The following is a 163415-nucleotide window of genomic DNA, read 5'->3' on the forward strand; positions in this document are numbered from 1 at the left end:
TACGTCCAACGATGTCTTGCTCGAGGCAAGACCCGACGCGACGCCCTCCGCCTCCTCAAACGAGCCATCATCCGCGAGCTCTACCCCGCCTTGACTCAATAGGAGCTTCGAAACCAACTTCGTGGCTGGTCGCTCCTGGCGGATGTTCTGAGTCGTCGACTGGCGGCCGCGCGGTAGCACGCCGCTCCCCGCCGTCAAGGATCCTCGCTTCGCTCGGCCCGCTCCGCGGCGCCTTCGGCGTCCTTGACCCCGGGTCCCTAGCGGCGTGCTTTCGGCGCGGATGGGCGGCGGCTCGCTTCGCTCGCGCCGCCGCTGACGCGGCCGCCCCGGGGTGATCGCTGTTGCGTTCGAAAAACGTCGAAATAAACCGAAAAACATCGTTCGAAAATGTTTAAAGCCTCGGGGATCGGGGGAGGACTCTGGTATGTCGGCCTCACCCACTCGCGACCACTCGCTCCTGGCGGCCGTGGAGGCCGCGCGCCGGTCGATCAGCGGGGTGGATGAGGTTCTGCCGGTGTACATGAAGCCGGACGACAAGGCCGCCGCGCTGGTCGAGATCGCGGCGTTGAAGGCCCAGGTCGACGAGTTGGAGCTGCGGGTCCTGGCCGGCTCGGGCGACCTGGCCCAGCACAACGGTGCGAAGGATGTTGGTCAGTGGCTGGCCCATGAGGCGCACCTCGACCCGCGCACCTGCCACGGCGAGCTCAAGCTGGCCGAGGCCCTCGACGAGAAGTGGCGCGTCGTGGGTGCCGGCATGCGAGCCGGGGCGGTCAACCGTGCCCAGGCCCAGGTGATCGTCTCCGCACTGGAGAAGCTCCCGCCCGAGATCGACCAGGTGACGACGCGTCGGGCCGAGAAGCACCTCGTCGAGCTGGCCGGCCAGTTCGGACCCCGCGAGCTGCGGACCCTGGGCGACCGGATCCTCGCCGTCGTCGCACCCGAGATCGCTGACGACGCCGACGCGAAAGCGCTCGAACGCGAGGAACGGTCAGCGCGGGTCAACACCTCGGTGCGGTTCAAGCGCCTCGGCAACGGGATCACCCGCATCATCGGTCAAGTCCCCGACGCCATCGCCGCACGGCTGGAGACCTACCTCGACGCCTACACGTCGCCTCGGCAGGACAACAAGGTCATTCCGCGCCACCGCAAGCTGGGCCAAGCGTTCTGCTCCCTGCTCGAGCACCTCGACCCCAACAAGCTCCCCGACCACGGCGGTGACGCCGCCACAGTGATGGTCACCGTGACGCTCGACGACCTGCGTCGCGACCTTGCGACCGCCGGCGTCATCGGCTCCCTCGACGGCGATCTCCGCATCACCGCCGACGAAGCCAGGCGGCTCGCCTGCACCGCCAAGATCATCCCCGTTGTCCTCGGCGGGAAGGGCGAGATCCTCGATCTCGGCCGCACGCAACGGCTCTTCAACTCGGCCCAGCGCAAGGCCCTCCGTCTCCGCGACAAGCAATGCCGCGCCGAGGGCTGCACGATCCCGGCCACCTGGTGCGAGGCACATCATTCACATCCGTGGTCACGCGGCGGGAAGACCGACCTCAACGACGGCGTGCTCCTGTGCAGCCACCATCACCACGTCGCCCACGACCCCCGCATGGTTCGTGAGGTCACCTCGACCGGAGCCTGGCGGTTCCACCGACGTCTCTAGACATCGTGTGGATCTGGAGCCACCACGTGGCCACGAATCCACACGATGGGGCCGCCGAAGGCGGCCGCATCGCGTCGGCGCGAGCGAAGCGAGCCGCCGACACCCGCGCCACCAGCCGTCCGGCCGGGTCCCGCGGTCAAGGACGGCCGAAGGCCGCCGCGCAGCGGGCCGAGCGAAGCGAGGATCCTTGACGGCGGGAGACGGACGGCTACGCGCGGCCGCTCAGTCGTCCAGACGAACGAGCCGCCGGAGCGACGAAGCTCAGCAGGCCCCCGGCCCGGCAGGGACGTTCCCGTAGTCGCGGCTGTCGTACCGCGCGCTGACAGGGCGACCCGCGACAGAGGTCTGGACGCACAGGGCGAACCACTCGTGCCGCACGATCGGGTGGACGGACCAGCCGCGTACCTGGGTGCCCGGAGCCAGCAGGTGCCGGGAGCGGGCGAGGCTCCGGACCGCGCGCAGCGTGCTCGGGTAGACCACGGTGGCGGCGTACTGGTCCTCGAGGGCCGTCGACAGTCGCTCGACGCTGTGCGTCGCGCGGTGCTCGGCAGCGCGGACCTGGGCCGGCGAGGGCATCGACCGCGGTGAGGGGCCGGGAGCGGGCGACGCACCCGGCACCGAGCAGCCGCTGAGGAGCCCGGCGAGGAGCACCGCACCGATGCGGCAGCGGGCAGGACCGAGCATCACGCCGGCAAGTCTGACGGCTCGGTCATCGCCTGGAGGTAGCGGGCCGTCATCAGGTCCTGCGCCCGTCTGCCGGCCGGGCCGGCGAGCCGGGCCAGGGGAGTGGCGGGACGCGAGAACGCCCGCACGGTCGCGCGTACGCCGGACCCGGCCGACTCGAGCAGGAACAGCTCCTCGCCGCGCTCGGGATGCCCGTCCAGCGTGCCGTAGGCGAAGCCGGCGCGGCCCACCTCGTCCACGACGGCGACGACGCGGCACGGCACCGGCAACGAGACGCGGGCCCGGGCGAGGCCGACGCTGAGCCGCATCACCACGTCCGCGCCGAGCGTGGCCGCGGGCTGGTCGTCCGGCACCTCGAGTCCGGCGGCGCGGTGCACGTCCCAGCTGAACAGCCGCAACGCGGCGGCTTCGAACGACACGCCCTCCACGACGCGCGACGAGGAGAGGTGCCGGTAGCGCGGCGGCAGCGCGGGGGCGAGGGTGGCGCCGACCTCGGCGTACGTGAGCGAGGACAAGGATCAGTCGCGCCGACGCATGCCGTAGACGTCGTACTCGTCGACGGGGTGGGCCGAGGCCAGCAGCTCGGAGGAGAGCCCGCCATCCACCTCGTCGAGCGTCGCGTCGACGAGCAGCTGCAGCTCGGGGGAGGGGTTGGTGACCCGCTCGGCGACCGGCGAGATCTTCCAGCCGGCATGACCGAGCTCGTTGAACAGCCCGACGAGCGTCACGTTCTTCTCGGCGACGAAGCCCTCGAACCCGTCAGCGGCCTCGATCAGGTAGACGGGCTGCGAGACGGCCAGCGCGGCGGCGTCGTACAACGGCACCCACAGGCGCGCGTAGGAGTACGACCGATCGTTCACACCGTCGAGTCTATGACCGGAAGCCGACCTGGCCCACGGTCGAACGGCCGATCTCGACGTACGCCAGCTTGGCGGTGGGGACCAGGGTGACCTTGCCCTTGGTGTCGGTCAGGGAGAAGACGCCGTCAGCGTCGAGCGCGGCCTTGAGCGCGCTGGCGACGCCCTCGTTGGTCTCGTCGGTCTCGATGACAAGCTCGCGGCCGACGTTCTGTACGCCGATCTTGACCTCGATGGTCATGGTGTCTCCTCAGGTTCGAACCGGTGGGAAGGAAAGTTCAGGAAGTGTGGTCCATCGGGTAGCCACCGATGCCGCGCCACAGCAGGCCACTGACCAGGGTGACGGCGTCGTCCCGGCTGATGCCGGCGCCGTCGGAGAGCCAGAACCGCGCGCTGACCTGGGCCATTCCCACGAGCGAGACCGCCAGCAGGCGGGAGGCTGCGGCCGGGAGACCGGTGTCCTCCTCGATCACCAGCGCGATCGCATCCGCGCACTCGACGGTGACCCGCTCGAGCTGGCGGCGTACGGCGTCGTCGTTGGTGAGGTCGGACTCGAAGACGAGCCGGAACGCACCGGTGTCGTGCGCGACGTAGGCGTAGAACGCCTCGACGGTCGCGTGCACGCGCTGCTTGTTGTCATGGGTCGAGGCCAGCGCGGCCCGGCAGTTCTCGATGATCGCGGTGCAGGACGCGTCGAGCAGCGCGAGGTAGAGCTCGTACTTGCCGGGGAAGTGCTGGTAGAGCACCGGCTTGGAGACGCCCGCCCGGTCGGCGATCTCATCCATCGCCGCGGCGTGGTAGCCGTTGGCGACGAACACCTCGAGCGCGGCGGACATCAGCTGCTGGCGGCGTTCACGGCGAGGCAGACGTACGGCGCGACTCCGGCCGGCCTCGACGTCGTACGACTCGCTCACCACGGGGCCGACCCTACTCGGCCTGCCCCCGCCTGAGACGATGGGCGTGCCGGGAACACCCCGTCGCCGGTCGACGTTGAGCCCGAGACAACCGAGAACGCAGGAGTACGCCGTGAGTTTCCCCCCGCTGGTCGAGCCGGCCGCCGAGCTGACCATCGACGAGGTACGTCGCTACAGCCGCCACCTGATCATCCCCGACGTGGGCATGGCCGGGCAGAAGCGGCTCAAGAACGCCAAGGTGCTGGTCATCGGTGCCGGCGGTCTCGGCAGCCCCGCGCTGCTGTACCTGGCCGCCGCCGGTGTCGGCACCCTCGGCATCGTCGAGTTCGACGAGGTCGACGAGTCCAACCTGCAGCGCCAGATCATCCACGGCCAGTCCGACGTCGGCCGCCCGAAGGCGATCTCCGCCAAGGAGTCCGTCGCCGAGGTCAACCCGCTGGTCAACGTGATCGTGCACGGCGAGCGCCTCGACAACGACAACGTCAAGGAGATCTTCGCCGGCTACGACCTCATCGTCGACGGCACCGACAACTTCGCGACGCGCTACATGGTCAACGACGCGGCGTACTTCCTCGGCATCCCCTACGTCTGGGGCTCCATCTACCGCTTCGACGGCCAGGCCTCGGTCTTCGCGCCCAAGCAGGTCGAGAACGCCCCCTGCTACCGCTGCCTCTACCCCGAGCCGCCGCCGCCGGGCATGGTCCCGTCCTGCGCCGAGGGTGGCGTGCTCGGTGTCCTGTGCGCCTCCATCGGCGCGATCCAGGTCAACGAGGCGATCAAGGTCCTCACCGGCATCGGCGACCCGATCGTCGGCAAGCTGATGATCTACGACGCCCTGGAGATGGAGTACACCAAGCTGCGGATCCGCAAGGACCCGAACTGCGCGCTGTGCGGTGAGAACGCGACGGTCACCGACCTGATCGACTACGAGTTCTTCTGCGGTGCCGTCTCCGAGGAGGCCGCCGACGCCGCGGCCGACGCGACCATCTCCGTCAAGCAGCTCGACGCGATGCTCAAGGAGCGCGAGGCCGGCAGCCGTGACTTCGTGCTGGTCGACGTCCGCGAGCCGGGCGAGTACGAGATCAACAAGATCCCGGGCTCGGTGCTGATCCCGAAGGGCGAGTTCCTCAACGGCAACGCCCTCGAGCAGCTCCCCTCCGACAAGCAGATCGTGCTGCACTGCAAGTCCGGTGTCCGTTCGGCCGAGTGCCTGGCGATCGTCAAGGGCGCCGGGTACGACGACGCCGTCCACGTCGGTGGCGGCGTGGTGGCCTGGGTCAACCAGATCGACCCGAGCCAGCCGGCGTACTGATGCCGTAACCCGGCGAGGGCGACCTCGTTGGGAAGACATACGCAGCCGAGATCCTGGTGTCCCCGGGGGCTGCACCAGAGAGGCCCCGTCCCACCGGCGGGGCCTTTCCGGTCCCTGACACACCATTGCCGGGCGTTCGTCGAGGTCGTAGCCTTCCGCCTGACCATCGGGGGTTGAGATGCAGGACTTCGTCGGGGGCTGGTTCCCCGATCCGACCGGGCGCTACGCGCGCCGTTGGTACGACGGCTATCGCTGGACCGAGGAGGTCGCGGTGGACGGGAACATCGCCCTCGACGCGCTCCCGCAGCACGGCGCGCCCTACCCTCCGCCCGCGCGCCGCGTGGCCGAGAGCCCGCGGCTCTCGTCGACGGCGGCGCGCGTCCGCCTTCCGGACGTCGTGGCGCAACCGCTGCTGCAGCAGATGGAAGGTGCCAAGCGGATGCGCTCCCGCAGCGCCGAGCGGCGGCGTGCGCGCCTGTTCGCGCTGCTGGTCGTCCTCGTGGTCGCCGCCGCCATCGCCTCGGTGCTCTGGTTGAAGTCGGCTTGAACGGCTCCGTGCACGAGGCGTACGTCGAGCGGGTGCTCGAGCTGGTCGAGCGGATCCCGCCCGGCCGGGTCACGACGTACGGCGCCCTCGCCGACGTCGCCGGAGGAGGACCCCGCCAGGTCGGCTCGGTGATGGCCCGGCACGGAGGTCCGGTGCCGTGGTGGCGGGTGATCCGTGCCGACGGCACGCCGCCGCTGTGCCACGACGGTCGCGCGGTGGCCCACTACGAGGACGAACGCACGCCGACCCTCCCCTCCGGGAAGGTCGACGTGCGTGCGGCGTTCTGGAGTCCTCGAGAGGACTGATCAGAGGATCAGGCGAGCGACGCGACGGCCGCGTCGTAGTCCGGCTCCTGGGCGATCTCGGGGACCAGCTGGGAGTGGACGACGTTGCCGGACTCGTCGACGACGACGATCGAGCGGGCCAGCAGGCCGTCGAACTTGCCGTCGACCAGGGCGACGCCGTAGTCCTCGCCGAAGGACGAGCGGAAGCCCGACGCGACGGTGACGTTCTCGATGCCCTCGGCACCGCAGAAGCGGGCCTGGGCGAACGGCAGGTCGTTGGAGACGCAGATGACCTGGGTGTTCTCCAGGCCCGAGGCGAGCTCGTTGAACTTGCGCACAGACGCGGCGCAGACGCCCGTGTCGACGCTCGGGAAGATGTTCAGGACGGCGCGCTTGCCGGCGGGCAGCGTGACCGCGGCGAAGTCGGAGCCGACCAGCTCGAAGGCCGGAGCGGCTGAGCCGACGGCGGGCAGGTCGGCGTTGGTGTTGACGGGGTTGCCGCCGAGTGCAGTGGTAGCCATGGGTCCTTTCCTAGCAGGTCGCGACGAAGCGTCGGAGGTGGGTGGTTGGCTAGCGCCCGTGAGCTACCGGATCGCGCCTCCCGCCGCAGCGCCCGACGTACCGCGGCTGGACGAGTTCCAGCAGCGGGTCGTCGACCACGGCAACGGGCCGCTGCTGGTGCTCGCCGGACCCGGCACGGGCAAGACCACGACCCTGGTCGAGGCGATCGTCGACCGGGTCGAGAACCGTGGCGCCCGCCCCGACCAGGTCCTCGCGCTGACCTTCTCGCGCAAGGCGGCCGAGCAGCTGCGCGACCGCGTGACCGTCCGGCTCGGGCGGACCATGGCGACCCAGCTCAGCTCGACCTTCCACTCCTTCGCGTACTCCCTGGTCAGGGAGTACGCCGCCGACGGGCTGTTCCCCGACCCGAGGCGACCACCGCTCCGACTGTTGTCGGCTCCCGAGCAGGAGGTCGTGCTGACCGAGCTGCTGCGGGAGCGCTCGCACTCGGTCGCGTGGCCGGACGGCCTGGCCGCGGCCCGGCGTACGCGTGGCTTCGCGCGCGAGCTCTCCTCGCTGCTCGGGCGCGCGACCGAGCGGGGCCTGGGATCACGGCGGCTGCGGGAGCTGGGCCGTGAGCACGGTCGGCCCGAGTGGGTGGCCGGCGCCGACTTCCTCGAGCAGTACGACGACGTCCTCGGCGACCAGAACGCGCTCGACTACTCCGCCCTCATCGCTACCGCCGTGGCGATGCTGCAGGACCCAAGCTCGGGTGTGCGCGACGACCTGCGGCGGCGGTTCAAGCACGTCTTCGTCGACGAGTACCAGGACACCGACCCGAGCCAGGTCGCGCTGCTGCGCGAGATCGTCTCGCCGTCGGCCGAGCTCGTCGTCGTGGGTGACCCGCACCAGTCGATCTACGGCTTCCGGGGGGCCGACGTGCGCGGGATCCTCGAGTTCCCCCAGCGGTTCGAGGGCGCCGACGTCGTGGTGCTGCGGACGACCCGCCGCTTCGGCCCGGAGCTGCTCGACGCGGCCCGCTCGGTCGCCGCCCGCCTCCCCGTCCCCGCCGGCCTGTCCGCCGACGACTCCGCGGCCTTCCGGTCGCCGCTCACCTCGCTGCCGGAGGGGTCGGGCGAGGTCGTCGTCCGCACCTTCGACACCGAGAGGGCCGAGGCCGAGCACATCGCCGACCACCTGCGCCGCGCCCACCTTGGCGACGGCCTGCCGTGGTCGGAGATGGCGGTCCTGGTGCGGTCGGGCGCTGCGATCCCGGGCCTGCGTCGTGCACTGGTCGCGGCCGGCGTACCCATCGAGGTGTCGGCCGACGAGGTGCCGCTGCAGCGCGAGCCGGCCATCGCGCCACTGCTCGACGCGCTGAACCTGATCGGCGACCCCGACTGGCTCGACCCCGACCGCGCCCACGGCCTGCTGCTCTCGCCGCTGGCGGGCCTGGACCCGACGGATCTTCGCGTCGTGGCGCGGGCCCTCCGGCAGCGCGCGCGTGCGGCCGGCGAGGCACCGGTCGGGTCGGCGGAGGCCATCGCCGCCGTGCTGCGGGACGTCGCGCTGCTCGAGGGCGTCGAGGGCGTGGGCGCCGACCGGATCCGCGGGTTCGCCGCGCTGATCGACGCCGGACGCGCCGCGCTCGACGGCGGCGGGACCGTCGAGGAGGTGCTCTGGGAGCTGTGGGACGGGACGTCCTGGCCGCGCCGGCTGCGCGCCGCCGCCGAGGCCGGCAACCGTCACGCCCACCGCGACCTCGACGCGATCTGCGCGCTCTTCGACTATGCGGCGCGGGTCGAGGAGCGGGTCGGTCGCACCGGCATCGTCGGGTTCCTCGAGACCCTGCGCGCGCAGGAGATCCCCGGCGACTCGCTCTCGCAGCGTGGCGCGGTGGGCGACGCGGTGCGGTTGATGACCGCCCACCGCTCCAAGGGTCTGGAGTGGCGACTCGTCGTGGTGGCCCACGCCCAGGAGGGCGCCTGGCCCGACCTGCGGCTGCGCTCGGGACTGCTCGGGGTGGACCAGATCGGCCACGGCGGGCTCGTCCCGCGGGCTTCGGTCCGCGAGCTGCTGGCCGAGGAGCGCCGCCTCTTCTACGTCGCCTGCACCCGCTCGCGCGAGCGGCTGATGGTCACCGCCGTCGCCAGCGCCGAGGACGACGGCGAGTCGGCCTCCCGGTTCCTGGCCGAGCTCGGTCTCGACATCGCACCCGAGAAGGTGCACCGCGTCGGACGGCCGCAGCGACCGATGTCCTTGGCCGGACTCGTCGCCGAGCTGCGCCGTACGCTCGCCGACGAGTCGCAGCCGCTCCCGCTCCGCGAGGCCGCCGCCCGCCGACTGGCGCGGCTGCCGGTCGCCGCCGCCGATCCCGCCAACTGGTGGGGGACCCGTGGCGCGTCCCGGTCCGAGCGGGCACTGCGGGATCCCGCCGACCCGCTGCGCGTGAGCGCGAGCATGCTCACGGCCATCGAGGCGTGCCCGACGCGGTGGTTCCTCGAGCGCGAGGCCGGGGGAGGTCAGCCCAGCAACCAGGCCCAGGGCTTCGGCAACGTGCTGCACGCGCTGGCCGAGCGTGTGGGCCGTGGCGAGATCGTGGCCGACAGCCACGACGAGCTGATCGACCTGCTGATGACCAAGGTCGACGAGGTGTGGGGCCAGATCCCGTTCCGCACACCGTGGTCGGCGGCCAAGGAGCGCGAGGAGGCGCGCGCGGCGTTGGAGCGGTTCGTCGCCTGGCACGAGTCCTCGAGTCGTACGCCGATCGCCTTCGAGCAGGGCTTCACGGCGCCGGTGACGTTGGCCGACGGCACCCGCGTGGTGCTCAACGGCTTCGCCGACCGGCTCGAGATCGACGCCGACGGGCGGATCGTCGTCGTCGACCTGAAGACCAGCAAGAACCCGCCGTACGACAAGGACCTGCCGCAGGACCCGCAGCTCGGCCTCTACCAGCTGGCCGCCGAGCAGGGCGCCTTCGCCGACCTCCTGCCGGAGGGCGCGGTCGGCGGAGCCGGCGGTGCCGAGCTGTGGCAGCTGCGCAAGTCGGCGTACGGCCGGCTCAAGGTGCAGCGGCAGGACCCGCTCGCCCCTGCTGAGGACGGCGAGGAGAGGCCGATCGAGGCACGGATGCGCCAGGCGGCCGAGCTGCTGCGCGCCGAGGTGTTCCCGACCAAGTACGACCCCAGCGGCTGCAAGTTCTGCGCCTTCCGCGTGCAGTGCCCGGCCTGGAACTCCGACGGAGTCATCTCATGAGGATCACCAGCCCGGCCGACCTCGCCGAGGTGATGGGCACCCCCTACCAGGTCAGCGAGGCGCAGTGGGCCGCGATCTCCGCGCCGCTGGATCCGGCCGTCGTCATCGCCGGCGCCGGCTCGGGCAAGACCGAGCTGATGGCCGCCCGTGTCGTCTACTGCGTGCACAACGAGCTGGTCACGCCCGACCAGGTCCTCGGCCTGACCTTCACCACCAAGGCCACCTCGGAGCTGCGCGAGCGCATCCGCCGTTACCTCCCGCCCGAGCAGGACGTCCCAGAGCCGACCATCTCGACCTACAACGCCTATGCCGCCAACCTGCTCAGCGAGCAGGGGCTGCGGATCGGTCACGAGCCCGACGTACGCGTCATGGCCGATGCCTCCCGCTACCAGCTCGCCGCCCGGGCGGTGGCCCGCCACCGCGGGACGATCGAGGCGCTCAGCGACCACCCGCCGACCGTCGTGGAGAACCTGCTGGCGCTCGAGTCGGCGATCAGCGAGCACCTGCAGACCACCGACGCCGTGCGCGAGCACGACGCGAAGGTGCGGCCCCAGGTCGAGGCGGCCCTCGAGACCGGCCCCAAGCTCGACCTGCCGCGGGTCCTCGCCGCGCTCGACAAGCGCGGCGAGCTGCTCGGCCTGGTCGACGACTACCGCCGGCTCAAGGACGAGCTCGGCCTGATGGACTTCTCCGACCAGGTCGCGCTCACCGCACGGCTGGTCGCCGAGCACCCCGACGTCGGCCGGGGCGAGCGCGAGCGGTTCAAGCTGGTCCTGCTCGACGAGTACCAGGACACCTCCGTCGCCCAGGCGCAGCTGCTCGCCGGCCTGTTCGGCGGCACCGCCGTCACCGCCGTGGGTGACCCCAACCAGGCGATCTACGGCTGGCGCGGGGCGTCGGTCTCGAACATCCTCAGCTTCCCCCAGCAGTTCGCGCGGACGCCGGACGCGCCGGCCACCGTCTTCCCGCTCGTCGTCAACCGCCGCTCCGACCGGCGCATCCTCGAGGTCGCCAACCAGATCGCCCAGCCCCTCTACCGCGCCTACCCGATGGTCGCGCCGCTCGAGCCCAAGCCCGACGCCGACGACGGCGAGGTGCGCACCCTCGTCCACGAGACGTACGCCGAGGAGCTCGACTGGCTCGCCTCCGAGATCCAGGCCGCCCACGACCGGGGCACGGCCTGGGGCGAGATCGGCGTGCTGACCCGCGACAACGCCAACGCCGCGGACGTCTTCGACACCCTGTCGCGCGCCGAGATCCCGGTCGAGATCGTCGGTCTCGGCGGGCTGCTGCGCCTGCCGGAGGTCGCCGAGGTCGTCGCGACGCTCACGGTGCTCGGCGACCCGACCGCCAACCCTGACCTGCTGCAACTGCTGAGTGGTCCACGATGGGTGATCGGTCCGCGTGACCTCGCGCTGCTCGGTCGGCGCGCGCGGACGCTGGTCGGCCGGCCCGACGGCGGTCGCGCCCAGGGCGAGCGGTCCGTCGAGGAGGCGCTCGCCGACGCCGTCGAGGGGTCCGACCCCGTCGACCTGCCGGCACTGGCCGACGCGTTGACCGACCCCGGCGAGCCCGAGGACTTCCCCTACTCCGCGCAGGCCCGCGAGCGGTTCGCGCTCCTCGACGAGGAGCTGCGGCGGCTTCGGCAGCACGTGGGGGAGCCGCTGCTCGACCTGGTCCGCCGCATCATCGACGCGACCGGCATCGACATCGAGCTCGCGGCGTCGGTGTCGCCCGCGGCCGCGGCCCGCCGCGACAACCTCGACCACTTCGTCCGCGCGGTCGCCGACTTCACCTCGATCGACGGCGCCCAGAGCCTGCCCGCGCTGCTGGCGTGGCTGGAGGCCGAGGACGAGCTCGGCGAGGGTCTCGACGTCGCCACCCCATCAGCCTCCGACTCGGTGAAGCTGCTGACCGTCCACCGTGCCAAGGGTCTCGAGTACGACGTCGTGTTCCTGCCCGGCTGGTGCGTGGAGAAGTTCCCGCACAAGACCCTGCGCACCCAGTGGCCGACCGGCCAGGCGGTCCTCCCGATCCCGCTCCGCGGCGACTGGGCGGATCTGCCCGCCTGGCGTGACGTGAGCGGCAAGGGGCTCAAGGAGTTCACCGAGGAGGCGCGTGCCCACCAGCTCCAGGAGGAGCTCCGCCTGGCGTACGTCGCCCTCACCCGCGCCCGGCACACGCTGTGGGTGTCGTCGTACCTCTGGCACGAGACCCGCAAGACACCCGTCGGGCCTTCGCCGTTCCAGGTGCAGGTGCGCGACGCCATCGCCCGCTGGGGCGCCGAGCCCGAGCGGTGGCTCGACCAGCCGGCCAAGGACACCGTCAGCCCGGTGTTCGGCCAGCGCGAGCCGGTGATCTGGCCGGTGACCGAGCGGTCGGCCGAGGCGTTGCGCCGCATCGCCGCCGCCGAGCTCCTCGCCGGCGTCGACCCGGAGGCGCCCGACGGCGACCTCGGCCCTGATGCCGAGCTGGTGGCGACCTGGGACACCGAGATCGAGCGGCTGCTCGCCGAGGCGGAGGCACGCGGTGCCGGAGCGGGCGAGGTCGCCCTGCCGACCGCGTTGTCGGCCACCTCGCTCGGTCGCCTGCGCGACGACGTGGACGGGTTCGGTCGTGACCTGGCCCGACCGATGCCGCGCCGGCCCTCACCCGCCGCCCGCTTCGGGTCGCGCTTCCACGCCTGGGTCGAGGCACGCTTCGGGCAGCAGGCGCTGCTCGACGTCGACCGGCTCAGCGACCGCGCCGACTCCGACGTGACGCGCGCCGACGAGGTCGAGCTCGACGAGCTGATCGCCCGGTTCGACGCGGGCGAGTTCGGCGACCGGGTGCCGGTCGCGGTCGAGGCGCCGTTCGCGCTCGTCCTGCGCGGCCAGGTCGTGCGTGGCCGCATCGATGCGGTGTACGCCGACCCCGAGGACCCGTCCGGCTACCTCCTCGTCGACTGGAAGACCAACGCGCGGGCCAATGCCGACCCTCTCCAGCTCGCCGTCTACCGCCTCGCCTGGGCCGAGCTGCACGGCATCCCGGTCGAGAAGGTGCGGGCGGGGTTCTACTACGTCCGCACCGGCCGGCTCGTCGTGCCCGACGGCCTCGCCGAGCGCGACGAGCTCGAGGCGATCCTCACGCCCTAGGCTCGGTGTGTGACCCCGGTGCACCAGTCGCTCAGCCAGAACCCGCACGACCGGCTCGGTCTGCGGCGTACCGACGAGGAGTGGCTCGCGTCGTCGTGGGCCGCGCCCTCCAGCCGCGTGCTGGTGATCGCCGGGACGCGGGTGCGTCCGGTCGACAACAAGCTCGTGTGGCTGCCGACCGCCGAGGCGCCGGCGGGCACGCGCCTGCTGCTCGGCGAGCGCGACGGCGTCACGTCCTGGGCGGTCGTCATCGACGCGGCTCTCGCCAAGGGCGAGGAGGGATGGCTGCCGCTGCGCGGCCTGCTGCCGGTGCTCACGACCGACCCTGTCGACGCGCCCCTGGTCTTCCACGCGATGGGCCTGGCCGAGTGGCACTGGGCCACCCGGCACTGCGTGGCCTGTGGCGCGAGGCTCGAACCACGGGCGGCGGGCCACGAGCTCGCCTGCACCGGTTGCGCCAAGCTGCAGTTCCCGCGCACCGACCCGGCCGTGATCATGCTGGTCACCCACGGTGAGCCCGGTTCGCCCGGCGAGCGCGCCCTGCTGGGCCGCAACAAGGTCTGGCCGCCGCGCTTCTTCTCCACCCTCGCGGGCTTCTGCGAGCCGGGGGAGACGTTGGAGGACGCCGTACGCCGCGAGGTGCTCGAGGAGACCGGCGTCCGGGTCGGCGAGGTCACCTACTTCGGCAACCAGCCCTGGCCGCTGCCTGCGAGCCTGATGATCGGCTTCCACGGCCGCGCGACCGGCGACGCGATCAGCCTCGAGGACGCCGACGTGGAGGAGGCGGTGTGGGTGACGCGCGCGGAGATGCGCGCCGGTGCCGAGGACGGCAGCCTCAAGCTCCCCGGCGGCGTCTCGATCAGCCGGTCGCTGATCGAGCACTGGTACGGCGGTCCGCTGCCCGGCGCCTGGTGACCCTCAGGGCTGCTCGGGCGCGGTGAAGCGAGCGAGCACCAGGCATCCGGCCAGCGTCAGCAGGAGGCCGGCGAGCGCCACCGGCGCCATCCCGTGGCGCACGCGATCGCCCAGCCAGGCCACGCCCACGGCGGTGGGCACGAGCGTCTCGACGACGAACGTGATGGCGGCGACCGCGGTCACCGCGGCCCGTGTGAGCGCGACACCGAAGGCGACCAGCGCGACCACCCCGTAGGCCGCGAGCGCCCAGACCGCGGGCTCGCGCCACGTCTGCCACCAAGGGGAGTGGACGTCGAGGACCCGGGCCGCGATGGCGGTGCCGCCGAAGCCGAGGCCGGCGACGGCGGCGAGGGTGGGACCACTCCAGCGGGCGCGTGAGGTGTACGCCGCCGCGCCGGCGACCACCACGGGTACGGCGATCGCGCACAGCCACAGCTCGCCGTGGGCTCCGATCGGAACGGCCGCACCCTCCCTGGCGGTCGCGGCGAGCGCGACCAGGCCGAGGCCGACCGCCCCGAGCGCGGCGATCTCGCGGCGACTCAGGCGTGCGCCGAGCCACCACACGGCGAGCAGCGCCGTCACCGCCACGCTGGAGGCGACGGCGGACTGGACCACGAACAGCGGCAGCCGGCGTACGGCCAGGAGCGAGGCGAGGAAGCCGAGGCCGTCGGCGACCAGGCCGCCGACGTAGATCGCCGGGCGCCCGGCGACGCCACGGGCCTGCATCACCGTGCCGACGCCGTACAGGACGGCGGCAGCGAGTGCACCGCAGAGCGCCAGAGCCATCACAGCGCCGAGTATGTCGCTGGATCGGGCGCGTCAGTCAGCGCCGGTCCACCCACGGTGCTTGAACCATGCCCACCTGCGTCGAGGTCGAGTCTCCCGCCACGGCGGCCGTCGTCAGCCGAGCGAGGCGAGCTTGGCCTTGACCTGGGCGAGGCTCGGGTTCGTCTGGGCTGCGCCGTCGGAGTACACCAGCGTCGGCACCGTCTGGTTGCCGTTGTTGACGGCCTCGACGATCTTCGCCGCGTCGGGCACCTGCTCGATGTCGACGACCTCGTAGGCGATGCCCTCGCGGTCGAGCTGCGACTTCAGGCGGTGGCAGTAGCCGCACCAAGGGGTGGAGTACATCGTGACAGCGGGCGTCGACATGCCTCCAGCGTACGGCGGCCCGCCCAGCTTCCCTGCCTCGCCCGCATCCCTGTCGGCAGCTCCCTCTAACCTCGTCCGAGTGAGCCGCCCCGACCTTCTCGACGGACTGGATCCCGAGCAGCGCGCCGTTGCCGAGGCGCTGCGCGGGCCGGTCCGCGTGCTCGCGGGTGCCGGCACCGGAAAGACCCGGGCGATCACGCACCGCATCGCCCACGGCGTGACCAGCGGTGTCTACGCCTCCAGCGAGGTCCTGGCGCTCACGTTCACCACGCGTGCTGCGGGAGAGATGCGCCAGCGCCTGCGCCAGCTCGATACGCCGGGCGTCCAGGCGCGCACCTTCCACAGCGCCGCGCTGCGCCAGCTGCGCTACTTCTGGCCGCACGTCACCGGCCATCAGGAGCTGCCCGCGCTCACCGACTCCAAGCTCGGCATGGTCGCGGGCGCGTGCCGCAACCTGCGGATCGCCGCCGACCAGGCGCTGCTGCGCGACCTCGCCTCCGAGATCGAGTGGGCCAAGGTCAGCAACATCCACGCCGACCAGTACGTCGAGATCGCGCCGACCCGCGGTCGTGAGGTCAGCGGTCAGCCCGCCGAGGTGGTCGCCCGCGTGATGACGGCGTACGAGGAGGTCAAGCGCGACCAGGGCCGGATGGACATGGAGGACGTGCTGCTCTACACGCTGGCGATGCTCGACTCCGACGAACGTGTCGGCGCGCAGGTCCGCCGGCAGTACAAGTGGTTCGTCGTCGACGAGTTCCAGGACGTCTCGCCGGTGCAGTGGGCGCTGCTCAAGCAGTGGCTCGGCGGCCGCGACGAGCTCTGCGTGGTCGGCGACCCGGCCCAGACCATCTACTCCTTCGCGGGCGCCGATGCGGCGTACCTCCGCGACTTCAAGCAGCACTACCCGAACGCCACCTCGGTCGAGCTGGTCCGCAACTACCGCTCGACCCCGCAGATCGTGACCGCCGCCAACGGCCTGCTCGCCGGCACCCCCAGCGCGAGCGTCGAGCTGCGCTCGCAGCAGGACGCCGGCTCCAAGGTGCAGTACGCCGGTCACCCCGACGAGGTCGCCGAGGCCAGCGCCGCCGCCGACCGCATCGTCCGGCTCAACCGCGCCGGCGTGCCCTACGGCGAGATGGCGGTGCTGTTCCGCATCAACGCCCAGTCCGAGACGTTCGAGGACGCTCTGGTCGACAGGGGAGTGCCCTACCTCGTACGTGGCGCGGCCCGCTTCTTCGACCGCGCCGAGGTGCGCGAGGCCGTCACCCGGCTGCGCGGCGCCGCCCGCTCCGAGGCGGCCGACGGGCACTGGACCGACGCCGTCAAGGCGGTGCTCGGCGGCATGGGCTGGGCGGCCGAGCCGCCGGCCACCCGGGGTCAGGTCCGTGACCGGTGGGAGTCGCTCCAGGCGCTCGTCGATCAGGCCGAGGAGCACGCGACCGAGGAGGGGCTGACCTCCAGCCTCGCGGGCTTCGTCGCCGAGCTCGAGCGCCGCGCCACCGAGCAGCATGCTCCCTCGGCCGACGGCGTCACGCTGGCGACCTTCCACGCCGCCAAGGGCCTGGAGTGGGACGCCGTCTTCTGCTGCGGGGTCCAGGACGGCACCGTCCCGATCACCTACGCGCAGCAGGCCTCCGACGCCGGCCGCCGCGACGCGGTCGAGGAGGAGCGTCGCCTGCTGTACGTCGGCATGACGCGTGCCCGCAAGGAGCTGTCGGTCTCCTGGGCCGCGGCCCGCAACCCGGGTCAGGCGCCACGCCGCAAGCCCTCACCGTTCCTGCTGCCGCTCCTGCCGGCCTCCGAGCAACCCCAGGCGACCCGCAGCCGCAGCAAGGTCGCCCGCTGCCGGGAGTGCAGCCAGCCCCTCGGCACGGCCGTGGAGAAGAAGCGCGGGCGCTGCGCCCACCACCCCGTCCGGTTCGACGAGGGCCTGCTCGAGCAGCTCAAGGTGTGGCGACGCGAGGCGGCCGACGGCAAGCCGGCGTACGTCGTCTTCACCGACGCCACGCTGGAGCTGATCGCCGAGGTCAAGCCCACCGACATCGGGGCCCTGGGACGCATCAGCGGCGTCGGTCCGGCCAAGCTCGAGAGCTATGGCGAGAGCGTCCTGGCATGTGTGGCAGAAAATAGTTGAGAAATAGGCAATAAATGATTTGCACGGCTCGTGAGGCCCTCACTACCGTGTTCGTCACACCCGCACCCGAGCACCCGAAGGAGGTGGCACCCATGGAGAACACGTTCGATAGCTACGTGAACGGCGGCATCGCCGTCCTCCCGTGCGCCGCTTCCGCCGCCGCGACCCTCGAGGTCCGCGTCGGTGCCGTGCGTGAGGTCCCGGCCGCTGCCGTCGCCGCCCGTCCGTGGGCCGTCGCGTTCACCGGCATGAAGCGCGCTGCCATCGCTACGGCCCACACCCAGGGTTCTCTCGCCTGGAGCCCGCCTCTCTGACACACCGACAGAGGCAGCCTCCAGGCCGCGGAACCCGACACGGGTTCCGCGGCCTTTTCGTTTCCCGCCCATCGCAACCGGTCCTTCGAAGGAGGTGACACAACATGACCATCGACTCTTCCGAGCTCCTGCTCGGTGAGCTGCGCCTGCCGTGCCGCCTGAACGACGGAGAACTCTGGTTCGCCGACGCGCCCTCCGACCTGGAGTTCGCGAAGGAGCTGTGCGGCGACTGCCCGGTGCGCTACGACTGCCTGGCCTCCGCCCTCGAGCGGGGCGAGCCGTGGGGCGTCTGGGGCGGCGAGATCTTCCTGGCCGGCGCGGTGATCCCGCGCAAGCGGCCCCGGGGCCGGCCCCGGAAGGACGCCGCGGCGGCCTGACCACTCCACCATCCGATCCGATCCTCAGGAGAACCACCATGACCCTCATCAGTGAGGAGCTGGTCCGTGCCGAACAAGCCGCACGGATCGCCACTGCCGACCGCCACCGACAGGTGCGACTGGCACGCGAGTACCGGTTGAGCCAGCGCGCGCAGCGTGCAGCGGCTCAAGCCCGACTCGCACTGGCACGCAGCCTGTGACCGGCTGCCACGAGACCCGCCCGGGACCGGGCGGGTCTCGTTCGCTTTTGACGGATCCGGCGTAGGTTCGAGCCGTGGTCCACTGCGACTTCTGTGGGAAGTCGGCGCCGGGCGAGCAGCCCCCGCTGACCTGGACGACCGCGGTCGAGCGCGGCCGTCGCCAGGTGTTCTGCGACGAGTGCTCGCGCGCGCACCTGCGCTCGATGGAGGCCAAGCTCGACAGCGAGTGGTGGTAGCCCCGCCTGCACCACTCAGGGCAGGTCGAAGAACGTGTCCCACGCGCAACCGCAGTCGGGGTGGCGCAGCCAGCGGGTGGTGAGCGGAGCCGCGGCGGCCGCCTCGGGGGCCGGGAGGTCGAGCGTCGCCGACCACGTGCTGGGCTCTCCGCCGGCGAGGTAGGCCCGCACGTCGTGGACGGCGCGGGCGAGCGCCTGCGTCGTGAGGAGGGCATCGAGGGGCTCCGGCGCCAGGCGTGCGGCGCGTGCGGCCTGCTCGACGAGCAGCCCGTGGCGCGGGTCGCGGTCGCTCTCGTGGGCGTCGAGGCAGCGCAGGCAGGCCGTCGCGCCCGGTACGACGAACGGTCCCACCCGCCACGAGCCCTCGACGAGCGCGACGACGAGGTGGGGGCGGCCGCGCTGGACGAGGTCGTCGGTGACCGCACGGCTGATCGGCCCGATCGAGAGCGCCAACGTGACGGCGCCGGCTGCGTCGTCGACCCGCAGCCCTGCGAGGTCGACGAGGGACTGCGCGCGTCGCACCAGCTCGGCACTCTCGGCCGTGATCGTGATCGTGTCGCTGCGGTCGGATGTCGATGGCTCGCTCGGTGCCGGTGCCGGTGCCAGGTGGCCGGCCTCCTCGAGATCGCCGAGGGCACGGCGGACCTCGAAGTCGTCGGCCGCCACCTCGGCCGGGTCGACCGCCAGCGGGTCGAGCGAGCGCAGCAGGTCGCGGATGGCCTCCGTGTCCGGCAGTCGTACGCCGCGGGGCCCCAGACCCACCTGCAGCGTCCGGTCGTCGCGGCGCAGCACCGGTCGTCCCGGCCTCAGCGACTGGTGGTTCCCGAGGATCAGTGCCATGTCAGCAGGGTCGCACCGTTGCGGCGTACGTGCGGGGCCTCTCCACAGGCCCGTGGCGGGTGGTGGAAAAACGTGAGCGGGCGGCCCCACCCGTAGGTGGTGCCGCCCGCTCGCGACGCAGTTTCGGGGCGCTCAGGCCTTGCCGAGGATGCGGTTGAGGTTGGTGCCGCACTCGGGGCACACGGCCTTGGCCATGCGGGTGCCCTTGTCGTTCACCTTGACCTCGCCGGTCGCCTCGCGCTTCGCCTTGCACTTCACGCAGTAGAACTCGCCGCTCCAGGTCTCCGCCATGACGGCCTCCTTGCTCAGATTTCTTATTGGTCGTCGCGACGGGGCGCAGATTGAACTGCTGGGGAAGCCCGCCGGGGCCACGAGCGTCGCTCAGGCCTTGGTCGACCCTACGGCACGCTCCTCCCCGGGCGCAGTAGCCTCCCCCGCATGTCTGAAGTGTCGCTTCCGGCCCTGACCCACCTCCGCCTCGAGCGTCCGAGTCCAGGAGTAGCCCTCCTCGTGCTCGACCAGCCCGATCGGCGCAACGCGATGAGCGACGAGATGACCGCCTCGTGGGTCGCTGCGATCGACCACCTGGCGGCGGATCCGACCGTGCGCGCGGTGGTGGTGACCGGGGAGGGCAAGGGCTTCTGCTCCGGCGGCGACCTGTCCTGGCTGGCCGCCGAGCCCGACGCCAGCGTCGACGAGCTGCGTTCGAAGATGCTGCCATTCTACCGGGCCTGGCTCTCGATCCGCCGCCTCGAGGTGCCCACGATCGCCGCCATCAACGGCGCTGCCATCGGCGCCGGCCTGTGCATGGCGCTCGCCTGCGACATCCGGTACGCCGCCGCCGGCGCCAAGATGGGCCTGCCGTTCACCCGGCTCGGCATCCACCCCGGGATGGCCGGGACCTATCTCCTGCCCGACGTCGTCGGGCCGGCTGCCGCCCGCGACCTGTTCCTGACCGGCCGGATCGTCGAGGCGCAGGAGGCGCTGGGTCTCGGCCTGGTCTCGCGGGTGATCGAGCCGGCGTCGTTCCTGGAGGAGGTCCTCGCGGCCGCGGCCGGGATCGCCGGTGCCGCGCCGATCGCGACGCGGCTGACCAAGACGGCCCTCCAGCGAGGGCACGCGAGCGTCGAGTCCTGCCTGGACTGGGAGGCGCTGGCCCAGCCGGTCACCCTCGCGACCCACGACCTCCAGGAGGGGATCCGCGCCGCGCAGGAGAGGCGTGACCCCGTGTTCCGGGGCCGCTGAGGGCGACCATGAGAGAGGCCCCCGACCCGCCTTCCGCGAGATTCGCCTTCCCCTTGCGAACCTTGCCGGCGACCCGGGGGCCTCATCTGGGGACGACGCTAGGAGCCTGTTCGGCGATGGTCAATGGCACGGGCGTGTCGCCTGTGGACAAGGTTGTGGACAGGCCTGTGGAACGCTGGGGAAAGCTGGGGGCGAGCCTGGGGAGGAAGCGGTGGAGAATGTGGATCAGCGTGTCGCGGGTATCGCCCGAGGCTGCGGAGAAACGGCGCTGACCTGCGCGAATGCGCAAACGACCGACCTGGGGAGAACTCCACCGGCTGTGGAGAAAAGATTGTGAGGCACGACATGCCCGAGAGCACGACGTACGACGGAACGCCGGTGGCTGCGCTGCGCCGGATCGCCTTCCTGCTCGAGCGCGGCCGTGCCGACAGCTACAAGGTCAAGGCGTTCCGGGGAGCCGCCGCGGCGATCTTGCCGATGGCCCCCGACGAGCTCGCCGCCGCGGCCGCGAGCGGGAGCCTGACCAAGATCGCCGGCGTCGGTGCGAGCACCGCCCAGGTGATCACGGAGGCGATCGAGGGACGCGTCCCGGAGCGGCTCGCCGCCGCGGAGGCGGAGTACGGCGCACCGCTGAACGCCGGCGGCGTCGGCGACACGCTGCGCCAGCGGCTGCGCGGCGACCTCCACTCCCACTCGGACTGGTCCGACGGCGGCTCGCCGATCGAGGAGATGGCCATGACGGCGATCGAGATCGGTCACGAGTACCTGGTGCTCACCGACCACTCGCCCCGCCTGCGCGTCGCCAACGGTCTCAGCGCGGAGCGGCTGGCCAAGCAGCTCGGCGTGGTCGACGCCGTCAACGAGCACCTCGGGGGAGGGTTCACGCTGCTCAAGGGGATCGAGGTGGACATCCTCGACGACGGCGCCCTGGACCAGACCGAGGAGATGCTGGCCCGCCTCGACGTACGCGTCGCGAGCGTGCACTCCAAGCTGGCGATGGACAAGGACGCGATGACCCGTCGCATGGCCAACGCGGTCCGCAACCCGTTCACCAACGTCCTCGGGCACTGCACGGGACGCCTGGTGACCGGCGCCCGGGGGACCCGGGCCCAGTCCGCGTTCGACGCGCGCAAGGTCTTCGAGACCTGCGCGGAGGAGGGGGTGGCGGTCGAGATCAACGCACGGCCCGAGCGACGCGACCCGCCGACCCAGCTGCTCGAGCTTGCCCGCGACATCGGCTGTGTGTTCTCCATCGACTCCGACGCCCACGCGCCCGGACAGCTCGACTTCCCGGTCCTGGGCTGCGAGCGGGCCGAGACGGCCGGCATCGAGGCCGACCGGATCGTCAACACCTGGCCCCGTGAGCGTCTCCTGCAGTGGGCTGCATCACGTCTGTCATAGGGTCGGGCGCATGGTGGAGCCGAGCTCGGTGACGGGGCAGGTCAAGCGACTGGCCCGGTTGCGCCGTACGCCGGACGCCGACCTCATGCGCCGCGCCGAGCGACTCAGCGACACCTACCTCGGCGGGCTCGCCGTGCCGACCTCGGTCTCCTGGGTCTCCAACCAGAAGTCCCGCTGGGGCTCCTGCACCCCGGGCGACCGGACGATCCGGCTCTCCGAGCGGCTCCGGAAGATGCCCGACTGGGTCATCGACTACGTGCTCGTGCACGAGCTCGCGCACTTCCTCGAGCCGCAGCACGACGACAAGTTCTGGGCGTGGGTCCGCCACTACCCGAAGGCCGACAAGGCGCGCGGCTACCTGCTGGGCTGGTCCGACGCCTCACGCGTCGTCCCGCCCCACGGCTAGAGGCCCAGGCCACCCTCGGCGAGCGCGGCCACCACGGCGTCGTACGTCGCCTCGTCGGGCGCGGCCACGATGCCTCCGGCCATGCCCTGCGGGTCGAGCGCGCCGCCGTCGTGGCGCCCGATCGTGCCGCCCGCCTCGGTGAGGATCAGGGCGCCGGGCACGTGGTCCCAGGGCATGGTGCGGGTGTAGACGATGGTCCGGGCGTCGCCGGCGATCAGGTGGGGGTAGTCGACGCCGCAGCAGGCCCAGGTGAGCTCGAGGGCGCCGAGGCCGGGGAGGTCCTTGCCGACCCAGGCCCGGCGGGCGGTCCGGTACGGCGCCGCCGCGTCGCTCGCGACCGTGAGGCGCTCGCCGTTCAGGTAGGCGCCCGCACCGCGCTCGGCGACGTAGGACCGCTCGTGCTGGGGCTGCCAGATCCAGCCCCGGGTGATCTCGCCCCGCACGACCTCGCCGACCATGACGGCGTGGTCGGGGGAGCCGTTGACGAAGTTCTTGGTGCCGTCGACCGGATCGACGGTGAACGCGTGGTCGGCCTCGGCGTAGGCCTCGATCAGCGACGGGTCGGCCGCCATCGCCTCCTCGCCCAGGACGAGCGCGGAGGGGTACGCCGCCCGCAGCGCGTCGGTGATCAGCTCCTCCGACTCGTGGTCGGCGATCGTGACCAGGTCGCCCGGGTTCTTCTCGGAGACCTCGGCATCGGCCAGCGCCCGGAAGCGTGGGTTGATGACCTCGGCGGCGACGTCCTGGAGCAGGGCGAGAACCTCAGCGGTGTCCACGGACACCACGCTAGTCGGAGCGTCCGCGCGACGCCGTAGGGTGTCCGCCGTGGGCGAAGATCGGGCCGTCGTGGCGGTGGTGGTGACCTTCAACCGGCTTCCCCTCCTGCAGCGCCTGGTGCCTCGGCTCCGGGAGATCGCGGCGGTCGAGCGGATCGTCGTCGTCGACAACGCCTCGACCGACGGGACCGTCGAGTGGCTGGGTGGTTTCGATACGTCCTCGCCCAGCGGCTCGGGCTACTCGACCCACGACGTGCCGGTCGACGTGCGAGCGCTGACGACGAACACCGGGGGAGCGGGCGGCTTCCACGAGGGCCTGCGGGTGGCGATCGAGGAGACCGACGCCGACCTGGTCTGGCTGATGGACGACGACGGACTGCCCGACGCCGACTGCCTCGACCTGCTCCTGCAGCAGGACGACCTCGACTTCTGGGGGCCGCTCGTCGTCGACGAGGAGCGGCCCGACCGGCTGGTGTTCCCGATCCGGCTGCCCGGCGGGACCAGGGTCGTGCACGCGCTCGACGACGTCCGCGCGGCAGCACGCGACGGACGCCTCGACGACATCGTCATCCCGTTCAACGGCGTCCTGGTGACGCGCGAGCTGGTCGAGATGATCGGCTACCCGCGCGCCGAGTTCTTCATCTGGGGCGACGACCACGAGTACCGTCTCCGCGCCGAGGCGGCCGGTGCCCGGATCGCCACCGTCGTCGACGCGACCGTGCGCCATCCGTCGGTCGGGAACCTCGGGACGCCGATGATGTTCGGGCGGACGACGTACAACCACAGCCCGAGCGAGCTCAAGCACTACTGCATGGCGCGCAACAACACCCTCAACCTGCGGACCTACCGCGGCTGGGTCCACGTGCTGCTGTTCTGGGTCAAGACCGTCTGGTTCTACCTGTTCACCATGCCGCAGCCCGGACGGATCGCGACCAGCGCGAGAGCGGCGTACGCCGGGCTGCGCGGCGACTTCACCGGCCACGAGAGGTACCTGCGATGAGGGTGGCCGTGGTCGTGGTGACCTACAACCGCGCCGACCTGCTGGCGGAGATGCTCGACGGGCTCGCGAAGCTCGACCGTGCGCCCGACGGCGTGATCGTCATCGACAACCACAGCACCGACCACACGCCCGACGTGCTCGCCGCCAGCACGCTCGTGGGGCTGCAGACGATCCGGACGACCGACAACCTCGGCGGGGCGGGCGGCTTCCACGCCGGGCTCAAGGCGGCGTACGACCAGGGGTTCGACGCGATGTGGCTGATGGACGACGACGTCGTCCCGGCACCCGACTGCCTGACCCGGCTGCTCGAGGTCGACGCCAGCTGCCTGATCTCGGTCCGTGAGGACAAAGCGGGCACCCTCATCGAGAAGGCCGCGATCCGCTTCGACCTGCGCAACCCGCTGGCGATCCGGCCCAAGACGGCCAGCATCGACTCGGCGTACCGGACCCGCAGCGCGATGCCGGCGACCGTCGAGGTGCAGAACGTCGCCTTCGAGGGCTTCCTGGTACGCCGTGAGGTGGTGGACCGGATCGGCTTCCCCGACCCGGGCTTCTTCATCTTCTACGACGACGTCGACTACGCCATCCGCGCCCGCCGGGCGGGTTTCGCGATCCTCGCGGTGCGCGATGCGGTGCTGGTGCGCCAGCTGGGCTTCGACCAGCAGCACGACCTTTCCGGGTGGAAGGGCTACTACATGTACCGCAACCTGTTCGTCGTGCACTTCCGCTACGGCGAGAACCCGCTGGTGCGGCTCAAGCCGTGGCTGATCGCGGTCGCGGTGGTCGTGCTGAGCCCCCTGCGGGGCGGCCGGGCCGAGGCCCGCAACGTCATCCGAGCGGTGCGGGACGCGCGTCGGATGCGCCGACCAGATCCGTCGGCTCTGTCGGCCCGCTGAAGCCTTCGCTGCGGCGCAGCCGTGGACGCAGCCCGACGTGGTTGCCGGTCGCCATCGCGGAGATCCACACCGCGAACGAGCCGACGGCGAAGCCGCCGAGGATGTCGGTGAAGAAGTGCCAGCCGAGGTACATCGTGCACAGGATCGTGATCACCAGGAACACCCAGGCGGTCACCTTGATCCAGCGCTTGAGGCCGAACAGCGTCACGGACAGGCAGATGGTGGTCATGATGCCGACGTGCAGCGACGGGAACGCCGCGATCGTCTGGAGCGTGCCGGAGGCCCACGGGTGCGCGAGCACCGCCTGGTGGTCGGTCAGCAGCGTGCTCTCGAGATCGGTGACGTAGGTGTGCGGCAGCGTGGCGAACATCTGCGGCGAGGAGTAGATCGGGCCCAGCGTCGGCACGGCGACGTACAGCAGCGCACCGAGCACCCAGTCGACGGCGACGGCCGTGACGTACCAGGAGCCGGCGCTGGTGTGGCGGGTCCAGACGAGCGCGACCGCGATCGAGACCGGGACCAGGGCGATCCAGAGGATGTACGCCGTGGAGAAGAGATGTGCCGCGAGGTGGGTGCCCAGCACGTGGTGCAGGACCTCGGCCGGGTTGTGACCGCCCCAGATCGCGCGGTCGATGGCGGCCAGCTTCGTGTCGTACAGGTGGTGGTTGACGAACGGCGCCATGTTCTTGACGTTGCGGAACGTGGCGTAGCAGAGGTACCAGGCGAGCAGGCCGCTGAGCGCGAATGCCCACTGCTTGGCCGGCCAGCGCTCGCGCATCACCGAGCCCACCTCGCGGCGCTTGATCATCCGCGGGACCACGTCGAGCGCGATCGCGGCGAGCAGGATGAGCGGGAACCGCAGCATCGTGTCATCGGGGTCGCGCACCGGGAGGTGCTCGCCGATCGCCATCACGATCATCACAGCGGTCAGCAGAAGGCCGCAGACCCACGCCAGCCCGAAGAGCCGTGCGGAGCGCAGCACGGTACCGACGTTCATCACGCCGCTGAGGATAGTTGACGCAGAACACGGTGTGGCGCGGCTCTCCGAGTCCCGGTTCCCGCAGAGGTGGCCGTTAGACTCACGCTCCGTGTCGACCCCTGACCCTCTCCCCGACCTTCTCATCGTCGGCGCCGGCTTCTTCGGCCTCACGATCGCAGAGCGATGCGCCACCGAGCTGGACCTGAAGGTGCTGGTGATCGACCGGCGTGACCACCTCGGTGGCAACGCCTACAGCGAGTTCGACCCCGAGACGGGGATCGAGGTGCACAAGTACGGCACGCACCTGTTCCACACCTCCAACGAGCGCGTGTGGGAGTACGTCAACCGGTTCACGACCTTCACCGACTACAAGCACCGTGTCTTCGGCAAGTTCAAGGGGCAGGTCTACTCCCTGCCGATGAACCTGGGCCTGATCAACCAGTTCTTCGGCAAGTCCCACACGCCCGACGAGGCGCGTGCGCTGATCGCCGAGCAGTCCAGCGAGATCGCCACCGAGGACGCCACGAACCTCGAGGAGAAGGCGATCTCCCTGATCGGGCGCCCGCTCTACGAGGCGTTCATCAAGGGCTACACCGCCAAGCAGTGGCAGACCGACCCGACCGAGCTGAGCGCGGACATCATCACGCGCCTCCCGGTCCGCTACACCTTCGACAACCGGTACTTCAACGACAAGTACGAGGGTCTGCCGACCGACGGCTACACCGCGTGGCTGACCCGGATGGCCGACCACCCGAACATCACGGTGCAGGTCTCCACCGACTTCTTCGACGTCAAGGACGAGTACAAGGGCAAGGTCCCGATCGTCTACACCGGCCCGGTCGACGAGTACTTCGACAACTGCGAGGGCCGCCTGTCCTGGCGCACGGTGGACCTCCAGGAGGAGATCCTCGACGTCGACGACTACCAGGGCACCGGCGTGGTCAACGCCAACGACGCCGACGTCCCCTTCACCCGCGAGCTGGAGTTCAAGCACCTCCACCCCGAGCGCGCCGACTCCTACACCAAGGGCAAGACGCTGGTGGTGCGTGAGTACAGCCGCTTCGCCGAGGAGGGCGACGAGCCCTACTACCCGATCAACACCGCCGAGGACCGCGAGAAGCTGCTGAAGTACCGCGACCTGGCGAACAAGGAGCCGATGGTGCTCTTCGGTGGCCGCCTCGGCACCTACAAGTACCTCGACATGCACATGGCCATCGCGGCCGCGCTGTCGATGTTCGACAACAAGCTCAAGCCGCACTTCGCTGACGGCGCCGAGCTCAAGTCCGGAGGAGTGGACGCATGAGCGGCTCGACGACCACCCGCGTGCTGATGCGGCAGATCCTGCCGCTGGACCGTGACCTCGAGGTCATGGCGCTGTACGTCGACACGGCGCCCTCACGTCTCGACGAGGACAAGTACGTCGTCGGTGGCAACGGCCACGCCAAGGCGATCCACGCGACGCAGATCCGGCAGGCCACCGGCGGCGGCGACCGCGTCGCCGTCGAGCAGCTGCTGGACCGGACCCGGTTCAAGGTGCTCGCCGGCCAGACCGTCTCGTTCGGCTCGCTGTTCAACGCCTTCCCGGCGTCGTACTGGCGTCGCTACACGATCGTCGAGAAGGTCCGCCTCGAGGTGAGCGTCGAGGGCGTCGACGCCCAGGTCGTGGTCAACAAGTCGCTCGCCAACGGCAACAGCCAGCGCGTGGAGAGCGCCGTGGTCACCGCCGAGGGCTCGCACACGTTCAGCTTCGACCTGCCGCTGAACTCGTTCGTGGACGGCGGTTGGTACTGGTACGACGTCGTCGCCGGCGAGGCGCCCGCGGTCGTGTCGGCGCGATGGACCGCCGAGGTCCCCGAGGACCGTGCCGAGCACGGCACCGTCGACATGGCGATCACCACCATGAACCGGCCCGACTGGTGCTCCAAGCTGCTCCAGCAGCTCGGCGACAGCGAGCTGCTGCCCTACCTCGACACCGTCTTCGTGATGGAGCAGGGCACCAAGCTGGTCGTCGACGACGAGGAGTTCCCGGCCGCGCAGAAGGTCCTGGGCGACAAGCTCCGGATCCTCGAGCAGGGCAACCTCGGTGGGTCCGGCGGCTACGCCCGTGGCCAGCTCGAGTGCGTGCGGAAGGGCACCGCGACGTACGCCCTGATGATGGACGACGACGTGATCTGCGAGCCCGAGGGCATCATCCGCCAGGTCACCTTCGGCGATCTCGCCCGGCGTCCCACGATCGTCGGCGGGATGATGTTCAACATCTACGCCCGCACGCGCCTGCACAGCTTCGGCGAGATCGTCCAGCCGTGGCGCTTCCTGTGGATGACGCCCGGTGACGCGCACGGCCAGTGGGACTTCTCCGCCCGCAACATCCGCTCCGCGCGGTGGTTGCACAAGCGCTGGGACGTCGACTTCAACGGCTGGTTCTCCTGCCTGATCCCGCGGGTGGTCCTGGAGGAGATCGGCCTGTCGCTGCCGGTCTTCATCAAGTGGGACGACTCCGAGTACGGCCTGCGCGCCAAGGAGGCCGGCTACCCGACGGTCACCCTGCCGGGTGCCGCGGTCTGGCACATCCCGTGGAGCGACAAGAACGACGCTCTCGACTGGCAGGCCTACTTCCACCACCGCAACCGCTTCATCGCGGCGCTGCTGCACTCGACCTACCCGCGCGGCGGGCGGCTGATCCGCGAGAGCCTGAACAACCAGATCGCGCACCTGGTCGCGATGCAGTACTCCACCGCCGAGCTCCGGCTCCAGGCGATGGAGGACGTGCTCAAGGGTCCCCAGCACCTGCACGAGATGCTGCCGACGCGGCTGGCCGAGGTCAACGCCGTACGCAAGCAGTTCTCCGACGCCCAGCTGGTCGCCGACCGCGACGACCTTCCCCCGGTACGCCGGGAGAAGGAGTCCGGCAAGGGACGCACGATCTCCGATGTGCCGAACCGGCGCTCGCAGCTGATCTCGGCGGCCACCGCGCCGCTGCGCCAGCTCAAGTCGCCGCGTGACCTGTCGCGCTCCTACCCCGAGGTCGAGGTCCCGGCGCTGGACGCGAAGTGGTACCAGCTGGCCAGGTTCGACTCGGCCGTCGTCTCGATGAACGACGGCACCGCGGCCGCGCTCTACCGCCGCGACCCCGAGCAGTTCCGCGCGCTGCTCAAGCGCACCATCGCGCTGCACGACCGGTTCCGCCGTGAGTGGCCGACGCTGGCACGCACCTACCGGTCCCAGCTCCGCGACATCACCTCGCCGGAGGCGTGGGAGCGGACCTTCGCGCCGTGGCTCGAGGACCAGGAAGGCGGGTCGGCCGATGACTGAGACGACCGTCCCCGTGGTGGAGGACGAGCAGGCTCTGCCGTACGGCGTCGGTGCCGAGCTCGCGCCGCCCACCGCCGACAACGGCCTGATCGGTGTCTTCCACCGCCGCTACCTCCTGCGCCTGCTGGTGGGCCGCGAGATCAACGCCCGCTACCAGGGCTCGTTCCTGGGCCTGCTGTGGTCCTACATCAACCCGCTGTCGCACTTCTTCGTGTACCTCGTGGTGATGGGCACGATCTTCAACCTGCACAAGGACCTGCAGAACTTCGCGATCCACCTGTTCTCGGGCCTGATCATCGTGCACTTCTTCACCGAGACCTTCGGTGCGGGCACCCGCTCGATCGTGCGCAACCGCCAGATCGTGCAGAAGATGGCCATCCCGCGCGAGATGTTCCCGGTCGCGACGATGCTGACCTCGCTCTACCACGTGCTGCCGCAGGTCGTGATCTGCGTGATCGCCGGTGTCATCGCCGGCTGGACGCCCGACCCGGGCGGCATGCTGGCGATGGTCCTCGCGCTGGTGATGATCATGCTGCTCGGCCTGGCCGTGGCGCTGGTCTTCAGCGTGGCGAACGTCTTCTTCCGCGACTTCGGCAACATCGTCAACGTGCTGCTGCTGTTCGTGCGGTTCGGCGTACCGATGATGTACCCGTACACGATGGTCCACGAGCGCTTCGGCAGCTTCTCCCAGATCTACCTGATGGATCCGCTGGCCGAGGCCGTGCTGCTCTTCCAGCGCGCGTTCTGGGTGGGCAGCACCGACGACCGGGCGTACACCATCGCCACCCAGCTGCCCGACCACCTGATGGTGCGCGGCGTGATCATGGTCGGCGTCAGCATCGTGCTGCTGATCCTGGCCCAGCTGATCTTCAGCAAGCTGGAGAACAAGATCCCCGAGAGGCTCTGAGATGACGACTTCGATCGTGTGCGAGAACGTCACGAAGAACTTCACGCTCCAGTACCACCGGACCTTCAAGGAGGTCACGGTCGCGATGGCGCGTCGCCAGCAGCTGACCCACACCTTCAACGCCGTGGACGACGTCTCGTTCACGGTCGAGCAGGGCGAGGCGATCGGCCTGATGGGCCTGAACGGCTCGGGCAAGAGCACGCTGCTGAAGATGATCAACGGTGTGATGCGTCCCGACAGCGGGACGGTGCTGACGCGGGGCCGGATCGCCGGCCTGATCGCGACCGGTGCGGGCTTCCACCCGCAGATGACCGGTCGCGACAACCTGATCCTCAACGCCGCGATCCTCGGCATGCGGCCCAAGGAGATCCAGCGCAAGTTCGACGAGATCGTGGAGTTCTCCGGCCTGGAGAAGAAGCTCGACACCCAGGTCGGGCACTACTCCTCGGGCCAGTCGGCCCGTCTCGGCTTCTCCATCGCCATCCACGTCGACTCCGACATCTTCCTCGCCGATGAGGCACTCGCGGTCGGTGACCGGCCGTTCCGGCGCAAGTGCATGAAGAAGATGGACGAGGTCCGCAGCAGCGGGCGCACCCTCTTCTACGTCAGCCACGCCGCCGGCTCGGTGCGCCAGATGTGCACCCGCGTGCTGGTCCTGGACGAGGGCCGTCTGACGTTCGACGGTCCCGTCGACGAGGGCATCCGGTTCCTCGGCTACGACGACGAGGTCGACGAAGAGCTGAACGAGTACGGCGACGAGGACGACAGCATCGACAGCGTCGACTTCTGAGCCGCCCGGAGGGCGCGACGGAGTCGCGACCTCCGGATCAGCGGCCAGGTCGAGCAGCCGCGCGAGCGAGGAACGAGCTCGCGACCGGCGTATCGAGACCCAGCCGCCCGGGCGGCCTCAGCGGTTGCGGAGGTGGCGGTAGCCGCTGAGCGCCTTGCGTCCGGCACTGCTGTCGCCGAGCCGGCCGACGACCTTCTCACGAAGGCGGTACGTCGGGCGGAGGTAGGCGCGCTCGAGGGCGCGGTCGCGCTCGGTGATCTCGCCGTGCAGCCGCTCGATCTCGTGACGGCTGGCAGCGGCCTCGGTGAGCAGCGCCTTGATCGCGACGAGCGCGGCCTCGGCCACCTGGTCCTCGGACGGGTGGTCCGGGTCGGTCCAGGGGCGGTCGGCGTCCTCGGTCGTGCAGGCACCGCGGAGGTCCTCGATGTCGCCGACGACGTGGTAGCCGCGCGCCGTCAGCTCGGCCACCCAGGACGCCTCGAGCTCGGTGACCCAGGGCAGCATCCGCGGCGGCAGGGACAGCCGCGGCGACGACGTACGCCGGGACAGGGTCTGGTGTGCCAGCAGCTCGCGGACGAGCGGGCGGTAGTCGGCCGGCGGGAGGTCGGCGTTGACGGCCTGGTTGATGCGGCGCACGAGTGTCGTCTCGGGCGCACCGAGGGACGGGTTCGAGCGGTCGCCGGCCAGCTCGAGCTCGACACCGGCGAGGCCGAAGGCCTCGACGAAGCGCTCCCAGAGCAGGTTCGAGGGGGAGCCCGGTCGCGGGACGGTGACCAGGTGGATGCGCTCGGGCGGGATGCCGGCACCCCACCGGGCGAGGATGTCCGGGATCTCCTGGACGCCCCAGAACCAGGAGCCGACGCGCCCGTTGCGCTCGGGGTCGACGATCTGGCCGAGGAACTTCTCGTAGTCGAGCGTCGCGCGGTGCTTGACGTTCTCCTGCCACTCGGCGGGGATCTGGCGCTGGAGGTCGCGCACGGACAGCACGATGTGGATCTCGGCGCCGTCGTCGCGACCGAGCGAGGTCATCGCCCGCTCGATCTGAGCGCGGCCGGCGCGAGCGAGGATCTCGTGGCTGATGATCACCGTGTGCGCGGCGCGGCCGGCGGGGGAGTCGATCTGCTCGACGAGGCGGTCCCAGGCGCCGATGGCCTGCTCCTCGAGCCCGCCCCAGGGCAGCTGCATCAGGTCGAGGGCCGCCAGGAAGTGGGCGTCGAAGCGATCGGCCGGGTAGAGGATCCCGGCCTCCTTGAGCAGCGTGCGCCGGTTGCGCAGCAGCACGTCCTGGACGTAGGAGGTGCCGGTCTTGGGGGTTCCGACGTGGATCAGGATGCGACGACTCACCGGGCCGTTCCTTCCAGCGAGAAGAGCTTCGGGTCCAGCAGCAGGTCGAACGCCCGGTCGAGCACTGCGCTGTCCGCGGGGAACGCGGAAGGCTCGACGGAGGGCGGGATCAGGTCCTCCAGCGAGCCGGTCACAGGGTAGCGCCTCGACTCCAGCGCGGACCCCTGTCGCCGGGCGTGCTCGGTCAGCACGCCGGCCCACGGGGCGGTGAGGCCGGGGGAGGCGGCGTCGCGTGTGGTGCGGGGGAGCAGCTCGCGCAGCAGCAGCTGACGACGCTGCCGCTGAGGGACGTGTACGCCGAGGGGGCGGCCCACCCAACGCGCCAGGTCGACCGCGACGGGGTCGAGCGTGGGCAGGGCCGCGAGCAGGGGGACGAGCGAGGCGTCGGTCACGACCTGGATGTTCGGCCGGCCGACCGCTTCGGCCGCGGTGCGGGCCTGGGCGGCGACGTCGAGCACCGCCGGCATCCGGCCGTGCTCCACCCGTGAGCGCATCCACGCGCGGAAGCCGAGGGTGCCACCGGTGACGGCGTGCTCGGCCCAGGCATGCAGCGCGAGGGTGCCGAGGTCGCCGGCCAGCACCATCACCCGGTGGCCCGGCCGCCGTCGGGCGTGGTTCTGGGCCTCGCGGGCGTAGAAGGTCGCCCAGGGGTCGCCGGCGAGCTGCCACCCGCGCGTCAACGGCAGGGTGCGGCGGGGCCGGCGCGGCGGTGTCTCGGCCAGCCGTCGAGCGATCGGACCGACGACGACCGGGAGGAGGTCGCGGGCGCGCAGCTCGCTCGGGTCGACGCTGGGGGGACCGAACCGCGATCCCGACTCGCCGACCAGCACCAGGTCTCCACGGTTGCGGTCGGTGATGCCTGCGCGGATCAGCTGCTCGGCCGCGTCGGCGTCCGGGCGGTGACCGAGCTCGTGCGCGGCCAGGTTGAGCCGGCGCAGCGCCTCGAGCTGCTGGGCTGCCGGGAAGAACGGCAGCCGCGGCTCGGCCTCCGCCACCCAGTGCGACCACGGCGTGGTCTCGCCGTCGAGCAGCGCCGCCAACCATCCCCAGGCGCGACGGGAGGCCTGGGGTGGGGGTTCGAGCACGGGGCCAAGGGTATTCTGTCGCTCGGCCCGTTCGACGTCAGGAAGGCCTGAAACGCACCGTGGGGACCAACGACCGCCCTCGTGCGGTGCTCCACATCGGAGCCATGAAGACCGGAACGACGTACCTCCAGGGAAGGGCCTACGCCAACCGCGACGCCCTCGCCGAGTGCGGCGTGACGCTGCCGGGCGCCAAGTGGAACCACCAGGTGTGGGCCACCCAGGAGCTGCTCGGCATGAACACCCACGACCCCGAGCTCGTACGCCGCAACGCCGGCTGGTGGCAGCGCATCGCCGACCAGATGCGGACGACCCCAGGTACCTCGCTGCTGACGATGGAGTTCCTGGCCTTCGCGAACCGGAGCGTCGCGCGCCGGGCGATCGAGTCGCTCGAGGGTGCCGAGGTCCACGTGGTGCTGACCGTGCGCGACGCGGCCGCGGTGGTGCCGGCGCTGTGGCAGACGACGGTGACCAGCGGCGGCACGATGACCTGGGCCCGCTTCCGCGCGGCCTTCCGCGCGTCGGCGCGCGGTCGCGGAGCCGGCGCGGCGACGTTGAGCCGGGTACGGCTGCCCTCCGCGGTCCGCTTCCAGGAGGCCCTCAACATCGCGCGCATGCTGCGGGTGTGGACCTCGGTGCTGCCGGCGGAGCAGGTCCACGTGGTCGTCGTACCGGGTCCGGATGCTCCGCGGGACCGTCTCTGGGAGATGTTCTGCGGCGTGCTGGGCGTGGAGGCGTCGCGCGTGCCGCTCGAGGCCGACAACCCGAACGAGTCGTTGGGCTACCCGTCCGCCGAGCTGGTGCGCCGCGTCAACAAGGCGATCGACATCGAGCACCCACGCCTGCAGAGCATCGTCAAGGACGACCTCGGCCACCACACCCTCGGCCTGCGCCGCGACGTCGAGCGGCGTGCGCGGCTCGACGAGCGGACGCTGCGCTCCGCTCTCGACTGGAACGGCGTGACCCGCTCCGCCGTCGAGGAGACCGGCACCGTGGTGCACGGCGACCTGGCCGACCTGCCGGTCGAGCCGCTGCCCCGCCACGGGGTCGAGGACGACCAGCGTCCGCCGTCCGACGCCGAGCTGCTCGACGCGGCCCGGATGGCGATCCGCGCGCTGCGCAAGCTGGTGCGCCGCCGCGCCAAGCGGCGCCTCGGCGAGGCGGCCGGTCGCGACTTCCGGCGTGCGCTGGCGCAGCGTGCCACCGGGCCCAAGGCGTGGAGGAGCTCCTCGGACCCCGTGGCGGCCGCCGTCGCGGACCTCGTCCTCTACTGCGAGGCCCTGATCGAGCTGCGTCTGGTGCGAGAGGCGAAGCGCCGGGCGCGGGAGCGCCGCCGATAAATCTCTGATTTCTCGCCTTTGTCGGCGTGTCGACTGGAAATTACAGCGTTGTAGTTACTCACGATCCCTTCACAAACGCATGTGACTGGTGTGAAAGTTGCGACTCGTGCGGTCCTTCCCCCCGCGCGATGGAGCAGAGCCACCATGTCCGAGAAGTCTTCGACGCGGGTCAATCGCACCCGGTTCGTCACCTTGTGCCAGCAGCTGCTGGCGCTCGCTGTCGTCGTCGCGGTCCTCACGCCCGCGGCTCGTACGATCTCCATGGACGTGCGCCCGATGCCGTTGGGCGGCGACGTCCGCGCGGACGGTCCGAGCTCGGTCGCGCTGGCGGCGTACACGCGGGCCGCGCTGACCCCCTCGGTGGTCCCGGCCGCGCCGGTCGACCCCATCATCAAGAACTACGCGCTGACCGCGCCGCGCGGCGCCCGTCTCGCGCTCGGAGCATTCCGAGCCGTGGCCCGGCGTACGACCGGCGGCGGCGGTAGCCGCGTGACCACCCAGGCCGTGCCCGTGACGGGGTACGGCGCCGTCGGTGTCACCTGGGCGCACGGCACCTCGCTGGCCGAGGGCGCCATCTCCGTCCAGGCACGCACCGAGACCGGCGGGGTCTGGTCGGGCTGGACGGCTGTCGAGTACCACGACGACCACGGCCCCGACGCGGGCACCGCGGAGGCCCGTGACGACCGTCCCGGGACCGAGCCGCTCTTCGTCGGGCACGTCGACCGGGTCCAGGTCCGCGTGACCAGCAAGGGTGCGGCGCCGGCCGACCTGCGGCTCTCCGTGATCGACCCCGGCACCGCCGCCAAGGCCCGCCTGGAGCGGCCGGCGTACGACGCCGGTGGCGTGAGCCGTACGACGAACCCGACCACCGATGCCGCCTCCACGACCGGCAGCAGCGACGCCCTCGGCCTGAGTGCCGCGACGGTGACGCCCAAGCCGCAGATCTACACCCGCGCGCAGTGGGGTGCCGACGAGAGCTGGCGCGACAAGTCATCGCTGCACTACGGCGACGTGCACGCCGGCTTCATCCACCACACGGTGCAGGCCAACGACTACACGCGCTCAGAGGTGCCGGGACTGATCCGGGCCGACTACGCGTACCACACGCAGAGCCGCGGCTGGAGCGACATCGGCTACAACTACCTGGTCGACCGGTTCGGCCGGATCTGGGAGGGCCGCTACGGCGGCATCGACCGCGACCCCGTCGGCGCCCACACCCTCGGCTACAACGACGACTCGTTCGCGGCCTCGGCGATCGGCAACTACGACATCCACCAGCCGTCCGCGGCCATGGTGCAGGCGTACGCCGCGCTGTTCGCCTGGAAGCTGGCGCTGGCGGGCGTGAAGGCGACCGCGACCCACCAGTGGGTGACCAAGCGCTACTTCAACGCGATCAACGGCCACCGCGACGCCGGCCAGACCGCGTGCCCGGGCAAGTACCTCTACGCCCAGATCCCCAACATCCGCACGATGGCGGCCAACCTCCAGGCGCGCTGGTACCCCCGCAACCTGCCGGGCAACCTGGCCGGCAGCGCCGGGGGCGACCTCGTCGTACGCCGGGCCGGCGACGGCGCGGGCTTCGTCGTACCGATCAACACCAGCTCGACGGGCGCGGCCAGCCTCGGCCGGCCGATCGCCACCGGCATCAACCTGGCCGGGACCACGGCCGTGCTGAAGGCCGGCGACTGGGACGGCGACGGGTACGGCGACCTCGTCGTACGCCGCAAGGCCGACCCGCAGGACCTGTGGCTCTACCGCGGTCGCGGCAACGGGACGTTCGCCGCCGCGACGCTGCTGTCCGGCGCGTTCCAGGGCGTGCAGATGCCCGCCGCGGTCGGAGACTGGAACGGCGACGGCACCCCCGACCTCCTCGGCCAGCCGAAGGGCGGCCAGCTCTCGCTCTACCCCGGTCACGGCGTGGCGCCGCTCGGCGTGCCCTACCCGGTCGCGGGCGCCCTGACGGTGCGCAAGGCGCTCGGCGGGGGCCTGTGGACCCGCGACGGTGCGCCCGACCTGCTGGTCCGTACGTCGAGCTCGCGGATCACCGTCTACCGAGGCGACGGGCCGGGCCTGGTCAACGGCGCCTACACCCTCACCAACGACATCAGCGCCTACGGCCAGGTCGCCACCGTGCCGTCGGTCAACGGCGACGGGCACCCCGACCTGGTGGGCCGTGACGCCGCCGGACAGCTCTGGCTGCTCGGCGGGACCACGGGGACCGCGATGAAGGCGCGCGTCCCGCTCGGACAGCTGAAGGGCTACGACCTGGTCGGCTGACAGACCTGATCAGCACACGCTGGTCGACACACCGGTCCTGGTCACTCAGGCAGGGAAGCGAGCGGTCGCACGCTCGGCGACATCGATCGCCTCGAGACGCGGCTGGTCGGCCCGGGTGACCAGGACCAGGGAACCGCCCTTCACGAGCGGTTCGATGAAGATCGCGATCTCCGGTGGGGAAGCCGGGTTCGCGGTCGCCAGGAGGCGGCCGCCGTCGGTGAGGAGACTCCCGGCGGCGGCCGCCCTCATCACCTCGGCCTGGGTGCGGCTCGGCTCGTCGACCGCGAGGTCGTCGCCGCTCGGCGGGTCGTACGCCGCGAACGCGTCCGGCTGGCTCCAGATCTCCACCCCGACGTCGAGGACGCCGGCCGGCAGCGGCTCCTGGAAGCGCACGCCCATCGGCAGCAGCGAGCAGGCGAGGACCTGGGTCTGTGCGGTCCGCCCGGCCCACGCGCCCACCGTGTCGGGTCCGCAGACGGCGACGTGCGGCGCGGGGTCGGTGGTCAGCGTCAACCCGGTGCCGAGCGCGGCGCCCACGAAGACGGTGCCGAGCCAGTGCGTGGGCAGGTCGATGGCGATGGTGTCGCCGCGCTCCAGGCCGAGCTCGTCGACGAGCAGCGAGCTCGCCTTGGCCACCCAGTTGGCGTACGTCGTCACCGACAGCTCCACGCGCTCGCCGGTGCTCTCGTCGTAGAAGGTGACCAGCGGCTGGCCGGGGTCGCGGCGCAGGCGGTCGGCGAGGACGGCGGCGAAGGTGTCGTGAGCAGGCACGGCGTCGAGCGTACGGCGGCCCCGACTAGTGTTCGCGCCATGTCCGCGAGCACCGAGGGATCCACCATCGAGGGCTTCTGGGCCGTCATCCCGTGCGGCGGGGCCGGTACCCGGCTCTGGCCGCTGTCGCGGCAGGGATCGCCCAAGTTCCTGCACGACCTGACCGGCAGCGGGCGCACGCTGCTGGAGCAGACCCACGACCGGCTGGCGCCGCTGGCCGAGGACCGCTTCCTGGTGGTCACCGGCGAGGCGCACCGGCCGGCGGTCCTCTCCCAGCTCACCGCGCTGTCCGGCTCCGGCGTCTGGGCCGAGCCCTCGGCGCGCGACTCGATGGCCGCGATCGGCCTGGCCGCCGCCGTCCTCGAGGCGCAGGGAGCCGAGGTCATGGGCTCCTTCGCCGCCGACCACGTGATCGACCAGCCCGAGGTCTTCGCCGCGACCGTGCGCCGTGCCGCGGCCGCCGCTCGGGAGGGCTGGCTGGTCACCATCGGCATCGACCCGACGTTCCCGTCCTCCGCCTTCGGCTACATCCGCCAGGGCGATGCGCTGCCGGGGCTCGACGGCGCGTTCCGGGTCGAGGAGTTCGTCGAGAAGCCGTCGGTCCCCGTCGCCGAGGAGTACGTCGCGAGCGGCCGCTTCCGCTGGAACGCCGGCATGTTCGTCGTACGACCGAGCGTGCTGCTGGACCTGCTCGCCGAGCGCGACGCGGAGTTCGCCGTGAACCTGCGTGCGATCGCGGCCGAGCCCCACCGCCTCGGCGAGATCTGGCCGCAGCTGCCCAAGATCGCCATCGACCACGCCGTCGCCGAGCCCGCTGCCGCGGCCGGCCGCGTGGCCGTCGTACCCGGTGGCTTCGGCTGGGACGACGTCGGCGACTTCGACTCCCTGGCGGGCCTGCTCGGCGAGCGCGACGAGCTCACCGTCCTCGGCGACGGGGCGCTGGTCCAGGCTGAAGGGGCCACGGGCGTCGTCGTCCCCGGCTCCGGCCGGCTCGTCGCCGTCGTCGGCCTCGACGACATCGTCGTCGTGGACACCCCCGACGCCCTCCTGGTCACCACGCGCGACCGCGCGCAGGACGTGAAGGCGATCGTCGCGGCGCTCAAGGAGAACGGTCGCGCCGACCTGACGTGAGGGCTCCGCCGTCGCGGGTCCCATGTTGGCGTGGCGTGTGTCCGTCAGGTCCTCAAAATCGGGACCCAAATCGAAAACTCACTCACATGTGAGTGAGCGGCGCGAAGCGCCGCAACCGCGGCGCGCCAGCTCACTCACATGTGAGTGAGTTTTCGATTTGGGTCCCGATTTTGAGGACCTGACGGACACACGCCCAGAACATCTGGAACCAGAACATCTGGCACGAGCGTCAGTGAAGCCGCGAGCTACTGCTGCATGACCACGCCGCCGATGGGCTCGGGGGCGTCGGTGTAGGGGTAGTCGGCCATGAACTTCTTCAGGGCCGCGCCGCTGGGGGCGGAGCAGTACTGCCACACGCCGAGGGCCTTGTTGTTCTTGCCGGCGGTCCAGTGGGTGAAGGCGATGTGCTCACCGGCGGGGAAGCCGGCGTGGCCCTTGATCTGCTTCTCGTACTTCGAGAGCCACGGGGTGGCCTTGAAGGAGAGGCGGTTGTTGGTGTCGTTGGCGTCGAGGATGCTGGCGATGCCCTTGACCTCGTCGAGGGCCTTGGGGTCCTTGGCGATGGTGTCGTCGTACCAGAGGATCGTGTAGCCGTGCTCGAGGTTGTGCACGAGCACCTCGAGCGGCAGCGCCTCGGAGGTGCTGTAGAAGCGCTGGTCGATCGGCGCGGGCGCGAGGCCGGCGACGTTCCAGTGCTTGCCGTACGCCGGCGGCGCGGTGTCATAGGTGACCGTCACGCCCTGGTCGACGTGCTGCTGCACACCGTTGGCGGGGTGGGTCTTGACCGGCTGGCAGACCGAGGCGGCCGAGCCGACCGACGCGAGGTCCTTGCCCTTCCACTTGTTGGCCTCGATCTTGTTCTTCACGATCGGGATCGTGACGACCGCGATCACGCCCAGGGCGATCGCGATGCAGACCGCGAGGATCAGCGTCCCCTGCATGTTGGCGGAGCGCTTCTGCTTGCGTCGAAGGTCGTTGATGACCTTCTGGCGGTCCGACGATGCGGAGTTGGGCTTGGCCACGGGGGAGTACCTCGGGTCTGAGTTGAGCGGACGGTCGCGGTGAGTCTACGGAGTGAGGGGTCGCAGCCGCAGGAGGGCGCCGATCTGCGGCTCGTCGATGCTCCAGCCGTGCGCGAAGGCGACCGCGCGCACCGCATCGGGGCGTACGGCGACGCAGCCCAGCGCGTCGCCGTCGACCTCGATGCCCGTCGCTCCGACCCGGGTCAGCGCGGCGGAGAGCTCCTCGGCCGGGACGGGGCTGCCGAAGGGACGCGCGTCGTCGGGGTTGCCGGTGAGCGCGCGCACGACGGCCTCGCGGGCGCCGTACCCGAACAGGTCGCCGCCCTCGGGGCGGATCAGCGCGGCGGCGCCGGGACCGTCCTCGCCGGGCGCGAGCACCAGGTCGGCACGCCCGCGGACGACCGCGAACGGGCGCCCGCCGAGCTTGCCCTGGGCGAGCTCGGCAGCCGACGCGATCTCGTCGGCGACCGCGGGGGCGGTGACCGCGAGCTCGTTGCCGTGGGCGTCGAGCCAGCCGGCGAAGTCCTCGGCGACGACCAGGCCGGCCGCGCCGACCGCGATGTCGGTCTGTCCCTCGCGCCAGGCGCGGCCGGCGGTGTCGGTGACGACGACGCCGACGTTCACGCCGGCCCGCTCCGCGACGGCCGCGCGCAGCACCCGCGCGGACGCGTCCGGGTCGAGGGGGAGCAGGACGGCGTACCCCTGGGCGACGTTGCTGTTGTCGATGCCGGCCGCGGCCATCGTCAGGCCGAGCCGGTTGCGCACGATGCGGGTGGCGCCGCGGACGGCCACCACCCGATCGGTCTCGGCCGAGATCCACTCCTCACGGTCACCGGTGACGACGCGACCCTCGGCCTTGCTGACCACCTTGCTGGTGACCACCACGACGTCGCCGTCCTCGAGGTCGACCAGCGGCAGCAGGACCGCCGCGAGGTCGTCGCCCTCGCTGATCTCCGGCACGCCCTCGGGCGCCCAGACCTGCAGCATCAGGCCGGCTCGACGAGGGCGATCGCGGCCGCGGCCATCGCCGCGGTGGCGTCGTGGTCGGTCATCATGAGGGGTACGCCGGCACACGCGATGCCTGCGGAGGTGAGCCGGTCGACCTGCGCGGCGTCGCGCTCGTCGATCAGCCAGCCGTCGAGGATGCCGCCGGCGGAGCGGGCGCCGTAGTTGAGCCCGACATCGGCGGCGCTGACCTCGACGCCGATGGAGGTCAGCATCTGCTCGGCCATGCCGCGCACGTGCGAGTCACCGACGATGGGGGAGAGGCCGACGACCTTCGCGGAGGTCTCGCGGACCGCGGCCCGGATGCCCGGGACACCGAGGATGGTGCCGACGGAGACGACCGGGTTGGACGGCGGCAGGATCACCAGGTCGGCCTCGCCGATCGCCTCGAGCACGCCCGGTGCCGGCGTCGCGCTCTCCAGGCCGACCGCGATGACGGTCTCGGCCGGGACCTCGGCGTGGAGGCGCACCCAGTACTCCTGGAAGTGCATGACCCGCTTGCCGCTGGGCTGCTCGGGATCCGCCACGGCGACGTGGGTCTCCACGCGGTCGTCGGTCATCGGCAGCAGGCGCAGCGCGTCGGCGTACGTCGGCGCCAGCCAGCGCTTGCACAGCGCCTCGGTGACCTTCGAGAGCGGGTAGCCCGCCTCCATCAGCTGGGTGCGGACCAGGTGGGTGGCGATGTCGCGGTCGCCGAGCCCGAACCAGGTGGGCTCGACGCCGTACGCCGCCAGCTCCTCCTTGGCGCTCCAGGTCTCCTCACGCCGGCCCCAGCCGCGCTCCAGGTCGATGCCGTCGCCGAGGGTGTACATGACCGTGTCGAGGTCCGGGCAGACCTTGAGACCGTGGATGTACCAGTCATCGGCGGTGTTGGCGATGACGCTGACCACGGCGTCGGCCCCGACGCCGGGCAGGGTGCCGGAACGGATACCGTGGAGCAGTCCCTGGAGGAACTTGGCTCCACCCATTCCTCCGGACAGGACGGTCAGGCGACGGATGGGCTCAGCGCGCATGGGACCACTCTGCCGGACACGCGGGAGCACACTCCCCACCGGGCCGGACAGGCGCCCCGTTGCCTTGACGTATAGCAGGTTCGGGGTTGACTTCCCGCGTATGACATGCGTGTAATTTCACCAGTGGCGTTCACCGGCGTGGCCCGTTGACAGGGGAAAATCAACGGACTGCGACCGGCCGGTAACACCAAACAGCCGTTGGGGTCGAAAGGGGCGGAACCGTGAGGGAACTCTTCCTGGTCGAGGCAGAGTCCGAGGAGCTCGGATGGCAGGAGCGTGCGCTCTGCGCACAGACTGATCCGGAGGCCTTCTTCCCGGAGAAGGGCGGGTCGACGCGCGAGGCCAAGAAGGTCTGCCAGACCTGCGAGGTCCGGGGCGAGTGCCTGGAGGCCGCGCTCGGCAACGACGAGCGCTTCGGCATCTGGGGCGGCCTGTCCGAGCGCGAGCGACGCAAGCTGAAGAAGCGGGCGGTTTGAGACGGACCGGGTCCTGCGCCGTAGGCTGACCGATCGTGTCAGCCCCGCAGGTCTCGGTCCTTCTCGTCAGCCACGACGGCTCGTCCTGGCTGGTCCCCGTTCTCGCCGGCATCGCCGCGCAGACCGCGCCGATCGCCTCGATCGTGGCGGTCGACACCGGTAGCGAGGACGGCAGCGCGGACCTCATCGAGTCCACGCTCAACGACGGCGGCGTGCCTGCCGCGGTCCTCCGGGCCGATGCCCGTACGACGTTCCCGCAGGCGATCAAGCACGCTGCGGACGCCCTCGCCGAGCACGGCCACCAGCCCGAGTGGCTCTGGATCCTGCACGACGACTCCAACCCCGACCCGGGCGCCCTCGAGGCCCTGCTGGCGGCCGCCGCCGCGCGGCCCGACGTCGACATCCTCGGTCCCAAGCTGCGCGAGTGGCCCTCGCTCAAGCGCCTGCTCGAGGTCGGCGTCACGATCAGCGGCACCGGCCGGCGCGAGACCGGCCTGGAGCGCGGCGAGTACGACCAGGGCCAGCACGACGACGTCCACGAGGTCCTGGCGGTCAACTCCGCCGGCATGCTGATCCGGCGTGATGCCTTCGACGCCCTCGGTGGCTTCGACGAGCGGCTCCCGATGTTCGGCAACGACGTCGACCTCGGCTGGCGCGCCGCCGCGTCCGGCCGCACCACGCTGATCGTCCCGCAGGCCGTCGTCTTCCACGCCGAGGCCGCGCACCGCGGCGTACGCACGACGCCGCTCACGGGCAAGCACACGCACTTCCAGGAGCGCCGCGCGGCGCTCTACACGCTGATGGTCAACGGTCGCGGGGCCTGGCTGCCGCTGCAGGCGATCCGGCTCGTGCTCGGCTCGATGATCCGCGCGCTCGGCTACCTCCTGGTCCGCAGCGTCGGTGAGGCCCTCGACGAGGTCGCCGCGATCACGTCGGTGATCGCCCACCCGCGCGAGATCCTCGCCGGGCGTGCCAGCCGTCGCGCCGAGTTCGCCGACGGCACCTACGACCACGAGAACGTACGCCGGCACCTCGCGCCCTGGTGGCTGCCCTACCGCCACGGCCTCGACTTCGTGATCGACCTGTTCACCGCGGCCAGCAACCAGGCCGCCGACGTCGCCGAGCGCCGTCGCATCGCCGCGGCCGAGAACGAGCCCACCAAGGTGCAGGCCCGCCACAGCACGACCGAGGACGACCTCGAGGACAACGGCTGGATCGTCCGCTTCTTCACCAGCCCGCTGGCGATCGCGATCGCGCTCGTCGCGCTCGCTCTCCTGATCGGTGCCCGCAGCGCGTTCGGCGACATCGCCGGCGGGTCGCTCTCGCCCGCGCCCACCGGTCGCGGCGCCTGGTGGACCCTGCACCTCGCCGGCTGGCACCCGATCGGCTTCGGCTCGGGGGTCCCCGCTCCGGCGTACGTCGGACCGCTGGCCGTCCTGGGCACGATCTTCGGTCCCGGCCTGACCATGTCCCTGCTGCTCGTCGGCGCTCCGCTCGCGGCCCTGTGGGGTGCCTGGCGCTTCCTGCGCGTGGTGGGTCGCCTCCAGTCCCCGCACGGCATGAACAAGTGGCTGCTGCTGTGGGCCGCCACGACGTACGCCCTGGTCCCCCTGGTCGCGGGTGCCTGGGGGAGCGGCCGTTGGGGTGTCGTCGTCGCGGCCGCCCTGCTGCCCTGGATGGGTCATGCGGCCCTCGGCTTCGCCGACCCCGACCCTGAGCGACGCTGGCGCGCCGCCTGGCGGGCCGGCCTCCTGCTCACCCTGCTGACCGCGTTCACCCCGGTGATGTGGTGGCTGTGCGCCGTCCTGGTGGCCGTCGTCCTGGGTGTGGCGGCGAAGGTCGTGCGTGCCGCGCTCGCCGACCGCTCCGTGTGGGGACCGCCGGTCGCGGCGCTCGGCGTACCTCTCCTCCTGCTCGCTCCCTGGTGGCTGCCCTCGCTGTGGGAGCACGCCGGCGACGGGCTCTTCCTCGACATCGGCCGGTGGCCGACGGCGTCGACCGGTGGCCTCGACCTGCTCGCGGGCCGGTTCGGCGACGTCGGTGCCCCGTGGTGGCTCGGCCTCCTGCTGCCGGTGCTGGCCGCGCTGGCCCTGGTCCCGCGATCGACGCGGGTCGGCGTCGTCGTGTGCTGGCTGGTCGCGGCCGTGGCTGCCGTCGTGGCCGTCCCGCTCGCGCGCCTCTCCATCCAGCTGCCCGGCCTGACCCACCAGCAACCCGGCCTCGGCGCGGTGCTGCTGCTCCTGGGCGCCGCCTGGCTGACGGCGATCGCGCTCGGCACGGTTGCCCTGCGCGACGTCGTCGTACCGCGGCTGGTCCAGCTCGGTCTCGGCATCGTCGGCCTGGCCGCGATCGCCGTCTCGGCGACGGGGCTCGGCTGGTTCGCGGTGGGCGGTGGCAACGAGATCCAGGCGGCCGCCGACAGCGGCGTGCCGGTGTTCATGGCCCAGCAGGCCGAGCGGGGCGACCAGTACGGCGTCCTCGTCCTGCGTGGTGGTGTCGCGGGTGGGTTGAGCTACCAGGTCGTCCGTGGTGACGGCCTCACCGTCGGCGAGGACGAGATCGAGGCGCTCACCCCCGGCGACCGCACGGTCGAGGCCCTGGTCCAGGACCTGGCCACCTCGCCCAGCCCGGCCGCGGTCGTCAGCCTGCGTGACCGTGGCATCCGCTACATCGTCCAGCCCGCCCCCGGTGACGGGTCCGTCGCGCAGCGTCTCGACGCGACCAGCGGCCTGACCCGCGCCAGCACCGCCGACCGCGAGACCCGCGCCTGGCAGGTCGCCGGCGAGCCGCCGGCCGACGCCGTCGCCGGACCGCGCGACTGGCCGCGCGACCTCCTGCTGCTGATCCAGCTGGCGGGCGTGCTGGTGGTCGTCGTGCTCGCGCTGCCCTCGATGCGAAGGAGCCGCAATGACTGAGCCCACCGAGCCCACCGAGCCGATTGAGCCGACTGAGCCCAAGCGCCCGCGGTTCAGCCGTCGCGCGAGCCACAACGCGGCCGCGCCGGGTCGTCGCGCCGAGGACGGCGGTCGCCGGGTCGACCTCCTGGTCGCGCTCGCGGTCGGGCTCCCGGCAGTCGTCGCGCTCGGCGTCGCGGCGGTCGGCGACCGGCACACCGAGCCCGGTGGCTCGCTGCCGCCGGTCTCCAGCAACCTCACCTCGGCGACCATGGCCTGCCCGCCGCCGGCCGCGCACCACGCCGGGCCGATCCTCGTCGCGCGGGCGCCGAAGGTCGCCGGTGGCACCGTCCAGATCCAGGCGGACGGTCGCCACGGCAAGCTCGGCAGGAACGTCCCGGCCCAGGTCGACGCCGGCTCGTCGCGTCCCCGCTCGTTCCCCGCCGGCACGGCCACGATCCTCACCGCCTCGGGCGACGCGGCCCCGGGCCTGGTCGCCGGCCGGCGCGACGCCAGCGCCGCCCCGGCGTGCACCCCTCCGTCGTACGACGAGTGGTACGTCGGTCTCGGCGCCTCCGCCTCCAACGACTCGGTCATCACGCTGAGCAACCCCGACGGCGGCCAGGCTGTCGTCGACATCGAGCTGATCGGCATGCAGGGACCCATCGAGGCCGAGAGCCTGCGCGGCATGGTCGTGCCCGGTCACACCGTGCTCACCGTCGACCTCGCCCACCAGTCGCCGACCCGGGCGACGTTCGCGGCCCACGTCGTGGTGTCGCGCGGTCGGGCCGGCATCAGCGTGCAGCACCGCTACGACCGTCTCGGCGGCGCCCCGGTCCTCACCGACGTCGTCCCGCCTCAGCTGACCGCCAGCACCTCCAACCTGCTGCTCGGCGCCTCGGTCGGCGACCGGGCGCTCTACCTGGCCAACCCCGGCGACAGCCAGGCCGAGGCGACCGTGCGCGTGCTCAACAACGACTCCGTGTTCACCCCGACCGGCAGCCAGCCGGTCGACGTACCTCCCCAGACCGTGGTGCGGGTCCCGCTCGACAAGGCCGTGCCCAAGTCGGCCGTCAAGGGGATGCTCGGCCTGGTCGTCGAGTCCGACCTGCCGCTGCTGGGCACGACCCGTGGTGTCGCCGGTGACCTGAGCGTCGTCGGTGCCTCGCCGACCATCACCGCGCCGACGGCCGCGATCGTCCCGGACGCGCCGACCCGGCTGCTGCTCGGTGGCGCGCTGCGCGCCGGCACGATCCACGTCAGCGTCCTCGACGCCCGCGGCAAGGTGCTGCTCGCCGACAAGGCGATCAGCATCAGCGCGGGCCGCGGCGCGGCCCTCACGCTGCCCAAGAAGGCCGCCGTGGTCACCATCGACCCGCGCAACACCTCCATCGCCGCCTCGCTGGCGGTGGCCGAGGCCAAGGCGCGGACCGTCGTCCCGGTCCGTGACACCACCGTGCACGCGGAGGTGCCCGCGGTCCACCCGCGTTGACGGGGCGGCGACGGCTCAGTCGTCGTCGGGGTAGCGCGCGTCGACGTCCTTGGCGGGGATCCCGAGGATCTCGGCGACCTGCTCGACCACGACCGTGAGGACGAGTGCCTCGAGGTCGGCGCGGTCGCGGCAGCGGTGCTCGACCGGCCGGCGGAAGACGACCAGTCGGATGGGCCCGTCCTTGGGGCGCACCACCGACGAGAGCGGAACCTGGCCGCTGCTCCAGTCGGCAGGCAGCACGGGGATGTCCTCGACGGCGTACTCGATCGGCCCGAGGTGCTCGGCCCAGCGGTCGTCGATCTCGGTGACGACGTCGAGGACCGTCCGGTCGAAGAGCTGGCGGCGCTGACGGATCAGCGGCGGGGCGGGGGAGAGGGTGCTCGGCAGCACCGCGGGCCCACGCTGGCCGCGGCCACGGCGGTCGCGCCGGCGTACGCCCTGAGAGACCCCCTGATCCATGTCAGCGAGCCTATCCGGCGCGCCTGGCCCGGGGCGGTAGCGTTCGGCGCGTGAGTCTGGCCCGGCGTTGTTCCCGCACCGCGTGCGCGCGGCCCGCGGTCGCGACGCTGACCTACGTGTACGCCGACCAGACCGCCGTCCTGGGACCGCTGGCCACCTTCGCCGAGCCGCACGCCTACGACCTGTGCGACGCCCACAGCGAGCGCCTCTCCGCGCCCCGGGGCTGGGAGGTCGTCCGGCTCAAGCTCGGCACGGCCGAGCCGCAGCACAACGAGGACGACCTGCTCGCCCTCGCCGACGCCGTCCGCGAGGCCGGCAAGCCGCTCCTGTCGCGCCCGATGCGGCCCGAGCCGATCGAGACGGGCCGCGAGACCGGGCGCGAGACCGGTCGCGAGACCGCGCGTCGTGGTCACCTGCGAGTGCTCACCAGCGACTGACCCACTAGGGTCGGCCTCATGCCCAGTGGCACGACTTCCACGGACAACCTTTCCCAGGTCTTCAAGGCCTACGACGTACGCGGGACCTATCCCGAACAGCTCGACGAGGACCTCGCCCGCGCAGCGGGTTCGGCGTACGTCGAGGTGCTCGGTGTGGATGCCGTCGTGATCGGCTACGACATGCGTCCGAGCTCGCCCGGCCTGGCCGGCGCGTTCGCCGACGGTGCGACGGCCGCCGGCGCCGACGTGACGATGATCGGCCTGGCCTCGACCGACCAGCTCTACTTCGCGAGCGGTCACCTGAACCTGCCCGGCGCGATGTTCACCGCGAGCCACAACCCGGCGCAGTACAACGGCATCAAGATGTGCCGCGCGCTCGCGCAGCCGGTCGGTGTCGAGAGCGGCCTGGCCGACATCCGCGACAAGGTCGCGACCGGCGAGCTGCACACGGCCGCGCAGCCGGGCAGCATCTCCAAGACCGACGTCCTGCAGGCGTACGCCGCGCACGTCCTCTCGCTCGCACCGATCACGGGCCGCCGGCTCAAGGTGGTCGTCGACGCGGGCAACGGCATGGCCGGCCACACGGCTCCGGCCGTCTTCGAGCGGCTCGGTGACCAGGTCGAGCTCGTGCCGATGTACTTCGAGCTCGACGGCACCTTCCCCAACCACGAGGCCAACCCGATCGACGAGTCGACCCTGGTCGACCTCAAGGCCCGCGTCCTCGCGGAGAAGGCCGACATCGGCCTGGCCTTCGACGGCGACGCCGACCGCTGCTTCCTGGTCGACGAGCAGGGCCGCGCGGTCTCGCCCTCGACGCTGACCGCGCTGATCGCCGACCGCGAGCTCACGCGGGTGCCGGGATCGACGATCATCCACAACCTGATCACCTCGCGCTCGGTCCCCGAGATCGTGACCGAGAAGGGCGGCACCCCGGTCCGCACCCGCGTCGGTCACTCCTACATCAAGGCCACGATGGCCGAGACCGACGCCGTCTTCGGCGGCGAGCACTCGGGCCACTTCTACTTCCGCGACTTCTGGAAGGCCGACTCCGGCATGCTGGCCGCGCTGCACGCGCTGTCCGCCCTCGCCGAGACCGACCAGCCGCTCAGCGGGCTGCTGCAGCAGTACGCCCGCTACCCGATGTCGGGCGAGATCAACTCGACCGTCTCCGACCAGGGTGCGGTGCTCGCCCGGCTCAAGGAGCAGTACGCCGGCGCCGACGGCGTCACGCTCGACGAGCTCGACGGGCTCACCGTCGCGCACGCCGACTGGTGGTTCAACGTCCGCGCCTCGAACACCGAGCCGCTGCTCCGGCTCAATGCCGAGGGCAAGGACGAGGCGACGATGGTGCAGGTCCGCGACGCGGTCCTCGCCGTGATCCGAGGAGAGAGCTGATGGCCGTCGACGGAGTGATTGATGCGGGGCTGCTGGAGATCATCGTCTGCCCCGACTGCCGCGGATCGCTGACGCTGACCGAGGTGCCCGAGCTGGTCTGCGGTTCCTGCGGCCTGGCCTACCCCGTGACCGACGGCATCCCGGTGCTGCTGGTCGACGAGGCCCGTCGGCCCCAGTAGGGCCCGAGCAGAGAGCGAGCGTGCGGTGAGCTGGTTCGACGAGTCCCGACTCGACGACGAGATCGCGCTCGGGGCGGCCGACGTACGGCTGCGCACGCTCGCCGAGTCCGGCGCGCGCGTACGCCGGGAGTTCGGTGCCGCGGCCGAGGCGATCGCCGAGGCGGTGGCCCGCGCCTCCGAGGCCCGGCCGCGTGCGGTGATCGCGGCCGGTCCCGACTCGCGGCTGCTGCGTGCGGTGCTGGAGCCGGTCTGCCCCGTTCCCTTCGTCGCGTGGCCGAACCCGTCCCTGCCCGGCTGGGCCGGCAGCCTCGACCTCGTCGTGGTGCTCGCACCCGACGGCAGCGATGTCGGCGCGGCCTCGGCCGTGGCCGAGGCGGCCCGTCGTGGCTGCCAGCTGGTGGTGGCCTGCCCGCCCGGGTCGATGGTCGCCGAGCACGCCGGCTCGCGCTGGACCACGATCATGCCGACCAGCACCGACGACCAGCTCGCCATCGCGGTCGCGATGCTCTCCTTCCTGCACCAGGTCGCGCTCGGCCCGGTCGCGACCCCCGACGCCGTCGCGGAGGCGCTGGATGCGGTCGCCATCGACTGCTCGCCCCACCGCGACATCTCGATCAACCCCGCCAAGATGCTGGCGATCGCGCTCGCCGACGCCAACCCGCTGGTGTGGGGCGGCTCGGTGCTGGCCGCGCGCGCCGCCCGGCGGGTGGCCGAGTCGATCCGGCGTACGTCCGGGCGCACCGCGCTCGCCGGAGACGCCGAGCACCTGCTCCCCGTCATCGAGGCGGCGCGTCCCCGGACCGTGTTCGACGACCCGTTCGCCGACCCCGATCCCGACCTGCGGCCGGTCCTCGTGGTGCTCGACGACGGCGCCGACGACCCGATCCTGGCCGAGCAGCGCAGCCGCCTCGAGGACGCCTGCGGGGCGCACGGCGTACGCGTCGAGACGGTGCGTGCGGAGGCCGACGGGGACGTCGCGCGCTACGCCTCGCTGCTGCTCAGCGGCACCTACGCGGCCGAGTTCCTCAGGTTGGGACTCGTCGCCGACTGAGGTAGACATGAAGGATGCCCATCCACTCTCGGGGTCGGGCAGACGCCCCCCGCAGCTCTCGTGACCCCTGGCTCGACAACGCCAAATTGATCCTGGTGACCCTCGTGGTCATCGGTCACTCGTGGACGATGCTGCCCTCGAGCACGCTCGGCGACCACGTGTACTCCTTCCTCTACGCCTGGCACATGCCGGCGTTCGTGATGATCAGCGGCTACCTGTCGCGCTCGATGACCTGGACCCGGGCCAAGGTGCTCTCGGCGGTCCGCACCCTGCTCGTGCCGTACGCCGTCCTCGAGTGCCTGCTCGGCCTGTTCCGTACCTACGTCGGCCACGAGAGCCTCGACATCGAGCTGCTGCACCCGAGCTGGCCGATGTGGTTCCTGGTCGCCCTGTTCCTGTGGCGGATGGCCGCCCCGGCGCTGCTGAGGATGCCGCGTCCCGCCGCGATCGGGCTGGCCGTCGCGGCGAGCGTGCTGATCGGCTGGTCGACCTGGGAGATCGTCGACGTGGCCCGGGTGTGCGGCTTCGCGCCGTTCTTCGTCGTCGGCCTGGTCGCCCGCCCGGCGCACCTCGAGCTGCTGCGCAGCCGGTTCGCGCCGGCCATCGGCCTGATCGGCATGGTCGGGGTCTGGTGGGCGACGGGTCCGATCGACCAGTGGGCCCGCTCCGACTGGCTGTTCTACAACCTGACCTATGCCGACTTCGGCACCCAGGGCTGGGAAGCCGTGCCGACCCGGCTCGCGGTGATCGCCCTCGGTCTGGGTGGAGCGCTGGCGTTCCTGACCCTCGTGCCGCGACGCCGCGGTGTGATCACCGCGATGGGCGCTCAGAGCATGGTCGTCTACCTCTTCCACGGCTTCTTCGTGAAGGAGGCCCGCTACCTCGGGCTGCCGGACTGGCTCGGCGGCCACCCGGTGCTGGGCTGGTTCGCGCTGACGGTCGGCTTCGGTGCGGTCGGTCTGCTGCTGGCGAGCGCCCCGGTCGCCCGCGTCCTGGGTTGGTTCGCCGACCCGTTCGGCAGGGCCAAGCGGGAGCTCGACCGGAGCGTCGACCTGGCGGTCGCGGCGGCCCAGCCTGTGACCTACCTCGCCGGTACGCCGGACGAGGTCCGGATCGGTGCGGGGGAGATGGCGACATCTCGCTAGGTTGACGCCCATGACCGTAGGGCTGTCGCGAGAGGCCGTCGCCTCCTCGAAGCCGGACGGGCGGGACCCCTGGCTCGACAACGCCAAGATGGTCCTGGTGACGCTCGTGGTCGTCGGTCACTCGTGGACGATGCTGCCCACGACCACGCTCAACCACCACCTCTACGCGTTCCTCTACGCGTGGCACATGCCGGCGTTCGTGCTGCTCAGCGGCTACCTGTCGCGGTCGATGCGCTGGACGCGCGCGCGGATCACCAACGCCGTGACCACGCTGCTCGTCCCGTACGTCATCTTCGAGCTCGCCCTCGGGACCTACCGCAACGAGGTCGGCCACGACCACCTCCAGCGGCTGGTCCTCAACCCGCACTGGCCGATGTGGTTCCTCGTGGCGCTGTTCTGCTGGCGGATGATGACGCCGGCGCTGCTCGCGGTGCCGCCGTACGTCGCGATCGCCGTCGCCGTCGCCGCGAGCCTGCTCATCGGACACGCCTCGACCGAGATCTTCGACGTCGAGCGCGTCCTGGGGATGCTGCCGTTCTTCGTCGTGGGTCTGGTGCTGACCCCCGCACGCCTCTACCTGCTGCGCACGCGTGCGGTCCAGATCGGTGCCGCGGTCGCCGTGGTGGCGGTGGGCGTCGCCACCTGGAACCTGGACAGCTGGGCCGGCACCCAGTGGCTGTACTTCGACGTCCCGTACGCCGACCTCGGTGCCCACCCGTGGCCGATCGTGGTCACCAGGATCGCGACGATCGTGCTCGGCGTGGTGGGTGCCCTGGCGTTCTTGTCGCTGGTCCCGCGTCGGCGCAGCATGCTGACCGCGATGGGAGCCCAGAGCCTGGTCGTCTACCTGTTCCACGGGTTCGTGATCAAGAGCGTCTACTACCTCGGCTACCCCGACTGGCTCGACGCCCACCGGCCCGCGTGGGCATGGCTCGCCACCACTTCCGCCGCGGTGCTGCTGGCGCTGTTCCTGGCCTGTGCCCCGGTGTCCCGGGTGCTGGGCTGGGGCGCTGATCCGGTCGGCAAGGTGCGAGCGGCCCGTGCCGCACGGTCCGAGGTCGCCCGGATAGGTTGACGCCCATGAGCGCCGGTCTGTTCGCCCTTCTCGACGACGTCGCGACCTTGGCCAAGCTGGCCGCCGCCTCGTTGGACGACCTCGGTGCCGCAGCGGGCAAGGCCACCGCCAAGGCCGCGGGCGTGGTCATCGACGACACAGCGGTGACGCCGCAGTACGTCCACGGCATCGCCGCCCACCGCGAGCTGCCGATCATCAAGAAGATCGCCATCGGCTCGCTGCGCAACAAGCTGTTGATCATCCTCCCGGTGGCGCTGCTGCTCAGCGAGTTCCTGCCCGGCCTGCTCCCGCCGATCCTGATGCTGGGCGGCACCTACCTCGCGTTCGAGGGCGCCGAGAAGATCTGGGAGCGGCTCCACCACCGCGACGACCACGTCGGCGACCTGCACACGCCCGACCCGGCGAGCAGCGCCCCCGACGAGAGGTCGGTGATCCGCGAGGCGGTCCGCACCGACCTGATCCTGTCCTCGGAGATCATGGTGATCGCGCTCGACTCCGTCGCCGACGAGAGCTTCCTGACGCGGCTGGCGATCCTGGTCCTGGTCGCGTTCGTCATCACCATCGGTGTGTACGGCGTGGTCGGGGTGCTCGTGAAGATGGACGACATGGGTCTCGCGCTGGCCGAGCGGCGCAACGGTCTGGTCGCACGGTTCGGCGTGGGCCTGGTCAACGCGATGCCCAAGGTCCTCGGCGCGATCGCGGTCGTCGGCACGGCGGCCATGCTGTGGGTCGGCGGCCACATCCTGATCTCCCAGGCGAGCGAGCTCGGCTGGCACCCGCCGTACGACGCCCTGCACCACCTCGAGCACTCCGTGCGCCACGCGATCCACGTCCCGGGCCTCGACGCGGCGCTCGGCTGGCTCGCCAACACGGCCGTCTCGGCGGTCGTGGGGCTGCTCATCGGCGCGGTCGTCGTCCTGGTCGTGCACGTGCTGCCGATCGACCGCCACGAGTCGGCTGCGCCCGCCCACTAGGCTCTGCGGAATGCGCACCGTCCTGTCCTACGGCACCTTCGACCTGTTCCACGTCGGCCACCTGCGGCTGATCGAGCGACTGGCCGCGCTGGGTGACCGACTGATCATCGGCGTCTCGACCGATGAGTTCAACGCCGGCAAGGGCAAGCGCTCGGTCGTGTCCTACCAGGACCGCGCCGACATCGTGTCCTCGATCAAGGGCGTCGACCTCGTCATCCCGGAGAACTCCTGGGACCAGAAGGTGCGCGACATCAAGGAGCACGGCGTCGACGTGTTCGTGATGGGCGACGACTGGGCCGGCAAGTTCGACGAGCTCAAGGAGCACTGCGAGGTCGTCTACCTGCCCCGCACCAAGGGCATCTCCAGCACCGAGATCAAGCAGATGCTGGGCGGGCTCGACGCGGGCCACCTCGACGAGCTGGCGCGGGCCGTGTCGACGCTGACCGCCCTGCTGGACCACTACCGAGAGCTCAGCTGAGCCGACCGCTGCTCGGTCCCGGGTGCAGGGCGGTCCGGATCGTGTCAGCCGCGCGTGCACCCTTTAGGGTGGGGAAGGTCATGCGCGGGAGATCCCGGAGAAGCGCAGATGCGCCGTACTGACACCGCTTACGACCACGAAGGAACCTCACGTGGACTACAAGGTTGCTGACCTTTCCCTGGCCGCTTACGGCCGCAAGGAGCTCGAGCTCGCCGAGCACGAGATGCCCGGCCTGATGGAGATGCGGCGTCGCTACGCCGACTCGCAGCCGCTCAAGGGCGCGCGCATCGCCGGCTCGCTGCACATGACGATCCAGACCGGTGTCCTCATCGAGACGCTGACCGCGCTCGGTGCCGACGTCCGCTGGGCCACCTGCAACATCTTCTCGACGCAGGACCACGCCGCTGCCGCGGTCGTCGTCGGCGTCGACGGCACGCCGGAGGAGCCCAAGGGCACCCCGGTCTTCGCCTGGAAGGGCGAGACCCTGGCGGAGTACTGGGACGAGGCCGAGAAGGTCTTCCAGTTCAAGGACGCCGAGGGCGCCCCGATCGGCCCGAACATGATCCTCGACGACGGTGGCGACATCACGATGCTCGTGCACCTGGGCACCGAGTACGAGAAGGCCGGTGCCGTCCCGTCGCAGGACTCCACCGACAACGAGGAGTTCAAGGAGGTCCTCCGGGTCCTCGCGCGCTCCCTCGACAACGACCCGACGTACTGGACCAACGTCGGCGCCGGCATCAAGGGCGTCACCGAGGAGACCACCACCGGCGTCCTGCGCCTGTACGACCGGTTCAAGGAGGGCACGCTCCTCTGGCCCGCCATCAACGTCAACGACTCGGTCACCAAGTCGAAGTTCGACAACAAGTACGGCTGCCGTCACTCGCTGATCGACGGCATCAACCGTGGCACCGACGTGATGATCGCCGGCAAGACCGCGGTCGTCTGCGGCTACGGCGACGTCGGCAAGGGCTCGGCCGAGTCCCTCCGCGGCCAGGGTGCGCGCGTCATCATCACCGAGATCGACCCGATCTGCGCGCTGCAGGCCGCGATGGACGGCTACGAGGTCAAGCGCCTCGAGTCGGTCGTCGACTTCGCCGACATCTTCATCACCACGACCGGCAACTTCGACATCATCCGGGTCGAGCACTTCGAGCGGATGAAGCACCAGGCGATCGTCGGCAACATCGGTCACTTCGACAACGAGATCGACATGGCCGGCCTGGCCAAGATCCCGGGCATCGTCAAGGACGAGATCAAGCCGCAGGTCCACCAGTGGATCTTCCCCGACGGCAAGAAGGTCATCGTGCTGTCCGAGGGCCGCCTGCTGAACCTCGGCAACGCGACCGGCCACCCGTCGTTCGTCATGTCGAACTCGTTCACCAACCAGGTCCTCGCCCAGATCGAGATCTTCACCAAGACCGACGAGTACCCGGTCGGCGTCTACGTGCTCCCCAAGCACCTCGACGAGGAGGTCGCCCGCCTGCACCTGGACGCCATCGGCGTGGAGCTCACCGAGCTCAACCAGGCCCAGGCCGACTACCTCGGCGTCCCGGTCGAGGGCCCGTACAAGTCGGACCACTACCGGTACTGATCGAACTGGCGCGAGCGGGTCGCCGCTGATCGGCGCCTCGCCTCACTTGCCCCGTCCGTTCGCTCCGGTCGCTGGCGCTCCCTGCGCTCGCGGCCGGAGCGCGCTCGGCAACCGGCGCCGGCGGCGCCGCGCTGCCGCGCGCGGTGGAGGTCAGCTCGGTGCCAGCACCGCTGGCGGCCAGACCTTGGAGCCCCGCACCACCTTGGTGGTGCGGGGCTTCGGCGTCTCAGGGGGCGAGGAGGTCGGTGAGCGGGGCGTCCGGGTCCAGGGTGACGCCGTACGCCGCGAGGCGGGTCGTGGTCATGGCGACGACCATCTCGACCGTGACCGCGACCAGGTTCTTCGCCGAGGGGACCCTGGCGCCCTGCTGGACCCACTTGCCCACCATCGCGAAGACGCCACTCACCAGGCCGAAGGCCAGGTGAGCGCTGGTCAGCCGGTCGGCCTCGCTGACGTGGGCGCCGGCGGCGGTGAAGGCGGCGACGTACAGGTCGGCGACCTGGCCGGCCAGGCCGTCGAGCGCGCTGCGCACCAGGCCGGTGGCGGCGGCGTCCTCGCTCATCGCGTGCAGCGCCGGGTGCTCGACCGCCCAGGCGACGTACACGACGAACGCGTCGCGGATGGTGTCGCGCAGCGACCCGTGCAGCTGCAGCCCGGCCGACAGCCTCTCGCGCAGCTCACTCACGATGCGGCCGGCCACGGCCTCGTCCAGCGCGGCCTTGTCGGTGAAGTGGCGGTAGACGACGGACCGCGCCAGCCCGGCCTCACGGCCGACGTCGATCAGGCTGGGGGACGGGTCGCCGCGCTCGATCAGGGCGACCGCGGCGTCGACGATGCGCCGCCGCTGGTCCTCACGATGGCGCTCCCAGCGCGCCGTACGCCCGTCCGCCATGGCACGGGAGCGTACGCCGAGCGGTCAGTGCGACGCGGCAGCGGGCTCCGCGCGGTAGCGGGACGGGCGGCCGTCGGTGCCGGCGAGCCGCCACACCCAGCGGTTGGAGCGGGTCAGCATCCCGTTGCGCTCGAAGCACGCGCGGACGTCGGCGAAGAGGTCGCGGCGCATCTTGGCGGCCTCCGGACCGCGCTCGAACGCCTCGCGGACGACCTTGCGCGGCATGCCCATCATCCGCTGGTCGCGGATCGACGGCTTGAGGATCGCGTCGGCGCCGATCCGCATGAAGATGCCGGTGATCGCGCCGATCACCCACTTCTGGAAGCGGTTGAGCTTCGGCGAGTGGTGGTCGAGCCAGGCGTGGGCGAAGCCGATGTGCCGGGCCTCCTCGGCGATGTGGATCGACATGATCCGGTCGAGCAGCGGGTGCACCCCGCCGCCGCGCAGCTGGTTCTTCTGCGCGTGGTCGATCGGCTCCTCGCCGGCCAGGATGATGGCGAAGAACAGTGCCGGCGTCAGGCCGCCGAGGTGGCCGACCAGCGGGAAGATCCTCAGCAGCCAGCGCGGCACGCCGCTCACCTCCGGGCAGGCCCGGTTGGTGAACTCCTGGAACATCTGGATGTGGTGGCACTCCTCGGTGAGCTCGTGCATGAAGTAGCGGAACTCGGGGTTGTCGTTCTTCAGCCCCATCAGGAACTGGGTGCCGCCCAGGAGCAGCAGCTGCTCGAACTGGGAGCCGGTCTTGGTCATCGCCACGAGGCGGTGCCGCGCGACCTCGACGCGGCGCTCCCGGGGGAGCGAGGTGTACCAGGGGTGACGCGCGATCGGGTCGCTGAGAGGAAGCTCCCAACGGTCGTCGCCGGGCGGGAACTGCATCTCCGGGGCATCCCAGTCGATGTCGACGAACGCCTGGAAGTGTCGGCGTACCGACGCCTCCGAGAAGGCCTGCAGCGTCTGCTCGTACGTCGCAGTGGTGGTCGCGCGCTCAGGAAGGACGGCGGTCATGTCTGGCTCCCATGTCCGGTGGACCCAACAGTCGGGACAGGTTGTCCCTCATAAAGCCACGGTACCGCTACACCGTGTAGCGGAAAAGTGTTTCGGCCCCGCGGGAGTGCGATGCAGGTCACACCCGGGTGCGGTCCTACCATGGGCGCGTGAACCAGCCGGGCTACTCCACGAAGGGCCGCGTCCTCGTCGTCGACGACGACGCACCGCTGGCCGAGATGCTCGGCATCGTGCTGCGCCAGGAGGGCTTCGAGTCCCGCGCGGTCGAGCGCGGTGACGAGGCGCTGGCCGCGTTCCGCGACTACCGGCCCGACGTCGTGCTGCTCGACGTGATGCTGCCCGGCAAGGACGGCATCGACGTCTGCAAGGAGATCCGCGCGGAGTCCGGCGTACCCATCGTCATGCTCACCGCGCGCGGTGACACCGTCGATGTCGTCGTGGGCCTGGAGTCCGGCGCGGACGACTACGTCGTCAAGCCATTCAAGCCCAAGGAGCTGGTCGCGCGCATCCGCGCCCGCGTACGCCGTACGGATGGTGTCGCCGGCGAGACGCTGACCATCCGCGACGTCGTCATCGACGTCGCCGGCCACCAGGTGACCCGCGGCGGAGCGCCGCTCGCGCTCACCCCGCTCGAGTTCGACCTCCTCGTCTGCCTGGCGCGCAAGCCGTGGCAGGTCTTCACCCGGCAGGTGCTGCTCGAGGAGGTCTGGGGCTACCACCACGCCGCCGACACCCGGCTGGTCAACGTCCACGTGCAGCGTCTGCGGGCCAAGGTCGAGCACGACCCCGAGCACCCCGAGATCGTGCTGACCGTGCGCGGGGTGGGCTACAAGGCGGGCACCGGTACGTGAGCAGTGCGCTGACCAGGGCTGTCGGTAGGCCGCTGACGTTCTGGCGGCGCTCGATCCAGGCGCGGGTCGTCATCTCGACCGTGCTGCTCTCGGCGGTGGTCGTCGCAGCGGTCGGCTGGATGCTGCTGACCCACACCCGCGACGGCCTGCTGCGCCACCGCGTGGACGTCGCCGTGGCCGAGGTCAACGGGGAGATCGCCGAGGCCAGCGCGCGGCTCGAGGCGGCCTCCGGCACCGAGGTCAACGTCGGTCGCCAGCAGCGCGACCTGCTCGACCCGATCATCGAGCGTGGGACCAGCCGCGGCTACCTCGTCGTGCTCGGGCCGCCGGTCGGCACCGGGCTCTCGGTCCGTGACGGCGGCGGTCAGTACACCGCCGGGCTGGACCTCAGCAGCGTGCCGCCACGCCTCGAGAAGCACTTCAACGCCACCACGACCGGCACGGCCTGGACCTACACCCGGATCAGGCGGGAGGCGTCCGACGGCACCCGGTCCTCCGAGCCCGGCGTGATCGTCGGCGCCGAGGTCCAGCTGCCCTCCGACGGCAAGACCTATCCGTTGTACTTCCTCTTCCCGCTGACCGAGGAGGGCGACACCCTCGGGCTGGTCACGCGCGGCATGCTGGCCGCCGCCGCCCTGCTGCTGGTGCTGATCGCCGGCATCTCCTTCCTGGTCATCCACCAGGTCGTCACCCCGATCCGGGAGGCCCGTCGGGTCGCCGAGCGCCTGGCCGCGGGCCGGCTGCAGGAGCGGCTGCGGGTCTCCGGCGAGGACGACCTGGCCCGGCTGGCGCTGTCCTTCAACCAGATGGCCACCAACCTCCAGCGCCAGATCCGCCAGCTCGAGGAGCTGAGCTGGGTCCAGCGCCGCTTCGTCTCCGACGTCTCCCACGAGCTGCGCACGCCGCTCACCACGGTCCGGATGGCCAGCGACCACCTCCATGACGCGCGCACGGAGTTCGACCCGGTGACCGCTCGCGCCGCCGAGCTGCTGCAGGCCCAGCTCGACCGGTTCGAGGACCTGCTCATCGACCTGCTCGAGATCAGCCGGTTCGACGCCGGTGCCGCAGTGCTCGACCCCGACACCGCCGACCTCGTCGCCCTCGCCGGCCGGGTGGTCGAGGGCTGCGCCCCGCTCGCCGAGCGGCAGGGGGTGCGCGTCGAGGTCGAGGCGCCGGCGGGAGGCGTCCATGCCCAGGTCGACGTACGCCGCGTCGAGCGGATCCTGCGCAACCTGGTGAACAACGCCATCGACCACGCCGAGCCGACCCGGGTCGACCGACCCGTGGTCGTGCGGCTGGCGAGCGACGAGTCCGCCGTGGCGATCACCGTCCGCGACCACGGCGTCGGCCTGGGCGCCGGCGAGGCCGCGATGGTCTTCAACCGGTTCTGGCGCTCGGACCCCGCGCGCGCCCGGACCACCGGCGGCACCGGACTCGGGCTCGCGATCGCGCTCGAGGACGCCAACCTCCACGGCGGATGGCTGCAGGCGTGGGGCCGCCGCGGTGGCGGCGCGCAGTTCCGGCTGACCCTCCCGATCCGGCCGGGCCTCGCGCTGAACGGCAGCCCGCTGCCGTTGGCGCCCGACGACGACGTGCTCAGCGTCGCTGCCGACGTCGGTCACGCCCTGGACCACGCCGAGCACCATGACGACACCGGCCCGGAGGAGGACCGATGACCCGGACCCTGCGCGTCCGCGCTCGCGGCGTGCTCGCCCTGGTGTGCCTGCTCGCGTGTGCCTCCTGTGTGCAGCTGCCCGAGTCGGGCCCCGTCTCGCGGGGCGACTCCGACGTCGCCTCCGACACCCGGCTGCCCTCGGACATCGACCCGCAGCACCCACAGCCCGGGGCCTCTCGCCTCGACGTGGTCAGCGGGTTCCTCGACGCGATGACGGCCTGGCCGATCAGCACGACCGTCGCCAAGGAGTACCTCACCGACGACGCGTCGCGCGCGTGGAACCCCGAGGCGTCGACGGTGATGTACGCCAGCTTCGCGCCGCCGACCGACGGCCCGCACGGCGTCACCGTCCGGCTCAGCGGCGCCTCGCGGCTCGACTCCTCCGGCGCGTGGCGCGGGGCCGTGCGTGCTCCGCAGCAGACGCTGGAGTTCCACGTCGTGCGTCAGCACGGCGACTTCCGCATCGCCAACCCGCCGGACGCGCTGGTCGTGCCGACCACCTGGTTCCAACAGCGGTTCGGGCAGGTCGCCCTCTACTACTTCGAGCCGCAGGCACATCACCTCGTCCCCGAGCCGGTGTTCGTCCCGCTCGGCGACCAGCTGCCGTCGGCGTTGATGACCGCGCTGCTGACCGGCCCCCCGCAGGGTCTGGACGGCGTCGTGCGCACGTTCCTGCCGGCCGGCCTGAGCGTCGGCCTGTCCGTGCCCGTGACCGACGGCGTCGCCGACATCGGGCTGGTCGGCGAGCAGGCCCAGCCATCGGGCCAGGAGGTGCGGCTGCTGCTCGCCCAGGTCGCCGCGACGCTCCACCAGGACCCCGAGGTCACCGGCTTCCGGATCACCCTCAACGGTCGCCCGGTCCGGCCGGGCGCCGACCGCACCTACCCGGTCGACCTGGGTGACCGCTTCACGCCGACGGCGGCGGGTCCCAACCAGCTGTACGCCGTCGAGGGCACCCGGATGGTGGGGGGAGACGCCAGCGGGATGCTCGCGGCTCCCGGTCCGTTCGGGACCGGCGAGTACGGCCTCGGCGAGGTCGCCGTCGCGCCCGACGGGGCCAGCGCGGTCGCCATCACCGGGCACGGGACCGCTGCGACCCAGGCACCGCTCTCGTCCGCGCCCGACCCCGTCGTCCGCACGCTGGTCGGCGGGACCGACCTGGCCCGCCCCACGATCGACAGCTCCGGTCGCGTCTGGCTGGTCGACCGGCGGCGGCACGGGGCGGTCGTCTGGTGCGCCGACCGAGGCCGCACGACCTCGGTCCGGGTGCCGGGGGTCACCGGCAACGACGTACGCCGCCTGCTCGTCTCACGCGACGGCACCCGGCTCCTCGCCGTCGTCCGCCACCGGACGCGTGACGCCGTGGTCGGCGTACGCGTCAACACGTGGCCCGACGGCAGGGTCCGGCGTACGTCGCACCCGTTCGTCATCCCGACCGGTCGCGGCCGCGTCGACGACGTCGCGTGGGCCTCGCCCACGCGGGTCGCCATCCTGACCCCGACCCGTCCCGGCAGCCTCTACCAGGTGGACATCGTGCCGGCGGACGGCTCGACGGTGGGTGCCGTGACGCTCTCGACCGTGCTCGGCGGGCACGTGCTCGGGCTCGCCGGGACGCCCGACCCCGGGCAGCCGACGTACGCCGTCCTGCGCGGCTCGCTCGTCGACGTACGCACACGGTTGAGCGTCCCGCTGGCCGACCGGCCGCTCTCGCTCGGCTACGCCGGCTGACCGAGGCTCCTCCACAGGGGGCCGGCGCGTGGTTGCCCCGGCGCGCGGTCGCTGGTGACATGGCGGCGTGCCGCCCGGGCTGTACGACGCCTTCGCCGACCTCGTCCTCGGGTCGGCGTGCGTGGCGTGCGGTCGCCCGGGACGACCGCTGTGCCACGGCTGCGAGGCGGTGCTGCCGCGCTCGGCGTCGATGCGCTGGCCCTCGCCGACACCGGTCGCGCTCGCGCCGCCGTGGGCCGTCGGTGAGTACGCCGACGCGCTCCGTGCCCTGGTCGTCCAGCACAAGGAGCGGCGGCTGATGTCCTTGGCGCGGCCGTTGGGTGGGTTGTTGGCCGTGGCGGTCGAGGCGGCCGTGCCGTCCGGCGACCTGCTGCTGGTGCCTGTGCCGTCGCGGGCCTCGGCGCTGCGCCAGCGTGGCTACGACCCGACCGGGGCGCTGGTCCGTCGGTGTGCGGTGCAGCTGCGGCGTTCGGGCCGGTCGGTCCGCGTGGCGTCGTTGCTCCGTCTGCGACCGGGCGTGGCCGACCAGGCGGGCCTCGGGGCAGGGGAGCGGGCCCGCAACCTGGCCGGGTCGATGTGGTGCCCGAGCCGCGCGATCGCGTCCCTGGCCGGGGTCAGCGCGCGGGTCGTCGTCTGCGACGACGTGCTCACCACGGGCGCCACCGCGAGGGAGGCGCAGCGCGCGCTAGAGGCCGTCGGCCTGCGGGTCGAGGCGGTCGCGACGGTGGCGGCGACGCGTCGGCGTACCCCTGTCGCGCCGGGGCGTGCGGATCGCGAGATTGGGTAGACGAATCCCTTTCATGCTGGCCGCCCGCGCACTAACGTCGTTGCATGGAGTCCACCCGGATGCCTTTAACTCGTCACCTCCTTCTCGAGGTGGGCGAGGGGCGATCCGAGCGCGGGACTCCGTCCCATCAACCCAACCTTGGAGGTTCACGATGGACGTTGTGGTCACTGGTCGGCACCTGGAGATCTCGGAGCGGTTCCGGGCTCATGCTGCCGAGAAGCTGAGCAAGCTCGAGAAGCATGATCACCGGATCATGCGGGTCCAGGTCGAAGTCGAGTCCGAACCCAATCCGCGTCAGCACGACCACGCCGTCCACGTAGAGCTCACCGCATATTCCAAGGGTCCGGTGATCCGCGCCGAGGCCGCTGCCGAGGACAAGATGGCCGCCCTCGACATGGCCCTGGACAAGATGGCCTCGCAGATGCGGCGCGCAGCCGACCGTCGCCGGGTCCACCGCGGCCGTCGTACGCCGGTCTCCGTCGGTCAGGCGCTCTCCGACGCCCAGGCCAACGCGCTCGCCACCGAGCTGCACGACGTGACCCCGTCGGTCGAGGAGCGGCAGGTCGGACCGATCACCGTTACGGGCGACGGGCCGCTCGTCGTACGCGAGAAGACCCACCCGGCCTCGGCGATGACGCTCGACCAGGCGCTCTACGAGATGGAGCTCGTCGGGCACGACTTCTACCTGTTCGTCGACAAGGAGAGCGAGCGGCCGTCGGTGGTCTACCGCCGCAAGGGCTACGACTACGGCGTGATCTCGCTGGACCTCGGGGGCGAATGAGTCCTTGGTACGTCGGTCCGACGGGAGTGTCTAGACCGGACTTTCGTCGGGCCGTCGTGCCATGATGCCAAGTGTGAACAGTGTCGAACCCGTGCGGGTCCTGGTCGTCGACGACCAGGAGCTCTTCCGCCGCGGTCTGACGATGCTGCTCGGCGTCGAGCCCGGCATCGAGGTCGTGGGCGAGGCCGGTGACGGCGTCCGCGGCGCCGCGCTGGCGATCAGCACCGTGCCTGACGTCGTGCTGCTGGACGTGCGCATGCCGAAGGAGTCGGGCATCGAGGCCTGCGTGAAGATCAAGGAGGCGCTGCCCTCCACCAAGATCATCATGCTGACGATGTCGGACGAGGAGGCCGACCTCTACGAGGCGGTCAAGTCCGGTGCGTCGGGCTACCTGCTCAAGGACTCCTCGATCGAGGAGGTCGCGCAGGGCATCCGCGTCGTCGCCGACGGTCAGTCGCTGATCTCGCCCTCGATGGCCGCCAAGCTGATCGACGAGTTCAAGACCATGTCCAAGCCCGCTCGCAACGGCCCGGCCATCAAGCTCACCGAGCGCGAGCTCGAGGTCCTCCGGCTCGTCGCCAAGGGCCTGTCCAACCGTGACGTGGCCGGCCACCTCAAGATCTCCGAGAACACGGTCAAGAACCACGTCCGGAACATGCTCGAGAAGCTCCAGCTCCACTCCCGCATGGAGGCCGTCATGTTCGCGGTCCGCGAGAAGATCGTCGAGCTGGAGTAGGCGTCTGCCTGCTTGATCGTCAGGAGCCAGGCGTCTGCTTCTTTGTGGCTCGTGAGCCGGACGATGGACAGCTCGGGCCTGCTCGCGGTGAGGTGGGTGATCCGCTCGGCCGTCAGGTGGTGGGTGTTCCATGCCCAACGGACGATGTGCTCCGGGTCGGTCAGGATCGTGGCCAGCGCCGGCTCGACGTTGCCGTTCCAGAGCACCTCGCGGTGCCGTCGCCGGCGGATCGTGCGCCTGATGACCTGCCGCATCACCCTCGCTCGCGGAAGGTCGAGCCAGACGACGAGGTCGGCTCGCTCCGCCAGGAGCGGCCGTACGTCGGAGTACTGCCACTCGGTCACCCAGGTCGGACGTGCCGCGAAGGCCTCGACGTCCTGTGCGAACGTCGGTCGCGGCGTCCAGCCCGGCCCATGGAAGAGCGCGTCGATCTCGATGTGCTCGATGCCGAGGCTTTCCCCGATCCGCGCCGCCAGCGTCGTCTTCCCCGATCCCGACGTGCCCGCGACCAGGACGCGCTGCGGACGCTCCGGCAGGAGGTCGGTCGCGGTCAGGATCGGCATGGCGTCAGTCTCACAGTGGGCCGCCGTCTCGTGGGCATGGGCGGCCGCGCGTAGCGCGCCGCTCCCCGCTGTCAAGGATCCTCGCTGCGCTCGGCCCGCTTCGCGGCGCCTTCGGCGTCCTTGACTGCGGGTCCCTGGCGGCGCGCTGGTGGCGCGGTTGTCGGCGGCTCGCTTCGCTCGCGCCGACGCGATGCGGCCGCCTTCGGCGGCCACATCGTGTGGATCCGTGGCCACCTAGTGACCCCAGATCCACACGGTCTTGCGGGACAGCGCGGCGCATCGGCACCGCGGTCGGGCGCCGAGGGTGTCGTGGCCAATGGGCCTCTATCCGGATGGTGGCTGGCACGGGGTGCCGGTGGGTTTCCGGCTTAGGGACGTCGGTGGAACCGCCAGGCACCTGTCGACGTGAGGTCGTGGGTCATGCGGGCGTCGTGGGCGACGTGGTGGTGATGGCTGCAGAGCAGGACGCCATCAGCGAGGTCGGTCTTCCCGCCCTGACTCCACGGATGCGAATGATGTGCTTCGCACCAGGTGGCGGGGATCGAGCAGCCCTCGGCGCGGCACTGCTTGTCCCTCAGGCGGAGGGCCTTGTGCTGGGCCGGTGAGTAGAGCCGTCGTGCTCGGCCGAGGTTGAGGATCTCGCCCTTGCCGCCGAGGACGACGGGAATGATCTTCGCGGTGCACGCAAGCCGCCTGGCCTCGTCGGCGGTGATGCGGAGGTCGCCGTCGAGGGAGCCGATGACGCCGGCGGTGGCGAGGTCGCGCCGCAGGTCGTCGAGCGTCACGGTGACCATGACGGTGGTGGTGTCGCCGCCGTGGGCGGAGAGCTTGGTGGGGTCGAGGTGCTCGAGCAGCGCGCAGAACGCCTGGCCGAGTCGGTTGCTCCGTGGGAGGCGCTCGCCGGTCGAGATCCTGGGCGAGGAGAACGCGTCGAGGTAGGTCTCGAGGCGTGCGGCGACCGCATCGGGAACTTGGCCGATGATCCGGGTGATGCCGTCGCCGAGGCGCTTGAAGCGGAGGGAGGTCTTGACCCGCGCGGAGCGTTCTTCGCGTTCGAGTGCCTTCGCGTCTGCTTCATCGGCGATCTCGGGTGCGACGACGGCGAGGATCCGGTCGCCCAGGGTCCGCAGCTCGCGGGGTCCGAACTGGCCGGCGAGCTCTACGAGGTGCTTCTCCGCGCGGCGGCGGGTGACCTGGTCGATCTCGGGCGGGAGCTTCTCCAACGCCGAGACGATCACCTGCGCCTGGGCGCGGTTGACCGTGCCGGCTCGCATGCCGACGCCGACCTGGCGCCACCGTTCGTCGATCGCTTCGGCGAGCTTGAGCTCGCCGTGGCAGGTGCGCGGGTCGAGGTGCGTCTGGTGGGCCAGCCACTGGCCTGCGTCGCGGGCGCCGGTGTCTTGAGCAAGGTCGCCCGAGGCGGCAAGGACCCGCATCTCGGCCTCTTCGACTTGGGTCTTCAACGCTGCCAGCCCTCGCAACGCCGTGGCCTTGTCGGCGGCCGTCATGTAGATCGGCTCGACTGACACGACACCCGCGAAGGCGAGGCGGGAGGTGTTCACGGCACGCAGCATCGGGTGCTCCGACACCGATGCTGCGGTCATGGTGACTCCCGAGAGATGAGGCTTGATTCGTACCTTCATCATACATGTGTTCGAACGTTTTCTCAATGCAAGATTCGACCGAACGTGCAGGTCAGAGCCACTTTTCGCGGTCAGCGGAATCCGCCGGAGGCGGCCGCTTGGCGGCGGCGCGAGCGAAGCGAGCCGTCGCCCATCCGCGCCGTAATCCGACCGTCCGGGTCCCGCGGTCAAGGACGGCCGGAGGCCGCCGCGAAGCGGGCCGAGCGAAGCGAGGATCCTTGACGGCGGGGGACGGTCGGCTAAGCGCGGCCGCCAGTCGATGACCCAGAACGGCAGCCAGGAGGGACCGGCCACGTAACACACGGCGATCTCGGCGGCGCTCCACGGCGATCTCGGCGGCGCTCCACGGCGATCTCGGCGGCGCTCCACGGCGATCTCGGCGGCGACCCACGGCGATCTCAGCGATTCGGCTGCCGGCCGCGCTAGACCGGTTTACCGTCGTACACATGGGGGACCCGCTTCACTGCGTGTCGACCGGCGCGGCCGAGGAGCTGCAGCCGGGGCGATGGACTGTCACGGAGTCGTGCTCGTGCGGATGGTCGATGACCTCCGAGGGCAACTGCGAGGAGGTGGCGCGTCGCAACGCGCGCGGGTACGCCGCCCATCACTGCCGTTCGGGGACCCGTCATCCCTGGGTCGGCCGCAGGTGGTCGCGACGGATGCCGGTCTGATCGCAACCGAACGCGTGATCCCAGCGTCGGACCAGGCATGAGCCCACGCCTCGTCGTCCTCGCCGTTGCCCTGCTCGCGCTCGCCGCCTGCGGCGCGGCGCCGTCGCAGCAGCACCCGACCACGCAGCAGTCGACGCCCACGCGCGTCGAGGCCACGCCGACGACGGGCCCGATGAAGGGGCTGATGGCGATGGCGGTCCCGTCGCTCGACCCCGACGTACGCATCTTCATCGGTGGGGGAGACGGGGCGACCCTGCTGCCGTTCCACACCGTCGCGGTGTCGGTGAAGGGCAAGGACTGGCAGACGTTCGTGATGCCCAAGATCCACGGCGCGCGGGGCTACACCGAGGGCAGCGCCGTCCTCCCCGACGGCCGGCTACTGGTGCTGCTCAACTCGTGGAGCTCCGACCGTGGCTGGCGCCACCTCGGCCCGCAGCACCACGGGCTGTGGATCAGCCAGGACGGCAGCTGGGCGCGCTATGCGCCGTACGCCGCCACTTTCCAGCCCGCCCTCGTGGCGCCCGATCGGATCGACGGCCTCGTCGTGCGCGGCCGGACGCTGGTCGCGCTGGCGAGCAGCGGGCGCTACGTGTCGACCGACGACGGACGGACCTTCCGCCGGCGGTGAGGGAGGTACGTCGGCGCCGGCGGCTAGGTTGCCGCCATGGAGTCGCTGTCGCTGAGCCAGGCCCGGCGGATCGCGCTGGCCGCGCAGGGGTTCGCCGACAAGCCGCACAGCACGCCGACGATGCGCACGCTCGACCGCACGATCCAACGGACCGGCGTGCTCCAGGTGGACAGCGTCAACGTGCTGCAGCGGGCGCACTTCATGCCGCTCTACTCCCGGATGGGCCCGTACGACGTCGACCTCCTGCGACGAGCCTCCAGCGGACGCAAGGACAGGCGGCTGGTGGAGTACTGGGCCCACGTGCAGGCCTACATGCCGGTCGAGCTCTGGCCGCACATGCAGCACCGGATGGAGCACTACCGCCACCGCCAGGGCAAGTGGTCGATCGTCGAGGCCGAGCCGGGGCTGGCCGAGAGCCTGATCGCGGAGATCCGCGAACGAGGAGCATCGACGGCGCGCGAGCTCGACGCCGGCCTGCCGCGCAGCAAGAACCACTGGGGCTGGAACTGGTCCAACGCACGCCGTGTCCTCGACTGGCTCTTCACGACCGGTGACCTTGCGATCGCGGGCCGCAACAGCCAGTTCGAGATCCGCTACGATGTGCCCGAGCGGGTGCTGCCGCAGCGGGTCCTCGACGCACCCACTCCGACGCCCGCCGAGGCCCACACCGAGCTCGTCCGACGAGCCGCGCGCAGCCACGGGGTGGCCACGATCCAGGACCTCCGCGACTACTACCGCATGTCCGTCGCCGACACGGCGCGAGCTGTCGCCACCCTCGAGGAGGCCGGCGAGGTCACCCAGGTGCAGGTCGAGGGCTGGCGCAGGCCGGCGTACCTCCACCGCGAGGCGCGGCTGCCGCGCCGGATCACCGCGGCGGCGCTGCTCAGCCCCTTCGACCCGGTGGTGTGGGAGCGAGCGCGGGCCGAGGCGCTCTTCGACTTCCACTACCGGATCGAGATCTACACACCGGCCCACAAGCGGGTGCATGGCTACTACGTGCTGCCGTTCCTGCTCGACGACCGGGTCGTCGCACGCGTCGACCTCAAGGCCGATCGCGCGACGGGCCGGCTCCTGGTCCAGGGTGCGTACGCCGAGCCGCACGCACCGGCCGACACCGCCGACCGTCTGCACGCCGAGCTGGGCCGGCTCGCCGGCTGGCTCGGGCTGGAGCAGCTCGTCGTCAACGGCAACGGCGACCTGGCGCCGGCGCTGGCGGCGGTCGCCGCTCAGGGATAGCGGACGGCCTCGGGCTGGGTGTCCCCGGCCCGGCGGGTCCGCCAGGCACCGGCGGTGGCCATCGGGACCAGCCGCACGGGTGACGGCAGCCGGTTGCCCAGTCGCGAGACGCGACGGAGGCGCTCCACCCGCCGCAACGACGCCGCGGTCGGCGCGGGCAGGCCGATCCGCTCCCGGAACGACGGGTCGATGGTCGCGGCGATCACGTCGCGCTGCAACCGCAGCAACGGGTCCGCGACGCGCTGCATCGCACGGTCGGCCCGCTCCGGCGAGCCCGGCAGCCAGCGGGGCGCGCGCGGGCCGTTGAACATGATGTCCTGCACGACCGGGTTGTCCTCGAGCCTGGGCAGCTGCTCGGCCCAGCCGGCCCAGAACTCCGAGCGGGTCGCCGGCAGCTGGTCGGGCCGGACCCCGATGAGCAGACCCAGCCGCCGCCACTCCTCGAACAGCTGCTGGTCCTGGGCGTCGGTCAGGCCGGGCCCGAAGTCGCGCAGGAACACCCGCGTCCCCTCGTACGCCGTCCAGTGCACCCAGGCATACGCCTGCGGGTCGAGCGCGTGGTAGCTGCGCCCGGCCCGGTCGACGCCGCGGATCCCGGCGTGCATGCGCAGGAGCCGCTGTCCCTCGAGCGCCGACCCGCGGCCGCCGTACACGCTGCGCACGACCGACTGCGAGGTCCGCCAGAGACGCCCGTAGGGATCGGTCTTGTAGACCGACTGCTGCTCGACGGCCGCGCCGACCATCGGGTGCGCGACCTGGTGCAGCAGCAGCCGGACCGCGAGCACCAGCGCGCGCTGGTCGCCGGCGGCGTACCAGATCACCCCGCCGGGGCCGAGCGGCTCGGCGGGGAGGCTCACGAGTAGAGCCGATCGAGCACGTCGGCGTACTTGGTGTGTACGACCCGGCGCTTGAGCTTCAGCGTCGGCGTCAGCTCCTCGGACTCGGCCGTCCACTCGACCGGCAGCAGTTCCCACGCCTTGACCTGCTCCGGCCGGGACAGCTTGGCGTTGGCGGCGTCCACGGCGCCCGAGGCCATCGCGCGGATCACGGGGTGCTGGGCGAGCGCGGGGAGGTCGCCACACACCTCAGGAGGTACGCCGGCCTGCGCGCCCACGAGCGGCGCGATCTCGGCGTCGAGGGTGAGCATCGCGACGACGTACGGCCTCGCCTCGCCGAAGACCAGCGCGTGACCGACGATCGGGCTCTCCTTGAGGTGGTTCTCGATGTTGGAGGGGGCGATGTTCTTGCCCGAGGAGGTGATGATCAGCTCCTTCTTGCGGTCGACGACCCGCAGGAAGCCGTCCTCGTCGAGCGTGCCGATGTCGCCGGTGTGCACCCAGCCGTCGGCGTCGATCAGCTCGGCCGTGGCCTCGGGCTGGCGGTAGTAGCCGCGCGACGCGACCGGGCCACGGGCGAGGATCTCGCCGTCGTCGGCGAGCTCGATCTCGATGCCGGGGAGCGCCCGCCCGACCGTCCCGAGCCGGAACTGCGACGGACCGCAGGCGGTCACCGCCGCACACGTCTCGGTCATGCCGTAGACGTCGTAGATCCGCATGCCGAGCCCGGCGAAGAAGCGCGCCACCTCGAGCGGCATCGGCGCGGCCGCGGAGGCGGCCCACTCGCAGCGGTCCAGGCCGAGCAGCGCGCGCAGGAAGCCGAGCAGCGCAGCGTCGACCGCCTCGTAGCGGGCGGTCAGCTCGGCCGACGGCGTGGAGCCGAGCTGGAGCGCCTCGACGTACTCCAGGCCGACGGCGAGCGCGGCCTCGACCTGCGCGCGCTTGGCCGCATCGGGCTCGGCCGCGAGCTTGGCCGAGACGCCGGTCTTGATCTTCTCCCAGACCCGCGGGACGCCGAAGAAGCGCGTCGGGCGCACCTCGCCGAGGGCGCCGAGCAGCAGCGAGGGGTCGGCGATGAGATGGATCGAGCCACCCTGGATCTGCGGGATGTAGATGCCCAGCGTGCGCTCGGCGATGTGCGCGAACGGCAGGTAGGAGATGAAGACGTTGTCCTGCGACGGGCTGCTGACCTCGAGCGAGCACGTGCACTCGTAGAGCACCGCGTGGTGGGTGAGCACGACGCCCTTCGGGTCGCCGGTGGTGCCCGAGGTGTAGAGGATCGTCACGGGGTCGTCCGATCGCACCGCGGCCGCGCGGGACGACACCAGGGTCGGCGATTCGGCGTACGTCGATGCGCCGGAGGCCAGGAAGTCGGCCCACGAGACGAACCTGGGGTCTCCGTCCGGCACGGGCGCGTCGATCAGCACGACCTTCTTGACCGAGGAGGACGAGGCGATCGCGCGCGACCAGCGCTCGAGGTGGTCGGCGGTCTCCAGGATGACCACGGTCGGCTCGCTGTGCCCGGCGACGTACGCCACCTGGTCGGCGGACAGCGTGTTGTAGACCGACATGGTGATCGCGCCCGCGTGCATGGCGCCGGTGTCGGCCACGACGTGCTCGATCCGGTTCGAGCACATGAACGCGACCCGGTCCCCGGCCTCGACCCCGGCAGCGATGAGCGCAGCAGCGAGGGAGAACGCCTGCGACGCCAGCTCTCCCCACGTCACCGACCGCCAGCCGGGGGCATAGCCGCCGGAGACGTCGATGCCGACCTTGTCGGAGTACGCCGTCTCGTCGGCCCGCGCGGCGAGGGTGCGGCCGAACGCTGCCGTCAGGGTGTCGCCGGCGATCGCGGCCTCGATGCGGGCTCGGGTCTCCAGGGTCGTCTCGGGCATGGGGATCTGCTCCTCGGTGCTGCGGGTCGGGGTGATGGGCGGGGTGGTCATTGCTGCGGGACGTTGGCGGAGCCGCGCGCCTGGGTCTGCGGCGGCGGGTTGGTGCACCGCTCGTCGAGGTACGCCCGACGGCGGCTGGTGTCGAAGATGTCGCGTCGGCGGTCGGGGGAGTAGACGCAGAACTTGAGCACGCGCGGCACCAGCACGACGCGGCCGCTGCCGCCGCGCGTCATGCCGGTCATCGCGTCCATCTGCAGGGGACCCCAGTCGAGCCAGGTGTTGAGGCCGCGCAGGTGGGTGGCCGCGAGCACCGAGAGGGGCAGGCCGTGTCCCAGCAACGAGGCCAGGGTGGGGCGTGCCCCCCGCCACCACCGATCGAGCCGCGGCAGCAGGTCGGTGCCGTCGACGACGAGCCGGCGGATGCTGGGGGAGGCCTCGCGCAGGGCGCTGGTGACGAGGGCGAGGTTGTGCGAGATCCGCCGGATCTCCGGGCTCATCTCCATCGCGGTCGTGAGCGGCACCTGGGCGTGCTGGACCAGCTCGGTCAGCGTCGGCTCGAGCTGGCGCAGCATGGCGAACGCCGACTCGAGGTCGACCGCGAGGGCGCGCAGGTCGACGTCGCCGGGGCCGCCGAAGATCTTGGCCGTCTCGTCGGAGATCGTGCGGATGTCCTTGACGTCGAGGTGCCGCATGAGGCCCTGGGCGTCGGCCAGCACCTGCGGCACGCTGATCGGCGTCGTGGTCCGCGTCAACGGCACGGTGTCGCCGTCGGCGTACATCGCGCCGGTGTCGGTGGTGGGGCGGATGTCGAGGTACTGCTCGCCGACCGCGGACAGGTCGAGCACCGACATCGTGCTCGCCCGTGGCACGCGGACGCCGTGGTTGATCGCGACCTCGGCCTCGACGACGTCGCCGCGCGCGTCGCCCGTGAGGCGTACGTCGGTCACCTCGCCGATCGTCTGCCCGCGGTAGGTCACCACCGAGCCCTTGTGCAACCCGGCGGCCTGGGGGAGCTGGACGGTCAGGTGGTACGGGTGGTGGAAGAGGGACCCGCCGACCACGGTGTCGGCGACGTAGACGACACCCATGATCAGCACCGCCAGGATCAGCGCCTGCGCGAGGTGGGCGCGCCGCTTCCACCGGCGCGCGCCGGCGCTGGCGAGCTCGGCCGGGCTGGGCAGCTTCGACAGCTGGGGCGCGGTCATCGGGCGCTCCTCGGACTGGGCGGTGGCACGTTGCCGGGCTCGACGTTGAGGAACGACTTCAGGTCTCCGAGGATGGTCAGGTCGAAGTTGACGTAGTCGCCGGGCGCGGCCTTGTCGGCCTTGGTGGCGAACGCGACCAGCCCCTTGAGGGTGCCGTCGATGTCGCCGCGCACGCCGAGCAGCGTCCGGAGCACGGTGCGCATCGAGCCGAGGTTGGTGAGCAGGTCGGCGCGCGTCGCCTGGGTGAAGGGCGTGGCCTGCAGCTCGAAGCGGCGCAGGCTGGCCAGGGCCGTCATCATCTTCGTGCGCTGGCTCTCGAGGGAGGTGACGAGCGCGGAGAGGTCGGACATCGAGGCCGTGATGCCGGGCAGGTCGGCCTTGAGCCGGGTGGTCAACCGATCGAGCGAGGAGGTGAGTCGGTCCAGCGTGGGCAGCTCGCGGTCGAGCGAGGTGACGGAGGTGTCGAGCCGGGTCAGCAGCGAGTGGACGGTGCTCCCGTTGCCGGTCAGCGCGGCGTTGAGCTCGCGGATGATCGTCGAGATGTCGCCGAAGCTGCCGCCGCTCACCACGGTGGACAAGGCGCTCATCAGGTCGGTCACGTCGGGTGCCTCGCTGGTGCTGTCGGTGCCGATGTCGTCGCCCTCGCCCAGCAGCGGACCGGTGCCGCCGGGGGTGAGCTCGACGAACGACGTGCCCATCGGCGATGTCAGCCGGATCTCGGCCCGGCTCGATGCGTGCAGGCGTACGTCGTCGGCGATCTCGACCTGCACGTCGGCGGTGTAGTCCTGCACGTCGACGCGCGACACCTGCCCGATGGTCGCCCCGGACAGCTTGACCGGGGCTCCGGTCGGGAGGTTCAGCGCGTCGTCGAACCTCAGGTCGAGGTGGTACGTCGGACCGCCGACCAGCTTGGGCATGGGCACGTCCTCGAGCTGGAGCCCGCAGCCGCTGGCGAGGGTCGCGGTGACGGCCAGCGTCACGACCAGCCGCCTCACGGGACCGCTCCGGGCAGGGCGCCGAACAAGAGGCTGTCGAGCAGCGGGTCGAGGGAGCCGCCGCCGTTCGGCTGGACCAGGCTGTCGCACGTCCCGGTGGCGATGGCGAGCGCGTCGGTCAGGACCTGGCAGGCGTGGCTCCGGACGATCCCGGAGAACGGGCCGGCGTTGAAGCTCAACGCGACCCGCATGCGCTGGAGCTTCCAGTCGTAGGCGCGGACCATGTTCTGCGCGCCCGCCGGCATCACGTCCCACGCCTCGCCGAGTGACGCCTGGTTGGCGTGGACCAGGCTGACGAGCTGGTCGATCCCCTTGAGGTCGGCGCCGAGCACGTCGCCGTTGCGCCGCAGGAACCCGCCCGCGAGCCGGGTCAGCTGCGACAGGGCCCTGATCGTCGAGACGATCTCGCCGCGCTGCGCGGAGAGCACGCCGAGGGTCGCGTCGCTCTGGCGGGTGAAGGTGCGGATGCGCGCGTCTCGGCGGTCCAGCACGTTGACGAGGGCGAGAAGGTCGTGGGAGACCCGGTTGAGGGCGTCGCGCTTGCTGGTCAGCACCTCGAGGGCACCCTGGCCGCCGCTGAGCGCGTCGCGCAGGGCACCGCCGTTGCCGCGCAGCGTGCGCGCCGTCGCCGCCAGCATCCGGGCGACGCCCGAACCGCCCGGACCTCCGCCCAAGGAGCCGTCGACCGCCTTGACGAGCCGGTCGATGGACGACGCGATCTCGTCGACACCCGCCGGTGACCGGGTGTGGGAGGCGGCGATGTGTGCGCCGTCGGCCAGGGTGGGGCCGCCGGTGTAGGCCGGCCCGATCTCGACGTACCGGTCGGTGACCAGGGACGACTGCAGGATCTCGGCGCCGGCATCGCGGGGCAGCTGGGTGCCGGGGTCGAGGTGCATCACCACGGTCATCGATGCGCCGTGCGGCTCGACCTCGACCACGCGGCCGATGTGGACGCCCAGGTAGGTGACCTCGTTGCCGACGTACAGGCCGGTGGTGTCGATGAAGTCCGCGCGAACGACGAGCGCGCTCGGGTCGTCGCCGCGCAGCCAGCCGGCCACGTGGGCGCCCTGCACGGCGAGCGCGGCGACCAGGGCGACCACCACGGCGACCAGGATCCGGCGCCTCACTTGCAGCTCCCGGGAAGCAGGTCGCAGACCATGGTGTCGGGGAAGATCGCGTACGGCGCGTTGACGCCCACCCACGGTCCGTCGGCACCCCAGTTGGTGAACTCGCGCATCGTCGGGCCGGCCATCCGCAAGGTGGCGTCGATGTCGCGGCGGTGCTGGTCGAGCACCTTGACCAGCGAGTGCAGGTCGGCCAGCGCGGGCGTGAGCTGGGGCGCGCTGGCGCGCACGACGGTGGTCAACCCGGCCACGAAGCGGTGCGCCTCGCGCAACAGCTCGGAGAGCAGCGCTCGGCGTTGGTAGACCGTGGCGAGGACCTGGCCTCCCTTGGTCAGGATGGTGTCGAGGTGCCGCGTCTGGCCGAGCACCAGGGCGGTGACCTGGTGGGTCGCGCCGAGCAGCGCGTCGATGTCGGCGCTGTGGGTGCTGACCAGCCGGCTGACCCGGGTGATGCCCTGCAGGGAGCTGTGTAGCTGTTGCGGGTCGACGGCGAGGGCGTTGGTCATCGTCTTGATCGAGCGCTCGATGACAGGCAGGTCGAGCTTCTCCACCTGCGGCACGGCCTCGAGCCAGAACCGCTCGATGGGATAGGTGTCCAGCGCGCGGCTGATCGGGATCGTGCCGTCCGCCGCCAGCGCCGGCCCGGTCGCGGGCGTCAGGGCGAGGTAGCGCTGGCCGAGCAGCGAGAGCAGCTTGACCTCGGCGGTGCTCTGGCTGGTGATGCCGTCCGCCGACGGCACGTCGTCGAGGGTGAAGGTGACGTCGACCTGGTCCCGCACCGCGGCGACGGCGCTCACCTTCCCGACCTTGATCCCCGAGACGCGGACGTCGGCGCCGGGCTTGAGCCCGCTCGCGGTGTGCAGCCGCACGTGGTACTCGGTCGGACCGCTGATGAGGTGCACCGCGAGGAGGACCAGCCCGACGACGATCACGGCCGCGACGACGCGCAGCGGCCAGCCGAGGGTGCGCAGGTTCATGGCGTGCACCTCTCCGAGTGGTGGTGACCGGGCCACAGCGCGGCCTGCTGGCCCTGGTAGCGGAGCATCAGGTTGCAGACGTAGGTGTTGAGGTAGCTGCCGTAGCCGAGGGTGCGCAGGTAGGTGCGCAGCTGCACGGGCAGCGACGCGCCGGCCGCGACGATGCCGCTCTCGTGGGCCCGCAGCCAGGCCAGCCACTGGGCGCTGAGGCGCGCGTCGTCGATGACCGACGGACCGGCCTGGGCGACGACGTCGGCGGTGATCCGGCTCAGCCGGGCGAGCGAGGTGAGGCCGGCGGCGATCTGTCGCCGGTCGCCCGCCAGGCCGGTGCTGAGCTTCGCGAGCCCGTCGAGCAGGCGGGTGAACGAGCGACGGTGGGCGTACGTCGCGTCGAGCACGGCGGTCACGTTGGTCGTCACCCGGCTGAGCACGGCGTCGCGGTCGGCCAGGCCGTTGGTGAGGTGCCCGGTCTGCTCGAGCAGGTGGCGCAGGGTGGGCCCCTCGCCCTGCAGCGCCCCGATGAGGTTCTGGGCGAGCAGGTTGATGTCGGCCGGCTGCAGCAGGTCGAAGATCGGCTTGAACGCGTTGAACAGCGCGGTGAGGTCGAGCGCCGGCTTCGTGTGCGCCAGCGGGATCGTGGCGCCGTCGGCGAGGCGCCCGGTCGCGGTCCCGGTCGGGCGCTCGAGGGCGACGTACCGCTGTCCCATCAGGTTGAGGTAGTCGATCGCCGCGCCGCTGTTGGCCGCGAGTCGCTGGTCGGACTGCACCGCGAGCGTGACGACCGCGAGGCCGGCCTGGTCGCCGTGGCCGAGGCGGGAGTCCTCGACGCGGCCGACCCGGACGCCCGCGACACGGACGTCGTCACCCTTGCGCAGCCCGGTGGCGTCGCTGAAGAGCGCGGTCACGATGATGTGGTCGCCGCTGGAGGCGCGCGACAGGGTGCCGGCGACGGTCAGCGTCATCGTCAGGGCGACGACCGCGAAGACGGCGACCGCGATGACGGGCCCCTTCTGCCTCCGCAGCTCGCTCAGCTGGCGCCCCATCAGTGCCCCCCGCAGTTGGGTCCGGCCAGGTTGCCGTAGTGGATGCAGTCGCGGGAGGTGTAGGGATCCGGGTGGATCTGGGACATCACGCCCTCCATCCGCACCGAGCTGCCGTCGACGCCGGCGGCGCCGTTGCGCAGCAGCTGCGGGACCTTGCCGATCAGCGTCGCGAACGCCGGGTGGCGCTCGGCGAACACCTGCAGCGTCGCCGCGGCCGCGTTGAGCAGCCGCGCGGTCTCGGGGCCGTGCTCGGCCAGGAACGCAGTCACGCCGGTGCGGCCGTCGAGCATCGAGACGACGCCGGACAGCAGCGTGTCGACGCCCGCGCGGTGCTCGACGAGGGTGCGGGCGAGCGGACGGGAGTCGCGCAGCGCCGAGACCAGCTCGGGCTCGACGTCGGCCATCGTGCCGGCATCGGCGGTCAGCAGGCGCAGGTCGCGCAGCACCTGCGGCTGGAGCCGGCCCCACCGTCCGAGCATGCTGTCGGCGTCCCTCATGAAGGACGCGATCCGGTGCCCACGCCCGTCGAGCGCGGCCGAGAGCTGGGAGAGCGCCGCGTCCCACTGCGACGGATCCATCGCCGCCAGGAGACGCTGCGTGGCGTCGAAGGTGGCCATCAACCGCACCGTGCGCACCGAGCGGTCGGCGGGGACGACGTCCCCGCTCTCCAGGTGGCTCGCGACCGCCGTGGTCGCGGTGGCCGCGACGAGGTCGACGTACTCGTTGCCGAAGAGGGTGCCCGGCAGCACCCGGGCGCGTACGCCGGCCGGGATCTGCGCCGCCTCGCGCGGTGCGACGAGCACGACCGCGGTCGGGTCGCCGCTGGTCGCCCCGGGATCGACCGACACGACCCGTCCGACCCGCAGGCCGGCGTACTTGACGTCGGAGTTGATGCCGAGGGTGTCGCCGGTCGTGGGCAGGTGGACCGTGAGCCGCACGTCGCTGGAGACGAGGCCGAGGGTCTGCAGGCCCAGGCTCGCGGTCAGGGCACCGAGGGCGAGCGCACCGGCCGCACCGGCGACGGCCAGCCGACGGCGCAGCGCGCGCGGCGACAGGCGGGTGTGGGGGAAGAGGATCTGCGACATCGATCAGCCCGAGATCTGGACCTGCTGGTCCGCGCCCCAGAGGATCAGCGTGAGCAGGATGTCGACGACGGTCAGGGAGATGATGCTCGCGCGGATCGCGCGGCCGGTGGCGCGGCCGACCCCCTCGGGACCGCCGGTCGCGGTGAAGCCGTGGTAGCAGTGGATCAGCGTGACGACGGTGGTCAGGACGACCACCTTGATGCCGGAGTAGATGACGTCGATCGGCGCCACGAAGGTCCGGAAGTAGTGGTCGTAGGTGCCGTGCGACTGCCCGTAGAAGGTGGTGACCATGAAGTCGGTGGCGACGTACGTGCCGACCAGGCCGACCAGGAACAGCGGCAGCACGACGATCCAGGCGGCCACCAGCCGGGTGCTGATCAGGTAGGGGATCGGCCGGATCGCCATCGCCTCGAGGGCGTCGATCTCCTCGCTGATCCGCATCGCGCCGAGCCGCGAGGTGAAGCCGCAGCCGATCCGCGCCGCGAAGCCGAGCGAGGCGACCATCGGCGCCAGCTCGCGGGTGTTGGCGAAGCCGGAGATGAAGCCGGTCAGCGGCGCGAGGCCGATCACGTCGAGGCCCTGGTAGCCCTCGAGGCCGACCTCGGTGCCGGTCAAGGTGGAGAGCAGCAGCACCACGCCGACCACGCCGCCACCGACCAGGAAGATGCCGGAACCGAGCGCCACGTCGGAGAGGACGCGCCAGATCTCCGCGCGGTAGCGGGTCAGCGCGACCGGAAGGGCGAGCACCGCCCGCCAGGCGAGCACGACCTGCGCGCCGGCGCTCGCCAGGGGAGTGAGCAGCAGCTCCTCGATCTCGGCCCCCGTGCCGGCCATCCTGTTGCTCATCCGAGCGGCCCCCCGACCAGGCTGGACTGGACCTGCGAGATCACGAAGTTGGCCGCGAAGAGCATCACGAAGTTGGTGACGACCGCGCTCGTGACCGCCTCGCCGACACCGGTCGGGCCGCGCTTGGCGCCCAGGCCCTTGTACGACGCGACGATCGCGCAGATCACGGCGAAGACCGCGGCCTTGACCAGCGAGAGGATGAGGTCGGACGTCTGCGCCAGCGTCGTGACCGAGGCGAGGTAGCTGCCCGGCGGCAGGTTCTGCACGGTCACCGAGACCAGCAGGGTGGTCATGATCGTGAAGAACATGACGACGCCGTTGAGCAGCACGGCGACGGTGACGATCGCGAACATCCGCGGCACCACGAGGCGCTCCATCACCGAGAGGCCCATCACCTCGAGGGCGTCGATCTCCTCGCGGATGGTGCGTGAGCCGAGGTCGGCGCAGATCGCCGACCCGGCGACCCCGGAGAGCATGAGCGCGGTGATGAGGGGCGACGCCTGCCGGACGACCGCCAGGGTGTTGCCGGCTCCGGTGAAGGCGACCGCGCCGACCTCCTGGGCCAGTACGCCGACCTGCAGCGCCAGGATGATGCCGAACGGCACGGAGACCGCCAGCGCGGGCAGCGTGCAGACCTTGATCGCGTACCAGGTCTGGACCACGGCCTCGGCGAGCGGGAAGCGCCCCTGGGCGATCGACCGGCCGGTCGCGACGAACGTGCGCTGCGCGAAGCGGAGCAGCCCTGCGGCCTCGCCGACGGGGCGGCGTACGGCGGCGGCGAAGCCGGTGCTGCCTGCCGACATCCGGCCCCCTCGATCGTTGGTGACGCTGACAGTAGATACGTCCGGTCGCAGTGTGACATACGTCATCGCGGTGTCGTCAAGAGCGAGTGTCAAGCGTAAATCTGGCAGTTGCGGCGACCGGATAACAGTCCTACTGTGACAGTCATGAGTGCGATTCGGGCCGACGAGGCCGCCGGTGGCGCCGACGGGATGACCGTCGACGAGCTGGCCGCCGCGGCGGGCCTCTCGGTCAGGACGACCCGCTACTACGCCAGCCTCGGCCTGCTCCCGCCGGCCGGCCGGCGCGGCCGGATGGCCTGGTACGACGACGTCCACCTGGCCCGCCTGGAGATGATCCGCGCGCTGCAGGAGCACGGGTTCACCCTCCTGGCGATCGAGCGCTACCTCAGCTCCCTGCCCGAGGACGCGACCCTCGAGGACCTCGCCGTGCAGCGCGCGATGCTGACGTCCTGGACCCTGCCCGGCCCCCAGGACCTGTCCCGCCGACAGCTCGAGCTGCACGCCAAGCGGCGCCTCGACGACGACGAGCTCGAGATGGTCGTCGAGTGGGGCATCGTCCGCGCCGAGGAGACCGACCGCGGCACCCGCTACACGCCGATCCACGGGTTCGAGGCCGGCGTACGGGTGCTCGACCTCGACATCCCGGTCGACGGCATGCGCCAGGCCGGTCGCGCCATCGTGCGCAACATGGAGACCCTCGCCCTGGAGCTGGGCGACATCATGCGCGAGCAGGTCATCGAGCCCTACCGATCGACCTCGCACTCGCGTGGCGATGTGGAGAAGTTCGAGCACACCCTCGCCGTGCTCCGCCAGCTCACCCTCGACGCCATCGTCGGCGCCTTCCAGCGCTCCACCAACGATCTCGTCGCCCGATCCATCACGCGCCGCTGAGCGGCGTACCTCCCGAGGAGAACCGTGGACTTCACCCTTCCCGACACCGCGCTCGCCGTCCGTGACGGCGTGGCCGCCGTCGCCGCCAAGTACGACCACGCCTACTGGTCGCGCTGCGAGGAGGAGCACCGGTTCCCGCAGGAGGTCTGGGACGACCTCGCGAGCGGCGGATGGTTCGGGCTCTGCGTGCCCGAGGCGTACGGCGGAGGCGGCCAGGGCCTGCTCGAGCTCGCGGTCGCCAACATGACGCTGTGCGCGTCCGGGGGAGTGGCGGGCAGCTTCTTCTACGTGACCACGCCCGGCTTCGGCGCGATGACCCTGACCCGGCACGGCACCGACGAGCAGAAGCAGCGCATCCTGCCGGGGCTGGCGACCGGTGACCTGCAGTTCTGCCTGGCGCTGACCGAGCCCGACGCCGGCTCCAACGCCATCGAGATCAAGACCGCTGCCCGGCTCGACGGCGACGACTACCTGATCAAGGGCCAGAAGATCTGGATCTCCAACGTCGAGAACGCCGACTGGATGGTCGCGGTCACCCGAACGATCCCCGCCGCTGAGACCAAGGCCCACGGCCTGTCCCGCACCGCCGGCTTCACGCTGCTCCTGGTCGACGTCAAGGAGGCGCTGGCCGCCGGGACGCTGTCCTTCAACCCGATCCCCAAGATGGGGAGCAACGTCCTGTGCTCCAGCCAGGTCTTCTTCGACGACGTGCGCGTGCCCGCTGAGAACGTGATCGGCCGCGTCGACGAGGGCTTCGGCGTCCTGTGGGACGTCCTGAACCCCGAGCGCATCCTGGCCGCCGCCGGCGGTGTGGGCACCGCCGATGCCGCCCTCAAGATCGCGGCCGACTACGCCTGCCAGCGGGAGGTGTTCGGTCGTCCGATCGGCGCCAACCAGGGGATCCAGTTCCCGCTCGCGCAGATCAAGGCCAAGGCCGAGCTCGGCCGGCTGATGACCTACAACGCGGCCTGGCTCTTCGACCAGGGCCTCCCGTGCGGCAACGAGGCCAACATCGCCAAGCTGACCGGCGCCCAGGTTGGCTGGGAGGCCGCCAACCAGGCGTTCCAGACGCTCGGCGGCATGGCCTACTCCAAGGAGTACCCGGTCGAGCGGATCTTCCGTGACGCCCGGATCGCCAAGAACATCCCCGTCGCCGAGGAGCTCGTGCTCGCGCACATCGGCACCTCGATGCTCGGCCTGCCGAAGTCCTACTGATGGAGAGCCGGATGGACACCCAGACCACCAAGACCCAGCCGCCCGTCGACATGCGCGACTACTGGGACGGCATCACCGCCCTGTACGCCGGCAGCGCCAACGTCGCGCTGCAGATGCTCGGTGCGCCGGGTGTCGCCTACGGCGTGATGGAGTCGAAGGTCGAGAGCGGCCGCATCGACAAGCACCCCTTCAAGCGCGGCCGTACGACGCTCACCTACCTCGCTGTCGCGGTCCTCGGGTCCGACACCGAGCGGGCGGCGTACAAGGAGGCCGTCAACGGCTCGCACCGCCACGTCCGCTCCGACGCCGACAGCCCGGTGAAGTACAACGCGTTCGACCCCGAGCTGCAGCTCTGGGTCGCCGGCTGTCTCTACTTCGGCCTGGTCGACACCTGGGAGGCGTTGCACGGCCCGGTCGAGGACGACCTCGCCGAGCGGATCTACCAGCAGATGGCGATCCTCGGCACCACGCTGCAGATGCGGCGCGAGCAGTGGCCCGCGACCCGTGCGGACTTCTACGCCTGGTTCAACGACCGGATCGAGCACGCCGACATCGACGCCGCCACCCGCGACTACATCCGGATGCTCTACAAGTTCCAGATGTTCCCGTTCTGGATGCGGCCGCTCACCCTCGTGCTGACGTTCATGAACATCGGCTTCACCCCTGCGCCTCTGCGCGCCAAGCTCGGCTTCCGCTGGACGCCGCGCCACCAGCGCCTCTTCCACCTGGTCACGCGTACGACGGGCCGGGTCAACGACCACCTGCCGCGGTTCGTGCGCAACCTGCCGTTCAACCTCTACCTGCGCGACGTACGCCGGCGCATCCGTGCCGGGCGTCCGCTGGTCTGAGCGCGTCGGTAGAGTCGCGCCGTGACCCAGCGCACCCTCGTCCTGCTCAAGCCCGACACCGTCCGCCGCGGCCTGGTCGGGCAGGTCCTGTCCCGCTTCGAGGCCAAGGGCCTCACCATCGTCGCGATGGAGCACCGTCACATCGACGCCGCCCAGGCCGACGCGCACTACGCCGAGCACGTCGAGCGCGACTTCTACCCGCCGCTGCGCGCCTTCGTCACCAGCGGACCGCTCGTCGCGCTGGTCCTCGAGGGCGACGAGGCGATCGACGTCGTGCGTGCGATCAACGGCGCCACCGACGGTCGCAAGGCCGCCCCCGGCACCATCCGCGGCGACCTCTCCCTCTCCAACCGCGAGAACCTGGTCCACGGGTCCGACTCCGCGGAGTCCGCCGCGCGCGAGATCGCGCTCTGGTTCCCCCATCTCTGACCTCCCCGTAGGTCGGGCCGAGTCGCACGTGGCGTCCTGTCCAGGCGACGACCGACCCGGCTACTGTCGATCCTGGTGAGGTTCTCGGCAGCGTCTCGATGCGCCTGGCCCGCCAGAACGGAGGAGATCGTGACCCAGCTCGACGTGGATCCAGGCGACCACCTGGTCGCGGCCGCACCCAGGAAGTGGGTGGCCGGCGTGTCCGCCGCGCACCCGAGGGGCGTCGTCGTACGACTCGAGCGCGCCGCGGCGGTGTCCTGATGGGCCGCGTGACCGTGCGCCGGCGGGTGCTGCGCCTGCGCAACGGCGTGGCCCGCCAAGAGCCCGACGTGCTCGCGGCCGAGGAGCCGATGGAGATCCGGCTCGACGGCCGGCCCCTGACCGTCACGATGCGTACGCCGGGGGCCGACTTCGAGCTCGCCGTCGGCTTCCTGGTCGGGGAGGGCATCGTGCGCAGCGCCGCCGACGTCGTGACCGTGCGCTACTGCGCCGGCGCGACCGCCGACGGTGCCAACACCTTCAACGTCGTCGACGTACGACTCGCCCCCGGCGTACCTCTGCCGGAGCGGACGCTCGAGCGCAGCTTCTACACGACGTCGTCCTGCGGGGTGTGTGGCAAGGCGTCGCTCGACGCGGTCGAGATGCAGTCGTGCTGGTCGGTCGCCCAGGACCCGCTGCGCGTCGACGCCGACCTGCTCACCGATCTCCCGGACCGGTTGCGGCAGACCCAACGGGTCTTCGACCGCACCGGCGGGCTGCACGCGGCCGCCCTCTTCACACCGGACGGCGAGCTGATCGTCGCCCGGGAGGACATCGGTCGCCACAACGCCGTCGACAAGGTCGTCGGTCGGCTCGCGTTGGACGATCGCCTGCCCGCCCGCAGCAGCGTGCTGGTCGTCAGTGGACGGGCGTCTTTCGAGCTGGTCCAGAAGGCGATCATGGCCGGCATCCCGATGCTCGCCGCGGTCTCCGCCCCCTCCTCGCTCGCCGTCGACCTCGCCGAGGCCAACGGCCTCACCCTCGTCGGCTTCCTGCGCGGCGACTCGATGAACGTGTACGCCGGGTCCCACCGCATCACCGACGTCGCTCCCGCTTCCGTGCGCAGATAGCCGGTGCCCTGAGCCGGCAACTGTTCACGAACGACGAGAGACCCGCCCGCGACTCGTCGTTCGCGCACAGTTTCCTCGCAATCGTGGTCGGCACCGCGAGGCCGACGCATCCCGGACCTCCTTCGACCTCATGAGCATGACGCAAGGCGACCCCAGGACGGTTCCGCGACCGACTTCCGCCTCACACGCGGCGAGTCTCACCAATCCCACTGGTTAACTTTCCTACCCTCAGCATGTGAGGGCGAACTCGATCATCGGCCGCGACATGGCGGTCGATCTCGGCACCGCGAACACGCTCGTCTACGTGCGTGGTCGGGGAGTGCTGCTCGACGAGCCGAGCGTCGTCGCGATGAACGACGTGACCGGCGAGGTGATCGCGGTCGGGCACGACGCCAAGGCGATGCTCGGCCGTACCCCGGACAACATCACCGCCCTGCGTCCGCTCAAGGACGGCGTGATCGCCGACTTCGAGGCGACCGAGCAGATGCTGCGCCACTTCATCGCCCGCGTGCACAAGCGCCGCTACTTCGCCAAGCCCCGCATGGTCATCTGCGTGCCCAGCTCGATCACCCCGGTCGAGCAGCGCGCGGTCAAGGAGGCCGGCTACCAGGCCGGCGCCCGACGCGTGTACGTCGTCGAGGAGCCCATGGCCGCGGCGATCGGCGCCGGCCTGCCGGTCCACGAGGCGACCGGCAACATGATCGTCGACGTCGGTGGCGGCACCACCGAGATCGCGGTGATCAGCCTCGGCGGCATCGTCACCTCGCTCTCCATCCGCACCGCCGGCGACGACCTCGACCAGGCGATCATCGGCTGGATGAAGAAGGAGCACGGCCTGATGCTCGGCGAGCGCACGGCCGAGCAGGTCAAGATCAGCCTGGGCTCGGCCTTCCCCCGCGAGCAGGAGCCGCAGGGCGAGGTCCGCGGTCGCGACATGGTCACCGGCCTGCCCCGCACGGTCACGGTCACCAGCGCCGACGTACGCCATGCCCTCGAGGAGCCGCTCAACGCGATGGTCGACGCGGTCCGGGTGACGCTCGACCAGACCCCGCCCGAGCTGGCCGGCGACATCATGGACCGCGGCATCGTGCTGACCGGGGGCGGTGCGCTGCTCAAGGGTCTCGACGAGCTGCTGCGCCACGAGACCGGCATGCCGATCCACGTCGCGCAGGACCCCCTCATCTCGGTCGCGATGGGCGCGGGCCGTTGTGTGGAGCAGTTCGAGGCGCTCCAGCAGGTGCTGGTCACCAACCCCCGACGGTTCTGAGAGCACCGATGACCTTGGACACCCTCCCGCCGCGTCGCCCGGATCGCACCGGGGACGGCACCGATGCGCCGATCCGCCCCAGCAGCGGCTCGATCCGCCGTGTCGGCCTGGCCCGCGAGCGTCGCGAGGACCGTGGCCTGCCCAGCCGCAGCCTGGTCGTCGCGCTCGTCCTGGCCGTCACCACCCTGATGGTCATCGACAAGGCCAGCGGCGATGCCTCACCGGTCGATCCCGTACGCCGGGTCGCCGGCGAGGTCGTCGGCCCGATCGAGGACCTCACGGGCACCGTCCTGCACCCGATCGTCAGCGTCCCCGGCGCGCTGCGCACCAACGGCCACCTGCGCGGCGAGGTCGCCGACCTCCAGGCCCAGAACGACGCGCTCAAGGCCCAGCTCGCCAAGTCCGGCTACGACGCCAACCGGATCAAGGAGCTCGACGGGCTGCGCGCGATCGCCGGCGACATGGGCTACGCCCTCAAGCCCGCGCACGTCCGCGGCTTCGGCTCGGCCCAGTCCTTCAGCGACACCGTCACCATCGACGCCGGCAGCAGCGACGGTCTCCACCCCGACATGACGGTCGTCAACGGCAACGGCCTGGTCGGCCGGATCGTCTCCACCAGCTCGCACAGCTCGACCGTCCTGCTCCTCACCGACGCGCACTCCGCCGTCGGCGGCCGGGTCGGCGACACCATGAAGCTCGGCCTGGTCCGCGGTCAGGGCAGCTTCGCCGGCGGCGGACGCCTCGACCTCGACCTGGTCGACCAGACCCTGATGCCGCGCGTCGGACAGGCCGTCGTGAGCTGGGCGAGCGGCGACGGCTCGCCGTACGTCTCCGGCGTTCCGATCGGCGCGGTCGAGAAGGTCTACCAGTCGCTGCGCGAGACCAGCTACCGCGCCGTCCTCAAGCCGTACGTCGACTTCTCGGCCCTCGACCTGGTCGGCGTGGTGGTGCCCTCGGGCACCGGCGGCCGGGTCATCGAGGCCGACGGATCCTTGCGGGGCCTCCGATGAGGGACACCGGACGAGTCGTCGTGACCGCGGTCCTCGTGGTCGTCGCGCTGCTGCTGCAGGTCACCGTCCTGCCCGAGCTCGGGTGGCCGCGCGCCGGCTACGGCGCCGTGCCGGGTGCCGTGCTGCTCGTCGTGGTCGGCACCGCGCTGGCCACCGACACCCGCTTCGCCACCCTGACCGGGTTCTTCGCCGGCCTGCTCCTCGACGTCGCCCCGCCGGCCGACCACGTCGCCGGCCGCTGGGCGCTCGCGCTCACGGCCGTGGGGTACGTCGTGGGCCGGGTCAGCCATGACAACCAGGCCGACCTGGGCCGCCCGCGCAGCGGCCTCGGCGTGGTCGTCGTCTCCGTCCTCGGCGGCTCCTTCCTCGGCAACTCCGTCTTCGCGCTCACCGGCCTGGTGCTGCACGACCTCGGCCTGAGCGTCCACGAGGTGCTCCAGGTCATCGGCGTCGGACTGGTCTGGGACCTGGTCGGAGCCGCGCTCGTCGTACCCGTCGTCCTCCGTGCCCACCGCGGGTCCGGCCGGTCGCCCCTGCGCCCCCGTGCGCGCCTCGGCCTGCGATGAGCGCGCAGGACACCGAGGGCAACGCGCGCACCAGCTGCCTGCGCCTCATCGTCATCCAGGTCCTGGCGGTGTCGCTGCTCGGCACGCTCGGCGCGCGGCTGTTCTACCTCCAGGTGATGACCGGTGACACCTACCGCGGACAGGCCACCGCGCAGTCGATGCGCGACATCGTGGTCCAGCCCCAGCGTGGCCTGATCGTCGACGACCAGGGCCGCCCGCTGGTCGCCAACCGCCTGGTCTGGGTGGTCTCGCTCGACAACGGCGTGCTCGAGCGGATGGAGCCCGGCGAGCGCAAGCGGCTCGTGCGCCGGGTGGCCGACGTGGTCGGCAAGCGCCCGCTGGCCATCGAGCGCAAGCTCGTCCTCTGCGGCACGACCGGCTCGGTCAACGGCCAGTGCTGGAACGGCTCGCCGTTCCAGCCGGTACCGATCGCCGAGGACGTCGCCCAGGACGTCGCGCTGCGGATCGAGGAGCAGCCCGAGGACTTCCCGGGCGTCGTGGTCGACCAGCAGAGCGTGCGGGCCTACCCCTCGCCGTACGGCATCAATGCCGCGCAGGTCCTGGGCTACCTCAGCCCGATCACCTCCGACGAGCTCAAGCGGGCCACCGGCAACGACGACACCTCCGTCAACGGCGCGAGCGTGATCGGCCGATCGGGGCTCGAGCGTGAGTACGACGACTGGCTGCGGGGCCAGCCCGGCTACCAGCAGGTCGCGGTCAGCTCCGCGGGCCAGGTGCTCGGCGATGTCGGCAACCTGCGGGCCCAGCCCGGCGACACCCTCGTCACCTCCATCGACGCCCGGGTCCAGGGCGTGGTGGAGAAGCAGCTCCACGAGGCGATCATGACCGCGCGAGCGACCGTCGACCCCGTGACCGGGCGCCGCTTCGCGGCCGACTCCGGCGCGGCCGTGGTGATGGACGCCCGGACGGGCCGCATCGTCGCGATGGCCAGCCAGCCGACGTACGACCCCGAGGTCTGGACCGGCGGCATCACCCAGAAGCAGCTGGACCGGCTCTACTCCAAGAAGGCCGGTACGCCGCTCCTGAGTCGCGCCTACCAGGGCGAGTTCGCGCCGGGCTCGACGTGGAAGCCGATCATGACGACCGGCGCGCTGACCCACGGCTACTCCACCAAGACCGTCCTCCCGTGCTCGAGCGCGGTCCGGATCGGCAACCGGCTGTTCCACAACCACGAGTCGGCGGCGTACGGCTCGATCACCTTCGCCAAGGCGATCGAGGTCTCCTGCAACACCTTCTTCTTCCAGGTCGGCATGCACTACTGGGAGAAGTACGGCTCCGACGCCTTCGACGTCAACGCCAAGGACCCGCTGGTCGAGGAGGCCGAGAAGTTCGGCTTCGGCAAGCCGACCGGCGTGGACCTGCCCGGCGAGTCGTCCGGGCGCATCGCCGACCGCAAGTGGCGCCTGGCCTACTGGAAGCAGATGAAGCCCTACTACTGCGGCATCGCGCACAAGCCGCAGGACGCCAAGACCTCGAACTTCCTCTACACCTTCGCGAAGGAGTTCTGCATCGAGGGCGAGGCCTACCGCGAGTACGACGCGGCCAACTTCGCGATCGGCCAGGGCGACACGGTCGTCACCCCGCTCCAGCTGGCGAGGGCGTACGCCGCGCTGTCCAACGGCGGCACGCTCTTCGAGCCGACCATCGGGCGCGCGATCGTGTCGCCGAGCGGCCGGGTGCTGCGGCGGATCACCCCGCGGATCCAGGCGAAGGTGCCCATGCCGGGCTACGTCCACCGCTACCTCGGTGAGGCGACCGCCGGCGTGATGAGCGAGGGCACGATGGCCTGGAAGATGGGCGGCTTCCCGCTCGACAAGGTCCCGCTGCACGGCAAGACCGGCTCGGCCGAGGTCCTCGGCAAGCAGTCGACCGGCTGGGTGGCGTCGTACGACAAGAACTACGTCGTGGTCATGATGATGACCCAGGGCGGCACCGGCTCGGGCTCGGTCGGTCCTGCCGTCCGCAAGGTCTGGGAGACGCTCTACGGCATCGAGGCCGAGAACGTCGATCCCAAGAAGGACGCCATCCCCGGAGGTACGCCGCCCGACGCGTTGCCGGTGTTCGGGCAGGACGGCTCGATCCTTCCGCCGGCCCGCAAGGAGGGCTCGTGAGCAGCATCCGCCAGGCACCCGCGTCCCGACGCAACCGTTGGTCGAGCCTGCCGAGACCCGCCGACCTCGACCTGCTGCTGCTCGGCGCCGTGCTGGTGCTCAGCGTGCTCGGCTGCCTGCTGGTGTGGTCGGCGACCAGCCATCGCGACACCCTGACCGGGGGCCACCCCAAGGCGTTCCTGGACAAGCAGGTCGTCAACGTCTTCATCGGCGTGATCCTGCTGGGCCTGGTGACGCTCACCGACCACCGCTGGGTCCGGATCCTGGCCCCGATCGCCTACCTCGCCGGCATCGTCGGCCTGCTGCTCGTGCTGGTGATGGGCTCGACCGTCAACGGCTCCAAGTCGTGGCTGATGCTCGGCGGCATGTCCTTGCAGCCCTCGGAGCTGGCCAAGCTCGCGGTCGTCGTCGGCATGGCGCTCGTCGTGGCCGAGCGCAGCGAGGGCCGGTGGGGCAAGGGCGTCGGCACCTCCGACGTGCTGCTCATGCTCGCCGTCGCCGGCCTGCCCGCCGCACTGATCCTGCTCCAGCCCGACCTCGGCACCATGCTCGTCCTGACCGCCACCGTCTTCGGCGTCATCGCCGCCTCCGGTGCGGACAAGCGCTGGCTCGGGGGCCTGGCCGTGGCCGGTGTCGTGGTGGCCACGCTCGCCGTGGTCAGCGGTGCGCTCAAGCAGTACCAGGTCGACCGGTTCATGGCGTTCACCAATCCCGACCTCGACCCGAAGGGCGCCGGCTACAACGTCGAGCAGGCGCGCATCGCGGTCGGCAACGGCGGCTGGTTCGGCCAGGGGCTGTTCCACGGCTCGCAGACCCGGGCCGGCTTCGTGCCCGAGCAGCACACCGACTTCGTCTTCACCGTCGCGGGGGAGGAGCTCGGCCTGGTCGGTGCCCTGGTGATCGTGGCGCTGCTCGGCATCGTCCTGTGGCGCGCGCTGCACATCGCCGCCCGCACCGACGACATGTTCGGCCGGATGGCCGCGGCCGGCATCGCCTGCTGGTTCGGCTTCCAGGCCTTCCAGAACATCGGCATGTGCCTGGGGATCATGCCCGTCACCGGCGTACCCCTGCCGTTCGTGTCGTACGGCGGCAGCTCGATGTTCGCGGGCATGCTCGCGGTGGGCCTGCTGCAGAACATCCACCTGCGCAGCCAGGCTTCTCCCGGGGCCCGTCTGCAACCGGCCCAGCGGGTGCTGGTCCGCGGCTGACGAGAGTAAGGTTGTTTGCTGATGTCAACCGAATCGGGTGAGTACACCCACCGCCAGGTCCTCACGATCCTCTCCGGCCTGATGCTCGGCATGTTCCTCGCCGCGCTCGACCAGACCATCGTCAGCACCGCCATCCGCACGATCGCCGACGACCTCAAGGGTCTCGACCTGCAGGCATGGGCCACGACGGCGTACCTCGTCACCTCGACGATCACCACGCCGATCTACGGCAAGCTCGGCGACCTGTGGGGTCGCAAGAAGCTGTTCATGTTCGCGATCACGCTGTTCACGATCGGCTCGGTGCTGTGCACGTTCAGCCAGTCGATGTACGAGCTCGCCGCGTTCCGCGCGGTCCAGGGGCTCGGTGCCGGTGGCCTGATGACGCTGGTGCTGGCGATCATCGGCGACATCGTCTCCCCGCGCGAGCGCGCCAAGTACACCGGCTACTTCATGGCCACGTTCGGTACGTCGAGCGTGCTCGGCCCCGTCATCGGCGGCTTCCTCGCGGGCACGACCTCGATCTTCGGCATCGCGGGCTGGCGCTGGGTCTTCCTGGTCAACGTCCCGATCGGCATCTTCGCGCTGCTCGTCGTGTGGCGCACGCTCCACGTCCACCACGTACGCCGCGAGGCCAGGATCGACTGGATGGGCGCGCTGGCCCTCGTGGTCTGCCTGGTGCCGCTGCTGACCGTCCTCGAGCAGGGCCAGGGCTGGGGCTGGGGCTCGAGTCGCTCGATCGTCTTCTTCGCGATCTCCGTGCTCGGACTGGTCCTCTTCATCGCGGCCGAGGCGCACATGAAGCTCAACGCGCTGATCCCGCTCAAGCTCTTCACGATCCGCCCCGCGGCGGTGACCATCGTCGCCAGCGTCATCGTCGGCGCGGGCCTGTTCGGCGGCATGATGCTGCTGCCGCTGTACATGCAGATCGTGCACGGCGCCTCGCCCACCAAGGCCGGCTTCATGATGCTGCCGATGGTCGCCGGCATGATGACTGCCTCGATCGCCTCCGGAAAGATCATCTCCCGGACCGGCAAGACCCGGCTGTTCCCGATCTTCGGCACGGTCGTGATGGCGATCGGCATGTTCCTGCTGGCCCACATCACCGCCGACACGCACCTGTGGCTGGTCATGATCTTCATGGCGATCGTCGGCTTCGGCGTCGGCAACTCGATGCAGCCGCTGATCCTCACCGTGCAGTCCGCCGTCCCGCCGACCGCCATCGGCGTGGCGACCTCCTCGGCCACGTTCTTCCGCCAGATCGGCGGCACCATCGCGGTCGCCGTCTTCTTGACGATGCTGTTCAACGGCGTCGGTCCCCACATCAAGGACGAGTTCGTCAAGGGCCACATCGACCCTCGCCCGTACGCCGCGGAGCTGGCCACCGTCAAGGAGGACTCCTCGGTCATCGCGCGGTTGCCCGCCGCGCCGGCGCACGCCGTCAAGGCGGGTTTCGCCGAGTCGATGCAGCCGGTGTTCTGGTGCGCGTCGGGTCTCGGCGTGCTCGCGTTCCTGGTGCTGCTGCTGATGCCCGAGGTCGAGCTGCGCCAGACCTCGGCCTCGGCCGAGCGCGCGGCCGCCGCTGCTGAATCGGTCGGCTGACCTTCCGCGACTAAACTCGGGTCATGCCCGGTGAGTCCCTCTTCCCCGTCATCGAGCCGCACCTGCTGACGGTCTCCAAGCCGATCCAGTACGTCGGCGGCGAGCTCAACTCGGTGCACAAGGAGTGGGGGGACGACGTCGCTGGAGACGTCATGGTGCGCTGGGTGCTGATGTACCCCGACGCCTACGAGGTCGGCCTGCCCAACCAGGGCGTCCAGATCCTCTACGAGGTGCTCAACGAGCGCCCGTGGATCCTCGCCGAGCGCACCTACGCCGTGTGGCCGGACATGGAGAAGATCCTGCGCGAGAAGGGCATCTCGCAGTTCACCGTCGACGGCCACCGCGCCGTGGGGGAGTTCGACCTGTTCGGCCTCTCCTTCTCCACCGAGCTGGGCTACACCAACATGCTCAACGCGCTCGACCTGGCGGGCATCCCCCTGCACGCCGTCGACCGGGACACCCACCCGCTCGTCATCGCCGGTGGCCATGCCGCGTTCAACCCCGAGCCGATCGCCGACTTCATCGACGCGGCCGTGCTGGGTGACGGCGAGGAGGTCGTCCTCAAGATCTCCGAGGTCGTCCGGGAGTGGAAGGGCGAGGGGAGCCCCGGCGGACGCGTCGAGATCCTGCGCCGGCTGGCCGTCTCCGGCTCGGTCTACGTCCCGCGCTTCTACGACGTCTCGTACGACGACACCGGCGCGATCGTGTCCGTCGTACCCAACATCCCGGACGCCCCTGAGCGCGTCCGCAAGCACACCCTGATGGACCTCGACCAGTGGCCCTACCCGCGCAACCCGCTGGTGCCGCTCGCCGAGACGGTCCACGAGCGCTTCTCGGTCGAGATCTTCCGCGGCTGCACCCGCGGCTGCCGGTTCTGCCAGGCCGGCATGATCACCCGCCCGGTGCGCGAGCGCTCGATCACCACCATCGGCGACATGGTCGAGAACGGCATCAAGAAGACCGGCTTCGAGGAGGTCGGCCTGCTCTCGCTGTCCTCCGCCGACCACACCGAGATCGCCGACGTCGCGACCGGCCTGGCCGATCGCTACGAGGGCACCAACGTCTCGCTCTCGCTGCCGTCCACCCGGGTCGACGCCTTCAACATCACGCTGGCCAACGAGTTCTCCCGCAACGGCCGGCGCTCCGGCCTGACGTTCGCGCCCGAGGGCGGCAGCGAGCGGATGCGCAAGGTCATCAACAAGATGGTGACCGAGGAGGACCTGATCCGGACCGTCGCCGCGGCGTACTCCCACGGCTGGCGCCAGGTGAAGCTCTACTTCATGTGCGGCCTTCCCGAGGAGACCGACGAGGACGTCCTGCAGATCGCCGAGCTGGCCAAGAAGGTCATCGCGACCGGCCGCCAGGTCTCGGGCCGCAACGACATCCGCTGCACCGTCTCGATCGGTGGCTTCGTGCCCAAGCCGCACACGCCGTTCCAGTGGGCGCCGCAGCTCGACCACGAGACGACCGACGAGCGGCTCAAGGCTCTGCGCGACACGGTCCGCGACGACCGCAAGTACGGCCGTGCCATCGGTTTCCGCTACCACGACGGCAAGCCCGGCATCGTCGAGGGACTGCTCTCGCGCGGCGACCGCCGGGTCGGCGGGATCATCGAGCAGGTCTGGCGCGACGGCGGCCGCTTCGACGGCTGGAGCGAGCACTTCTCCTACGACCGCTGGATGTCCGCGGCCGCGACGGCCCTCGAGGGCACCGGCGTCGACGTCGACTGGTTCACCACCCGCCCGCGCGAGTACGACGAGGTCCTGCCCTGGGACCACCTCGACTCCGGCCTGGACAAGGACTGGCTGTGGGCCGACTGGGAGGACGCCCTCGCGGTCGCCAACGGTGAGGACGTCGAGGTCGAGGACTGCCGCTGGACGCCCTGCTACGACTGCGGCGTGTGCCCGGAGATGGGCACCGAGATCCAGATCGGCCCCACCGGGCAGAAGCTGCTCCCGCTCGCGGTCGTCGGGGCCGGTTCCTCCGCCTCCGCTGGCACCGTCACCCAGGTCGTCTACTAGTCATGGCCTGGACGGACACGCACGAGTTCGACGAGCCGTTCCTCGACCTCCGCGGCGGTGACGAGAGCGCGGACGCGCTGACCGACGAGCTGCTGCGCGAGCTGGCACCGGGACACCCGCTGCACGGTCGCGACGTACGCGTCATCGCACGCTCGCTCGTCACGGACGCGGTCGTCGTGACGGTCGACGACGAGGTCACCCTCGTCGACCTCACCTGGACCCCCCGCAAGACCGAGCGCCCGCCGCTGCCGACCACCCGTGTGGTCGCCGGCGTTGCCGAGCTCGATGCCGCGCACGGCGACTCCGTGGCGCGCGCGGCGAGGGATCAGGCCGAGCAGGTCTGAGGCCGGTCCGGGCGAGCCTCACTCACAAGTGAGTGAGGTTCGTCAGTGGAGCAGGTCGGAGGTCAGCTTGGTGCGACCCTCGAGCAGGCAGACGTACTTGTCGCCGTCGCTCGGGTTGTCCAACGACTTCTTGTCGCCGATCAGTGCCCAGTTGTAGGCCTCGCCACCGCCGATCTGGGTGATCGTCGCCTGGCCGACCAGCTGCGAGCAGACCTCACGCGAGGCGTTCGACTCGGTCAGGTCACCGAGGGCCGTCCCGGCCGAGACGTTGGTCTTGATCTCTCCGAACGTCCCTACCCACATGATCTGGGCGTCGTGGTCCTCGTCGCACGTGGTCTTGCTCAGCGAGTAGGTGTTGTCCTTGCGGTCGACGTCGACGCACTGGCCGGTCTTGGCGTTGTCGGGCGTGACGTTGCTCTTGACCGCGTCGACGATGGCGAACGCGAGGATGACGCCCCAGATGAGGACGCCGATGAAGCCGACGATCACGCCGGTCAGCGCGAAGCCGCGGCCACCGGCGCGGCCCTGCTTGGTGCGGCTCAGGCCGACGAAGCCGAGCACGATGCCGACCGGGGCGGGCAGGCAGACCAGGAGGCCGACGATGGAGGTGACCATCGCGGCGATCGAGATGCCGTCGGTCTTCCCGGTCGGCAGCGGCTGGTAGCCGGGCTGGCCGTAGGGCGCCGAGCCGTAGGGAGCCGAGCCGTACGGCGGGGCCGGGGGAGCGGCGTACGGGTTGGCGTTCGGCGCCTCGTACGGGCTCGGCGGCACCGACGGCTGGCCGTACGGCGCCGCGGGCGGCTGGCCGTAGGGAGCGGACGGAGCGGCCGGCGGCGGCGCGTAGGGGTTCTGCGGAGCGCTGCCGTAGGGATTCGAGGTCGGAGCGTCGCCGTACGGGTCGGGGTTGTTCGGCTGCCCGGGCTCGTTGGTCTCGCTCACGCCTGCACCCTAAGGCCTGGGGCCGACGGGCCCGGCGATTAGGCTGCGCGCGTGGCTCGACAGCAACCCGAACAGCAGGCTCCGCCCGTCCAGCGGCTGCGGATCCGCTACGCCAAGCGCGGACGCCTGCGCTTCACCAGCCACCGCGACATCTCCCGTGCCATCGAGCGCGCGGTCGCCCGCGCCGCCATCCCGATGGCCTACTCCTCGGGCTTCCACCCCCACCCGCGCATCTCGTACGCCGGCGCCTCGCCGACCGGCGCCGCCAGCGAGGCGGAGTACGTCGAGCTGGGCCTGGCCCAGGTCTGCGACGCCGAGGACGTACGCCGCGACCTGGATGCCGTCCTGCCCGACGGTCTCGACATCGTGGCTGTCGTCGACGGTGCGGACACGCTCGCCGGCTCGCTCTCCGACCTCCTGCAGGCCAGCCGCTGGCAGCTCGACATCGTCGGAGCCGAGCCGTCGGAGGTCGTGGCCGCCGCGGAGAGGTTCCTCGCCGCCGGGTCCGTCGAGGTCGAGCGGATGACCAAGAAGGGGCTGCGCAGCTTCGACTGCCGCGCTGCGGTCGTCACGCTGACCGCCGACGAGAACGGCCGGTTGGACCTGCTGCTCGAGCACGGCACGCCCGCCGTACGTCCCGACGACGTGATGACCGGCCTCCGGGAGGTCGGCGGGCTGCCGGCCGAGGCGACCGCGCTGCTGACCCGGCTGAGCCAGGGGACCCTCGACCGTGACGCCGCGGAGGTCGGCGACCCGCTGGCGAACCGCTAATGGCCCGCCGGGTGGACCGCTGTGCGATACTCGCCACAGGTCGGACCTCCAGGATCGACCCGACGACGTTCTCGCCGGCACCGCAGCAACCAGCTGAGGGACCGGCACAACTCGGAACGGCTCGTCGCCAGACCGCGACGCATGCGGCGGATCAGTGACAGGGATCCAGCCGGGCGACCGCGGCAGGTGGGGAGCGGGCCCGAGCTGACGCCCTGCGGAGGGTGTCGTCTACCAACAGGCTTGACGTCGTCCGCATGCGTGCGGCGGCGTACGACACAGGGGAGACCGAGCTCGCTCGGCCCCGAGGAGTAGCGCAATGACCGACGCGCCCATCGAGAACACCACCGAGACGACCCCCGAGGTCGTCGAGAAGCCCGCCAAGAAGGCGCCGGCCAAGAAGGCCCCCGCCAAGAAGGCCCCGGCCAAGAAGGCGGCAGCCAAGAAGGCCGCCGGCCCGCCGGTCGAGCCTGAGGCGGCGGGCGAGCCTGCCGAGGCCCCCGTCGAGAAGCCCGCCAAGAAGGCGCCGGCCAAGAAGGCAGCGGCCAAGAAGGCCCCCGCGAAGAAGGCACCGGCCAAGAAGGCCGCCGCGCCCCAGGTCGAGCCCGGGTCCGTGGTCGAGCCGGGGTCGGTGGTCGAGCCCGAGTCGGTGGTCGAGCCCGAGTCGGTGGTCGAGCCTGTCGAGACCCCCGCCGTGCTCTTCCAGGCGCCGGAGAAGAAGGCGCCCGCCAAGAAGGCCGCCGCCAAGAAGGCGCCCGCCAAGAAGACGGCCGCCCCGGCTGCAGAGACCACCGAGGCCGCCGACGCCACCGAGACCGCCGACGCCGAGCAGCCCAAGAAGGCCCCGGCCAAGAAGGCCGCAGCGAAGAAGGCGCCCGCCAAGAAGGCCGCCCAGAAGCCCGCTGACGAGGAGCTCCCGGCCGACGCCGAGGACGAGGCCGACGAGTCCGACGAGGACGACACCGACGAGGACGGTACGCCGAACGGCGCCCCGCGTCGCCGGCGTCGCCGTGGCGGCCGTCGTCGCCGCAAGCCCGGCGGTGCCGGCAACGGCAACGGCGAGGGCGGCGCGGACGACAACGACTCCGACGACGAGAGCGACGACCAGTCCGACGACTCCGAGGGCTCCGACAACGAGTCCGAGAACGACGCCGAGGGCAACGCCGACGGCGAGCGCCAGGGCGGCGGATCGTCGTCCTCCTCGCGCCGTCGCCGCCGCCGCCGCCGTGAGGGCGAGGGTGGCTCCGACGAGGGCGACGACTCCGGCACCTCGAACACCGTGACCCGGGTCCGCCCGGCGAAGTCCGCCGAGGACCAGATCACCTCGATCCAGGGCTCGACCCGCCTCGAGGCCAAGAAGCAGCGTCGCCGCGACGGTCGCGAGGCCGGCCGTCGCCGCGCACCGATCGTCTCCGAGGCCGAGTTCCTCGCCCGCCGCGAGTCGGTCGACCGCGTCATGGTGATCCGGCAGAAGCCGGACCTGACCCAGATCGGCGTCCTCGAGGACAAGGTCCTCGTCGAGCACTACGTCGCCCGCGAGTCCCAGACCAGCCTGATCGGCAACGTCTACCTCGGCCGCGTCCAGAACGTCCTGCCCTCCATGGAGGCGGCGTTCATCGACATCGGCAAGGGCCGCAACGCCGTGCTGTACGCCGGCGAGGTCAACTGGTCCTCCCTCGGCTGGAAGGAGGGCACCCCGCGCAAGATCGAGTCGGTGCTGACCTCCGGCCAGACCGTCCTGGTCCAGGTCACCAAGGACCCGATCGGCCACAAGGGCGCCCGCCTGACCTCGCAGGTCTCGCTGGCCGGCCGCTTCCTCGTCTACGTCCCGGACGGCACGACCTCCGGCATCTCCCGCAAGCTCCCCGACACCGAGCGGGCGCGCCTCAAGGCCCTCCTCAAGGAGATCGTCCCCGAGACCGCCGGCGTCATCGTCCGCACCGCGGCCGAGGGCGCGGCCGAGGACGAGCTGACCCGCGACGTCGAGCGCCTCAAGTCCCGCTGGGAGGACATCGAGAAGCAGGCCAAGACCGGCACCGCTCCCAAGCTCCTCTACGGCGAGCCCGACCTGACCCTCAAGGTCGTCCGTGACCTGTTCACCGAGGACTTCGCCAAGCTGGTCATCCAGGGCGACGACGCGTGGAACACCGTGCACGAGTACGTCCAGGGCGTCGCGCCCGACCTCGCCGACCGTGTCGAGAAGTACGCCGGCGATGGCGACCTGTTCTCGGCGTACCGCGTCGAGGAGCAGATCGCCAAGGGCCTGGACCGCAAGGTCTGGCTGCCCTCCGGCGGCTCGCTGGTCATCGACCGCACCGAGGCCATGACGGTCGTCGACGTCAACACCGGCAAGTTCACCGGCTCCGGGGGCAACCTCGAGGAGACGGTCACCAAGAACAACCTGGAGGCGGCCGAGGAGATCGTGCGCCAGCTCCGGCTGCGCGACATCGGCGGCATCATCGTCGTCGACTTCATCGACATGGTGCTCGAGTCCAACCGCGACCTGGTGCTGCGTCGCCTCGTCGAGTGCCTGGGCCGTGACCGCACCCGTCACCAGGTCGCCGAGGTCACCTCGCTCGGCCTGGTCCAGATGACCCGCAAGCGGATCGGTACCGGTCTGCTGGAGGTCTTCAGCGAGAACTGCAGCCACTGCCAGGGCCGCGGCGTGGTCGTCCACGACCTGCCGGTCGAGCCCAAGCGCGGCGGCGGCGACGTCCCCGGCGCCGAGAACAGCGAGCCGCGGCGCGGCAACAACCGTCGCCGGCGCGGCAAGGGCACCGGTGGCGAGGGCGGCGAGAACGCCGAGACCAAGCCGGCCGAGTCCAAGCCCGCTGAGGCCGCCAAGACCGTCCCGTCACCGGTCGCCGTCGCGGCGCTCGCGTCGACGCATGGCCCGGTCGACCCCGAGGTCGACGTCGAGGAGCCGTCGGTGGTCGAGCCCGAGCCGGTGGTCGAGCCTGCCGAGACCTGCGACGACGCTGCGGTCGAGACCCCGACCGTCGTCGAGGACGCGGTCGAGGAGCCCGAGGTCGTCGCCGATCCCGAGATCGAGCCGGAGCCGGTGGTCGAGCCTGCCGAGACCCCCGAGCCGGCCAAGCCGGTCGTCGTGACCCAGGTACGCCGTGGCGGCGCCAGCCGCGCCGCGCAGACCACCGCGTCGAGCACGCCCGAGCCGATCGTGGTCTCGGCGCCGACGGAGGTCGTCACGACGGCGGCCGCGTCCACCGAGGCTCCCAAGCCGGTCGTGGTGACCACCACCCGCCGCCGGGGTGCCTCCACCGCGGCAGTCGCACCCGCCGTACCTTCCGAGGACGCGCCTGTCGCGGCCGAGGCGACCGAGGACGAGGAGGGCGCCACCGCCCTGCACGTCCCGATCAAGAAGAAGGGCGCGCGCAAGCGCTGACCCGGACCGGATCCACCCGGATCCCCGCTGCACTGATTTGGTTCAGGCGGGTTTCCAGCCCTACGATTGACCGTCGGTCCGCCTCACGGCGTACCTGCATCACATCGTCGCGCTGGCACCCGGTTCACACCGTGCAGTGCTGCGGACAAACAGAGTTTGACCCACTGGTAGTCGAAGCAAGGAGACCGCGGTGTACGCGATCGTGCGCGCTGGCGCGAAGCAGGAGAAGGTCGCCGTTGGCGACGTCATCGAGATCGACAAGATCTCCGCGGCTGTCGGTGAGACGGTGTCCCTGCCCGTGCTGATGACCGTCGACGGTGAGACCGTCGTCGCGACCGGTCTCGACAAGGCCTCCGTGTCCGCCGAGGTCATCGGCGGCTGGAAGGGCCCGAAGATCGTCATCCAGAAGTACAAGAACAAGACCGGCTACAAGAAGCGCCAGGGTCACCGCCAGAAGTACACCCAGGTCAAGATCACCGCGATCAACGCCTGACGCGTCGACAGATATCAAGGGACTGAGCAATGGCACACAAGAAGGGTGCAGCGAGCACCAAGAACGGTCGTGACTCGAACGCCCAGCGCCTCGGCGTGAAGCGCTTCGGTGGTCAGCTGGTCAACGCCGGCGAGATCCTGGTCCGCCAGCGTGGCACCCACTTCCACCCCGGCGCAGGCGTCGGCCGTGGCGGCGACGACACGCTGTTCGCGCTGATCGCCGGCAACGTCGAGTTCGGCAAGCGCCGCGGTCGCAAGGTCGTCAACATCGTGCCGGCCGGCGAGTGACGCTGGCTCACTGAGCTTCGAAGAAGGGCGTCCCACATGGGACGCCCTTCCACTTTTTTCCGGTGATCGAGTGCCCGACGCGAGAACGTGCGTTGGTGGCATCGAGATCCACACCCGAACAACTGAGAGACTGAACCCATGGCCGTCCCCACCTTCGTCGATCGCGTCTCGCTGCACCTCGCCGCGGGCCGGGGCGGGCACGGCGTGGCGTCGGTCCACCGGGAGAAGTTCAAGCCGCTCGGCGGCCCCGACGGTGGCAACGGTGGCCCCGGCGGATCGATCATCCTCAAGGTCGACCCCGACGTCACCACGCTGCTGGACTACCACCACAGCCCCAAGCGCAAGGCCGAGAACGGCGGCCACGGCGCGGGCGACCGGCGCAACGGCGCCCACGGCTCGGACCTGATCCTCCCCGTCCCGGACGGCACCCTGGTGACCACGCCCCAGGGCGAGGTCATCGCCGACCTCGTCGGTGCCGGCACCGAGCTGGTCATCGCCGAGGGCGGCCGCGGCGGGCTGGGCAACGCCTCCCTCGCCTCCAAGACCCGCAAGGCGCCGGGCTTCGCGCTGCTCGGCGAGCCCGGCGACGAGCTCGAGGTCGTCCTCGAGCTCAAGGTCGTGGCCGACATCGGCCTGGTCGGCTTCCCGAGCGCTGGCAAGTCGAGCCTGATCGCCGCGATCTCCCGTGCCCGGCCCAAGATCGCCGACTACCCGTTCACGACCCTGGTCCCCAACCTCGGCGTGGTCACCGCGGGCGAGACGACGTTCACCGTCGCCGACGTACCCGGTCTCATCGAGGGGGCCGCCGAGGGTCGCGGCCTGGGCCACGACTTCCTGCGCCACATCGAGCGCTGTGCCGCGCTGGTGCACGTGCTCGACACCGCCACCCTCGAGCCCGGCCGCAACCCCGCCGACGACCTCGAGATCATCGAGGACGAGCTGCGTCGCTACGGCGGTCTCGAGGACCGGCCGCGCCTGGTGGCCCTGAACAAGGTGGACGTCCCCGACGGCCGCGACATCTCCTCGATGGTCGTCCAGGACCTGCGCGAGCGCGGCCACCGCGTCTTCGAGATCTCCGCGGTGAGCGGTGAGGGCACGCGTGAGCTGATCTACGCCATGGCCGAGATCGTGCTCGCCGCGCGTGCTGAGCGTGCCGTGGAGAGCACCGAGCGGGTCGTCCTGCGGCCCAAGGGCGTCGACGGCGACGACTTCACCATTACCCAGACGGGTGCCGGATGGCGGGTGCGCGGCACCAAGCCCGAGCGGTGGATCCGCCAGACCAACTTCAGCAACGACGAGGCGGTCGGCTACCTCGCCGACCGGCTCAACCGGCTCGGCATCGAGGAGCGGCTGCTCAAGCTGGGCGCCGTGCCCGGTGACGCGGTCCTCATCGGCGACCCCGAGAACGCCGTCGTCTTCGACTTCAACCCCGGCATCGACGCCGGCGCCGAGAACCTCGCGCGCCGTGGCGAGGACAGCCGCTTCATGGAGGACCGTCCCGCGGCCCAGCGTCGTCGTGACATCCAGGAGAACATGCCCGAGCGCGGCGAGGGCGAGACGCGTGCCGACGTCGCCCGCCGCCTGGACCGCCCCGACGAGTACGGCCCCATGGCCTACGAGATCGGCTCCGAGGACGACCCCGACGTACAGCCCGTGACCGACGACGACGCCTGGCTGGAGGACGACCCCGGCCTGGCGGACGACGATGAGTGAGCTGCGGGAGGCCGTCACCTCCGCGCGGCGCATCGTGGTCAAGGTCGGCTCGTCCTCGCTCACGACCGCCGCAGGTGGCATCGACCCCGACCGGGTGAGCGCGCTGGTGGGCGTGCTCGCGAAGGCGAGGGCCGACGGCGCCGAGATCGTCCTCGTGTCCTCGGGTGCGATCGCCGCCGGATTGTCCCCCCTGCAGATGAAGCGACGTCCGCACGACCTCGCCGCCCAGCAGGCCGCGGCCAGCGTGGGCCAGGGGCTGCTGGTGCACCGCTACACCGAGGAGCTCGCTCGGCACGGCCTCATCGCCGGGCAGGTCCTGCTCACCGTCGACGACGTGACGCGTCGTGCCCACTACCGCAACGCCCACCAGACCGTCGCCAAGCTGCTCGACCTCGGCGTCGTGCCGATCGTCAACGAGAACGACACCGTCGCCACCCATGAGATCCGGTTCGGCGACAACGACCGGCTCGCTGCGCTGGTGGCGCAGATGATCCACGCCGACCTGCTCGTCCTGCTCTCGGACGTCGACGGTCTCTACGACGGCAACCCGGCCCGCGGGGGAGCCACGATGCTGCGCGACGTACGCACCGAGGCCGACCTGGCCGAGGTGAGCATCGGCTCGGCCGGCTCCGCCGGCGTCGGCACCGGGGGCATGGTGACCAAGGTCGAGGCCGCCCGCATCGCGACCGGCGACGGCATCCCGGTCGTGCTGACCTCGGCCACCAACGCCGCCGCCGCGCTGGCCGGTACGCCGATCGGCACGCTCTTCCACGCCACCGGCAAGCGGCGTCCCGCGCGCCTGCTCTGGCTGGCCCACGCGACCGAGCCCAAGGGCACGATCGCGATCGACGCGGGCGCCGCACGCGCGGTCACCGAGCGCGGCGCCTCCCTGCTGGCTGCCGGGATCACCGGCGCGACCGGCTCGTTCGAGGCGGGCGACCCGGTCGACCTGACCGACCCCTCGGGCGTCTCGGTGGCCCGCGGTCTGGTCAACTTCGACGCGGCCGAGGTGCCGCGCCTGCTCGGCAGGTCCTCGCGGGAGCTGCTCGCGGAGTTCGGCGACGGCTACGACCGTGTCGTCGTGCACCGCGACGACATGGTGCTGCTCACCTAGGATCCCTCGCATGAGGATCTCTCGGCCGGTCGCCCTCGTCGCGTCGGCTCGACGAGCCACCCCATCCGCAACCTGACCGTCCCGCGCACGACGGTCCCGGCCAGTGGCGCGATGACCCTGCACGGCAGTGGGAGCGCGGCCGGCTCTCCACGTTGACCGTCGTCCCCTGACGCCCGTCGGGCGCCCGCGACGGGCGCCGTAGGCTGGGCGTCGACATGAGCCGCCCGACCGTCTACCTCGACCACGCAGCGACCACCCCGATGGTGGACGCCGCGATCGAGGCGATGACCCGGCAGCTGCGCGACGTCGGCAACGCCAGCTCGCTTCACGCGTCCGGTCGTCGCGCACGCCGCATCGTGGAGGAGTCGCGCGAGACCGTCGCGCGAGCCCTCGGCTGTCGACCCGGTGAGGTCGTGTTCACCTCGGGCGGCACCGAGGCCGACAACCTCGCGCTCAAGGGGCTGTTCTGGGCCCGCCGGGACGCCGACCCGGGACGCGTGCGGATCCTGTCGACCGCGGTCGAGCACCATGCCGTGCTCGACCCGCTGGTGTGGCTCGAGGAGCACGACGGTGCGGTGGTCGAGCTGGTGCCGGTCGATGCCGACGGACGCCTCGACGTCGCGGCGCTGCGCGCGAGCGTCGAGCGCGAGCCGCAGACGGTCGCCCTGATCAGCGTCATGTGGGCCAACAACGAGGTCGGCACGCTGCAGCCGCTCGACGAGGTGGTCGCCCTCGCCGGCCTCCACGGCATTCCCGTCCACACCGACGCGGTCCAGGCCGTCGGCGCGGTCGCGGTCGACTTCGCCGCCTCCGGTGTCGACGCGCTGTCGCTGAGCGGGCACAAGCTCGGTGGGCCGCAGGGCGTCGGGGCGCTCGTCGTACGCCGCGAGGTCGTGCTCACCCCGCTGCTGCACGGCGGTGGCCAGGAGCGCGACGTACGCTCCGGCACGCTCGACGTTCCCGCCGTCGCCGGCCTCGCCGCCGCGGTCGAGGAGGCCGTGAAGCGGCAGCCCGAGTACGCCGATCGGGTCTCCGCCCTTCGCCAGCGGCTGGTCGACGGGGTGCTGCGCGAGGTCCCCGACGCAGAGCTGAACGGGACCGAGGACCGGCTTCCCGGCAACGTGCACCTGTCCTTCCCCGGCTGCGAGGGCGACTCGCTGCTGATGCTGCTCGACGCCCAGGGCATCGAGTGCTCCACCGGATCGGCCTGCTCCGCCGGCGTGCCCCAGCCCTCGCACGTCCTGCTCGCCATGGGACGCGACAGCGCGACCGCGCGCAGCTCGCTGCGGTTCAGCCTGGGCCACACCACGACCGAGGCCGACGTCGACGCGGTCGTCGCCACCATCGGCGCCTGCGTGCAGCGCGCCCGCGCCGCGCGCGCCTGAGAGCGAGAGGCCGAGATGAGGGTCGTCGCCGCCATGTCCGGGGGAGTGGACTCCGCCGTCGCCGCCGCGCGCGCCGTCGAGGCGGGCCACGACGTCACCGGCATCCACCTCGCGCTCTCGCGCAACCCGAAGAGCTACCGCACCGGCGCACGCGGCTGCTGCACGATCGAGGACAGCAACGACGCCCGCCGGGCCGCCGACGTGATCGGCATCCCGTTCTACATCTGGGACCTCTCCGACCGCTTCCACGCCGACGTGGTCGAGAACTTCATGGACACCTACGCCGCCGGGCAGACCCCCAACCCGTGCCTGCGCTGCAACGAGAAGATCAAGTTCGAGGCCGTGCTCGACCGGGCACTGGCGCTGGGCTTCGACGCCGTCGCGACCGGTCACTACGCGAGCCTGGTGGAGGGACCCGACGGCATCGAGATGCACCGGGCCGTCGACCACGGCAAGGACCAGAGCTACGTCCTCGGCGTGCTCGACGAGCGCCAGCTGCGTCACTCGCTGTTCCCGCTCGGCGACACCCCCAAGGCGCAGGTGCGCGAGGAGGCGGCGCGGCGCGGGCTGCTCGTGGCCGACAAGCCCGACAGCCACGACATCTGCTTCGTCGCCGACGGCGACAACGCCGGCTGGCTGCGCGAGAAGCTGTCGGCCCGCGACGCCACGCTGCCGTCGCTCCGCCCCGGTGCCATCCTCGACGAGGCCGGTGAGCAGGTCGGCGAGCACGAGGGGACCTTCGGCTTCACCATCGGGCAGCGCAAGGGCCTGCGCCTCGGCGTACCTGCCGCCGACGGCAGGCCCCGCTACGTCCTGGACATCTCGCCGGTCGACGCGACCGTCACCGTCGGTCCCCACGACCGGCTCGCGATCGAGGGTCTGGTCGGCTCGCTGCCCCGGTGGTGCGGGGCGTCCCTCGCGACCGGGACCGTCCTCGAGGGCGACCACGTCACCGTCCAGCTCCGCGCCCACGGCGCCGAGCACCGCGCCCGCGTGGTCGTCACCGGCACCGGCGTCGAGGTCGAGCTGCTCGACCCGGCGTACGGCGTCGCGCCCGGCCAGGCCGTCGTGATGTACGCCGGCACGCGGGTCGTCGGGTCCGCCACGATCACCGCGACGCGGCGAGCCGAGGCGAGCGCGTGAGGGCGACCGGTGTCGGGTCGTTCCCGGGCGACGACCAACGCGACTTCGACGAGGCGCTCCGCATCGTCCTCGGCGAGCTCGCCGAGGGGCTGCCGTTCCTGCCCGAGGTCCCCGGCCGCGGCACGCACGCCGGCATGATCGGCCGCACCGTCGGCCTGCTCGGCGAGCTCGACGCCGACCTGCAGCCCAACGGATGGCGCCTCACCGGGACGACCGGTGCGCCCGCCCTCGACCAGCGCCGCGCCCGCAGCCTCCTCGGCCAGGACCTCGACACCCTCGAGGAGCAGGGCCAGGACGTCCGCGGCGACTTCAAGGTCCAGGTCACCGGCCCGTGGACCCTCGCGGCGCTGATGGAGCGCCCGCGCGGCGACAAGGTGCTCGCCGACCACGGCGCGCGCCGTGACCTCGCGCAGGCGCTCGCCGCCGCGGTGGGCGAGCACGTCGCCGACGTACGCCGACGCCTGCCGTACGTCGACCGCGTCGTGCTCCAGCTGGACGAGCCCGCTCTGCCGGCGGTCCTGGACGCTCGGGTCCCGACCGCGTCGGGCTTCGGCAAGCACCGCCGGATCCACCCACCGGAGGCCAGCGAGGCGCTGCAGTGGGTGATCGAGGGCGCCGGGACGGACGTCTGGGTGCACTGCTGCGCGCCGGCCGCCCCGATCGCCCTGGTCCGCGGCGCCGGGGCCCGCGGAGTCATGGTCGACCTGTCATTGCTGCAGGCCGACGACCACGACGCCCTCGCCGAGACGCTCGATGCCGGCGACACGGTGGTGCTGGGCGTCGTACCCACGTCGGGTGCGGTCCCGACGCAGAAGCGGGTCGTCGAGTCGGTCCTGCGCTGGCTCGACATGCTCGGCCTGGACCCCGAGGAGTCCGGTGACCGGTTGTTGGTCTCGCCCGCGTGTGGTCTGGCCGGTGCCGACATGACAACGGCCCGGACCATCCTCGATGTGGTGGTCCGGGCCGCGCGCGGTTGAGCGTTTCGGTGGGGATCAGCCCACGTGCACGCCCTCGGTGCCGTCTGACGCCAGCTCGGTGTGCTTGACGTTCAGGAACGTCCAGATCACGGCCGACGCCAGCACCATCAGGCCACCGGCGACCCAGAAGGCGTGGATCGCGCCGTCGGGGAAGCTGCCCTGGAACAGGGCGAAGTCCAGGAACGAGGTGTTCGTGCCCGGGAGCGTCGCGTGCGGGTCGACCCCGGCCTTGGACAGGCCGGCGGAGACCTGGTCGGTCAGGCCGGACTTCGTGCCGTTGAAGTAGTGCAGCGCGACGGTGCTGAGGGCCGCGACGCCGATGGCGCCGCCGACCTGCTGCATCGTGTTGAGCACGCCGGAGCCGATGCCCGAGTCGGCGGCCTCGATGCGGTGCATCGCGGTCTGCATCATCGGGACGAAGGTCAGGCCCATGCCGATCGACATCATCACGATCCACGGGAAGACGTGGCCCCAGTAGCTGATGTCGGCACCGATCCGCTGCTTCGAACCCACCGCGTTGAGGACGTCGGCGGCCGTGTTGGCGACCGGGATCTGCGTGTACATGAACAGCGCGACGGCGGCCAGCAGGGTGCCCGTCCCGGCGATGAAGCGCGGGTCGATGCGGCCGACCAGGTTGGAGGAGATGGCCGCACCGATCACGATGCCGAACGAGAAGGGCAGGAACGCGAAGCCGGCGTGCAACGAGCTGTAGCCCATGATCACCTGGATGAACTGGCTCAGGTAGAAGAACATCGCCATCATCGCGGCCGGCGCGATCATCATCGCGATGAAGCTGGTCGCGCGGGTGCGGTTGGCGAAGATCCGGATCGGGAGCAGCGGGTGCTCCACGCGGCGCTCGATGGCGACGAACGCGACCAGCAGTGCGATGCCGATGCCCAGCGACGTCAGCGTCTGCCAGCTGTCCCAGCCGTAGGCCTCCTCGCCGGCACGGGAGAGACCGAACACGACGGCCAGCAGACCCAGGGTGCCGGTGATGGCGCCGGGAACGTCGAGCTCGCCGATGTGCTTCTCGGACTCGGCCAGGACACGGGGAGCGAGCGCAGCCGCGATCAGGCCGATCGGGACGTTGATCAGGAAGGTCAGCCGCCATCCCTCGACGTCGAGCCCGAACGCGGAGTTCAGGCCGGTCAGCCAACCGCCGAGGATCAGGCCGATGGCCGCGCCGACGCCGGACATGGTGGCGTAGGCGCCCATCGCGCGGCTGCGCTGCGGACCGGCCGGGAACGTGGTGGTGATGAGGGCGAGCGCCGCCGGAGCGGCGAGCGCGGCACCGACACCCTGCAGGGCACGGGAGCCGAGCAGCATGGTCTCGTTCTGCGCCAGGCCGCCGAGCAGCGAGGCGATCGCGAACGTCGTCAGGCCGGAGATGAACAGCCGGCGGCGACCGTAGAGGTCACCGAGGCGGCCGCCGAGCAGCAGGAGCCCGCCGAAGGCCAGGGCGTAGCCGGTGACGATCCAGGTGAGGTTGGCCTGCGAGATCTTCAGGTCGGCGCCGATGTAGGGCAGCGCGATGTTGGCGATGGTGCCGTCGAGCACCACCATCAGCTGCGCCATCAGGATGAGGACGAGGGCCAGTCCGGCGTGGGCCGGTGCCTTCGTCTCGGCGGGCTCGGTGAGCTCCGCGGTCGTGAGGTCGGTCATCACTTTCCTTGGGTGTGAGGAGGGGTGGAGTGGCCGTGGGTGACGGCCGGAAGGATCACCTGGTCGACGACGCGGGTGATGACGTCCTTGGTCGGCGGCTCGCCGAGCAGGAAGAGGCGGTGGATGAGGATCCCCGGCAGGGCCGGGATGACGATGTCGAGGTCGACGTCGGGACGGATCTCGCCGCGCGCCACTGCGCGCTGGTAGATGGCGAGGTTGGCGGCCGCCTTCGGGGCGATGAAGCGCTCGCGGAACGCCGCGGCGAACTCGGGGTCGCGGCTGATCGCGGTGATCAGGCTGCCCAGGATCGCGGTCTGCTGCGGGTCGGCCATGCCGCCCTCGCCGCAGAAGGTCGAGATCAGGTCGCCGCGCAGCGAACCGGTGTCCGGCTCGGGGTGCTCGTGGCTGCCCTTGGTGTGCACGATCGCATCGATGACGAGGGCGGCCTTGCCCTGCCAGCGCCGGTAGAGCGTCGCCTTCGAGGCCTTGGCGCGGGTCGCGACGGCGTCCATGGTGAGCCGGTCGTAGCCGACGTCGCCGAGGATCTCGATGGTGGCGTCGAAGATCTCCTGCTCACGGTCGCCCTCGACACGGGGTCGGGCGGCGGGGATGAGGCGGGGCATCGGGACTCCGGATCGGTTTGATGGAACGGTACGGTTTCGTTTCCAACGATGGTACGAGGACGTTTCATTCCCGCACCAGCGAGAAAGATCAGAAATCCGAGTGAGGCTGCTCACCCGCGACGGCGAGGGTCCTGCTCCAGGTGTCGGTGCGGCGCGGCAGGATGGGCCCATGAGCGAGGCGCAGGCGCAGCAAGAACACCTCCGGCTGGTCCAGGAGATCGAGGCCGCCTCCGACGCCTACTACCGCGACGGCACCTCGCCGCTCAGCGACGCCGAGTACGACGACCTCCTGCGTGACCTCAGCGCGCTCGAGGAGCAGTTCCCCGCGTTGGTGACCGACGCCAGCCCCACGCGACGGGTGATGGGCAGGGCGTTCACCGACTTCGCGTCGTACGACCACCTCCGCCGGATGGAGTCCCTCGACAACGCCTTCAGCACCGAGGAGCTCGACGCCTGGTTCGACCGCGTGCTGCGCGACACCGGCCGCACGCCCGAGCTGCTCTGCGAGCTCAAGGTGGACGGCCTGGCGATCAACCTGCTCTACACCGATGGCGTGCTCACCCGTGCGCTGACCCGGGGCGACGGCACCACGGGGGAGGACGTCACCCCCAACGTGGCGACGATCGCGGCGGTCCCACGCCGCCTGACCGGGACCCCGGAGTTCCCGGTGCCCGCTCTGGTCGAGGTGCGCGGCGAGGTCTACCTCCCGACGCGGACGTTCGAGGCGATCAACCAGGCCCAGGCCGCCGCAGGCAAGCCCCTCTACGCCAACGCCCGCAACACCGCCGCCGGCTCGCTGCGCCAGAAGGACCCGAAGGTCACCGCCTCGCGCAACCTGACCATGGTCTGTCACGGCATCGGGGAGCGGCAGGGCTTCGAGCCGGCCGCGCAGTCCCACGCGTACGCCGCGCTCGCGGCCTGGGGCCTGCCCACCTCACCCCGCACCCAGGTGCTGGGCTCGGTCGCCGAGGTGCGTGACTACATCTCCTACTGGGGCGAGCACCGCCACGACGAGACCGTCCTCGACCACGAGATCGACGGCGTCGTGGTCAAGGTCGACGACGTCTCGCTGCAGCGCTCGCTGGGCTCGACGTCGCGGGCGCCGCGCTGGGCGATCGCGTACAAGTACCCGCCCGAGGAGGTGCACGCCAAGCTCCTCGACATCCAGGTCAACACCGGGCGCACCGGACGGGTCACTCCGTTCGGCGTGATGGAGCCGACCAAGGTGGCCGGATCCACCGTCGAGATGGCCACGCTGCACAACTTCTACGAGGTCGCCCGCAAGGACGTGCGGCCCGGCGACACGGTCATCCTGCGCAAGGCCGGCGACGTGATCCCCGAGATCCTCGGCCCGGTCCTGGCGCTGCGGCCCGAGGGCCTGCCCGAGTGGGTCGCGCCGACGGTGTGTCCTGCCTGCGGGACCGAGCTGGTGGAGCAGAAGGCGGGCGACAAGGACCGCCGCTGTCCCAACCACCGCGACTGCGAGGCGCAGGTCGTCGAGCGGATCAACCACGTCGCCGGTCGCGGTGCCTTCGACATCGAGGGCCTGGGCTACGAGGCCGCCATCGCGCTGCACCAGTCGGGTGCCGTGGCCAACGAGGGCGACGTGTTCGACCTCGACGAGGCGGCGCTGCAGCGCACCCCGCTGTTCACCCGCGCGCCGAAGAAGGGCGAGGACGGCCCGCAGCTGACCGCCAACGCGCTCAAGCTGCTGGCCAATCTCGACGACAGCTTGGACGTGGCGCTCTGGCGGGTGCTGGTCGGCCTGTCCATCCGGCACTGCGGCCCGAGTGCGGCGCGCGCGCTGGCGACCCGGTTCGGCTCGATGGACGCGATCCGGGCGGCGAGCCCGGCCGAGCTGGCTGACACGGAGGGTGTCGGCTCCGTCATCGGCGAAGCCGTCACCGAGTGGTTCACGGTCGACTGGCACGTCGAGATCGTGGAGAAGTGGGCCGCCGCCGGCGTACGCATGGAGGACGAGCGCGACGCGTCGATCACGCCCACCCTCGAGGGGCTGACGGTCGTGGTGACCGGTGGGCTCGAGGGCTTCACCCGTGACTCGGTCAAGGAGGCGATCATCGCCCGCGGCGGCAAGGCGTCCGGCTCGGTGTCGAAGAAGACCGACTACGTCGTCGTCGGCGAGAACGCCGGTTCGAAGGCCGCAAAAGCTGAAGAACTCGGCCTCACCATCCTGGGTGAGGCCGAGTTCGTCAGGCTGCTCGAGGGCGGACCCTCAGCGCTCGATCAGTGATCAGGAGACGGTGATCGTGCCGTAGGTGCTCTTCAGGAACCCGCGCTTGCCCGGCAGCAGGAAGCGGTACTTGCCCGGGCGGAAGAAGTGCTTGAGGGTTCCGGTCGAGCTCACCGTGACAGCGGTGTTGAAGTGCCAACCGGTGCTGTTGTGCTTCTGGATGGTGACCTTGAGGCCCTGGATGCTGGCGATCGGCGTGATCTTGTAGACGGCCGTGCAACCGCGGTGACCGCAGCTGGAGCTCTTGTACGCCGTGTGGCGGATGACGCCGGCGACGATGTTGTCGTTCGACGCGGCGTAGTTCCACTGCGTGTAGCCGTTGCCGTAGGCGCCGCCGGAGTACTTGGCGTAGAACAGCGTGTTCCGCGTGATCACGTTGGTGCCGTAGTAGGACACGTAGTCCGCGCCGTAGCCGCCCATGCGCTTGAGCGTGGTCCAGGTGTTGCCACCGTCGGTCGACTTGTAGAGCGTGGTGATGCCGCTGCCGCTGACGTAGTTCTTGCCGTCCGAGCAGGCGGCCGAGACGTTGACGTGGACCGACTCGTAGTCGCCCCACTTCACGACCTGGTTCGAGGTGTGGCCGTTGACGTCGACCACGGTCTTCGTCGAGCAGGACACCTGGGTCACGGCGCCGGCAGGCCCGGCGACGGCCACGGAGGTGCCCGCGGCGGCCGCGGTGATGGTGAGGGCCACGAGCGCGGAGCGCAGGCGGCGAGAGGTCGTACGGATCATGTCGGGTGTCCCCCCAAGAAGTTTGATTGCTCCAACTGTTGCCCCCAGGGTTATCCCGCGTGCGCGGGGTGTCAAAACCTCTGGAGCCGGGTTTTCTTCCGTTCTTCGCGCGGTCGTCCGGACATCACGCGGAGTGAGCGATGTGGACCCCCTCACGCAGCAGCACCTGCGTGGCGATCCCGGCTGCCTGGGCGCGGATGTCGACGATCGCCGTCGACTCCCACAGCTCCCCTCGGCGCAGGGCGCCGAGGGTCCAGATCGGGGCCGCCGGCTCGCCTGTCGGCGGGATCAGCAGGCCGTCGCGGGTGGTCAGGCCCAGGCCGGTGGGATCGACGCCGGCGAGCGGACCCGTGGCGCGGTCCTCGCGCAGCAGGTCCTCGATGAGGGGGTTGCCGAGCCGGCGGACGTCGGTGCGTGGGCCGGTGCAGTTGACCACCCAGGCGACCTCGCGCCGGCTGCCGTCGGAGAGCTCGACGTCCAGGACGTCCGGACGCTCCGCCGCACCTTTCACCTGGGCCCTGGCCAGGGTCAGCCGGTCGGCGTCACGCAGCTCGCGGACGGCGTACGCCGACGACGGGGGCATCCGGTGCCGATGGGCGTTCCAGGTGCCGGCGTCCTCGGCGATGAAAGCGGCCCGGTCGGCGGGACTCAACCGGGTCCAGAGCTCGGTGACCTGGTGGCGCAGGCCGTCGACGGCGGGGCGCCAGTCGCCGTACATCCGGAACCCGGTGCTGATGTGGGCGCGGGCGTGCTGCCGGATGCCGCGCAGGCTGCGGCCCCAGTCGGACACGTCGGGGATGGCGGGCGTGACGGGATGCTCGCCGTGCGCCGCCGGCAGTCGCCCCGAGCGCGACACGACGTGCAGGCGGCGACCGGTGTGCCGCAGGCTGAGCGCGACGTCGATGGTGGTCAGGCCGCTGCCGACGAGGAGCACGTCGCCCCGACCGGGGTCGTCGAGGATCCGCGAGATCGCGCCCGGCGCCCACGGGTCGGCGACGAACCTCCGCGACGCCTGCAACGTCGTGGGGGCCCAGTCGGACGTGGCGGAGGGAAGGCCGGTCGCGACCACGAGGGCGTCCGCCGTCAGGTCCTGCCCGTCGTCGGTCGTGACCCGCAGCCAGTCGCCGGTGCGGCGTACGGCCGTCGCGCGGGCGCGGCGGTGGTGGACGGTCCCGCCGTGCAGCGCCACCGAGGTGCGCAGGGTCTCGGCGAGGTACTCGCCGTACACCTGCCGCGGCAGGAAGGAGTACGCCGGCGTGGCGCCGTTGCGCCGCCGGTGCCAGGCCAGGAAGTGACCGGGACGGTCGGGGAAGGCGCCGAGACGGGACGCCGGCACGTTCATCAGGTGCGCGGGGTCGGTGGTCCCGTAGGCGACCCCGCGTCCCCACTGCTCGGTCGGGTCGATCAGCACGATCGACGCCGGGTGGTCGGCGGGGGACTGCTCCAGGAGCTGGATGGCCATCAGGGTCCCGGCCGCACCGGCGCCGACGATCGCGATCTGGGGGAGCGGGCGGCTGGGGGAAGGCACCGTCAAAGAATACTTAAATCATCGACTTAGACAAGTATGGAACGCGGTGCGGCGCGTCGCCGACCGGATCCCTAGGATTGAGCGCATGCCCGAACTCTCCCGAGACGAGGTGCGCCACCTGGCCGACCTCGCCCGGATCGATCTGTCCGATGCCGAGCTCGACCACCTGGCGCCGCAGCTGAACGTGATCCTCGAGTCGGTCGCGTCGATCCAGGGCGTCGCCGGTGACGACGTCGTGCCGACCTCGCACCCGATCCCGATGACCAACGTGTTCCGCGAGGACGTCGTACGCCCCGGCCTGACGCCCGAGCAGGCGCTGTCGGGCGCGCCCGCGGCGGAGGACGACAAGTTCTCCGTGCCGAGGATCCTGGGGGACGAGCAGTGATCCACCAGACCGCAGCCGAGCAGGCCGCCGCCCTCGCCGCCGGAGAGGTGACCTCCGTCGAGCTGGTGCAGGCGCACCTCGACCAGATCGCCGCCACGAACGGCGACCTCAACTCCTTCCTCCACGTCGACGCCGACGGTGCGCTCGCGCAGGCCCGTGCGTCGGACGAGCGTCGCGCCGCCGGTACGCCGCTGCACGAGCTCGACGGCGTGCCGATCGCGATCAAGGACGTCCTCTGCACCGAGGGCCTGCCGACCACGGCCGGCTCGAAGATCCTCGAGGGCTGGATCCCGCCGTACGACGGCACGGTCACCGCGCGCATCCGCGCGGCAGGCCTGCCGATCCTGGGCAAGACCAACATGGACGAGTTCGCCATGGGCTCGGCCAACGAGAACTCGGCGTACGGCCCGGTCGCCAACCCGTGGTCGCTCGACCGGATCCCCGGTGGCTCGGGCGGTGGCTCCGCCGCGGCGGTCGCGTCCTTCCAGGCCCCGCTGGCGATCGGCTCCGACACGGGCGGCTCGATCCGCCAGCCCGGCGCCATGACCGGCACGGTCGGCGTGAAGCCGACGTACGGCTCGGTGTCGCGGTACGGCGTGATCGCGCTGGCCAACAGCCTCGACCAGCTCGGTCCCGTGACGCGCACGGTCCTCGACGCCGCGCTGCTGCAGGAGCTCATCGGCGGGCACGACCCGCTGGACTCGACGTCGGTCCCGACGCCGGTGACCGGGCTGGTCTCGGCTGCCCGCGAGGGTGCCGCTGGCGACCTCTCCGGCCTGCGGGTCGGCGTGGTCAAGGAGCTCCAGGGCGACGCGTGGAGCGCCGACGTCGTCGAGCGCTTCGACGAGTCGATCGAGGTCCTGCGCGGCCTCGGCGCCGAGGTCGTGGAGGTCTCGCTGCCGAGCTTCGTGCACGCGATGGCGGCGTACTACCTGATCCTGCCGGCCGAGTGCTCCTCGAACCTCGCGAAGTTCGATGCCATGCGCTACGGCCTTCGGGTCACGCCGGACGGCTCGCCGTCGGCCGAGGACGTCATGCGCGCCTCGCGCGACGCGGGCTTCGGCGACGAGGTCAAGCGGCGCATCCTGATCGGCACCTACGCGCTCTCGAGCGGCTACTACGACGCCTACTACGGCCAGGCCCAGAAGATCCGCACGCTGATCATCGAGGACTTCACGAAGGCCTTCGAGTCCGTCGACGTGCTGGTCTCGCCGACCGCGCCGTCGACCGCGTGGCCGATCGGGGAGAAGGCCGACGACCCGCTGGCCAACTACCTGCAGGACCTCGCCACCATCCCGGCCAACCTGGCCGGCGTACCTGGCATCTCGGTCCCCTCCGGTGTCTCGTCCGTCGACGGGCTGCCCACGGGCATCCAGTTCCTGGCGCCGGTGCTCGAGGACGCCCGCCTCTACCGCGTCGGTGCGGCGCTCGAGGCGGCGTTGATCAGCAAGTGGGGCGCCCCGATCGCCCCGTCGGCGTACGTCTCGAAGGAGAGCAACTGATGAGCGACGTGCTGGTCGACTTCGACGACGTGATCGCGGCGTACGACCCGGCGATGGGCCTGGAGGTCCACGTCGAGCTGAACACCAACACCAAGATGTTCTGCGGCTGCCCGACGGAGTTCGGCGCCGAGCCCAACACCCAGGTCTGCCCGACCTGCCTGGGCCTGCCGGGTGCGATGCCGGTGGTCAACGGCAAGGCCGTCGAGGGCGCGATCCGGATCGGTCTCGCGCTGAACTGCGAGATCGCCGAGTGGTGCCGCTTCGCCCGGAAGAACTACTTCTACCCGGACATGCCGAAGAACTTCCAGACCTCCCAGTACGACGAGCCGATCGCGTTCGAGGGCTTCATGGACGTCGAGGTCGACGGGGAGACGTTCCGGGTCGAGATCGAGCGCGCCCACATGGAGGAGGACACCGGCAAGTCCACCCACGTGGGTGGCACGACCGGCCGGATCCACGGCGCCGACTACTCGCTGGTCGACTACAACCGCGCCGGCATCCCGCTGATCGAGATCGTCACCAAGCCGATCCTCGGCGCGGGGGAGAAGGCCCCGGCCATCGCGAAGGCGTACGTCGCCCAGCTGCGCGACCTCATCGTCGCCCTCGGTGTCTCCGACGCCCGCATGGACCAGGGCTCGATCCGTGCCGACGTGAACCTCTCGCTCTCGCCGAAGGGCTCCGGGGTGCTGGGGACGCGGTCCGAGACCAAGAACGTGAACTCGCTGCGCTCGGTCGAGCGCGCGGTGCGCTTCGAGATGTCGCGCCACGCGGGCATCCTCGACGCCGGCGGCAAGGTCCTGCAGGAGACGCGGCACTTCCACGAGGCGGACGGCACCACGTCGTCGGGCCGCGAGAAGTCCGACGCCGAGGACTACCGCTACTTCCCCGAGCCGGACCTCGTGCCCGTGGCTCCGTCGAGGGAGTGGGTCGAGGAGCTCCGCGGCACGCTGCCGGAGAACCCGACCGAGAAGAAGATCCGTCTGCAGGCCGAGTACGGCTTCACCGACCTCGAGATGCGTGACGTCTGGGCCGCCGGTGCGTTGCCGCTGATCGAGGCGACGGTGATCGCCGGTGCTTCGCCGCAGGCCGCTCGCAAGTGGTGGGTCGCCGAGCTGCTGCGACGTGCCAACGACGCGTCGGTCGAGCTGGCCGAGGTCGGCGTCACGCCGGCCCAGGTCGCCGAGGTCCAGGCGCTCATCGACGCCAAGACCATCAACGACAAGCTCGCCCGCTCGGTCTTCGACGGCCTCATCGCCGGCGAGGGCACGCCCTCCGAGGTGATCGAGAAGCGTGGCCTGGCGATGGTCTCCGACGACGGCCCGCTCATCGCTGCCATCGATGACGCCCTCGCCGCCCAGCCCGACGTCGCCGACAAGATCCGCGGCGGCAACATGGGCGCCATCGGCGCGATCATCGGTGGCGTCATGAAGGCCACCCGTGGCCAGGCCGACGCCGCCCGCGTTCGGGAGCTGATCCTGGAGAAGCTCGGGGTCAGCTGACCCACCCGGACGGTTTCAGCGCTCCCCGCTGGCCGGGATACCCTGCAGGAACACATCAACCAAGTCCGTGGTGGGGGAAGCCGGTCTGAATCCGGCGCTGACCCGCAACCGTGGGCCGCGTCCTCGCCGTTCGGGCGGGCGGACGCGGCGAGCCGGAGCACCTGGCACGGGACTTACCTGACATCACGCTGTCGTGGAACACGGCGGGTCGGGGCCGGCCGCCGAGCCGTCCACCTCCCGCCGACGCAGCGGGAAGGAACCACATGTCTCTGCGTCCTTGGGGGAAGTACGTCGCCGCTGGTGTCTCCAGCGCCGTGCTGGCCGCCGGTCTGTCCTTCGTCGCCCCGCCCGCGAACGCCGCCACGGCTCCGTCGCCCGATGCCGCCGCGATCTCGTGGCTGACCCAGCAGCTCGGCAGCGACAACCTGGTCAACGGCGACCTCGGCACGACCATCGACTTCGGCACCGCCCTCGCCGGCCTCAACGGATCGCAGGCGACCCTCGACCGGATCAAGTCCGCGGTCGACGCCGGTGTCGGCGGCTACGTGATCGGTGATGGCACCGACGGTGTCAACGCGGCGCAGGCCGCTGTCTTCTACGACTCGGTGGGCGTCGACCCGACGACGGTCGACGGCAACCTCGTCGCCAAGGTGGAGGCGGCGACGGACGACTCGACCGGAATGGTCAAGGCGCAGTACGGCTACGAGGGCGGTTGGTCGCAGGCGCTCGGTGTCCGCGCGCTCGTCGCGGGCGACAGCTCGGAGGCGAGCACGGCCCTCAACTACCTGCTCGGCATGCAGTGCGCATCGGGCGGCTGGAGCGACACGACGTGCTCGTACGCCGCCGACCCGGACGACACCGCCGACGCCCTCTTCGCGCTGTTCCCGATGCAGGGCACGGGCAACGCCGCGGTCGACGACGCGATCACCCGAGGCGTGTCCGCGCTCGCTGCGAGCCAGAAGGCCGACGGGGGCTTCGACCCGAGCTGGGGCGAGAACGCCAGCTCGACGGGTCTCGCCGCGCAGGCCCTCGCGGCCGGCGGCCGGACCGCCGCTGCGCAGAAGGCCGCCGTCTGGCTGCGCGCGCACCAGATCGCGGGCTCGCCGTGCGACGGCAAGCTCAGTGGCGACGGTGGCGCGGTGGGCTACACTTACACGGTCATCGCCAACGGTGCCGCCGACGGCATCGCTGCCGACAGCGGTGCCAAGTACGACTGGTTCAACACCTCGATCCAGTCGTTCCCCGCCCTCGTGAACGCGCCGGCTGCGACCGGCGGCAGGTGGATCGACACCCCGAGCTGGGCCAAGGCCGGCTCGACGGTCAAGGCGACGGCCAAGAACCTGGCCGCCGGCCAGCGGGGCTGCCTCTCGATCGCGGGCAAGAACCTCACCGTGATCGGTGGCGGCATCACGGCCGGTTCGTTCACCTACCCGACCGGCACCAAGAACCGCACTGCGGTCCTCCGCGTGACGGGTTCCTCCGTCACGAAGACCGTGTTCGTCCTCGCCCCGAAGACCCTCAAGGTCACGGCCGGCTCCGCGCGCGTCGCCAAGGGCGGCAAGGAGCGGATCACCGTGTCCGGGCTGCACGCCGGCGAGGCGGTCCGCCTGAAGTACAAGGGCGTCGTCGTGGCCAAGGGCCTGGCGACCTCGACGGGCACCTTCACCCGTCGGATCAGCGTCGGCCGCACCGCCGGTGCCAAGACGGTCTACGCGTTCGGCCGCTTCACCACCCGCAAGGGCCACGTCGGCTTCACGGTTCGCTGATGCGGCGTACGAGCATCGCCGTCAGCCTGGTCGCCGCGCTCGTCGCGGCGGCCGGGCTGGTCGGCATCTCGGGAACCGCGGCCCGGGCCGCGGCCGGCTGCGCCTACGACACCGGGGTGGTCGTCGTCGTCGACTACAACGGCCTGGGCGGCAACCAGGAGCGCAAGGGCTGCGACCCGGTCGACGGGCACTACGCCGAGACCAACTTCAACAAGGCCGGCTTCACGCTCGGGGAGCTGCAGTCCGGCGGCATGCAGGGATACGTCTGCACCATCAACGGCTTCCCGACCGACCACCAGTGCACCGGCGCCGACAGCTACTGGAGCCTCTGGGTCGCTGACGGCAAGGGCGGCTCCTGGGGCTATTCCGGTCAGGGCGTCGGGTCGCTGAAGGTCCCGCCGGGCGGGTACGTCGCCTTCTCGTGGCACCAGGGCTCCGGCTCGGCCACACCGCCCGACGTCGCGCCGACCGCGCGCGCCGCGAAGCCGACCCCGACCCCTGCGCCGGTCCCCACCCCGAAGCCGACCCACCAGCCGACCGGGACGCACCACGCGGCCGCGCCTCCCTCGGTCGCGGCGAGCACCGCGCTGCCGACGCAGGCGGTCCCGTCCGACAGCGCGAGCCCTTCGGCCAGCCGTTCGCCCAAGGCGTCGAAGAAGGCCCACGTCGAGACACCGGTACCCCTCCCGAGCGACACCACCCTTCCCTCGATCCTTCCCTCGATCGACACGATCCAGGCCGGCCCGCCGACCAGCGGCGGCGACGGCAAGGGCGATGCCACCACGACCTGGTTGGCGATCGCGGCCGGGGTGCTCGTGGTCGGTGCTGCCGCGCTCGTGCCGATCCTGCGTCGCCGCAAGGGCTGAGGCTGACCCGAGGATGGTGCGTGTGCCTCGCGACCTGCATCCGATGGCCTGGTGGTGCTGGGCCATCGGGCTCGCGGTGTTCGCGTCGTGCACGACCAACCCGGTGCTGCTGCTCCTGCTGATCGCGGCCGCGACCCTGACCGTGCTGACGTGTCGCTCGGACGGCCCGTGGGTGCGCTCCTTCCGGCTCTACCTGTGGCTCGCACTGTGGGTGGTGCTGATCCGGATCGGGTTCCGGATCGTTCTCGGCAGCGACGCCCCGGGCCACACGCTGCTGTCCCTGCCGCAGATCCCGCTGCCGTCCTGGGCCGCCGGCATCACCCTGCTCGGAGCCTTCACCCGCGAGGAGCTGGTCGCGGCGGTCGACGAGGGGCTGCGGCTCGCGGCGATCCTGGTCGCGGTGGGTGCGGCCAACGCGCTCGCCAACCCCAAGCGCCTCATGAAGTCGCTGCCGCCGGCCCTCTACGAGATCGGCACTGCGCTGGTCGTCTCGATCACCGTCATCCCGCAGCTCGCCGACAGCGCCCGCCGAGTGCGCGCGGCCCAGGCCCTTCGCGGCGGTCCGGCGGGTCGGTTCCACCGCATCCGAGGCGTACGTCGCCTCCTCGTCCCGATCCTCGAGGACGCGTTCGAGCGGTCGCTGGCGCTCGCCGCAGGCATGGACGCCCGCGGCTACGGCCGTGCCGGCGACGCCACGCCGCAGCAGCGACGGGTGACCGGCGCGCTGATGATCGCGGGCCTGCTCGGCGTGTGCGCGGGCGTGTACGCCCTGCTCGACCGCACCGCTCCACGGGTCCTCGCCTGGCCGATGCTCACCCTCGGCGTCGCCCTGGCTGTCGTCGGCTTCGTGCTCGCGGGTCGCCGCGTGCGCCGTACGCGCTATCGCGCCGACTCCTGGACCGCTCCGGAGATCCTGGTCGCCCTCTCGGGCGTCGCCGTCGGCATCGGCGGCTGGGCCGTGCGGCACCTCGACTACGCCACCGCGCAGCCGGACATCGGCTCCTGGCCGCAGGTCACCCTGGCCGCGGTGGCGGTCGTGGCCGTCGCCCTGGCGCCGGTGTGGGTCGCCCCGCCGCCGCTGCGCCGGCTGGCAGGAGCGGCCGCATGATCGACCTGCGCTCCATCACGCTGACGTACGCCGACGCGTCCCGCCCCGTCCTCGACGGGATCGACCTGACCATCGAGGCGGGCGAGCTCATGGTCCTGGCCGGCCCGACCGGCGTCGGCAAGTCGAGCCTGCTCGGTGTGGTCGCCGGCCTGGTGCCCGGGTTCACGGGCGGCCGGCTGACCGGCGACGTGCTCCTCGACGGTGTCTCCATCATCGAGCGTCCGGCCCGCGAGCGGGCGCACGCGGTCGGCTTCGTCGGCCAGAACCCGCCGGCCTGGTTCGTCACCGACACGGTCGAGGAGGAGCTGGCGTTCGGGATGGAGCAGCTCGGCCTGGCGCCCGCCACGATGCGCCGTCGCGTCGAGGAGACGCTGGACCTGCTCGGCATCGCCGACCTGCGCGGGCGTGACCTGCGCACGCTGTCCGGCGGCCAGCAGCAGCGCGTCGCGATCGGCTCGGTGCTCACCACCCACCCGCGCCTGCTGGTGCTCGACGAGCCGACATCCGCGCTGGACCCGACCGCCGCCGAGGACGTCCTCGCCACGATGACCCGGCTGGTCCACGACCTCGACGTCTCGGTGCTGGTCGCTGAGCACCGCCTCGAACGGGTGGTGCCGTTCGCCGACCGGATGGCCGTGCTCGACGGCTCGGGCGCGCTCCGCGTCGGCGAGCCGCAGGCGATCCTGCGCGACAGCCCGGTCGCGCCGCCGCTGGTCGAGCTCGGCCGCCTCCTCGGCTGGGACCCTCTGCCGCTCACCGTCCGCGAGGCACGGCGCAAGCGCCTCGAGCTGGCGCCTCGTCTCACTGAGAGTGACCCAGAGGTCACTCTCAGTGAGACGACGCAGGTCCGGGGGCTCACCGTCCTCCACGGACGTACGCCGGCCCTGCGCGACGTCGACCTCGAGCTGACCGCCGGCACGGTGACCGCCCTCATGGGGCGCAACGGCGCCGGCAAGTCGACGCTGCTCTGGGCCCTCCAGGGCCGGCACGCACCGGCCTCGGGCACGGTCCGGATCAACGACCAGGACCCCGCGCGCCTCAAGCCCGCCGGGCGTCGTGCCGTCGTCGGGCTGGTCCCGCAGACGCCCGCCGACCTGCTCTACCTCGAGACCGTCGCGCAGGAGTGCGGGGCCGCCGACCAGGCGACCCACGCCGCGGCCGGCACGTGCGCCGAGCTGCTGGACACGATCGCGCCCGGCATCGACCCGACGATGCACCCCCGCGACCTGTCCGAGGGCCAGCGCCTCGCCCTCGCCGTCGCGATCGTGCTCACCGACGCCCCTCCGGTCCTGCTGCTCGACGAGCCGACCCGTGGCCTGGACTACGCCGCCAAGCGGGCCCTGACCGGTGCGCTGCACCGCCTGACCGCCGAGGGCCGCACCGTCCTGGTCGCCACCCACGACGTCGAGTTCGTCGCGCAGGTGGCCGACCGGGTCGTCGTGCTCGCGGACGGCGAGGTCGTGTCGTCCGGTCCGGTCCAGCAGGTCATCGCGGAGAGCCCGGCGTTCGCGCCCCAGGTGAGCAAGGTGCTCGGCCCCGACTGGCTCACGGTCGACGACGTCGCCGCAGCGCTGCGCCACGGCGGCGACGGGTGAACGCGGTCCCCGTCCGGCTCCGCTCTGCGCTGGTGCTCACCCTGGTCAGCGCGATCGGGCTGATGATGCTCGGCTGGCCGTTGATCCTCCGCGTCGACCCGACGTCCACCCGCGTCGATCCACCGTTCCTGTTCCTCCTGCTGCTGCCGCTGCTGCTCGCCGTCGTCCTCGCCGAGCTCTCCGAGGGAGGCATGGACTCGCGCGTCCTGGCCATCCTCGGCGTGCTCAGTGCGGTCAACGCGGTGCTGCGCGGTGCCAGCGCCGGTACGGCCGGGATCGAGCTGGTCTTCTTCCTGCTGATCCTCGGCGGCCGCGTGTTCGGCCCGGGCTTCGGCTTCGTCCTGGGCTGCACCAGCCTGGTGGCCAGCGCGATGCTCACCGCCGGCGTCGGTCCGTGGATGCCGTTCCAGATGCTCTGCGCCGGTTGGGTCGGCCTGGGCGCGGGCCTGCTTCCGCGGCGCGTCACCGGTCGCGGCGAGGTCGTGATGCTGGTGGCGTACGGCGTCCTCGCGGCCTACCTCTACGGCCTGCTGATGAACCTGTGGGGCTGGCCGTTCATCGCCGGCATCCAGGTGCCCGGTCAGGACAGCTCCGACCTCAGCTACGTCCCCGGTGGTGGGCTCGGCGAGAACCTGCACCGGTTCGTGGTCTACACCCTGCTGACCTCGACCGGTGGCTGGGACACCGGACGCGCCCTCACGAACGCGCTGGCCATCGCGCTGCTCGGACCTGCGGTGCTCACCACGCTGCGGCGCGCGGCCCGCAAGGCGCGCGTCGAGCGCACCGACGGCCCTCCGGTCAGGGCCTGATCAGCAGGATCTGGTCGACGGCCCTGGCCGACTTCTTCTTGGCCTTCGCGTTGTCGGTGGCCAGCCACAGGCGCCCATCGGGGGAGAGCCCGACGGCCCGGAGCGCGCCGTACGTGCTCTTGGCCCCGTCGTGGAAGTACGGCGTGGTGTCGCCGGCCTCGCCGCCCTCGACCCGGATGCGCCAGAGGTCCTGTCCGTTGACGCCGCTGAGCCAGAGGTAGCCGCCGGCGAAGCTCAGGCCGCCCGGGGTGGCGCGCCCGGGGGACCAGGTGACGGAGGGACGCACGAACTTCTTCGGGCCGCCCTCGCCCTCGTGGCGCGGCCAGCCGGCGTTGTCGCCGGGCATGATCCGGTCGAGCTCGTCCTGGGTCGGCCCGGCGTCGGTCGCCCAGAGCTGGCCGTCGCCGTCGAAGGCCAGGCCGAGGACGTCGCGGAAGCCGCTGGCCCAGGCGATGTTGCCCTTGGGGTTGCCCGGGGCCGCCTTGCCGTCGGGGCCGATCCGCAGGATCTTGCCGGCCAGCGACTTGGGCGCCTGCGCGGCGGCCGGGTGGCCCGCATCGCCGGTGCCGATGTAGAGGTAGCCGTCGGCGCCGAAGCGCAGCGAGCCGCCGTTGTGCGTCGCGCCGTGGGGGATGCCGGTGATGAGGTCCGAGCCCTGGCCGAGGCCGGCGTCGGTGAGCGGCATCCGGACGACGCGGTTGTCCTTGTGGGTGCTCTCGTAGAAGTACAGCGACTGGTCGTCGACGAAGGAGGGGGACACGGCGACGCCGAGCAGGCCGCCGTCGCCCTTGAAGTCGAGGTTCTGGATGCGACCCAGGTCGGTGACGGTGCCCTTGCTCTGGCCAGGGGCCGGAGGCGTGATCAGCAGGACCCGGCCGGTGGTGCGCTCGGTGACGACCGCGACGCCGTTCGGCAGGAAGTCCAGGCCCCACGGGTTCGTGAGTCCGGTCGCGGCGGTGCCGACGACGTCCGGGATGCCGTCGAAGGTCTCGGGCACGGAGTTCGAGTCGGTCGGGACGGCCGTCATGGAGGGCTCGACGTGGACGCTCACCTCGTTGCCGCCCTGGCTGCAGCCGGTCGCGGTGAGGGCGAGCGCGGTGAGCGCGGCGAGCGCTCCGAGGCGGCGCCTCATGCCTCGACCTTGGCGAGGAAGTCCATCAGCAGGCCGTGCACGTGCTCGGGCTTCTCCAGCTGGATGAAGTGGGAGCCCTGCAGCTCGAAGAAGTCGGCGTCCTCGACCCGCTCGGCGGCCGAGGCCATGTCGCGCGAGCCGGCCAGGATGTCCCAGCTGGCGGCCACGAACCGGCACGGCACCTTGATCGAGCTCAGCGAGACCCGGGCGTGCTTGGACGTCGAGATGGCCAGGTGGGCGTACCACTCGACGGGGGTGGTCAGGAACTCGCTCAGGCCCAGGGCGGTCGCCTCCGGGTCGGCCACCGGGAACATGAAGCCGGAGTGCGAGATCAGCCGCACCGCCCTCTCGCCGATCGGCAGGTGGGTGGTGATCGGGGTGACCAGCCTCCCGGCGTACTTGGCGATCCGGCAGGCGTTGACCGTGAGCGTGCGCGCGACGACGTGCGGCAGGTGCAGCGGGCCGAGCATCGTGCCGAAGGTGTCGCCGGGTACGCCGCACACGGCGAACAGGCCGCTGACGCGCTCGGGGTGGAGGTAGGCGAGCTCGAACATCGTGTTGACGCCCATCGACCAGCCCATCAGGACCGCGCGGTCGATGCCGAAGTGGTCCATCACGGACAGGCCGTCCTCGACGAAGTGCTCGATCCGGACGCGCCGCTTGTCCTTGGGACGCTCCGAGCCGCCGACACCGCGGTGGTTCCAGGACACGACGCGGACGCCGCACGTGGGGTCGAGCAGCTTGGGCCACAGGTAGGGGTTGGTGCCGAGCCCGTTGCACAGGACCACGGTCGGGCCGTCGATCAAGCCGTCGGGGTCGTTGGTCCACGCCCGCAGGACCGTGCCGTCGTCGGAGAGGACGTCGCGGAACGCGAGGTGCGTGCTCTCCGCCTGATCCGCGCGCGCGGGTTCGATGGCCATGGATGGATTGTGCCGGACGTCAGTCGATCGGCGGGGGAGCACCCGTGCCGGACGTGGTGCGCGTCGCACCGACGCTCGCGATCACCACGCACCCGACCGCCACCCACTGCAGCGGCTCGAGGTGCTCCCCGATGATCAGCAGGGCGGTCAGCGCGGCCGCCGCCGGCTCCAGGCTCATGAGCACGCCGAAGGTCGCGGCCGGGATGCTCCGCAGGGCCACGATCTCGGCGCTGTAGGGGATCACCGAGCTGAGCAGGCCGACCGCGGTGCCGGTCAGCAGCACGTGGGGGTGGGCCATGCCGCCGGTGTTCCCGATCAGGCCGGGCGTGACGACGAGGGTGGCGACCACGCTGGCGAGGGCGAGACCGTCGAGACCCTGCCAGCGACTCCCGGTCCGCGCCGCGAGCAGGATGTACGCCGCCCACAGGGCGCCCGCCAGGAGCGCGAGACCGGCGCCGAGCCAGTCCCACCCGACGCGCTCGGTGCCGAGCAACACGACTCCGGCGGCGGCCAGCGCGGCCCACACGAGGTCCCGCGCACGCCGGCTGCCGACGACGGCGAGGGTCAGCGGCCCGAGGAACTCGATGGTCACCGCGACGCCGACGGGGATCCGGTCGAAGGACTGGTAGAAGACCCAGTTCATCGAGCCCAGGCACAGCCCGAAGCCCAGGATGGTCAGCCAGTCGCCGCGGTCGTGTCCCCGGACCCGGGGCCGGACGACGAGCATCAGGATGGTCGAGCTCGTGGCCAGCCGCAGCCACACCATCGCGCTCGGGCTGACCTCGTCGAAGAGGGTCTTGGCGATCGAGGCGCCGGCCTGGACCGAGACGATGCCCACCACGACGAGCCCCAGCGCGATCGGGAACGTGGGACGGCGGGTGATCACCGGCCCAGCCTGCCGCATGGGGGTCTAGATTCGCCCTCATGCCGGCCTTCTCCACCACGCGCTCCACCGTCATCAAGGCGCCCGCGAAGTCCATCCACGACCTGATCGCCGACTTCCACGAGTGGCCGAAGTGGTCGCCGTGGGAGGACCTCGACGCCGATCTCCAGCGCACCTACGACGGTGAGGGCGTCGGGGCGACGTACGCCTGGAAGGGCAAGCGCGCCGGGGAGGGGTCGATGCGGTTCCTCGGCATCACCGCCGAGCAGATCGACATCGCGCTGACGTTCGTGAAGCCGTTCAAGGCGGAGAACGAGGTGAGCTACCACCTCACGCCGGTCGCCGAGGGAACCCGCGTCGAGTGGACGATGTCCGGCAACCGCAGCCTCGCGTTCGCGGTCATGGGCAGGCTCTTCTTCGACAAGGCGATCGGCAAGGACTTCGACAAGGGCCTGGCTGCGCTGAAGAAGGCCGCTGAGCAGGGCTGAGATCGCCCGGGGTGGTGATATCAGGCGCCGCCTAGACTTGGCCCATGCCTACGCTGCGCTCCGCAACCTCCACGTCCGGTCGCAACATGGCCGGTGCCCGCGCGCTCTGGCGTGCGACCGGCATGGGCGACGACGACTTCGGCAAGCCGATCATCGCGATCGCGAACTCCTTCACCGAGTTCGTCCCCGGCCACGTCCACCTGCGTGACCTCGGCAAGATCGTCGCGGAGACGATCAAGGAGGCCGGCGGCGTCGCCAAGGAGTTCAACACGATCGCCGTCGACGACGGCATCGCGATGGGCCACGGCGGCATGCTCTACAGCCTTCCGAGCCGCGAGCTGATCGCGGACGCGGTCGAGTACATGGTCAACGCCCACTGTGCCGACGCGATCGTCTGCATCTCCAACTGCGACAAGATCACCCCCGGCATGCTGCTGGCCGCGCTGCGGCTCAACATCCCGGTCGTCTTCGTCTCCGGCGGCCCGATGGAGGCCGGCCAGACCGGCACCACCGCCGAGGGCAACGTCGAGAAGCTCGACCTCGTCGACGCGATGGTCGCCGCGGTCACCGAGTCGGTCAGCGACGCCAAGCTCGACACGATCGAGCGCTCCGCGTGCCCGACCTGCGGCTCCTGCTCCGGCATGTTCACCGCCAACTCGATGAACTGCCTCACCGAGGCGATCGGCCTCTCGCTGCCGGGGAACGGCTCCACGCTGGCCACCCACTCCAAGCGCCGCGCGCTCTTCGAGGAGGCCGGCCGCCTCGTGGTCGAGCTGTGCAAGCGCTACTACGAGGACGACGACGAGTCGGTCCTGCCGCGCGCCATCGCGTCCCGCGCCGCGTTCGAGAACGCCGTCGCGCTCGACGTCGCCATGGGCGGCTCGACCAACACCGTGCTGCACCTGCTGGCCGCGGCCCGCGAGGCCGAGCTCGACTTCGACGTCCACGACATCGACGCGATCTCGCGCCGCGTGCCCTGCCTGTCGAAGGTCGCGCCCAACAGCCCGAAGTACTACATGGAGGACGTCCACCGCGCCGGCGGCATCCCCGCCCTGCTCGGCGAGCTGCGCCGTGGCGGCGCACTCAACGAGGACGTCCACACCATCCACTCGCCCTCTCTCGACGAGTGGCTCGGCACGTGGGACATCCGCGGCGGCTCGCCCTCCGAGCAGGCGCTCGACCTCTTCCTGGCCGCTCCCGGAGGTGTGCGCACCACCGAGGCGTTCTCCACCGACAACGTCTGGGCCAGCCTCGACACCGACGCGGCCGAGGGCTGCATCCGCGACGTCGCGCACGCCTACTCCGAGGACGGCGGCCTGGCGATCCTGTCCGGCAACGTCGCCGTCGACGGCTGCGTCGTCAAGACCGCCGGCGTCCCGGACAGCTGCCTGACCTTCACCGGCACGGCGATCGTCTTCGAGTCCCAGGACGACGCCGTCACCGGCATCCTGAGCAAGGACGTCAAGGAGGGCCACGTCGTGGTCATCCGCTACGAGGGCCCCAAGGGCGGTCCCGGCATGCAGGAGATGCTCTACCCGACGTCGTACCTCAAGGGCCTGGGCCTCGGCCAGAAGTGCGCCCTGATCACCGATGGCCGCTTCTCCGGCGGCTCGTCCGGCCTGAGCATCGGCCACATCTCGCCCGAGGCGGCGGCCGGCGGCCTGATCGCGCTCGTCGAGGACGGCGACCAGATCTCCATCGACATCCCGAACCGGTCGATCTCCCTCGACGTCCCCGACGAGGTCCTCGAGGAGCGTCGCCTGCTCCAGGAGAAGCGCGAGAAGCCGTACACCCCGGACAACCGCGAGCGCTACGTCTCCGCGGCCCTGCGGGCCTACGCCTCGATGGCCACCTCGGCCTCCGACGGCGCCTACCGCCGGGTCCCCGAGTGAGCTGACGTCGTACGCCGAAACGCGGGCCGCTCTCGAAGGAGACCGGCCCGCGTTCGTCGTACGACCTGAGGCGTCAGCCGATCTCGGCCTCCTCGACCGCGGCCTCGGCCTCGGCGGCGGCCACGTGGCGGGCGGCGTCCTCGGGGCTGAGCCGGAACCGGTGCGCCAGCACGTAGACGACCGCTGAGAGGCCGAACATCGCCACGGCGGACCACTCGAAGCCGAGCAGGCCCTGGTTGCCGGCGTTGTCGGTGGTCGAGAAGCCGCCGAGCCAGGAGATCAGGGTGATCCCTACGAGCCACGGCATCACCCAGGCCGCGCCGGAGCCGAGCTCGAGGTCGGGCAGGTGGACGTGCCCGGTGAGCGCGAAGCCGGCGAGCAGGACGAAGCCGAGCAGCACCGCGACCATCAGCTTCCACACGATGTCCCAGCCCGACCAGTAGACGATCATGTTCGACGCCCAGAACGCGAGCAGCGGGATGACGTGGCCGCCGGGCAGGCGGAAGGGGCGCTCCTGGTCCGGCAGCTGCTTGCGCATCGCGACCAGCACCAGGGGTCCGGAGGCGAACGACATCACCGTCGCCGAGGTGATGAACCCGACCAGCTGCTGCCAGCTGGGGAACGGCAGGAAAACGATCAGGCCGACGACGAAGGCGACGATCAGGCTCACCAGCGGTACGCCGCGCGAGGTGGTGCGTGCCAGCGCCTGCGGGGCGTTGCCGTTGCGGGCCATCGCGTAGGTCAGCCGGGACGCGATCGTGGTGTAGATCAGGCCCGTGTCGCCGGGGGAGACGACGGCGTCGACGTACAGGATCGTCGCCAGCCAGCCCATGCCGAGCATGGTCGCGACGGCGGCGAGCGGCCCGAAGTCGTTGTCGAAGGACAGGCTGGACCAGCCGTGCGCGATCAGGGCGGGCTTGAGCGCGCCGATGAAGGCGACCTGCAGCGCGACGTAGATGACGCCGGTGATCAGCACCGAGCCGATGACCGAGATCGGCACGTTGCGACGCGGGTTGTCGGTCTCGCCGGCAAGCTCGATGCCCTGGCGGAAGCCGAGGTAGGAGAACACGATGCCGCCGGTGGCGATGGCGCTGAACACCCCGTGCCAGCCCGACGGTCGGAATCCCTGCGAGGTGAAGTTCGAGCCGTGGAACGCGGTCAGGAGGAACGCGCTGATCACCAGCAGGATGATCACGATCTTCCACCAGACCAGGACGTTGTTGATCCGCGCGAACCACCGGATGCCGAAGTAGTTCACGACGACGAACAGGGCCATCAGGACGACGGCCAGTGCGTAGCCGAGCCCGGTCAGGGTGTGGACCGGCGCTCCGCCGACCATGTGCTCCTCGGTGAACGGGGCGTACTTCGTGGCGTACTGCAGCGCACCCTCGACCTCGATCGGCGCGGTGGTGGCGACGGCCACCCAGGTGATCCACCCCGACGTGTAGCTGGCGAACGAGCCGAACGACATGTGCGGGTAGCGCACGACGCCGCCGGCGAGCGGGAACATCGTCCCCAGCTCGGCGTACACGAGCGCGATGAGCAGGATCATCAGGCCGCCGAGCGCCCATGAGATGACGGCGGCGGGACCGGCCTGGGTGGAGGCGTTCAGGGCTCCGAAGAGCCACCCGGACCCGATGATCGACCCGACGGCGGCGAACAGCAGCCCGACGATCCCGACGTGCCGGTTGAGGTGGGGTTCCGGTGACGCGACCTCGTCGCGATCGTTGGCCACGGTGGTCATGGGTGTGCCTTCCCGAGTTGGCGACAGGTGTGGCCGTGCCCGTACCCCCGCCGGCGGCCGCAGAACGCCAACCACCATAGCCGCGTCGGAATCGGGTCGAGGGCTGCGGCACGCAGGTGCGACGATGGCGCCATGGGCAAGATCCACGAGCGCATCGAAGGGCGCCTCAAGGAGTTCGTCGAGTCGCAGCCGGTCTTCTTCGTCGCCACGGCGCCGCTCTCCGCAGACGGTCACGTCAACCTCTCGCCGCGCGGGCTCGCGGGCACCTTCAAGGTGCTCGACGAGCACACCGTCGCGTGGCTCGACGGGAACGGCAGCGGGTCCGAGACCATCGCGCACCTCCGGGAGAACGGCCGGATCACCGTGATGTTCTGCGCCTTCGAAGGGCCCCCCAACATCGTCCGCTTCCACGGTCGCGGCCGCGTCGTACCGCTCGGCACCCCGGAGTACGCCGACCTGCGACCGCGCTTCGTCGAGCTCCCCGAGGACCGGGCGGTGATCGTGGTCGACGTCGAGCGGATCTCCGACACCTGCGGCTACGGCGTCCCGTTCATGGACTACCGCGAGGACCGCATCCTCATGCGTCAGTGGGCGGAGAAGAAGGGCCCCGAGGGCGCCGCCGCCTACCGGCGCGAGAAGAACCTGGTCAGCATCGACGGGCTGCCCGGCTATGACTTCGACTGAGGTGCCGCCGGTCGGCGCAGAGGTCGCCGGCTGGGAGCCGCGGCCGCGCCCCGAGCCGGTGACGCTCGAGGGACGCTACGTGCGGGTCGAACCGCTGAGCAGCGCCCACTACTCCGACCTCTTCGCAGCCACCTGCGGCGAGGGTGACGACGAGCTGTGGACCTACCGGCCGATCCACCGGCCGACCAAGCTGCCCGATCTGTGGATGCACCTGGCCGGGGTGCTCGAGGCGCACCCGACGTTCGCGCTCGTCCCGGTCGAGGGTGATCGTGCCGGCCGGGCGACCGGCGTGGCGTCGTACCACCGCATCGAGCCGGCCCACGGCCAGGTCGAGGTCGGGGGAGTGCTGTTCGGCAAGGACCTCCAGCGCACCCGTGCGGCGACCGAGGCGATCCACCTGCTGCTCCGGTACGCGTTCGAGGACCTCGGCTACCGCCGGTTCGAGTGGAAGTGCGACAGCCTCAACGAGCCGTCGCGGCGGGCGGCGGCGCGCCTCGGCTTCACCTACGAGGGCCGCTTCCGCAACCACATGGTCGTGAAGGGTCACAACCGTGACACCGACTGGTTCTCGATCACCGACACCGAGTGGCCCGGCGTACGACGTGCGCACGAGCTGTGGCTGGATCCGAAGAACTTCGGTCTAGACCGACGGCAGGTCCTTGCGATGCATCGCGTGACGCCGGTCACCTGACGTCGTTGCGACAAGCATGAAGCGCCTCTGGGGACCGTTGCTCGCCGTCATCGCCACGCTGGCCGCAGTGCTCGGCGGCGTCGGTGCCACCTCGTCGCCGGCGCACGCCGCGACGACCAAGGCGCCGACGACGATCCACGTCTCTGCGGTGAAGATCGACAACGACTTCCACTACCAGGTGACCGTCAAGGTCAGCTCGGCCTCGGGCATCCCGAGCGGGGACGTCGAGTGGCGCCACGACGGCTCGATGGGGTCGTACACGTCGGCTCCGTACACCGCCCCGCTCGACGCGACGGGCACCGCGACCTTCGTCTTCGACGCGGGCTTCGAGGCCTACTTCGGCTGGCACGCGGACGTCAACGGCGAGCCGAACGTCGACTGGTGGGTGCCGGTCAGCTACCCCGGCGACGCGACCCACGCCTCGTCCAGCACGACGTACGCGTACACCTACCCGCGTCGTCCCGTGGTCCTGACGGCGGCCAAGGTCGCGACGACCTCGGGCCTGGTCACCACGGTGCAGCTCAGCGCCACCCTGAAGTACGCCGATGGCACGCCGGTCGTCGGCCGCGAGCTCTCGTTCTGGCGTGGCAAGGCCGCCCCCGACGGCAACACGAACCGGATCGTCTGCCGGGCCACCACGAGCTCGACCGGCATCGCTCGCTGCACCACCTCGCAGGCGTGGCAGGTCTACTACAGCGACGGCGCCTGGGTCACCAGCCCGATCACGCCCGACGACAGCAGCGCCCAGCTGGCGATCCCGCTGCGCTGAGCGGGGTGCAGAACGGGGTGAGACTGGCGTCTTGCCCCTTGGGATCACATGGGAGACTGTTCGCGCGACCGCGTGCCCTTCGCGTACGGTGACCACATGCAGAGCCGGATGCTCGTACGCAGCGGACGCGTCGACTGACCACCAGTCAGCGCGTCCACCCCTCGTTGCCTCGCAACCGAGGGGTTTTTTGTTGAGTACAGCGGCCTCGAACCACCAGTCATGAAGGAAGTAGCGATGAGCGAGCAGCACGGCTCGGGCGAGACGATCACCGGAGCACAGAGCCTGGTCCGCTCCCTCGAGGCGGCCGGCGTCACCGACATCTTCGGCATCCCGGGTGGGGCCATCCTTCCGGCGTACGACCCGCTGATGGACTCCAAGATCCGTCACATCCTGGTGCGCCACGAGCAGGGCGCGGGTCACGCCGCCGAGGGCTACGCCTCGGCCAGCGGCCGCACCGGCGTGTGCATCGCCACCTCCGGCCCGGGCGCGACCAACCTGGTCACCCCGATCGCCGACGCCTACATGGACTCCGTCCCCATGGTCGCGATCACCGGCCAGGTGCCCGAGGCCCTCATCGGCACGGACGCCTTCCAGGAGGCGGACATCCGCGGCATCACCATGCCGATCACCAAGCACAACTTCCTGGTCACCGACCCGGCCGACATCCCGGTCCGCATCGCCGAGGCGTTCCACCTGGCCTCGACCGGTCGCCCGGGTCCGGTCCTGGTCGACGTCGCCAAGTCGGCGCTCACCGCCTCGACCACGTTCCAGTGGCCGAGCGAGATCGTCCTCCCGGGCTACCGCCCGGTCACCCGCCCGCACGCCAAGCAGATCCGCGAGGCGGCCCGCCTGATCGCGGCGGCCCGCAGGCCGGTCCTGTACGTCGGCGGCGGCACCATCCGCTCCGGCGCCCACAAGGAGCTGCGCGCGCTCGCCGAGCTCACCGGCATCCCGGTCGTCACCACGCTGATGGCTCGGGGTGCGTTCCCCGACAGCCACCCGCAGCACCTCGGCATGCCCGGCATGCACGGCACGGTCCCGGCCGTGGCGGCGCTGCAGAAGAGCGACCTGATCATCAGCCTGGGTGCGCGGTTCGACGACCGCGTCACCGGTGACCTGTCCAGCTTCGCGCCCGGCGCCCTGGTCATCCACGCCGACATCGACCCGGCCGAGATCGGCAAGAACCGCTTTGCCGACGTCCCGATCGTGGGCGACATCAAGGAGGTCGTCACCGACCTCGTCGCGCTGCTCAGGGCCGACGGCGTCCAGGGCGACTACGAGGGCTGGGTCAACTTCTGCGCGGGCATCAAGAAGCAGTACCCGCTCGGCTACGACACCCCCGCCGAGGGCCTCGCCCCGCAGTACGTCATCGAGCGGCTCGGTGCGATCTCCGGCCCGGAGGCGATCTTCGCCGCGGGTGTCGGCCAGCACCAGATGTGGGCCGCGCAGTTCATCGGCTACGAGAACCCCAACACCTGGCTGAACTCCGGCGGCGCCGGCACCATGGGCTACTCCGTGCCCGCCGCGATGGGCGCCAAGGTCGCTTGCCCGGACGCCACCGTGTGGTCCATCGACGGTGACGGCTGCTTCCAGATGACCAACCAGGAGCTGGCCACCTGCGCGATCAACGACATCCCGATCAAGGTCGCTGTCATCAACAACGACAACCTCGGCATGGTCCGCCAGTGGCAGACGCTCTACTACAGCGAGCGCTACTCCAACACCAACCTGCAGAAGCACGACAAGCAAGTGCGTATCCCGGACTTCCCGAAGCTGGCGGAGGCCTACGGCTGTGTCGGCCTGTCCTGCGACAACGCCGCCGACGTCGACGCGACCATCGAGAAGGCCATGTCGATCAACGACCAGCCCGTCGTCGTGGACTTCCGGGTCCACAAGGACGCCATGGTGTGGCCGATGATCGCCGGTGGCGCGAGCAACGACTCCATCCAGTACGCGCGTGACCTCGCGCCGAAGTTCGACGAAGACGACCTCTGAGGAACATCGACATGGCCAAGCACACCCTGTCCGTCCTCGTCGAGGACAAGCCCGGCGTCCTGACCCGCATCGCGGCCCTGTTCGGCCGCCGCGGCTTCAACATCGAGTCGCTCGCGGTCGGGCCGACCGAGCACGACGGCATCTCCCGGATGACCATCGTGGTCAACGTCGAGGGCTCGCCGCTCGAGCAGGTCACCAAGCAGCTCAACAAGCTGGTCGAGGTCATCAAGATCGTCGAGCTCGAGACCGAGAGCTCGGTCAACCGCGAGCTCGTGATGGTCAAGGTCGGCGCGACCGCCGAGACCCGCAGCCAGATCCTCGACTCGGTGCAGCTGTTCCGCGCCAAGGTCATCGACGTCTCCGTCGATGCGGTGACCGTCCAGATCGTCGGCAACGCCGGCAAGATCTCCGACTTCCTGCGCGTGCTGGAGCCGTTCGGCATCCGCGAGCTCGTGCAGAGCGGCATGGTCGCCATCGGCCGCGGATCCCGGTCGATCTCCGAGCGCACCAAGCCCGTCGGCGTACCGGTTCCTCCGGCCGCCTCCTGATCATCAACCCAGCAAACCCATCCAGAAGGAGAGCCCCTGTGGCTGAGATGTTCTACGACGACGATGCCGACCTGAGCCTGATCCAGGGCAAGAACGTCGCTGTCATCGGTTACGGCAGCCAGGGTCACGCCCACGCGCTGAACCTGCGCGACTCCGGTGTCGACGTGCGCATCGGCCTCAAGGCCGACTCGAAGTCGATCGCCAAGGCCGAGGAGGAGGGCCTGCGCGTCCTCACCGTCGCCGAGGCCGTGGAGGAGGCCGACGTCATCGTCATCCTCGCGCCCGACCAGCACCAGCGGAAGATCTACGCCGAGGACATCGCGCCCCACATCACCGAGGGCGACACCCTGGTCTTCGGCCACGGCTTCAACATCCGCTTCGGCTACATCGAGGCGCCCGAGGGCGTCGACGTGATCATGGTCGCCCCGAAGGCGCCGGGCCACACCGTGCGGCGTGAGTACGTCGCCGGCCGCGGCATCCCGGACATCATCGCGGTCGAGAAGGACGCCTCGGGCAACGCGCTGGAGCTCGCGAAGTCCTATGCGAAGGCCATCGGCGGCACCCGCGCGGGCGTCATCATGACGACCTTCACCGAGGAGACCGAGACCGACCTGTTCGGTGAGCAGGCCGTCCTGTGCGGCGGCGTCTCGCAGCTGGTCATGTACGGCTTCGAGACCCTGACCGAGGCCGGCTACCAGCCCGAGGTCGCCTACTTCGAGTGCCTGCACGAGCTCAAGCTCATCGTCGACCTCATGTGGGAGGGCGGCATCGCCAAGCAGCGCTGGTCCGTCTCCGACACCGCTGAGTACGGCGACTACGTCTCCGGCCCCCGCGTCATCGACCCGTCGGTGAAGGAGAACATGAAGGCGGTCCTCGCCGACATCCAGAGCGGTGCGTTCGCCCAGCGCTTCATCGACGACCAGGACAACGGCGCCAAGGAGTTCCTCGAGCTCCGTGCCAAGGGTGCCGCGCACCCGATCGAGGCGACCGGCCAGAAGCTCCGCGGCCTGTTCTCGTGGAAGCAGCAGGACACCGACTACGTCGAGGGTTCCGCAGCGAGGTGAAACGCGGGCGCGAGCTTGCGAGTGTCTGCGTTTCCGCCGAGCAAGGAACCAGGCGCGAGCGAAGCGAGCGCCCGGGTTCCGCGGCCCGCTGAACCAGCGCGTCGAGCACGAAGGCCCGCCGGGGGAGTCCCCGGCGGGCCTTCGTGCTCGTGCACCCCGTTGGTCGAGGTCTGGCGACGTCGACGGCACGTGACGTGGTGCCTAGATCAGCACTTCTCCTGGACCTTGGCGCTCCAGCTCGCGTTGGCGGCGACGACGTTGAGGTAGTAGTCGCCAGCGTCCTCGTGCAGCGAGGTCTCTCCTGCACCGGACTTCGTCGGTGACGCGACCGGGAACCCACCGTCCTTCATGAGCTGCTTGCCGGAGTCCATCACGTAGAACGCGACGACCACGGAGCTGCCGCCGTTGACGGAGTACTTCATCCGGGTGTCACACCCGTTGAGGTGGAAGTCGGGCCCGGATCCGTCGGTGCTGCCCTTGAGCTTCGCGACGGTCTTCCACGTGGCCTTGGGCGCCGGGGCGGAGGACGTGGCCGCTGCCGACGGCGACTTGCCGTGGCCATGGGAGCTGGCTGCCGGCGTGTGCGGCGCCGAGCTTCCGCTGTCACTGCCGCCACCGCCTCCGCTGGCCGCGGCGATGCCGCCGACCACGACGATGCCGCCGATGATCCCGGCGATGCCGATCGGCTTCTTGTACCAGGCGCGATTGTCGATGTTCGTGGTCTGCGGTCCCCAGTTCGACATGCCGATCAGCCCTGCGTCCGGAGGATGTTGCCGTAGTCGTCGACGCGCAGCATCACGGTCTTGCGCTGGTTGACCAGGACCATGACCAGCCAGACCAGGCTCCAGATTCCGCAGGTGATCAGCGTCAGGATCAGGTGCAGCGTGTGGTTGGTGACGCCGCCCTTGACCAGGACGGCGGACTCGTCGGTCTGCGACTCGACGCGCCAGCCGGCGACGACTTCGCTCTGCACGGCCTGCGCAAGGTTGCGCTTGCGCTGCTCGGGGGTGGCGGGTGCGGCGCTGGGCTGCCCACCGTGCGGAGGGGGCGGAGGCTGCATCTCGGGCTGGTCGAAGCTCATCGTCTTCCTTCGTTTCGACATCAGGGCGGGGCTCGTGGCGAGCCGCGTCGAGAGCCTAGGCACATACGTATGGCCATATATGGGTTTTGCGATTATTCGACCGCAGGGAGGATCGCGTCCTCTCCGTCGAGGTCGCGGTCCCGCGTCGCGCCGCGCAGCCGCTCTTGCAGGTCGCGCGCGGATTCGGCCGTGAAGGCGATGCGCGGCCGCGCCTGCTCGGTCGCCTCGATCCGTATCCAGTCCTGCGCGCCGCCGACCGGGCGGTCCATCAGGACGACGACCTCCACCGAGGTGGTCCGCTCGCTGGGGATGGCGTCCTCGGCGAGCAGCAGCGTCAGCACCTCGGCCTCGCCCTGGTGCCGGCGATCGTCGGGATGGTCGTCCTCCAGGTGGGTCCGGACGCACCACGATGGGCAGGCCTCGTTGAGCCAGCTGGGTGTCGCGTCCACGGTCATGTCACCGCCCCTGTCAGATCCGCCTCGGTCCTGGTGACCGTACGGGCGGGCGGCGACATCGGGCCCCGGACGCGTCCTGTTATCCACAGCGAGCTGGATGACTCGAACAAACCCATACGCATATGGTCGCTCAGAAGTGCCCACACGCGAATGATGTTCGCTGTGGCGGCGCGGGGCAGGGCAATCACCTGGGAGCAGTACGCGCGCCAGCTCGGCACCAACCTGCAGCGGGCGCGGATGGCGCGAGGGCTGAGCCAGGAGAAGGTGGCCCACCTCGCGGGCATCGCCGGCTTCACCTACCAGAAGTTCGAGAAGGGCGAGTCCCGTCCCGGGACGCCGATGAACCCGCGGTTGACGACGATCATCGCGCTGAGCCAGGTGCTCGAGGTCCCGATCGTCGACCTCCTCCCGAAGGACCTGCCGCCGCTCGGAGGGTGATCGCCGGTCAGGAATCTTCGCGCGGTCCGCTCTGTTGGAGCTTCCATGCGCATCGACATCTGGTCCGACGTGGTCTGCCCGTGGTGCTTCATCGGCAAGCGCCGCATCGAGAAGGCCCTGGACGGCCTGATCTCGACAGGCTCGATCACCGAGGACGACGTCGAGGTCGTCTGGCACTCCTTCCAGCTCGATCCGGGCGCGCCGACCGAGCCGGTCGAGACGGTCGCGCAGGCGCTGGGTCGCAAGTACGGCGGGGGTGAGGCTGCCGGGCGCGAGATGATCGACCGCGTCGAGGCGGTCGCCGCCGAGGAGGGCATGATCTGGCGCCACCACAGCTCCCAGCGCGTCGGCACGGTCGACGCCCACCGCCTGCTCCACCTCGCGCTCGCCACCGGCGGGCCGACGCTCCAGGGTGCGTTCAAGGAGCGGCTGCTGACGGCGTACTTCATCGAGGCGGCCAACGTCGCCGACCACGCCGTCCTGCGCGACCTCGCACTCGAGACCGGCCTCGATGCCGGTCGGGTCCAGGAGGTGCTCGCCGGCACCGAGTACACCGACGAGGTGTACGCCGACCAGCAGCAGGCCGCGGCGTACGGCGCCACCGGCGTGCCGTTCTACGTCATCGACGGTCGCTACGGGGTCTCCGGTGCACAGCCCGCCGACGCGTTCGCGCAGGTCCTGCAGCGCGCCTGGGACGAGTCCCACCCGGCCGTCGAGATGATCGCCGACGCCGACGCCGACGGCGTCTGCGGCCCGGACGGCTGCGCCATCTGAGCGATTCTGGCTGGGGCGTTTGGGCGAGCCTGCCGCGGGCAGGCTGGGCGCGATCGACTCGGCGAAAGGTATCTCGGTGACCGGTAAGCACGGCGCAGTCCTGGGCGCGGATCTGGGAGCCCTGTGGCATGCGGGCAAGCACGACCTGCACCTCGTGGCGGTGGACTACGGGACGGCATGGTCCGACATCCCGGTGTCCATCTCCGGCTTCTGCCGCCGGGGCAACGGCATCGGCTCCGACCCCGGAGCCAGCCTGGACAACATGCTCGACCGGGTGAACAAGATGCTGCTGGACACGCAGACCGCGGTGACGGCCGTCGGCGCGGCCCTGGTCTGGGTCGCCGACGAGTACGCCGCGACCGATGCCAGCTGTCGCGACGCGTTCAACGCCAAGAAGAAGTCGCTGCAGGAGGACGACTGAGATGACCTTCGACGTGTCCGATCTTCCCGGACGGGCCCAGCAGCTCAAGGATGCCGGCATCAATGCGGCGTACCAGGAGATGACCCGGTGGGGCGGGGGAAGCCCCACCATGTACGACGAGGCCGGCAAGATGATGGCCGGCGTCGAGAACGTCTACAACGACTTCCTCGACATCCCCTGGCCCGAGACCTTCTCCGGCTACTGCCAGAACATCGCGAGTGCCATGGCGCTGCTCGCCACCGAGGGGCACACCACCGACCCGATCACGGGGGCGTCCTCGCTCGGCGGGCACAACCCCAACCTCAGCAAGGTCGGGTCCAGCGGCGACCTCCTGACGGACTGGACCGGCGACGCGGCCGACAAGTACAAGACCAACTACGCCGACGAGTTCGTGCCGACGGCCAGCTCCCAGTACGCCGCTCTGTCGGTCCTGCTCAACGCGATCAACGCCGAGGCCGCCGTGTGGCAGACCATGCGCGACGACCTCGACAAGGTGTCCACCCAGGCGATCGAGTACATGAAGAAGGCCGGCAACAAGGGCGGCGCCGAGTGGGTCGCGGTGCTCACGATCGCCGCAGCCGTGATCGCGATCCCGTTCACCGACGGTCTCTCCGGGGCGGCCCTTCCGGCCGTCGCCGCCGGCCTGACCGTGACCGCCACCGGCATCGGCGCAGCCAGTGGGCAGGTCGGTGACAACGACTCGATGACGCTCGACGGAGGGTCCTCCGACCACGTGCTCAGCAGCCTCGACAAGGCGCTCAAGGCGATCAAGCAGCATGCGATCGACGGCGAGGAGCGGATCTGGACGGCGATGAACCAGGCCGTGGGCGTCCTCGACAACAACTGGAAGGTCTTCTGCCTGCCCGAGCCCGCGATCACCGGCGCGGCGCACCACCCCGTGAACGACCCCTCGATGGCCGGCTATGACGCCTGAGCCGCAGGTGAGCGAGTTCGACCGCCGTTGGACGGAGACCGGGTACGTCGCCCGCTCCCCGGGTGGGCTGATCGAGGTCCGGATGACCGGTGACGGCTCGATCCGCGGCGACATCGATCCCTCCTGGTTCTCGCGCGCGAGCCGGTCGGCGATCGAGAGCGAGCTCGCCGGCGCCGGCAAGGCGCTGTACGTCGAGCGCACCCGGGCCTACTACGACCTGAGCAGCGAGGTCGCGGGGATGCCGATCCGTCCGGTCCGTGAGTACGCCAGTGACGAGCAGCGCGAGTACTTCGAGCGGCTGCGCGAGCTGTCGGCTCAGGGTGCGTCGGCGGACGGCCTGGTCCGGTTCACGCTCATCGGCAACTGCCACGTCGGGGCCACGGTCGACGACGCGGCGTTGCGCCTCGACGCCCCGTCCTTCGTCGCGCGGTGCTGCGAGGCCGCTGACGCCTGCTTCGCCGACCACAGCGCGAAGTGGCAGCGCCTGCACTTCGACATCTACGTCCGCCCGCGGATGGAACGCGCCGGGCTGCTGTGATCCGTCGGATCGGAGCACCCGCCGTGCCGCTGGTGCTGCTGGTGCTGCTGACGGTCTCGCTCGCCGGATGTGGCGGGACGTCGGGTTCGACCGACGTCGTGGTCGCCCGGGCCGCGGCCCCGCTCACGGGCACGGAGCGCACGCTCGTGCTGCCGACCGGGACCCTGCACATCACCCTCGGTGAGCCGACGGGCTCCGTCTCGACGAGCGCGTCGCACGACGGCCAGCGGCACGAGCCGCCGGCGGGGTCGACGTACGTGCCGGTGGGGTTGAGCCTCGACGCCGCCGCCGCGCCCTGGGGCGGCCGGCTGGCCGTCTCCGCGCAGGAGACGCAGGTCGCCGTGAGCTTCTCGGGCACGGTGCGCACCCTCGGATCGCCCTACCGCGTGCAGGGCGTCGCGCTGCGGCCGGCGTCGGTGACGTCCTGGTACGTCGCCCTGCCCCACGGCGCCGAGGCGGCCCGGATCGACGTCACCGCGACGTACGCCGGGCAGACCCTCGACGCGCCCGCCCACGGACCGGCCTCGGCCCCCGAGCGCGCCCTCCGGGCATTGGTCCGTACGCCGGCGCGGGCGGTGAGGTGCCCGTTCGCGGCCGAGCAGCCGGCGGCCGGAGGTCGTGTCGCCACCATCTGCGGCAAGCTCTCGGTCGTGCGGACGCCGTACTGGCCCGGCCGTGGGTGGGCGCCGAGGAGTGAGCCGTGGACGGCCGTGCTGGTCGCCCGGTTGGGAGCCACGACGTTCACGCAGGGCGGTGCGACGTACACCGTCGACAAGGTCGGCGGCTGGGTCGGCCGGACGGCGCTGACCGGAACCACCTACCCCGACAGCGTGGATGGTGTCGTGGTCCTGGAGAACGCCGAACGGGCCGCGATCCGGCTCAGGATGCGAGGCACCCTCGAGCACGGTCGCGGCCCGGTGACCGCCGAGCTGATGGTTCAGCGGCCGTTGGACCTGCTGGTCACTTGACCTCGGCCCGCAACAGGGCTCGCAGGCCGAGGGCGAGCGGCACGAACAGCCAGATCAGCGAGGAGACCCCGAGCTGGGCCCACTGCTGGCCGGTGACGCCGGCGTCGTACAACGGGATGGACGCGCTGCGCAGGTCGAACCAGCCGGCGTTGTCGGCCCACCACTGCTGCGCCCCGGCCAGCGCGCCCGAGACGCCCGGCAGCACCAGGGCATAGACGAAGTAGCCGACGACGGCGGCCGGGGAGCTGCGGAACAGCACGCCGAGCATGAACGCCATCAGCATGCCGATCTGGTCGGCGAGCACGATCTGCGAGAGCACGCCGAGGTCGAGGTCCCAGACGGGGGAGACGCCCGCGAGCCCGGCGTTGAGCAGGTTGCCCAGCGCGCCGGCGCCGAGCGCGACGACCAGCGAGACGAGGCCGACGGCGATGATCACCGCGAGCTTCGCTCCGATCACCCGGCCGCGGCTCGGCACGAGGGTGAAGGTGGTCAACGACGTGCGCTGGCCCCACTCGCTGGAGACCGACAGGGCACCCAGCACCGGCAGGATGACGGTCGTCGGGATGCCGACCGCCTGGGCGAAGTCGCCGTACGTCAGCGTCGCGCGGTTGCCGAAGATCATGGTCGCGGCCGTGGCGATCAGCGCCAGGATCGCGACGCCGGCCAGCAGCCAGAAGCCCGAGCGGGTGTCGAACATCTTGCGCCACTCGACGGCGAGCAGGCGGGTGAACGGGATCGGTGCGGGCGCACGGCGCTGCTGGGGTACGCCGGACGGGGCGGGTGCGTCGAGGGTCGCCGTGCTCATGCTGCGTCTCCTTCGGTGGTCGAGGTGCTGGAGAGGTGGTCGCGCTGGCTCTGCGCGGTGAGGGACAGGAACATCTCCTCGAGGCCGGCGCCGTCGGCGGCGCGCAGCTCGGTGAGGGCGATGCCGGCGTCGAAGGCGGCCCGTCCGACGGCGGCGAGCTCGCCCTCGGCGAGCACGACGCCCGCGGCGCCGACGCGGGCGGGCAGGTGGGCGCGGCGCAGCGCGGCGACCAGGGCCGCCTGGTCGGCAGCGCGGACCAGGGTGCCACCGCCGGCGAGCAGCTCCTCCTTGGTGCCCTCGGCCACGATGCGGCCGTTGCCGATCATCACGATGTCGTCGGCGATGACCTCGATCTCGTGCAGCAGGTGGCTGGAGAGCAGGACGGTTCCGCCCTCGTCGGCGAACCCGCGGAGCAGGTCGCGCATCCAGCGGATGCCCGCCGGGTCCAGGCCGTTGGCCGGCTCGTCGAGGATGAGCACCTCGGGGTCACCGAGCAACGCGGCCGCGATGCCGAGCCGCTGGCGCATGCCGAGGGAGTAGTTGCGGACCCGGCGCGAGGCCTCGGTGTCGGTCAGGCTGACCCGGTCGAGCATCTCCTCGACGCGGCCCTTGGGCAGGCCCATGGTCCGCGCGGCGATGGTGAGGATCTCGCGGCCGGTGCGACCGGCGTGCTGGGCCGATGCGTCGAGCAGCACGCCGACCTCGCGACCAGGGTTGGGAAGGTCGGTGAAGGTGCGGCCGAGGATGCGCGCGGTGCCGGAGGTCGGGGGAGTGAGCCCGACCATGACCCGCATGGAGGTGGACTTCCCGGCGCCGTTCGGGCCCAGGAAGCCGGTGACGCGGCCGGGACGCGCGGTGAAGGTCACGTCGTCGACCGCCGTGAAGGCGCGGTAGCGCTTCGTGAGGGACTGGATCTCGATCATGGCCCGAGCCTGCCGCGAGCCGAGGGCTCCGCGCCTCGGGCAGGCCCCTGGGATCGCCCCTGAGATGACCCTCACGCCACCCGGAGTGGAATGCATAGGCTTACCTAAGTTAGTGTTACCTCACTGGAGCGGTCGAGGCCCTGCCCGCGTGCTCCGAACCCTGTCCCCGGCGACCAGAACGACGAGAGGCGGACCGATGCTCCCCACCTTCGTGATCCTGCTCCGCGAGGGTCTCGAGGCTGCGCTGATCGTCTCGATCATCGCCACCTTCCTGCGCCGCAACTCCGCCTCGTTGCGGGGCATGTGGATCGGCGTCAGCGCCGGCGTCGCTCTGAGCATCGGCATCGGCCTGCTCCTCGACCTGGTCGAGGAGTCCCTGCCCCAGCGCGAGCAGGAGGGCATGGAGACCGTCATCGCCCTGGTCGCCGTCGTGATGGTCACCGGGATGATCGTCTGGATGCGCCAGCACGCGCGCCACCTCAAGCGCGACCTCGAGTCCGCGGCGGCCGACGCCATGGCCTCCGGCACCACCGCGGCGCTGGCCGTCATGGCGTTCCTCGCCGTGCTGCGCGAAGGCTTCGAGACCTCGGTCTTCCTGCTCGCCACCATCCAGAACGCCTCCAGCGCGCCGGCCGCACTCGCAGGTGCGGTCCTCGGCCTGGCGAGCGCGGTCGTGCTCGGCTGGCTGATCTACGCCGGCGGCGTACGCCTGAACCTCCAGCGGTTCTTCTCCTACACCGGCATCTTCCTGGTGTTCGTGGCCGCCGGGTTGGTGCTCTTCGCCGCCCGCACGGCCCACGAGGCGGGGTGGCTCAACATCGGCCAGAGCCGCACCGTCGACCTGTTCTGGCTCGCGCCCAACGGCTCGGTCCGCGCCGCCCTCTTCACCGGCGTCCTCGGCATCCAGCCCGACCCGCGGGTCGTCGAGGTCCTCGCCTGGGCGTGCTACCTCGTGCCGATGCTGGTCCTGATGTACCTCCCCGATCGGCTGGGCCCCCGGGGCCCGGCCGCGCGACGGCTCACGGTCGCCACCGCCGGCGTGCTCGCTGTCGGCGCTGCGGTGCTGGCGCTGGCCGTCCCGCCCGCCGCCACCGCTCGGCCCCAGCTGCCGCGCACGCTCGACCTGACCGCGCTGACGACCTACACCGACGGGCGGGTGCCGGTCGGCATCAATCCGCAGACCGCTCCTGGCCCGTACGCCGCGACGTGGGTCGAGCACGGCAGCCACCACATCCTCACGCTGTCCGAGGGCGGTCTGGCCACCTCGCGCACGTTCACCGTCGACGTACCCACCGCTCCTGCCGCGGATCCCGGCAACGACCGCCCCCTGTGGCGGCGCTGGTTCCCGCTGTCCCTCCTCGTCGCTGCAGCCGCCCTCCTCGGGCAGGCCCTGCGCCGGCGTACTCCCTCCCCGATGAAAGGCCACCATGTCCCGAGCAATGCGTAACGCCCTCACCGCCTCGGTCTCCCTCCTCGCCCTCGGCGCGCTCGCCGCGTGCGGCAGCGAGGACAAGGCCGACGCGAAGGCCGGCGGCGCCGCCCAGGTGAACGTGACCATGACGTCGGGTGGCAACGGCGACCAGTGCGCCTACGACACCACCGAGGTCCCGGCCGGTCCGGTGACCTTCCACGTCAAGAACCAGAGCGCCACCGGCATCACCGAGTTCGAGGTCCTCGACGGCGAGCGGATCATCGGCGAGAAGGAGAACGTGGTCACCGGCCTGCCCGAGGTCACGCTCACGCTGACCCTCGGCGGCGGCGAGTACACCCTCTACTGCCCCGCGGCCGCCACCGAGAAGACGCAGCTGAAGGTGACCGGTCAGGCCGCGAAGGCGACCGGCAGCACCGCCGAGCTGCTGCAGAAGGGCGCGGCCGAGTACGGCACGTACGTCAGCGGTCAGCTCGACGACATGGTCGTCGCGGTCAAGGCGCTGCAGACCGCGGTCGAGGCCGGCGACCTGGGCAAGGCCCGGCAGGCGTACGCCGACGCGCGCCCGTTCTACGAGAAGGTCGAGACCGACATCGAGGGCTTCATGCTCCCCGGCGGTGACCCGTCCGACCCGAGCAGCAGCCTGGACTACCTCATCGACATGCGGCAGAGCAGCCTCGACCCGAAGCTGGGCTGGAGCGGCTTCCACGCCGTCGAGCGTGACCTGTTCGGCGCCAGGAGGATCACCGCGAAGACCGAGAAGTACGCCGCGGACCTCACCAAGAACGTCACCACGCTCGCCGGGGTGGCCAAGGGCCTCACCTACAAGCCCGAGGACCTCGCCAACGGCGCGGCCGGCCTGCTGGAGGAGGTCCAGTCCAACAAGATCAGCGGCGAGGAGGAGGCGTTCAGCCACACCGATCTCGCCGACTTCGCTGACAACGTCGAGGGCGCCCGCCAGGCGTTCGAGGCGCTCCGACCGGGCCTGACCAAGCTCGACGCCTCGTTGGTCGCGACGATCGACCACCGCTTCGCCGCGGTCGACAAGCTGCTCAAGGGCTACGAGGACGACAGCCAGATCGGCGGCTACCGCCTGTGGACCGAGGCCCTGCGCAAGAAGGACGCACCGCGGGTGAGCCAGCCCGTGCAGGCGCTGGCCGACGCGTTGGGTGGCATCGCCGAGAAGGTCGCGACCGCGTGAGCCTGTCTCGTCGCGGCCTGTTCGCCAGCACCGGGGGCGGCATCGTCCTCGGCGTGGCGGGCGGGTACGCCGCCGCGCGGGCGACCGACGGTGGCCCGGACCACCCCGACTGGATCGACCTGCAGCGCTCCTTCGAGTTCTACACGGGCGATCACCAGGCCGGCATCGCCACACCACCGCAGCGCCACTGCGTCTTCATGACCTTCGACATCGTCGACGGCACCACGACGACCGACCTGCAGGTGCTGCTGGCGAAGTGGTCGGCCGGCATCGCCCAGCTGATGGCCGGCCTGCCGGTCGGCAGCGTCCAGCCGGACCGTGCGGGCGCCGTACCGGACGACACGGGGGAGGCCTACGACCTCGGCCCGGCCGGCCTGACCGTGACCCTGGGCCTGGGCCCGGGCGTGTTCGACAAGCGCTTCGGGCTCGCCTCGAAGCGGCCCAAGAGGCTCGCGCCGCTGCCGGCCCTGCCCAGCGACACCCTGCGCCCCGAGCTGACCGGCGGGGACCTGATGCTGCAGGCGTGCGCCGACGACCCGCAGGTCGCCTACCACGCGATCCGCGACCTCGCCCGGATGGCGCGGGGCGTCGCGCACACCCGGTGGACCGTGATGGGCTTCGGCCGCGCGTCGGCCGGTGCCGGTCAGTCCACGCCCCGCAACCTGCAGGGCTTCAAGGACGGCACCCGCAACATCAAGGAGCCGGCCGACCTCGACGAGTTCGCGTGGGTCGGTCCCGGCGACGACGTCGACTGGATGACCGGCGGCTCCTACCTGGTGAGCCGCAAGATCCGGATGGACATCGAGACCTGGGACGGCGACGACGTCGCCGACCAGCAGCGCGTCATCGGGCGCAGCAAGATCGAGGGGGCCCCGCTGAGCGGCACCAAGGAGCACGACAAGCCGGACTTCCACGCCACCACCGACGGCGAGCCGACGATCGCCCAGACGTCGCACGTCGCGCTGGCCGCGAGCGAGAACAACAACGGCCTGAAGATCCTGCGGCGCGGCTACAACTACACCGACGGGCTCAACGACCTGGGCCTGCTCGACGCCGGCCTGCTGTTCATCGGCTTCATGAAGGACCCGCAGCAGTTCATCACGCTGCAGGAGAAGCTGGGTCGATCCGACCTGCTCAACGAGTACATCGCGCACATCGGGTCGGCGCTGTTCGCCGTACCTCCGGCGCCGAGGCGTGGCCACTACCTCGCCGAGGCACTGTTCGTCCGGTAACCTCACTGCTGCACAGCGCCGTGCGGAATTGATCCCTGACTCGTACACGAGGTTTGTCGCTGTGACTGATCGTCCCATCGTTCTCATCGCCGAAGAGCTGAGCCCCGCCACCATCGAGGCGCTCGGCCCGGACTTCGAGATCCGCCACTGCAACGGCGCCGACCGCGCCGAGCTGCTGCCGGCCATCGCCGACGTCGACGCGATCCTGGTCCGCTCCGCGACCAAGGTCGACGCCGAGGCCCTGGCCGCTGCCAAGAAGCTGAAGGTCGTCGCCCGTGCCGGTGTCGGCCTGGACAACGTCGACGTCAAGGCCGCCACCCAGGCCGGCGTCATGGTCGTCAACGCGCCGACGTCCAACATCACCTCGGCCGCCGAGCTCGCCATCGCGCTGATGCTCGCCGCCGCGCGCAACATCTCGCCCGCCCACGCCGCGCTCAAGGACGGCGTGTGGGCCCGCTCGAAGTACTCCGGCATCGAGCTGTTCGAGAAGACCCTCGGCATCGTCGGCCTCGGCCGGATCGGCATCCTCGTCGCCCAGCGCCTGCAGGCGTTCGGCATGGACGTCATCGCCTACGACCCCTACGTCCAGCCGGGCCGTGCCGCCCAGCTCGGCATCAAGATGGTCGACCTCGACACCTTGATGGCCGAGGCGGACTTCCTGACCGTCCACCTCCCGAAGACGCCGGAGACCATCGGCCTCATCGGTGAGGACGCGCTGTCCAAGGCCAAGCCGTCGCTGGTCGTCGTGAACGCCGCCCGCGGTGGCATCGTCGACGAGGACGCGCTCTACGACGCGCTCAAGGAGGGCCGCATCGCCGGCGCCGGCCTCGACGTGTTCGCCAAGGAGCCGTGCACCGACAGCCCGCTGTTCGAGTTCGAGAACGTCGTCGCCGTCCCGCACCTCGGTGCGTCGACCGACGAGGCCCAGGAGAAGGCCGGCGTCGCCGTCGCCAAGTCGGTCCGCCTCGCCCTCGCCGGTGAGCTCGTCCCCGACGCCGTGAACGTCCAGGGTGGCGTCATCGCCGAGGACGTCCGTCCCGGCATCGGCCTGACCGAGAAGCTCGGCCAGATCTTCACCGGCGTCGCCGGCGAGGTCGCCACGCAGCTCGACGTCGAGGTCCGCGGCGAGATCACCGCCCACGACGTCAAGGTGCTCGAGCTGGCCGCCCTCAAGGGTGTCTTCACCAGCGTCGTCGAGGACCAGGTCTCCTACGTCAACGCGCCGCTGCTCGCCTCCGAGCGTGGCCTCGCGGTCCGTCTCGTCACCGAGGCCGAGTCCGAGGACCACCGCAACCTGATCACGCTGCGCGGCACCCTTGCCGACGGCTCGCAGGTCTCGGTCTCCGGCACCCTCGTCGGCATCCAGCGCCGTGAGCGCATCGTCGAGGTCAACGGCTACGACATCGACATCGAGCCGACCGACCACCTGGCGTTCTTCACCTACGACGACCGCCCGGGCATGGTCGGCACCGTCGGCCAGATCCTCGGCGGCGCCGAGGTCAACATCGCCGGCATGCAGGTCTCCCGCGACACCAAGGGTGGGCAGGCGCTGGTCGCCCTCTCCGTCGACTCCGAGATCCCGGCCGAGACCCTCAGCGAGATCGCGTCGGCCATCTCGGCCACCTCGATCCGCGCCGTGGACCTCGTCGAGGCCTGATTCACCCCTGCGCCGAGATCGCCTTCGGTCGCAGCCGAGATCGCCCTCCGTCGCGCGCGAGAAGCGCTTACTCGCGCGCGACGGAAGCATTTTTCGGGTGCGACGGAGGGCGATCTCGCGTGCAACCGAGGGCGATCTCGGCGGGTCAGGCGACCATCACGCCGCCCGGACGTCCGCGTCCGGGCGGTGTCGCCTTCTTCGGGTCGTACGCCGAGGCGCCGACCTCCGCCCATGCGGCGGCGATCCGGCGTACGGCCTCGGTGAGCTGCTCGACCGGGACCGCGAAGGGGATGCGGACCCAGCGGTCCAGGCCACCCTCCGGCGCGAAGGACGGGCCGGGCGCGAGCAGCACCCCGTGGCGCTCGACCGCGGTCGAGAGGGCGACGGCGCCCGGTCGGGGCAGCTCGCACCACAGCGCCATGCCGCCGCGCGGGCGACGATGCCTCCAGTCCGGGAGGTGCTCGTCGAGGGCGGCGATGAGGACGTCGCGCTGCTCGCGCAGGCGCTCCTTGTGGGCCTGGACCATCGCGTCGTAGCCGTCCGCGAGAAGCCGGGTCAGCACGATCTGCTCCAGCACGGGCGCGCCGAGGTCCAGGCCGACCCGGGCGCGGGTCAGCCGGTCGACCAGGTCGTGGGGCGCCCGGATCCAGCCCAGGCGCAGGCCGCCCCACACCGCCTTGCTGGCGCTGCCGAGCGTGATCGCGCCGGGGGAGCACGCCGCGAACGGCCGGCGCCGGCGGTCGTCGTCCAGGCCCAGCTCGTGGTGCGCCTCGTCGACCACGGCGATCGCATCGTGCTCCTCCAGCAGCCGGGCGTAGGCCGACCGCATCCGGTCCGACATCACCAGGCCGGTCGGGTTGTGGTGGTCGGGCATCACGTGGACCAGGCGCGGCCGGCTGCGCGCGAGCACGGACCCGATCGCATCCAGGTCCCACCCGCCGGGGTCGAGCGGGATGGTGACCAGGCGGCCGCCGCCGGTCCGCATCGCCTGGACGGCGTTGGGGTACGTCGGCGACTCCATCAGCACCTTGTCGCGGGGGCCGGCCAGAGCCGAGCCGACCACGGCGGTGGCCGCGAGCGCACCGGTGGTGACGATGATCTGCTCCGGTTCGGTCGGCAGGCCGCGGGCCGTGTAGCGCGCGGCCAGCGCACTCTGCAGCGCAGGCACGCCGGCCGGGTAGTACCCGTGCCCGCCGAGGTACGCCGGGAGGTCGGCCGCCGCGTCGGCGTACACCGCCGCCAGGCCGGGGGGAGCGGTCGCGGCCGCGCACACCAGGTCGATCATCCCCGGCACGACGTCCGTCGGCCACAGCGCGCGGTCGTTGGCGCGGGTCGGGCCGCCGGGCAGCCGGGTGAACGTGCCTGACCCCTGACGCGCCTCGGCGTACCCGGTCTCACGGAGCAGCTCGTAGGCGCGGGTGACCGTCGTGCGGGAGACGCCGAGCGCCGAGGTGAGCTCGCGCTCGCTCGGCAGCCGGGTGCCGTACCCGACCCTGCCGTCGCCGATCAGCTCGCGCAGCGCGTCCGCGAGGCCGGCGTACGCGGGGGAGCGGTGGAACCCGTCGACGAGCGTCGCGAGCCGGGTCGCGGAAGTGGCCTGCTTCATGCAGGCCAGTGAATCACGATTGGCTATTGAGGACCAGTCCACTTGGCTCCACGCTGGAGGCATGTCCTCGACGATCCGACTGGCCCCGCTCGGCCCGCTGGAGCAGCTGCGCGCCGGCCGGCTCGGCCGGCGGATCCCGCAGCTGCTGGTGGGCCTGTGGATCTACGGCCTGAGCATGGCGATGATGATCCGTTCGGGCCTGGGCCTGGACCCGTGGGACGTCTTCCACGCCGGCATCGCCGCTCACGTCGACCTGACGTTCGGCACCATCGTGGTGATCACCGGCGCGTTCGTCCTGCTGCTGTGGATCCCGATCCGTCAGGCGCCCGGCCTCGGCACGATCACCAACGTCATCCTGATCGGCGTCGCGACCGACGTCAGCCTCGCCACGATCGACCGCCCCGCGGGCATCCTCGCCCGGACGCTCCTGCTGCTCGGCGGCATCGGGCTCAACGGCCTGGCCGGCGCGCTCTACATCGGTGCCCAGCTCGGCCCGGGGCCGCGGGACGGCCTGATGACCGGCCTGGTCGCCCGCACCGGCTGGCCGATCCGCGTCGTCCGGACCGGCCTGGAGGTGACGGTCCTCGTCATCGGCTTCCTGCTCGGCGGAACGGTCGGCCTCGGCACGGTCCTGTACGCCGTCGCGATCGGCCCGATCGTCCAGGAGCTGCTGCCGCGGCTGCTCGTCGAGCTCGACGGGCAGACGCCGGCCGACCTCGGTCTCGCGGTGGAGGGGAGCATCCCGTGATCGCGTTCCTGGTGCTCGTCGTCCTGGTGGTCGGGCTCAGCCTGGCGGGAGTGGTGCGCGAGGCGCGGCTGGACCGACCGCGCGAGATCCCGCGGTCCCGGCACGTCGACCAGCAGAGCCTGCCGCCCGCCGCGCGCCGCTCGGCCTGAGCGATCCGGAATCTCCTGGATTCGTCGGTGTGAGGTGGGCCTCGGCTGGATAGTCTCAGGAACATGACGACTGACGGCGCCGCTGCCGCTGCTGAGCCCACCCCGCTGACCCCGCCCGACCCGGTCATCCAGCTGACCGCGCCCGAGGCGCCCGCCGTGGTGATCGAGACCCAGGCGCCCAAGATGGCGCCCCAGGTCGACCCGGCGCTCGCGCCCGAGCTCGACGCCAAGGTGGACGGCTTCCTGGCCTCCCTCGAGGCGGCCAAGGTCGGCAGTCCCGAGTTCGCCAAGCAGGCGGACAACGTGCGGATGATGGGCGACGCCGACATCCGCAAGGCCGCCGAGACCTCCAACCGGATGCTCGACAAGCCGGTCACCGCGCTCAAGCAGGGCGGCATCGCGCAGGGCTCCGACGTCGGCAAGACGCTGATCGCGCTCCGGCGTACGGTCGAGGACCTGGACCCCTCGCAGGCCCGGGGCGCCAGGAAGTTCTGGGAGATGATGCCCTGGAACGACAAGGTCGAGGACTACTTCCGCAAGTACCAGTCCTCCCAGGACCAGCTCAACGGGATCCTGCACCACCTGCGTGCCGGCCAGGACGAGCTGACCAAGGACAACGTCGCGCTCAACCTGGAGAAGGCGAACCTCTGGGCCGTGATGGGCCGGATGAACCAGTACATCTACGTCGCCGAGAAGCTCGACGCGAAGCTGTCGGCCAAGATCGCCCAGCTCGAGCTCAGCGACCCCGAGGCGGCCAAGACGCTCAACCAGGACGTGCTGTTCTACGTCCGCCAGAAGCACCAGGACCTGCTCACGCAGCTCGCGGTCTCGATCCAGGCCTACCTGGCGATCGACATCATCATCAAGAACAACATCGAGCTGATCAAGGGCGTCGACCGCGCGTCGACGACCACGATCTCGGCCCTGCGGACCGCCGTCATCGTGGCGCAGGCGCTGGGCAACCAGAAGCTCGTCCTCGACCAGATCACCGCGCTCAACTCGACGACCTCGTCGATGATCCAGAGCACCTCCGAGATGCTGCGCGACAACTCCGCGAAGATCCAGGAGCAGGCCGCGTCGAGCACCATCGGCATGGAGCAGCTGCAGGCCGCGTTCCAGAACATCTACGCGACGATGGACTCCATCGACGAGTTCAAGCTCAAGGCGCTCGACTCGATGTCGACGACCATCGGCGTGCTCGAGACCGAGGTGCAGAAGTCCAAGGCGTACCTCGACCGCGTCCAGCAGCAGGACCAGCGCAACGCGGCCGGGGCGCTCGACATCGCCGACCCCAGCCGTCCCGCCTGATCCGTCCCGACCACAGGAAGAGCTCCCTTGGGCATCAGGTCGTGGTTCGGTCGCGACAAGACGGAGGAGCAGGCGTACGTCGTACCGCCCGCTCCCACCGAGAAGGACGTCCTCGCGGCGCTCAACCGGGTCAACGCGATGCTGCGTGAGGGCAACGCGCCCCCGGTGGTGATCGCGCGGGTCGTGACGATCGCGCGCACCATCAGCCAGACGCTGCCGCGGCTGCGCCAGCTCGGGCTGGGCAGCGACTCCGGCTATGCGGTGGTCGCGACCGCGACCGATTACCTGCCCGAGGCGGTCTCGGGCTACCTCCGGCTGCCCCGCGACTGGGCCGACACCCGGCCGCTCGACGGCGGCAAGACCGCCCTGATGATCCTGATCGACCAGCTCGAGCTCCTGGGAGCCACCATGGACAAGATCTTCGACGCGGCCAACCGCGCCGACGCCCAGGCGCTCGTCGCGCACGGGCGCTTCCTGCAGGAGAAGTTCGGGCACACGCCCGGACCCGAGCTGACCCTGGGGACGCCATGAGCCTCGCCGACACGCTGGAGGCGCTCGTCGCCGTCGCCGACACGGCCGGTGTGGATCCGTCCGTCGCCCGTGCCGAGGGGGAGGCCCTGGCCGCCACCGTGGCCGAGCCCAACAAGGGCGCGTTCCTCGACTGGGGCACCGCGACCGGTCGCCAGGACGCTGCCGAGGCGTTCTTCGAGGCCGCGGTGCGCGGCCGCCGCTTCCGGGTCGCGCCCACCCCGACCATGGGTGTCCTCGAGCTGGAGCGGTCCGCGTCCGCGCCGGCGTACGCCGCTGCGCTGGCGGACGTCGCGACCGCAGCCTCCGTCCTCGGCACCCCTGATCCCCGTGCGGTCGGTAACGCCGCCATGGCCTCCGCCGCCCAGCTCGGCGGGTCGAGCCTGGACGTGCGCGGGCCGATGGGTGGTTTCGATACCTCGCTCGCTGGCGCTCGCTCGTACTCAACCACCGACCTCGCTGGCGCTCGCTCGTCCTCGACCACCGACCTCGCTGGCGCTCGCTCGTCCTCGACCACCGACCCGAACCGTTGGTTGAGTAGTCCGGAGCGAGGAACGAGCGACGGGCGTATCGAAACCAACGCGCCGGCCACCCAGGCAGCCGAGCCGGACAAGCCGGCGGAGACCAAGCCCGAGCCCGAGGTCCCGACCAAGACCGTCGAGGAGCTGCTCGGAGAGCTGGACGCGCTGACGGGTCTGGACGACGTCAAGCAGGAGATCCACAAGCAGGCCGCGATCCTGCGGGTGGAGGGGCTGCGCAAGGAGGCCGGCCTGGGCCAGCCGACGATCACCCGGCACCTGGTCTTCAACGGCAACCCAGGCACGGGCAAGACGACGGTCGCGCGGCTCGTGGCCGGCATCTACCGCGCCCTCGGGCTGCTGACCAAGGGGCAGCTCATCGAGTGCGACCGCTCGGAGCTGGTCGCGGGCTACCTCGGCCAGACCGCGCAGAAGACCTCGGAGGTCGTGAAGTCGGCCGAGGGCGGCGTGCTGTTCATCGACGAGGCCTACTCGCTGACCGGTGACCAGTACGGCAAGGAGGCGATCGACACCCTCGTCAAGGAGATGGAGGACAAGCGCAACGACCTCGTCGTGATCGTTGCCGGCTACCCGGCCCCGATGGCCGACTTCATCGCCGAGAACCCTGGCCTGGAGAGCCGCTTCCGCACCACGCTCGACTTCGCGGACTACACCGACGACGAGCTCGTCGATATCTTCGTCGACATGACGAAGGCGGCCGACTACGACGCCGCCGAGGCGGTCCTCGACCGGTTGCGCACGATCCTGAAGGAGACCGAGCGCGGCCCGTCGTTCGGCAACGCGCGCTTCGTCCGCAACACGTTGGAGGCCGCGATCGGACGCCAGGCCTGGCGTCTGCGCGACACCCCCTCCCCGACGGTCGAGCAATTGCGTACTCTCGACCCAGCCGATCTCGGGCCCGACACCGTCGAGATCGTGGAGGGGGACGCATGACCCAGGTGCAACAGCCGCCGGCTCCGCTGCCGCCGGCGCCCATCGGTTCGACGCCGCAGCAGGAACCGACCGTCAAGCCGGTCGACACTCCGGCGCTGCTCAGCCGCTGGCAGGTCGTCGCCGTCACGACGGTGGTCCTGTTCGGCCTGCTGAGCGCCTTCGTCCAGTTCCTCGGCTGGCAGTCCGACGGCCGTGCGGCCGACGAGACCCAGCAGCTGGTCCGGGTCCAGGGCATCGAGTCGTCCCTGCTCCGGGCCGATGCGCTCGCAGCCAACGGCTACCTCGCCGCGGGGCTGGAGTCCTCCGCCCGCCAGCAGGAGTACGACCGCGTCATCGCCGACGTGCTCAAGCAGATCGCCGACGCCGCGGAGGCCCAGCCCGCCGACCGCGACGTCCTCGCCGCGCTCAACCAGCAGGTCGAGGACTACACCAGCAGCGTCGCCCAGGCCGCGGTCTACAACCGCCAGGGCTTCCCGCTCGGCATCGCCTACCAGAACACCGCGAGCGTCAACATCCTCAAGGACCAGGCGATCCCGATGGTGGCGAACCTGGTCACGGCCAACAAGAAGCGCACCGAGGACGCGATGGGCGGGCAGCACCCGCTCTATCTCCTGCTCATCGGCATCGCTGCCCTTGCCGTCCTCTTCCTCGTCAACCGGGCGATGGCGCAGCACTTCCGCCGCCGGTTCAACACCGGCCTGCTCGCCGCCGGCCTGATCGTGCTCCTGGTGACGCTGGTCAGCGGCATCGTGTCGTTCGTGGGCGCGAGCAGCAACAGCTCGACCCGTGACCACGCGTACGCCGACGCCGTCGCCGCGGCGACCGCGCGGACGGCGGCCAACGACGCCAAGGCCAACGAGAGCCTGCGGCTGATCAACCGCGGGTCGGGTGCGCTGTACGAGGACCCGTGGAAGGTGGACCGCAGCCGGGTCGAGAAGGCCGTCCCGCAGAGCCGACGGGCCGACTGGGACACCTACGTCAAGGCGCACGGCGTGATCGTGCGCTACGACGACGACAACGCCTGGAAGACCGCGGTCCGTGCCGCGACCACGGACGCCACCAACGGCGCGACGTACGCCTTCAACAAGTTCGACACGCAGCTGGCGAAGACGGCCGCCGACTCGGGTGCCCAGGCCACGGACGCGCTGCGCGGGGGCCGGACCATCGCGCTCCTGCTCTCGCTGCTCACCGCGGTCCTCGGCCTGGTGGCGGCGGTCGCGGTCTCGCGAGGCATCGACCAGCGGCAGAAGGAGTTCCTGTGAGCGCCCGTCGTCTCGCCCCGGCCACGATCCTGCTGGCGTTGGGTCTCTCGTCCGGGCTCGCCGCGTGCGGCTACTCGCCGACGCCGCTGCCGAAGCCCTCCGCCGCGTCCTCCGAGGCGCCGGCCAGCAGCCCGTGCACGCCGGACCCCGCCAAGGACCTGCAGTCCTACGCCCCGAGCAGGGCCGGCGGGCCGACCGTCGACCGGATCCAGTCCGCCGGCGTGCTCAAGGTGGGCGTCTCCTGGGACACCTACCTCATGGGCTCGCGCAACGCCACGACCAACAGCGTCTGGGGGTTCGACATCGACCTCGCGCGCGCGGTCGCCAAGTCCCTCGGCGTACGTGCCGAGTTCCACGTCATCACCGCGGCCGACCGCATCCCCGACCTCGAGGACGGCACGCTCGACATGGTCGTGCGGAACATGACGATCAACTGCGACCGCTGGAACCAGATCGCGTTCTCGGCCGAGTACTACGCGGCCAGCCAGAAGGTGCTCGTACGCCGCGACGCGGCCGACGACTACGGCAAGCACGGACCCGCGAGCCTGGCCGGGGTGCGCGTCTGCGCGCCGGTCGGCAGCACCAGCCTGGACAACATCAAGAAGGTCCAGCCGAAGGTGATCCCGGTGGCCGCCGGCACCCACACGGGCTGCCTGATGGACTTCCAGCAGGGCCGCGCCGACGCGATCACCGGCGACGACACCGTCCTGGCCGGCCTGGCCGCCCAGGACCCGTACGCCGAGGTGCCGCGCCAGGACCCGCTCGAGGCCGAGCCCTACGGCATCGGCATGAACAAGGACGCCGTGGACCTGGTGCGCTTCGTCAACGCGGCGCTGGAGAAGTACGAGAAGTCGGGCCAGTGGCAGGCGTCGTACGACAGGTGGCTGCAGAAGCGGCTGCACGTCGACGCGCACCCGCCGAAGCCGCTCTACGGTCGCTCATGACGGTGTCGGCACCGGTCGCTCCCGGCAAGCTCGGCGAGGCGCTCGAGCCGGCTGCGATCCAGCAGTACCTGACGGCGCTCGACGGCTGGCTGCGCACGCGCCGTGACGAGCTCGACCAGCTCGACCAGACCGCGCTCGCCGCGGGGCGCGGGGGAGAGGTCGCCGGCGACATGGCGCTCGCGCTCGCGCTCTGGAAGGCGATCTCGGACCGCTACCAGCTCGTCTGCGCGACCTGGGACGGCGGCCGCGTGCTCGAGCAGGAGCGCGAGCGGATCTCCGCGCTGATCTGGGGGCGGCTCGACGGCGCCACCGGACTGCCCGGCGGGCTGGCCGTGTCGCTCCCCGAGGCCGGCCGGCTGTGCGACGCGCTGGTGGGCCAGCTCGGCACCAGCCTGTCGCTGGCCCCCGGAGCCGACGTCGCGGCGGTCCGCATCAAGGAGCTGCGGGCTCAGCTCGAGCGGATCCGCGACCAGATCGGCCTCGAGCCGGTCAACAGCCGCGACGCCGCCGCGCGCAAGCTGGCCGGCATGATCCTGCGCCTGGACGCGATCACCGACCGTGCCGAGCGCGGTGCCGACGTCGGGGGCGAGCTGGGGCCGCTCGAGGTGGAGGCGACGACGTACGAGCGCGACCTGATCGTCGGCAACGCCCGTCGTCGTGACGCCCGCGACGAGGTCCTGTCCGCGCGCGAGCTGCGCGCCGACCTCGAGCAGCGCGCGATGGCGCTGCGCAAGCTGGCCGACACCTGTGTGGCGACGGTCGATCCCGCGCCCCGCCTGGCCGTTCCCGATGTCGACGCGCTCGGCCCGGTGCCGGTCACCATCGACGCGATCGGCCCCTACAAGAGCCGGCTCGACCGCGTCTCGCAGGCGCTCGAGCTCGCGCAGCAGCGCTACTCCGACGCACTGGCCGAGCACCAGGAGCTCTCCGAGCTCCTCGACGCGTACGCCGCGAAGGCGCGTGCCCTCGGCCTCGCGGACAACCCCGATCTCGTCTCGAGTCACCAGCAGGCACGTGCCCTGCTCGACCGCCGCCCGACGCCGATGGCCGTCGCGCAGCAGCTCGTGGCGACGTACCAGACCTGGCTCACCAGCCGAACGAGGGAGAACGCCTCATGACTGCCTGCACCCAGCCCGGCTGCACCGGCCAGATCGTCGACGGCTACTGCGACGTCTGCGGCAGCCCCGGCAGCGGTGGCGCGACCACCGCCGTGCCGACCGCCGAGGCCGTGACGGCCTGCGCCCAGCCCGGCTGCACCGGCCAGATCGTCGACGGCTACTGCAACGTGTGCGGTGCTCCGAGCGCCGGCGGTGAGGTCGGCCAGGCCACCGTGCGCGCCGACCGCTCGGCGCGCTCGGCGGCCGTTCCGCCCCCGCCGCCCCCGTTGGGATCCTCGGGTCTCAGCGCTCCGCTCACCGCCGGATCGTCGTCCTCACGGGTCGCCTCCGCGGCCATCGGCTCACGGCGGGTCGGCGCGTCCGGGTCGACCTCCACGCGGCGTACGCGCACCGGCTCCACCCGCCTGCGCGCCGCCCGCATCGGGGCCGGTCTGACCTCCGTGCCGGTCGCGCCGCAGACCAACCCGGCCGAGGCGATCATGGCCAACCCCCAGGTGCCCGAGGAGAAGCGCACCTGCCCCAAGTGCGGTGCGGCCGTCGGCCGTGGCCGCGACGGACAGCCCGGCCGTACCGAGGGCTTCTGCCCCCAGTGCGGGACGGCGTTCTCCTTCACGCCCAAGCTCCAGCAGGGTGACCTGGTCGCCGGGCAGTACGAGATCGCCGGAGCGCTCGCGCACGGTGGCATGGGCTGGATCTACCTCGCCCGCGACCGCAACGTCTCCAACCGCTGGGTCGTGCTCAAGGGCCTGCTCAACTCCGGCGACCCTGACGCGCTCGCCGCGGCCATCGCCGAGCAGCAGTTCCTCGCGCAGGTCGAGCACCCCAGCATCGTCGAGATCTACAACTTCGTGTCCCACGAGGGCGCCGGCTACATCGTCATGGAGTACGTCGGCGGCAAGTCGGTCAAGGAGCTGCTGAAGGCGCGGATGGCCGCGAACAACGGCGTCTACGACCCGCTGCCGGTCGACCAGGCACTGGCGTACATCCTCGACCTGCTGCCGGCCTTCCAGTACCTCCACGACCTCGGCCTGGTCTACTGCGACTTCAAGCCCGACAACATGATCCAGGTCGGCGACGCGATGAAGCTGATCGACCTCGGCGGCGTCCGCAGGGTCGACGACCAGGAGTCCGCGATCTACGGCACGGTCGGCTACCAGGCGCCCGAGGTCGCCGAGGTCGGACCGTCGGTCGCCTCCGACATCTACACGATCGGCCGCACGATCATGGTGCTGTGCACGGAGTTCCGTGGCTACCAGGGCACCTACCTCTACTCGCTGCCGCCGGTCGCCTCGACGCCGCTGTTCCAGAACAACGACTCGCTCTACTGGCTGATCGCGAAGGCGTGCGCGACCGACCCCGCCGACCGGTTCGCGTCGGTCGACGAGATGCGCACCCAGACCCTGGGCGTGCTGCGCGAGACCGTCGCTCGCACCCACGCAGGGACCGCGCTCACCTCGGCCGCCTCGGTGCTGTTCGAGACGCCGGCCACCGCCGGCCCGATCGAGACCTGGGACCAGCTCCCCGCGCTGCGCGAGGACACCACGGACCCGCAGTACAGCTGGCTCGCCACCGTCAGCGCCGACGACCCACGTGAGCGTCTCGCGGCGCTGCAGCAGGCGCCCGAGGACACCGCCGAGGTGTGGCTGGCGCGCGCCCGCGCCGCCCTGGAGGCCGGTGACTCGGTGCTCGCGCAGAGGTACGCCGGCTCGCTGCTGGCCGACGACGCCTGGGAGTGGCGCGCGTTGTGGGTCGAGGGGCTCGCGGCCGTCGCCAACAAGGACTGGGAGGGCGCGAAGGCATCCTTCAACGCGGTCTACCAGCAGGTGCCCGGCGAGCTCGCGCCCAAGCTGGCGCTGGCCTATGCCTGCGAGCAGGGCGGGCTGCCCGAGGTCGCCGAGGGGCTGTACGGCGTCTGCCTGGCCACGGATGCGGCGTACGTCCCGTCCTCGGCGTTCGGCGTCGCGCGCGTCCGCGCCGCTCGGGGCGACACCGACGGTGCCTGTGCGGCCCTCGACAACGTGCCGACGACGTCGCGCGGCTTCACCCAGAGCCGCCGGCTGCGGGCAGAGGTGCTGCTGGCCGACAAGAGGCAGGACCTCGGTCTGCTCGACCAGGCGATGCGGACCATCGAGGCGGCCCAGATCGACCCGGCGCAGCGCCACGACTACTCCGTGCGGATCCTGAGCCAGGCGCTGCCGATGGTGTCGGCCAACACGATGAACCCCGGCGCGAAGATCGGCTCGATCGACGCCTCCGAGACCGCGGTGCGTGACGCTCTCGAGCGCTCGCTGCGCGGCCTCGCCCGATCGTCCAGCGACCGCGCCCAGCGCATCGACTACATCAACCGCGCCAACGGCGTACGCAACTGGAGCCTGCTGTGAGTGCTGTCGTCTGCTCGTCCTGCGGAGCCTCGGTCCCGGACGGCGTCCGGTTCTGCGAGTCCTGCGGTACGCCGACCGGCGTCGTCGTGGCGGCCCCGGCCGCTGCCGTGGTCGCCTCCGAGGGCAACCCGCTGGAGGCTGCGCCGATCAGCGCGATGACCGCGCGGCCGGCCGACGCCCTGCCCGACCCGGTGCGACCGTCCGGGCGCCGTGCGTGCGCCGAGTGCGGGGGAGAGGTCGGACCGGACTACTTCTGCACGGTCTGCGGGACCAAGGCGCCGACCGAGCGGGACCACTTCGAGGAGACGCCCGCGTCCTGGGTCGCCGGGGTGTGCGACCGCGGGATCGTGCACGGCCGCAACGAGGACGCGATGGCGCTCCTCGCCGCACCCGAGCCGGGCTCGCGAGCGGTGCTCGTCGTGCTCGACGGCGTCTCCAGCTCGATCGACTCCGACGTCGCCTCGCTGGCAGGCGCCCGAGCGGCACGCGAGGTCCTGCGGCGCCCGCTGCCCTCCGGGATGGGTACGCCGCAGAGCCGCGACTCCGCGATCGCCAAGACGTTCGCCGACACGGTGACGGCGGCGAACACGGCGATCATCGCGGTCACCGACCCAGAGTCGACCAACCCGGCGTCGGCCACCTTCGTCTGCGCGGTGGTCGAGGGCGACGAGATCCACTACGCCAACATCGGCGACTCCCGCTCCTACTGGCTGCCCGACAGCGGCGAGCCGGTCCAGCTCTCGGTGGACGACTCCGTCGCGCAGGCCCAGATCGCGGCCGGCGTACCCCGTGAGCAGGCGGAGACCTCGCCGCAGGCCCATGCCATCACCAAGTGGCTCGGTCGCGACAGCCCGGACATCGTGCCCCGCGTCGGCCGTACGCCGGTCTCCGGACCCGGCTGGCTGCTGGTCTGCTCCGACGGCCTGTGGAACTACGCCTCGGCGCCGACCGCGATCGCGGCCCAGCTGCAGGCGGCCCTCGCTGCCGGCGCGACCGAGCCGCTGGCCCTGGCGAGCGCGCTCGTGGGGTTCGCCAACGCCTCGGGCGGGCACGACAACATCACCGTCTCGCTGGCACGGTTGAATGGACCGACGCCGGCGATCAATGCGGAAGCACCGAGTGGAGGAGTGGCAAGCGATGGCTGAGTTCAGCGCCGCGGTCTACCAGAACGAGTACCTCGCCGATGGCGGCACCGACGTCAACGCGATCGTCACGATCGCCTGCACCGGCGCCGGCAAGGCCGGCCAGGGCAGCGGCGGCAGCGCCGGCGAGATCATCATCGTCGACACCTCCGGCTCGATGGGGCCCGAGACGATGCGCGCCGCGATCGACGGCGCCAAGGCGGCCCTGGACGAGATCGTCGACGGCACCTGGTTCGCCGTCATCGCCGGCGCCGACCACGCGATGCTCGCTTTCCCGCCGGTCTCCAGCGGCCCGGGCATGGTGCAGATGGACGAGCGCACCCGTGCCGACGCGAAGGAGGCGGTCGGCCGCTTCATCGGCAGCGGCGGTACGGCGATCTCGACGTGGCTCGACCTCGCCGGGCAGCTGTTCACCTCGGTCCCGCAGGTCACCCAGCGCCATGTCCTGCTGCTCACCGACGGCGAGAACCGGGAGCGTCCGGAGAAGCTCGACGACGCGATCCGTCGCGCAACCGGCTACTACCAGGCCGACTGCCGCGGCGTCGGGACCGACTGGCAGGTCGCTGAGATCCGCCGGATCGCCGAGGCGCTGCTGGGCAGCGTCGACCTGATCCCCGGCCCGGCCGAGATGCGCGCCCAGTTCGCCGACATCATGCGGCGCTCGATGTCGCGCGGCATCGCCGACGCGCAGCTGCGCGTGTGGACGCCGCAGGGTGCGCAGGTGCTGTTCGTGCGCCAGGTGTCCCCGACGGTCGAGGACCTCACGGATCGGCGTACGCCGGTCAACCCGCTCACCGGCGACTACCCGACCGGCGCCTGGGCCGACGAGTCGCGCGACTACCACGTCGCCGTACGCGTCGCCGCCAAGGCGGTCGGCCAGGAGCAGCTCGCCGCACGGGTCCAGCTGGTCGTCGGCTCCGACGTCGTCACCCAGGGCCTGGTCAAGGCGACCTGGTCCGCCGACGACTCGCTGACCGCCAAGATCGACCAGCAGGTCGCCCACTACACCGGCCAGACCGAGCTCGCCAAGGCGATCCAGGAGGGTCTCGCGGCCAAGGCCGCCGGTGACGAGGCGACCGCGACGACCAAGCTGGGCCGCGCCGTCCAGCTCGCCGCCCAGACCGGCAACGCCGAGGCCACCACCAAGCTGCGCAAGGTGGTCGACGTGCAGAACGAGCAGGAGGGCACGGTCCGGCTCAAGCGGGCGGTCGACAAGGTCGACGAGATGGCCCTCGACACCGCCTCCACCAAGACGACCCGGATCCGGCGGGAACCGACCGCATGAGCTCGGTCTGCCCTGCCGGCCACACCTCGTCCGCCGACGACTACTGCGATGTCTGCGGGCTTCCCATCGGTGCGCCGCCGGCCGCCCCAGCGGCTGCTGCCTCGGGGGCCGAGCCTGCCGCCTCGGCGGCCGAGCCCGCCGGGACCGGCGACTCCGGCTCCGAGGCGGGGCCGTGCCCCAACTGCCACGCGCCGACCCCGGCGAACGCGCTGTTCTGCGAGGCCTGTGGCTACGACTTCACCACCGGGAGCCTGCCGCGGCCGGTGACCCCGCCGCCGCCCGGCCCGCCCGGGTCCGTGCCGGACGACGCCCCGACGGCTGAGACACCGACCGTGACGCCCGCCGCGCCCGTGGCGCCGGTCGCGCCCGTGGCGCCGCCGCTCGCCGCCGGCTGGGTGGCCGAGGTGTGGATCGACCCCGACTGGTACGCCGACCAGCAGTCGACCGACCCGATGCCCTCGGCCGGCCTGCCGACCGTCGTACCCCTGCGCAGCCAGTCGTTGCTCGTCGGCCGCGCCTCCGCGTCGCGCGGCATCCACCCCGACATCGACCTCGGCTCCGACACCGGGATCAGCCGCCGTCACTGCCAGCTCACCTCCGACGGCAGGCGCTGGTGGGTCGAGGACCTCGGCTCCTCCAACGGCACGTACGTCGGCGACGCCACCGGCCCGCTGCCCACCACCCCGCTCGTGCAGGGCCAGAAGCGCGAGCTCGACGGCGACGACCGGATCTACCTCGGTGCCTGGACCCGTCTCGTCGTACGCAGGGCGGAGCCGGGGGAGGGCTGAGCCTCCTGGCTGCTGTTGTTCCTCTGGTCGGTGTGGCGGCCGCGCGTAGCGCGCCGCTCCCCGCCGACGCTCCTATGGTCTGTCAAGTGGTGATCGGGCCGTGTTCGAGTAGTCGGTAGAGGTCGCGGGCGATGTAGCGCTTCAGGCAGCGCTTGATCTCCCGGTTC

The 163415-nt window shown here is 71.2% G+C and carries 153 protein-coding genes and 1 riboswitch; of the genes, 106 read left to right on the top strand and 47 right to left on the bottom strand.

What is annotated here, in order from left to right:
• Window positions 1–520: 520 nt before the first annotated feature.
• The gene (locus ACYVJ3_RS10695; protein WP_460853118.1) at window positions 521–1657 is read left to right on the top strand and encodes an HNH endonuclease signature motif containing protein; all 1137 of its coding nucleotides are present in this window, start codon (window positions 521–523) and stop codon (window positions 1655–1657) included.
• A 261-nt stretch (window positions 1658–1918) separates the two neighbouring features.
• On the opposite strand, the gene ACYVJ3_RS10700 is transcribed toward ACYVJ3_RS10695, so the two are convergent.
• From ACYVJ3_RS10700 to ACYVJ3_RS10720, 5 genes are read right to left on the bottom strand one after another with little or no spacing between them, the layout of a single operon-like run.
• Window positions 1919–2344, bottom strand: coding sequence for a hypothetical protein (locus ACYVJ3_RS10700; protein ID WP_460852959.1), 426 nt, complete (start codon window positions 2342–2344; stop codon window positions 1919–1921).
• Window positions 2341–2856: a DUF1990 family protein gene (locus tag ACYVJ3_RS10705; RefSeq protein ID WP_460852960.1), complete on the bottom strand. Its 516-nt coding sequence runs from the start codon at window positions 2854–2856 to the stop codon at window positions 2341–2343. Before ACYVJ3_RS10705 ends, ACYVJ3_RS10700 begins: the two co-directional genes overlap by 4 nt.
• A gap of 3 nt (window positions 2857–2859) precedes the next feature.
• Window positions 2860–3201, bottom strand: coding sequence for a hypothetical protein (locus ACYVJ3_RS10710; RefSeq protein ID WP_460852961.1), 342 nt, complete (start codon window positions 3199–3201; stop codon window positions 2860–2862).
• 10 nt (window positions 3202–3211) lie between these two features.
• A complete protein-coding gene (locus tag ACYVJ3_RS10715) occupies window positions 3212–3439 on the bottom strand; it encodes a DUF3107 domain-containing protein (protein ID WP_460852962.1) in 228 nt (75 codons plus the stop codon).
• A 37-nt stretch (window positions 3440–3476) separates the two neighbouring features.
• On the bottom strand, window positions 3477–4115 hold the full coding sequence (locus ACYVJ3_RS10720) for a TetR/AcrR family transcriptional regulator (RefSeq protein WP_460852963.1): 639 nt from the start codon (window positions 4113–4115) through the stop codon (window positions 3477–3479).
• A gap of 109 nt (window positions 4116–4224) precedes the next feature.
• Between ACYVJ3_RS10720 and moeZ the strand changes: the two genes are divergently transcribed.
• The 3 genes from moeZ (at window position 4225) to ACYVJ3_RS10735 (ending at window position 6276) form a co-directional block, all read left to right on the top strand.
• A complete protein-coding gene (gene moeZ, locus ACYVJ3_RS10725) occupies window positions 4225–5424 on the top strand; it encodes an adenylyltransferase/sulfurtransferase MoeZ (RefSeq protein WP_460852964.1) in 1200 nt (399 codons plus the stop codon).
• Between the two features lie 178 nt (window positions 5425–5602).
• Window positions 5603–5971: a DUF2510 domain-containing protein gene (locus ACYVJ3_RS10730; RefSeq protein ID WP_460852965.1), complete on the top strand. Its 369-nt coding sequence runs from the start codon at window positions 5603–5605 to the stop codon at window positions 5969–5971.
• The gene (locus tag ACYVJ3_RS10735) at window positions 5968–6276 is read left to right on the top strand and encodes an MGMT family protein (RefSeq protein ID WP_460852966.1); all 309 of its coding nucleotides are present in this window, start codon (window positions 5968–5970) and stop codon (window positions 6274–6276) included. The genes ACYVJ3_RS10730 and ACYVJ3_RS10735 overlap by 4 nt, the downstream gene beginning before the upstream one ends.
• A gap of 8 nt (window positions 6277–6284) precedes the next feature.
• Here ACYVJ3_RS10735 and tpx read toward each other — a convergent pair whose 3' ends face one another.
• Complete coding sequence (gene tpx / locus ACYVJ3_RS10740; RefSeq protein ID WP_460852967.1) at window positions 6285–6776, bottom strand: thiol peroxidase; 492 nt, start codon at window positions 6774–6776, stop codon at window positions 6285–6287.
• A 58-nt stretch (window positions 6777–6834) separates the two neighbouring features.
• On the opposite strand from tpx, the gene ACYVJ3_RS10745 reads away from it, so the two are divergent.
• The 3 genes from ACYVJ3_RS10745 to nudC are packed head-to-tail and all read left to right on the top strand — an operon-like array spanning window position 6835 to window position 14060.
• Window positions 6835–10011: an ATP-dependent helicase gene (locus ACYVJ3_RS10745; RefSeq protein ID WP_460852968.1), complete on the top strand. Its 3177-nt coding sequence runs from the start codon at window positions 6835–6837 to the stop codon at window positions 10009–10011.
• Window positions 10008–13145, top strand: coding sequence for a UvrD-helicase domain-containing protein (locus tag ACYVJ3_RS10750; protein WP_460852969.1), 3138 nt, complete (start codon window positions 10008–10010; stop codon window positions 13143–13145). The genes ACYVJ3_RS10745 and ACYVJ3_RS10750 overlap by 4 nt, the downstream gene beginning before the upstream one ends.
• A 9-nt stretch (window positions 13146–13154) precedes the next feature.
• On the top strand, window positions 13155–14060 hold the full coding sequence (gene nudC, locus ACYVJ3_RS10755; protein ID WP_460852970.1) for an NAD(+) diphosphatase: 906 nt from the start codon (window positions 13155–13157) through the stop codon (window positions 14058–14060).
• A gap of 3 nt (window positions 14061–14063) precedes the next feature.
• On the opposite strand, the gene ACYVJ3_RS10760 is transcribed toward nudC, so the two are convergent.
• Both ACYVJ3_RS10760 and ACYVJ3_RS10765 read right to left on the bottom strand, forming a co-directional pair.
• Entirely contained in the window at window positions 14064–14849 is a 786-nt protein-coding gene (locus ACYVJ3_RS10760) for a hypothetical protein (RefSeq protein ID WP_460852971.1), read from the bottom strand.
• Window positions 14850–14960: 111 nt separating this feature from the next.
• Window positions 14961–15212: a mycoredoxin gene (locus ACYVJ3_RS10765; protein WP_460852972.1), complete on the bottom strand. Its 252-nt coding sequence runs from the start codon at window positions 15210–15212 to the stop codon at window positions 14961–14963.
• Window positions 15213–15291: 79 nt separating this feature from the next.
• Here ACYVJ3_RS10765 and ACYVJ3_RS10770 point away from each other — a divergent pair, with 79 nt between their 5' ends.
• The 5 genes from ACYVJ3_RS10770 to ACYVJ3_RS10790 all read left to right on the top strand — a co-directional run bounded on the left by ACYVJ3_RS10770 (window position 15292) and on the right by ACYVJ3_RS10790 (window position 18473).
• Window positions 15292–17346, top strand: a complete 2055-nt coding sequence (locus ACYVJ3_RS10770) for an ATP-dependent DNA helicase UvrD2 (RefSeq protein ID WP_460852973.1) — start codon at window positions 15292–15294, stop codon at window positions 17344–17346.
• 92 nt (window positions 17347–17438) lie between these two features.
• Entirely contained in the window at window positions 17439–17660 is a 222-nt protein-coding gene (locus ACYVJ3_RS10775; RefSeq protein ID WP_460852974.1) for a hypothetical protein, read from the top strand.
• A 104-nt stretch (window positions 17661–17764) separates the two neighbouring features.
• Window positions 17765–18037, top strand: coding sequence for a WhiB family transcriptional regulator (locus tag ACYVJ3_RS10780; RefSeq protein ID WP_460852976.1), 273 nt, complete (start codon window positions 17765–17767; stop codon window positions 18035–18037).
• Between the two features lie 38 nt (window positions 18038–18075).
• The gene (locus ACYVJ3_RS10785) at window positions 18076–18237 is read left to right on the top strand and encodes a hypothetical protein (RefSeq protein WP_460852978.1); all 162 of its coding nucleotides are present in this window, start codon (window positions 18076–18078) and stop codon (window positions 18235–18237) included.
• A gap of 74 nt (window positions 18238–18311) precedes the next feature.
• Entirely contained in the window at window positions 18312–18473 is a 162-nt protein-coding gene (locus ACYVJ3_RS10790) for a hypothetical protein (RefSeq protein ID WP_460852980.1), read from the top strand.
• A gap of 15 nt (window positions 18474–18488) precedes the next feature.
• Here the strand turns inward: ACYVJ3_RS10790 and ACYVJ3_RS10795 are convergent, their stop codons facing one another.
• A complete protein-coding gene (locus ACYVJ3_RS10795) occupies window positions 18489–19313 on the bottom strand; it encodes a hypothetical protein (RefSeq protein ID WP_460852981.1) in 825 nt (274 codons plus the stop codon).
• 132 nt (window positions 19314–19445) lie between these two features.
• Window positions 19446–19604 carry a DUF5679 domain-containing protein gene (locus ACYVJ3_RS10800; protein ID WP_181407747.1) on the bottom strand — a complete coding sequence of 53 codons (159 nt, stop codon included), beginning with the start codon at window positions 19602–19604 and terminating at the stop codon, window positions 19446–19448.
• Window positions 19605–19751: 147 nt separating this feature from the next.
• On the opposite strand from ACYVJ3_RS10800, the gene ACYVJ3_RS10805 reads away from it, so the two are divergent.
• The 3 genes from ACYVJ3_RS10805 to ACYVJ3_RS10815 all read left to right on the top strand — a co-directional run bounded on the left by ACYVJ3_RS10805 (window position 19752) and on the right by ACYVJ3_RS10815 (window position 22365).
• Window positions 19752–20558, top strand: coding sequence for an enoyl-CoA hydratase/isomerase family protein (locus tag ACYVJ3_RS10805; RefSeq protein ID WP_460852982.1), 807 nt, complete (start codon window positions 19752–19754; stop codon window positions 20556–20558).
• Between the two features lie 333 nt (window positions 20559–20891).
• Window positions 20892–21959 carry a PHP domain-containing protein gene (locus tag ACYVJ3_RS10810; RefSeq protein WP_460852983.1) on the top strand — a complete coding sequence of 356 codons (1068 nt, stop codon included), beginning with the start codon at window positions 20892–20894 and terminating at the stop codon, window positions 21957–21959.
• A gap of 10 nt (window positions 21960–21969) precedes the next feature.
• The gene (locus ACYVJ3_RS10815) at window positions 21970–22365 is read left to right on the top strand and encodes a M48 metallopeptidase family protein (RefSeq protein WP_460852984.1); all 396 of its coding nucleotides are present in this window, start codon (window positions 21970–21972) and stop codon (window positions 22363–22365) included.
• On the opposite strand, the gene ACYVJ3_RS10820 is transcribed toward ACYVJ3_RS10815, so the two are convergent.
• Window positions 22362–23141 (bottom strand): inositol monophosphatase family protein, encoded by a 780-nt coding sequence (locus ACYVJ3_RS10820; protein WP_460852985.1) that lies wholly within the window; start codon window positions 23139–23141, stop codon window positions 22362–22364. The genes ACYVJ3_RS10815 and ACYVJ3_RS10820 overlap by 4 nt on opposite strands.
• A gap of 49 nt (window positions 23142–23190) precedes the next feature.
• On the opposite strand from ACYVJ3_RS10820, the gene ACYVJ3_RS10825 reads away from it, so the two are divergent.
• Both ACYVJ3_RS10825 and ACYVJ3_RS10830 read left to right on the top strand, forming a co-directional pair.
• Window positions 23191–24141, top strand: a complete 951-nt coding sequence (locus ACYVJ3_RS10825) for a glycosyltransferase (RefSeq protein ID WP_460852986.1) — start codon at window positions 23191–23193, stop codon at window positions 24139–24141.
• Window positions 24138–25037 carry a glycosyltransferase family 2 protein gene (locus tag ACYVJ3_RS10830; RefSeq protein ID WP_460852987.1) on the top strand — a complete coding sequence of 300 codons (900 nt, stop codon included), beginning with the start codon at window positions 24138–24140 and terminating at the stop codon, window positions 25035–25037. Before ACYVJ3_RS10825 ends, ACYVJ3_RS10830 begins: the two co-directional genes overlap by 4 nt.
• Here the strand turns inward: ACYVJ3_RS10830 and ACYVJ3_RS10835 are convergent.
• Window positions 24970–26034, bottom strand: coding sequence for a phosphatase PAP2 family protein (locus tag ACYVJ3_RS10835; protein WP_460853119.1), 1065 nt, complete (start codon window positions 26032–26034; stop codon window positions 24970–24972). The two genes, ACYVJ3_RS10830 and ACYVJ3_RS10835, sit on opposite strands and share 68 nt — an antisense overlap.
• A 91-nt stretch (window positions 26035–26125) precedes the next feature.
• Between ACYVJ3_RS10835 and glf the strand changes: the two genes are divergently transcribed.
• The 4 genes from glf to ACYVJ3_RS10855 are packed head-to-tail and all read left to right on the top strand — an operon-like array spanning window position 26126 to window position 31025.
• Window positions 26126–27319 carry a UDP-galactopyranose mutase gene (gene glf, locus ACYVJ3_RS10840; RefSeq protein ID WP_460852988.1) on the top strand — a complete coding sequence of 398 codons (1194 nt, stop codon included), beginning with the start codon at window positions 26126–26128 and terminating at the stop codon, window positions 27317–27319.
• Window positions 27316–29328: a glycosyltransferase gene (locus tag ACYVJ3_RS10845; protein ID WP_460852989.1), complete on the top strand. Its 2013-nt coding sequence runs from the start codon at window positions 27316–27318 to the stop codon at window positions 29326–29328. The genes glf and ACYVJ3_RS10845 overlap by 4 nt, the downstream gene beginning before the upstream one ends.
• Window positions 29321–30235 carry an ABC transporter permease gene (locus tag ACYVJ3_RS10850; RefSeq protein WP_460852990.1) on the top strand — a complete coding sequence of 305 codons (915 nt, stop codon included), beginning with the start codon at window positions 29321–29323 and terminating at the stop codon, window positions 30233–30235. Before ACYVJ3_RS10845 ends, ACYVJ3_RS10850 begins: the two co-directional genes overlap by 8 nt.
• A 1-nt stretch (window position 30236) precedes the next feature.
• Window positions 30237–31025 (top strand): ABC transporter ATP-binding protein, encoded by a 789-nt coding sequence (locus ACYVJ3_RS10855; protein ID WP_460852991.1) that lies wholly within the window; start codon window positions 30237–30239, stop codon window positions 31023–31025.
• A gap of 117 nt (window positions 31026–31142) precedes the next feature.
• Here the strand turns inward: ACYVJ3_RS10855 and ACYVJ3_RS10860 are convergent, their stop codons facing one another.
• Both ACYVJ3_RS10860 and ACYVJ3_RS10865 read right to left on the bottom strand, forming a co-directional pair.
• On the bottom strand, window positions 31143–32369 hold the full coding sequence (locus ACYVJ3_RS10860) for a hypothetical protein (RefSeq protein ID WP_460852992.1): 1227 nt from the start codon (window positions 32367–32369) through the stop codon (window positions 31143–31145).
• On the bottom strand, window positions 32366–33454 hold the full coding sequence (locus ACYVJ3_RS10865) for a hypothetical protein (protein ID WP_460852994.1): 1089 nt from the start codon (window positions 33452–33454) through the stop codon (window positions 32366–32368). Before ACYVJ3_RS10865 ends, ACYVJ3_RS10860 begins: the two co-directional genes overlap by 4 nt.
• A gap of 104 nt (window positions 33455–33558) precedes the next feature.
• Here ACYVJ3_RS10865 and ACYVJ3_RS10870 point away from each other — a divergent pair, with 104 nt between their 5' ends.
• Together ACYVJ3_RS10870 and ACYVJ3_RS10875 are read left to right on the top strand one after the other, a co-directional pair.
• Window positions 33559–34791: a hypothetical protein gene (locus ACYVJ3_RS10870; protein WP_460852995.1), complete on the top strand. Its 1233-nt coding sequence runs from the start codon at window positions 33559–33561 to the stop codon at window positions 34789–34791.
• 144 nt (window positions 34792–34935) lie between these two features.
• Window positions 34936–37068: an FG-GAP-like repeat-containing protein gene (locus tag ACYVJ3_RS10875; RefSeq protein ID WP_460852996.1), complete on the top strand. Its 2133-nt coding sequence runs from the start codon at window positions 34936–34938 to the stop codon at window positions 37066–37068.
• Between the two features lie 45 nt (window positions 37069–37113).
• Here ACYVJ3_RS10875 and ACYVJ3_RS10880 read toward each other — a convergent pair whose 3' ends face one another.
• Complete coding sequence (locus tag ACYVJ3_RS10880; RefSeq protein WP_460852997.1) at window positions 37114–37839, bottom strand: TIGR03089 family protein; 726 nt, start codon at window positions 37837–37839, stop codon at window positions 37114–37116.
• A 39-nt stretch (window positions 37840–37878) separates the two neighbouring features.
• Between ACYVJ3_RS10880 and ACYVJ3_RS10885 the strand changes: the two genes are divergently transcribed.
• Window positions 37879–38970: a mannose-1-phosphate guanylyltransferase gene (locus ACYVJ3_RS10885; protein WP_460852998.1), complete on the top strand. Its 1092-nt coding sequence runs from the start codon at window positions 37879–37881 to the stop codon at window positions 38968–38970.
• Window positions 38971–39215: 245 nt separating this feature from the next.
• On the opposite strand, the gene ACYVJ3_RS10890 is transcribed toward ACYVJ3_RS10885, so the two are convergent.
• The 3 genes from ACYVJ3_RS10890 to cofD are packed head-to-tail and all read right to left on the bottom strand — an operon-like array spanning window position 39216 to window position 42010.
• Window positions 39216–39992, bottom strand: a complete 777-nt coding sequence (locus tag ACYVJ3_RS10890) for a DUF3105 domain-containing protein (protein ID WP_460852999.1) — start codon at window positions 39990–39992, stop codon at window positions 39216–39218.
• A 45-nt stretch (window positions 39993–40037) separates the two neighbouring features.
• Window positions 40038–40979: a coenzyme F420-0:L-glutamate ligase gene (cofE, locus tag ACYVJ3_RS10895; RefSeq protein WP_460853000.1), complete on the bottom strand. Its 942-nt coding sequence runs from the start codon at window positions 40977–40979 to the stop codon at window positions 40038–40040.
• Entirely contained in the window at window positions 40979–42010 is a 1032-nt protein-coding gene (gene cofD, locus ACYVJ3_RS10900; RefSeq protein WP_460853001.1) for a 2-phospho-L-lactate transferase, read from the bottom strand. The genes cofE and cofD overlap by 1 nt, the downstream gene beginning before the upstream one ends.
• A 221-nt stretch (window positions 42011–42231) precedes the next feature.
• On the opposite strand from cofD, the gene ACYVJ3_RS10905 reads away from it, so the two are divergent.
• Genes ACYVJ3_RS10905 through ACYVJ3_RS10915 form a run of 3 tightly spaced genes read left to right on the top strand, consistent with a single transcriptional unit; the run spans window position 42232 to window position 46872 of the window.
• Window positions 42232–42486 carry a WhiB family transcriptional regulator gene (locus ACYVJ3_RS10905; protein WP_460853002.1) on the top strand — a complete coding sequence of 85 codons (255 nt, stop codon included), beginning with the start codon at window positions 42232–42234 and terminating at the stop codon, window positions 42484–42486.
• Between the two features lie 35 nt (window positions 42487–42521).
• Complete coding sequence (locus ACYVJ3_RS10910) at window positions 42522–45401, top strand: glycosyltransferase family 2 protein (protein ID WP_460853003.1); 2880 nt, start codon at window positions 42522–42524, stop codon at window positions 45399–45401.
• The gene (locus ACYVJ3_RS10915; RefSeq protein ID WP_460853004.1) at window positions 45394–46872 is read left to right on the top strand and encodes a DUF5719 family protein; all 1479 of its coding nucleotides are present in this window, start codon (window positions 45394–45396) and stop codon (window positions 46870–46872) included. Before ACYVJ3_RS10910 ends, ACYVJ3_RS10915 begins: the two co-directional genes overlap by 8 nt.
• A 15-nt stretch (window positions 46873–46887) precedes the next feature.
• Here ACYVJ3_RS10915 and ACYVJ3_RS10920 read toward each other — a convergent pair whose 3' ends face one another.
• Complete coding sequence (locus ACYVJ3_RS10920; protein ID WP_460853005.1) at window positions 46888–47331, bottom strand: metallopeptidase family protein; 444 nt, start codon at window positions 47329–47331, stop codon at window positions 46888–46890.
• Window positions 47332–47381: 50 nt separating this feature from the next.
• Here ACYVJ3_RS10920 and ACYVJ3_RS10925 point away from each other — a divergent pair, with 50 nt between their 5' ends.
• From ACYVJ3_RS10925 to ahcY, 9 genes are all read left to right on the top strand, one after another.
• The gene (locus ACYVJ3_RS10925) at window positions 47382–47768 is read left to right on the top strand and encodes a DUF3499 domain-containing protein (protein ID WP_460853006.1); all 387 of its coding nucleotides are present in this window, start codon (window positions 47382–47384) and stop codon (window positions 47766–47768) included.
• A gap of 18 nt (window positions 47769–47786) precedes the next feature.
• Window positions 47787–49163: a phosphomannomutase/phosphoglucomutase gene (locus tag ACYVJ3_RS10930; RefSeq protein ID WP_460853007.1), complete on the top strand. Its 1377-nt coding sequence runs from the start codon at window positions 47787–47789 to the stop codon at window positions 49161–49163.
• Window positions 49163–49342, top strand: a complete 180-nt coding sequence (locus ACYVJ3_RS10935) for a Trm112 family protein (protein WP_460853008.1) — start codon at window positions 49163–49165, stop codon at window positions 49340–49342. The genes ACYVJ3_RS10930 and ACYVJ3_RS10935 overlap by 1 nt, the downstream gene beginning before the upstream one ends.
• Window positions 49343–49367: 25 nt before the next feature.
• Window positions 49368–50393: an SIS domain-containing protein gene (locus ACYVJ3_RS10940; protein WP_460853010.1), complete on the top strand. Its 1026-nt coding sequence runs from the start codon at window positions 49368–49370 to the stop codon at window positions 50391–50393.
• A gap of 14 nt (window positions 50394–50407) precedes the next feature.
• Window positions 50408–51538, top strand: a complete 1131-nt coding sequence (locus ACYVJ3_RS10945) for an acyltransferase family protein (RefSeq protein WP_460853011.1) — start codon at window positions 50408–50410, stop codon at window positions 51536–51538.
• Window positions 51539–51548: 10 nt separating this feature from the next.
• The gene (locus tag ACYVJ3_RS10950) at window positions 51549–52613 is read left to right on the top strand and encodes an acyltransferase family protein (RefSeq protein ID WP_460853012.1); all 1065 of its coding nucleotides are present in this window, start codon (window positions 51549–51551) and stop codon (window positions 52611–52613) included.
• A gap of 5 nt (window positions 52614–52618) precedes the next feature.
• Complete coding sequence (locus tag ACYVJ3_RS10955) at window positions 52619–53587, top strand: DUF808 domain-containing protein (RefSeq protein WP_460853013.1); 969 nt, start codon at window positions 52619–52621, stop codon at window positions 53585–53587.
• A gap of 10 nt (window positions 53588–53597) precedes the next feature.
• A complete protein-coding gene (gene tagD / locus ACYVJ3_RS10960; protein ID WP_460853014.1) occupies window positions 53598–54065 on the top strand; it encodes a glycerol-3-phosphate cytidylyltransferase in 468 nt (155 codons plus the stop codon).
• A 151-nt stretch (window positions 54066–54216) separates the two neighbouring features.
• A complete protein-coding gene (gene ahcY / locus ACYVJ3_RS10965) occupies window positions 54217–55659 on the top strand; it encodes an adenosylhomocysteinase (protein ID WP_460853015.1) in 1443 nt (480 codons plus the stop codon).
• Window positions 55660–55885: 226 nt separating this feature from the next.
• Here ahcY and ACYVJ3_RS10970 read toward each other — a convergent pair whose 3' ends face one another.
• Together ACYVJ3_RS10970 and ACYVJ3_RS10975 are read right to left on the bottom strand one after the other, a co-directional pair.
• Window positions 55886–56551 carry a TetR/AcrR family transcriptional regulator gene (locus tag ACYVJ3_RS10970; RefSeq protein WP_460853016.1) on the bottom strand — a complete coding sequence of 222 codons (666 nt, stop codon included), beginning with the start codon at window positions 56549–56551 and terminating at the stop codon, window positions 55886–55888.
• Between the two features lie 24 nt (window positions 56552–56575).
• Window positions 56576–57556, bottom strand: a complete 981-nt coding sequence (locus ACYVJ3_RS10975) for an AurF N-oxygenase family protein (protein WP_460853017.1) — start codon at window positions 57554–57556, stop codon at window positions 56576–56578.
• 149 nt (window positions 57557–57705) lie between these two features.
• Here ACYVJ3_RS10975 and mtrA point away from each other — a divergent pair, with 149 nt between their 5' ends.
• From mtrA to ACYVJ3_RS11005, 6 genes are all read left to right on the top strand, one after another.
• Entirely contained in the window at window positions 57706–58407 is a 702-nt protein-coding gene (gene mtrA, locus ACYVJ3_RS10980; RefSeq protein ID WP_460853018.1) for an MtrAB system response regulator MtrA, read from the top strand.
• Window positions 58404–60083: an MtrAB system histidine kinase MtrB gene (mtrB, locus tag ACYVJ3_RS10985; RefSeq protein ID WP_460853019.1), complete on the top strand. Its 1680-nt coding sequence runs from the start codon at window positions 58404–58406 to the stop codon at window positions 60081–60083. Before mtrA ends, mtrB begins: the two co-directional genes overlap by 4 nt.
• A complete protein-coding gene (locus tag ACYVJ3_RS10990) occupies window positions 60080–61810 on the top strand; it encodes an LpqB family beta-propeller domain-containing protein (RefSeq protein ID WP_460853021.1) in 1731 nt (576 codons plus the stop codon). The genes mtrB and ACYVJ3_RS10990 overlap by 4 nt, the downstream gene beginning before the upstream one ends.
• A gap of 67 nt (window positions 61811–61877) precedes the next feature.
• Window positions 61878–62597 carry a ComF family protein gene (locus tag ACYVJ3_RS10995; protein WP_460853022.1) on the top strand — a complete coding sequence of 240 codons (720 nt, stop codon included), beginning with the start codon at window positions 61878–61880 and terminating at the stop codon, window positions 62595–62597.
• 151 nt (window positions 62598–62748) lie between these two features.
• Window positions 62749–63378, top strand: a complete 630-nt coding sequence (hpf, locus tag ACYVJ3_RS11000) for a ribosome hibernation-promoting factor, HPF/YfiA family (protein ID WP_460853024.1) — start codon at window positions 62749–62751, stop codon at window positions 63376–63378.
• A gap of 73 nt (window positions 63379–63451) precedes the next feature.
• Entirely contained in the window at window positions 63452–64114 is a 663-nt protein-coding gene (locus ACYVJ3_RS11005) for a response regulator (RefSeq protein WP_460853025.1), read from the top strand.
• A gap of 931 nt (window positions 64115–65045) precedes the next feature.
• Here the strand turns inward: ACYVJ3_RS11005 and ACYVJ3_RS11010 are convergent.
• Window positions 65046–66281: an HNH endonuclease signature motif containing protein gene (locus ACYVJ3_RS11010; protein ID WP_460853026.1), complete on the bottom strand. Its 1236-nt coding sequence runs from the start codon at window positions 66279–66281 to the stop codon at window positions 65046–65048.
• A 747-nt stretch (window positions 66282–67028) separates the two neighbouring features.
• Here ACYVJ3_RS11010 and ACYVJ3_RS11015 point away from each other — a divergent pair.
• Both ACYVJ3_RS11015 and ACYVJ3_RS11020 read left to right on the top strand, forming a co-directional pair.
• A complete protein-coding gene (locus ACYVJ3_RS11015; RefSeq protein WP_460853027.1) occupies window positions 67029–67619 on the top strand; it encodes a hypothetical protein in 591 nt (196 codons plus the stop codon).
• Between the two features lie 36 nt (window positions 67620–67655).
• Window positions 67656–68855: a winged helix-turn-helix domain-containing protein gene (locus tag ACYVJ3_RS11020; RefSeq protein WP_460853028.1), complete on the top strand. Its 1200-nt coding sequence runs from the start codon at window positions 67656–67658 to the stop codon at window positions 68853–68855.
• Here the strand turns inward: ACYVJ3_RS11020 and ACYVJ3_RS11025 are convergent.
• The 10 genes from ACYVJ3_RS11025 to ACYVJ3_RS11070 are packed head-to-tail and all read right to left on the bottom strand — an operon-like array spanning window position 68846 to window position 79664.
• The gene (locus ACYVJ3_RS11025) at window positions 68846–69712 is read right to left on the bottom strand and encodes an oxygenase MpaB family protein (RefSeq protein ID WP_460853029.1); all 867 of its coding nucleotides are present in this window, start codon (window positions 69710–69712) and stop codon (window positions 68846–68848) included. The genes ACYVJ3_RS11020 and ACYVJ3_RS11025 overlap by 10 nt on opposite strands.
• Window positions 69709–71637, bottom strand: coding sequence for an AMP-dependent synthetase/ligase (locus ACYVJ3_RS11030; protein ID WP_460853030.1), 1929 nt, complete (start codon window positions 71635–71637; stop codon window positions 69709–69711). The genes ACYVJ3_RS11025 and ACYVJ3_RS11030 overlap by 4 nt, the downstream gene beginning before the upstream one ends.
• Window positions 71634–72791, bottom strand: a complete 1158-nt coding sequence (locus tag ACYVJ3_RS11035) for an MlaD family protein (RefSeq protein ID WP_460853031.1) — start codon at window positions 72789–72791, stop codon at window positions 71634–71636. The genes ACYVJ3_RS11030 and ACYVJ3_RS11035 overlap by 4 nt, the downstream gene beginning before the upstream one ends.
• The gene (locus ACYVJ3_RS11040; RefSeq protein WP_460853032.1) at window positions 72788–73786 is read right to left on the bottom strand and encodes an MCE family protein; all 999 of its coding nucleotides are present in this window, start codon (window positions 73784–73786) and stop codon (window positions 72788–72790) included. Before ACYVJ3_RS11040 ends, ACYVJ3_RS11035 begins: the two co-directional genes overlap by 4 nt.
• Entirely contained in the window at window positions 73783–74913 is a 1131-nt protein-coding gene (locus ACYVJ3_RS11045; protein WP_460853033.1) for an MCE family protein, read from the bottom strand. The genes ACYVJ3_RS11040 and ACYVJ3_RS11045 overlap by 4 nt, the downstream gene beginning before the upstream one ends.
• Complete coding sequence (locus tag ACYVJ3_RS11050; RefSeq protein WP_460853034.1) at window positions 74910–75887, bottom strand: MlaD family protein; 978 nt, start codon at window positions 75885–75887, stop codon at window positions 74910–74912. The genes ACYVJ3_RS11045 and ACYVJ3_RS11050 overlap by 4 nt, the downstream gene beginning before the upstream one ends.
• Complete coding sequence (locus ACYVJ3_RS11055) at window positions 75884–76930, bottom strand: MCE family protein (RefSeq protein ID WP_460853035.1); 1047 nt, start codon at window positions 76928–76930, stop codon at window positions 75884–75886. Before ACYVJ3_RS11055 ends, ACYVJ3_RS11050 begins: the two co-directional genes overlap by 4 nt.
• On the bottom strand, window positions 76930–78015 hold the full coding sequence (locus ACYVJ3_RS11060) for an MCE family protein (RefSeq protein WP_460853036.1): 1086 nt from the start codon (window positions 78013–78015) through the stop codon (window positions 76930–76932). Before ACYVJ3_RS11060 ends, ACYVJ3_RS11055 begins: the two co-directional genes overlap by 1 nt.
• A gap of 3 nt (window positions 78016–78018) precedes the next feature.
• Entirely contained in the window at window positions 78019–78861 is an 843-nt protein-coding gene (locus ACYVJ3_RS11065; protein WP_460853037.1) for an MlaE family ABC transporter permease, read from the bottom strand.
• Window positions 78858–79664 (bottom strand): MlaE family ABC transporter permease, encoded by an 807-nt coding sequence (locus ACYVJ3_RS11070; protein ID WP_460853038.1) that lies wholly within the window; start codon window positions 79662–79664, stop codon window positions 78858–78860. Before ACYVJ3_RS11070 ends, ACYVJ3_RS11065 begins: the two co-directional genes overlap by 4 nt.
• A 144-nt stretch (window positions 79665–79808) precedes the next feature.
• Between ACYVJ3_RS11070 and ACYVJ3_RS11075 the strand changes: the two genes are divergently transcribed.
• From ACYVJ3_RS11075 to ACYVJ3_RS11140, 14 genes are all read left to right on the top strand, one after another.
• Window positions 79809–80555, top strand: coding sequence for a MerR family transcriptional regulator (locus tag ACYVJ3_RS11075; protein WP_460853039.1), 747 nt, complete (start codon window positions 79809–79811; stop codon window positions 80553–80555).
• A gap of 24 nt (window positions 80556–80579) precedes the next feature.
• On the top strand, window positions 80580–81770 hold the full coding sequence (locus tag ACYVJ3_RS11080; RefSeq protein ID WP_460853040.1) for an acyl-CoA dehydrogenase family protein: 1191 nt from the start codon (window positions 80580–80582) through the stop codon (window positions 81768–81770).
• Between the two features lie 11 nt (window positions 81771–81781).
• On the top strand, window positions 81782–82618 hold the full coding sequence (locus tag ACYVJ3_RS11085; protein WP_460853041.1) for an oxygenase MpaB family protein: 837 nt from the start codon (window positions 81782–81784) through the stop codon (window positions 82616–82618).
• A 21-nt stretch (window positions 82619–82639) separates the two neighbouring features.
• Window positions 82640–83047, top strand: coding sequence for a nucleoside-diphosphate kinase (ndk, locus tag ACYVJ3_RS11090; protein WP_460853042.1), 408 nt, complete (start codon window positions 82640–82642; stop codon window positions 83045–83047).
• A gap of 129 nt (window positions 83048–83176) precedes the next feature.
• The gene (locus tag ACYVJ3_RS11095; protein ID WP_460853043.1) at window positions 83177–83308 is read left to right on the top strand and encodes a hypothetical protein; all 132 of its coding nucleotides are present in this window, start codon (window positions 83177–83179) and stop codon (window positions 83306–83308) included.
• Window positions 83308–84156, top strand: coding sequence for a formate dehydrogenase accessory sulfurtransferase FdhD (gene fdhD / locus ACYVJ3_RS11100; RefSeq protein WP_460853044.1), 849 nt, complete (start codon window positions 83308–83310; stop codon window positions 84154–84156). Before ACYVJ3_RS11095 ends, fdhD begins: the two co-directional genes overlap by 1 nt.
• Before the next feature lie 235 nt (window positions 84157–84391).
• On the top strand, window positions 84392–85423 hold the full coding sequence (locus tag ACYVJ3_RS11105) for a rod shape-determining protein (protein ID WP_460853045.1): 1032 nt from the start codon (window positions 84392–84394) through the stop codon (window positions 85421–85423).
• Between the two features lie 8 nt (window positions 85424–85431).
• Window positions 85432–86433, top strand: a complete 1002-nt coding sequence (gene mreC / locus ACYVJ3_RS11110; RefSeq protein ID WP_460853046.1) for a rod shape-determining protein MreC — start codon at window positions 85432–85434, stop codon at window positions 86431–86433.
• Between the two features lie 20 nt (window positions 86434–86453).
• Entirely contained in the window at window positions 86454–86999 is a 546-nt protein-coding gene (locus ACYVJ3_RS11115; protein WP_460853047.1) for a rod shape-determining protein MreD, read from the top strand.
• Entirely contained in the window at window positions 86996–89131 is a 2136-nt protein-coding gene (gene mrdA / locus ACYVJ3_RS11120; RefSeq protein WP_460853048.1) for a penicillin-binding protein 2, read from the top strand. Before ACYVJ3_RS11115 ends, mrdA begins: the two co-directional genes overlap by 4 nt.
• Window positions 89128–90339 carry a rod shape-determining protein RodA gene (gene rodA / locus ACYVJ3_RS11125; protein WP_460853049.1) on the top strand — a complete coding sequence of 404 codons (1212 nt, stop codon included), beginning with the start codon at window positions 89128–89130 and terminating at the stop codon, window positions 90337–90339. The genes mrdA and rodA overlap by 4 nt, the downstream gene beginning before the upstream one ends.
• Before the next feature lie 21 nt (window positions 90340–90360).
• On the top strand, window positions 90361–91938 hold the full coding sequence (locus tag ACYVJ3_RS11130; RefSeq protein WP_460853050.1) for an MDR family MFS transporter: 1578 nt from the start codon (window positions 90361–90363) through the stop codon (window positions 91936–91938).
• Window positions 91939–91961: 23 nt separating this feature from the next.
• Entirely contained in the window at window positions 91962–93959 is a 1998-nt protein-coding gene (locus ACYVJ3_RS11135) for a TIGR03960 family B12-binding radical SAM protein (RefSeq protein WP_460853051.1), read from the top strand.
• Window positions 93960–93961: 2 nt separating this feature from the next.
• Window positions 93962–94303, top strand: coding sequence for a hypothetical protein (locus tag ACYVJ3_RS11140; protein ID WP_460853052.1), 342 nt, complete (start codon window positions 93962–93964; stop codon window positions 94301–94303).
• Between the two features lie 42 nt (window positions 94304–94345).
• Here the strand turns inward: ACYVJ3_RS11140 and ACYVJ3_RS11145 are convergent, their stop codons facing one another.
• Window positions 94346–95242, bottom strand: a complete 897-nt coding sequence (locus ACYVJ3_RS11145) for a DUF4190 domain-containing protein (RefSeq protein WP_460853053.1) — start codon at window positions 95240–95242, stop codon at window positions 94346–94348.
• Between the two features lie 51 nt (window positions 95243–95293).
• Here ACYVJ3_RS11145 and ACYVJ3_RS11150 point away from each other — a divergent pair, with 51 nt between their 5' ends.
• From ACYVJ3_RS11150 to ACYVJ3_RS11190, 9 genes are all read left to right on the top strand, one after another.
• Window positions 95294–96013: a TIGR03936 family radical SAM-associated protein gene (locus ACYVJ3_RS11150; RefSeq protein ID WP_460853054.1), complete on the top strand. Its 720-nt coding sequence runs from the start codon at window positions 95294–95296 to the stop codon at window positions 96011–96013.
• A 316-nt stretch (window positions 96014–96329) separates the two neighbouring features.
• Window positions 96330–99413, top strand: a complete 3084-nt coding sequence (locus tag ACYVJ3_RS11155) for an Rne/Rng family ribonuclease (RefSeq protein WP_460853055.1) — start codon at window positions 96330–96332, stop codon at window positions 99411–99413.
• Window positions 99414–99603: 190 nt separating this feature from the next.
• Window positions 99604–99906: a 50S ribosomal protein L21 gene (rplU, locus tag ACYVJ3_RS11160; protein ID WP_460853056.1), complete on the top strand. Its 303-nt coding sequence runs from the start codon at window positions 99604–99606 to the stop codon at window positions 99904–99906.
• 29 nt (window positions 99907–99935) lie between these two features.
• Window positions 99936–100193 (top strand): 50S ribosomal protein L27, encoded by a 258-nt coding sequence (rpmA, locus tag ACYVJ3_RS11165; RefSeq protein WP_460853057.1) that lies wholly within the window; start codon window positions 99936–99938, stop codon window positions 100191–100193.
• Between the two features lie 138 nt (window positions 100194–100331).
• Window positions 100332–101906, top strand: a complete 1575-nt coding sequence (gene obgE, locus ACYVJ3_RS11170) for a GTPase ObgE (RefSeq protein WP_460853058.1) — start codon at window positions 100332–100334, stop codon at window positions 101904–101906.
• A complete protein-coding gene (proB, locus tag ACYVJ3_RS11175; RefSeq protein ID WP_460853060.1) occupies window positions 101899–103020 on the top strand; it encodes a glutamate 5-kinase in 1122 nt (373 codons plus the stop codon). The genes obgE and proB overlap by 8 nt, the downstream gene beginning before the upstream one ends.
• A gap of 215 nt (window positions 103021–103235) precedes the next feature.
• Window positions 103236–104405, top strand: coding sequence for a cysteine desulfurase family protein (locus tag ACYVJ3_RS11180; RefSeq protein WP_460853061.1), 1170 nt, complete (start codon window positions 103236–103238; stop codon window positions 104403–104405).
• 15 nt (window positions 104406–104420) lie between these two features.
• Window positions 104421–105548: a tRNA 2-thiouridine(34) synthase MnmA gene (gene mnmA / locus ACYVJ3_RS11185; protein WP_460853062.1), complete on the top strand. Its 1128-nt coding sequence runs from the start codon at window positions 104421–104423 to the stop codon at window positions 105546–105548.
• A complete protein-coding gene (locus tag ACYVJ3_RS11190; RefSeq protein ID WP_460853063.1) occupies window positions 105545–106525 on the top strand; it encodes a uroporphyrinogen decarboxylase/cobalamine-independent methonine synthase family protein in 981 nt (326 codons plus the stop codon). The genes mnmA and ACYVJ3_RS11190 overlap by 4 nt, the downstream gene beginning before the upstream one ends.
• Before the next feature lie 15 nt (window positions 106526–106540).
• Here ACYVJ3_RS11190 and ACYVJ3_RS11195 read toward each other — a convergent pair whose 3' ends face one another.
• A complete protein-coding gene (locus ACYVJ3_RS11195) occupies window positions 106541–108187 on the bottom strand; it encodes an MFS transporter (RefSeq protein WP_460853064.1) in 1647 nt (548 codons plus the stop codon).
• Complete coding sequence (locus tag ACYVJ3_RS11200) at window positions 108187–108810, bottom strand: TetR/AcrR family transcriptional regulator (protein ID WP_460853065.1); 624 nt, start codon at window positions 108808–108810, stop codon at window positions 108187–108189. Before ACYVJ3_RS11200 ends, ACYVJ3_RS11195 begins: the two co-directional genes overlap by 1 nt.
• A 169-nt stretch (window positions 108811–108979) precedes the next feature.
• Between ACYVJ3_RS11200 and ligA the strand changes: the two genes are divergently transcribed.
• Window positions 108980–111061, top strand: coding sequence for an NAD-dependent DNA ligase LigA (gene ligA, locus ACYVJ3_RS11205; RefSeq protein WP_460853066.1), 2082 nt, complete (start codon window positions 108980–108982; stop codon window positions 111059–111061).
• On the opposite strand, the gene ACYVJ3_RS11210 is transcribed toward ligA, so the two are convergent.
• Together ACYVJ3_RS11210 and ACYVJ3_RS11215 are read right to left on the bottom strand one after the other, a co-directional pair.
• Window positions 111062–111793, bottom strand: a complete 732-nt coding sequence (locus ACYVJ3_RS11210; RefSeq protein WP_460853067.1) for a hypothetical protein — start codon at window positions 111791–111793, stop codon at window positions 111062–111064.
• Between the two features lie 124 nt (window positions 111794–111917).
• Entirely contained in the window at window positions 111918–113321 is a 1404-nt protein-coding gene (locus ACYVJ3_RS11215; protein ID WP_460853068.1) for an FAD/NAD(P)-binding protein, read from the bottom strand.
• Window positions 113322–113406: 85 nt separating this feature from the next.
• Here ACYVJ3_RS11215 and gatC point away from each other — a divergent pair, with 85 nt between their 5' ends.
• The 8 genes from gatC (at window position 113407) to ACYVJ3_RS11255 (ending at window position 122851) form a co-directional block, all read left to right on the top strand.
• Window positions 113407–113706, top strand: coding sequence for an Asp-tRNA(Asn)/Glu-tRNA(Gln) amidotransferase subunit GatC (gene gatC / locus ACYVJ3_RS11220; RefSeq protein WP_460853069.1), 300 nt, complete (start codon window positions 113407–113409; stop codon window positions 113704–113706).
• On the top strand, window positions 113703–115208 hold the full coding sequence (gene gatA / locus ACYVJ3_RS11225) for an Asp-tRNA(Asn)/Glu-tRNA(Gln) amidotransferase subunit GatA (protein WP_460853070.1): 1506 nt from the start codon (window positions 113703–113705) through the stop codon (window positions 115206–115208). The genes gatC and gatA overlap by 4 nt, the downstream gene beginning before the upstream one ends.
• The gene (gatB, locus tag ACYVJ3_RS11230) at window positions 115208–116707 is read left to right on the top strand and encodes an Asp-tRNA(Asn)/Glu-tRNA(Gln) amidotransferase subunit GatB (RefSeq protein WP_460853071.1); all 1500 of its coding nucleotides are present in this window, start codon (window positions 115208–115210) and stop codon (window positions 116705–116707) included. Before gatA ends, gatB begins: the two co-directional genes overlap by 1 nt.
• 51 nt (window positions 116708–116758) lie before the next feature.
• Window positions 116759–116890: riboswitch (cobalamin riboswitch) on the top strand.
• Between the two features lie 80 nt (window positions 116891–116970).
• Window positions 116971–118473 carry a prenyltransferase/squalene oxidase repeat-containing protein gene (locus ACYVJ3_RS11235; RefSeq protein WP_460853072.1) on the top strand — a complete coding sequence of 501 codons (1503 nt, stop codon included), beginning with the start codon at window positions 116971–116973 and terminating at the stop codon, window positions 118471–118473.
• Window positions 118473–119339 carry a hypothetical protein gene (locus tag ACYVJ3_RS11240; protein WP_460853073.1) on the top strand — a complete coding sequence of 289 codons (867 nt, stop codon included), beginning with the start codon at window positions 118473–118475 and terminating at the stop codon, window positions 119337–119339. The genes ACYVJ3_RS11235 and ACYVJ3_RS11240 overlap by 1 nt, the downstream gene beginning before the upstream one ends.
• A gap of 13 nt (window positions 119340–119352) precedes the next feature.
• Window positions 119353–120447, top strand: coding sequence for an energy-coupling factor transporter transmembrane component T (locus tag ACYVJ3_RS11245; protein ID WP_460853074.1), 1095 nt, complete (start codon window positions 119353–119355; stop codon window positions 120445–120447).
• Entirely contained in the window at window positions 120444–122042 is a 1599-nt protein-coding gene (locus ACYVJ3_RS11250; RefSeq protein ID WP_460853075.1) for an ABC transporter ATP-binding protein, read from the top strand. Before ACYVJ3_RS11245 ends, ACYVJ3_RS11250 begins: the two co-directional genes overlap by 4 nt.
• Window positions 122039–122851 carry an ECF transporter S component gene (locus ACYVJ3_RS11255; protein WP_460853076.1) on the top strand — a complete coding sequence of 271 codons (813 nt, stop codon included), beginning with the start codon at window positions 122039–122041 and terminating at the stop codon, window positions 122849–122851. Before ACYVJ3_RS11250 ends, ACYVJ3_RS11255 begins: the two co-directional genes overlap by 4 nt.
• On the opposite strand, the gene ACYVJ3_RS11260 is transcribed toward ACYVJ3_RS11255, so the two are convergent.
• From ACYVJ3_RS11260 to ACYVJ3_RS11270, 3 genes are read right to left on the bottom strand one after another with little or no spacing between them, the layout of a single operon-like run.
• On the bottom strand, window positions 122841–123983 hold the full coding sequence (locus ACYVJ3_RS11260) for a PQQ-dependent sugar dehydrogenase (RefSeq protein ID WP_460853077.1): 1143 nt from the start codon (window positions 123981–123983) through the stop codon (window positions 122841–122843). The genes ACYVJ3_RS11255 and ACYVJ3_RS11260 overlap by 11 nt on opposite strands.
• A complete protein-coding gene (locus ACYVJ3_RS11265; RefSeq protein WP_460853078.1) occupies window positions 123980–124903 on the bottom strand; it encodes an alpha/beta fold hydrolase in 924 nt (307 codons plus the stop codon). Before ACYVJ3_RS11265 ends, ACYVJ3_RS11260 begins: the two co-directional genes overlap by 4 nt.
• A gap of 19 nt (window positions 124904–124922) precedes the next feature.
• Window positions 124923–125789, bottom strand: coding sequence for an EamA family transporter (locus ACYVJ3_RS11270; protein WP_460853079.1), 867 nt, complete (start codon window positions 125787–125789; stop codon window positions 124923–124925).
• A gap of 38 nt (window positions 125790–125827) precedes the next feature.
• Here ACYVJ3_RS11270 and ACYVJ3_RS11275 point away from each other — a divergent pair, with 38 nt between their 5' ends.
• Together ACYVJ3_RS11275 and ilvD are read left to right on the top strand one after the other, a co-directional pair.
• Window positions 125828–126274, top strand: coding sequence for an SRPBCC family protein (locus tag ACYVJ3_RS11275; protein ID WP_460853080.1), 447 nt, complete (start codon window positions 125828–125830; stop codon window positions 126272–126274).
• A 44-nt stretch (window positions 126275–126318) separates the two neighbouring features.
• The gene (gene ilvD / locus ACYVJ3_RS11280) at window positions 126319–128166 is read left to right on the top strand and encodes a dihydroxy-acid dehydratase (protein ID WP_460853081.1); all 1848 of its coding nucleotides are present in this window, start codon (window positions 126319–126321) and stop codon (window positions 128164–128166) included.
• Window positions 128167–128239: 73 nt separating this feature from the next.
• Here the strand turns inward: ilvD and ACYVJ3_RS11285 are convergent, their stop codons facing one another.
• Window positions 128240–129910, bottom strand: coding sequence for an APC family permease (locus tag ACYVJ3_RS11285; RefSeq protein WP_460853082.1), 1671 nt, complete (start codon window positions 129908–129910; stop codon window positions 128240–128242).
• A gap of 132 nt (window positions 129911–130042) precedes the next feature.
• Here ACYVJ3_RS11285 and ACYVJ3_RS11290 point away from each other — a divergent pair, with 132 nt between their 5' ends.
• The 6 genes from ACYVJ3_RS11290 (at window position 130043) to ilvC (ending at window position 135661) form a co-directional block, all read left to right on the top strand.
• On the top strand, window positions 130043–130594 hold the full coding sequence (locus ACYVJ3_RS11290; RefSeq protein WP_460853083.1) for a pyridoxamine 5'-phosphate oxidase family protein: 552 nt from the start codon (window positions 130043–130045) through the stop codon (window positions 130592–130594).
• Window positions 130581–131285, top strand: coding sequence for a GNAT family N-acetyltransferase (locus tag ACYVJ3_RS11295; RefSeq protein WP_460853084.1), 705 nt, complete (start codon window positions 130581–130583; stop codon window positions 131283–131285). Before ACYVJ3_RS11290 ends, ACYVJ3_RS11295 begins: the two co-directional genes overlap by 14 nt.
• 16 nt (window positions 131286–131301) lie before the next feature.
• Window positions 131302–132054, top strand: a complete 753-nt coding sequence (locus ACYVJ3_RS11300) for a hypothetical protein (RefSeq protein ID WP_460853085.1) — start codon at window positions 131302–131304, stop codon at window positions 132052–132054.
• A 234-nt stretch (window positions 132055–132288) separates the two neighbouring features.
• A complete protein-coding gene (locus tag ACYVJ3_RS11305; protein WP_460853086.1) occupies window positions 132289–134049 on the top strand; it encodes an acetolactate synthase large subunit in 1761 nt (586 codons plus the stop codon).
• Between the two features lie 11 nt (window positions 134050–134060).
• Window positions 134061–134597, top strand: coding sequence for an acetolactate synthase small subunit (gene ilvN / locus ACYVJ3_RS11310; protein ID WP_460853087.1), 537 nt, complete (start codon window positions 134061–134063; stop codon window positions 134595–134597).
• A gap of 38 nt (window positions 134598–134635) precedes the next feature.
• Entirely contained in the window at window positions 134636–135661 is a 1026-nt protein-coding gene (ilvC, locus tag ACYVJ3_RS11315) for a ketol-acid reductoisomerase (RefSeq protein WP_460853088.1), read from the top strand.
• Window positions 135662–135867: 206 nt separating this feature from the next.
• Here ilvC and ACYVJ3_RS11320 read toward each other — a convergent pair whose 3' ends face one another.
• The 3 genes from ACYVJ3_RS11320 to ACYVJ3_RS11330 form a co-directional block, all read right to left on the bottom strand.
• Complete coding sequence (locus ACYVJ3_RS11320) at window positions 135868–136404, bottom strand: hypothetical protein (protein ID WP_460853089.1); 537 nt, start codon at window positions 136402–136404, stop codon at window positions 135868–135870.
• Between the two features lie 5 nt (window positions 136405–136409).
• Window positions 136410–136742, bottom strand: coding sequence for a hypothetical protein (locus ACYVJ3_RS11325; protein ID WP_460853090.1), 333 nt, complete (start codon window positions 136740–136742; stop codon window positions 136410–136412).
• Window positions 136743–136834: 92 nt separating this feature from the next.
• Complete coding sequence (locus ACYVJ3_RS11330) at window positions 136835–137197, bottom strand: DUF6907 domain-containing protein (protein ID WP_460853091.1); 363 nt, start codon at window positions 137195–137197, stop codon at window positions 136835–136837.
• A 162-nt stretch (window positions 137198–137359) separates the two neighbouring features.
• Between ACYVJ3_RS11330 and ACYVJ3_RS11335 the strand changes: the two genes are divergently transcribed.
• The 6 genes from ACYVJ3_RS11335 to ACYVJ3_RS11360 all read left to right on the top strand — a co-directional run bounded on the left by ACYVJ3_RS11335 (window position 137360) and on the right by ACYVJ3_RS11360 (window position 141270).
• Window positions 137360–137635, top strand: coding sequence for a helix-turn-helix domain-containing protein (locus ACYVJ3_RS11335; protein ID WP_460853093.1), 276 nt, complete (start codon window positions 137360–137362; stop codon window positions 137633–137635).
• Window positions 137636–137680: 45 nt separating this feature from the next.
• Window positions 137681–138409, top strand: a complete 729-nt coding sequence (locus tag ACYVJ3_RS11340) for a DsbA family oxidoreductase (RefSeq protein WP_460853094.1) — start codon at window positions 137681–137683, stop codon at window positions 138407–138409.
• A 76-nt stretch (window positions 138410–138485) separates the two neighbouring features.
• On the top strand, window positions 138486–138830 hold the full coding sequence (locus ACYVJ3_RS11345) for a hypothetical protein (protein ID WP_460853095.1): 345 nt from the start codon (window positions 138486–138488) through the stop codon (window positions 138828–138830).
• Window position 138831: 1 nt separating this feature from the next.
• The gene (locus ACYVJ3_RS11350; protein WP_460853096.1) at window positions 138832–139764 is read left to right on the top strand and encodes a hypothetical protein; all 933 of its coding nucleotides are present in this window, start codon (window positions 138832–138834) and stop codon (window positions 139762–139764) included.
• Between the two features lie 7 nt (window positions 139765–139771).
• Window positions 139772–140302, top strand: coding sequence for a hypothetical protein (locus tag ACYVJ3_RS11355; RefSeq protein WP_460853097.1), 531 nt, complete (start codon window positions 139772–139774; stop codon window positions 140300–140302).
• A 23-nt stretch (window positions 140303–140325) separates the two neighbouring features.
• Window positions 140326–141270, top strand: a complete 945-nt coding sequence (locus tag ACYVJ3_RS11360) for a hypothetical protein (RefSeq protein WP_460853098.1) — start codon at window positions 140326–140328, stop codon at window positions 141268–141270.
• On the opposite strand, the gene ACYVJ3_RS11365 is transcribed toward ACYVJ3_RS11360, so the two are convergent.
• Together ACYVJ3_RS11365 and ACYVJ3_RS11370 are read right to left on the bottom strand one after the other, a co-directional pair.
• Window positions 141263–142075, bottom strand: coding sequence for an ABC transporter permease (locus ACYVJ3_RS11365; RefSeq protein ID WP_460853099.1), 813 nt, complete (start codon window positions 142073–142075; stop codon window positions 141263–141265). The two genes, ACYVJ3_RS11360 and ACYVJ3_RS11365, sit on opposite strands and share 8 nt — an antisense overlap.
• Window positions 142072–142998: an ABC transporter ATP-binding protein gene (locus tag ACYVJ3_RS11370; RefSeq protein WP_460853100.1), complete on the bottom strand. Its 927-nt coding sequence runs from the start codon at window positions 142996–142998 to the stop codon at window positions 142072–142074. Before ACYVJ3_RS11370 ends, ACYVJ3_RS11365 begins: the two co-directional genes overlap by 4 nt.
• Window positions 142999–143194: 196 nt before the next feature.
• Here ACYVJ3_RS11370 and efeU point away from each other — a divergent pair, with 196 nt between their 5' ends.
• The 4 genes from efeU (at window position 143195) to serA (ending at window position 148517) form a co-directional block, all read left to right on the top strand.
• A complete protein-coding gene (efeU, locus tag ACYVJ3_RS11375) occupies window positions 143195–144445 on the top strand; it encodes an iron uptake transporter permease EfeU (RefSeq protein ID WP_460853101.1) in 1251 nt (416 codons plus the stop codon).
• Window positions 144438–145628, top strand: coding sequence for an iron uptake system protein EfeO (efeO, locus tag ACYVJ3_RS11380; RefSeq protein ID WP_460853102.1), 1191 nt, complete (start codon window positions 144438–144440; stop codon window positions 145626–145628). The genes efeU and efeO overlap by 8 nt, the downstream gene beginning before the upstream one ends.
• A complete protein-coding gene (locus ACYVJ3_RS11385; protein ID WP_460853103.1) occupies window positions 145625–146860 on the top strand; it encodes a Dyp-type peroxidase in 1236 nt (411 codons plus the stop codon). Before efeO ends, ACYVJ3_RS11385 begins: the two co-directional genes overlap by 4 nt.
• 61 nt (window positions 146861–146921) lie before the next feature.
• Window positions 146922–148517 (top strand): phosphoglycerate dehydrogenase, encoded by a 1596-nt coding sequence (gene serA, locus ACYVJ3_RS11390; protein ID WP_460853104.1) that lies wholly within the window; start codon window positions 146922–146924, stop codon window positions 148515–148517.
• A 145-nt stretch (window positions 148518–148662) separates the two neighbouring features.
• On the opposite strand, the gene yczR is transcribed toward serA, so the two are convergent.
• A complete protein-coding gene (gene yczR / locus ACYVJ3_RS11395) occupies window positions 148663–150123 on the bottom strand; it encodes a MocR-like transcription factor YczR (protein ID WP_460853105.1) in 1461 nt (486 codons plus the stop codon).
• Between the two features lie 61 nt (window positions 150124–150184).
• On the opposite strand from yczR, the gene yczE reads away from it, so the two are divergent.
• From yczE to ACYVJ3_RS11455, 12 genes are all read left to right on the top strand, one after another.
• A complete protein-coding gene (gene yczE / locus ACYVJ3_RS11400) occupies window positions 150185–150871 on the top strand; it encodes a membrane protein YczE (RefSeq protein ID WP_460853106.1) in 687 nt (228 codons plus the stop codon).
• Window positions 150868–151020 carry a hypothetical protein gene (locus tag ACYVJ3_RS11405; protein ID WP_460853107.1) on the top strand — a complete coding sequence of 51 codons (153 nt, stop codon included), beginning with the start codon at window positions 150868–150870 and terminating at the stop codon, window positions 151018–151020. The genes yczE and ACYVJ3_RS11405 overlap by 4 nt, the downstream gene beginning before the upstream one ends.
• Window positions 151021–151083: 63 nt before the next feature.
• Entirely contained in the window at window positions 151084–152328 is a 1245-nt protein-coding gene (locus tag ACYVJ3_RS11410) for a toxic anion resistance protein (RefSeq protein ID WP_460853108.1), read from the top strand.
• Between the two features lie 27 nt (window positions 152329–152355).
• Complete coding sequence (locus tag ACYVJ3_RS11415; RefSeq protein WP_460853109.1) at window positions 152356–152859, top strand: hypothetical protein; 504 nt, start codon at window positions 152356–152358, stop codon at window positions 152857–152859.
• Window positions 152856–154328 (top strand): AAA family ATPase, encoded by a 1473-nt coding sequence (locus ACYVJ3_RS11420; protein ID WP_460853110.1) that lies wholly within the window; start codon window positions 152856–152858, stop codon window positions 154326–154328. The genes ACYVJ3_RS11415 and ACYVJ3_RS11420 overlap by 4 nt, the downstream gene beginning before the upstream one ends.
• Entirely contained in the window at window positions 154325–155590 is a 1266-nt protein-coding gene (locus ACYVJ3_RS11425) for a hypothetical protein (RefSeq protein ID WP_460853111.1), read from the top strand. Before ACYVJ3_RS11420 ends, ACYVJ3_RS11425 begins: the two co-directional genes overlap by 4 nt.
• Window positions 155587–156534 (top strand): glutamate ABC transporter substrate-binding protein, encoded by a 948-nt coding sequence (locus ACYVJ3_RS11430; RefSeq protein ID WP_460853112.1) that lies wholly within the window; start codon window positions 155587–155589, stop codon window positions 156532–156534. Before ACYVJ3_RS11425 ends, ACYVJ3_RS11430 begins: the two co-directional genes overlap by 4 nt.
• Window positions 156531–157652: a hypothetical protein gene (locus ACYVJ3_RS11435; protein ID WP_460853113.1), complete on the top strand. Its 1122-nt coding sequence runs from the start codon at window positions 156531–156533 to the stop codon at window positions 157650–157652. The genes ACYVJ3_RS11430 and ACYVJ3_RS11435 overlap by 4 nt, the downstream gene beginning before the upstream one ends.
• Entirely contained in the window at window positions 157649–160033 is a 2385-nt protein-coding gene (locus ACYVJ3_RS11440; RefSeq protein WP_460853114.1) for a serine/threonine-protein kinase, read from the top strand. The genes ACYVJ3_RS11435 and ACYVJ3_RS11440 overlap by 4 nt, the downstream gene beginning before the upstream one ends.
• Window positions 160030–161178 carry a protein phosphatase 2C domain-containing protein gene (locus ACYVJ3_RS11445; protein ID WP_460853115.1) on the top strand — a complete coding sequence of 383 codons (1149 nt, stop codon included), beginning with the start codon at window positions 160030–160032 and terminating at the stop codon, window positions 161176–161178. Before ACYVJ3_RS11440 ends, ACYVJ3_RS11445 begins: the two co-directional genes overlap by 4 nt.
• A complete protein-coding gene (locus ACYVJ3_RS11450; RefSeq protein WP_460853116.1) occupies window positions 161171–162460 on the top strand; it encodes a VWA domain-containing protein in 1290 nt (429 codons plus the stop codon). Before ACYVJ3_RS11445 ends, ACYVJ3_RS11450 begins: the two co-directional genes overlap by 8 nt.
• The gene (locus ACYVJ3_RS11455; protein WP_460853117.1) at window positions 162457–163248 is read left to right on the top strand and encodes an FHA domain-containing protein; all 792 of its coding nucleotides are present in this window, start codon (window positions 162457–162459) and stop codon (window positions 163246–163248) included. The genes ACYVJ3_RS11450 and ACYVJ3_RS11455 overlap by 4 nt, the downstream gene beginning before the upstream one ends.
• The last annotated feature ends 167 nt before the right edge of the window (window positions 163249–163415 follow it).

The sequence above is a fragment of the Nocardioides montaniterrae genome (assembly GCF_054782655.1).

Bases quoted from the DNA above. Each gene is read 5' to 3' on its own strand.
- ACYVJ3_RS11010 (WP_460853026.1), bottom strand. From the start codon at position 66,281: ATGACCGCAGCATCGGTGTCGGAGCACCCGATGCTGCGTGCCGTGAAC.
- ACYVJ3_RS11030 (WP_460853030.1), bottom strand. From the start codon at position 71,637: ATGACCACCCCGCCCATCACCCCGACCCGCAGCACCGAGGAGCAGATC.
- ACYVJ3_RS11440 (WP_460853114.1), top strand. From the start codon at position 157,649: ATGACTGCCTGCACCCAGCCCGGCTGCACCGGCCAGATCGTCGACGGC.
- ACYVJ3_RS10830 (WP_460852987.1), top strand. From the start codon at position 24,138: ATGAGGGTGGCCGTGGTCGTGGTGACCTACAACCGCGCCGACCTGCTG.
- ACYVJ3_RS11015 (WP_460853027.1), top strand. From the start codon at position 67,029: ATGAGCCCACGCCTCGTCGTCCTCGCCGTTGCCCTGCTCGCGCTCGCC.
- ACYVJ3_RS10850 (WP_460852990.1), top strand. From the start codon at position 29,321: ATGACTGAGACGACCGTCCCCGTGGTGGAGGACGAGCAGGCTCTGCCG.
- ACYVJ3_RS11295 (WP_460853084.1), top strand. From the start codon at position 130,581: ATGACTTCGACTGAGGTGCCGCCGGTCGGCGCAGAGGTCGCCGGCTGG.
- ACYVJ3_RS11320 (WP_460853089.1), bottom strand. From the start codon at position 136,404: ATGTCGAACTGGGGACCGCAGACCACGAACATCGACAATCGCGCCTGG.
- ACYVJ3_RS11195 (WP_460853064.1), bottom strand. From the start codon at position 108,187: ATGACCGACCTCACGACCGCGGAGCTCACCGAGCCCGCCGAGACGAAG.
- ACYVJ3_RS11130 (WP_460853050.1), top strand. From the start codon at position 90,361: ATGTCAACCGAATCGGGTGAGTACACCCACCGCCAGGTCCTCACGATC.
- ACYVJ3_RS11020 (WP_460853028.1), top strand. From the start codon at position 67,656: ATGGAGTCGCTGTCGCTGAGCCAGGCCCGGCGGATCGCGCTGGCCGCG.
- ACYVJ3_RS11340 (WP_460853094.1), top strand. From the start codon at position 137,681: ATGCGCATCGACATCTGGTCCGACGTGGTCTGCCCGTGGTGCTTCATC.
- ACYVJ3_RS11350 (WP_460853096.1), top strand. From the start codon at position 138,832: ATGACCTTCGACGTGTCCGATCTTCCCGGACGGGCCCAGCAGCTCAAG.
- ACYVJ3_RS11140 (WP_460853052.1), top strand. From the start codon at position 93,962: ATGGCCTGGACGGACACGCACGAGTTCGACGAGCCGTTCCTCGACCTC.
- ACYVJ3_RS11235 (WP_460853072.1), top strand. From the start codon at position 116,971: ATGTCTCTGCGTCCTTGGGGGAAGTACGTCGCCGCTGGTGTCTCCAGC.
- ACYVJ3_RS11200 (WP_460853065.1), bottom strand. From the start codon at position 108,810: ATGCCCCGCCTCATCCCCGCCGCCCGACCCCGTGTCGAGGGCGACCGT.
- rpmA (WP_460853057.1), top strand. From the start codon at position 99,936: ATGGCACACAAGAAGGGTGCAGCGAGCACCAAGAACGGTCGTGACTCG.
- mnmA (WP_460853062.1), top strand. From the start codon at position 104,421: ATGAGGGTCGTCGCCGCCATGTCCGGGGGAGTGGACTCCGCCGTCGCC.
- ACYVJ3_RS10990 (WP_460853021.1), top strand. From the start codon at position 60,080: ATGACCCGGACCCTGCGCGTCCGCGCTCGCGGCGTGCTCGCCCTGGTG.
- ACYVJ3_RS11325 (WP_460853090.1), bottom strand. From the start codon at position 136,742: ATGAGCTTCGACCAGCCCGAGATGCAGCCTCCGCCCCCTCCGCACGGT.
- ACYVJ3_RS10800 (WP_181407747.1), bottom strand. From the start codon at position 19,604: ATGGCGGAGACCTGGAGCGGCGAGTTCTACTGCGTGAAGTGCAAGGCG.
- ACYVJ3_RS11240 (WP_460853073.1), top strand. From the start codon at position 118,473: ATGCGGCGTACGAGCATCGCCGTCAGCCTGGTCGCCGCGCTCGTCGCG.
- ACYVJ3_RS11050 (WP_460853034.1), bottom strand. From the start codon at position 75,887: ATGAACCTGCGCACCCTCGGCTGGCCGCTGCGCGTCGTCGCGGCCGTG.
- ACYVJ3_RS10795 (WP_460852981.1), bottom strand. From the start codon at position 19,313: ATGGCACTGATCCTCGGGAACCACCAGTCGCTGAGGCCGGGACGACCG.
- gatB (WP_460853071.1), top strand. From the start codon at position 115,208: ATGAGCGACGTGCTGGTCGACTTCGACGACGTGATCGCGGCGTACGAC.
- ACYVJ3_RS10885 (WP_460852998.1), top strand. From the start codon at position 37,879: ATGTCCGCGAGCACCGAGGGATCCACCATCGAGGGCTTCTGGGCCGTC.
- ACYVJ3_RS11060 (WP_460853036.1), bottom strand. From the start codon at position 78,015: ATGTCGCAGATCCTCTTCCCCCACACCCGCCTGTCGCCGCGCGCGCTG.
- ACYVJ3_RS11135 (WP_460853051.1), top strand. From the start codon at position 91,962: ATGCCCGGTGAGTCCCTCTTCCCCGTCATCGAGCCGCACCTGCTGACG.
- yczE (WP_460853106.1), top strand. From the start codon at position 150,185: ATGTCCTCGACGATCCGACTGGCCCCGCTCGGCCCGCTGGAGCAGCTG.
- ACYVJ3_RS10855 (WP_460852991.1), top strand. From the start codon at position 30,237: ATGACGACTTCGATCGTGTGCGAGAACGTCACGAAGAACTTCACGCTC.
- hpf (WP_460853024.1), top strand. From the start codon at position 62,749: ATGGACGTTGTGGTCACTGGTCGGCACCTGGAGATCTCGGAGCGGTTC.
- ACYVJ3_RS10955 (WP_460853013.1), top strand. From the start codon at position 52,619: ATGAGCGCCGGTCTGTTCGCCCTTCTCGACGACGTCGCGACCTTGGCC.
- ACYVJ3_RS11420 (WP_460853110.1), top strand. From the start codon at position 152,856: ATGAGCCTCGCCGACACGCTGGAGGCGCTCGTCGCCGTCGCCGACACG.
- ACYVJ3_RS10835 (WP_460853119.1), bottom strand. From the start codon at position 26,034: ATGAACGTCGGTACCGTGCTGCGCTCCGCACGGCTCTTCGGGCTGGCG.
- ACYVJ3_RS11410 (WP_460853108.1), top strand. From the start codon at position 151,084: ATGACGACTGACGGCGCCGCTGCCGCTGCTGAGCCCACCCCGCTGACC.
- ACYVJ3_RS10930 (WP_460853007.1), top strand. From the start codon at position 47,787: ATGCCCAGTGGCACGACTTCCACGGACAACCTTTCCCAGGTCTTCAAG.
- yczR (WP_460853105.1), bottom strand. From the start codon at position 150,123: ATGAAGCAGGCCACTTCCGCGACCCGGCTCGCGACGCTCGTCGACGGG.
- ACYVJ3_RS10815 (WP_460852984.1), top strand. From the start codon at position 21,970: ATGGTGGAGCCGAGCTCGGTGACGGGGCAGGTCAAGCGACTGGCCCGG.
- ACYVJ3_RS11300 (WP_460853085.1), top strand. From the start codon at position 131,302: ATGAAGCGCCTCTGGGGACCGTTGCTCGCCGTCATCGCCACGCTGGCC.
- ACYVJ3_RS11035 (WP_460853031.1), bottom strand. From the start codon at position 72,791: ATGACCGCGCCCCAGCTGTCGAAGCTGCCCAGCCCGGCCGAGCTCGCC.
- ACYVJ3_RS10935 (WP_460853008.1), top strand. From the start codon at position 49,163: ATGGCCGTCGACGGAGTGATTGATGCGGGGCTGCTGGAGATCATCGTC.
- tagD (WP_460853014.1), top strand. From the start codon at position 53,598: ATGCGCACCGTCCTGTCCTACGGCACCTTCGACCTGTTCCACGTCGGC.
- efeO (WP_460853102.1), top strand. From the start codon at position 144,438: ATGCGTAACGCCCTCACCGCCTCGGTCTCCCTCCTCGCCCTCGGCGCG.
- ACYVJ3_RS10785 (WP_460852978.1), top strand. From the start codon at position 18,076: ATGACCCTCATCAGTGAGGAGCTGGTCCGTGCCGAACAAGCCGCACGG.
- ACYVJ3_RS11085 (WP_460853041.1), top strand. From the start codon at position 81,782: ATGGACACCCAGACCACCAAGACCCAGCCGCCCGTCGACATGCGCGAC.
- ACYVJ3_RS10920 (WP_460853005.1), bottom strand. From the start codon at position 47,331: ATGGATCAGGGGGTCTCTCAGGGCGTACGCCGGCGCGACCGCCGTGGC.
- ACYVJ3_RS10780 (WP_460852976.1), top strand. From the start codon at position 17,765: ATGACCATCGACTCTTCCGAGCTCCTGCTCGGTGAGCTGCGCCTGCCG.
- ACYVJ3_RS11305 (WP_460853086.1), top strand. From the start codon at position 132,289: ATGAGCGAGCAGCACGGCTCGGGCGAGACGATCACCGGAGCACAGAGC.
- ACYVJ3_RS11250 (WP_460853075.1), top strand. From the start codon at position 120,444: ATGATCGACCTGCGCTCCATCACGCTGACGTACGCCGACGCGTCCCGC.
- cofD (WP_460853001.1), bottom strand. From the start codon at position 42,010: ATGCGCGCTGAGCCCATCCGTCGCCTGACCGTCCTGTCCGGAGGAATG.
- ACYVJ3_RS10715 (WP_460852962.1), bottom strand. From the start codon at position 3,439: ATGACCATCGAGGTCAAGATCGGCGTACAGAACGTCGGCCGCGAGCTT.
- ACYVJ3_RS10950 (WP_460853012.1), top strand. From the start codon at position 51,549: ATGACCGTAGGGCTGTCGCGAGAGGCCGTCGCCTCCTCGAAGCCGGAC.
- cofE (WP_460853000.1), bottom strand. From the start codon at position 40,979: ATGCTGCAGGTCTGGGCGCCCGAGGGCGTGCCGGAGATCAGCGAGGGC.
- ACYVJ3_RS10845 (WP_460852989.1), top strand. From the start codon at position 27,316: ATGAGCGGCTCGACGACCACCCGCGTGCTGATGCGGCAGATCCTGCCG.
- ACYVJ3_RS11275 (WP_460853080.1), top strand. From the start codon at position 125,828: ATGCCGGCCTTCTCCACCACGCGCTCCACCGTCATCAAGGCGCCCGCG.
- ACYVJ3_RS10915 (WP_460853004.1), top strand. From the start codon at position 45,394: ATGACTGAGCCCACCGAGCCCACCGAGCCGATTGAGCCGACTGAGCCC.
- ACYVJ3_RS11370 (WP_460853100.1), bottom strand. From the start codon at position 142,998: ATGATCGAGATCCAGTCCCTCACGAAGCGCTACCGCGCCTTCACGGCG.
- ACYVJ3_RS11055 (WP_460853035.1), bottom strand. From the start codon at position 76,930: ATGGGGCGCCAGCTGAGCGAGCTGCGGAGGCAGAAGGGGCCCGTCATC.
- proB (WP_460853060.1), top strand. From the start codon at position 101,899: ATGAGTGAGCTGCGGGAGGCCGTCACCTCCGCGCGGCGCATCGTGGTC.
- ACYVJ3_RS11365 (WP_460853099.1), bottom strand. From the start codon at position 142,075: ATGAGCACGGCGACCCTCGACGCACCCGCCCCGTCCGGCGTACCCCAG.
- ACYVJ3_RS10775 (WP_460852974.1), top strand. From the start codon at position 17,439: ATGGAGAACACGTTCGATAGCTACGTGAACGGCGGCATCGCCGTCCTC.
- obgE (WP_460853058.1), top strand. From the start codon at position 100,332: ATGGCCGTCCCCACCTTCGTCGATCGCGTCTCGCTGCACCTCGCCGCG.
- ACYVJ3_RS11330 (WP_460853091.1), bottom strand. From the start codon at position 137,197: ATGACCGTGGACGCGACACCCAGCTGGCTCAACGAGGCCTGCCCATCG.
- ACYVJ3_RS11155 (WP_460853055.1), top strand. From the start codon at position 96,330: ATGACCGACGCGCCCATCGAGAACACCACCGAGACGACCCCCGAGGTC.
- ACYVJ3_RS11290 (WP_460853083.1), top strand. From the start codon at position 130,043: ATGGGCAAGATCCACGAGCGCATCGAAGGGCGCCTCAAGGAGTTCGTC.
- ACYVJ3_RS10875 (WP_460852996.1), top strand. From the start codon at position 34,936: ATGTCCGAGAAGTCTTCGACGCGGGTCAATCGCACCCGGTTCGTCACC.
- ACYVJ3_RS10970 (WP_460853016.1), bottom strand. From the start codon at position 56,551: ATGGCGGACGGGCGTACGGCGCGCTGGGAGCGCCATCGTGAGGACCAG.
- ACYVJ3_RS10730 (WP_460852965.1), top strand. From the start codon at position 5,603: ATGCAGGACTTCGTCGGGGGCTGGTTCCCCGATCCGACCGGGCGCTAC.
- fdhD (WP_460853044.1), top strand. From the start codon at position 83,308: ATGGGCCGCGTGACCGTGCGCCGGCGGGTGCTGCGCCTGCGCAACGGC.
- ACYVJ3_RS10945 (WP_460853011.1), top strand. From the start codon at position 50,408: ATGCCCATCCACTCTCGGGGTCGGGCAGACGCCCCCCGCAGCTCTCGT.
- ilvD (WP_460853081.1), top strand. From the start codon at position 126,319: ATGCCTACGCTGCGCTCCGCAACCTCCACGTCCGGTCGCAACATGGCC.
- ACYVJ3_RS10870 (WP_460852995.1), top strand. From the start codon at position 33,559: ATGAAGACCGGAACGACGTACCTCCAGGGAAGGGCCTACGCCAACCGC.
- ACYVJ3_RS10765 (WP_460852972.1), bottom strand. From the start codon at position 15,212: ATGTCGACGCCCGCTGTCACGATGTACTCCACCCCTTGGTGCGGCTAC.
- mreC (WP_460853046.1), top strand. From the start codon at position 85,432: ATGACCTTGGACACCCTCCCGCCGCGTCGCCCGGATCGCACCGGGGAC.
- efeU (WP_460853101.1), top strand. From the start codon at position 143,195: ATGCTCCCCACCTTCGTGATCCTGCTCCGCGAGGGTCTCGAGGCTGCG.
- ACYVJ3_RS11455 (WP_460853117.1), top strand. From the start codon at position 162,457: ATGAGCTCGGTCTGCCCTGCCGGCCACACCTCGTCCGCCGACGACTAC.
- ACYVJ3_RS11265 (WP_460853078.1), bottom strand. From the start codon at position 124,903: ATGGCCATCGAACCCGCGCGCGCGGATCAGGCGGAGAGCACGCACCTC.
- ACYVJ3_RS10975 (WP_460853017.1), bottom strand. From the start codon at position 57,556: ATGACCGCCGTCCTTCCTGAGCGCGCGACCACCACTGCGACGTACGAG.
- ACYVJ3_RS10695 (WP_460853118.1), top strand. From the start codon at position 521: ATGAAGCCGGACGACAAGGCCGCCGCGCTGGTCGAGATCGCGGCGTTG.
- ACYVJ3_RS11075 (WP_460853039.1), top strand. From the start codon at position 79,809: ATGAGTGCGATTCGGGCCGACGAGGCCGCCGGTGGCGCCGACGGGATG.
- ACYVJ3_RS11450 (WP_460853116.1), top strand. From the start codon at position 161,171: ATGGCTGAGTTCAGCGCCGCGGTCTACCAGAACGAGTACCTCGCCGAT.
- ACYVJ3_RS11065 (WP_460853037.1), bottom strand. From the start codon at position 78,861: ATGAGCAACAGGATGGCCGGCACGGGGGCCGAGATCGAGGAGCTGCTG.
- ACYVJ3_RS11210 (WP_460853067.1), bottom strand. From the start codon at position 111,793: ATGATCCGTACGACCTCTCGCCGCCTGCGCTCCGCGCTCGTGGCCCTC.
- ACYVJ3_RS11070 (WP_460853038.1), bottom strand. From the start codon at position 79,664: ATGTCGGCAGGCAGCACCGGCTTCGCCGCCGCCGTACGCCGCCCCGTC.
- ACYVJ3_RS11285 (WP_460853082.1), bottom strand. From the start codon at position 129,910: ATGACCACCGTGGCCAACGATCGCGACGAGGTCGCGTCACCGGAACCC.
- ACYVJ3_RS11425 (WP_460853111.1), top strand. From the start codon at position 154,325: ATGACCCAGGTGCAACAGCCGCCGGCTCCGCTGCCGCCGGCGCCCATC.
- ACYVJ3_RS11245 (WP_460853074.1), top strand. From the start codon at position 119,353: ATGGTGCGTGTGCCTCGCGACCTGCATCCGATGGCCTGGTGGTGCTGG.
- gatC (WP_460853069.1), top strand. From the start codon at position 113,407: ATGCCCGAACTCTCCCGAGACGAGGTGCGCCACCTGGCCGACCTCGCC.
- ACYVJ3_RS10805 (WP_460852982.1), top strand. From the start codon at position 19,752: ATGTCTGAAGTGTCGCTTCCGGCCCTGACCCACCTCCGCCTCGAGCGT.
- ligA (WP_460853066.1), top strand. From the start codon at position 108,980: ATGAGCGAGGCGCAGGCGCAGCAAGAACACCTCCGGCTGGTCCAGGAG.
- ilvN (WP_460853087.1), top strand. From the start codon at position 134,061: ATGGCCAAGCACACCCTGTCCGTCCTCGTCGAGGACAAGCCCGGCGTC.
- ACYVJ3_RS11260 (WP_460853077.1), bottom strand. From the start codon at position 123,983: ATGAGGCGCCGCCTCGGAGCGCTCGCCGCGCTCACCGCGCTCGCCCTC.
- tpx (WP_460852967.1), bottom strand. From the start codon at position 6,776: ATGGCTACCACTGCACTCGGCGGCAACCCCGTCAACACCAACGCCGAC.
- ACYVJ3_RS10750 (WP_460852969.1), top strand. From the start codon at position 10,008: ATGAGGATCACCAGCCCGGCCGACCTCGCCGAGGTGATGGGCACCCCC.
- ACYVJ3_RS11435 (WP_460853113.1), top strand. From the start codon at position 156,531: ATGACGGTGTCGGCACCGGTCGCTCCCGGCAAGCTCGGCGAGGCGCTC.
- mrdA (WP_460853048.1), top strand. From the start codon at position 86,996: ATGAGCGCGCAGGACACCGAGGGCAACGCGCGCACCAGCTGCCTGCGC.
- ACYVJ3_RS11180 (WP_460853061.1), top strand. From the start codon at position 103,236: ATGAGCCGCCCGACCGTCTACCTCGACCACGCAGCGACCACCCCGATG.